Genomic DNA, 230,686 nt, shown 5'->3' with positions numbered 1-230,686 from the left:
ACATCCTGGGCGCCGAGGACGTGCAGCGCCGCCGCGACAAGGGCGAGATCGAAGCCGCCCCCATTGCCTTCATGCGCGGCCGCACGCTGAGCCACGCCTTCGTCATCGTCGATGAGGCGCAGAACACCTCGCGCCTGCAGATGAAGATGGTCCTGACCCGGCTGGGCGAGGGCGCGCGGATGGTGGTGACGGGCGACCCGTCGCAGATCGACCTGCTGAACCCGCGCGATTCCGGCCTGGCCCACGCGCTGAAAATCCTGGACGGGGTCAAGGGAGTCGGCATCCTGAAATTCGAAGCCTCGGACGTGGTGCGCCACGCCATGGTCGAGCGGATCGTGCGCGCCTATGACGCCGATGCTGCGCAGGGTCGTCCGGCCCCGGTAGCCGAAGACCCCGCATGATCGAAATCGAAGTCGAGGCCGAGGCCTGGACCGGCGCCTTGCCGGAAACCGAGGCGATAGTCGAACGCGCCGCCCAGGCGGCCCTGGGCGCCATTGAGGGCGACATCGTCGTGCTGCTGACCGACGACGAAAGCGTTCGCGAGTTGAACGCCCGTTTTCGCGACAAGGACAGGCCGACCAATGTCCTGTCCTTCCCCGCGCCAGACAATGCCGCGCCGCATCTGGGCGACATCGTCCTGGCCTACGGCGTCTGCGCGACCGAAGCCGAGGCCCAGGGCAAGACCCTGGCCGATCACCTGAGCCATCTGGTCGTCCACGGCGTGCTGCACCTGTTGGGCCGCGACCATGAGGACGACGGCGAGGCCGAGGAGATGGAGGCCGAGGAGCGCGATATCCTGGCCCAGATCGGCATCGCCGACCCCTACGCCTCCGAGCAGCAGGACTGACCCCATGTTTCCCGACGCCCTGCTGGACCGTTTCGCCGCCCCGATGCGCGCCCTGCCCGACAAGAGACGCGCCGTGACCTGGCGTCTGATCCGCATCGGCCTGGCGCTGCTGGCCGGCGCCGGGACGGCCTTCGCCCATCCGCCATTCGGGGTGCTGATCGGTCTGCTAGGCTATCCGTTGCTGATGATCCTGTCGGAGCGGTCCGACACGGTGCGCGGCGCCTTCTGGATGGGTTGGCTGGCGGGCTTCGCCTATTTCTTCGTCGGCTGCTGGTGGGTGGCCGAGGCCTTCTTCGTCAATCCCGAACAGGCGTGGATGGCGCCCTTCGCCGCCAGCCTGTTGCCCGCTGGCCTGGGCCTGTTCTGGGGGGCGGCCTGCGCCCTCTATCGCCGGTTCGCGCCGCTGGGCGCAGTGCGCGTGCTGCTGTTCGCGTCTCTTTTCTGCGCCGCCGAATGGCTGCGGGGCCATGTGCTGACCGGCTTTCCATGGAACCCGGCCGGAGCGACCTGGCGCGCGGGCGGCGGCATGTCCCAGTTCGCCTCGGTCGTCGGGGTCTATGGTTTGAGCCTGGTCACGGTCGCCGCGACGGCCGCCTTCGCCCCGCTGATCGGACCGGGCGCGAAGCGCAGCCGACTGATCTCCGCCAGCCTGGGCGCACTGGCCCTCATCGCCGTCGGAACGTTCGGCGCCGTCAGGCTGGCGCAGTCGGACCTGCAGTTCACCGACACCGTCGTGCGTCTGGTCCAGGCCGATGTGAAGCAGGAGACCAAATGGTCGCCCGAGGCCTATCGCTCCATCGTCGATCGTTACGTCGCCCTGACAGGTCAGGCGGCGGCGCGCACGCCCAATGTCGTGGTCTGGCCCGAGGGCGCCCTGCCCGCCTCGGCCAACGACGTCTTCGCCTCTGCAGACGCCCAGGCCATCGCCGGCGCCTTGCGACCGGGACAGACCCTGCTGATGGGTCTGGCGCGCGGCGAGGCGGATCCGACAGCGCCGGAGGGCGGCCGTTATTACAACAGTCTGTTCGCCCTGGCCGACGAAGGCGGGGCGGGCCTGAGGGTCGCCGCCGTCTATGACAAGCACCGGCTGGTGCCATTCGGCGAATATCTGCCGCTGGGGTCGATCATGACCGGGATCGGCCTGCGCAGCCTGGTGCATATGCCCAGCGACTTCTCCGCCGGACCGACGCCGGCGCCGATCTCGATCCCCGGCGCGCCGCCGGCCCAGGTGCTGATCTGCTACGAGAGCCTGTATCCCGGCTTCACCCCCGGCGCGGCGGGGCGACCGGAGTGGATCGTCAATGCATCCAATGACGCCTGGTTCGGCGCCACCTCAGGCCCGCGCCAGCATCTGAATCTGGCCAGCTATCGCGCCATCGAGACCGGCCTGCCCATCGCGCGGTCCACGCCGACGGGGATTTCGGCCATGATCGACCCGTGGGGCCGGATCGTGGACGGTCAACGGCTGGACCCCGGCGTCATGGGGGTGATCGACGCCCCCCTGCCGCGCCCGACCGGGATCACGCCCTATGGTCGGTTCGGCGATTTCCTGTTCTTTTTCTCGACGCTAACAGCGTTCATCCTGTCCTTGTGGCCTTCGATCCGGCGATCTAGGGTCCGTGCGAATCGGGCAGCGATCTGAATAGAGGGGGACGGCGATGGCGCGTGAGAAGGACGAGGATCCGCATCCCGTCGATCGCCATGTCGGCCGTCGCGTTCAGGAAAAGCGTCTAGACCTGGGCCTGACCCAGACCGCCCTGGCCAAGGCCGTCGGCGTCAGCTTCCAGCAGGTGCAGAAGTACGAGAAGGGGACCAACCGCGTCTCGGCCTCGAAACTGTTCGAAATGGCCGACTTCATGAAGGTGGATATCCCCTTCTTCTTCAAAGGCTACGCCAGCGCCCAGCCCGGTATGGCGGAAGAGGCGGCGCCTGCCTTCGACCACGAGCACAAGCCGACCAGGAACAGCGTCGAGATCACCCGCCTCGCGCCGCGCCTGCCGCCGCGCAAGCAGAAGCTGATCCTGGACATGATGCGCGAGATGCTGGGCGACGAAGAAGCCTAGCTGACGGCGACGATTTCCGCCGACTGACCCGCCACGATCACCTCGTCGCCGACCCGCTTGCCCACGACGGCGCGGGCCAGGGGCGAGACATGGCTGACGGAGCCGGCTGCCGGATCGGCCTCGTCCTCGCCGACGATGCGCCAGGTTTGGGCGCGGCCGTCGTCACGTTCGATGGACACGGAACCACCGAATCGCGCCGCGCCCTCGTCCTGCGTCGGCTCGACCAGTTGGGCTGAGGCGCGCCGGGCGGACCAGTAGCGCAGATCCCGCGTCGCGCGCGCCATCGCCGTGCGGTCGCTCTCGATGGAGCCCTTCACCTGGGCCGCGGTATAGGCGGCGCGCGCGGATGCCAGTTCGGCCTCGATCATCGCCAGACCCTGCGGCGTGACCAGATTGGGATGGGGCGAGATCGGGCGGTCCGCAAGGTCGGCCGCGGTGGCCTCAAGATCTTCTTCGCGGGTGAATGCAACGCTCATGGTACGGAACATAGCGATGCGGGAAGCTATAGCCAGCGCCGCCGCAAGCGCGCAAAGCGACGCCATGCAACAGTCCCCTCGCCCGATGCTCTCCCGAACTGTCCACGTGATCGGCGCCGGTCCCGCCGGACTGATGGCCGCTGAGCGGCTGGCGCAGGCGGGAGCGACCGTCGTGGTGCATGAGCGGATGCCGTCGGTCGCCCGCAAGATGCTGATGGCCGGTCGGGGCGGGCTCAACCTGACCCATTCGGAACCGCTGGACCGTTTCACCACCCGCTATGGCTCGGCCCAGCCGACGGCCGCCGCCTGGATCGACCGATTCCCACCCGCCGATCTGACCGCCTGGGTCGAGGCCCTGGGGCAGGAGACCTTCGTCGGGTCCAGCGGCCGGGTGTTTCCCAAGACGATGAAGACCTCTCCGCTGTTGCGGGCCTGGCTGGCGCGGCTGGAGGGATTGGGCGTCGAGATACGCACCCGGTCGCGCTGGACCGGCTGGCGCGACGGGGCGCTGGCGTTCGAGACGCCGGACGGCGAACGACTGGAGACGCCCGACGCCGTGGTTCTGGCCTTGGGCGGCGCAAGCTGGCCGCGTCTCGGCTCCGATGGGGCCTGGGCGCCGTGGCTTGAAGCAGCCGGCGCAGCCGTCGCGCCGTTCCGGCCCGCGAACGTCGGCTTCGACGTCGCATGGTCTGGACTTTTGCGCGACCGGTTCGCCGGCCAGCCGCTGAAGGGCGTCGCCATCACCCACGGCGACAGGACGGCGCGCGGCGAGGCGATGATCGCCCGCTACGGCATCGAAGGCGGCGCCGTCTACGCCCTGTCGTCCGTGCTGCGGGCGGCGGTCGAGGCGGATGGAACGGCGCAGATTCGCATCGACCTGAAGCCCGACGTGGCGACCGGGCGGCTGACCGAACGTCTGTCCCAGCCGCGCGGCAAGGCCAGCCTGTCGAACCATCTGCGCAAGGCGGTCGGGCTCGATCCCGCCGCCGTCGCCCTGCTGTACGAAGCCGGCCCCCTGCCCGCCTCGCCTCGCGCCATCGCCGAACGGATCAAGGCCATGCCGCTGATTCTGACCGGTGTGCAGGGGCTGGAACGGGCCATATCCTCGGCCGGCGGCGTGGCGCTGGACGGCGTGGACGAACGGCTGATGCTGAAGGCGCGACCAGGCGTCTTCGTCGCCGGCGAGATGCTGGACTGGGAGGCGCCGACCGGCGGTTATCTGCTTCAGGCCAGTTTCGCCTCGGGCGTGGTGGCGGCGTTGGGCGTCATCGACTGGCTCGACAGCCGCGACTGAGGAAGGCAGGGTCGGGCGGTTCGATTAGGAGTTCCCGATGCGCCATGCCCTGCCCACCGTTTCAGTCCTGGCCCTGATGATGGCCTGTTCCCCCGCCGTGGCGCAGGAGGCCGCGCCGAACATCGACGCCGCGCGGATGAACGAATCGGTGCGGGTCCTGGCCTCGGACGAATTCGAAGGCCGTGCCCCCGCCTCGCCGGGCGAGGAGAAGACCGTCGCCTGGCTGGTCGAACAGTTCCGCGCTGCGGGCGCCGAGGGCGGCGGACCGGACGGCGCCTTCGTCCAGGTCGCCCATCTGTCGCGCACGCGCCAGGACGGCCCGGCGACCGTCGCCGCGACCGTCGGCGGCAGGACGATCAGCCTGGAACGCGGTCCCGACGTGCTTGTCTCCAGCGACAGGCCCACCGACCACATCGCCGTGACCGACGCGCCCGTGGTCTTCGTCGGCTATGGCGCGACGGCGCCGGAGCGTCAGTGGGACGACTTCAAGGACGTGGACGTCCGCGGTAAGGTCATCGTCGTCCTGGTCAACGATCCCGACTTCCAGGCCCCCGAAGGCGATCCCGTCGCCGGCAAGTTCGACGGTAACGCCATGACCTTTTATGGCCGCTGGACCTACAAGTTCCAAGAGGCGGGCCGTCGCGGCGCGGCGGGCGTGCTGGTGGTCCACGAGACGGACGGCGCCGGCTATGGTTGGTCGGTGCTGCAGAATTCGTCGGCGGCGCCCAAGTTCGACATCGTCCGCGCCGATCCCGACGCCGAACGCGCGCCCTTTCAGGGCTGGATCCAGCGGGCCAAGGCCGAAGAGTTGTTCACCGCCGCCGGCCTGGATTTCGCCGCCCTGAAGGACAGCGCCCGCAGCGCCGACTTCAAGCCCGTCGTCCTCCCGGGCGTGACCATGAGCGTCGATTTCGGCCAGATCGCCGACAAGGTGGAGACCAAGAACGTCATCGCCCGCATTCCCGGCGCCGAACGCCCGGACGAGACGGTGATGTACGGCGCCCATTGGGACGGCTACGGCGTCGGCACCCCGAACGCCCAGGGCGACAAGATCTATAACGCCGCGGTGGACAATGCGACGGGGGTCGCCGCCCTGCTGGAACTGGCCCACGCCTTCGCCGACGGTCCGCGTCCGAAGCGGTCGGTCGTCTTCGCCGCCTGGTCGGGCGAGGAGGCGGGCCTCTTGGGCTCGACCTATTACGCCGCCAATCCGATCTGGCCGCTGGAGACCACGGTCGCCAACATCAACGTCGATAGCCTGCTGCCGGGCCTCGAAATCGACCCGAACGTCGTCGTCATCGGCAAGGGCAAAAACCAGTTGGACGACGTCCTGGCGCGCCACGCGACGGAAGCCGGCCGCACCCTGATCGCCGATCCGGCGCCCCAGGCCGGGGCCTTCTATCGCTCCGACCATTTCCCTCTGGCGTTGAGGGGCGTGCCGGCCCTGTTCCCCGCAGCGGGCTTCACTGGGGCCAGCGCCGCCAGCCGGGACTATGTCCAGAACCGCTATCATCAGCCCACGGACGAATGGGATGCGACCTGGAAAATGGACGCCGCAGCCGCCGACACAGCCCTGATCTATGCCGTCGGACGCGAGCTGGCGGACAGCGATCAATGGCCGGAATGGAATGCGGGCGCCGAGTTCGGTCCCGCGCGCGATACCTCGAAAGCGTCGCGGCACTAGGCTGGCGATTGCGTCGTCTCCCCGGCGCGGCCTAAGCTTCGCCTTTGCGTTGGGGACATGGAATGACGATCGACATGAAGGCCTGGGTCCATCCGGTGGACCTGGGCGAGCGGCGTTTCCTGCATCCGGGGCCGCTGCGGTGGTTGCGGGCCTTAGGCTGGGCCGTGGCCCTGTTCTTCCTGGTGGTGCTGGTTTCCCTTCCGACGATCCAGGTGCTGGGCGATTTTCTTCCGAACACGGGGCCGGCGCAGCTGGCGGCCAATGTCGTGGGGGCCGTCGTCGGTCTGGGCTTCTATGCTCTGGCGGTCTGGCTGGCCGAAGGCCGCAGACCGTCGGAGATCGCCCTGCGGCCGCTCCTACCTCAGCTTCTTGTCGGCCTGCTGATCGGCGCCCTGATGTTCGCCGCCGTCATGGCCATAATGGCGGTGTTCGGCCTTTATGATATCCGCGCTCTCGGCGTCGCCCCGGCCTGGGCCGCCGCCGGTGGGGCCATCCAGTCGGGCGTGGTCGAGGAGATCATGCTGCGCGCCGTCATGCTGCGTCTGATCTGGCGGGCGTTCGGTCCGTGGATCGCCTTCGCCGCCTCCGCCGCTCTGTTCGGCTTCGGCCATATCACCAATCCCAATGCGACCGTGTTCGCGGCCATCTGCATCGCGCTGGAGGCCGGGATCATGCTGGCCGCCTTCTATGCCCTGACGGGACGCATCTGGGTGTCGATCGGGGTTCATGCCGCCTGGAATTTCACGCAGGGCTATCTGTTCGGCGCAGCGGTCAGCGGCGGCGATTTCGGACCCGCCATCGCCAGCAGCACGGCGCGGCCGGGCTTTCCTGAATGGCTGACCGGCGGCGCTTTCGGACCCGAGGCGTCCTTGCCGGCCCTGGTCGTCTGCATGGCCGTTGGGGTTCTGGCGACCTGGATGGCCTGGCGCGCCGGTCAGTTCGCCACGCGTCCGGCGCACGTCGAAAAGACCTAGATCGAGCGGCGCTAGAGTTCCAGCTGAAGCTCGGGCGCGGCGGCGGTGGTCGCGGCGCCCAGCGGCAGATGCAGGATGAAGGCGGCGCCCTTGCCGGGCTCGCTTTCCACCTCGGCCCAGCCGCCGTGAAGCTCGACCAGGGCCTTGACCAGGGCCAGGCCCACGCCGGGGCCGCCGCGTTCGCGCCGCACGAAGCGGTCGAAGACGTGGGCCTGAAGGTGATAGGGGATGCCGCGCCCCGTGTCGGAAACGGTCAAGCGGATTTCGGACGGGCCGGTCTCGGCCTTCAGCTCAACGGCCCCGCCCTCGGACACGGCGCGCGCGGCGTTTTCCAACAAATGATCCAGGGCCTGGCCGATGCGGTGCTCGTCGGCGCGGATCGGCTTGAGGTCGGCGGGACAGGCGATGGTCAGGGTCGCGCCGCGTCCCTCGACCCGCGCACGGACCTTTTCCGCCGCCTGGTTCAGCAGGTCGCTGACGCGCATGTCGCCCAGCGACAGCTCCATCTCGCCGGCGTCGATCTGGGCCATGTCCAGCACGTCGTCGATGGAGCGGGCCAGTTGGCTGGCGGCGATGCGGATGGCGCCTGCGTGCTGGCGACTGCGTTCGGGCAGGTCGCCCATGGTCTCCAGTAGTTCGGAATAGCCGACGATGGTGGTCAGGGGCGTGCGCAGCTCATAGGAGACGCTGCCCACGAACTCGCGTTTCAGCGCCTGGCTTTCGGCCAGGGCCTGTTCGCGCTGGACCAGGGCCTGTTCCAACCCGCGCCGGGCGGTCACGTCCGAGAAGGCGACCAGGGTCGCGCCGTCCGGCAAGGGCCGGGTCTGCCAGGCGGCGACGCGTCCATCGACGGTTCGGCCCTCGCCTGAAATCGCCACGCGGCTTTCGGGATCGGGATCGGCGACCCGCGCCTTCAGCCCCAGCCACAGGGCCGGATCGGGCAGCACGGCCTTGCACAGTTCGGCCAGGGCGTCGAAATCCGACGCCGCCGCGATCCGGTCGACCGACAGGTTCCAGAAGGTCTCGAACGCCTCGTTGTGCAGCCGCAACCGCCCATCCGAGCCGAACACGGCGACCGCGTCGTTCAGCTTGTCCAGCGTCGCGCGCTGGACCTGGATCTGGGCGTTGAACCGGCTGCGCAGCTTCAGCTCGTCGGTGATGTCCGAGAAGATCAGCAATATGCCGCCCAGCGGGTGCGGCTGGCGCACAACGCGCAGGGTGCGCCCGTCCGGCAGGGACCAGCTGTCGTCGGGCGAGGCCTCCGACGCGCCATAGAACTCCAGCTCGCGCGCCTTCCAGCCGGCGTAGTCGACCACCTCGGGCAGGCTGCGGCGCTGGCGCAGGCGGTCCAGCAGCTCGGCATGGGTCGGGCGTTCGTCCAGCCAGGCGGCGTCGATGTCGAACAGGGTCTGGAAGGCGGTGTTGTGGAAGGCCAGGCGCTTTTGCGGGCCGAAGATGGCGACGGCGTCAGCCAGGTGGTTCAGCGTCTCGTCATGGGCGTCGACGTGGCGGCGCAGTGTGTCGCGCGTCTCTTCCGCCTCGGTCACCTCGATGGCGAAGGCGGTGACGGCTCCGCCGCCCGCCGGTTCGGCGATGATGCGCCAGGCGCGGCGCGCCCCCCCGCCGGTCGTCCAGCGGAAGCCTTCCTGGCGCACGCCCAGCCGCGCGGCCTCGGCGACCAGGGCGTCCGCCCCGCGGTCGAACGACAGACCTTCCTCGATGGCGGCTTCGATGGTCTCGGCGTTGATCTCGGCCAGCCAGGCGCGGTTCGCCCAGGCCAGTTTGCCGGTCCCGTCCACGACCCAGGTCGGCATGGGCGAGGCGTCACCCAGCATGGCCAGGCCGCTCTCGGTCGCATCGGCGCCGGTCAGGGTGAAACGCGACGCGGGCGACAGCCGCAGCCAGGCCGAACCGCCCGCGACCCGCCCCTCGATGCGCCAAGGCTCGACGTCGTCCAGCGCGACCAGACCTTCGAACGCCTGGCCCGACTGCACCAGGGCCTCGATCAGGGCGTCGTGGGTGATCTTGAGCTTGGCCAGGACAGCGGCGCCGACCTCGTCGCTGTCGCCCGCCAGGCGCGCGATCAGTTCGGCCGAGCCGATGGGGGCGCCGGCCGCCTGACCCTCTGGCGTCAGGGCCAGGCTGACGTCGTCGAAAGCGCGCAGCATGGCGTCGTGACGGCTGAGGTCCGCCAGGGCCTCGACCCGCTCGCGTTCGGCCTGGACCGCCGTCTCGTTCAGCCGTCCACGCAGCAGCAAGGCCCAGGCGCTGACAGCCATGGCCAGTCCGGCTGCGCCCGCTGTGGCGACATAGGCGATGTCGGCCTCGGCCATTCGTGTCCCTGAAGAAAGGTCTGCGCCCCGATTCGGTAACCATACCCCAAGCGCGCGAAAAAGCGGCAGTCTCGTGATCGCGTCATCGCGCCCCGTTGCGCCGCCACCTCGGGACCGCGATATCGCAGTCATGACCGACGCCATCGCCCCCTCCCTCGACGACTTCGCCAGGCTGGCGCAAGAGGCGTTCGACGCCCTGCCGGGGCCTTTCAAACAGGCGGCGGGCGAGGTGGTCATCCGCATCGACGACTTCGCCGACGAGGCGACGCTGGCGGAGATGGAGATCGAGGATCCGTTCGAGCTGACGGGTCTGTATCACGGCGTGGACATCGGTCGGCGCGACAGTCTGGGGCCGGCGGCCGAGCCGTCGCGGGTCTTTCTCTATCGCCGCCCGATCCTGGACGAATGGTGCGAGCGCGGCGACGTGGGGATCGGCGAACTGATCGCCCACGTCCTTATCCACGAGATTGGCCACCACCTGGGCCTGACCGACGACGACATCCACGCCATCGAGGACGACGAGGACTGAAGCCCTATTTCACCGCCGGATAGGGCGTCGTCACCGCGCCGGAGATCATGCCGGGGATGGCCTCGCCCAGGCCCAGCAGGATGAACTGGATCGCCAGGGCGCACAGGATCAGGCCCAGCACGCGCACGATGATGGCCATGCCGACCTCGCCCAGCAGGCGGCTGAGCGACCCGGTCAGGGCGAAACAGACGAAGGAGACGGCGCAGGCGGCGGTGATGGCGGCAAGCGACCCCATGGTCCCGGCATAGCCCAGCTTTGCCGCCTCGCCCGCCTGGATGATGACGGCGGATATGGCGCCGGGGCCGATCATCAGCGGAATGGCGAAGGGCACGACCAGGCGCTGGAAGCGCCGGCGGGCATAGCCGCGCACGTCCTTGGTGTCGGCGAGCGCGTCCTTGTCGGCGAACATGGCCAGGAAGTCGCCGCGCGCCATGTCCAGCCCCAGGAACAGCAGCAGAATGCCCCCGGCGATGCGGAACGCCGCCAGCGAAATGCCGAAGAACTGCAGCAGGCCTAGGCCCGTGAACAGGAAGAAGGCCAGGAAGACGGCGGCGAAGGCGCAGATCAGGGCCGAGACGGAAATCCGCTGACGCAGGGTGGCCCCGGCCGTGGCGGCGGCGAAGATCGGCAGATTGCCGATCGGGTCCAGCAGGGCGAACAGGGTCACGAACAGGTTGACACCCAAATCGACTGCGTTCATCGCCTGCCCTCGCCCTCAATCCATCACGCCGCCCTGCCGACGCGCCCTCATGTCCGGCATAGCCGCTAAGCGCGAGTCCGTCGATGACCCAGACCAACACCGTGACGCCCAATCGCGCACCTGACGAACGGATCATCTGCGCCCTAGACGTGCCGACGACGGCCGAAGCCGCCGCCCTGGTCTCGCGGATCGGGGATGCGGTCAGCTTCTACAAGATCGGCCTTCAGCTGTTCGCGGTCGGCGGCATGGACCTGGCGCGCGACCTGAAGGCGCAAGGGTGCAGGATCTTCCTGGACTGGAAGCTGCACGACATCGGCGCGACGGTGGAGAAGGCGACGGCCAACCTGGCCGACGCCGACTGCGACCTGCTGACCGTCCATGCGCGGCCGCAGGTGATGGCGGCCGCGGCGCGCGGCGCGGCGGGATCGACCCTGAAGGTGCTGGGCGTCACGGTCCTGACCAGTTTGACGGCCGAGGATCTGTCCGCCGACGACCACAGCCTGTCGCCGGCCGAACTGGTCGAGCGCCGCGTGCGTCAGGCGCTGGACGCCGGCATCGACGGCGTCGTCTCCAGCCCGCACGAGGCGGCCCGCGCCCGCGCCTTGGCCGCCGAGGCGGGGCGGCCGGACTTCCTGATCGTGACGCCGGGCGTGCGGCCGGTCGGCGCAGCGCTGGACGACCAGGCGCGGGCGGCGACCCCGCAGGCGGCGCTTCAGGCCGGAGCCACCCATCTGGTCATCGGCCGGCCGATCACGGCGTCGGCCGATCCGCGAGCGGCGGCGCAAGAGATCGCACAGCAGATCGCCCTGATCTGAGACAGACCAGGGCGACCCTTTCGTCTTCGGTTGTCCTATCGCGAGGCGATCAGCCCCGCTCGCCCGGCTCCTGGGCATAGCCGTGGCGGGGCGGCGCGTGGGGCGCGGGCGCTTCGGGCGGCGGCAGATCGCCATAGTAGCCCGAAGGCGGCGGCGGAGGGGGCGGCGGCATAGTGTTCACCTCCGGCGGGGCCACATAGACCTGGGCCGGGGCGATGTTGACCGGCGCGGACTGCACATAGACCGGCGACTGATCGACATAGACCGGGCCGCCGGTCTCGATCTGCGGCGGGGCCATATTGACCTGGCCGGGGGCGACCTGGATGCGTTGCGGGCCGATATTCACCGGGGCCGACTGCACATAGACCGGGGCCTGATCGTAATAGACCGGACCGCCCGTCTCGATCTGCGGCGGGGCCATGTTCACCTGAGAGGCGGCGACCTGGACTCGCTGAGGCCCGATGTTGACCGGCGGCGCCTGCACATAGATGGGCGGCTGCTCGATATAGGTGGGCGGGCCCATCTCGATCTGCGGCGGGGCGAAGTTCACCTGCGACGGGGCGACATAGATGCGCTGCGGCGCGACGTGCACCGGCGGGCCCTGGACATAGACCGGCGGCTGATCGACGTAGCTCTGTTCGTAGCGCTGCTCATAGCGCTGTTCGTAACGCACCGGCGGGCGAACGGGCGGGCGGCAGTTGCAGTCGGCCGGGCGGCCCTGCTGATAAGGACGCCAGCCGATATAGTCGCGGCCGAAGCCATAGACCGGATAACCGACCGGGGCGCTGACAGGCGGACGACCGACCAGGACCGAAGTCGTGCTCACGCCGCCGCCGTATCCACCGCCATAATAGCCGTCCGAATAGCCGCCGCTGCCGACATAGGTCGTGCCGCCGCCGACGTAGCCGCGCTGGAAGCTGGACGAGCTGGAATAGGACCGGGCGTTGATCGCCGAATAGCTGGAGGCGCCCGCATAGGCGTTCGCATTCGCGTTGGCGTAGGCCCCGCCGTTCACGTTCACATTGACGTTGTGGTTGGCGTTATAGTTGCCGCCGCCGTAATGGCCGCCACCGCCTTGGTAGCCGCCGCCACCGCACCCGCCGCCGCAGCCGCCGGGTTGACCGCCATGGCCGCCGCCATAGCCACCGCCGTGGCCTCCAGGCCCTCCTGCGAGAGCGGGCGCTGCCGAGAGCAGCAGAGCCGCCGATGCGGCGGTAAGTATCGACTGTATCGTCACGGGACAGACTCCTCTGAGTTGTCCCTGCACTGGCAAATCCGGCGCCTGTTTCTTAAGCCGTGGTTAACCGTTTTCCCCGCGCCGACGGGATCAGTGGGTCAGAAATCGACCGCCAGCCCCTTCTTCTCCCAGTCGCCGAAACGGGTCGGTTCTGGACCGGAGGGGCCGCCGTATTCCGTGTCCGCCTGAACCGCCTCTTGGCCCGCGCGACGATCGGCCGCCTCCTGAAGGGCGCGACGGGCGGCCTCGCTTAGAGGGCGTTCGGGCGTGGCGTGGGGCACGTCGGCGTTGAAAACCGGGGTCGCCGGAGCCGTTTCGGCGTCGTTGTCCGGGCCGGGGGTGGGATGTTCGGTCACAGGGCGGCTCCCTTGAGGCTTGATGCGCCTTCTCTCAAATAGAGGATCAAACCCGTGACGCCAGACACAGCGGCCGGATCGGGTGACGGAACCGCGATGAACCATCTGAAGACCTTCATCCTGCTGGCCGCGCTGACCGCCCTTTTCATGGGGATCGGCTACCTGATCGGCGGCGCGACAGGCATGGCCATCGCCCTGCTGCTCGCGGGTGGGATGAATCTGTTCAGCTACTGGAACGCCGACAAGATCGTGCTGAAGATGTACCGGGCTCAGCCGGTCGACGAGCAGCATCCCAACGCCGTGGTCAGGAACTATGTCGCCGACGTGCGCCAGATGGCCCGCGACGCCGGCCTGCCCCAGCCCCAGGTCGCCATCATTCCCAACGACCAGCCCAACGCCTTCGCCACGGGCAGGAATCCCGAGAACGCCGCCGTGTGCGCCACCACCGGCCTGTTGGACATGCTGACGCGCGAAGAGGTGCGCGGGGTGATGGCGCACGAACTGGCCCATGTGAAGAACCGCGACACCCTGATCATGACGGTGACGGCGACCATCGCCGGCGCCATCGCCGCCCTGGCCAACTTCGCGCTGTTCTTCGGCGGCGGGGACGACCGCGAACGGCCGGGCGGCATCATCGGAACCCTGGCCCTGATGCTGCTGGCGCCCATGGCGGCCGGTCTGGTGCAGATGGCGATCAGCCGAGGCCGCGAATACGAGGCCGACCGCGTCGGCGCCGAGATCGCGGGCGATCCCCAGGCCCTGGCCAGCGCCCTGCAGAAGATCGACGCCTACGCCAAGCGGATCACCAATCAGACGGCCGAGCGGAATCCGGCCTCGGGCCAGATGTTCATCATCAATCCGCTGGCGGGACGCGGAGCCGACAATCTGTTCTCGACCCACCCGGCGACGGTCAATCGCGTCAAGGCGCTGATGGAGCTGGGCGCGACGATGGGGATGCAGCCGCGCCCGCGAACGTCGGACCTGACCCAGCCTCGCCCAGCCGCCGGCTTCACGACCTCGACCACCGGCGTTCCCGCGACGCCCACGGAGCCGCGCGGCCCCTGGGGCTGATCATCGCGGCCTGAACACGGTTTGCGGTTTGCACTCCGTAGGCGGATCGCATCAGATGCGCCCCTGTTCAGCCATCCGTCTTTCTTGGGGAATCCATGTCGCGTCTGCTCGCTTTCGTATCCGCTGCCGCCCTTCTCGCCACGCCCGTCGCCGCCCAGTCGGTGGACCGGGTCGCCGTCAACGGCATCATCGACCAGGGGCTGAACCACAGCCAGGTGATGCAGACCGCCGCCTATCTGACCGACCGGATCGGCGGGCGGATGACCAACTCGCCGCAAATGCGCGAGGCCGAGCGGTGGGCTCAGGCGCAGTTCACCGACTACGGCCTGTCCAATGTCCGGGCCGAAGGGTTCGAGTTCGGTCGGGGCTGGTCCATCGTCCGCTCCAGCGCCCGCATGACCGCGCCGCGTCCGCTGGACCTGCGCGCCATTCCCGTGGCCTGGACGCCCTCGACCAATGGAACGATCAGCGGCGGCGTCATCGTGGCCCCGATCTCCAAGGTCGAGGATTTCGACAAATGGCGCGGCAAGCTGTCGGGCAAGATCGTCATGTTGTCCCAGCCGGGCACGGGGTCAGAGCCGACCGAGCCGGCCTTCCGCCGCTGGACCAGCGCCGAGCTGGCCGAGCGCAACGTCTATAACCAGCCGCAGCATTCGCCGGCCGCCATCGAACGCTCGCTGAAGACCGTCAACTTCGCCAATGAACTGGACGCCTTCCTGGTCGAACAGGGCGCCCTGGCCTGGGTGCGGATTTCCCAGCGCGACGGCGGCCTGCTGCACGGCACGGGCTACACCTATCAGGTCGGCGCCACGCCGAAACTGGCGGGGATGGAGCTGGCGGCCGAGGACTATCGCCGCCTGGCGCGCCTGGCCCTGACCGATGCGCCGCCGACGCTGGAGCTGAACAGCGAGGTCCGGTTCCACGACGAGGACGTCAACGCCTACAACATCCTGGCCGACATCCCCGGCACGGCGCGCGGGACCGAATACGTCATGGCCGGCGCCCACCTGGACAGTTGGGTCGCCTCGGACGGCGCCGTGGACAATGCGGCGGGCAGCGCGGTGGTCATGGAGGCGGCGCGCATCCTGAAAACCCTGAACGTGAGGCCCAAGCGCACCATCCGTTTCGCCCTGTGGAACGGCGAGGAACAGGGCATCCTCGGCTCGCTGGCCTATGTGGACCAGCATCTGGCGACGCGTGCGCCGTCGAACGATCCGGCGATGGCGGGCCTGTCGAACAACCGCACCTGGCGCAGCCGCTGGCCCGTCGAGCCGCGCGCGGGCTATCGCGACCTGGTCGCCTATTTCAACCTGGACAACGGCTCGGGCAAGATCCGCGGCATCAACGCCGAGGGCAATGTCGCCGCCGCCCCGATCTTCCAGGAATGGCTGGCGCCCTTCGCCAGCATGGGCGCGACGACGGTCTCGCTGCGGAACTCGGGCGGCACCGACCACGTCTATATGCAGACGGTGGGCGTGCCGGGCTATCAGTTCATCCAGGATCCGCTCGACTATTCCAGCCGCCTGCACCACACTAGCATCGACAGCTACGACCACCTGAAGGCCGAGGACCTGCGTCAGGCGGCCGTCATCCTGGCCAGTTTCCTGCTGAACGCCGCCAACCGCGACGAGCCCCTGCCGCGCATGCCGCTGCCCACCCAGCCGACGCCGAGCGACCCGTTCGAATATCCGGCGGACTAAAAGATCGCCTACCCTCTCCCATAGGGAGAGGGCTTGAGCGCCCGAGAGCGTCAGCGATCGGTCGGCGCGACCCGAAGGGCGGCGCGAAGCAGCCAAAGGGTGAGGGGTTACGCTGTGCGACGCGATCAGCACCGTAACCCCTCATCCGACCCTTCGGGCCACCTTCTCCCTATGGGAGAAGGACTTCGTTTATAGGATCACACGCGCTCCACACACATCGCCACGCCCATGCCGCCGCCGATGCACAGGGTCGCCAGGCCCTTCTTGGCGCCCGACCGCTTCATCTCGAACAGCAGCGTCGTCAGGATGCGCGCGCCCGAGGCGCCGATGGGGTGGCCGATGGCGATGGCGCCGCCGTTGACGTTGACCTTGGCCGGGTCAAGGCCCAGCTCCTTGACGACGCACAGGCTCTGGGCCGCGAAGGCCTCGTTCGACTCGACCAGGTCCAGGTCAGCGACGCTCCAGCCCGCCCTCTCCAGCGCCTTCTTGGACGCCGGGATCGGCCCCGTGCCCATGATCGACGGATCGACGCCCGCCGTGGCGTAGGAGGCGATGCGAGCCAGCGGCTCCAGCCCGCGCGCCCTGGCCTCGTCCGCGCTCATCAACACCAGGGCGGCCGCGCCGTCGTTCAGGCCGGACGCATTGGCGGCGGTGACGCTGCCGTCCTTGGCGAAGGCGGGCTTCAGTTTCTGCATCAGCTCAAGCGTCGCGCCGTGGCGGATGTATTCGTCCTTGTCGACCGTCACGTCGCCCTTGCGGCCGGGAATGACGACGGGAACGATCTCGTCGTCGAACTTGCCGGCGGTCTGGGCCGCCTCGGCCTTGTGCTGGCTGGCCAGACCGAATTCGTCCTGGGCCTCGCGGCTGATCGACCATTTGTCGGCGATGTTCTCAGCCGTCTGGCCCATGTGATAGCCATTGAAGGCGTCCCACAGGCCGTCCTTGACCATGGTGTCGACCAGGGCGACGTCGCCCATCTTGTGCCCGTTGCGCAGGGCTTGCGCGTGCGGCGCCTGGCTCATGCTCTCCTGGCCCCCGGCGACCACGATCTTGGCGTCGCCCAGGGCGATCTGCTGGGCGGCGATGGCCACGGCGCGCAGGCCCGAGCCGCAGATCTGGTTCAGGCTCCAGGCGGCGGCTTCCTTGCGCACCCCGGCGCCGACGGCGGCCTGGCGCGCAGGGCCCTGTCCGGCGGCGGCCTGAAGCACATGGCCCAGGATCACCTCGTCCACCTCGTCGCCCGAGACGCCGGCCCGCTCCAGCGCCGCCTTGATGGCGATCTCGCCCAGCTTGGACGCCGGCAGGGACGACAGGGCGCCCAGGAAAGAGCCGACCGGCGTGCGCGCGGCGGAAACGATGACGACGTCGGTCATGGGATTTCACTCTCTGGAGAATAGGTCTGCGTGACCGTTTTGCCGCATCGCGACGCCTTCGTCACCTGCGACGATAGAAGCCCGGCCGGATTCAGCCATTCGTCACCCTGTCGGCGCATTGTCGCGGAACGATAGAAGCGATCCATGGATTGGAAGGGCTATGCTTCGTACGCTGAAACGTCTTGTCACCCACGTCTGCACGCCGGACGAGTTGGACATGATCGACCACTATCCGACACGCGCCGAGAAACTGGCGGATCTTTGGGTCCATGTCGTCGGCCTGATGCTGGCGGCGGTCGGCGGGATCATCCTGGCGGGTCTGGCGGGCGTCTATACGGGCATCGGCGGCGTCATGGCGACGGCCATCTATGCGCTGTGCCTGGTCGGCATGCTGACGGCCTCGACCATCTACAACTGGACCAACCCCTGCGCCGCGCGGCCCGTGCTGCGGCGGCTGGACGAGGCGGCCATCTTCCTGATGATCGCCGGCAGCTACACCCCCTTCACGACCCAGCGTTTCGAGGGCCTGTGGTCCATCGGCTTCACCACCCTGATCTGGACCCTGGCCTTCATGGGCGCCGGGGTGAAGCTGTTCGCGCCGCGCATTTCGGACAAGTTCTGGAGCGGCGTCTATGTCGTCTTCGGCTGGCTGGCGGTCGCGGCCCTGAAGCCGATGGTCGAGACCGTCCATCCCGTCGCCCTGGCCCTGCTGGTCATCGGCGGCCTGATATACACCGCCGGCGTCTTCGTCTTCGTCAGCCCGCGCGTGAAGTTCCGGCGCGCCATCTGGCATGGCTTCGTCGTCACGGGCGCGACCGTCCACTGGACGGCGGTGCTGGTCGGCGTCGTCCTGGCCCCGGCGATGAGCCACGGGTGATCCGTCCGCACACTTTCTGTGGGGGGGGCGCGCATTGACGCCCCCTCTGGCGCTTCGCGGCGCAAGGGGGGATAGTGATGCGTTGCAACATCGCGAGAACAAGCGTGGCTGACGAAAAAAACAAGGGCGGAAACAAGAACGAGGCGAACGCGGTCGTCATCAAGAAGTATGCGAACCGCCGTCTCTACAATACGCGGACCAGCGCCTATGTGACGCTGGAAGACCTGGCCGCCATGGTGCGCGAGGGCGTCGACTTCGTCGTCTATGACGCCAAGACCAACGACGACCTGACCCGCCAGATCCTGACGCAGATCATCTTCGAGGAAGAGAGCCGGGGCGAGGCCCTGCTGCCGGTGCAGTTCCTGCGCCAGCTGATCGGTTTCTACGGCGGGTCGATGCAGGGGGTTCTGCCCTCCTATCTTGAAATGTCGCTGGCCAACTTCGGCCGCCAGCAGGAACAGTTCGCCAGCCAGGTCGGCCGCGCTTTCGGCGCCGGCTCGGGCGCGACCCTGATCGAGGAGACGGCCAAGGCCAATATGGCCATGTTCGAGCGGGCCATGCAGATGTTCCCGGCCTTCGGCTATCCGCGCGCCGAACCGACGGCCGCGCCGGAGGCCAAGCCGGACGCAGCCTCACCCGCCGAGGCGCCCGACGCCTTGGACGAAATGCGCCGCCAGATGGACGAGATGCGCCGCCAGATCGACAAGCTGGCGGGCGGCAAGCCCAAATGACCGACCGGATCCAGGCCGTGGGCGGGCCGGAGCGCGTGGATCGTCGCGAAGGCGACCGCCGCGAACGCGAGCGGCGCGCCCAGTCGGCCTCGCGCGCCCTGGTGCCGGTCGATGCGCCCGAGGTCGTCGAACCCCAGCCTGCCCCGGCAAGAGCTGCCGTCCTCCCGGCGGTCGAGCCGGGCGCCGCCGCCTTCGTCGCCCAGCAGATGGGCCAGAGCGGGCAGAAGCGCGGCCTGCGCGGCGGCCCGCCGGTGCTGGATGCGGCGCGCTCCGCCTATCTCGGAACCGAATATTCCGGCGCAGCCGAGCGTCGTCCTGTTGCGGGCAAGGCAGCCAAGACCGAAATCTGATCCGGCGGCACGGGGTTTGCTGGAGGCGCGGCAGAACGCCCTCAGCCGGACCTGCCCATGCCCGCCGTCTTCACACTCGCCGCCAAATTCTTCGACGTCGCCGTGGTCGCCCTGATCTTCACGGCATTTTCGTAAGGGCTATCGCGCTTTGCGCTACTTGAGCCCCGGGTCGGGGAAGGCCGCGCGGTTCACGATCCGCCGAAATCGAAATCCTTGCGGGACGAGATGATCGTCACGATGAAGCCGGCCAGCACGTCCAGCAGGATCATGATCACGATCAGGAAGAAGGTCGAGGTCGCAAAGCCGGGCAGCAGCAGGAACTCCACCAGCACGGCGATGAACAGGATCATCGACAGGGCGTGATTGATGATGGCGACCCGCTGGCTGGACGTCGACTTCACCAGCTCGAAGAAGAGCAGGATCAGGCCCAGGAACAGGATCAGGTCGCCCGACCCGATCGTCCATTGCGCGCCCGAGGTCATGGTGATCGAGAACAGCGGATCGCGCAGCAAGGCGTCCGCCTGAACGACCGCGCCGCCGCCCGACCCGCCGAACAGCACCACGATATTGTAGAGCACCACGGGGATCAACAGCAGCGGAATGGCGATCAACATGGTCGGTCCCTCTTCGCGCCCGACCTGACGGCCACGCTTGTTCATCATGAATAGCGCCGTTCTTGATCGTCCGCCATCGCCGGCTCAGTCCCTGGGGAAACCGCCCGCACGGCTGAGCGCCGATGGCGCCGGCCGACCGATGGCCTCGCCGATCCAGCGCGCCGTGGCGATCAGGGCGTCCAGGTCATAACCCGTCTCGAACCCGCCCCGCGTCAGCATATAGACCAGGTCCTCGGTGGCGATGTTGCCCGTGGCGCCCGGCGCGAACGGACAGCCGCCGATGCCGCCGACCGAGGCGTCCAGCACGTCGATCCCGGCCTCGACCCCCGCATAGGCGTTGGCTAGGCCGGTGTTGCGCGTATCGTGGAAATGCAGGCGCAGGGTCGCGTCCGGCGCTGCGGCTCTGGCCGCCTCGACCTTGCGCGTCACCGCCCAGGGATCGCCCGCGCCGATGGTGTCGGCCAGACCGATCTCGCCCACGCCCATCTCGGCGATGGCCCCGACCATGTCCGCCACCTGATCGACCGAGACCTCGCCGTCGAACGGACAGCCCCAGACGCATGAGATCATCGCCGACAGCGCCGGCGCGCCCTCCGACGCCTCCGCATTGTGCCGTCGGGCGACGATCTCGCCCAGCATCACCAGCTGATCCTTCACCGCCAGCCCCTGGTTCTTCAGGCCGAAGCCGTCCGTGGCCGCGACCGAGACATTGACCTCGTCCACCCCGGTCGCCAGCGCCCGGTCATAACCCTTGCCGTTCAAAACAAGGCCGATGCGGCTGTGTCCCGCTTTATGCGGCAGGGCGGCCATGACCTCTTCGGCGCCGGCCATCTGCGGCACATATTTGGGATGGACGAAGGAGACGGCCTCGATCCGTTTCGCCCCCGCCCCTTCCAGCCGTCGCACCAGATCGGCGCGGACGGCGGGCTCCAGCACGGCCTTCTCGTTCTGCAGCCCGTCGCGCGGACCGACCTCGACGATCTGGATGAACCGGCCCATCACGAGCCTCCCGCGCCCGACCCGTTCCGGGGGGGCGGCGCATAGACGGTCAGGCTGACGTCGTCCCCGCCCGAATAGTTGAAGCCGTTGACCACCCCGACCGCGCGGCCCGACACGCCCAGCCGTGCCGCCGCCGCGCGGAAGGCGTCGGCGTCGCGCGCCTCGACGATGGCCGGACGCCCTTCGGCCAGGGCCTGGGCCGCGCCTTGTGCGTCGGTCAGATCGGTGTCGCGCCCGGTCAGGAAAACGAAGCTGGGTTCATGGAAGCCCGTGATCGCCACCGGACCCGGCGTGCGGCCTTGGCGCGGATGCAGGTCGGCCGCCTCCAGCGCCTTTTCAAGCTGCGGTGCGACGGCCAGCGGCCGCAACTGGCGGATCGTGCCGGCCAGGGCGGCATGGGCCACGATGCCGAAGGCCAGAGAGGCGACCAGCGCCGCAACCGGCGCCCTGTTCAATAGCAGAAACCCTCCCATCGCCCCCGCCGCCAGCGCCATGACTACGGTCAGCGCCGCCCAGGTCTGGGCCGTCGAGGTGCCATAGACTGTAAGCCCATAGACGGTGATGCCGATGACCAGCAGGGCCGCAAAGGCCGCCAGCGCGGCACCGGTGATCCTCGACACCTTGCCGATCGGCTGGGCCAGGGCGGCGGCGGCCAGCAGGGCCAGCGCCCCGAAGGTCGGCAGGGTGTAGTGCCACAGCTTGGTCGGGGCCAGTTCGAACATCAGCCAGCCGGGCACCAGCCAGCAGACCAGGAACCGAATCGCCGGCTCGGCCCGCCGGCTCCAGCCGGTCGAGACGGCGGCGGGCAACAGCAGGGTCGAGGGGAAGAACAGCAGCGGCGCCAGCAACAGATACATGCCGGGGAAGCCCGAATGGCTTTCGTGCGCGCCTGCGATCTTGGGCGCCAGGTCGCCGCCGATCGCCTCGCGCCAGAAGCCGCCGTCGGTGGCGATGGTGATGGCGATGGCCCACGGCCCGACCATCAGGGCGACCAGCGGCAACCCCCAGCCCCAGCCGAGGCGATAGAGCCATTTGATGTTCCGGTCCCAGATCGACAGGGCGATGATGGCCAGGACGATGACCAGAAACCCGATCGGTCCCTTGATCAGGATCGACAACCCGATGCCGACCCAAAACAGCAGCTTGTGCAGCCGGATCGGTCGTTCGCCCGCCTTGGTCGCCATATAGATGCGCGCCAGCGCAGCCATCGCCAGCGTGGTCGCCCCGCACAGCATGGCGTCGGTCTTGGCGATGCCCGCCTCGGTCGACAGCAGGAAGGTGGCCCCCATGATGGCCCCGCCGAAGAAGCCGACCCGGCTGCCCAGCATGGCCGACCCGGCCCAGGCCACGGCCCAGGCCGCCAGCATCGCCCCCAGCAGAGACGGGATGCGATAGGGCGCGATCTCGCGGTCCTCGACGTCCGAGGTCAGGCCGACGGCGACGGCCTGCATCCAGTAGATGCCGACCGGCTTCTTCCAGCGCGGCTCGTCCTGATAGCGGATGTCGACATAGTCGCCGCTTTCCAGCATCTGGGACGTGGCCTGGGCGAAGCGGCTCTCGTCGCGGTCCAGCGGCGGCAAGAGCAACAGGCCGGGCAGGCCGGCGATCAGCGTCAACAGGGCTGCGAGAACCGGCCCGCGCCAGCCGGCGATGCGGCCATCCAGATCGAAAGTCTTCATTCCAGACTCCTTACACGGCGACCGCGCCGTCGTCAGCCGTCTCCCCTAAGCCGTCGTTATCCTCTATGGAGCGGCGATGACCGTCGAGACACCCGAGATTTCCGTCGTCGTTCCCGTCCATGACGAGGCGGGCGCCGCCGTGCCTTTGGCGCGCGAGATCGCCGCCGCCTTCGCCGGGCGTTCGTATGAGATGATCTTCGTGGACGACGCCTCCAGGGACGCGACCCTGGCCGAGCTGAAGGCCGCCATGGCCGAACTGCCGGCCTTGCGCGTGTTGGCCCACGGGACCAATGCGGGCCAGAGCCGCGCGGTCCGCACCGGCGTCCTGGCGGCCCGCGCGCCGGTCGTGGTAACGATGGACGGGGACGGCCAGAACCCGCCCGCCGACGCCCCGCGCCTGGTCGACGCCCTGCTGGCCGCGCCCGCCGATGTCGGCCTGGTCGGCGGCCGTCGCGCCAAGCGCCAGGACACCGAGGCCAAGCGCCAGGCCTCGATCTGGGCCAACCGCATCCGCCGCAAACTGTTGGGCGACGACGCCGACGACACCGGCTGTGGACTGAAGGCCTTCCGTCGCGATGTCTTCTTGCGCCTGCCCTACTTCGATCACATCCACCGCTACCTGCCGGCCCTGATGATCCGCGAGGGGTTCAGGAACCAGTACCTCGACGTGGACCACCGCCACCGCGAGGTCGGCCGCTCGAAATACACCAACTGGGGCCGACTGCGGGCGTCCTTCTCGGACCTCTTGGGCGTCATGTGGCTGAAGACCCGCTCGCGCCGGCCGGGCGCGATCTCGGAGTTCTGAGACAATAACCTCACCTCCCCATCGGCCTGCGCCGATGGGGAGGACAGGTCGCGTAGCGATCAGGAGGGGGCGACTCGGACTGTGGTGATGAGCCTGCCCGCTTCTGGCGCCCGGTCGCCCCCTCCTGGCGCTCGCTGACGCGATCGCCTGTCCTCCCCGTTCGCCTTCGCGAACAGGGAGGTGAGCCAAACAAAAAGGGCGGGACCTTGCGACCCCGCCCTTCTGCATTCTCAGCGTCGGAGGACTTGGACTTAGAAGTCCATGCCGCCCATGCCGCCCATTCCACCCATGTCGGGGGCGCCGCCGGAGCCGCCCTTCTTGGGGGCGTCGGCGACGGCCGCTTCGGTCGTGATCAGGATCGAGGCCACCGAGGCGGCGTCGGTCAGGGCGGTGCGAACCACCTTGGCCGGGTCGATCACGCCCATGGCGACGAGGTCGCCGTACTCTTCCGTCTGGGCGTTGAAGCCGTAGGTGGCGGAGCTGTTTTCCAGCACCTTGCCCACGACGATCGAGCCTTCGACGCCGGCGTTTTCCACGATCTGGCGGATCGGGGCCTGGATGGCGCGACGGATGATGGCGATGCCGGCGGTCTGGTCGGCGTTGTCGCCGGTCAGGCCGTCAAGCGCCTTGGTCGCCTTCAGCAGGGCGATGCCGCCGCCGGGGACGATGCCTTCTTCAACGGCTGCACGCGTGGCGTTCAGGGCGTCGTCGACGCGGTCCTTCTTTTCCTTCACTTCGACTTCGGTCGAGCCGCCGACGCGGATGACGGCGACGCCGCCGGCCAGCTTGGCCAGACGTTCCTGCAGCTTTTCCTTGTCGTAGTCCGAGGTGGTGTCCTCGATCTGGCGCTTGATCTGGCCGATGCGGGCCTCGATCTCTTCCTTGCCGCCGACGCCGTCCACGATGGTGGTGTCGTCCTTGGTGATCGTGACCTTCTTGGCCTTGCCGAGCATGTCGATCGTGACGTTCTCAAGCTTGATGCCCAGGTCTTCCGAGATGACCTGGCCGCCGGTCAGGACGGCGATGTCCTCAAGCATGGCCTTGCGGCGATCGCCGAAGCCCGGAGCCTTGACGGCGGCGACGCGCAGGCCGCCTCGCAGCTTGTTGACCACCAGAGTGGCCAGGGCCTCGCCTTCGATGTCCTCGGCGATGATCACCAGCGGACGGCCCGATTGCACGACGGCTTCCAGGATCGGCAGCATGGCCTGCAGCGACGACAGCTTCTTCTCGAACAGCAGGATCAGAGGCTCTTCGAGTTGAACCTCCATCTTGTCGGCGTTGGTGATGAAGTAGGGGCTCAGGTAGCCGCGGTCGAACTGCATGCCTTCGACGACGTCCAGCTCGGTCTCGGCGGTCTTGGCTTCTTCAACCGTGATGACGCCTTCGTTGCCGACCTTGGCCATGGCCTTGGCGATCATTTCACCGACTTCAGCGTCGCCGTTGGCCGAGATGGTGCCGACCTGGGCGATCTCGGAGTTGTTCTCGACCTTCTTGGCCGAGGCCTTGATGTCGGCGAGGACGGCGGTGACGGCCTTGTCGATGCCGCGCTTCAGATCCATCGGGTTCATGCCGGCGGCGACGGCCTTGAGGCCTTCCTGCACGATCGATTGCGCCAGGACGGTCGCGGTGGTGGTGCCGTCACCCGCCTTGTCGTTCGTCTTCGAAGCGACTTCGCGGATCATCTGGGCACCCATGTTCTCGAAGGCGTCTTCCAGCTCGATTTCTTTGGCGACCGACACGCCGTCCTTGGTCGAGCGCGGAGCGCCGAAGGACTTCTGGATCACGACGTTGCGGCCCTTGGGACCCAGGGTCACCTTGACGGCGTTGGCAAGGACGTTGACGCCGCGCAGCATCTTGTCGCGCGCGTCGGTGTTGAACTGTACGATTTTAGCGGCCATGCGGGCAGCTCCTATCTATATGGATTGATTGAAGAAGATCGAACGTCGGGTGCTTAGGACAGCACGCCCAGGACGTCGGATTCCTTCATGATGATCAGGTCGTCGCCGTCGATCTTCACTTCCGTGCCCGACCACTTGCCGAACAGGATGCGGTCGCCGGCCTTCAGTTCCAGAGCGTTGACCTTGCCGGATTCGTCACGGACGCCGGGGCCGACGGAGACGACTTCGCCTTCCTGCGGCTTTTCCTTGGCTGTGTCGGGGATGATGATCCCACCCTTGGTCTTGGATTCTTCTTCAACGCGCTTGACCAGCACGCGGTCGCCGAGCGGACGGAACGCCATCGGACTTCTCCCTGTAAAACCCCCGGATCGGGGCGTTTCTGAAACGGTGTGCGGCATTCCCGCGATCGCCGTTTTGGCAGCCGACCAGCGAGAGTGCTAACGCGAGCGGGAGTTAGGCAGACGGGGGGTCATCGTCAAGCGGCGCCGCCCTTAATCGCGCGCGAAACTTCCGCGACAACGCGACGCGCGCATGAACCGAAAATGAATACAGACCTCTGGGGTCGTTCAAGCGCGGGCCGATAGAACGGTTTCAACGCTGGAGGCATTCCTCTCTTGGAACGCAGATCGAGCAAGGAAATAAAAGGAGACGGAACATGTCCAAGCTGCTGAAGATCACCGCCGTCGTCGCCGCCCCGGTCATGGCCCTGAGCCTGATGGCCGCCCCGGCCTCGGCCCAGTCGCGCGACCGTGACCGCGACAATACCGGCCGAAACGCCCTGATCGGCGCCGCTGTCGGCGGCCTGGCCGGCGCCATCTACGGCAACGGCGATGGTCGCTACATCGCCGGCGGCGCCCTGGGCGGCGCAGCCATCGGCGCGGTGGCCTCGTCTTCGAACCGCGGTTCGAACTGCGAATATTATCGCGGCGGCCAGTGCTATCGTAACCAGGGCCACTGGGAACGCGACCACGGCATCAACAGCCGCAACGGCTATGACTATCGCTACGAAGGCCGTCGCTACGAATCGCGTGGCGACCGCCGTGACTACCGCGATTATCGCTGGGACGACCGTCGCGACTATCGCCAGGAACGCCGCTGGTAGTCGCGTAACGAAGTGATCGAAAAGAAGGGTTCGGCCGCAAGGCCGGGCCCTTTCTTCGTCAGCCCATCAGGCGCGTCATCAAGGCCGCCGTGGATGGATCGAGGTCCGCCGACGGTCCGCCGGTGTCCACATCCTTCAGGATCGCCTTGGCCAGCACCTTGCCCAGTTCGACGCCCCATTGGTCGAAGCTGTTGATGTCCCAGATCACGCCCTCGACGAAGGTCTTGTGCTCATACAGGGCAAGCAGGGCGCCCAGGGTCTCGGGCGTCAGACGGTCCATCAGGATGGCGGTCGAGGGGCGGTTGCCGGTGAAGGTGCGGTGCGGCGCCAGACGGGTCGCCTCTTCCTCCGACAGCCCCTGGGCCAGACCTTCGGCCTTGGCCGCCTCGGTCGTCTTGCCCAGCATCAGGGCCTGACCCTGAGCCAGCGCATTGGACCAGAGCGGCGACTCCGGCGCGTCCGCATGGGTTTTCGCCACGATGACGAACTCGGCCGGCACGGTCTGCGGCCCCTGGTGGATCTGCTGGAAGAAGGCGTGCTGGCCGTTGGTGCCCGGTTCGCCGAACACGACGGGGCAGGTCTGACGCGTCACAGGCGTGCCGTCGCGATGCACCCGCTTGCCGTTCGACTCCATCTCCAGCTGCTGCAGGAAGGACGGCAGGCGGCGCAGGGCGTGGGCGTAAGGGGCGACGGTGCGGGCGGGTCGGTTCAAGCCGTCGACATTGAACACCTGGGCCAGGGCCAACAGGATCGGCGCGTTCTTTTCGAGCGGAGCCGACACGAAATGCTCGTCCATGGCCGCAGCCCCGGCCAGCATCTGTTCGAACACGTCCCAGCCCAGGGCGATGCCGCACGACAGGCTGACCGCCGACCAAAGCGAGTAACGCCCGCCGACCCAGTCGCGGAAGGCGAAGGTCCGGTCGCAGCCGAAGGCCCCCGCCTTCTCCGGCGCCGCCGTCACCCCAATGAAGTGTTTCGTCATCCCCTCGGCCGGCAGGGACGCCGCCAGCCAGGCCTTGGCGGCCTCGGCGTTGGCCAGAGTTTCCTGGGTGGTGAAAGTCTTGGACACGACCACCACCAGGGTCGTCTCGGGATTCAGCCCCGTCAGGGCCTCGGCCATGTCGCGCGGATCGATATTGGCGACGAACCTCAGATCGATGGCCGGGTTCAGAGGACGCAGCGCGTCCCAGACCACGCGCGGCCCCAGATCCGACCCGCCGATGCCGACATGGACGATGGCCTCGAACTTGCGCTCCGTCGCGCCCGCCTCGGCGCCCGAACGCACGGCGTCGGCATAGGCCTTCATGTCCGCCCGCACCGCGTCCACCTCGGCCGAGACCGGCTCGCCCAGAGCCTTGAAGTCGGCGCCCGGCGCGGCGCGCAGGGCGGGGTGCAGCACGGCTCGCCCCTCCGTCAGGTTGACGGCCTCGCCAGCGAACAGGGCCGCGCGACGACCCTCGACGTCGGACGCCCGCGCCAGGTCCAGACAGGCGTCGAACGCCGCGCGGGTCCAGCTCTGTTTCGACAGGTCCAGATAAAGTCCCGCCGCCTCGACCGACATCCGCGCCAGCCGGTCGGGATCGGCGGCGAACTGATCCACGATCCGGGTCTGGCCCGCCTCGGCGGCGGTGCGATCGAATGTCTTCCAGGCGTCGTCGCGGCTCATGGCGTCCTCGGTCGATGATGTGGGCGTTGGAGAGGGTAAACACTCGTTTACGGGTCGGGCGTATTTAGGTTCAACGTCCTAGCGGACGGTGAAACAGGAAGTCATCCCCATGTCTTGCGGCCTCGCGCTTTCGATCGCCCTGGCGATGTCCAATCCCGCCGTTGCGCTTGCGGCGGATCAGCCGGCGGCCGTGCCCGGCGCGCCGATCTCGGTGGCGGGCGAGCCCTTGTTCGCCGACATCATCTCGCGCTCGTCCAGCCTGAAGGCCATGGTCGATGGCTGGGCGACCGCCAAGGCCGCCGACGACGCCGCCTTCTTCACCAGCCAGGCCTTCGCCGGCTTCAAGGCCCAGACCGAGCAGCTGGCCGCTTTGGACATGCAGGGCCACCTGATCCTGAAGGAACGCGGCACCGACGGCGATTTGAAATGCATCCTGCGCGGCATTTCCGAGGACATGCCCAAGAAGGTGCAGGCCGTTCAGGCCGCCGCCAATCCGGCCGAACGCGCCACAGCCCTGTCGGAACTGTCCTATCTGCTGAACGACAATGTCGAAGTCATCACCGCCCCGCCCAAGCCGGCGGTCTGACCCGATCTAGAGGGCGTTCAGCGTCTCCAGAACACCCTTGCCGTAGCGATCCAGCTTGGACTGGCCGACGCCTGAAATCGCCCCCAAACTGTTCAGGTCACCCGGCTCCGCCTGGGCGATTTCCAGCAGGGTCTTGTCCTGGAAGATGACATAGGGCGGGACATGCTGTTCCGAGGCGCGGTCGCGGCGCCAGGCGCGCAGGGCCTCGAACCGGGCGCGGACATCGGCGTCCATGGTCTCCAGGGCGGCGTTGCGGCCCTCGCCGGTGCGGTCGCGGCGATTGCGCGGATTGCCCGAGCGCGTGCCGGCGTCGAAGCCGGCGGGCACGCGGCGCACCTCGATCTTGCGTTCGGCCTTGTAGACGGCGCGCACCGCCTCGCCGTCGCCCAGACCGACCAGGGGCTTGCCGTCGTTGGCGTCCTCGACCAGCAGCCCTTCGAACAGCAGGTGATCGACGATGTCGCGCCAGCCGTTGGGCGAGATGTCGGCGCCGATGCCCCAGGTGGACAGCTGCTGCTCCCAAGGCTGGACCGCCTTGGTCCGGCCGGTCAGGTGATCGACGATCCGGCCCCGCCCGAACCGGCCGCCCAGACGCTGGACCGCCGCCAGGGCCTTTTGCGCGGGGACGGTGGCGTCATAGAGCTGGGGCGGGTCGCCGCAGATGTCGCAGACGCCGCAAGGCTCCGCGTCGGTCTCGCCGAAATAGCGGCGCACGGCCTGGGCGCGGCAGACCGCGCCGTCCAGCATGGCGAACAGCTGGCGCGCCTTGCGCACCTGGACCTGTTTGACCTCTTCGGCCATCGGGCGGCTGTCCAGCCGACGCAGGGCCCAGGCGATGTCGGACGGGCCGTACAGGGTGATGCCCTCGGCCGGTTCGCCGTCGCGGCCCCCGCGTCCGATTTCCTGCCAATAGGCCTCAAGACTGCCCGGCGGATCGGCGTGGATCACGAAGCGCACGTCGGCCTTGTCGACGCCCATGCCGAAGGCGATGGTGGCGACCATGACGGCGCCCTCCTCGGCCAGGAACCGCTCCAGCCGGCGGTCCCGCTCCTTGTTGTCCATGCCGGCGTGATAGGCGATGGCGTTGGTCCCGGCGTCGCGCAGGGCTTGGGCCACGCGGTCGCATCCGTCGCGGCTGCCGCAATAGACCACGCCCGGCTTGCCGCGCCGCTCGCGCACCAGTTCGATGACCCGGGCGTCGGTCTTGGCGCGCGAGGCGCTCTCCTTGCGCTCGGCCGACAGTTGCAGGTTCGGGCGGGCGAAACTGTCGACGAAGACCTTGGCCTCTTCCAGTCGCAGCGAGCGCAGGATGTCGTCGCGCGTCCGGGCGTCTGCGGTGGCGGTGACGGCGATGCGCGGCACATGGGGAAACCGCTCGGCCAGCAGACCCAGGTTGCGATAATCGGGGCGAAAGTCGTGGCCCCATTGCGAGACGCAGTGGGCCTCGTCGATGGCGATCAGGCTGAGCGGCAGTTCGGCCAGCCGGTCCATCATGGCCCCCGCCGCCAGACCTTCGGGCGAGACATACAGCAGGTCAAGATCGCCGGATCGCGCGACCGCCCAGATCGCCGAACGTTCGTCCATCGAGACGCCGGAATCGAGGCGTGCGGCGGCGACGCCCTGCTGTTTCAGCGCCTCGACCTGGTCGGTCATCAGGGCGATCAGGGGCGAGACCACCAGGCCCAGGCCGGGGCGCAGGATGGCGGGGATCTGATAGCAGACGCTCTTGCCGCCGCCGGTCGGCAGGACGGCCAGCACGTCGCCGCCGGACAGGATCTGCTCGACCACCTGCCCCTGCATGCCCCGGAAATCAGCGTGTCCCCAGACGCGCGACAGCAGGGCCCGCGCGTCGTTCAGGTCAGGCGTATCGGTCGAGGAGAACTGGGGCTGCGTGGCCGGCATCCTTAAGCTGTGCACTCTTTGTTCCCGCAAGCGAAGTCCCACAGGCGGCGAGAGGCGACCTGTGGTGTCATCGGATGGGGATTAATTCAGTGGCCCGTTCAATGAGCCGGGGCTTCGGCGAACTGGCCGCCGACGCGGTAGCGCCACAGATAGGAGGGCGCGATGGCCGCCATTCCGGCAGGATGATCGATGCCCAGGTCGCCGAGGCCCAGAGCGTCGGGGGCCACGACATTGTCCTTCTCCAGCATCAGCACCTGATCGCGGGTCAGCGGCGGGGTGACGCCGACGAACCGGCTCAGTTGCAGCAGCGAGCCCAGGGGCCGGGCGACGGCGAAGGGCACGGGGACCAGCATCCGGTCGCGGCCGGTCTCGCGGCGCACCAGCTCCAGCACTTCGCGGAAGGTGTAGAGGCTGGGCCCGCCCAGTTCGAAGGTGCGGCCCGCCGCATCTACGCGGGTCACGCCGCGCGCGATGGCCTCGGCGACATCGCCGACATAGACCGGCTGGAACCGGGTCTCCCCGCCGCCGATCAGGGGCAGGACCGGCGACATCGTCGCCATGGCGGCGAAACGGTTCAGGAAGCCGTCGCCGGCGCCGAACACCAGCGAAGGCCGCAGGATGACCGCTTCGGGATAGACGGCGCGAACCGCCTCTTCGGCCTTGGCCTTTGTGCGGCCGTAGGCCGAGGGGCTGGCGGCGTCGGCGCCGATGGCCGAGATCTGGACCAGACGCTGGACGCCCGCCGCCCTGGCGGCTTCGGCGATGGTCTTGGCCGCTTCAGTGTGCACGGCGTCGAAGCCGCGCTTGCCGCCCGCGTCGTGCAGAACGCCGACCAGATTGACCACGGCGTCCGCGCCACGCACGGCGGCGGCCACGTCCTCGGCGCTGGTGATGTCGCAGCGCATGAACTGGATCTGGCCGGGATCGCCCAGCGGCTGGATCTCGATGGCCAGGACCGGGTTGCGCACGGCCACGCGAATGCGCCAGCCGCGACGCGCCAGGGCGCGCACCGCCTGCGACCCGATAAAGCCCGAACCTCCGAAGAGAGTCACGACGCCGGGGGCGAGGTCAGCCATGGGGAAAAGCTCCAGTCGAAATCCGTGTCGGCGGGATAGACGATAGGGCGCCGCACCGCAACGCGGGCGTTCACGGTGACGCTGGCGATACGCCCGTCGCCGCCCATCTGATGCGGATGAAGCTTTTCACCATTGGTTATGAAGGCGCGACCCAGGCGGAGGTGATCGCGCGGTTGAAATCCGCCGGGGTCGAAACCCTGATCGATGTCCGCGCCGTCGCCGCCTCGCGCCGCGCCGGTTTTTCCAAGACGATCCTGGGCGAAAGCCTGAAGGCCGAGGGGATCGACTATGTCCATCTGCGCGGTCTCGGCACGCCCAAGGCCGGACGCGATGCGGCGCGCAAGGGCCATGTCGGCGAGATGCGCGCCATCTTCGCCGATCATCTGGCCGAACCGCAGGCGCAGGTCGAATACGAGCGGCTGAAAGCGCTCGCGGGCGAGAAGCGCGTCGCCCTGCTGTGCTTCGAAGCCGACCACGCCGGTTGCCACCGCGCCGTCCTGGCCGAACGACTGGCGGACGAGGACGGCGCCACGGTGGTCAATCTCTAGGATTAGAACCGGGCGGCCCCTAGCCGTCTCCTCCCCATGAAATGGGGAGGTGGCGCGGCGCGCCTTCGCGCCGTGACGGAGGGGCTCTTCGACGCATCACCGGCGCTGTGGGACTTCAAGAGCCCCTCCACCGCTTCGCAGTCCCCCTTCCCGCAAGGGGGAGGAGAATATCTCACTTACGGACGTCCGACCAGCTGATCGACCGAGCCGCTGGTCACCGGGTGATACAGCGGCCGGGCTTCGGCGTAGATGCGGCGGGCGATCGGGCGGCCCCAGTCACCCTCGTTCCACAGGGTCTGGAACAGGGGCAGGACAAACTTGCGGCGGCCCTGGCTGGTCAGGAACTTGTCGGCCGTGGCGACGGCGGGCTGATAGCGGTGCGCCAGGGCGATCTGAAGCCAGCCGAAGGTGAGTTCGGCATTGCCCTCGTTCGCCAGGTTCAGGGTGCGCTCCAGATCGGCCAGCTGCGCATTGGTCAGCCAGTCGGCGTTGGCGCGCAGACCCTCGGGACGCCAGCCCAGGAAGCGCTGGCGCTGCTGGGTGTTCCAATCCGCCCAAGGAATGGCCGAGGCCGGTCCCTTGTCCTTGAAGAAGGCGACGGCGGCGGCGTCGACGGGCGTGAAGGCGTCCGACACCGGCGCGACCGCGTTCGACGGCAGGCCGGGCTGATAGACCCAGGCCTCTAGTTGCAGTTCAGATTCCAGACGGGGGTCGCCTTTCACCAGATTGGCGCGGATGTCGTCCAAGAACATGGCCGTGGTCATCGGCCGATAGGCGTTGCGGTCGAAATAGCCGCGCAGCCAGGCGTCGAACTTTTCACGGCCCACGACGCGCTCGATGGTGCGCAGGAAGGCCGAGCCCTTGTCGTAGGCGATGGTGTTCATGCCATCGTCGGGATCGCGACCCAGCAGATTCAGATGCAGGCGGGTGTCGTCGGCCGGCAGGGACTTCAGCTCGTCCTGCAACCCGTCCCAGCTGAGCACCTGCTCCTGAACCGCGCGATCATAGCCGTAGATCGACTCCATGATCCGGTTCTCGAAATAGGTGGTGAAACCCTCGTTCAGCCAGAAGTCGTTCCAGGTGGCGTTGGTCACCAGATTGCCCGACCAGCTGTGCGCCAGCTCGTGCGCGACCAGCGACACCAGCGAGCGGTCGCCAGCGATGATGGTCGGGGTGGCGAAGGTCAGCTTGGGGTTCTCCATCCCGCCGAACGGGAAGGAAGGCGGCAGGACCAGCAGGTCGTAGCGGCCCCAGCGATACGGGCCGTACAGCTTCTCGGCCGCCGTCACCATCTGGGCGGTCGGCTCCAGCTCCCACTGGGCGGCGCGCAGGCGGCTGGGCTCGGTCCAGACCCCGGTGCGACCGTCGAACGGCGCAAAGGCGATGTCGCCCACGCCGATGGCGATCAGATAGGGCGGGATCGGATTGTTCATCCGGAAGCGCCAGGTCTTCATGCCGTTGGCGGCCGCCTCGCCGTTGGGCGTCAGGTGGTCGGCGCTCATGACCACGGTCAGGTCGGCGGGCGCGGTGATGCGGGCCGAATAGGTCTGGCGGATGCCGGGGCTGTCTTGGGTCGGAACCCAGGTGCGGGTCAGGATCGCCTGGCCCTGGCTGAACAGATAGGGCTTTTCGCCGCCCGCCGTCTGGGTCGGGCTGAGCCATTGCAGGGCCGCCGCGTCGGGACGGGTCGAATAGGTGATGACGATCTTGCGCCGTTCATTGGCGGCGAAGGCGGGGAAATAGACCGTCAGGGGCTGGCCCTTGATGGCGTCGTTGTCGCCGACGACGAAGCGCAGCGGCCGGCACTCGGAATCGCGCACATCCTGGATGTCCAGGTTGCGGATATCCAGGATCACCTCGTTGGCGCCGGCGACCGCCAGGATGTCCAGGATCGCCGTGCCCGACAGGGTCTTGGCCTGGAAATTCGCGGTCAGGTCCAGCGCCACGTCGACGACACGGGCGATCTCGGGCCGGGCGTAGGTGTGGCTGTCGACCGCATCCGGGCCGGGCGCAGGCGCAATGGCGGGCGGCGTCATCGACGCGCCCCCGGTCGTGGTGGAGCAGGCGCTCAGCCCCATTGCGGCGGCAAGGGCGAGGGCGGAGACGAGACCGAGAGCTTTGCGCTTCATCGAGGCTTTCCTGGGCTGACCGTAACGATTGGCCGGAGAACGCGCGGAAACGCCGAAAAGATCAAGTCTCGGTCCAGCGCATTCGGCAGCGCAATTGGACCGGTCGACGCGTCAGCGCCATTTAGAGAAGGGTTCGTCACAACGGGCACGGCGAGGGTCACAACGAACACGATGGAGCCGTGCCGGTTCGGCAAAGGCATGATGGCCTGCGGCGGCGAAGCCGCAGATCGATCGACGGTCTGGACATGGAGCTGAAAAGCCGACGCGCACTCGGTCCCGTCGTGTTCTCCGTGACCCTCGTCGTGCCCGTTGTGATGAAGGCCTTCAAGGCCCGCACCAACTCAAGCCCGATTGCTTTAGGCTTGTGCTGCAGGCGGCATGTGATGGGCGCGGAACAGCCGGCCGCGCTCGGCGAACAGCACCCAGCCCAGGGCGATCAAACCAAAGACGGTGAAACCCACCGACATGGGGATGGTCGTGCCGTTGAACTGCTGGCCCACCGCAAAGCCCAGCAGCGAGCCGACGATGGTGGAGATGAAGCCCTGGATCGAGGCGGCGGTGCCGGCGATCTTGCCCATCGTCTCCATGGCCATCGCGCCGAAGTTGCCGGCGATCAGGCCGAAGCAGAACATGGTCAGGGTTTGCAGCACCGCAAAGGTCCAGATCGATTCATGCCCGCTGATCGCCACGCCGGCGTGGACGGCCGAGATGGCGGTGAAGCCGATCAGGGCCGTGTGCGAGATCTTGCGCGAGCCCAGTTTCACCACCAGCCGCGCATTGACGATGGAGGCCACGGCGATGCCGCCCGCGATCAGGGCGAAGATGGCCGGAAAGGCCGCCTCGGCATGGAAGACATCGGCGAAAATCTGCTGCGCCGAGTTGATGAAGCCGAACAGCGCCCCTGTTATCGCCGTCATGGCGAAGGTGTAGCCGATGGCGGTGCGGTCGGTCAGGGCGGTCTTGTAGGCCGCGGTCAGACGCTTCACCTGAATGGGCAGGCGATCCTCGGGCTTCAGGGTTTCGGGCAGGCGCAAGCTGGCCCAGACGATCAGGCCGACGCCGATCAGACCCAGGCCGGCGAAGATCCAGCGCCACGGCCCGACCAGCATGATCATCTGGCCGATGGACGGCGCCAGGATCGGCACGCCCAGGAAGACCAGGAAGCTGAAGGACATGACCCGCGCCATGGTGCGGCCCTCGTAACGGTCGCGCACGATGGAAACCGCCAGCACGCGGGTGCAGGCGCTGCCCAGGCCCTGGCCGATGCGGGCCAGGATCAAAGTGTCGAAGGTGGGCGCCAGGGTCGCCAGCAGGCTGAACATCACATAGACGCCGACGCCGAACAGCAGGACAGGTTTGCGCCCGAACCGATCCGCCAGCGGGCCGTAGAACAGCTGGGCGCCGCCGAAACCGAGCAGATAAGACGTGACCACCCACTGGCGGTCGTTGTCGGCCAGAACGTTTAGATCGGCGCCGATGTGCGGCAGGGCCGGCAACATCGAATCGATCGCCAGGGCGTTCAGCGCCATCATCAGGGCGATGAGACAGACGAACTCGACGAAGCCGAGATCCTTCTTGGCGGGCGCTGACGCGAGGGAAGAAGACATTCGGGCCAGATGCGCCGTCACGCCCCGATCCGCAACCGCAGCCCTGTCACAAATTGCTGCAATGCAGCGAAGTCGGGGCAGCGAAGTCGGGGCAGCGAAGTCGGGGCAGCGAAATCAAGCTTGAACGCCAGGCGCCTCGCCAAAGCCAAGAAGCTTCGCTAGAGGAAGTCATGACAGAACAGATGACAGCACAGGCGGCGCTGGACCGCCTCGAAACCCTCTACACCCAATCCGTGACCAACCTGCGCGACGCCGTGCGGGATTTCGTCAACACCGGCGAGCGGCCCGATCCGCTGAAACGCGCCGACGGGGTGTTCGCCTATCCCGAACTTCGCATCCGCTGGGACGGGGATCGCCCCCAGGACCTGGAGCCGCGCGCCTATGCCCGGCTGTCGAAACAGGGCAGCTACGCCACCACCATCACGCGGCCGGACCTGTTCCGCCCCTATCTGACCGAACAGCTGGGCTTGCTGGAACAGGAATACGCCGCGACCTTCGAGGTCGGGCTGTCGCGCCAGGAAATCCCCTTCCCCTATGTGACGGACGGGCTGGAGGTCGCGCTGGACCGGTCGATGACGGCGGCCCTGGCGCGCTGGTTCCCGACCACGGACCTGGCCCATATCGGCGACGAGATCGCCGATGGCCTGTTCGAGATGGGCGGCGACTTCCCCCTGTCGCACTTCGACGGCCTGCGGACAGACTTCTCGCTGGCGCGGCTGAAACACTACACCGGGACGCCGGTGGACGACGTTCAGTCCTATGTCCTGTTCACCAACTACAATCGCTATGTCGATGAGTTCGTGCGCTGGGCCATCGAACAGCTTCAGACGCCCGGCTCGCCATACCAGACCCTGTCCTGCGCCGGCGGCGTGGTCATCACGCGCGACACCCCCAACCCCGAGGCGGCGATCAGCGACACGGCCTGGAAGAAGCACCAGATGCCGGCCTATCACCTGACCGCGCCGGGTCATAAGGGCGTGACCCTGGTCAACATCGGCGTCGGCCCGTCCAACGCCAAGACGATCACCGATCACCTCGCCGTCACCCGCCCGCATGTCTGGCTGATGATCGGTCACTGCGGCGGCCTGCGCGCCAGCCAGACCATCGGCGACTATGTGCTGGCCCACGCCTATCTGCGCGACGATCATGTGCTGGACGCGGTCCTGCCGCCCGACATCCCGATCCCGTCGATCGCCGAGGTCCAGCGCGCGCTTTACGACGCGACCAAGTCCGTCAGCGGCATGCCGGGCGACGAGGTCAAGCTGCGCCTGCGCACCGGCACCGTGGTCACGACCGACGACCGGAACTGGGAGCTGCGCTATTCCAAGTCGGCGCTGCGCTTCAACCAGAGCCGCGCCGTCGCCATCGACATGGAAAGCGCCACCATCGCCGCGCAAGGGTATCGGTTCCGCGTCCCCTACGGCACGCTGCTTTGCGTGTCGGACAAGCCGTTGCACGGCGAGATCAAGCTGCCGGGCCAAGCCAACCGTTTCTACGAAGGCTCGATCTCGGAACACCTTCAGATCGGCATCCAGGCGGTGGATCTGATGCGCAAGGAAGGCCCGCGCCTGCACTCGCGCAAGCTTCGCGCCTTCGACGAGCCGCCGTTCCGGTGATCCAAAACTGTCTCCTCCCCACATCGTGGGGAGGGGGACCGTGCGAAGCGTGGTGGAGGGGCTCTTGAAGTCCCACAGGCGCTGGTGATGCGGTGAGAACCCCTCCGTCACGTCGCGAAGACGCGCCGCGCCACCTCCCCGCAAAGCGGGAGGAGACAGGTTCAGACCGCCGCCTTCTCCAGCGCGCCCGGTTCGACAGGGCTGGGCGCGGTGGCGGCCTTGCGGGTATCCTGACGACGGGGCAGTCGCCAGATCTGGTGGGAGCGATAGCTGACGCCGTCCCAGGCCAGGGCCGTGACCGTGATGGTCTTGGCGTCCCAGTCGATCTGGTTGAAGCCTGGCGGCGCGCCCCGCTCGCGGTGCGACAGGGTTCCGCACCCGACCGCATAGGAGCAGCGGTCGGCCAGCGGGATCGGCATGGCGAACGGCACATGGACATGGCCCGTCATGATCAGATCGACCCCCGCCTCGGCGAAGATCAGGGCCGCCTCGTCGCCGCGCTTGACGTCCCCGGTCATCGGCGTGCCGACCATTTCGATCAGCGGATGGTGGCAGGCCAGGATCCGAAGCGCGCCGATCGGCGCCTGACGCAGGGCCTCGGCCGCGCGCCGCGTCTGATCCAGGTCGATGACGCCCTTGGACCAGTTGGGCCGGGCCTGCCAGCCGCGCGCAGTGACCACGCCGCGCACCATGACGTCGTTGCCCAGGAACTGACCGTCGTGGGCGGGAAAGCCCGTCGCCGTCTCGAAGGCGCGCCACGGATGAAGCACCCGCGCGACGGCGTCCCAATAGGGCACGTCATGATTGCCGACGATGACGAAGCGCGGCTCGGGCATGGCCCGCATCCATTCGCCGGCGGCCGTGAACTCGTCGGGGAACCCTTTCTGGGTGATGTCGCCGGTGATCAGCACCAGATCGTTGGGCGTGGCGTGGGCGTAGTCCAGGGCGGCGGCGCAGGCGTGTTTGTGTTCGCAACCGAAGTGAACGTCGGAAAACTGGAGAATACGACCCACTAGATGCTGTCCTCGGCCGACGGCGGCCGGGGCGCCAGGGCCTTGAAGGCCTTGGGCACGAAGCGGATCACGGCCTCGGGCTTGAGCAGCAGCGGCTCGCCGTCGATCACGGCCGGAATCTTGGAGCGTGCGCGCACCTCGATCAGCTTGGCCGGCCGGGTCGAGACGGCCGGATCTTGACGCCAGTCGCTGAACAGGGCGTTGGCGGCCAAACGGAAGGCCTGGGTCGTGTCGCTGGGGTCCATGGCGGCCGCCTCCAGTCCGATGGGATCTTCCATCGCCTTGGAGATCATCGGGCTGATCAGCACAAGCGCCTCGGTGCGCCGCTTTTCGCCGCCGTCCAGCGTGAACCGCAGCCGGCCCGAGAAGGCGCGCTTCAGGGCGCGGCGTCCGTATTGCCAGGCCAGCTTGATCTTGCCGGTCCGCATCGCCTCGCGCGCCGGTGCCCACAGGGCGGGAGAGCCCAGAATGGCCGCACAATAGAAATATTCGCCCTGAACCTCGCCACCCGACACGGCCTGAGGCTCGCCCTCCTCCAGCGCGCGCTTCAGGGCCAGTTTCCAGTCGGCCGTGCCATACAGCGCCTTGGGCAGCATGTTCATCGTCCCGCCTGGCAAGGGCGCGATCATCGGACCGTCGGGCTGGGCCTTGGACGCCACCGAGCGCGCCGTGCCGTCCCCGGCCAGGACGAAGATGACGTCCGGCTTGGCGGCGAAGGCGTCGGCGATGATCTGATCGAAGTTCCCGCCCTCGAACGTCATGACCTCGGCCTTCAGATCATAGCCGGCCAGGATCGCCTCGGCCTCGCCCGCCGCGCGCGGTCCCACGCTGCCGGACAGCGGATTGACCAGCATCACGACATGCTTCAACGCCGCGTGAGGCGTCAGGGCGGGCCCGGCAGCGGCCTCGGGCGGTGAGATCGTGGTGTCTGTCATGGCGGCCGAACGCCCCGCAGCCGCAGCCGTTCCGCGCAAGCGTGACCATATTCTATGTCTGCGACACGGAACCCAAGCTGCACCGATACGTTTGCGGACCCAGGGGCAGACACCCAGGGACAAAGGATTTCACCATGAACAAGGCGATTATCGCGATTGCCGGCGCCGGCCTGCTGGCTTCGGCCTGCGCCAGCGACCCGTATTCCAACAGCGGCCCGAACCAGACCGTTCGCCAGGGCGCCATCGGCGCAGGCCTCGGCGCCGTCGCCGGCGCCATCATCGGCAACAACGTCGGCGGCGGCAACGCTGCGACCGGCGCCCTGATCGGCGGCGCCCTGGGCGGCACCGTCGGCGCGATCCGCGGTTCGAACTCGGACCGCAACAACCAGCAGCGTTATCGCGACAGCCAAGGTCGCTACTACTACTGCTACGACAACCGCCAGGACGAGTGCTACTGGGACAACGGTCAGCGTCGTTATTGATCGCTAAGAACTTGCCGGTCGCGCAACTCAGCGACCGGCGCTAGGTTGAAGGGGCGGCTTGTCGAAGGACGGGCCGCCTCTTTTGCGTAATGGGCCGGCCAAGCCGGAGGAGGGCTGTGATGAAGCGATCGACGGGGCTGGCGATGCTGGCGATGGGACTGCTGGCGGCGTGCGCGCCGACGCCGAAGCGGACGGCGCTGGTGGTCGGGGAATCGCCCTGCGTTTCGGGCCGGTTCGACGTCTATTTCGTCGAGAACCAGGCCAAGCTGACCGACGCGGCCTCGCTGCTGCTGCGCACCGCCGCCGAAAAGGCCAAGGAATGCAACGTCAAGCACGTGCGGGTGCTGGGCCTGGCGGATGCGACGGGCACGGTCGAGGCCAATCTAAGCCTGTCTCAGCGGCGCGCGCGCGCGGTCGCCGAAGCCCTGACCCAGGCCGGCATGCCGGCGCCGGCCTTCGAAGTGAACGCCGCCGGCGATGCGGGCGCCGTCAACGCCTCAGGCGCGGACGAACTGCTGCGCCGCCGCGCCGAGGTGTTCATCGAGACCTCGCCGCGTTGATCTGCGACGGCTGATCTGCGGCGATGAGGTGATGGCGCGGGGGCGACCGAGGGACTAGGTTGCGGCCGCCCCCAACGTCGGAAATCGCCCTTTGCGTCCCCTCGCCTTTCTCGCCGGTCTGTTGCTGTGCCTGCTGTCGCTCTCGACGGTTCAGGCCCAGCCGGTCCAGAGCCAGCCTTCCGGCCTCGTCGCCTTCGGCCCGCAACGGACCGAGCGGATCGAGGCCGAACTGGTCCCGATGTCGCAGTGGGTCGCGCCGGGATCGACCACGGTGGTGGCCGTGCGCCAGAAGATCGCACCGGGCTGGCACACCTATTGGCGTAATCCGGGCGACAGCGGCGGGGCGACCAGCCTGGTCTGGACCCTGCCCGACGGTGTGACGGCCGATCCCATCCTGTGGCCCCTGCCCAGCCGCCAGCGGCTGATGAGCCTGATGAACTACGGCTATTCGGGCGAGGTGATGCTGCCCGTGCCGATCCATGTGCCGGCATCAGCCCGGCCGGGCGAGGTGCTGACCCTGACGACGGACGTGCTGTTCCTGGTGTGCAGCGACCAGATGTGCGTGCCCGAGCCGCTGACCTTGTCGCTGGCCCTGCCGGTGCGCGAGGGAGCCGCACCGCTGGCGAAGCCCTGGGGCGCCGAGATCGAGCGGCTGGTCGAGACCGCGCCGCGTCCGGCCGGCATCGAGGCGCGCGTCACGGTTGAAGCCGGCAAGCTGGTCCTGACCGCGACCGGCGGGCTCCTGTCCAGTAATCAGTCGGGCGCCGACATCGGCCAGGTCTATTTCTACCCGTTCGACGGCGGACGGATCGACCACGCCGCGGCCCAACCGGCGACCCGAGGCTCCAACGGCGTGAGCGTAACGCTGACGCCCGGCCGAGAGGCGGCGTCTTCGCCCCTGAGCGGCGTCCTGGCGACCGACAAGGGCGCATGGGAAATCACGGCCCAGCCCGGTCCGCCGCTGGCGGGCGCGCAGGGACAGGGCGCATTGGCGCCGCTGGACGAGGCGACATCGACGCCGGCCAAGACAGGCGTGCTGGTCTTCCTTCAGGCCCTGGGTCTGGCTTTGCTGGGCGGGCTGGTGCTGAACCTGATGCCCTGCGTCTTCCCCGTCCTGGCGATGAAGGCGGCGTCGCTGTCGGCGGCGGCGCACGATCCGGCGCGGGCGCGACGCGACGGCCTGGCCTTCACCGCCGGGGTGCTGGTCAGCTTCCTGGTGCTGGCGGGCGCGTTGCTGGCGCTGAGAGCGGCGGGTCAGGCCATCGGCTGGGGGTTCCAGCTTCAGTCGCCGGGCGTGGTCGCAGCCCTGGCCCTGGTCATGCTGCTGGTCGGGCTGAACCTGTCGGGCGTTTTCCATGTCGGGGCGGGGATGCAGAACGCCGGGTCGGGGCCGCTGTCGCGCCTGCCCGGCGCGGCGGGCGCCTTCTTCACCGGGGTGCTGGCCGTGGTCGTAGCCGCGCCCTGCACCGCGCCCTTCATGGCGGCGGCCCTGGGCGCGGCGCTGGTCCTGCCCTGGCCGATGGCGCTGGCCGTCTTCCTGATGCTGGGGCTGGGCCTGGCCCTGCCCTATCTGGCGATCAGCCTGTCGCCCGGCCTGTTGTCGCGCCTGCCCCGGCCGGGCGTGTGGATGGAGCGGCTGAAGGGTCTGCTGGCCTTCCCCATGTACGGGGCGGCGCTGTGGCTGCTGTGGGTGTTCACGCGACAGGGCGGGGTCGATGCGCTGGGCCTGTTGCTGGCAGCGGCGCTGCTGCTGGCCTTCGCCGCCTGGCTGCTGGGCTTGGCCCAGGCCGCCCGCCAACGTGACGAGCGACCCGTGCTGGCGACCATCTGCGCGACCATCGCCGGTGTCATGGCCATCGGGTTGGCCGGCGTCGCGGCCGGCGCCGCGCGGGATGCAGACGCCGCGCCCCAGGGCGAGAGCGGCCCCCTCGCCGCCCAGCCCTGGTCGGTTGAGGCGGTGGCGCAGGCGACGGCGGCGGGACGGCCGGTGCTGGTCAACCTGACCGCCGACTGGTGCGTGACCTGCAAGATCAACGAGCGGGCGGCTTTGTCGTCGCCCCGCGTCGCCAAGGCCATGACGCAGGCGAAAGCCGCCTATCTGGTCGGCGACTGGACCCGCCGCGACGACGCCATCACGCGCGAACTGCAGGCGCACGGCCGTTCGGGGGTGCCGCTGTATCTGCTGTATCGACCGGGTCAGGCCGAGCCGGAAATCCTGCCGCAACTGCTGACCGAGGGCGTTGTGATCGACGCGCTGACGGACTGAACTTCAACACCCGTCACCCTTGTCTGTTGACGACCTCGTCTGATTGTCGAGGTCGTCAACAGACAAGGGTGACGACATTTATTGGGTGAGGAACCGCTGCACCGCCGCCAGGAACCGCTGCGGCTGTTCGATCATCACCTGATGCTGGGCGCCTTCGATCCGCTCGAACCGGGCGGTGCGGGGCAGGCCCTCGAAGCCGTAGCGATAGAGGCCCTCCAGCCGATTGCGGGGGGCCTCGGTGTCGCGCGTCCAGCCATAGACCACCGTCACAGGCGCAGTGATCTGGGACAAGCGCGGGCGCAGATCCACGGTCAGGGCTTCGTACAGGCCCTGAGCCAGAACACGCCGGTCGCCGCCCTGAAGCCCCAGCCCCTGGAACACCATGTCGCCGGCCAGACCCATGTCCACGCCGAACGCCGCGACCTGGGACTTCAACGCCTGGTCGCCGAACAGCAACAGGGCCTGATAGCCCAGCCGCGCCAGGGGCTCGACCTGGGCCGAGGTCGCGCGGGCGTCCACCAGAGACGGGAAGAAGGGCGAGGAATCGACCACCATCACCCGCCCGATCCGGTCGCCCATGTCGGCGGCGACGCGCAAGGCGATCTGACCGCCCAGCGAATGGCCGATCACGGCGGGGCGGTCGATCCGCTGTTCGCGGATATAGCGCTCGATCTCGCTGGCGGCCGGACCGGCCAGGCCGCCGCTGACATTGTCGCCGATGTCGGTTTCGCCGAAGCCGCGCACGGTCACCAGATGCACCCGGTAGCGGTCGTCCAGCCGATCCGCCGTCGAGCGCCAGGCCGACCCTGTCGAGCCCAGGCCGGGGATGAAGAGGATGTCCGGCCCCGTCCCGCGCGTCTCGACGATAATGCGGCTGGAGCTGAAGGCCGGCGCCTGTACCGGCAGCCGACTCTGAATTTGGGCTTGAACCTGGGCCTGGGCCTGGGCCTGGGCCTGGGCCTGGGCCGCAGGGACGAAAACGAACAGGGTCGCGACAAGCGAAACAAAGAGACGGATCATCATTCGCCCCTAACGCCCGATCACGGCGATCGGTTGACGGCGCGTTGCGGCTTATCGCCCCTTGAAGTCCGGTTTGCGCTTTTCGACGAAGGCGGACATGCCTTCCTTCTGATCTTCGAAGGCGAACAGGGAGTGGAACAGGCGGCGTTCGAACTGGACGCCTTGCGTCAGGGTGGTCTCCAGGGCGGCGTTGACCATCTCCTTGTTGGCCATGACCGCCAGCGGGCTTTGCGAGGCGATCCTGGCGGCGATCTTGCGCGTCTCGTCCATCAGGGTGTCGTCCGGGAAGACGCGCGAGGCGAGGCCTGCGCGTTCCGCCTCGGTGGCGTCCATCATGCGGGCCGTCAGGACCATGTCCATGGCCTTGGACTTGCCGACGAGGCGGGTCAGGCGCTGGGAGCCGCCGATGCCCGGGGCGACGCCGAGGTTGATCTCGGGCTGGCCGAACTTCGCCTTCTCGCTGGCGACGATGAAGTCGCAAAGCATGGCCAGTTCGCAACCGCCGCCCAGGGCGAAGCCGTTGACGGCGGCGATGATCGGCTTCCTGAACCGGGTGATGCGGTCGTGGCCGAGGGCGAAATAATTGCCCGTGTACATCTGGGCGTAGGTCTGGTCCGCCATCTCCTTGATGTCGGCGCCGGCGGCGAAGGCCTTTTCGCCCGAGCCCGTCAGGATGAGGCAACGGACGCTTTCGTCGTGCTCGACGCTGTCGAGGAAGTCGGCGAGGTCCTTGAACAGGGCCGAGTTCAGGGCGTTCAGCGCCTCGGGCCGGTTCAAGGTCACCACCGCATAGCCGTCGGCGTGACGTTCGATCAGCAGGTTGGAATAGGCGTCGGCCATGGTCGGTCTCCTCTGAAGGCGGTCATACAGGCGCAGAGCCAGACGATCTAGCGGCGCGGCATCAGCGCCAGGGTCAGGGCCGCGCGGACCAACTCGGCGACGACCACCATGCCCAGCAGCAGATTGGCGGCGATCACCTGACCCCGCGCGCCCGACAGGTCCAGCGTCCAGCCGAACACGGACGACAGGGCCAGAACCAGGGCCGAGAGCAGGACCAGGCCGACCAGCAGCATCAGGGCGACATGCCCCGCCTTCAACGCCGCTTGAAGCGTTGGCCCCTCATCCAACACGCGGGCGCGGCGGCGGAACAGGCGGGCGATCAGGCCGGTGGCGGCGGCCTCCGCGACGGCGGCGACGATCAGGGCGGCGACGAACCACCAGACCAGACCGCCCAGGTCGCCAGCGCGCAGCCCCTGAACGAAGTGAAGGAAATAGGCGCCCCAGACCAGGACGCCGACCACCAGACTGATCCAGAGATGAATCTTGCGCATCGCTTCAGTCCTCCAGCCCGACCATGACGGCCAGCTTCTGTACCGTGTTCCAGTTGCGACCGGTGCCGACGCCGATCAGGCGCGGCTGGGCCTTTTCCGCCATCTTCGATCGACCCAGGCCGTCGGGATGCCAGAAGAAAAGGCCGCCGCCAGCCGGTTCGACCCGCTCGTCCCCCGCCGCGAAACCGCGCAAGGCCTCGACCGCCCCGTCCTTGATCCCCGCCTTCATCACCATGACCAGCAGTTTGGAGCCGTCGATCCCGGCCTCGTTTGCGAACGGATTGGCGGCCATCAGCGCGGCCCATTGCTCGGGCGTGCGCACGATCACGTCGATGGGGCGGCCGAAATGGGCGGCGATGCCTTGCTCCAGCCGCGCCTCGACCTCGGCCGGTTCGGCGTCGCTTTCAACCACCAGATTGCCGCTGGCCAAGAGGGTGCGCGGGTCAGCGAAACCGGCCTCGGCGGCGATGGTTTTCAGCTCGGCCATCGGGACCTTGACCCCGCCGACATTGACGCCGCGCAACAGGCAGATGCGGTCGCTCATGGCGTCAGGCTTTCTGGCAGGAGGGGCAGTAGAAGGTGGAGCGGCCGCCCTGGACGATGCGGGCGACGACGCCTGTGCATTTGTCGCCCCGACACGACTCGCCCTCGCGGCCATAGACGTCGAACCGATGCTGGAAATAGCCCTGGCCGCCCTCGGCGTTGGCGAAGTCGCGTAAGGTAGAGCCGCCCGCCGCGATGGCGTCGTTCAGCACGTTGCGGACCTCGGTCGCCAGTCGCTCCAGCCGCGCCTTCGATACCGATCCGGCCGCGACCAGGGGCGAGATGCGGGCGCGGTACAGGGCCTCGCACACATAGATGTTGCCCAGGCCGGCGACGATCCGCTGGTCCAGCAGACTGACCTTGATGTTCTGCTTCTTGCCCGCGAAGGCTTCGACCAGATGGGCGCCGGAAAAGCCGTTGCCCAGGGGTTCGGGGCCCAGTCCGGCGAACCAGGGATGGGTCTCGACCTGGTCGGTCGGGATCAGGCCCATGAAGCCGAACCTGCGGGCGTCGGCGTAGCCGATGCGGGTCGCCGCGCCGTCGCGGATGGCGCAGCCGCTGAAATGCTCGTGCTTGCCGGCGATGGGCGCCGCCTCCTCGAACTCGCCCAGCAGAGTTCCGTCCAGGGTGAAACGGCCGGTCATACCCAGGTGGGTGATCCAGGTCTCGCCGGTCGATAGCGGCATGAGCAGATATTTGGCCCGGCGGTCGATACGCTGGACCGTCGCCCCCTCCAGCCGTTCGACGAACCGCTCGGGGAAGGGAAAGCGCAGGTCGGGCCGGTTGATCCTGACTCGCGACAGCCGCGCGCCCTCCAGCACCGGCGTCAGGCCGCGTCGGACGGTTTCGACCTCGGGAAGTTCAGGCATGCGGCGTCGTAGCCCGCCCGTGCGGCCCCGCCAAGTCAGGTCGCACATCACGCCGTCGTCGCAGGACCGACACGACGGCGACACGCCTTGAGGGCATGGAAGCCGGGCGACGATCCGGGGGGACGATCATGACCGACTTCACCGCCGACGCCGTCCCGCCCACCCTGCAAAAGCCCGCCGCCTTTCGATGGCGGATACGGCTGTCCAGCGAGGAGACGGCCATCCTCGCCGCCGCCGCCATCGTGGGATTGAGCGCCGCCTTTTTGCTGTTCCCCGGCGTGGATCTGGCGGTCAGCGGCCTGTTCCACCGGACGCAGGAGGGCTTTTATCTGTCCCACGATCCGATGCTGCGCGCCCTGCGCAAGAGCTCGACCCTGGTGATGTCGCTGATGCTGCTGGCGGCGGTCGGGCGGTGGGTCTGGCGGTTGTTGCGGCGGCGAAAGGCCGATCTGGCCGGGCGTCGAGCGCTATTCGTGATCTCGGGTCTGGCCCTGGGGCCGGGACTGGTGGTCAACAGCCTGTTCAAGGAAATCTGGGGTCGGGCGCGCCCGATCGACGTGCGGCTGTTCGGCGGCGACGACGCCTTCACGGCCGCCTGGCTGCCCAGCACGGCGTGCCAGTCCAACTGCTCCTTCATCTCGGGCGAGGGGGCGGGCGCGGCCTGGATGGTGGCGGCGGCCCTGGTGCTGGCGCCGCGGCGCTGGCGGCCCGTCGCGGGCGGACTGGCCCTGGCCTACGCCGTCAGCCTGTCGGCCAACCGCATCGTCTTCGGCGGCCATTTCCTGTCGGACGTGCTGCTGTCGTGGGCCGTGACGGCCCTGGTGCTGGCCCTGCTTTATCGCGGCCTGACGGTCGCATCCGCGGCGCTTCGACGACGCAAGCTCCGTGTCCTGAGCATCGCAACCGCCTGAGACCAGTTGCCGCCTGCGACATAATGCGCTTACGTCCGCCACGAACGTGGGAATTCGCCGATGACAGACGCCGCCGCCGCCCCAAAGGGCCGGCTTGAACTCACCCTTCGCGCCATCGTGCTGGGGGTGCTGCTGGCGGTGGTCTTCACCGCCGCCAACACCTATCTGGGCCTGAAGGTGGGCCTGACCTTCGCCTCGGCCATTCCGGCGGCGGTCATTTCGATGGCCATCCTGCGCGGTTTCCGCACCTCGACCATCTGGGAGAACATGACCGTCCAGACCGTCGCCTCGGTCGGCGGCGCCATGAGTTCGATCATCTTCGTCCTGCCCGGCCTGGTGATGATCGGCTGGTGGCTGGAGTTTCCGTTCTGGGAATCGACGCTGATCTGCATCTTCGGCGGCATACTGGGGGTCACCTTCTCGATCCCGCTGCGACGCGCCCTGGTGACCAACGGCGGGCTGCCCTACCCCGAGGGCGTCGCCGCCGCCGAGGTGTTGAAGGTCGGATCGCGCGGGGCCGAACAGACCGAAAGCGCCGTGCGCGAGAACAAGTCCGGCCTGTGGGTCGTGGTCGCGGGCGCCGTGGTGTCGTCCGGTTACGCCCTGCTGGTCGCCGGTCGCGTCTTCGCGGGCGAAGCGGCCAAGTTCTTCAAGCTTCCGGCCGCCCTGGGCGGCGGGGCCACGGGCGTCGGCTTCGGCATGCAGTTCGCCCTGCTGGGCGCCGGGCACCTGATCGGCCTGACGGTCGGCCTGGCCCAGCTGTTCGGCCTGATCCTGGCCTGGGTCATCGCCGTGCCGATCCTGACCAGCCCCGACACCATCGCCTGGCTGACGGCGCACGGCCTGCCCTCCATCGCCGCGAGCCTGCCGGCCGGGACGGGCGCCGAGGAACTGGCCATGACGGTCTGGAGCCGCGAAGTCCGCTTCATGGGCGCCGGCGTCATCGGCGTGGCGGCGATCTGGACCCTGATCAAGCTGGCACGTCCGCTGATCGGCGGCCTGACCTCGGCCCTGGCGGCTCAGTCGAAACGCTCGCACGGCGAGGTGCTGGAGCGCGCCGAGCAGGACATTCCGATCAAGATCGTCGGCGCCGTCTCGGTCGCGGCCCTGATCGCCATCGCCGGCCTGCTGACCTGGATCGCCCTGGCCTCGCCGACGCTGGCGGCGTCCGCGCCCCTGCTGGTCATCGGCGGCCTGGTCTATGTCGTGCTGATCGGTTTCGCGGTCGCCGCCATCTGCGGATACATGGCCGGCCTGATCGGCTCGTCGAACAGCCCGGTGTCCGGCGTCGGCATCCTGGCCATCATCGTGGCCTCGCTGCTGATGCTGGGCGTGATGAAGATCGCGGGCGTGCCGGCCGACGGCTCCATCATCGCCTTCGCCCTGATCGTGACGGCGGTCGTCTTCGCCGTCGCCGTCATCGCCAACGACAATCTTCAGGACCTGAAAACCGGCCAGCTGGTCGACGCCACGCCGTGGCGCCAGCAGGTCGCCCTGATCGTCGGCGTCATCGCCGGCGCCCTGGTCATCCCCTTCATCCTGAACAAGCTGAACGGCGCCTTCGGGTTCGAGGGCGGCCCTCCCGGCATCGCCAACGAGCCGCTGGCGGCGCCCCAGGCGACCCTGATCTCGGCCCTGGCGCGCGGCGTCATCGGCGGCGACCTGCGCTGGGATTTGATCGGCCTGGGCGCCGTGATCGGCGTGATCATCATCGTGCTGGACGCCGTCGTGTCCAAATCGACCAAGGGCAAGATCAAGCTGCCGCCGCTGGCCGTGGGCATCGGCTTCTATCTGCCGGCGGCGGTGACGACCATGCTTGTCATCGGCGCCGTGGTCGGCTGGGTCTACGACAAGGCGGTCAAGACGACCCGGTTCGCCGATGTGGCGCGCCGCATGGGCGTGCTGCTGGCGTCCGGCCTGATCGTGGGCGAGAGCCTGTTCGGCGTCTTCTACGCCAGCGTCATCGTCGGCACGAACAGCGACGCCCCCTTCGCCATGATCCCCGAAGGCTCCGGCTGGCCCGCCATGCTGGCCGGGATCGTCGCCTTCGCGGCGGCGGTGTTCGGCCTCTACAGCTGGACACGCAAACGGGCCGAGAAGGTCTGACGCTTAGACCAGACCGAGATGATCGAGAACGAAGGCGGCCCGCTCTGCGACGGTCGCCTTCGGCATCTCCACCAGCTCATAGCCATAGGTCGGATAGACGGCGGCCATGGCGTCGAAGGTGCGTTTCGCCTCGTCGAAATCCTGACGCCGCTCTGCATCCTGTCCAAAAATCTCGGGCCAGGGCGGAGCGATGAAAACCTTGGGATGATAACGCAGGGCGGCCGCCGCCTGGGACATGTGATCGGGTATCGGCAGGCCGCACAGGGTCAGATAGCCGATGACGTCCGGCACGCCGCGATCGTGAAAGACCAGACCGGCCGCCGATCGGCTGCGGTCGTAAGCTTCGATGTCGTGTTCCAGCATGCGCTGCGCAAACAGGGCGCGATCCCGCCAAGGCAGGGCCAGACCATCCTCAGCCTGCTGCTGACGTATGATGGCGCGCCCGGCCTCGGGTTCGATGCCATGTCCGGCATGCGCCAACGCCTCGATCAGGCTGGTCTTGCCCGAACCGGGCCCGCCCGTGACGACGACGCCCGTCATGCGCCCCGCGTGGCGACCATCATATAGTTGATGCCGGCGTCGTCGGTCTGGCTCCAGCGGTCGTGCAGCGGATCGTAGTTCAGGCCATAGGGCCCTTCGACGGTCACCGGTTCGGCGGCCAGCATCGACCGGATCTCGTCGGGCTTCAGGAACTGACGCCAGTCGTGCGTCCCAGCCGGCACCCAGCGCAGGATATATTCCGCCGCCACCTTGCCCAGGGCCAGTGATTTCAGGGTCCGGTTCAAGGTGGCGACCATCATCACCCCGCCCGGCCGGACCAGGCGCGCACAGGCGCGCACGAAGGCTTCAGGGTCGGCGACGTGCTCGATCACCTCCATGGTCAGGACCACGTCGAACGGCCCCGCGCCATCAGCCTCGATCTGTTCAACGGTGGCGGCGCGGTAGGCGATGTCGAGACCGACCATGTCGGCGTGCGCCCGCGCCGTGCCGATGTTCTCGGACGAGGCGTCGATGGCCGAGACCTCGAAGCCCATCCGCCGCATCGGCTCGGCGATCAGTCCGCCGCCGCAGCCGACGTCCAGCAGGGTCAGGCCCTCGAAGGGGGCGCGGGCCTTGGGATCGCGACCCAGCCGTTTGCAAAGCTGCTCGCGGATCAGGGCCAGGCGCGCCGGGTTGAACCGGTGCAGGGGCGCGAACGGCCCCTTCGCGTCCCACCATTCGGCCGCCTGGGCCGAGAAGCGGGCCACGTCGGCGGGGTCGATCGATGCGCCGAACGCGCCTTGCGACGAATTTTGCGAAAAACCATGCCCTTCGCGGGGTAGGCGAGACGGTGCGGCGCCGTTAGAAGCGGTCATGACGCGAGGGATGAACCTTCGCGCCCTTTCACGCAAGCAGGGGGCGGAACGCCACGATGACGCGGCCTGATTCTTCACGATCCGATACGACACGACTGGTGATGAAGTTCGGCGGCACCTCGATGGGCGACCTCGAGCGCATTCGCCGTGCGGCGCGGATCGTCGCGGCAGAGGTGTCTGCGGGCAAGAAGGTCGCCGTCGTCGTCTCCGCCATGGCGGGCAAGACCAACGAACTGGTCGCCTGGACCGACGGCGCAGGTCCCGCCGGCGCCGGCCTGCCGCTCAGCGACGACGAATATGACGTGGTGGTCGCCTCGGGCGAACAGGTCACCTCGGGCCTGCTGGCCGCGACCCTGCGCAATATGGGCTTCAACGCCCGTTCGTGGATGGGCTGGCAGGTGCCGATCATTACAGACGACGCCCACGCCCGCGCCCGCATCATCGACATCCCTGGCGAAAAGCTGGGCGCCGCCGTCGATGCAGGCGAGATCGCCATCGTCCCCGGCTTCCAGGGCGTGACGACGGACGGCAAGATCACCACCCTGGGCCGCGGCGGATCCGACACCTCGGCGGTCGCCGTGGCGGCGGCCCTGGGGGCGCCGTGCGACATCTACACCGACGTGGACGGCGTCTATACGACCGACCCGCGCATCGAGAGCCGCGCGCGGCGCCTGGCCAAGGTGTCCTACGAAGAGATGCTGGAGATGGCGTCCCTGGGGGCCAAGGTGCTGCAGACCCGCTCGGTCGAGCTGGCCATGGCCAAACAGGTGCCGGTGCGCGTGCTGTCTAGCTTTATCGAACCCGACGCAAATGGCGTCATGCCCGACAAGGGTGGAACCCTGATCTGCGACGAGGAGGAGATCGTGGAAAAACGTATCGTGTCCGGTGTGACCATGAGCCGTGACGAGGCCCGCATCACCCTGCTGGGCCTGTCCGACCGCGTGGACGCCCCCGCCGACGTCTTTACCCGCCTGGCCGAGGCCAACGTCAATGTCGACATGATCGTGCAGAGCCAGTCGCGCACGGCCGGCACCGTCAACCTGACCTTCACCACCGGCCGCCGCGACGCCGTGCGCGCCGCCGAGCTGATGACGGCCAGTCAGGCGCAACTCGGCTTCGAGGAAATCCGCATCGACGAGGACGTGGCCAAGGTCTCGGTCGTCGGCGTCGGCATGCGCAGCCATGCGGGCGTGGCCCAACTGATGTTCCGGGCCCTGGCCGACAAGGGCGTCAAGTTCCAGGCCATCTCGACGTCGGAAATCAAGATCAGCGTCCTGATCGACGCCGCCTATGCGGAGCTGGCGGTTCGGGCGCTGCATTCGGCTTACGGCCTGGACGCGGTATAGGTGATCTGAACAGGGCGCCTATATCCACGAAAAGGGCGCGGGAGACATGATGCCGGCAGGCGGCGCGATGACCAGGGGACCTCGGATCCTCCTGCGCCAGATCCGCGAGGCTCTGGGCGGGGCCGGCGCGGGCGCGACCCCCGCGCAGGACCGTCTGAACATGGTGGTCAGGATCATCGCCCGGTCGATGGTCGCCGAAGTCTGCTCCATCTATCTGCGTCGCGGCTCGGGCGAGCTTGAGCTTTTCGCCACCGAGGGTCTGAACCCCGACGCCGTCCACAACACCCGCCTGCGGCCCGGCGAAGGCCTGGTCGGCGAGGTGGCGCGGATGGCCCAACCGATCAGCCTGTCGGACGCGCCGTCGCACCCGTCCTTCTCCTATCGACCGGAGACGGGCGAAGACCCCTATCACGCCTTCCTGGGCGCCCCCTTGCTGCGCGGCGGCCGGGCCATCGGCGTCCTGGTCGTCCAGAACCGCACCGAGCGGCGCTATGACGAGGAGGAGGTCGAGGACATCCAGACCATCGCCATGGTCCTGTCCGAAACGGTGTCGTCCGGCGAACTGCTGGCCCTGGACGAGTTGCGCGACGTCGAACTGGCGCCGCATCGGCCCGAGCGGCTGAAGGGCCAGAAGTTCTCGGACGGCCTGGCCTTCGGTCATGTGGTGCTGCACGAGGCGCCCCTGCCCCCGGAAAAACTGCTGTCCGAAGATCCGGCGATGGAGGAGGCGCGGCTGAAGCTGGCGCTCGCCACGCTGAAGACCGGCCTGGACGTCATGCTGGACAAGGGCCAGGGCTTGGCCGGACCCTCGTTCGAGGTGCTGGAGACCTATCGCATGTTCGCCGACGACCGGGGCTGGAACCGGTCGCTGGAAGAGGCGGTGCGCAACGGCCTGACGGCCGAGGCGGCGGTGGACCGGGTCAGGAACGAACACCGCGCCCGCTTCGCCCAGGCGCGCGACCCCTATATCCGCGAACGGCTGCACGACTTCGAGGATCTGGCCAACCGGCTGCTGCGGGTGCTGGCGGGCGACAAGCCGGGCGAGCGCGAACTGCCCGACGACGCCATACTGGTGGCGAGGAACCTCGGCCCTGCCGACCTGCTGGAATATCCGCGCGACAAGCTGAAGGGCCTGTTGCTGGAAGAAGGCTCGGCCGCCAGCCACGCCGCCATCGTCGCGCGGGCTTTGCAAATCCCCTGCGTCGGCCGCCTGATGGGTCTGCGCGACCGGCTGTCGGAAGGCGACATGGTCATCGCCGACGGCGAGACCGGCGAGACCTATCTGCGGCCCCGCCCCGACATGCTGGAGGCCGTGCAGTCGCGCATGGCCGTGCGCGAACAGCGCCAGGCCGAGTTCGCCCAGCTGCGCGACGTACCGGCCGTCACCCTGGACGGTCAGCGGATCACGGTCCTGACCAATGCGGGCCTGGCGGTCGATCTGGAGAACATGGCCGAGACGGGCGCCGAGGGCATTGGCCTGTTCCGCACCGAGTTCCAGTTCATGGTGTCGGACGAACTGCCCCGGCTGAACGCCCAGACGGCGCTCTACAAGCTGGTGCTGGACGCGGCCGGCGACAAACCCGTCACCTTCCGCACCCTGGACATCGGCGGCGACAAGGTGCTGCCCTATCTGGAGGCCGAGCGCGAAGAGAACCCGGCCCTGGGCCGTCGCGCCATCCGACTGGGCCTGGATCGGCCGTCGCTGTTGCGGATGCAGCTTCGGGCCCTGCTGGCGGCGGGGGCGGACGCGAGCTGCGGGTCATGTTCCCGATGATCGCCACGGTGGACGAGTTCCGGGCCGCGCGCGAACTGGTGGACATCGAATGCGCCTGGGCCAAGCGTCGCGGGCGCGCCCTGCCGGCCCTGCTGCGCGTCGGGGCCATGGTCGAATGCCCGTCGCTGCTGTGGCACCTGGACGCCCTGTTGCCGCTGACGGACTTCGTCTCCATCGGCACCAACGACCTGTTCCAGTATATGTACGCCGCCGACCGGACCAATCCGCTGGTATCGGACCGTTACGACCCCCTGTCGCCGCCGACCCTGCGCGCGCTTCAGTCGATCCAGAAGGCCTGCGCCGACACCGGCACGCCGGTCTCGATCTGCGGCGAGCTGGCCGGACGGCCGCTGGAGGCCTTCGCCCTGATCGTCCTGGGCTTCACGCGTCTGTCGGCGCCGGCGGGCGGGGTCGGGCCGGTCAAGCGGATGATCCTGTCGGCGGACCTGAGCGCGGCGCGGCGCGGCATGGCCAATCTGCTGAACCTGTCCACCGGCTCGGTGCGCAACGAGATCGAGTCCCTGGCGCGCAAGCTGAACGTCGCGGTCTGACTAGCGCCCTGACGGCCCAAGCGCGGCGTTGCTGGCAGGCCCGCAATCGTCTATCTCCGGCGACATAGACGGCGCTCGGGCGCAGTATCTTCCCGAACATGGGGTCAGGCCTAATGGCGCTGAATGCGGGGGCCGCCCCCGACGCGATCAAGACCATATCGGACCGGCAGGATCCGACGGCCGACTTCGCCGACGCCGCGACCCTGGGCGAGGGCCTGCGCCGCGCGCGGGAGCGGTCGGGCAAGTCCCTGGCCGATCTCGCCGCCGAGACCAAGGTGCATCGCCGCTTCCTGACCGCCCTGGAACAGAGCGACTGGTCGTCCCTGCCCTCGCGCGTCTTCGCCCTGGGCTATGTGCGCGCCTATGCCTCGGCCCTGTTCCTTGACGAACAACTGGCGGTCGAGCGGTTTAAGCGCGAAAGCCCCGACACCTCGGTGCCGCTGAAGGCGCCCATCGGCATCGCCTTCGAGGACGTGAAACGCCATTCGCCGCGCATCGTCGCCGGCGTCGTCGCCGTGGTGGTCGCCGTCATCGGCTGGAACGTGTTCCAGCGCGCCAGTCTGCATCAGGCGGCGCATCCGTCCGACATCGCCGCCGTGCCCAAGACCTGGGTCAGCGGGGTCGATCCCGATCCGCAACTGGCCCTGAGCGCGCCCATGGCGGCGCCGCCCGACCAGACCACGCCCCAACTCTACATCACGCCCGGGCTTGAGGCCCAGCTGACCGGCGTCGATCCGACCGATCCCGCCGTGATCGCCGCCGCCGCCAATCCCGAGCCGGTGCAGAAGGCCTTCAACCCGCGCGGCACCGTCTATGGCGCCTCGGCCAACGCTTCCATGGTGGTGATCCAGGCCAAGACGGCCGGCGCCCTGGTGGTGCGGCTGGGCGACGGTCAGGCCCTGTTCGCGCGTCAGATGGCGCCGGGCGAGGCCTGGCGCGCGCCCATCGGCGTGGCGGCGACTGTGGACGTATCCGACCCGGCCGCCTTCGACCTCTATCTGAACGGGGAGTACGGCGGGCCGCTGGCCGGGGTGCTGACGCCGCTGGCCCAGTTGAACAGCCGCGCCGACCAGGCCGCCAAACAGCTGGCGGCGACCCAGGCGCGCGCGCAGGTCGAGGCCCAGGCCGCTCAGGCCCGAACCCAGGCGCAAACGCAGACTTCCGCCCCGTCTCCCACGCCCACGACGCCGAACTGAAACGTCGGCCGTGGTCCCGCCGTCATCATCGGCCTATATGATGCTTCCATGAGCGATCACACGCACGTCCGACCCTGGCGCCATATCGAGCGTCGCAAGAGCCGCCAGATCCGCGTCGGCTCCGTCCTGGTGGGCGGCGACGCCCCGATCAGCGTCCAGTCGATGACCAATACGCCGACGACCGACGCGGCGGCGACGATTGACCAGATCCGCCAGCTGGAAGAGGCCGGCGCCGACATCGTGCGCGTCTCCTGCCCCGACGTGGAATCGACCCAGGCCTTCAGGACCATCGCCCGCGAGGCCAAGGTCCCCTTGGTCGCCGACATCCATTTCCACTACAAGCGCGGCATCGAGGCGGCCGAAGCCGGCGCCGCCTGCTTGCGGATCAATCCGGGCAATATCGGTTCGGCCGACCGCGTCCGCGACGTGATCCAGGCGGCCAAGGACAACGGCTGCTCGATGCGGATCGGCGTCAACGCCGGGTCGCTGGAGAAGGAACTGCTGGAAAAATACGGCGAGCCTTGCCCCGACGCCATGGTCGAAAGCGCGCTGAACCACGCCCGCATCCTGCAGGACCACGACTTCCACGAGTTCAAGATCTCGGTGAAGGCGTCCGATCCCTTCCTGACCGTCGCCGCCTACCAGCAGTTGGCCGAGGCCATCGACTGCCCGCTGCACCTGGGCGTGACCGAGGCGGGGCCCTTGCGCACCGGCACCATCAAGTCGGCCATCGGCATGGGCAATATGCTGTGGTCCGGGATCGGCGACACCATCCGCGTGTCGCTAGCCGCCGATCCAGTCGAGGAGATCAAGGTCGGCTTCGACATCCTGAAGTCGCTGGGCCTGCGGCACCGCGGCGTCAACATCATCGCCTGCCCGTCGTGCGCCCGCCAGGGGTTCAACGTCATCGAGACCGTGACCCTGCTGGAAGAGAAACTGGCCCATATCTCGACGCCGATGAGCCTGTCGGTCATCGGCTGCGTCGTGAACGGCCCCGGCGAGGCCCTCTATACCGACATCGGCTTCACCGGCGGCGGCAAGGGCGCGGGCATGATCTATCTGAACGGCAAGATCGCCCACAAACAGGCCAACGACGGCATGATCGACCACATCGTCGACCTGGTCGAACGCAAGGCCGCCGAACTGGACGCCGCGCGGGCGGCGGAGCTTCAGGCGGCGGAATAGGTCTGCACCCTTCAGGTTGTGAAAAACTAACGCATTTCACAAACCCGTGATTGACGACGTTCGTCCGCCGTGCGACCCCTGCATCAGGTTCGGCCGGGGGGCCGGCCCATAATCCACTGAGGGGCCTATGATTTCCAAAACTTCCGCACGCTTTGGCGTGCGCCTGCTCGCGCTTGCCGGCGTGGCGCTGTCCCTGCCTGCCTGCGCCACCGTGACGCGCGGCTCCAGCCAGCAGTTCACGGTCGAGAGCACGCCTCCGGGCGCACAGGTCAGCACGTCGAACGGCTTCGAATGCCAAGCGACGCCCTGCACCTTCCGCATGCCGCGCAAGGACGCCTTCCGCATCACCGTGGCCAAGGACGGCTATGTCGCCCAGACCCACGAGGTGACCAGCAGCGTCTCCGGCGCCGGCGGCACCGCCATGGCGGGCAACCTGCTGATCGGCGGGATCATCGGCGGGGCGATCGACGCCACCTCCGGCGCCATGAACGACCTCAAGCCCAATCCTCTCGTCGTGACCCTGCGCACGCCAGCCGAAGAGGCCGCTGCGGCTCGCACGCCCGCCCCGACGACGGTCGCCGGCGACCAGTAGTCCGCCACGGCGCATGACAAAGAAGCGGCGGCGGGTGTGAACCCGCCGCCGCATTTCGTTTCAGATCACCTTGAACAGCCGCAGCGCCTGATAGCCGGCGGACAGAAGCACCACGGCGCCGACGCCGTAGGTCAGCACCCGGCGCGGCGCGATTCGGGCGATGATCCCCGCGAAGGGCGCCGCGATCAGGCCGCCAGCGATCAGGCCCAGGACCGCCATGGCGTGGGTGGCGAAGCCCTCGGCCTCTTGCCAGTGACCCGTCAGCAGGGCGACCAGGAAGGTGGCGGAAATGGCCGAGGTGACGAAGAATTCGGCCGTATTGGTGGTGCCGATCGAGGCGCGCGGGTCCTGACCCGTGCCGACCAGGGTGGTGGTGACCGTGGGGCCCCAGCCGCCGCCGCCGACCGCATCGAAGAAGCCGCCGACAAGGCCCAGAGGCCCGGCGAACTTGCGCGGGAAGATGCGCTCGCGCGTCTGGCGGGTGGCGCGCCAGATGATCACCAGGCCCATGACAGCCAGATAGGCGGTGATGAACGGCCGGATCACGTCGCCGTCGATGCTGGTCAGGACAAAGGCTCCGATGCTTCCGCCCACGACCCCGCCAAGGGCCAAGGGCACGAACAGCTTCCAGTTCACATTCTTGTTGACCGTGTGCGACCCGGCCGAGGCCGCCGTGGTGAAGACCTCGGCCGCGTGGACGCTGGCCGACGCCGTCGCGGGTGGCACGCCGAACGACAGCAGTACGGTCGAGGAGATGACGCCATAGGCCATACCCAGCGCCCCATCCACGATCTGGGCGAGGAAACCGACGAGGAGAAAGAGGAGGAAGTCTTGCATTGGCGGCCCCTGAAACGCGGACTGACGGTGCGGTTTATTTCCCTAGTCGGTCAATAGGAGAAGAATTGGCGGTGGCTTGCAGAAGGGTTCGTCCCTCGAACACCGCCGCGATGGCGTCGCGCCCGTCCTGAAGCACCGGTTGCAGCGGACAGGTCTCGACATCCGGGCAGGTCTCGCAAGGGCCGTAGGCGGTGCGGGAGGCGCAAGGCGCGAGAGCCAGCGGGCCTTCCAAAGCTCGGATGACGTCGGCGAAGCTGATGGCGTCGGCAGGCGCGCCGAGCGCATAGCCGCCCGCCCTGCCCCGTTTCGACACCAGCAAATGCTGACGGCGCAGGTCCAGAAGGATGGCTTCCAGAAACTTGCGCGGGGCCGCCGCCGCATCCGCGATCTCGGCGATGGTGGCTGGCCCTCCGCCCGGAAGACCGGCCAGATGGACCATGGCGCGCAGGGCGTAGCGGGACCGGTTCGACAGCATGGTCCGTGATCGCCCGCCCGGAGGCCGGACGCAAGACGCCGTTCGCCGGTGCGGACGATCTCAGGCCGTGCGACCCAGCCGGGCCACGGCCTCAAGGATCTGGGCGCCGTTGTAGGGTTTAAGCACCAGGGCCTCGGCCATGTCGGCGTTTCGGGCGGCGGCGGCGACGTCGCCGGAGATGAAGATCACCCGCACGTCCCAGCGCCCGGTCAGCACCTGGGCCAGTTCGACGCCGGTCATCTCGCCCGACAGATTGATGTCCAACAGGGCCGCGTCGATGCTGTGCAACGCCGCCGCCGCCTCGGCCGCCGCCGCGCTGTGGAAAGGTCCGACGACGCTGTGGCCAGCCTCGGTCAGCAGTTCGGTGAGGGAGACGGCGGCGTCGGGATCGTCCTCGACCACCAGCAGGGTCAGGGCCTCGACATCGGTCGGCGGTGTGGCGTCCAGCGGCGCCTGACGCGTGACGACGGCGCGCAGGTCGCGCCAGACCTCGGTCGAGGGGCGGTCGGTGTCCAGATCATAGATGGCGGCCATCGCGTTCAGCTCCCGGGCGTCTTCAGGTGAGAGGTCCCCGCCGGTCTCGGCCAGGCGGTTATCGTACAGGCGGCAAAGGCGTTCGACGCTGTCGGCGACAGGGTCGGTTTCGGGTTGAGCCATATGGGGTTGAGATGCGGGCGGGCGATCGAACATGGCGTCCTCCTCACGGTTGCCTATTCAGGATTGTGGTCGCCAGCTAAACGGTTGAACCTGTCTTCGTAACCGCCCCTGACGCCATCGTGACCGTGGCGTCATCGCCGATCACAAGCGCGGCGCCTGATGCTCGCAAAGGCTTGCAATCGACACGACCGCGCCCGGCGGGTAAGGACGGCCCCTCTCGTTTCCTCAGGATATTGCCGCCTTGCGACTGCCCCAGGCCCGTCTCGATCAAGTGCTCGACCGCTTCCACGAGGTGGAGGCGCGAATGAGCGCGGCGACGGACGGCGTCGAGATCGTGCGCCTGTCCAAGGAACATGCCGAGCTGAAGCCCGTCGCCGACGCGGTTCAGGGTCTGGCCCGCGCCCGCGCCGAGATGGCGGACCTGGAAGCCATGACGGCCGATCCCGAGATGGCGGCGATGGCGCAGGACGAGCTGCGGACGCTGGGCGAGCGCCTGCCCGATCTGGAGCGCGAGGTCGCCCTGCTGCTGGCCCCGCGCGACGCCGACGAGAACGCCTCGGCCGTGCTGGAAGTGCGCGCCGGCACCGGCGGCGACGAGGCGGCCCTGTTCGCGGGCGACCTGTTCCGCATGTATTCGCGATACGCCTCCACGCGCGGCTGGCGGGTCGAGCTGGATTCGGCGACCGAGGGCGACGCCGGGGGCTACAAGGAAATCATCGCCACCGTCACCGGAGACGGCGTGTTCGGCCGGCTGAAGTTCGAGAGCGGCGTCCACCGGGTGCAGCGCGTGCCAACGACCGAGTCGCAGGGGCGCATCCACACCTCGGCGGCGACGGTCGCGGTCCTGCCCGAGGTCGAGGACGTCGAGATAGAAATCCACGACAAGGACATCCGCATCGACACCTTCCGCGCCTCAGGCTCGGGCGGCCAGCATGTCAACACGACCGATTCCGCCGTGCGCATCACCCACCTGCCCACCGGCATCATGGTGACGTCGTCGGAGAAGTCCCAGCACGTCAACCGCGACAAGGCGATGAAGAACCTACGCGTGCGCCTGTACGACATGCAGCGCCAGGCCAAGGATCTGGCGCGATCCGATACGCGCAAGTCCCAGGTCGGTTCGGGCGACCGATCCGAGCGCATCCGCACCTACAACTATCCGCAAGGCCGGGTCAGCGATCACCGCATCAACCTGACCCTGCACAGCCTGCCCCAGATCATGGAAGGCGACATCGACCCCCTGCTGAACGCCCTGATCGCCGAGGATCAGGCCGCGCGCCTGGCGGACCTGGAAGCCGAGTTCGGCTGATCAGCCCAGCACGCCGGCGACCGGCAACCACAGCACCAGGCCGGTGACGGCGGTGTAGCCCAGGAAGGCGTGGACCGAGCGCCGTCGGCCGGCGGCGGCGGGATCGTTCAGATCGGAACGGTTGGCCCACAACAGATAAGCCGCCTGGATCCCCCATCCCGCCAGGAAGGCGACGACCGCCCAGGCGCTGAGCGCCGCCAGCGCCGCGCCCGACGCCAGGACCAGCACCCCGCCTAGGGCGATCGCGCCATCAGCGACCTGTTCGGTCGTGGGAACGGAGATCAGGCCGGACAAGGCGCGTTGCAGACGCCAGTTGAGCCAGGCCTGATACAAAAGCATCAGTCCGCCCAAGACGTAGAACATCCCTATCGCGCGTGCCGCCCACTCCATGGCAGGAATAAGGCACCATTTTCGGTCGTTGTAATCGCGGAAAATGCGGGGCGATTCGGATCGTTAACGACCGGCGCAAAATAGACACAACCGATGGTCTTTGAGCGCGCGCGCTAGGCCTTGGCGACCAGGGCCCGTTGGACGGCGGGACGGGCCTGCATTCGTTCGAAATGGGCCTGGACCCTGGGGAAGTCGGCGATATCGACGCCGTCGGTTTCCAGCCAGCCTGCGAAGGTGAACAGATAGGGGTCCGCGACCGTATAGGCGTCGCCCATGACCCAGTCGCCGGTCAGGTCCGCCTCGATCAGGGCGAAGCCGTCGCGCATGTTCTGCGTCACTTTGGCCGCCATGGACGCCTGGGCGGTGGCGTCATCGCTCCAGCGCGAGGCGCGACGACCATGGGCGTGGGCCACATGGATGGTGGTCGCCAGATAGAGGTTGAAGGCCTGCATCCGGGCAAAGGCGAAGGGATCGGTCGGCGCCAACAGGCCCGCAGGCGCAAGCGCGGCGATATAGGCCAGGATCGCCGGGCTTTCGGTCAGCACGCCCTGATCGGTCGCCAAGGCGGGGACGCGTCCCTTGGGATTGATCGCCAGATAAGTCGGCTCGCGTTGCTCGGCCTTCGAGAAGTCGAGCAGCCGGACCTCGAAGTCCAGGCCGGACTCCTCCAGCGCGATATGGCTGGCGCGGCTGCATGAGCCGGGAGCGGTATAGAGGGTCAGCATGGTCGAACCTCGGATCAAAGAAAAAGGCGGCGAGATCGTCGCCGCCTTTCAGGGTCTTTACAGGTCCAGCAGGGCCCGCGCCGGATCTTCCAGCAGTTCCTTGACTCGGACCAGGAAGGTCACGGCTTCCTTGCCGTCCACGATCCGGTGATCGTAGCTGAGGGCCAGATACATCATCGGGCGGATCTTGACCTCGCCGTTGATGGCCATCGGGCGCTGGACGATGTTGTGCATGCCCAGGATGCCCGACTGCGGCGCGTTCAGGATCGGTGTGGACATCAGCGAGCCATAGGTGCCGCCGTTGGTGATGGTGAAGGTGCCGCCCTGCATCTGATCCATGGTCAGGGCGCCGTCACGGGCGGCCTTGCCCAGGGCGCCGATGCCCTTTTCGATGCCGGCGAGGGTCAGGGTGTCGGCGTCGCGCAGGACCGGAACCACCAGACCCTTTTCGGTGCCGACGGCAACGCCGATGTCATAGTGGTTCTTGTAGATGATGTCGGTGCCGTCGATCTCGGCGTTGACGGCCGGGATCTCGTGCAGGGCCGCGACGACGGCCTTGGTGAAGAAGGACATGAAGCCCAGCTTCACGCCGTGGCGCTTTTCGAACACGTCCTTGTACTGGGCGCGCAGGGCCATGACGTTGGTCATGTCCACCTCGTTGAAGGTGGTCAGCTGGGCGGCCGTGTTCTGCGACTCCTTCAGGCGACGGGCGATGGTCTGACGCAGGCGCGTCATCTTCACCCGCTCTTCGCGCGGCTGGTCGGCGCGCGGTGCCGCAGGCGCAGCGGCGGCGGCCGGGGCCGAAACGGCGGCCTGGCCGATGGCGGCGATGGCGTCGGCCTTGGTGATGTTGCCCTTGGGGCCCGTGGCGGTGATGGCCTTCGGGTCCAGATTGTTCTCGCCGACGACGCGCTGGACGGCGGGCGACAGAGTTTCGTTCTTGGCGCCCGAGACCTGAGCCGAGCCGGTGTTGGCCGGGGCGGCGGCGGCAGGGGCCGGAGCAGCAGCCGGAGCAGCGGCGGCCGAGCCGGAAGCCGAGATCGAGCCGATCTTCTGGTTCGGGGTGACGGTCGCGCCTTCGTCGGCGGCGATGGTCAGGACGCCGTCAGCCGGGGCCGACACCTCGACCGCGACCTTGTCGGTCTCGATCTCGACCAGCAGTTCGTCTTTCTTGACCGCATCGCCGGACTTCTTGAGCCACTTGCCCACCGAACCTTCGGCGACGCTCTCGCCCATGACCGGGACCATGATGTCGGTGGCGGCGGCGGCAGGGGCGGCGGCCGGAGCCGCAGCAGCGGGAGCCGACTTGGTCTCGGCCTTGGCGGCCGGTGCGGCCTTTGCCTGAGCGGGGGCGGAAGCCGGAGCGGCGGCGGACGCGCCCTCGGTCACCGAACCCAGGATCGTGCCGGGAACGACGTTGTCGCCCTCGGCCGCCTTGATGTCGCCCAGCACGCCGTCGGCGGGCGAGACGACTTCCAGCGAGACCTTGTCGGTCTCCAGCTCGACCAGCAGTTCGTCCTTCTTGACCGGATCACCGACCTTCTTGGTCCACTTCGCGATGGTGGCTTCGGTGACGGATTCACCGAGGGCGGGGGTCAGGATGTCGGCCATGTCAGGTCCAGCTCGTCTCTAGGTCGGTCTTTTATACGTGTATCAGGCGAAGGCTTCGGTCGTGAAGGTGTCGAGTTCCTTCAGGTGCCGGCTCATCAAGCCGGCGGCGGTCGAGGCGGAGCCCGGCCGTCCGACGTAGCGGGCGCGCTTGGAGGCGACGTCCAGCTTGTCCAGCGTCAGCTCCAGCCAAGGATCGACGAAGGTCCAGCCGCCCATGTTCTTGGGCTCTTCCTGGCACCAGACCACTTCCGCCTTGGGGAAGCGGGCCAGTTCCTTGCGCAAGGACTGGATCGGCCACGGATAGAACTGTTCCAGGCGCAGGATGTAGACGTCGTCCACGGCCTGGCCGTCCTTGGCCTTCTTCTCGCGCGCGTCCAGCAGGTCGTAATAGACCTTGCCCGAGCACAGGATGACGCGGCGGATGTCCTTATCCGCCTTGATTGTGATCCCGGCGATCTCGGGGCGCGTCTGGGCGTCGTCGTGCAACAGGCGGTGGAAGGCTGAGCCTTCCGCCAGGTCCGCCATGGACGAGACCGCCTTCTTGTGACGCAACAGGGACTTGGGCGTCATCAGGATCAGCGGCTTGCGGAACGGCCTGTGCATCTGGCGACGCAGGATGTGGTAATAGTTGGCCGGGGTCGTGCAGTTGGCGACCTGCATATTGTCTTCGGCGCACTGTTGCAGGAAGCGCTCCAGACGGGCCGATGAGTGTTCCGGTCCCTGGCCCTCATAGCCGTGCGGCAGCAGCATGGTCAGGCCGCTCATGCGCAGCCACTTGCGTTCGCCCGAAGAGATGAACTGGTCGATCACCACCTGGGCGCCGTTCACGAAGTCGCCGAACTGGGCCTCCCACAGGACCAGCGTATTGGGGTCGGCCAGCGAATAGCCGTACTCGAAGCCCAGCACCGCCTCTTCCGACAGGGCCGAGTCGATGACCTCGAAATTGGCCTGGCCTTCACGCAGGTTGTTCAGCGGGATGTAGCGCTCTTCGGTCGTCTGATCGATGATGCCCGAGTGGCGCTGCGAGAATGTGCCGCGCACCGAATCCTGGCCTGACAGGCGGATCGGGAAGCCTTCATCCACCAGCGAAGCGAAGGCCAGGCTCTCGGCCGTGGCCCAGTCCAAACCCTGGCCCGAGGTGATGGCCTCGCGGCGACCGTCGATGACGCGTTTCAGCGTCTTGTGCATGTCGACGCTGTTGGGAATGGTGGTCAGGCGGTGACCCAGGTCGGTCAGCTTGGCCAGCGGCACGGCGGTGTCGCCGCGCAGCTCGTCCTTCGGCGCCTGGAAGCCCTGCCATTGGCCGTCCAGCCAGTCGGCCTTCTCGGCGGACCAGGTCTTGCCGGCCTCGAACTGCTCGTCGAGGAATGTCTCGAACCGTTCGACCTCGGCGTCTACGTCGGCCTGGGTGATCACGCCTTCGGCCACCAGACGCTGCGAATACAGTTCGCGGGTCGAGGGCTGGGCGCGGATCTTCGAATACATCAGCGGCTGGGTGAAGGTGGGATCGTCGCCTTCATTGTGGCCGAAGCGGCGGTAGCAGAACATGTCCACCACCACGTCCTTGTGGAACTTCTGCCGGTATTCGGTGGCCACCTTGGAGGCGAAGACGACCGCTTCGGGGTCGTCGCCGTTGACGTGGAAGATCGGGGCCTGGACCATCAGCGCCACGTCCGACGGATAGGGCGACGAGCGCGAGTTGCGCGGGCTGGTGGTGAAGCCGATCTGGTTGTTGATGACGAAGTGAAGCGTACCGCCGGTGCGATAACCCTTCAGCCCCATCAGGGCGAAGCATTCGGCGACCACGCCCTGGCCGGCGAAGGCGGCGTCGCCGTGGATCAGCAGGGGCACGACCTTGGAGCGGTCCAGGGCCCACTGGCCTTCCGGCACGCCTTCGTTGGCCTCGCGGATGTCGAACGCCTGTTTGGCGCGCGCCTTGCCCAGGACGACCGGGTTGACGATCTCAAGGTGCGACGGGTTGGCGGTCAGCGACAGGTGGACGTGGTTGCCGTCGAACTCGCGGTTCGACGAGGCGCCCATGTGATATTTGACGTCGCCCGAGCCTTCGATGTCGCTCGGCACGGCCGAACCGCCCTGGAACTCGTGGAAGATGACCTTGTAGGGCTTGCCCATCACGGCGGCGAGCACGTTCAGGCGGCCACGGTGGGCCATGCCCAGCACGACCTCGTCGACGCCCAGCGAACCGCCGCGCTTGATGACCTGCTCCAGCGCCGGGACCATGGCCTCGCCGCCGTCCAGGCCGAACCGCTTGGTGCCGGGGAAGCGCTTGTGCAGGAAGCGTTCGAAGCCTTCCGCCTCGACCAGCTTGGACAGGATCGCCAGCTTGCCTTCCTTGGAGAAGGCGTTCTGCTCGAACTTGTCAGGCCCCTCGAACCGCTGTTGCAGCCAGGATTTCTCCTCCGGCTCGGCGATATGCATGAACTGGATGCCGACCGTGCCGCAATAGGTGCGCTTCAGGATGTCCAGAACTTCGCGGATCGTGCCGGTCTGAAGGCCCAGCACGCCGTCCAGGAAGATCGGACGGTCCATGTCAGCGCCGCTGAAGCCGTAGAATTCCGGCGTCAGTTCCGGGTTCTCGACCGGCTGTTCGATGCCCAGCGGGTCCAGCTTGGCCTGCAGGTGACCGCGCACGCGGTAGCTGCGGATCAGCATTAGGGCGCGGATGGAATCATGGGCGGCGGCGCGGATGACGTCGGCCGAGACGTCGGCGGGCGCAGCCTTGGCGGCCGGAGCGGCAGGCGCGGCGCCGGGCTTCTTGGGATCGGGTTTCGGGGCCGGCCAACGGCCGTCGAACACGCCGGTTTCCTCGGTGGGTTCGGTCGCCACGCCCCGTCCCCAACTTCCCGCTCCCGCCGAGGCGGTCACCAGCGCGGCGTTGTCGCGCAACTGGTCGAAGAAGGCTTTCCATTCCGCCGAGACGGAGCCGGGGTCCTTGGCCCACTTCTCCTGCAGCTCCTCGACGTAGGCCGCATTGGACCCGTAGAGGAATGAGGTCTCGGCAAAGACCTGGTTCAGCCGACCGGCATCGTCCGCCATCGTTTCGCAATCCCTGGGCCCCGCCGGACACATCTCCGTGAGGGGCGCGCCCGTCATATAGGCGTCGTTTCCTGACGGGTCATGACCGAAACGGGGCAATTCGGTGAGAAATTGGTCGCAGGCCCAAAGAAAAACGCCCCCGGCCTGAGCCGAGGGCGTCCATCAATGCGTCACACGGCATTTTTGATGCCGAAAGGCGCTCAAGTCGCGAGCCGCCTCGCGGCGAGCATAGCGCCCGCGCGCAGCGCGAAGGATCAGCCCTTCAGCACTTCGACCAGGGTCTTGCCCAGGCGAGCCGGCGATTCCGACATGCGGATGCCGGCGGCTTCCATGGCGGCGATCTTGGATTCCGCATCGCCCTTGCCGCCCGAGACGACGGCGCCGGCGTGGCCCATGGTGCGGCCCTTGGGCGCGGTGCGTCCGGCGATGAAACCGGCCATCGGCTTCTTGCGGCCCTTCTTGGCTTCATCGATCAGGAACTGGGCGGCGTCTTCTTCGGCGCCGCCGCCGATTTCGCCGATCATGATGATCGAGGTGGTTTCATCGTCGGCCAGGAACAGCTCCAGCACGTCGATGAACTCGGTGCCCTTGACCGGGTCGCCGCCGATGCCGACGGCCGTGGTCTGGCCCAGGCCTTCGTTGGTGGTCTGGAACACGGCTTCATAGGTCAGGGTGCCCGAACGCGACACGATGCCGACCGAGCCCTTCTTGAAGATGTTGCCCGGCATGATGCCGATCTTGCACTCGTCCGGCGTCAGGATGCCGGGGCAGTTCGGGCCCAGGAGGCGCGACTTGGAGCCTTCCAGGCGGCGCTTGACGTTGACCATGTCCAGCACCGGGATGCCTTCGGTGATGCAGGTGATGAAGGGGATTTCGGCGTCGATGGCTTCGATGATCGCGGCGGCCGCGCCCGACGGCGGGACGTAGATCACCGAGGCGTCGGCGCCCGTGGCGTCGCGGGCTTCGGCGACCGAGGCGTAGATCGGCAGGGTTTCGCCGTGCGAGCCGGTCCAGCTGGTCCCGCCCTTGGTCGGGTGCACGCCGGCGACCATCTGGGTGCCGTGATAGGCCAGGGCCTGTTCGGTGTGGAAGCCGCCGGTCTTGCCGGTCAGGCCCTGGACGATGATCTTGGTGTCTTTGTTGACGAGGATGGACATGGGGATTCCGTTCTTGGGGACGTCAGAGGTTCAGGAAGGGGTTTTCGACTCGGACCGACCCGTAGGTCTGACCGTGATTGAGGTCTTCGGAATAGAGGACCTTGGCGCCGATCTTTTCGGCGGCGGCGATGATGGCGCCATCCCAATAGGACAGCTGGTAGCGGCGAGCGTGATCGATGCCGGCCAGCACCACTCCGGGCGTCACAGGCTGGCAGGGCTTCATGGCGATCACACGGATCCATTCGCTCGCCTCATCTGAGGTCAGCGGCGGCGCGCCTTTGCGGGTAGAGACATTGTAGAACTCGGCCAGCACCTGGCCTGAGGTGCAATAATCCTGGGTCAAGGCGATCTCTCGCGCCCGTTCCCAGCGATAGCCTGCATGTTCCTGTCCCAGTGCGGCGTAAAGCAGAATATTGGTGTCGAGGAAGACCTCTGAGTTAGCGATCAAACCGACGATCTCCGCTATAGATCTCGTCTCGTTTGCCAGGTCGCCAGTCGCCCATGCGACCCTTGGATTCGTCGATCAGCTTCAGCAGCGCCTCGCGCGCCTCGTCCTTGGAGGCTTCCTGCTGCACCATGCTGGTCAGGAAGCCGCGCACCATCTCGTTTACGCTGGTCCGCTTCATGGCGGCCAGCACCCGCACCTTGTCGAGCAAGTCGTCGTCGATGGCGAGAGTCAGGTTGCGGGTCATGGAGCTACACAGGTTATGTGTAGCACATAGCCTGCGGGCTTGGATTAGTCGAGCCTCGGCAACATATACATCAGCGTGGATCCGGGGCCCGCGCGGTCCAGAACGAGAAGTCGCATCTGTCCGGTTCGCGCCATCCCCACGAACTGGGAATCCGACAGACTGCGGCTCGGCGCTCGCCCCTCGGGAGTCTGTAACCACGCATAGGCGTCAAAGCCGACCGCGTTGATGGAGTCGAAGTTCATCAGCTCGCGCAGCCGGCGGTCCAGCGCGCGATGATCGGTGGGGCGGGTGCTGATCCCGCAGAAATCCAGCACAATGGTGTCGCGCCCGACTCGCCGTGTCATCTGGCCCGTCATGACGACGCTGATATCGGCGGCGTTGGAGCGCATGAAGCCTGCGCGTTCCGTGGCGTTGCGAAGTCGAGGCGTCATGCCTTCCGGCACGGGCGAAAAGCCTGCCTCCGCCGCCAAGACCGCAGCTTGAGCGCGGTCGCCCTTCGCCTTGACGCAGATGGCGTTCAATGTCGCGATAAGGTCGGTAGGTTCAGGCGTCGCCTGAGACTGCGCCGACAGCGCAGAGGGCTGATACAACAAGAACAACGAGGCCGCCATGGCCTGAATAACCCGATGACCACCCATAGAGAACATGGTTCATCAGGGGTGCGGCCGTGTCAACCACGCTGATCACTATGGCCTGACCACCACGACAAGCATCAAAACAACTCTCAGCCCCCTGCGGACGCGGTTGGACCTTCTTTCGGCGGAGCCGTCAGGTTCAGCGTCACGCCGCCGCTTCGCACAGATGTCCAGACCACTCGAAAGGTCTTGTCCTCAATGGCCGCGCGTTGTTGCTCGGGGTCTAGGAGTTGGACCCGTCCCTGATCAGTTTGGGTGTAGAAATAGTTCGTCACCGAACCATCGACACGCTTGGGATCGGCCGAAAAGCCAACCCATCCCCGCATTTCCTCAGTCAATGCTGCCGCTTCCAACTTCTCATTGGAAGTTATTCGGCAAGACAGCATCGGACCTTGCCAGCCGACGACCAAGATCGTGTCCATGCGGTCGTCTGCAAGAGGCATAACGATCGCGTTCTCTAGACGACCAATCGTTCGAGGCTCGACCCCAAGCTGCAAGGCGAAACCGTTGCGGCCGGCGAGATCGACAAGCTTCGACATGTCGCCATCGCTTGTCAGGCAGACATCGTGGAAAATCCGAAATGCGGTGGAACGCATCTCGGGCTGCGCCTGAACAGGCGTCGCGGCCGCAGCGACTACGAATGCGCTCACGGCCGCGAAGAACATTTAGCCGACCGCCGCGACGATCTTCTGGGCGGCGTCGTCGAGGTCGTCGGCGGCGGTGATGGCCAGACCCGACTCGTTCAGGATTTTCTTGCCCAGTTCGGCGTTGGTGCCTTCCAGACGCACGACCAGCGGCACCTTAAGACCGACTTCCTTCACTGCGGCAACGACGCCCTCGGCAATGACGTCGCACTTCATGATGCCGCCGAAGATGTTGACCAGGATGCCCTGGACGTTCGGGTCGGCGGTGATGATCTTGAAGGCCGCAGCGACCTTCTCCTTGCCGGCGCCGCCGCCGACGTCGCAGAAGTTGGCCGGCTCCTTGCCGTACAGTTTGATGATGTCCATCGTCGCCATGGCCAGGCCCGCGCCGTTGACCATGCAGCCGATGTTGCCGTCCAGCGAGACGTAGGCCAGGTCCCACTTGGACGCTTCGATTTCCTTGGCGTCTTCCTCGGTCTCGTCGCGCAGGGCCTTCATATCGTCGTGGCGGAACAGGGCGTTGCCGTCGAAGCTGACCTTGGCGTCCAGGACACGCAGATGGCCGTCCTTCATGACGATCAGGGGGTTCACCTCCAGCATGTCCATGTCCTTCTCGACGAAGGCCTTGTACAGCGCCGGGAACAGGGACTTGGCGTCTTCGGCCGCAGCGCCCGTCAGGCCGTAGGCGGCGGTGATGGCGGCGACGTCGGCGTCGGTCACGCCCGCGTTCGGGTCGATGACGATGTTCTGGATCTTCTCGGGCGTGTCGTGAGCGACGGTTTCGATGTCCATGCCGCCTTCGGTCGAGACGACGAAGGCGATGCGGCCATAGGCGCGGTCGACCAGCAGCGAGCAGTACAGTTCACGATCGATGTCGGCGCCGTCCTCGATATAGAGGCGGTTGACCTGCTTGCCGGCGTCGCCCGTCTGGGCGGTGACTAGGGTGTTGCCCAGCATTTCCTTGGCGTGGGAGACGGCTTCCTCGACCGAGAAGGCCAGGCGGACGCCGCCCTTGGCGTCGGCCGACAGTTCCTTGAACTTGCCCTTGCCGCGTCCGCCGGCGTGGATCTGCGACTTCACGACATAGAGCGGGCCGGGCAGAGATCTGGCGGCCGCCTCGACCTGATCGACCGACGTCACCGCGACGCCTTCGGCGACGGGGGCGCCGAAACCTTTGAGGACCTGCTTGGCCTGATATTCGTGGATGTTCATGAGGGACCGTCGCAACCGCTGCTGGGAGAGTTGCGGGGCTTATAGGCCCCGGCCGTTCGCAGGTGCAACAGCCGGGGCCTATGCTTTTGGTCTATCGATCAGTCCACCCAGTCGCGTTTCAGGGTCCGCGACGCCCCGATCAGCAGGATCGCCGCCAGCACATAGAAGCCCATGCCGGTGTAGATGGCCCACCGCAGGCTCTCCTCGCCGAAGCGCGGCGCCAACAGGTCGCTCATCCAGCCGAAATAGTAGAAGCCGACCGCGATCCCGAGCAGATTGTTCAGCAGCAGGAACAGGGCCGAGGCTGTCGAACGCATGGCCGCCGGCACCAGATGCTGGACCGCCGCCGTGATCGGACCCAGCCAGGCCAGGTTCAGTCCGGTCGGCAACAGGAAGATCAGGAAGGCCAGGGTCAGTTGCTGCACATGGCTGCCGCCGCCGGGCAAAACGAGGCCGATCAGCCAGGGCGAGTTCATCGCCAGGATGAAACAGGGCGCCGAGATCAGGAAGGCGATGGCGGGCGTCAGCGGATAGGCGCCCTTGCCCTTCTTGGACAGTTTGTCGGCGATCATGCCGCCCAGCCAGATGCCGAGGATGCCGCCGATCAGGGCGATGCCGGAATAGTAGATGCTGGTCTGGCGCAGGGTCAGGTCGAAGCTGCGCATGAAGAACAGCGGCAGCCAGCCGGCGACGCCGTAACCGCACACCGACGAGGAGGCGGCGCCGAGGCCCAGCAACCAGAAGCTGGGCTTACGGATCACCACCGAGGCCGTGCGTCGCGCGATCATAAGCGAGACGCCGATCACCACCGCCAGCAGTCCGCCGAAAGCCAGCACCAGCGGATTGCCTAGCGACGTACCCATCAGCCAACTCAAGGCGCCGAGGATCAGCAGGCCGGCGCCGAGACCCAGCATGATCTGGGCGGCGATCTTGCCCGCCCGGTCCGTGCCGACGGGGGCGGCGGCCAGGGCCGCGACCTGGGCCTCGGTCTTGACCACATCCGTTCCGCCGCGTTTGGGATCGCGAACGGTCAGCCGCAGCAGCGGCGCGACCAGCACGCCCAGCAGGCCGACCACGATGAAGGCGGTTCGCCAGCCGTAGGTCGCCGCCAGCAGGCCACCGACCAGGGTCCCCGCCGCCATGCCCAGCGGAATGCCGAAGGCGAAGGCCGCCATAGCCCGCGCCCGCTGATGCGGCGGGAAATAGTCGGCGATCAGCGAATAGGCCGGGGCCACCCCGCCTGCCTCGCCGATGCCCACGCCCATCCGGCACAGGAACAGCTGTCCGAACGAGCCCGCCATGCCGCACAGCGCGGTGAAGCCCGACCAGACGGCCAGGGCCCCGGTCATGATCCAGACCCGGCTGTAGCGGTCCGCCAGCCAGGCCAGGGGAATGGCCAATGTCGAATAGACCGAGGCGAAGGCGATGCCGCCCAACAGGCCGAACTGGCTGTCGGACATGCCGAACTCTTCCTTCAGCGGCGCGGCCAGGATGCCGATGATCTGGCGATCCAGGAAGTTCAGCATGTAGATCAGGATCAGGACCGCCAGCACATAGTAGCGGTAGCCGGGTCGTTCCGGCCGGACCTTGTCCTGGGCCGTCAGCGTATCCGTCGTCATCGGCGTTTCCCTCGGCGTCTTTTTTATTCGTTGAGGCCAGCCTAGCCGCAACTCTGCTCACTGCAAACAAAGGGGCGGCGGCCGAAGACCGCCGCCCCTCGTCGTCAGGCGTTTTGGATAGGGATCAGAACCGGTAGGTCAGACGCGCCGAATAGGTGGTCGGCGGGCCGTAGAAGGCGCTGATCGAGTTGTTGAAGGTCGCGCCAGGGAAGCTGTAGCCGCCGACCTTGTAACGCACGTCGGTCAGGTTTCGGCCGAACAGGCCGACCTCCCAGCGCTTGCTCGGTGCGGTCCAGACCACGCTGGCGTCGGCCAGCACATAGCCGTCCTGGTCCAGGATGGGATCGGGCGTGTCGAACAGGTGATAGCTGGACCGATACGACAGCGACGGCGTCACCCGGATCTCGCCGCCCAGAATGTCGCCGCGCCAGGTCATGCCGTAGTAGGCCGACCATTCCGGCGAGTTCTGGGGTTCGCGCAGGTTGGAGATATCGACCGGCGAACCCGTGACCAGGGTGATGAACTGATCGAACTCGTTCTTCAGATAGCCCAGCGAGAAGTTGGCGGTGATGTCGTCGCTGAGATAGGCCGAACCTTCCAGCTCGAAGCCGTAGATGGTCGAGGCGCCGGCGTTGTCGACGACCGAAGCGATGCCTACCGCGGGCAGGGTCGCCACCTGCTGGGTCGTGATCTGCTGGTCCTTGTAGTCGGAATAGAAGATCGCCGAGGCGAAGTTCATGCGACGGTCGAAGGCCGAGCCCTTCAGGCCGACTTCATAGGTGGTGACCGTCTCGGGCTGGTAGCCGTTGACCGTCTGCGGCACCAGGGCGGCGTCCCCGCGCATATCCCAGCCGCCGGACTTGAAGCCCTGGCTGACCGAGGCGTAGCCGGTCATTTCCTCGCTGAAGTCATAGGAGATGCTGGCGCGCGGCGTGAACTTCTCGAAGGTGTCCGAGGCGGTATAGTTGGTGCGGGTCGCAAAGATCGGACGCGCCGTTCCGCCGGTCAGCGGGCTGCGCGTAGCCCCCAGATAGAAGAAGCGTTGGACCGAGGCGTCCTTCTCGTCCTTGGTGTAGCGGCCGCCCAGCGACAGGTGCAGCCGGTCGGTCAGATCGTAGCTGAAGTCGCCGAACACCGAGAAGGATTTGGTGTCCACCGAACCGGCGGCCGCGATCGTCAGGCCCAGGTTGCCGGCGATGGTGTCGAAGGCGCCCGATGACGTGCCGTCCAGATAGAAGACGCCCGCGACGCCGGACCAGCGCTCGCCGGTGAACAGGGCCTGGAATTCCTGGCTGAACTGATCGTCGGAATAGATGGCGGGCACGTCCAGGAAGGGCTGGGGCGCCTGGTCGAAGTCGATGACGGTGGCGGTGTCGCCCGAGCGATAGGCGGTGATCGATTTCAGCGTCAGCATGTCGTTGACGCGGTATTCGCCGGTCAGGGCGACGCCTTCGGTGACCACCTTCTGCTCGCCAGTGATGCCGGCGTTTGTGTCGTATTCGCCGGCAGGCGGGGTGAAGCCGCCGGTCGTGGAATTGACCTCGCGGTGGCCGTGGCGGGGGCTGGAGTCGTCCTCGACCCGGTCCCAGGCCAGGCGGAAGAACAGGTTGTCGTTAGGCGTCCATTCCGCGCTGGCGCGATAGGCGGTGACGTCCTTGTCGTACTGGTCCTGACCGGTGTTCAGGTTCTTGCCGTAGCCGTCGTGCTGATAGGTCGCGACCGCGCCGCCGATGGCGAACGTCTCGCCGACGGGGATGGAGCCGGAGACCAGGAAGTTCTGCTCGTTATAGCTGCCCAGCTCGGCGCGCGCCGTCAGGCTGGGGTCGGCGCCCAGGCGTTTGGTGACGTATTTGATCGCGCCGCCGATGGTGTTGCGGCCATACAGGGTGCCTTGCGGGCCGCGCAGCACCTCGATGCGCGAGATGTCGAAGATGTCGAGCACGGCGCCCTGAGGACGGGCGACATAGACGTCGTCGATGTAGAGGCCGACGCCGGGTTCGAAGCCCCACAGCGGATCCTGCTGGCCCACGCCGCGGATGAAACTGATCAGGGTCGAGTTGGAGCCGCGCGCGATCTGGACCGTGGCGTTCGGCGTCTGCTGCTGCAGGGCGGTGATGTCGGTCGCGCCGGTCTGCTCCAGACGTTCGGCGCTGAGAGCCGAGACCGCGATCGGCACGTCCTTCAGCTGCTCGTCGCGACGACGCGCGGTGACGACGATGTCGTCGACGGTGGCCGTGTCCTGATTGGCGTTCGCCGCTTGAGCGGCGGCCTCCGCGTCCTGGGCGACCGAAGCCCCCGCAAGCACGCCCCACGCCGCGCCGGCCAGCAGCGCGCACTTCACATGACGGTTCATGATCCTAGACCCCTTGTTGTCGTTTCCAGCCCGTTGACGCTTTTATTCAGCGTTCAATGATTTTCGTGAACCTGACCGGGTTTCCCCGATCTGTCAAACGCTCCCCTTCTCTGAAGGCATGACGATCTCCCGCCGTGGCGCCGTTGCACCAGCGATGACGCAAGCCTAGCCTTGCCGCATGAGCAAGCCGGACGCCGCCATCCCGACACCCCGCCCCGTCGCCGCCGCGCGTCGCAAGGCGGCGGGCGCTGCGCCGGCCCGTCGGGGTCGTCCGCCCAAGGCCCAGGCCAAGGCGGCGGGCGAGACCCGCGAGCTGATCCTGGACGCGGCCGAGGACCTGTTCTCCAAACACGGCTTCTATGGCGTCACCATCCGCGAGGTGGCGCGCGAGGCGGGAGTGGATACCGCCCTGGTCCACTATTATTTCGGGGCCAAGCGCGAGCTGTTTGACGCCGTCTTCCTGCGCCGGGCCGAGGTGTGGAACGCCGACCGGGTCTCCGCCATCGATCGCTATGCCGAGACAGCGGGCGAGGCCATGACGCTGGAGGGCCTATTGGAAGCCTTCCTGCGGCCGCCGTTCGAATGGTCGCTTAAGGGCGGGCCGGGGTGGAAACACTATTCCGCCCTGGTGGCCCAGACCAACGCCAACCCCAGTTTCGGCGGCGAGACCATGGCCCGCTATTTCGACCCGGCGATCCACCGGCTGATCGAACTGATCGCGAAGGTGCTGCCGGACGCCAGCGAGGTCGATCTGTACTGGGGCTATCACAATCTGTCGGGCGCCCTGACCCTGACGCTGGGCGAGACGGGGCGGCTGGACCGGCTGTCGAACGGACAGGCGCGGTCGGGCGATCTGGAGACGGCGGGCGACTATATGGTCCGGTTCGCCGCCGCCGGCTTCCGCGCCGTGGTCGGGATGTCGCCGGGCCAGCCTTAACCGAAGAAGATCGCCCACATCAACCGGCCGGGCAGGAAGGTGAAGACCCCGGCGACGATCAGGCCGCCCACGAACATCCCCGTCATGGCGCGCCGGTGGTCGGCGATGCGGTGGCGACGCGCGGCATGGACCGCCATCGGCAGGGCGATCACCGTCCAGCCGCTGAGCAGGTGGATCAGGGAGAAGCCGCCCGGACCGCCGGGATTGAGCCGGTGGATGAAGAACGAACTGACCGCCGTCGTCGCCATGGCCAGCACCCAGGTCCAGCCCAGCGTCCGATGCAGCCGGTTTCCCTTCACCCCGATCAGCAGGACGACGCCGATCGCCAGGGCCGTAAGGGCGGCGGCGACGTGGATCTGGATCGCCGGCGGCGAGGTCAGCAGCAGGCGCCAGTCGGGGGCGTGCGGCGTGAACCCCATCCGCGCCAGCCGCCCGTCGTCGACTGCCAGATAGGCGACGAGAGGGACGATCAGCAGAGCGAGGGCCAGGACGGACGGCAAGAGGCGAGACAGGCGAGGCATGGGAAATCTCCATTTCCATCGTCGTGACGCGCCGCGCCCGGCCACGCATCCCGCGTTTCGCCAACGCCCATATCGCTTGCGTCAACGCCCACATGTCTTTCGCCTCCTCCTTTCAACGGGTGGGAAATCGTGGTCTCAAGGCGCGATCTCCTGATGCCGAAAGCCGCCATGACGCCTCTTGCCGCCGACCGCCGCCGCACCTTCCTGCGCGGCCTGATCGTCGCCGTTCTGGGCGGCGTCTTCCTGGCGATGACCGGGGCGTTCGGGACGGCGGGCGCGGCGTTCGGGCCACGGCTGGCCTATTGGGTCGTGGTCATGGTGCTGGGCGGGCTGTGGGGCCATCTGTGCGGCGCATGGGTGAGCCGGTATCTGGACGTGGACGAGCGGCCGTGGCGGACCATCGCGGCGATGGCGGTCGTGATCACCGGGCCGCTGTGCGTCATCGTCTGGGCGGCGACGGGCCTGTTCTTCGCCCAGAGGCTTTATCCGCTGGGCGTCCTGCCCCAGCTGGTCGTGCCGGTGGTGGTGATCACCGCGGCGGTGACGACGCTGAACGTCTTCCTGGGGCGCAGCCGACCGGTCCAGACCCATGCGGCGCCGCCCGAGACGGCAGCCCGGCCGGTGCGGTTTCTGGAGCGCCTGCCGATGAAGCTGAGGGGCGCTGCGATCCGGGCGGTGCAGGCCGAGGACCATTATCTGCGCATCCACACCGACCGCGGATCGGACCTGATCCTGATGCGGCTGTCGGATGCGGTGGAGGAGTTGGAGGGGCTGGAAGGCGCCCGGACGCACCGCAGCTGGTGGGTGGCGCGCGACGCGGTGCGGGGTGTCGAGCGCGGCGACGGCCGGGCGACCCTGACGCTGGACGGCGGCCTGTCGGCGCCGGTCAGCCGCCGCTACGCCCGGATGCTGCGCGACGCCGAATGGTGGTGATCGATCAGGGCGCGGGTTGCGCCGTCAGCATCGACGCCGGGGCGGCGCAGCCGGTCAGGGTGTCGTCGCCGATCTCGACCTTGGCCGTCAGCGGATAGGTGCGGTCGCTCATGCCGTCCGAGCATTCGGTGGCGATCAGGACGACGTTCAGCGCCTGGTTCAGGTCGGTGGAGCTGGCGAAGGTGGCGACCGTGCCCTGAACCGTCGCGCCGCGATTGGGCGCGCGCTGGGGTGGCTGATCGACGCGCGTGTAGATCAGGGCGTCGGGGGTGATCTCCACCCCCCAGAACGGTTCGGTGCCGAGCGCGCGCACCGGCTTGCCCAGATCGACGCCGCCCAGGGTCGCGGCGGCCTGCGGCTCGGGCGCGGACTGGGGCTTGGCGTCGTTGCGGTCGTAGCAGGCCGTCAGCGAAAGAGCCGCGACGGCGGCGAGCAGAATGGGGCGCATGACGGTCTCCTCTGTCGTGGCGGAGGTGAGGTCGAGGACGGTCTCGGTCAAGGGGCGGGGCTGCGTTATGCTGGCCCAATGTCGATTCGCCCCAGCGCCTACGAGTTCTTCGCCGGGGGCGGTCTGGCAGGGCTGGGCCTTTCCAGCGCCGGCATAGACACCGTCTTCGCCAACGACATGGATGCGGCCAAGGCGCGGGCTTTCGTCGCCAATCATCCGCACACGCCGTTTCGCCAGGGGGATGTCTGGGGCCTGACCGTCGAGGACCTGCCGGGACGACCGGACATGGCCTGGGCCTCTTCGCCCTGTCAGGACGTCAGCCTGGCGGGCGCGCGAGGCGGGCTGGAGGCCGGGCGATCCGGCGCCTTCTGGGGCTTCTGGCGGCTGATGCAGGGGCTGGCGGCCGAGGCGCGCGGCCCGCGCGTGATCGTGCTGGAGAATGTGATCGGCCTGCTGACCTCGGGGCACGGACGGGACTTCGCGGCCGTGTGCACGGCCATGGCCGAGGCGGGATACACGGTCGGGGCGCTGGAGATGGATGCGGCGCATTGGCTCCCGCAGTCGCGGCCGAGGCTGTTCGTGGTGGCTATCCAGGGCGAGGCGCCGCGCGCGCCGGAGCCTTTAGCACCCTTCCATTCGGCGCGCCTGATCGCCGCCCACGCGCGCCTGCCCGAGGCGGTGAAGGCGGCCTGGGCCTGGTGGTCCCTGCCCGCGCCGTCGCAACGCAATCTGGACCTGGCCGCCGTGCTGGAGCCGGACGACGCCTTGACCTGGCTGGAGGACGCGGAGGCCATACTGGCCCTGGCCGGACCGCTGCACCGCGTCAGGATCGAAGCGGCCGTGGCCTCGGGCCGGCGCTGCGTCGGGGCCGCCTATCGTCGGGTGCGGACCGAGGACGGCGAGAAGGTCCAGCGGCTGGAGGTCCGGTTCGACGGCCTGGCGGGATGTCTGAGGACGCCGGCGGGCGGGTCGTCGCGACAGTATGTGGTGGTGTGCGACCAGGACCGCGCGCGGGTGCGGCGCCTGACCGGGCGCGAGGCGGCGCGGCTGATGGGGGTGGGCGAGGACTATCGCCTGCCGTCCAGCGAGAGCGCGGCGCTGAAGCTGATGGGCGACGCCGTCGCCGTGCCGGTGGTCAGGGCGCTGGCGGAGGGGCTCTTGCTGCCTGCGCTGCTGGATAGACGCGCGGCGGCCTGATCCGGCGAGCGGTTAAGGGGAATTGCGCTTCAATGGGAAAAACAGTGCAAGTCGTGCAATTTCACGTCAGCGCTTTGTTTTCGTTTAACTAAAATTCGGCCTCGAATTGCACTGGTGCAACAAGATGCAATTTGCTCGACGAAGTTGGACTCCGAAAAAACAGTCTAACGAGTCCAAGAGTCCAAGTCGTGGGGATGGCGATGTCAAAGACCGGGCATGCATCATAACCCGGTCTGACGTGGCGCTAAGGAAGATGACGATCCGGCCGCCTAATGGGCTGAAAACACGGCGCATCTTTTAGCGGAATAGGATGGCTGGAGCCTTGGCAGCTAAGGGTGGGCCGTGCCCCTCCCTCTTTTCCGCTCATCCCGGCGAAAACCGGGACCTAGGCCTTTGAGCGAAAGGTGCCTGAGATCAGAGGTCGGTGGTCATCCGACGCACCGGCGATGCGAAAGCACTGGGTCCCGGCTTTCGCCAGGATGAGCGGGAGAAAGCACGTGACCGAACCCGCCGTGGGCCCTCGGGACAAGCCCGAGGGTGACGCATCAGTCGTTTAGCGTTGGACCCACTGGCCCTGGGCGTTGCGGTACCACTGGCCCGAGGAGATGCGGGGCAGGAGCTGGGACTCGAACATCCGGGCGCCGGCGACATCGGCCGAGGTGCCGGCGTCGGTCGCGCTGCGGGCGTAGGCGGCGCGGCGGCCGGCGTTGGTGGCGTCCACGGCGGCGCGCAGGCCGGCGTCCGAGGTCGGGGTGCGAAAGCCCAGGAAGCCGTCGGCCTGTTCACCGACGGTGCCGGCGGCCTTGGCCTGGTCGATCTGGGCCTTTTGAGCGCCGGTCTGGGCGACGGCGGCGCCAGCCACGCCGAGGGCGGCGACGGCGGCGGCGATGACGAAGAGTTTGCGGAAGGTCATGTCAGCCTGTCCCTTTCAGAAGAGAAGCGGGAAATCAGAAGAGGTTTGGGTTTTGCTGGAGCAGGGTTTGCAGCTCCTGGTCCAGGCGGACGCGCACGTCGGCGTCCAGCTTGGCGTAGATCTGGATCGGCGCGACCTCAAGACGGATGGTCGGGGCGCAGGCCGCGAGGGCGACGACGACCGCTCCGAAGCCGAGGCCGGCCAGTTGGCGCTTGTGGATCATGACGTGGACTCCGGTACGGCCGAGAATGATGGGTCTAATAGCACGTCGCCAAGTGAACGCGCGCTGAATGGTGAAGTTCAATCGGCAGGCACCGGCGTCGGGTCCGGCTCTTGCTGGCCTTGCCGGGCGCGATTGACCGCCAGCAGGTCCGAGATCAGCTGGTTGGCGTTCAGGGTCGTGTCCAGCGTCAGGTCGATCTGGGTGTTCGACGGCAGGGGCAGTTTGCGGTTCAGGAACTGGCGGCTGATCAGCTCGGCGATCGTCAGGCGCAGCTCCTGGCGCTGGGGCGGATCGTGGCGACCGCGAATGTGGAACAGCACCGAGACCCGGCCGCCGTCCATACTGTTCACGTCGGCGCTGAGTACGTCGAAGGACAGGTCCTCCATCGCCTGATAGGCCAGATCCTCGACCATGCCGGAGGGCAGTTCCTCTCCGCCGCCGCCCGCATTGACGTCCGTCAGGACCTCGCGCTTGATCGACAGCCGGCCCGGCTGGACCGCGCCCAGTGTCCCGGCGGTGATGCGCAGGCCCGCCTTGGGGTCCATGATGAAGGGCAGACGGCCCGAGACCACGGCGTCCAGCTTGACCTTGTCGTCGAAGCCGGTGTCGGCGACGATATCGCCCAGCTGCACCCGGTCCAGCACGATGACGCCGCTGTAGGGCTGGGTCGCGTCCAGTGGAACTGTGAAGGGCTCGACCGAGACCGTGCCGCCGCCGGCGACGACTTGGGCGCCGTCGATCAGCACGCCCGCTTCGTTGACCGAGAAGGTCACGTCCAGGGCCGTGACCGCCGTGCCGACCGCCAGACTGTCAGCCGTCAGCTTCTGGTTCGGGGCGGTGATCAGGGGGGTCAGACTGCTGAACACCACGTCGCCCCGCAAACCCTTGACCGCGCCGGCCGGGCTGACGAAATCCAGGCCCGGCGTGACCAGACGCCCGCTGGAGGTCGGCTCGGCGTCCTTGGTCCAGTCGAATCGGCCGTCAAAGCTGACGGCGCCGTCGACCGGCGACGCGAGGAAGTCAGCGGCCAGGGGGCTGAGCATCGCCGGCTGAAGGCCGTTCTCGGCGAAGGTCACATTGGGGGCGGTGATGGCGATGCCGCCCGAACCCGTGCGGCCGTCGTGCGCCAGGGTCAGGCGGCCTAGCGTATGCGCCGCCGCCTCGCCCGTGCCCTTCAGATCAAAGGCGCCGCTCCAGCGTTCGTTGGCCAGGGTCGCGGAGCCGGTGGCGGCCAGGGGTTCGAACCGCGTGGGGGTCAGGGCGTCTATGGCGCGGGCGGTCGTGACGTTCGCCGTCAGGCCGACGCCGGCCTTGGTCCCGTCGACCGTGACCCGCCCCGAGGCGTCGGCGAACCGCATGCCCAGGAAGGGGGCCTGGGCCGAGACCTGGTCGAAGGCGCCGACGACGCGCCAGACGCCGTCCTTGGATGTCAGCAACGGACCGCCGGCGGGGCACAGTTTCCCGGCGACCTGATGCACGTCGTTCTCGTCCAGCTCCAGCCGCTCGACCGTCAGGTCCACGCAGTCCGGGGTCGCATAGGTCAGCCGGCCGTCGGCCATGGCCAGGACGCCGCGCGTCCGGGCGTCGATGCCGCGCGCCAGGTCGAAATCGAGACGGGCGCGGCCGTCCAGCGTGGCCTCGAACCCGGTCTCGGTCAGGCGCCAGTTCGGCACGGCGACGGTCATCTCCGGCAGGCCCTTGCCGCGCGTCGCGGTGACGCTCAGCGCGCCGCCGCCCAGCCGGCCGGCCTCGGCCTGATAGGCGCCTTCGCCTGCCTGGGCCACCGTCAGGACGCCGCCGTTGGCCGGGGTCAGGGTCACGGGACGCGCCAGGGCGACCGTGGTTCCGGCCGTGCCGGTCGCGAACCGGATCGCCGGGGCGTTCAGGGCGAAGCTTCCCAGCGCCCGCTTCATCTCAGCCAATTCGGCGATGTCGTCGGGACCGACCGGGCCGAACAGTGGCCAGGCGCCATCGACGGCGCGAAGGGATCCATCGGCGCCGATCTGAATCACGCCGTCGCTGACCACGTCCAGGTTCAGGTCGGCGCGCCCGCGCTTCAGCGCCAGGTCGCCGAAGCCGAACCGGTCGAAGGTCGCACTGACCGGGCCGGTCGCCTCGAAGGCCGCGTCCTTGCCGCCGAAGCTGAGGGCGCGCGAGGTTAGCGACAGGCGGCTGATATTCGTCTGGCCCATCCGCCCCGAACCGGCCGTCAGGGACAGGGGCGCCTGCACGCTCCAGCGCAGGGCGTCGTTGCGCGAGACGGTCAGCTTGGCCCCCGTCGCCCTCGCCGCGACATCGGCGATGCGAAGGTCCGCGCCCTGGACCGCCGCGGCCTTCAAGACCGTCGTCGCGGCGCCCTCTAGGCGGAAGGTCTCGATCCAGCCGGAGACGACGCCGTCGAACTGGGCCGTAACGTCGGCGTCGCGCGCGCCGAGGGTTTCAGTCCCCAGGCTCGCGCCGCTCAGGCGAGCGTCCAGAACCACCCGGCCGTCGCCGCGTCGGGTCTTCAGATCGGGATAGGGCAGGTCGCCGGTCAGGGTCAGGTTCGCCCCCTGCCCTCTCGCGGCAGGCGTCGCAAAGGCGTCGGCCGCCGCCAGCAGGCGCAGCGCCACCCGGTCGCCCGTGGTGGTCAGGTCTAGGGTCGCAGACAGGCCCCGCGCCTCGACCTCTCCGCTTTTCAGCGCCGCCGTGGGCAGGCGCGCCGCCAGCCGCATCAGCTTGCCATCGTCGATCCGCGCATCGGCTAGGATCTCGACAGGCCCATATTCGGTGTCCAGCCGCCCGCGACCGCCCTCGATGATGACCAGGGGACTGCGCGAATCCGGGCGGGGCGGGCCGCCGGTGAATTCCTCGACCAGCGGGTCCAGCGAACCCAAGGACAGCTTTCCGCCCTTCCAGCTGGCGCGCACCACCGGTCGGACCAGGCGGATACGGCTGGGCGTGACGCCGAGACCCGACTTGGACCACGGCAGGGCGACGGCGTAATCGACCTCGGCCCGCTCGACCACGACATCGGGATTTTTGGGATCGCCGATGCGGATGCGGCCGACGAAGCCGTCGATCTCGATCCGCTCGACCTCGACATCGGCCTGGATGCCGCGTTGGTCCAGCCAGCCGACCAGAACGTCGCGCGCCACCGCCCGGCGATTGAGATAGAGGACGGCCGCCGCCACACCGAGCAGCAGCGCCAGGATCAGGACGCCGATGGCGACGAAACGCCAGACGCGACGACGAGGCTTTGGCTTCGGCGACGGGGCGGTGGACTTGGTGGACGTCTGAGCGGGGGTGTCGGTCAAGCGGATCGATCGCGGGATTGAAACAGGTCGCCGCTCACCTTCGCCATCCTGATCCTGAGCACAAGATCAAAGCGCGACCGTAGGCATTCGACGACGCGATCCATGACGGTGAAGCTGGGCGACAAAGGGGCGTCATGCCATACGAAGCTTGGCTGCGCCTCGCAGTTTGTGATCCGCATGTTAACCGTTTGTAACAGTCTGTCTTCCCAAAGTGAGACAGGCAGGCTATACGACCGCCCTTGCGCCATGGGCGATAGGCGCGAACTTCGAGAACGAGTAACGCTTTGGCGCCGCAGGCGTCGCAATACGACGGGGACCGATGGCTCAGTTCGACCCACGCCGCCAGCCGACACGGCTCGCGCCGCATATGCTTACTGCGGTCGCGGCAATCTCGGTGGCGATGCTCGCCGGTAGAGCCTATCAACCCGCTCAGGCCGAAGAAGTTCCCGCGCTGACCTCGGCCCAGATGGCCGCCATGGAAGCCAAGGCCTTCGCCTCCGCCAACGCCCCCGCCGGCATGACCGCGCCCGAGGCCGTCAACGTCCAGATCCGCCGCGGCGAAACCTTCGAGCAGGCCGTCGCCCGCACCGGCGTCGCGCCGGAAGAAGCCAGCGCCGTCGCCGCCACTGTCGCCAACGCCTTCGACCTGGCCGACCTGCGCGCCGGCCTGAAGTTCGAGACCGCCATCGCCAAGCCGCGCGACGGCCGTGGCGACGCCCGCCTGATCGGCCTGACCATGCGCACCGGGCCGGCGTCCCAGTTGACCGTGTCGCGCAGCTTCGACGGCGCCCTGCGCCTGCGGTCGCTGGAAGAAAAAGTCACCCACGAGACCGTGGTGCTCAAGGGCGACGTCGAGCGATCCCTGTCCGCCAGCGCCCGCGAACTGGGCGCCACCGCCTCCATCGTCCGTTCCGCCAGCCGTCTGTTCGCCACCAAGTTCGACATGCAGCGCGACATCCGGTCGTCTGACGAGTTCACCATGGTCTTCGACCGTGAAGTGACCGAGGCCGGCCGCACCGTGGACGTGGGCGACCTGATGTACGCCGAACTGCGCGGCGTCACCTTCTATCGCTTCAAGCCGGCCGGCGCGAAGGAGGCTCAGTTCTTCGACGCCAACGGCAAGAACCTGCGATCAGCCATGATGCGCACCCCGCTGCAGAGCTTCCGCCGGGTGTCGTCCAGCTTCGGTTTCCGCACCCATCCGATCTCTGGCTACAAGAAGATGCACCAGGGCATCGACTTCGCCGCCGGAACCGGCACGCCGGTCGTGGCCCCTGCCGACGGCGTGGTGGTCGAGGCCCGCCGCTGGGGCGGCTATGGCAACTGGCTGCGCATCCGTCACAACAACGGTCTCGAAAGCGGCTACGGCCACCTGTCGCGCTATGGCTCGGGCATTCGCGCCGGCCAGCGGGTCAGCCAGGGCCAGATCGTCGCCTATGTCGGTTCGACCGGCGCCTCGACCGGCCCGCACCTGCACTACGAACTGTGGCGCGGCGGCCAGCGGATCAATCCCGCCGGCGTGCGCACCCAGGAAGGCACCGAACTGGCCGGCGCCGACCTGACCGCCTTCCGCGCCGAAAAGGCCCGCATCGACCGCATCATCGCCTCGGGCGGTCAGAAGCGCCCGTCGATGCAGCAGGCCTCGGCCGAGGGCCTGCGCCCCGCCCACGGCTAAGTTCTCAAGGCTGAGTTCAGCCGACAAGGCGCGGCGTCGATCGGCCTTCGCTCGGGCATGACAGGCCGTGCACCGCCACGTCGGCCTCGCCCAGCCTGAGCCCCAGCACATCCAGCACCGGGTTCAGCACGCCGTCCAGCACCGGGCCCAACGGTTCCAGCAGCCGGCCCAGAGCCCTGGTCAGGTCGCCGAGGCCCAAGCCCAGTCCGACCACGTTCACATCCACGTCCAGCCGCCCCAACAGGCTGGAGACCAGACCGCTGGCGAAGCTGCGCGAGGCCACGGTCTTGATCCGTTGCGCCTCGATGTCGGCGGCGTCGAACCTCAGCGGTTTGAAGCCTGGATCGGCGGCCTCCACGTCGGCCTTGCCGGTGATGCTGACCAGCCCCAGGACGGACAGCAGGGTGGCGCGTTGCGGCGACGGGCCTGTCTTGAAGTCGTCCAGCTTCGTCTCGTCCACCGCGCCGATGGAGGCGCGCGCCAGGCCCGGCCGCACCTCGACCTCGACCGAGCGCGCCGGATCGCAGGACAGGGATTTCAGCCGCGCCTCGGACGCCGCCAGCTCGACCAGGATCGGCAGCTCGACCCGCGCCAGACCCGACAGCGTCTGGGCCGTTTTGGCTCGAACATAGAGCCGCGCCTGGGCCGTGCGGATGATCGGCTGGCCGTTCGCCGTCACCGTCAGCCAGGGCGAGCGGTTGGGCCGTTCGCCGATGGCCAGGCTGGTCTTCAGATCGGCCAGGCCGGCGGGCACGCCCAGGTTCAGCGCAATCTGCCGGTCCCCGCCCCCGACCTCCAGCATCGCCATGGCCAGGTCCATGGCCGAGACGGACGCATCCAGACCCTCTCGGATTCCTTGCGGCGACTGGGCCTCGACACCGATCAGATCGCCCAGCTTCACCTTCGTTCCGACCGAGGCCGAGGCCAACCGGCCCAGCGCCCCGCCGTCGTCGCCGCCCGCCAACCGTTCCAGCACCTTCAGCGCCCGACCGGCATCGACATCGGTCGTCAGCAGCCGGTCGTAATCGCCGATCTCGATGTCCAGATCCGTCGCCAGGGCGTCGGTGAAGCCCAGCAGATTGACGTCCAGGTCCGCCAACCGCCGATAGTCCATGACGCTGAGCGAGACCTTGGAGCCCGTCAGGCCGCTCAGCACCTGGTTCGCCACCCCGCCGTCCAGCCGCGCCAGGCGCGAGCCGATGGAGAACATCGCCTTGGGCGGCGCGCCGTCGGATGCTGCCGCCGTGGCACGACGATGCACGCGCACCTGATCGCGGCCCAGAAGCAGTTCGGTGAAGAACAGCGGCGCACGGCTCGTCACCTCGACGCGGGCGGCGTTGGGCGTCGCGCCGCCCGGGGCGAACCTATCATCCCGGGCCTTTTTCGGGTCTGGCGCATAGACGCCGAGCGTGGTCGCCACCGTCACGGACACGTCGGGCGCCACATTGGCCTTGACCGTCGCGGAGGACGCCCGGCGCACGACGGCCTCGCCCCGCGACAGGTTCTGAACCGCCGACAGGGCCGCCAGATCCGCCGCCCCCTGGACCCGTCGCGTGTGCAGGACAAGCACCCCCAGATCGATGGCCACGGCCGTGACGATGCACAGCAGGCCCCCCGCAACGGCCGCGATCACGGCGACCGCCCCCCGCCGATCCGCGACGAAGCGTTTACGCCAGACGCTCACGAGTAGTCCCCCACATGGATCACCGCCGAGCGCCGGATGACGACCGGCGGACGCGGCAGCATTCCGCCCAGCGCCATGACCAGGCTGTCGCCAGAATCATAGACCACCACGACCCGCAGCCGCCCGGCCTCCTCCGCCACCTCGATCGTCATTCTATCGGGATCCAGCGCCACGCCCCGCACCGCCGCCGTCACCTCGCGCCGCGCCAGCCCGTCGCGCTCGACCGCATCCAGCCCGCCCACCGCCGCCCGCGCCCCCTCCGACGCCAGGGCCTGAACCGACTGGGCCATCAGGAACCAGCCGCCATAGACGACGATGGCGATCAGCAGCAGCACCAGGATCGGCCCCACCAACGCAAACTCCACCGCCGCCGCGCCTTCGCGCCGGCGTCGCATGGTCTGAGGGATGGGTCCGTGCGTGCGCATACCAACCTCACGATTGCTCGCATGGGTTGTATATCCAGCAGCGTTAAAGGTTCGTGTAGCAATCGGGCATGCCTCGTCGTCGCGCCGTGCGGTGACGCATGACGGCGTGACCGCTCGGTGGCTATGGCCTTGCGCGTTAATGCTGCGATCGTCTTGTGGGACGACATCAACGGCCGCGCATCGCCTATGCCGACCGCAAGATGCATGGCCTGGATCGCACATCGAGCTAGCGATCTGCGCGCAGAGATCGTCTGATCGACCTCTAAGCCGACATACGGATTTGCAGTCCGCCCACGACTGTATCGTTTTGATACATTCGTGGGCATATGCGCACGAACCGACACAACTTGTCCCTTTACCAGCCATTTCCGCCAGACGTCGTGGTGGAGGCGCCAGCGACGCTCGATCCGCAAAATTGGCAGACCTGTTCCAGCTCGCACCGCCTGCCGACAGTCGCTTAAAATCGGCGAAGATCCCCGGCGCATCTTCAGGGGACCGCTCAGAGAAGACACCCAGAATGAGCCGTCGCTTCGGCGCCCTATGGCGCGGGATCACGCAGTCCCGGCGCGCCTTATGGTCAAGCTAAGCCTTTGGGACACCTGATTTTTAGCACCCGGAGGAAACGGCCACGCCCTCTAGATGCCAGTTGCATTTCGTCAAAAGCGACATTACAGGACTCTTCGATTAACGTTTTCTTAACCATCCTGCATATCCACGCCGAAACCGTCCTGATTCGGGACGGCATGGAACTTGGAAGGGTGAGGGAAGACGGTGGAGGGGAAGACAACTTTGGGCACGATCTGACACAGCAGATCATACGGCCGACTATATGTTCGCCGCTTGAGCGCTAATCAGAACGACAACCACTGATTTTCAAACTCATTGTCGTAGTAAAAGCGATGCGGTCTGATGACTTTGCATCAATGCGCAAGTGTATCCTGATCTCCGATATTTCCCCTGAATGGCGAATATCTGAGCGAACCAGACAGTTCAGTTTTTATCTATTGACGTTCTACTTATTCTGGCGGTAATTCGCCGCCGAATAACAATGATATGAACAGGCTAAGGCCTGATGCTCGGGGGAAGCGATCATGAGGGGGCAACTGCGATGCATCGCGGCGTTCGGCGCCCTGTGTCTTGCTGGCGGGCTGAGCACCGCCGCCAGCGCCATGGACCTGGGACCGACCGGCACATCGAACCGGCTGCGCGTCGAAGTGGCCGGCGTGATCTCGCCGCGCTGCACGGTCAGCCAATCGGAAAGCTCGGCCTCGTTCGGCCAACTGCTGGACCCGTCCAGCGGCGGCACGATCGCCCGCAACCTGAACCTGGACTTCACCTTCGACTGCAACAGCCCCTTCCGGGCGGTGATGACCTCGCAGAATGGCGGGCTGCAGACCGATGCGACGCGGGCCTTCGGTTTTCGTAATCGCATCACCTACGACGCGGCTCTGGCCCTGCCGAACGGCCGCGCCACCTCGTCTTGCGACAGCGAGCAAATGCAACGCGAAGCCGGCGAACGCGCCGGATGCGTCTTCCGCTTCAACGGCCGCCAGGGCGCCTCGGGCGCCGCGTCGGTGAAGCTGACCATGGCCGCAGATCCGACGCCGGTTCTGGCAGGTCAATACCGAGATCGATTGGTCCTTCGCCTCTCGCCCGTCCTGGGCGGGGAGAGGGACTGAGAGAGATGACGACGGCGATTTCGCCGCCGCCATATTGGGGCCAGCGCCCCGTAACGCACGAGGCTCGATGGGGCCTCTACCTGGAGACTACCACCATGAAGAAGCTGCTTCTCGCCGCTGCCGGCGTCGCCCTGATCGCCAGCCCCGCCGCCGCCCAAACCAGCTGGGGTTCGGCTACCTACGGCAACGACGGCCAAGCCACCTGGGCTCTGCGTTCGACCGTCGCCGACTTCTGCAAGCTGGGCACCTCGGTGACCACGCGCGCCGGCAACTCGACCGTTGCTCCTGGCGACAACGGCCGTGGCGGCACCGCCGCTAACGGTGACGGCACCATCACCTTCAACATCCAAAACCCGACGACCAACACCATCCAAGCGTCCGCCGCCGCGATGGTCTATGCTCAATCGCAGTGCAACACGACCTTCAACGTGACTGCCGAATCCGAGCGTGACGGCCTGCGCAACACCGCCTTCGGTTCGGCCTTCGGTTCGGCCTTTACCGACCAAGTGCGTTACAACGTGTCGGCTCTCTTCGGCGGCCAAACCGGCTTCAAGAGCGCTCTGAGCGGCACGTCGACCCTGCTGGCCAACCAACAACCGGCTGCCGGCGATTTCGAAATCCGCGTCGCCGTTCCGGCCGACGCCAACCGCCTTCTGCTGGCCGGCCAATACACCGACTTCCTGAAGGTGACGATGGCTCCGGTCGTTTCGGGCGCCACGCCTCTCTAAGGAACGTCTGACGTTCTGATACAGGGCCCGGTCTCAACGAGGCTGGGCCCTTTTTCTTGAAGCTTTCTAAACCCCTACGACGCGATGGTCGCGGGACGTTAGTCGGAGACGCGTGATGCCTGCCGCCATTTTCAAGAAGCTGGGATTGCTCGGGGCGCTTGCCCTGATGCTGGTGGCGACGCCGTCTTCGGCATTGCTCGTCCAGCCGGTCTTTCTGGACATGCGCTACAGCGGCGCTCAGTCCAACGGCGGCATCCGGGTCGTGAACGACCGCAACCGCCCCGTTTCCGTCGAACTGACGGTGAGCAGCCTTGAAATTCCCGAGAAGGGACAGGCGGTATTCACCCCCGTCGAAGGCGAGGACTTCCTGATCTTTCCCGCCGTGGCGAACATCCCGCCGAACGGCACTCAGATTTTCCGCATTCGTTGGGTCGGGGACCCGACACTGGCGGAAGGCAAGATGTTCGCCTTCACCACCAGCGAATTGCCGATCGAAATGGACCAGACGGCAGGCGCCGCCGTGCAACTGCTTTACGCGATCCAGACTGTGGTCGCGATCGGTCCGGCCGGCGCACGCGCCGATATAAAGCCCATTGCAATCCGTCGCGGCGAACTGGCCGACGGCACGAAGGGCGTGATCATCACCTTCGAGAACACCGGCGCCCTGCATGGCCAGGTGAACTCCAGCACCATCACCGTGTCCGTCCCCGGCTGGAGCCACCGCATCGAGCCGGCCGACGTCTCGAACGCCGTCGGCTTGGGACTGGTGCCTGCAAACGCCAAACGCGAGATGTTCCTCGCCCTTCCCGACGTACCGGCCGATGGCGATCTCAATGTCGTCGCCGACGTTCCCGCCGCACCCTTGATCTGAGCACGCACGTGATCCGGGGGGACAAAATCAAGTTGATGACCGCCACGACGCTGATGGCGTTTTTGGTGACACCGCACGGCGCCTTCGCCTGGGCGAATACGCTGGACCTGTTCGACAGCGGCGTGATCGTCACGGCGCCGCCTGCGCCTGCGCGCATCAACTCTACACAGCAGGACATCGAACTGGTCGTGCCGGTCCGAGAACGTGGACCTCTCGGGCAGGCGACGATCATCATCGGCGCCGACGACAGCATCCGTATCCGGGCCGCCGATCTGGTCGGCCTGCTGCGCAGCCTGATCACACCCGCTGCGGCTCAGTCACTGACCGGACTGGCGAATGACCAGGGCTATCTGACGCCCGAGGCCGTGCGCGGCCTCGGCTTCGATCTGGTGTTCGATCCAGGCCTTCTTGATCTGGCCGTGAGCGTCCCCCTGGAGGCCCGGCAGCGGCAGACTTTCGAACTGGGCTTCGACACATCCGTCACGCCCCCGACAGTCACCGACCGTCAGGCCGGTTTTTCCGCCTATGTCAATTATCGCGCCTCGATCGATTATCTTCACCGCGACACCGGTTCGAGAGAAAAAGGGCTGCAGGCGCCGCGCTTCGACCTGGACGTCAACGGCTCCGTCGGCCCGGTCGCATTCGAAAACCTGCTGACCATCGACGCCGATGCGCCTGAAGCCTTTCAGCGCAATGCCTCGCGCCTGATTTACGATCAATCCGACAAGGCCATTCGCTGGACCGTCGGCGATCTGTTGCCCGAGGGCAATTCGTTCCAGAGCGCGAGCGATATCGCCGGCCTCAGCGTGGCCCGACTGTACAGCTTGCGGCCCAACGATCGTTTCGTGGCGTCGCGGTCCTCACGCAGCATCACGTTGCGCGAAGCGTCTACGGTCGACATCAGAATCAATGGCGCGACCGTCCGCACCCTGACCCTGCAACCTGGCACCTATGACCTGCAGGATCTTCCGCTGACGCAAGGGGCGAACGCGGTCGAGATCGTTGTCGAGGGACCATCGGGAGCCCGCGAGGTCATCTCGTTCGACTTCTTCAGCGACGCAACCCTGCTGGCGCCCGGCGTCGACGAGTTCTACTTCTCGGGCGGCGTACGCGCGCCGCGGGAGTTCGGCAGTATCGATTATCGCCAGGACGATCCGATCGTTTCGGGGTTCTATCGTCGCGGCATCAACGCCCAGTTCACCGCCGGCGCCAACTTGCAGGCCACAAAAGACGCCAGTCTTGTGGGCGCCGAGCTTGTGTACGGCGGCGGTTGGGGTCTGACGGCGTTCGAACTGGCGGTCAGCAATCGCGACATCGAAGGCGGCGGTTATGTCGCGCGCGTCGAGCATCGCGTCTTTCGCGAACTTAAAACCCTTCCGGGCCAAGAAACCTTTGATTTCTCGATCGAAATGCGGAGCCGTGAATTCGCGACGATTGAACAGCTAGGCTCTGCAACAAACTTCGCCTACCAGGCCGCAGCTCGTTACTCACGCCCGCTGAGCCGGAGCTTGACCGCCTCGATCGGCGCGGATTACGCCAAGGGCCGCGATCAGTTGCGTGACCGTTACGGCGTGACGACCTTCGCCAACTGGCGCCTCAACTACGAGACCAACGTCAACTTCGGTGCGACCTACAACTCCAATGCGATCAGGGGCGAAGAGACCAATGTCTTCGTCAACCTGACCCGCCGCTTCGGCGCTCGCCGAACCGTCTCGGCCGGAGCGGAGAGCCGCAGCGGCCTGGTGCGCGCCGGCTATTCGCGAGCGCCCGAGCGGTCGCTCAACGATTGGGCCTACAGCGTCGATGTCTCGCGGACGAATGAAGCCATCGGCCTGAACGGCGCAGCCGTCTACATCGCCAACCGCGGCGAGCTGGAGGTCAACCACGCGACCGTCTTCGACAACGACGGCGAAATCGCAAACCAGCAGACCTCGCTGCGCGCCTACGGCTCCGTAGGCTATGCTGGCGGACGGCTCGGCATCGGACGCCGCGTCTACGATTCCTTCGGTCTGGTGTCGGCTCATAGCAGTCTGGGGCGCCGGCCCGTGCTGATCCGCGGCGTGTCCGCCCTGGAAGAGAGCGCCCGGTCAGGACCGTTGGGCCCTGCCCTGGTGCCGCTGGGTTCCTATTATCCGCAATCCGTGCCCTACGACGTCGAAGACCTGCCGATCGGCTATGACTTGGGCTCGGGCCTGTTCCAGGTGCAGCCGCGTCTGCACTCGGGCTATGCCCTGACGGTAGGCTCGGCCTATTACGTCACGGCGTCGGGCGTCATGATGGACGATCAGGGCCAGGCGGTCAGCCTGCGCTCGGGTCGCGCCGTCTCGCTGGACGACCGCGATGCGCCGCAAGCCGATGTGGTCACAAACCGCCAGGGACGGTTCGCCGTCAGCGGGCTGTCCGCCGGGCGCTGGCGCATCACCTTGGTCGGCCAACCCGCGCTGATCTATGATATCGTCGTTCCGGACACGACCCTATACCGGGCCGGCGAGATCCGTCCGACCGTGACGGCAGGAGGAAGCCGATGAACCGCAAGGCGTTGATGACGGCGGCGGCGCTGGCCGCCGCGACTTTGGGCGGGGCGGGCGCGGCCCAGGCCGAGTGCGATCTGACCTCGGTGCGCGTGATCTCGGACGGCGTGGTTCTGCGCTACGACCCGTTCGATCAGGACGACGCACGCGGCGAGATTCAGGTGCGTCTGGCCTCGAACGACGGCTGCGCCAATGCACGTATCGAGATGGCGGTGACGCCGGACATCGACAGCATCGGCCCCTCGGGCTCGCTGCAGGCCCGCGACGGCGCCAACGGCGTGACCGTCCAGCTGACCTCGCAGATGGGGCCGGCGCGCATCGTGACCGATCCCTCGAACGCCTTCAACAGCCCCGCGCCGGCCGGCCGCTTGTCGGCCTCGGGCGTGCTGACCGGGCCGGGCCTCAGGGTGTCTGCGTCCTATGGTCAGATCGTGCCGCCGGGTCGCTATCGCGCGCGCGCGACGTTGTTGACCCGCGCCCTGGACGCAGAGGGCGACGCGACCGCGACGATCGAGACGCCTTTCTATGTGGAGATCGAGGTCCAGCCCTCGTTCCGCCTGGCCGCAGGGGTCGAACAGCAGCGTCTGTTCCTGGGCGAACTGACGCCCGGCGCCGAAAGCCAACCGATGACCTTCAACGCCTATTCCAACGTGGGCTATGAGTTGAAGGTGCGCTCGGATCATCAGTGGCGCATGACCCTGGACGGCTCCAACGCCGCCGATGCGCCCAGCGTGCCTTATCGCGTCGCCATCTCAAATCGTCCCGTTCGCCGCGACGGCGACGAGGCCTCGGTGCTGCGCTTCGACCAGCCCAGGAACGGGCGGCGCTCGCACGAACTCAAGGCGACGGCGCTTCCTTTCGAGTCTGGCCAGGCCGGCGCCTATCGGGACTTCATCACTGTAGAGATCAGCCCACGCCTCGGAGGCGGCTCGTCTCCTGCGTAGAATGACAACAGGCCCGACTGGATGACGTCCAGTCGGGCCTGTTCCTTGTTCTGTCCGCCCAGCCTAGAGCGGCGAGATGGACACGCGCATGAAGACAGGCGCCTGGGCGTCCGTCAGCGCTGCGTTGGTCAGTCGCCAGTTGACGGTGCGCACGCGGGGTTGGTTCGAAAACAGCTGCAGCTGACCCGACGGGTCCACCGTGTCCTGTTCCGCCCCATGCGACAGCAGGCCGCCTGTGACGTTCAGCAGTCGCACATCCATACGATAGCCCTGGGTGTTGCAGACCTCGCGCACCATGCCGAGCTCGACTACGCCGTCGCGCATGAACAAGGCAGCGTCGCCGACCTCGGACTGCACCCGGCAAAAAGGCTCCACCACGGCGACGAGGCGGAAACCAACACTGGCGTCGGCGGCCGACGCCGCACTGGGCAGGGCGAGCACGACACCCAAGGATGCAGTCACAAAAGCGGCGGTCTTGAAAACGTTCACGGGAATTCTCCCTCCGGTTCATCCCGACAATCGCCGACCGAAGTAAAAATCGCGCGTAGGGACATGCTTTACCGATACTGAGCAGACAGCGTTTCCTGGCGTTAAGGATCGTCGGCAGTTGGCGGCGTGGAAGGTCAACAAGCCGCCGTCCTCATGGTCATCGCCGCACACAGGAAACGCGACGCCGGTGTCGCTTGGGTACATCAACATTAGGTTGATCCCGAATCTGCACGCCATTCAGCGCTTGAAACTGACCTCCGTCGATCGCCAGCGAAACAGCAACAGGGCGCAGAGCGCCGCGCCTGTTGCGGGGATCAGGCACATGCCGGCGACGATGACGCTGGAGATTTCTGCAAAATGCGCCGCCTTGCCGTAGCCGGCCCAGGCCAGTGGCAAGGCCAAGAGGGGCGCGCTGAAGCCGGAGGCGCATTTCAGGACCATGACGAAGATCGCGGTGGTCAGCGCCTCCATACGGGGACCGCCCCTTTGCGCCCCATGATCGATGGCGTCCGGCAGCATGGCCCACAGGGTGAAACCGCAGCCGGCGGTCGCCGCGCCGATCAGGGCGGTCAGCGGCAAACGCAGGACGGCGTGCTGGGCCGTCCCCAGGAACGCCAGGCACGCGACGATCAGCCCGGCATAGGCGATCCAGAGCAGCCGCCGCCCATCGACCCGGTAGCTGAGCGCGATCCAGAACGGCATGGAAAGGCCCTGCGCCACCGTGATGACCACCATGGCGCGCGCCGCCCAGGCTTCGTCGCCGACCACGCCGTCGGCGAAATAGGCGATGGAGCGCGTGAACACCGACACGCAGGCGATCTGGATGAAGGTGATCAGCAGCAACAGGGCCAGGCGGCGATTGCGAAACAGGATGCGCCACGTCGGCTGCGGCGCATGCGCAACGACCTCCACCGCCGCAGGGGGTCGCGACCGTGTCCCCCATGCCGAAAGCCACAGGGCGGCGACGAAACCGAAGCCGGCCAGGACCGCGAACTGCGAGATGCGCGCACCTTGCTGGATCGGGTCGGGCGCGGCGAAGACCTGGCCTGCCGCGATAGCGACGGTCAGACCTGCGGCGGCGCTGAAGATCAGCCTAAGACCCGACAGGATCGCCGCGTCATTGCCGCCCCTGGACAGGGTGCAGAGCAGGGCGTTGTGGGGCACGTCGCAGAGCGTATAGGTCGTGCGAAGCATCAGCCCGACCGCCAGCGCATAGGCCGCCAGCCCCTCGCCGCGCCAGCCGGGTTCACGCAAGGCGAACCAGAAGGCTAAGGCGCACAGCGGCGCGCCGACGACCAGACAGCGACCCAGCGGCACGCCCGTCTTGTCGATGACATAGCCGACGACGGGGCCGCACAAGCCGTCCCATATCAGGGCGACCATGACGACCACCCCGGCCTGGACAGGACCGAGGCCCCACAGGTCGGTCAGGAAGAACAGAAGAAAATAGTCCAGCGAAGACCAGATCAGGCCCTTGCCGAAATTGCCGCTCGCATAGGCCGCCTTGACGCCGAGGCCGTCGGATCGACTGGCTGTGCCTGCACGCGTCACGACGTTGTCTCCGACTTCTTGTCCCGACCCCTAACCTTAATTTATCTCTGTTTTCTGACGGCGCGAAAGCCTGCGGCCTCGCCCCGCGTGGGACGAGGCCGCGTCGAACCGTCGATCAATATTTGAACAGGGCCCCGATGTAGAAGGCACGACCGTTGTCCAGTTCTTCGCGCAGCAGACCGAAGTCGGGGCCGAACATGCGCCGCCGCTTTTCGTTGGTCAGGTTCTTGGCCTGGGCCACCACCGTCAGATTGGCGTTGAGGCGATAGCGCGCCTGAGCGTCGAACCGGTCGTTGGCCTCGACGATCCGGTCCTGAAGCGGATCGCTGCTGGAGACCGAATAGAGCATGTCGCCGACATGGTTCCAGGCGCCCTGCAACGTCAGCGGGCCGGCCGTATAGAAGACCTTGAGATTGCCGACCCTGTCGGAGCTTTCGAACAGGCCGGGCAGGCGGCGCTGGGTGAAGTCATCCATCGTGATGCTGGGCGGCGTGGCGTCGAGCAAGGTCAGGTTGGCCGAGAAACCCAGACCTTCGAGCGGCCCTGGCAGGAAGCTCATGCGCGACAGCACCAGATTGAACTCCAGCCCACGCACCGTGGCGTCGCCGGCGTTGGCAGGTCGGATGCGCGTGACGGACTCCAGTGCACCATTGAACATTTCGTCGGATGTCGTCTGCAGCGTCAGGATTTCGTCCGCGATGTCCTTCTGGAATACGCCCACCGACACCATGGCGTCGCGACCGGCGTAGTATTCGACGCTGAGGTCGGCATTGTCGGACCGGCGTGGCCTCAGGTTCGGATTGCCGCCCCGGATGGTGAAATCGCCGTCGCTGTCCACGGAAACGATCTCTCTCGCGGCGAGCACGTCATAGTTCGGCCGGCCGATGGTGCGGCTGAAGGCGGCTCTCAGCTTCAACCGGTCGGTCAGGTCGTAGTTGGCCTGAAGCGACGGCAGCCAGTCGTCGTATTCGGACGACTGCGTCCCATAGACATAGGCGCCCGAGATCAGGGCGGCCGATCCGGTTTCCAGCTGCGTGCGCTCGTAACGCAGGCCGCCGACGACGGTCAGGCGATCGGTCGCGAACCGCCCCATGGCATAGGCGGCGTCGATATCTTCGCTGACGTCGTAGTCGGCCGAAACGCTGCCGGCCGCATTCGTGGATGTCGCCGAGAAGCCTGCGCGATTGGCCTCGAAGAAGGCCTGGGCCAGACGGGGATCGACGATCAGCATCTGCGTCCCGCGCCCGTTGTAGGGCGCATAGTCGGACAGGCTGCCGACGGACGACAGGCGATAGTCGTTGACGGCCAGGGGGCGATAGTTGTCCACGCCCCGGTCGTAGTTCCGATCCAGACGGCGGGCGTAGGCGCCCAGTTGAACGCCCAGTCCCCGGTCACGCCCATCGACGTTGAAGCCCCAGTCGAGTTTGGCCGTATTGGCCTCCTCGCGCGCGTCGTCCAGCGCCGTGCCGTATTCGAACTGTCGATAGTTGGCGGGCGACAGCAGGAAGGCGGGGTTGGCGGGCGCCAGATAGGGGAAGTCGCCCCGGGCGCCCTCGTAGGTGAAGGCCAGGCTGTTGGTATTGGCGATGCGATAGGTCGCAAGGCGCGTGTCCTGACGATAGGTCGCGACGGCGGCGTTCAGGCCGAAGTCCAGGAACTGCCGCTCGCCGGGCGTCCAGCGCACACGAAAATCGACGTAGCGGATGCCGCGCTCCTGATCGAACTCCGACAGATCGACCTGGGCGTTGGCCGAGGCGACCGATCCACGGGTCGCGGTGATCGACGACGTGACCGGATTGCCGTTGGCGACCAGGATGTTGGACTGGCGGTCCTCTTCGTTCGTGTGGGTGAAGTCCGCCGCCGTCAGCCGGGCTTCCAGCAGGCCATGGCGATATTCCAGCTTGCCGAACACGCCTTCGCGCTTTCTGATATTGTCATAGGCCAGCCAGCGGCGGCGCTGAGGCGCGATGTCGGCCTTGTCCAGATCCGGCGCGGTCACCGCGAGACGCGCATGGGTCACGGGGTCGAAGAAGCTGTAGTTGTCGACCGCCGAGTTCAGCGATGCGGAATCGCGCGTGTAACGGCTGGCCGACACCACAAAGCCGAACCGATCGTCGGGGCCGAAGGTGTTCGACAGGACGATCTCGCCCTGGCCCGAGGTTCCACCCTTTGTGAACTGACGCTCCGCGTCCCATTGCCCGATGTCGAAACGACCACCGACGAACAGACCGCCGCCGCCGTCGAAGGCGCTGCGGGTCACCAGATTGGCGACGCCGCCGATGGCGTTCGCGTTCATGGCCGGTGTGACGGACTTGGCCACATCGACCCGGCGCGCCAGGGACGAAGGGATGACGTCCAGCGAGACGTTGCGTCGGTTCAGCTCATTGGCCGGCAGGGCGACCCCATCGACCTCGACCAGATTGTAGTCGGCGTTCAGGCCGCGGATCGACAGGAATTGGGCCTCGCCGCGGTCGTTGTTCTGAACCGTGGACACGCCCGGAACCCGTTCCAGCGCTTCGCCCAGTCCGAAATCGGGCAGGCTGCCGATCTCGTCGGCGCTGATGGAATCCAGAATGATGGTCGCCTCGCGCTTGGTCGCGATCTCGTTGCGGGCCTGAAGCCAGGCGCCGGTTACGACGATCTCGTCCACCTGGCTGGGCTCGGTGGTCTGGGCGAAGGCGGGCGTCGCGACAAGGACGGTGGACGCCAGGCAAAGATGGCGGAACGACAACTGATGAATGGACATGTGACCCCTCCCGAAGGCAGTTTGATTTTATTTACTCACCTATAGTGAGATATTTATGACATGATGGCGAGATACAAGCCATCCATGGTTTTCAAGGAGCCCTCATGATCCTCTCAGCTCTTCTCGCCCTGGCCGCCGCCACGCCCGCCCCCGCCCTGCTGGCGTGCGGCGACGACCAGGTGCGCCGCTACGAAATCGTCGCTGACGGCGCCCGCGAGACCTGGCGCTGGGACGCCTCGGAGGCGCAGGGCCTGCCCGCCGAGTATCGCAGCACGCTCCTGGGCCGGATCGACGAGTGCAAACCGATCGACGACGGCCGGGTTCTGATCACGGCCTCGACAGGCGGCGTGGTCCTGCTGGACGCCAGGACCGGCGCGATCCTGTTTCACGCCAATGCGCCGATGGCCCATTCGGCCGCCGCCCTGCCGGGGGACCGCATCGCCGTGGCCCTGTCGATCCACGACCAGGGCGACCGGCTGGATGTCTATGACCTGGCGGATGGCGAACGTCCGGTGATCAGCCTGCCCCTGCCGTCAGGCCACGGCGCGGTCTGGGATCCGGTCCGCCGGCGTTTGTTCGCCCTATCTCACGACACGATCCAGGCCTTCTCGTTGGTCGATTGGGACACCGCGTCTCCCCGCTTGGAGGAAGCGGAGAAGTGGACGCTGCCGGGCGAACGGGACGGGCACGATCTGTCGCTGGCCGCCGACGGCTCGGGCTATCTGGTGACGACCCACGACGGGGCCTGGCGCTTCGACCCGGCCAGCGGAAACTTCACGGCGCTGGCCCCGCTCAATCCGGCCCTGCAGGTGAAGTCGGTCGATATCGATGCGCAAGGCCGTATGGCCTGGGTCAAGGCGGAAGAGCGCTGGTGGGCCTTCGGCTTTTCGATGCAGAAGGACGGCCGGGTCGTCCGTATCCCGACCGAGGACATGCATCTCTACAAGGTGCGCTGGATTCGCGCCGAACATTGAGCGTGCAAGCAGGACGAAACTCTTCTCTGCCGCTATGACCGACAGATGACGGGAGTCGGTTACGGAACGATCGCGCCGCAGTTTCTGCGGGAGGATGGCGTGCGCACGGCGACGGCGAACGAGCGTATCGTTCTGTCGGCGCTGCGACGCGGCGGCGCACAAAGCCGCGCGCAGCTGGCGCGCGCCGTCGATCTGACCGAACAGTCCATCGCGCGTCTGGTCGAGCCGCTTCTCGGTCGTGGGCTGCTGATCGAGGATCGGCCTATCGTCGCCGGGCGCGGCAAGCCAGCCGCGCCGCTGCGTCTGAACGGCGCCGCTCTGCACTCCATCGGGGTGTCGGTGATGACCGACGCCGTCGCGGCGGCCGTGATGGACCTGGAAGGCGAGGTTCTGGCGCGACGTCAGATCGATCTCGGCGCCGTCGATCTGCCCGTGGCTGCCCGTGAGATTCTGGACCTGGCCCAGAGCCTCGAACGCGAACTGGGCCTGAAGGCCGAGCGTCGGTTGGGGTTCGGCGTGGCGGTCACAGGGTATTTCGTCGGCGACGACGCCCGCGTGAACCCGCCCCCGGCGCTGGACGCCTGGGCGCTGCTGCCGCTCGACCGACTGCTGTCGGAGATCTTCGACAGCCCGGTCTGGATCGAGAACGACGGCACGGCGGCGGCCATCGGCGAGGGGATGTTCGGCGCCGGACGCGATCACGACAGCCTCGCCTATCTGTATTTCTCGGCCGGTTTCGGCGGCGGGGTGGTGGTGAAAGGCGAGCCGATGCGCGGCCTCCACGGCAACGCCGGCGAGTTCGCCTCGGTCATTCCATCGGACTGGTTCCAGCCGAACCTGACGCAGCTTCTGACCCTGATGCGCGAGACCGGCGACGGCCCCGCGTCGCTCGGCGCGATGCTGGCCGCCTTTCCTGACGACGATCCCGCCGTGGGCCGCTGGCTGGATGCCGCCCAGGCGCCCCTGAACCTGGTGATCTCGGCGATCTCGGGCGTGCTCGATCCTGGCGCCATCGTGCTGGGCGGCCGCCTGCCGACGGCCTTGGCGGAACAGCTCATCCAGCGTCTGGGCTTCACCAACCCCGAGCGGCGCGGCCACCACCGCCCCGTCCCGACCCTGCTGGCGTCCCCCATCGTCGGCGACGTCTCCGCCATCGGCGCGGCGACCCTGCCCCTTCGCGCGGCCTTCTTCTCCACCGCGAGCTGATCTGCGACGAAGGCGATACTCACCCGAACCGTTTGGTGAGGACCAGGCTGACGGTCCGGGGCGTGGGCGGGTTATTGTAGGGATCGAAGCCGACGACGCTGTCGATGATGCGGGGCGGCTGCTGGTCGAAGGCGTTGGCCACGACCAGTTGCACCTCGCTATCCGCTAGCCATGGGGCTTTGGACCAGGCGTTCAGGTCCAGTCCGACGAACAGGGAGGCGGTGGTGAAGGCGCCGATCCGACGCTGGACCTGGCCGGGCCGGTCGTCGGTGAAGCCGTCGACATAGTTCACGACGGAGCCTGCCGAAAAACCGTCGCGGCCCCAGACGACCGAGCCGTTCAGCCGCAGGGCGGCGGGCTTGGCGTATCCGTCAAGCCGCGAGATCGCGGTCCCGCCTCCGGCCTTCATCTCAAGGTTCAGGATGTATTGGCCGCCGAGGGTCACGGCCATTGACCCGCCGAACACCTCGGAGCGATAGGCCAGGTCCAGATCGAAGCCGTCGGTAGATTCCACCGCAAAGTTCTGGGCGCGAATGTCGGCGATCAGCTGCACACGGGAGACGAGATCGGCGGGAACCTGGCCGCCATTGTCGAAGAAGGTCAGGTCGCCGCCATTGATCCACGGCAGTTCCGCGAAGCGACGCGAGACGACAGGGTTGTCCAGCACGGCGCGCACCTGTTGCGGCGTCGGGTTTTGGGTGTTGAAGACCTGAAGATCGCGGACCGACAGGCTGTCGTCCGGCGACGGCGTGCCGACGCGGTCGGAAATCTTGATCCGGTAGTAGTTCGCCTTGACCGTCAGGCCCGGCGCGAAGGTCGGCGTGAAATCGACGCCCAGCGTCAGGGTGTCGGCGTTCTGGGTCTTCAGGTCGGGATTGGCGCCTGAGCGATACATGACCAGAGCCTGGCCGGGCGACAGCGTGGGATCCTGGTTCGCGGGATCCAGGAACGGATAGTCGTAGAGGCCGAACGACACCTGTTCGGCGATGCCGATCGTATTGCGGAAGCGAGGGGTCAGGAAGGATCGCGCATACGTTCCCCGCAGCGCGAAGGACCGATCCACCTGCCAGCGCAGGCCGACCTTGGGCGACAGGGCCGTATCGAAACCCAGATCCTCGTATCGGGCGGCCGTGTTCAGGGTCAGGGACCGCACTAGGGGCACTGCCTGTTCGGCGCTGACCAGCGGCACATTCACCTCGCCGAAGACCGACTTGACCTCGCGCGAACCGCCGTTGCGATTGAAGAAAATGGTCGCGTCGGTGCGCAGTTCCTCCTTGCGGTACTGCAGCCCGCCCGCCGCCAGGACCGGCCCGGCGGGCAGGGTCGCCAGCGCCGTCTGGCCCCGCGCCTCGGCGACGAACAGGGTGTTGTCGTCCCTTTGGGTGCGTGGCGGCCGACCCACGCGGTTGATGCTGTTGTCGGTGCGATTGCGATGATAGTCGACCGTCAGATCCAGGCTGGTGACGTCGTCGCCCTGCCAGTGCGCGCCGCTGTAAAGCGAGGAGCCCTTGGTGCGGGTCTTGAACGCGCGGTCGAAGGCGGGGCTGGTCAGATAAACCTGCTGCGAAGAGCGATCGCGCTGAAAATGCGACGCGTCGATGGACAGGGTGACGTCGCCGACCGCCTGTTGCGCCCCGGCGTAGAGACCGGTCAGGCGTTCGCTGGGCAACTGGGTGATCTGGAGGGTTTCGCCCTGGGCCCGGATGGGATCGCCGACGAGAGGCGCGCGGTCCTGGTGCATGGCCATGGCGTAGGCGGAGCCGGTGCTCCAGTCGTGGCCGGCCAGGGCGCCGACCTGAAAGTCCTGTTTGTCGACCTGGGTCGCGGTCGTGCCGCGCACCTGAAGCTCAAGCCCGTGGGTCGGTCGGCGGGTGACGATGTTCACGACGCCGGCGACCGCGTCCGCGCCGTAGGTGGCCGACGCGCCGTCGGGAATGATGTCGATCCGCTGGATCAGCATCGACGGGATGACCGATACCGTGGGGGCTTCCGCCATGCCGACCGAGGGCATGCGGCGGCCGTTGAGCAGGGTCAGGGTCGCGTCCGATCCCAGCCCCCGCAACGCGAACCCTGCGAACCCGTCATACTGGTTGTAGGGCGTCGCATTTCCCAAAGGACTGCCGATCCCGGCGCCGGTCGTGGCGAGTTCGCTGAGGTCGCCGGCGAAGTTCTGCGGGATGGTCAGCATATATTCCGAGACGGAGCCCGCACCGGATCGCACGATGTCCTCGCGCCCGTGGGAGAAGACGGGACTGGCCATATATTCCTTCGGCAGGCCCCGGATCAGCGAGCCGATGACGACGATGTCGCCGACGGTGTCCGCGTCCGCTTGGCCATCGCTCGCAGAGCGCTTGGCGGCGGGCGCATCCACCGCCCTGCCTTGTTGCGCATCCGCCGCAGACGCCGAACCGCCCAGCAGGGACAGAACCGCCAGCCCCTTCAAAATTATGTAACCCATAACGCCCCGCCCAAATGATACGTAATAACATTACGTCCAGTGTCGCTTAGGGTGACGTACGGCAGAGTGTCAATCGAAAGGTCTCGCTTGCGGTGCAGCGCTTGCGCCGCGACGTCTGAAAGACGCTGCGCGCATTGCGTTCCGGTCGGGGTTCAGCGCCCCTCGCGCCACAGCCGGTCAAGGCCGTCGATCGTGTCAGGCAGACCGAGCGCTGCGCCGTCGGTCGACAGCCAGGCCTCGAACGTTCGTTCCTCGGCCAGGGCCTGGGCGATGTCGGCGAACACCGTGGGCCGTCCCGTCTTGTCGATGAGGAAGTCCGCGAACGCTCTGGCCTGGATGTAGAACAGCCGTTCCTGGGCCGCCGCGCTGGGGGCGCCGCCCGCCGGGGTATAGACGAGCGCGACCCCGCCGCCAGCCGGCAGGTTGGGCGGGGCCATCTGGACTCGGGCGAGCGCAGGGTGCGCCCGTGACAGGAAGCCTTTCAGATCGAGCAGGGCGTCCCGCCCCGCGACGGGACCGATCGTCGGGACCACCTCGCCCCGCAGCAGCAGCTGCATCTGCGCGCGGCGGCGGTCGGTGGTCGGCCCATCCTCCAGAAGGATCGCGGCCAGTTCGTCCAGCCAGTCGGGGCCGGGGCCGCCGTAATGGCTTACGCCCTCATCGCCCTCATCGCCCTGACCGGCCGCCGGCCAGAAGGCCTGAGTGAACCACAAGTGGCCCAACTCATGGGGCAGCATGCCGGCGTCCAGCGCGGCCTTGCCGCCCTCCGCGCCGCCGTTGGCCAGGGCGCGGGCCACCAGCTGATCCGCCTGGACTGCGCCCAGGCCCTGTGATGATGCGAACTGGCGTGCGGCCGCCTCGATCCCCTGTCGTCTGGCCCGGTCGAAGGCCTCAGGGTCCGGCCAGGGCAGGACGTGGACGAACCCCGCCGTCTCAAGGGCGCCGCGGTCCAGCGGGGTCGAAGACGAGGTCACGGCATAGGGCGCTATGTTGCGCGCGAAATAGGTCTGGAACCGCGCCTCTCCGGCCGAGGCGTGGCGCGCCAAGGCGTCGGCATTGGCCTGATCCATCGCCAGGGCCACGCCGTGCGGCGTCTCGGTGCAGATAGAATAGGCAGGCGCAGCGGCCAAGGCGCGTTGGCAAAGGCCGGACTGAACATCGGCGGGCTGCTGCAACAGGGCGGCAAATGCGAGGGCGATCATGAAGCGGCTCCAGAAAGTTCCGCTGCAGGTTTGGCCGATCGTGTATCGGCATGATGTCGAATCCCGCGCGGCTCGGGCTATTCCGACACACGATCGATACATGGGTTCGGGATGGTCGGCGGATGGACGCTCACGGCACAGTGCGGATCGCGGATATCCTGATCGTCGATGACGATCCGGGGGTGCGCCGGGCCTTGCTGGATTACCTGACGGGTCCCGAGTTCTCGGTACGCGGGGTCGAGGGCGGCGTCGCCATGGATGCGGCGCTGGCCGTCCGTGTGCCGGACCTGATCATTCTGGATGTGATGATGCCGGGCGAAAGCGGGCTTTCGATCTGTCGCAGGGTCAGCGGTCGTGCGCCCGTGCTGATGCTCAGTGCGGCCGGCGAGACGACGGATCGCATCGTCGGCCTCGAACTGGGCGCCGCCGACTATCTGGCCAAGCCCTTCGAGCCACGCGAACTGCTCGCTCGTATTCGCGCCATCCTGCGTCGGCCCGCCATCGCGCGCGAGACCACGCCGCAGGACGGTCGATACGGATTTTCCGGCTGGCGTCTGGATTGGGCGACACGGACGCTGCACGACCCTGAGGGTCAGCCGCTCAGCCTGACCTCCGGCGAGTTCTCGCTCCTGCTGGCCTTCGTCGAAAGGCCGGGTCGCATCCTCAGCCGGGATCAGCTGCTGGCGCTGACCCACGGTCCTCTCGCCGAGAACTTCGACCGGGCCGTAGACCTTGCGGTCAGCCGGCTGCGCCGCAAGCTGGAATGGGAGGGGCGACCGCCGTTGATCGAGACCGTCAGGGGGCTGGGTTATCGCTTCTCTTCCGAGGTGGTTCGCCCGTGATGCGGTGGTCCCTGCGGCTTCAGGTGGCGGTGTTCACGGTCCTGGGAATCCTGGTCTGTTTCAGCGTCAGCTTCGTCGTCGCCCTGTGGTTCCCGACGCCCGAACCGCGGCGGGTCTCGGTGACCGAGGCCGTCCAGGCGCTGGAGGCCCCCGAGGTCCTGCCGGGCTGGCGCCGATCGGTCGTCGACGCCCCGCCTTTCCAGACGGCGGCGCAGGGACAGGACATCGTCATCCGCGCCGGGCTCGCGTCGCAACTGGGCCTGTCGCAGGATCGGGTGCGAGTGCGATCGCTTCGTCAATCGAGACCACCATCTACGTCTGCCTTGGCGGCACAGGCGAGCGCCGGGGGCGTTCTGTCGGAGCGCGCCGCTCAGTTCCTCGTCCGCCTCGCCCTGTCCCCCGGCACGCGCTTCGGCCTGTTCTCGACGGCCGTTCAGCAACGGGATGGATCCTGGCTTTATCTACAGCCCAAGACCGCGTTTGTGACCCCGGAGCGTCTGCGCATGCTCACGGCCCTGGCCGTCGCGGCTGCGGTCATCATTCCGTTGGCGTTGTGGGGATGTTCCATTCTGACCGCACCGTTCCGACGCCTGGAACAGGCGGCGGCGGACGATGCGCGGCTGGACAGCGCGAAATGGGTCAGGGGCCCCGTCGAGGCGCAAGGGGCGGCGAAGGCGATGGACGCCATGCGCCACCGCCTTCTGGATCATCTTCGAAGCCGGACCGCGATGATGGCCGCCATCGCCCACGACCTTCGCACGCCCCTGACGGGCCTGCGACTGCGCGTCGAAGGCCTGACCGGCGCGCCGCGTGACGAAGCCGTCGCCGACATCGCCCGCATGGAGCGGATGATCGCCCAGCTGCTGACCTATGTGCGCGGCGAAGAGGTGGTCTGGACCACCGAGCCCGTCGATCTCGCCGATGTGCTGAAAGACTGTGTGTCGCGTCAGCGCCTGCTAGGCCATGACGTGTCCTTGACGGCGACAGGCGAGCATCTCGTGCTCGCCGACCGGGACCAGATCGACCGGGCGCTGTCCAACCTGATCGACAACGCCGTCATCCACGGCGGCCGAGCCCAGATCGCCGTCGTCACCCAGGACGGCGTCGTGACGTGCACGATCGACGACGACGGCCCCGGCCTGACGCCCGATCAGATCGAAGCCGTTTTCACGCCCTTCCACCGCCTCGACGTCTCGCGCAACCGCAATACCGGCGGGGCTGGATTGGGCCTGGCCATCGCAAAGGCCATCGTCACGCGCGCCGAAGGTGAAATCGAACTTTTGAACCGCACGGACGGCGGGTTGAGGGCCAAGGTTCGAATAACTGGCCTCAAACAGTGAAGCTCTACATAAAGATGACGCGCCGCCGTGGATGATCCTGAGAACTATTAAGCTGCCATCGGATGGGCGGCTTAAGGCTGAAAGTCTTCAGTTTGCGAGTCTCTGAAGTCCGGGTTTCGAACTTATGGAACGTCGTCACATTATTCAGCGAGCGGCATGACCAACTCGAACACTGCGCCCTCGGCCGTAGGGAGCAGGTCCAGGGTGGCGTCGTTGGCGGCCAGCAACGCGCGAGCGATGGACAGGCCGAGGCCGGCGCCCCCCTCGCCTCGCCGCGTGGTGAAAAAGGGTTCGAAGACGCGACTGGCGTCGGCCGGCGTGACGCCTGGGCCATCATCCGCCAGGGTGACCACCAGGCGATCGGGCGAGGCCGTGGCGCTGATACTGATGCTGACGGCCACCGCCCCGGCCTGACGGCTGTTTTCCAGCAGCGTCGAGACCACCATCTCGATGGTCGAAGCCGGTACGGCGACCTTGCGCGGTTCGTCCTCGAACCTCACCGAGATCGCCAACTGGCTTGACCTGGCATCGGCCGCCTTGGCGATCGGGAGGCGCGCATCGACCGAAAGACCGACTTCGGGACGCGCCATATCGGCCCGCGCCAGATCGAGCAGCCGCGTCACGAGGGCCGAGAGCCGGCGGGCGTCGGCGGCGATATTGTCGAGGAACCGCCGACGCTGATCAGGCGCCATCTCGTGGTCCTGGAGCAGTTCAACGGCGCCCTGAATGCCGGACAGGGGCGTCTTGAACTCATGGCTCACGGCGGCGGCGAAATCCCGCAGATAGCGCGACCGGCGATCCACGGCCTGGGCCATCCGCCCGAATTCCTCATAAAGGGTGCGAATTTCGACGGCGGCGGTGGCCGGCGCGGGGGGCAGCACGCCGCCGCCGCTGGCGACATCGCGGGTCGCCCGACTGAGCGCCTCGATCGGCCGGGCGATGCCGCGCGAGACCAGAACCGCCAGAAGGGCGATCAGGCCCAGGGTGCCGATGACGCCCAGGCCGGTCTTGATACGGTCCTGATAGAGCCCTTTGAACAGCGCGCGGGGTGAGCGCGACGCCACGACGACCCCCTCGACACGCCCGTTCACCAGGATCGGCCGGGCATGGTGGATACGGAGGCCTGCTGCGCGACTGAGCCACTCCATCGAATAGCGCGGATGATAGGCGTCGTTGCGACGCAGCACCGTCCGAGGCTCGCCCGCAAGCGCCGAGCGCACTTCCGTCAGATCGGCAAGGCCGCCGCCCTGGCCATAGCCGAGGACGATGGTTCCGTTGCGATCCAGGACGAGGATCGAGGCCAGGGTGGTGCGGCTGGTTCGCTCTATGACGGGTCCAAGCCGGTCCGCGACCGAAACCGCCCCTGCATCCGGCGCGGCGGCGGCATGCGGAGAGGGTCGAGCGGGCAGGACCGGCGTAGACCCCAGGTCGATCGTCGCGGGTTCGGGCCTGTAGTACCCCGGATCGTCGCGTCTGGCGGGATCGAGCGGGACCACGACGGCGCCGGGCCAATCCGAGGCGGCGACGGCTGAGAGGACGACGGCCTGGGCGACCAGCTCCGCCTCCGTCTGGCGCACCAGGGTGTTCTCATAGACCCGCAGGAAGATGGCGCTGAGTCCAGGCAAGATGCCGGCGAAGATCAGCACCGACAGCAGAATCGTGCGAAGCCTGAGCGCCGGCCAATGACGGCGGACGAAGGCGCGCAAGCGTGCGATCACGCGTCCGACGCCCCCGGCGCGCCGAGGCAGGGGCCAAGCTGATAGCCGATACCCGGTCTGGTCTCGATCACGTCAGCCCCGCCTACCGTGGCGAACTTGGCCCGCAGGTTGCGAACGTGGCTGTCGATCGTACGGTCGGTCATGGCGAAGCCTGGGCCGTGGACCCGGTCGATGATGGCGTCGCGGGTGAAGACCCGGCGCGGCGCATCGGCCAGGGTGCGCACGATGCTGAACTCCGTCACCGTCAGCGGCACCTCGACATTGCGCCATGTCGCCCGCCATCCTTCCGCATCCAGACCAAGGCCGCCGAAGGCGAACCGGCCCGGCGTCGGCGGGGGTGGGTTCCTTGCGATCCGGCGCAGGATGGCGGCGACCCGCGCCACCACCTCGCGCGGACTGAACGGCTTGGTCACATAGTCGTCCGCCCCCAGCTCCATGCCCAGGATCCGGTCGATCTCGTCGTCGCGCGACGACAGGAACAGGACCGGCAGATCGCCCTGGGCGCGGATTCGGCGACAGGTCTCGATCCCGTCCATGCGCGGCATATTGATGTCCAGCACGACGAGGCTGGGCCTGCACAGGGCGATGTCGGCCAAGGCGGCCTCGCCATCGGCGGCCTCCCGCGTCGCCAGCCCCGCCTTCTGAAGCGCGAAGGTCAGCAGGTCGCGAATGTGCGGGTCGTCATCGACCACCAGGACGGTGCTTTGCATGATGGCCATGTTCAGCCTTCCGTCAGAGAGGTCAACGGCACAGATACGGGCGAGGCGACGGGCGCTGGGGCAACGGGAGGCGCCGCCCGGACGAGCCGTCCGTCCCAATCGCGTGCGCCAGGGACGGGCGCCGACAGCGCGCGGCTCCGCTGCAAGACATCGACACGATCGAGGCGACGCTGGTCGCGCCAAGTCCAGCCGCGCCATTCGCCCTGACGACGCCGAACGTTCAGCAGGATGTCCTGGCGGACGGCGGCGACCCGGTCGCGCAGGGCGACATCGTCCGTGGTCGTTTCCAGCTCGACCAAAGAGACGAGCGCAGGCGCGCCGAGAGTATGGAGATAGCCGAGGTCCAGTTCGACCCCGCGACCTCCGGCCTCCTTGGCATGCCGCACGTTCCAGCCGGCGACGACCGCGCCGAGATCGATGACGCTGACGACCGCCAGCACAATCAGCGCTGCCATGGCGTTGGCGTTGATCAGCCAATGCGCCGACTTGCCCGCCAGCATACGCCAGCAGATCAGCACCAGGCCGACCGCGACCAGCGCCATCCAGATCATCGCGGCGATGCGGAAACGGGTCAGGGCGTAGGCCTCGATATAGTCGGCGGTACGCAGGAGGCTCGACGCGACCAGGACCATGTTCTGGGCGATCCAGACCACCACCAGACGCCGAACGAGGGGCCTCTGCGCCGTATCGGAGCCCGGCTGAAGCGCCACCAGGACGAACAGGCCGGCAAGCAAGGCGGTGACGATCAAGGGATAGGCGCCGCGATGCGCGTATTCGGCCAAGCCCATGTCGCCCGGCAGGGGCGCGCCGCTCCACAGGAACGCTAAGTCCAGACCGTTCTGGAGCGCGAAGACTGCATTGAAGACGATCAGGGACAGGGTGATAGAGGTGGTCAGAGACGCCGAAGGTCTTGCGATCCTGCGCTCGGGCAGGGCCAACAAGGGCTTGCGCCAACGCGGCCGCAGCAGGCTGAGAACGCCGATCAAGACCGCACACCAGAACAGGACGCGGAGGATGTTCTGGCCCGACAGCGACGGCAGGGACAGGGCGGCGATGGCGTTCGAAATAAGGGGGTTCGCCGCCGAGAACAGGGCGAGGAAAACGGCGCCTCCGACCAACGGCATGATGAGGAGACCAAGCAAGGTCAGGGCGGGCATTCCCCCGCGACCGCGCCTCAGCCGTGAGACCTTGAACAGGTCCATCACTGGTCCAAGCAGCGCAAAAAGCCAGTTCATCGCCAGCCTTTGGGACCAGCCCCACGCTGTCTCGTTCGGCCCCACGCGGCTCGACAAGACCCCAACGCTCATGGAGACGACGAACAGAACCCAGGCCAGCAGGCCCGGGCGATCCGCCAGTACAAGGGCGAAGGCAACGCCAGCGAGGACGAAGCCCCGCGCCCGCCGATCGCGCAGCAAGTCCTTGCGGCTGAAGATCACGCTTCCCAGGACCACGAACGCAAACAGGCCGAGGCTCGTACCGGGAGCATGTTTGAAGAACAGCAGGTCGGCGAGACCGACCAGGACGGCGCCTATGGCGATCCTGACCCAGAATGATGATCGAGACAAAGCGGGTGTGTGAAGCATCGAGGCCTCCCTTTCGGGACAGACTTCTCCGCTATAGCCGTCAAGTTCGGTTGCGCCGCCGATGGATTGTCGGCGCAGGCGTCATGCAGGTTCGATGCAAACCAGAGCGCCGCGCTACGCTGACCTGAGTCCTTATGCTTGCCGGAGATGTCGTATGCGCGCCTCAAGCATCGAGCCTCTTCGCGAGCCTCAGACCGATACGACAAGGGCAACGCTTTAAAAGCAGAGACTTAAGCTGGGCTGCAGGACAATGTTACAATCAACCAAACGAACACCTTGGGGCGTACATTACACAAGCCACTGATATATTTTATAAAATTTCGCACCCGGAGCGATTCGAACGCATGCCTCCAGAGTTCGTAGTCTGGAGAAAGAGGACGGACGCCTGGGGCAAACGCGCATGAGCGACCGTTGTCAGAAGACTGTCACGGGTTGGGTCTAGGCGGTTCACCGATGTTCAGCGCGGGGAGGCGCAGAGATGGGTCGCCTGGGTGGAGCGAGTTCCGCGTTCATCGTCTCCTATGGCGCGGCGCATGGGGCGAAGAGCCTGATCTGGCACGCCAGCGAACTGCTGTTCGCCTTTTTCCTGACCGAGGCGGTCGGCCTGCCTCCATCCCACGTCGGTCTGATCCTGGCGCTTTCGCTACTGGTCAATGCGGTGATGGATCTTGTTCTGGGATGGTTGATCCGGCACGTCGTGACGACCAGCCGGTCAGCCGGGCGCATGCAGATGATCGGCGCGGTCGCGAGCGGTTTGACCCTGGTGATCTTCGCCTCCACCGGCGCACTGCCCGAAACCCTTCAATTCGGTTTCGCCCTGGCCAGCATTCTGGTGTTCAGGTGCGCCTATCCTCTTTTGGACAATCCGCAGAACGCCATGCTGGCGTTCGCGACAGGCGACGACGGCGGGCGGGCTCAACTCGCCTCGATCCGATATCTGGTCGGTGGGACGGCGCATCTCGCCCTCGCCGCGATCTTTGCACCGATGATGATCGATGTCGCCGCGAAGGCCCAATCCGACCGCTTCTGGTGGCTGTGCGCATGCCTCGCCGCACTGGCGATCGGCACAGCGATCGCGCTTTACTCGCGCGTGCGTCGCGAACCGGGCGTTTGCATCAAGGGGGCGGCTCGATGCCAGGCTATCGGGGTCGCAAAACCGATGAACGCACGGATGGGAGCGATCGCCATCTTCGCCATGGCGTTCAGCCTTTCGGCGTCCGTGCCAATTTTTTCCAAATTGAACCCATATTTCGCAGCCTTTGGCGTCCGCGGCGTCTTCGACGCCGGCATGATCCTTTCCGCGGCGGCCCTGGGATCATTGTTCAGCCAGTTCGGATGGTCTCGCCTGGCCCAATCCTGGCGTCTGGTCGTCGTGCTGCGCGCCGCCCTGGCCACGACGACGGCGGGGGCGATGCTTTTTTATCTTGGAGCCGGTCATGGCGGCGTGATCGCTGCGATCTGCGTCGCCATCTACGGCGTGGGCTCGGGCGGGGTCATGATGTCGGTGTGGTCGCTGCTGGCCGGCGTCGCCGCGGCCCCGAATACGCGATTTCCCGGAACGGCGGCCTTCGGAGTCTACACCTGTTGTTCCAAAATGGGACACGCCGTGTCCGCCGGACTGGTCGGCCTGATCCTCGCCGGCATCGATTATCGGACCTATGCAGCCGCCGCCGGTCCTGTCGTGGCCTGGATGGCGGCAGGGCCGATCCTGGGCGGTATTATCGTCGCGTTCCTGTCGATCAGACTATTCGAGCAAGACCCTACCGCGCCGCGCCCATTGAACCCGCCGAAGGCTCACATCGCCAGGCGTCGATCTCGCTTTGGACAGACATCGTGATGCGCGCTTACAGGAAGTAGCCCGAACGGAGAGGCAGCGTCGCCGCCCCGATGGCGGCTGAATCGGAGGACACCTCGGCGATCACGACCTTGGGCGCGGGAAGAGGTGCGTCGCGCCTGACGGGTCGAGCGTCTTCGATCCAGGTGATGGCGTCGGCGATCCTGCGCGCCAGAGCCGCCGGCGCACGCCCCCCGATGACGATGGCGTCACAGTCCGTGATGTAGCGGAACGCCGCCGCAATCATGTTGAACGAGGCGGTGTGGCCCTCGATCCATGCCGCAACACCCGGCCAGTCGTCGTCGTAGCGCCGCACCATGTCGGTGATTCCGGTCGTCTCCACGCCATGAGCCGACAGCATGTCGCGCAGTGTGTCGAGCTTGGGATGCGGCAGACCGAGGGCTTCGGTCAGCCCTCCGATCTCGCCGGCGTTGCCGTATTTTCCACGCGCGGGTTCGCCGTTGATGATGAGGCCCGCGCCCAGCCCCCCGGCGAAGTTGAGATAGCCGAAACTCGGCGCCCATCGGCCGACACCCAGCAGGCGTTCGCCGACGGCGGCGGCCGTGGCCACGTTTTCGACCATCGTCGGATAGCCGGTCCGCGTCTCGATCAAGGCCTGAAGGTCGATCAAGGCCCAGTCATCCAGTTCTCGGGCGGGGTTCATCCTTGAGCTTTCGCCCACAAAGAATCCCGCCAACGCCACGCCAAGTCCGAAGATCGAGTCCACGGCAATGCCTGCGGCCTGGGCGCTCTCGTCGATGAAGGTCATGAGGGCGTCCAGCATCGCTTCGCGCGGCATCCCGTCCAGCGTCAATTCCTGCTTCGTCAGAATGCGGCCTGTGAAATCCATCAGCACCGCCTCGGCATAGTCGGTCATGACCGACAGTCCGACCGTCGCCAAGGCGTCGGACCGCAAGCTGACGACCGCGCTTGGCTGGCCCCGGCCCTTGGCGACCGTCGCGCCGATTTCCACAAGCCCTTGAGCGGCAAGGTCTTCCGTGCCGCGAAATACGGCGACGCCGCTAAGCCCGGTCGCCTTGATCAATTCCGACCTGGAGATCTCGCCCGCATTTCGGATCGCGGTCAGAAGCTGACGTTCTCGTAGCGTCACCGTCTCGAAGCGAGCCGTTCCTCGACGCTGAGACGGGATTTTGAGATCAGGTTTTCGGGGACTCATAGCGCGGTGATGTCTCGTGAGGCGGTTTGAACACAAGGCAAAAACTCAAGAACTGTCAAATTAATATCATACATAATGATATATATAAACTCAGCAGGCCGGGGCGGTCTGACGTTCTGGGGAAACTTCATGATCCACTTCAATCAGCGGCGCGCCATGCTGGCCGCCACGACGATGCTGACGATGCTGGGCGCCATGCCCGCCTGGGCGCAGCAGATCGATCCGCCTGCGGCCGATGTCGATGATATCGTGGTCACGGGCTATCGCGCTTCGGCGCACGCGGCCGTCACCGCGAAACGGCGATCGGATGTAATCCTGGATTCGATCAGCCAGGACGACATCGGCCGTTTGCCGGATCTGAACGTCGTGGAATCGGCGCGGCGCATCGTGGGCCTGTCGACGGTCGGCGGTCTGGACGCGACCAAGAACCGCGACATCTATCAGCGGGTCACCATCCGGGGACTGGACCCTCGTTACAACCTGATCACCGTCGATGGCGCGCCGATCGCCAGCAGCGAGTTCACCGTGCGAGGGGCGCGACTGGAACAGTTGCCGGTGTCGCTTGTGGCGCGCATCGAGGCCATCAAGACGGTGACTGCCGCCTTCGATCCTCATGCCCTGGGCGGTCAGTTGAACATCGTCTCTCGCAGCGCCTTCACGGCCCGTGACGACCGCTTCTTTGCGCTGAACGCCTATGCCGGGACCAACTCCACGGCAGGCGATTTCCTGGCCGAAGCCAAGCCGTCGTTTCGGGCGGATGCGACGGGCGCCTTGATCTTCGGGGCCGACGACCAGTTCGGTCTGGTGGTGTCGGGCGAGTATCAGAACCTGTCGTCTTCGGCGTTCAGCGAACTGCCTGGCGACACCAACGGCAATGGCTATACCTATTACACGGCGACAGGGACGGCGACGCCTTTCCGAAACCTGTCTTCGACCGGGTTCATCGCGCCGGTTCGCTTGCAGGATTTTCGCTTCGACAACGAACGCACCCGCGCCAGCCTCAACGCCAAGCTGGAATACCGGATCAGCGACACCGCCGAGGTTTCGGCTTTCGCCGGCTACTATCACGACAAGGATGAAGAACTCCGGGCGGAGATTCTGACCATTCCAGGCGGAGCGCCCACCGCCCTGACCGCCGAGACGGGCGGCTTCGCGACAGGCGAGCTTCAGCAAGGCATCGTTCGTCAACCGCAGGAGCGCAACACGACGCTGTTCACCTTGAAGGGAGATTTCGATCTCACTTCGGACTGGACGCTGAACCTGGTCGGCTCGGCTTCCAACGCCACCTACGACGAGCAGCGCACCTTCCATAAATGGGCGGGCAACGTCATTCCCGGACGGGTCACCACGACGCGTATTCCCAGCTTTGGCTACACCTACGCCTTCGAGGACGGCGTTCCGCGCGGCGTTCATACCAATCCGACGCTGGGCGCCAATCCTGACGCCTATCAGTTGCTCTACATTCGCGACGTATTCCGCCAGTCCAACACCGACGTCCTGTTCGGCAAGGCCGAACTGGCGTTCAATGCCGACGCCGACGACCAGGGGTTCGGCGGTCGCGTCGGCGCCAACATCACCAGGACCGACCTGTCGTTCGATGTCCGCTATTCCGAACTGACGTCGGCCAATGCCGTCTCTCAAGCCCAGATCGGCGGCTTGGGAAACTTCATCTATCCGCGACGCTTCACCAGCCGCGACACCCCACAGGTTCCGTATCTGGTCGTGGATCCCGACCGCGTGCTAGCTTATGTGGCGGCCAATCCCACCCAGTTCGTCGCGACCGACCAGCGCGCCAACAATTTCGGTGACGACTTCTCCGATCTGGAAGAGACGACCGGCCTCTATGTCCAGGGGCATTATCGCTCCGACCGGCTGTTCCTGACGGCAGGGCTGCGTCGCGACGCCACCGACCTGACCGTCGATACTTTCCAGGTCCCCGCCACGGCGGGCAGCACCGTCTATACGCCGCTGACCCGCAAGACCGACTACGCGTTCACCCTGCCGTCCTTCCTGGCCACCTATAATCTTACGCAGGATATGCGTGTGACCGGGGCTGTGACACAGACGATCGGTCGCCCCGACTACAGCCAGTATGCCGCGCGCACGACCTACGGCATCGGCACAGACGGCGTCTTGACGATCAATACGGGCAATCCGAACCTGCAACCCCGCGAGGCGGTCAACTACGACCTGTCGTACGAATGGTACCTGCCCGGAGGAGGGCTGTTCTCGGTCGCCGGCTTCTACAAGTCTTTGAAGAACGAAATCTTCACGGCGATCCAGGCCGGTCCCGCAACCAGCTATCTCGGCGTCAACTATGCCAACGTGGTTCAGCGCACACCGCTGAATGCCGCAGAGGGCGAGGTTAAGGGCCTGGAGATCGGCTATTCCGACGATGGTTTCGACTTTCTGCCCGAGGCGTTGCAGGGGTTCGGCGTCAACGCCAACCTGACCCTGCTGGAAGGGTCGTTCAACCTGCCGACCAGCGCCGCCAGCATTGCAAACGGCGGGCCCGGCGTTCGTGAAACCAGCGGCCTGATCCAGCAGCCGGACTACATCGTCAATCTGACGGTCTTTTATGCCTCCGGTCCGTTCGAGGGACGGTTGTCCTACAACCGCATCGGTCGCGCCCTGCAACAGGCCGATCAGGATACCCCGGAGCGCGATCTCTATCAGGAGCCGCGCGAACAGGTCGATCTGCAGCTCCGCTATGAGGTCGTGAGGGGGCTGGACGCCATCTTCCAGGTGCAGAACCTGACCAAGGAACCGTTCGAGGTGCGCCAGGGCGTGGACCGTCAGTTGGTCAACAACTTCTTCCCCGTCGGCTCGACCGTCTGGTTCGGTCTGTCGTGGAAACCCGACTTCTGAACCCCGACAGCGCCGCCGGATCGTCGCCAGGCGATCCGGCGGCTGCGCACACCCTATCCTCATCATGTTTTACGCGAGGCGCGTCGTGATCATCAGAACCCTGACCATGGTTGCAATCCTGACGGTCGGCATTGGTTGGCCCGCGTCAGCGCAGACACCGTCCGAAGACGTTCGGGTGGTGGTCAAGTTCGTGAAGACCGATCCTGCGGCGGGGACGGTGGTGTTCGACCCATCGAGTTGCCCGTCCTGCGTCCTGGTTCAGGATCCCGAGTTCGCGCGTGACAATGCGCATGAAACCCTGATCGACCTGCGCGTTCCCCGGCGTCGAACCCTAGACCTGACCTTCGAAACGCACGGAGGCGGCGTTCGGCGCGTGGTGCTGGAGACCGGAGACATCGCCTTCACCAACGTCGGCGATCGTCTGACCGTTCATCTTCCGCCGTTGAGCGACGACGCCGTCAACGCCGGCGAATTCCACACGAACATCGTCGAACCCGGAATGGTGCTTCGGTTCGAACATGACGATCCCGCCCGTCGGGCCGGCGCCTACAGCGATGCGCCCGCCCCCCTCCTGCAGCGGCAGGCGGCCGACACATTGAGTTTCGCTCAAAGGGAGGTCGTTCGCGAACTGGGCCTGGGTCTGGCCGTCGAGCGACAGGGGTTGGGCAAGATCCTCATCATGGGATTCGACACCAACTTGCCGCATGGCCACACCGACGCCCCGGCGCATATGCACATGCATATGCGCTGGCCCGACAATGCCGGCACCCAGATCGCTCACTACTACATCGACGGACGGGGCCTGCTGGTCCGCAACCAGGTCGGTATCCAGTTCCTGGATGCGCCTCAGAGAACATTCGGCCTGGGCCAGACCTTCACGACCATCGATCGGCATGGAGGCCCGGTCTACAGCCACACGATCACGCAAGAAGGATGGCTGACCCTGGCCGACGGCATGGGCCGGTCCTGCCTTGTCCGGCCGATCGAAACCGGATTTCAATCCGGCGCCATCGTCGCCTGCGCGGGCGCTGCGGATCGCCGCATCCACGTCCAGGACGACCTGGAGAACGGCCTTCTCCGCGTCAAGACGAACCAGATCGAAGAGGTCTTCCGGTATGATCCCGACACAGGAAAACTGCTCTCGGCAGACGAGGCCCCGAGCGAAAGCCCCTCTGGCTATCCCCCGAAATCATGATGTTCACCCGCGGCGGCGAGCCACCGAAGGCCGAGTGAGACGCATGAAGCGGCGGTTTACCTGCGTCTGGTCGCGCCAGCAGCCGTTCTGACTGCCGGCACAGCGTGACTGCCAGACAGATACAAGTCCCCGCCCTCAGCTGCGCTTGGGTCTCTTCGGACACCTTGGCACGAATGACTCCTGCCGCCGGACGTTGGGACCACAGAGATGCGGAACAGCGACCAGATTAGCCGGCACGGCGACCGATCCCAGATCGCGGCCCTATGCGCTTACGGTGGTTATCAGGACAGCGCCAAAGCCGATGCACGCGTCACGGACGCGTGCATATAGTCATTCACAATATTTGGAAAAGGATGGCGCACCCGGAGCGATTCGAACGCCCGACCCCCAGATTCGTAGTCTGGTGCTCTATCCAGCTGAGCTACGGGTGCGGCTGCCTTGCGGCGAGGGCGGGTCTTTAGCTCGGGGATTGGGCGGACGCAAGCGGGGGAATGCAGTTTTGCGCAGATAGAGCGGTTGGCGCGGCGCGCGGGACGGATTAGGCCTTTGGGACGCTCTCGCCGCCCCGGATAGTCCATGCGCTCGTTTCGTCGTCAGATCGCCGCCCTGCTCGTGCCCGTCGTCCTGGCGGGGTGTCAGACGACGGCGGGGATGGATGCTGCGACACCCCAACTCATAGCGGGCGCTCCGGCTTCGGCCACGGCGTCATCCCCGGCGCCATCCTCGGCTCGGGGGCCGTTCGTGACGGCGGCCAATCCGTTGGCGGTCGAGGCGGGGATGACCGTGTTGCGGCGCGGCGGGTCGGCGGTGGATGCGGCGGTGGCGATCCAGGCGGTGCTGGGGCTGGTGGAGCCGCAGTCGTCGGGCCTGGGCGGCGGCGCCTTCCTGATGAGCTATGACGCCGGGACAGGGACGGTAACGGCCTATGACGGGCGCGAGACGGCGCCGGCCTCGGCGACGCCCGAGCTGTTCTACGAGGACGGCAAGCCCCTGCCCTTCATCGACGCGGTCTTGTCGGGGCGGTCGACGGGCGCGCCGGGGGCGGTGGCCATGCTGGCCATGGCGCAGAAGGATCACGGCAAGCTGGCGTGGCGCGACCTGTTCGGCGACGCCGAGCGGCTGGCGCGCGACGGGTTCACCGTCAGCCCGCGTCTGGCCGGCATGATCAACGGGCGTTTCCCCCAGGCGCGGACCCGCTGGGCGACCGCCTATTTCACCAAGCCGGACGGCACGCGGTATCAGGCGGGCGACACGCTGAAGAACCCCGCCTATGCCGACACAGTCGCGCGGTTGGCGCAGGAGGGGCCGGGCGTCGTCTATGGCGGCTCCATCGGGCATGAAATCGCCGACGCGGTGCGCGAAGGGCCGCGTCCCGGCGGCCTGACCGAGGCGGACATCGCCGCCTATCATCCGCTGCGTCGCGACGCCATTTGCCGGCCTTATCAGGCCTATGTCATCTGCGTGCCGCCGCCGCCTTCCAGCGGCGTGGCCCTGCTGCAGTTCCTGGCCATGGCCGAGGAAACGCCGGATCTGGACAAGGGCGCCGCGAGCCCGCAGGCCTGGGTGGCGTTCGGGCGGTTGCAGCGGCTGATGTATGCCGACCGCGACCGCTATGTGGGCGACAACGACTTCGTCGGCGTGCCTATCGCGGGCCTGCTGGACCCCGACTATGTCGCTGCGCGCGCCGCCCTTGCGCCCCAGATCGACGGGCCGGTGGAGGCGGGGGCGCCGACGGGGTCGCCGCCGCGCGGGATCGACCAGACGGCCGAGCCGGGCGGCACCTCGCACATGGTCGTGGTCGACGCCTGGGGCAACGCCGTCAGCATGACCACGACGGTGGAGAGCATCTTCGGCAACGGGCGGATGGTCGGCGGCTTCTTCCTGAACAACCAGCTGACGGACTTCTCGTTCACGCCGCGCGAGGACGATCACCCGGCCGCCAATGCGGTGGCGGCGGGCAAGCGGCCGCGCTCGTCGATGACGCCGGTGCTGATCCTAGATCGACAGGGCCGTCTGGTCGGGGCCATCGGTTCGCCGGGCGGGTCCAGCATCCTGGCCTATGTGGCCAAGGCTCTGGTCGGGACGATGGATTGGGGCCTGTCGATGCAGGAGGCTATCGCCCTGCCCAATCTGGTGGTGCGGGGCGACATGGTCGGCGCCGATACCGACATGATCGCGCCAGAGATCCGCGACGCCCTGGGCGCGGCGGGCATGCGGCTTCAACCCAACGCCACCGAGACCTCGGGACTTCATGGGGCGATCTGGCGCGACGGTCGATGGGATGCGGGGGCGGATCCGCGTCGCGAAGGGGTGGCGGTATCAGAGGTTCGCTAGAGGCTCAGCGGCCGGGGCGGATCGACAGCTGGAAGGCCAGCAGACCCTCGCTGACGTCGGTATCGAGGCCGTTCATACCGCGCAGACCCTTACCGGCGTCGATCTCGCGATAGACGACGCCGAAGGACGTCTGAACGTCGCCCTTGCGATAGGCTACGCCGATGGAGGCGTCGCCTAGGAAGCTGCCCTTGTCCTGGGTATAGCCGGAGCGGGTGTAGTCGCCATCGCGTGTGCGGGCGAAGTTGTAGCCCACGGCGCGGCCCGAGCCTGCGGCGTACAGATACCAGCGCGGCCGTTCGCCGAACCGCTCGCGGCCGTTGGGCGCCAGGCGGTCCAGCCCCTCGCCGATCTTGAGCGTCACGCCAGCCTCGGCCGAGCGGCCTTCACTGCCGACGCCGAGGCCGGCGTGAGGGGTCAGGCTGACCTCCAGGCCCGAAGCCGTATGGCCGCGCGCGGCCCGGAAGCCGCGTACATAGCGCAGGTCGTAGGCGTCGGGATCGAGCTCGGCCCGGTCCACGGGGGTGACCGGCAGGGGCGAGCCGTCGGCGCGACGAAGCCGCCCGGCGGTCTCCAGCGTCACGCGGTCGGTGAAGTCGGTTCGGTCGATCCAGACGTCGCGGCGGGTGCTGGCCGACAGACCCGATCCGTCCTCGGGACGGAAGGCGGTCGGGATTTCGATCTCGGGGCCGAAACGGGCGTCGGGCGCGACGCGGAAACTTGTCTGGTCGGTGAGACGTGCGATGACGGCGCCGGCGGCGTCCGGCGCAGCGTCGAAGGCGTTGGGGGCCCAGGTCTGCGCACAGGCGGCGTTGGCGCAGGCTGTCGCCAGTACGCCGGTCGCTCCAATCATGCAGGCCTTCAAACGCATCCGGTCTCCCCACCGATCCGCTGAACTCACACTGCAACCACCCGGCGCAGGAGTCCAACAGGTTTTCGACATGGTTTCGTCGCTTTTCAACGAGGACAACCGGCGCTGGTTCCCAAATGTAAAAAGGGCCCCGCTGTCGCGGAGCCCTTCAGGGTCTTCGGTGCTGAAGCCTTACTGGCAGGCCAGGCACTCGTCGTAGTCAGTCTTGGGCATGGAGAAGAGGTCGGGCTGGTTCGGGTCGATCACGACCTCGGCCTTGTCCTCGGCCCCGGCGAAGGCGGCCCGCTGCACCGACTTGGAGCGCAGATAATAGAGCGACTTCACGCCGCGTTCCCAGGCGGACCAGTGCAGCATGTGCAGGTCCCATTTGTTGACGTCGCCGGGGATGAACAGGTTCAACGACTGGGCCTGGCAGATTTCCGGCGCGCGGTCGGCGGCCAGTTCGACCACCCAGCGCTGGTCCAGTTCGAAGGCGGTCTTGAAGATGCCCTTCTCGTCCTCGTCCAGTTCGTCGAGGTGCTGGACCGAGCCCTCCTGTTCAAGGATCGAGCTCCAGACGGCCTCGGTGTTGATCCCTTTCTGGTCGAGCAGGCGCTCCAGATAGGGGTTCTTGACCGCGAACGAGCCGGACAGGGTCTTGTGGGTGTAGATGTTGGCCGGGATCGGCTCGATGCCGGCGCTCGTGCCGCCGCAGATGATCGAGATCGAGGCGGTCGGGGCGATGGCCAGCTTGTGGCTGAACCGCTCCATCACGCCGCGTTCCTCGGCGTCCAGGCACGGACCCTTCTCTTCGGCCAACAGGCGGCTGGCCTTGTCGGCCTCGCGACGCAGATGCTTGAACAGGCGCATGTTCCACGACTTGGCCATGGCGCTTTCGAAGGCGACGCCCTGACCCTGCAGGAAGGAGTGGAAGCCCATCAAACCGAGGCCGACCGAACGCTCGCGCTTGGCCGAATAGACGGCGGCGGCCATGGCGGGCGGGGCGCGGCGGATGAAGTCCTCCAGGACGTTGTCCAGGAAGCGCATGATGTCCTCGACGAACATCGGCTCCTCGCGCCATTCCAGGAAGGTCTCGGCGTTGACCGACGACAGGCAGCAGACGGCAGTCCGGTCCACGCCCAGGTGGTCGCGGCCGGTGTGCAGCATGATCTCGGCGCACAGGTTCGACTGTTTGACCTTCAGACCCAGGTCGCGCTGGTGCGGCGCCATCTGGCGGTTCACCGTGTCGGAGAAGATCATATAGGGCTCGCCGGTCTGCATCCGGATGTCGAGCAGCTTGGTCCACAGCGAACGGGCGTCGACGGTCTTCATGACCTCGCCGTTCTTGGGCGACTTCAGGTCGAAGGTCGCGCCGACCTTCACCGCCTCCATGAACTCGTCGGTGATGTTGATGCCGTGGTGCAGGTTCAGGGACTTGCGGTTGAAGTCGCCCGACGGTTTGCGAATTTCGAGGAACTCCTCGATCTCGGGGTGGTGGATGTCCAGATAGACGGCGGCCGAACCACGACGCAGCGAGCCCTGCGAAATCGCCAGGGTCAGGCTGTCCATCACGCGGATGAAGGGGATGATGCCCGAGGTCTTGCCCGCGCCCTTGACCTTCTCGCCGATGGAGCGGACCCCGCCCCAGTAGGTGCCGATGCCGCCGCCATTCGAGGCCAGCGAGACGTTCTCGTTCCAGACGTTCTGGATGCCCTCAAGGCTGTCGCCCACGGCGTTCAGGAAGCAGGAGATGGGCAGGCCGCGATCCGCGCCGCCGTTCGACAGGACCGGGGTCGCCGGCATGAACCACAGGCGGCTCATATAGTCATAAAGACGCTGGGCGTGTTCGGGATCGTCCGAGAAGGCGGTCGAGACGCGGGCGAACATGTCCTGATAGCTCTCGCCGGCCAGCAGGTAGCGGTCTTCCAGGGTCTTCTTGCCGAAATCGGTCAGCAGGGCGTCGCGCGACCGGTCCACCTGGACCGATTTCACCACCGTCAGGTGGGGGCGTTCAGGCGTCTGCGTTCCCGCAACACCTTGGAATTCCGTCGTCTTCAATGCCTCGCCGCCAGCCATGGTCATCCGCGTCCTGAACAGAAAAAGCCTAGAGCCACCTGCGCCGTAACCACATCATCTTGTGGCCTCTGCGCTCCCCGAGCCCACATATAGGGCGCATATGCCTAATGACCCGTCAACGGGCTTGACGGACACTTAGTGGGCGAATCGCTTGGACAAGTCGCGCAGGCCTGGGGAAAAGCCAGTGCGCAAGCCAGCACGGCCCCTTTACGTTCACGCGACAGCGCGATCACGAACGCGTGATCGGAACATAGGGCGAGCTTGGCCGTTTGGGCCGTCCATGACCCAGTCTAATCTTCGTCCCTTTTTGATACGCGTCCTGACGGTCGCCCGCACGGAGATCGCGGCGCTTGCCGCCCTCTTCGTCGTCGCCGGGGGGGTCCTGACGTTTGTCGAACTGGCCGACGACATGACCGAGGCCGGCGGCATCGCCTTCGATCATCATATCCTGGCGTTGATGCGGCCCTATGCCGACGATCCCGGCCGACCGTGGGGACCGTGGTGGCTGAAGGAGGCGGCGGCCGACCTCACCTCTCTGGGCGGCATATCTGTGCTGGGCCTGTTCGCCCTGATCGTGATTGTCTTCCTGCTGAGCCAGAGGAAATGGCTGTCGTCGCTGCTGCTGGTCGTCGGCCTGGCCGGGGGCGTCGCGCTCTCGGAAGGGCTGAAGGCGGTGTTCGAACGCGCCCGGCCGCCTGCCGCCATGCAGGCGGTGGAGACGATCAACGCCAGCTTCCCCTCGGGTCACGCCCTGCTGTCCACCGTCTTCTATCTGACCGTCGCCGTCATGCTGACGCGCGCGTTCCCGCGAGAGCGGTTCAAGGTCTTCGTGCTGGGGGTGGGAATCCTGATGGCCCTGCTGGTCGGCCTGACCCGCATCTATCTGGGCGCCCACTGGGCCACCGACGTCTTCGCCGGCTGGGCCGTCGGCGCAGCCTGGGCCATGGCCCTGTGGCTGATCGCCTATGGCGTGGCGCGCTGGCAGAAGCGTCGCCGGGCGCCGCTACAGGACGAGCCGTCGCCGATCGAGGTCGAGACGGTGATCGCCGCGACCAAAGTCTAGGCCCGCGGCGCCGTCCGCGACAGGCTAGTCTGGCTGAACGCCGCGAGAGATGAGCCATGGACCACGCCGCCCAATACGCCGAACGCCTGAAGACCCCCGATCAGGCCGCCGCCCTGATCGCCTCGGGCGCCAAGGTCGCCATGGGCCTGGGCGTCTCCCAGCCGCCGGCCCTGCTGAAGGCCCTGGCCGAACGGGCGGAGCGGGGCGAGGTCGAGGACGTCAATCTCTACTATCTGCTCTCAACCGCCATCGCGGGCGACACGGTGCTGCGCTATGAGCTGATGGACCGGATCCGGCCATGGAGCCTGTTCCACAGCGCCATCGAGCGGCGGCTGGAACAGCGGGCGCACGAGGAGGGCCGACCCAATCCCGTCCAGTTCATCCCCACCGGCTTCCAGCAATCGCCCCGCCTGCTGTGCGACGAGGTCGGGGTGGACACGCTGGTCTGCACCGTGTCGCCGATGGATGAGGACGGCTTCTTCTCGTTCGGGACCAACACCGACTATTCCAAACCGGTGTCGCAGACGGCGCGGACCGTGATCGTCGAGGTCAATCCGCACATGCCGCGCGTGTTCGGCGACTGCACCGTCCATGTGTCGAAGGTCGCCGGCATCGTCGAACACTCAGCCCCCCTGCTGGTCGTGCCGCGCGCCGAGCCTCAGCCGGCGGACCTGACCATCGGGCGGATCATCGCCGATCTGGTCGAGGACGGCGCGACGCTGCAGATGGGGATCGGCGCCCTGCCCAACGCCGTCTGCGACGCCCTGAAGGACCACCGCGACCTGGGCGTCCATACCGAGATGCTGACGCCCGGCCTGGTCGAACTGATGCAGGCCGGCGTCGCCAACCATGCCCGCAAGACCCTGCATCCCGGCGTGGGCGTCTTCGCCTTCTCGATGGGCGACCTCAACACCTATGAGTTTCTGGACGGCAATCGCGGCATGGAGGCCCATCCGGTCTCCTATGTGAACGACCCGGCCGTGATCGCGCGCAATGCCAAAATGATCTCGGTCAACGCCACGCTTCAGGTCGATCTGACCGGCGCCTGCTGTTCGGAGTTCCTGAACGGGCGCCAGTTCACGGCCGCCGGCGGTCAGCTGGACTTCGTGCGCGGCGCCTATGGCTCACAAGGCGGCAAGTCGATCATCGCCTGTCATTCCACGGCGGCGAAGGGGACCGCGTCGCGCATCGTCGCGCGGCTGGACGGGCCGGTCACCACGCCGCGCAACGACACTCACATCGTCGCCACCGAACACGGCTGGACCAATTTGAAGGGCAAGTCGTCCAGCGAACGCGCCCGCGCCCTGATCGCCCTGGCCGCGCCCGAGTTTCGCGACGGGCTGACGGCGGCAGCGCGGGAGCAGGGCCTGATCTGACGTGACGGCTTGATCTTCGGCCGCCTGTCGGGACTTCTACGCCCATGAACACCGTCCGCCTGCTGGCCCTGCTCGCCCTTCTCGTCGCCGCGCCCATCAGCGCCAGCGCGGCCCAGGGCGCCTATGCGACACAGGGGGACTGCGGCGGGCGGCCCATGACCATGGTGCGGATGGCGCCCGGCTATTGCCTGGGATTGGTGTGGCAGGGATCGGGCGCGGATGGGCCCCGGATGCCGCGCGGCCTGTTGGCGCTGTCCGGCGGCGACTGGTTGGTGACGGACCTGGGCAACTGGTATCCGGGCAACGGCGCGATCTGGCGGTTGTCGTTCGGGGCGGACGGCGCGCCGCGCTGGCGACGGCTGGCCCAGGGCCTCAACATGCCGCACACGGCGGCTCGGGGGCCGGACGGGCGCCTCTATGTGTCCGAGATGAACCGGATCCTGACGCTGGATCCCGACGCAGCCGATCCGGCGACGACGGTGCGCACGGTGATCGGCGACCTGCCGGACAACCGGCTGCACGCCAATCGCCACCCCCTGTCCAGCTTCGTCTTCGATGGGAATGGTGATTTGCTGGTCAATGTCGGCGCCCCCAGCGACCGCTGCGTGGATGCGCGAGGCCGGGCGCGCGCCAATGCGTCCGGCGCCTGTATCGACAGCGCCGCGACGGCCCAGGTGCGGCGTCACGCCTATCTGGGGAACGGTCGGTGGGCCGAAGACAGCACCGTCTTCGCCTCGGGCCTGCGCAACTCCATCGCCCTGGCAAGGCACCCGTCGGGGACCATTCTTCAGGGCGAGAACTCGGTCGATCTGACCACGCCCGACCATCCCTATGACGAGATCAATGTGCTGCGTCAGGGCGGCCATTACGGCTGGCCCTATTGCGTGGATCTGGCGACGCCCCTGCCCGGCTGGAGCGCGACCCAGGCGCAGTGCGGACAGCGCGACCGCCCACTGGCCCTGCTGCCGCCGCACGCCGCGCCGCTGGATCTGATCTACTACGAGGGGGCGATGTTCCCCGAACTGCGCGGCCGGCTGCTGATGAGCTGGCACGGCTATCGCCGCGCGGGCGGCCGGATCGTGGCGGCCGAGACGGACGGGCAAGGCCGCCCCCTGACCGACATCGGCGGTCGCTACGCCATCTATCCGCGCGGCTCCCTGACCTATCCGGCCGGGGCGCCCAGCGTGCGCGGCAAGGTGCTGACGCCAGGCTGGGACACGGTCGCAGGCCGCCAGCCGCGTGGCGCGCCGGTGGTTCTGGCGGTCGCCGCCGACGGATCGATCTGGGTCACGGACGACCGGAACCGGGCCATCCTCAGGATCGCCCGGTCGGAGATCGCCAACCAGCCCCGATAGGCGCCCTTACGTCCGAAGCGTCAACGCCAGATGTTGCAGCAGCATGATGGTCTTGGCGTCGCGAATGCGGCCGTCGGCGATCATGGCCAGGGCCTCGACAAGCGTCGGTTCGATGACCTCGATGTCCTCGCCTTCGTCAGGATGCCCGCCGCCATCGCCGATCTTCATCGACGCATCGTACTCGGCGACGAAGAAGTGCAGGATTTCCGTCACCGATCCGGGGCTCATGAAGGCTTCGAAGACTTTTCGAACCGCCCCCAGCCTGTAGCCCAGTTCCTCCTCGACCTCGGCGCGGATACGCGTTTCCGGATCGGCGTCGTCCAGCAGGCCTGCGGCGGCCTCGATCAGCAGATCGTCGTATCCGCTGACGAAGGCGGGGTAGCGGAACTGCCGCACCAACAGCACCGTCCCTGCGGCCGGATTGTAAGGCAGCAGCACCGCCCCGTTTCCACGGTCGTAATGCTCCCGGCTTTGCGTCTGCCAGGAGCCGTCCGTGCGCTTCCAGTCGAACGTCGTCGTCTTCAGGACATACCAATTGTCCGAAAGCAGCCGGGTTTCGCGGACCCGCACACGATCTTTGACGGTCATGTCTTCAGGCCTAGGCCTTGCGCGCGTCGCGCTTGGCCAGGACGCGCAGGCGCAGCGCGTTCAGCTTGATGAAGCCCTCGGCGTCGTGGTGGTCATAGGCCTGGACGCCTTCTTCGAAGGTCACCAGATCCTGGTCGTACAGGCTGTTGGGGCTCTCGCGGCCGATCACGCTGACATTGCCCTTGTAGAGCTTGACCTTGACCGTGCCGGAGACCTTTTTCTGGCTGAGGTCGATGGCGGCCTGCAGCATCTCGCGCTCGGGCGAGAACCAGAAGCCGTTGTAGATCAGCTCGGCGTATTTCGGCATCAGCTGGTCCTTCAGGTGCATGGCGCCGCCGTCCAGGGTGATGCTTTCGATGCCGCGGTGAGCCGCGATCAGGATCGTGCCGCCGGGGGTCTCATAGACGCCGCGCGACTTCATGCCGACGAAGCGGTTCTCCACCAGGTCCAGACGGCCGATGCCGTTGTCGTGGCCGTACTGGTTCAGGGCGGTCAGGATGGTGGCCGGGCTCATGGCCTCGCCGTTGATCGAGACGGCGTCGCCTTGCTCGAAGCCGATCTCGATGACGGTCGCCTTATCCGGCGCGTCCTCGGGCGAGATGGTGCGCTGGTGGACGAACTCGGGGGCCTCGACCGCCGGGTCTTCCAGCACCTTGCCCTCGGACGAGGAGTGCAGAAGGTTGGCGTCGACGCTGAAGGGCGCCTCGCCGCGCTTGTCCTTGGAGATCGGGATCTGGTTCTTCTCGGCGAAGTCCAGCAGGGCCTCGCGGCTGCGGAACTCCCACTCGCGCCAGGGAGCGATGACGCGGATGTCAGGCTCAAGCGCGTAATAGCCCAGCTCGAACCGGACCTGGTCGTTGCCCTTGCCGGTGGCGCCGTGACAGACGGCGTCGGCGCCGACCTGACGGGCGATCTCGATCTGGCGCTTGGAGATCAGCGGACGGGCGATGGAGGTGCCCAGCAGATAGTCGCCCTCATATTGCGCATTGGCGCGAAACATCGGGAAGACGAAGTCGCGCACGAACTCCTCGCGCAGGTCGTCGATGAAGATGTTCTCGGGCTTGATGCCCAGCTTCAGCGCCTTCTCGCGTGCGGGGCCAAGCTCCTCGCCCTGGCCCAGGTCGGCAGTGAAGGTCACGACCTCGGCGTTATATTCGGTCTGCAGCCACTTCAGGATGATCGAGGTGTCCAGGCCGCCCGAATAGGCGAGGACGACCTTCTTGATGGGCTTGTCGGCGGGGGCGGACATGGCGGCTCTTTCTACAGGCTTGGGCGGCAGTCGTCGGGGAGTTGACGCGCGCATAAGACCGGGGGTCCGGCGATGCAACCTTTTCCGGGCTTCAGGCCAGCCAACATGAACCTTTGGTCATGTTTCATTCCGTCGCGTTGCCACACGGCAGACCAGCGTTATGGTCCACACCAACTGCAATCCTGAGGATCTCGCATGCGCCGCACCGGCTCTCTCGTCGCCGCCGCCGCCCTTCTGGCGGTTTCAACCCCTGTCTGGGCCTCTGTCGCGCCCGCCCCGGCCGCCCAGGCGGCTGCGCCCGCCGTCCAGGCCGCGCCGGTCGCCGACTGGTGGCCGAAGTCGATATTCCCTACACCAAGTTCACCCTGGACAACGGCCTGACCGTCTTGGTCCACGAAGACCACAAGGCCCCGGTCGTCGCCGTGTCCGTCTGGTACAATGTCGGTTCCAAGGACGAGCCGGCCGGCAAGACCGGCTTCGCCCACCTGTTCGAACACCTGATGTTCGGCGGCTCGGAAAACGCGCCCGGCAGCTATTTCACCCCGATGCGCAACATGGGCGCGACGGACATGAACGGGACCACCTGGTTCGACCGCACCAACTATTTCGAGACGGTCCCGACGCCGGCGCTGGAACAGGCCCTGTTCATGGAAAGCGACCGCATGGGCTATATGCTCGGCGCCATCAGCCAGGAGACGCTCGATCTGCAGCGCGGCGTGGTCCAGAACGAGAAACGCCAGGGCGACAACCAGCCCTATGGCCTGAACCAGTACAAGCAGCTGGAAGCCCTGTTCCCCGAAGGCCACCCCTATCGCCACTCGACCATCGGCTCGATGGCCGATCTGGACGCGGCGTCGATGCAGACCGTGCGCGACTGGTTCACCTCCAACTACGGCCCCAACAACGCGGTGCTGGTCCTGGCCGGCGACATCACGCCCGCCAAGGCGCGTGAGCTGACCGAGAAATATTTCGGCCCCATCGCCAAGGGTCCGGTCAACACCCCCGCCCAGGCTCCGGTCCCGACCCTGTCGGCGCCCGTCAACGAGACGACGCACGACCGCGTCTCCAACGCCCAGGTCGAGATCAGCTGGGTGGTGCCCGGCATGCTGGACGCGGATTCGGTGCCGCTCAGCGTCGGAGCCTCGGTGCTCGGCGGTCTGGCCAGCTCGCGCCTGGACAACGAACTGGTGCGCGGCGACCAAAGCGCCGTGTCGGTCAGCGCCTCGAACGGCGCCTATCATCGCGTCGGCATCTTCGAGATCAGCGCGACCGTGAAGCCCGGCGAGGACCCGGCCGCCGTCGAGGCTCGCACCCGCGAAATCCTGAACGGCCTGATCGCCAACGGCCCGACGCAGGACGAGATCAACCGCGTCGTGACCCAATACGCCTCGCGTCGCATCCAGGGCCTGGAACAGGTCGGCGGCTTCGGCGGCAAGGCCACGGCCCTGGCGGAAGGCCAGCTCTATGCCGGCGATCCGGAACACTACAAGAAGGAGCTGGCCGCCTATGCGGCGGTGACGCCGGCCCAGGTCCAGGCGGCGATGCAGAAGTGGCTGACTCGTCCGGCCTATACGCTGACGACGCTGGTGGGCGAGCGTGAAGCCTATGCCGAGGCGGCTGCGGCCCCGTCGGGCGCCAACCATACGCCGGCGCCGGAAATCCAGCGCGTCGCCCGTATGGCCAGGCCCGAGATCGGCCAGGTCGCCAACGTCGACTTCCCGGCCGTCGAACGCGCCCGCCTGTCGAACGGCATGGAGGTCATTTACGCCCAGCGCGACGCCGTGCCCGCCACCAAGATCGCCATCGACTTCGACGCCGGCCTCGCCGCCGACGACCGGACGAAGCTGGGCCTTCAGACGCTGATGCTGGACCTGATGGACGAGGGCACCCGCACCCTGAACGCGACGCAACTGGCGGAGGCGCAGGAGGCGCTGGGCGCCAGCATCACCACCGGCGCGACCATGGATCGCTCGGTCGTGCAGCTGTCCGCGGTCACGCCGAACCTCCAGCCGTCGGTCGCCCTGCTGGCCGAGGTGGTCAGGAGCCCGGCCTTCGCCCCGGCGGAGCTGGAGCGTCTGCGCGCCACCCGCCTGTCGCGCATCGCCGCAGAGCGCACCCAGCCGGCCGCCCTGGCCAGCCGCGCCCTGCCGGAACTGATCTATGGATCGGCCAGCCCCTATGGCCGTCCGTTCAGCGGCAACGGCGACGAGGCCAGCGTCAAGGCCATCACCGAGGCCGACATCCGCACCGACTACGCCAAGTGGATCCGGCCCGACAACGCCAAGATCTTCGTCGTCTCGGACCGCCCGCTGTCCGAGATCACGCCGATCCTGAACGCCGCCTTCGGTCAGTGGGTCCCGCCCGCATCGGCCAAGGCGGTCAAGGACTTCTCGGCCCCGATCCCGGCCGCTACGCCCAAGATCGTGCTGATCGACCGTCCGCAATCGCCCCAGTCCTACATCATGGGCGGTGAAGTTCTGGCGGCTTCGGGCAGCGACGACCTGCTGGTGCTGAACGCGGCGAACAATGTGCTGGGCAACGACTTCCTGTCGCGCATCAACTCCGACCTGCGCGAGACCAAGAGCTGGTCCTACGGCGTCAACGCCTCGGTCGCCGGCTTCGCCGGACGCGTGCCCTATCTGGTCACCGCTCCGGTCCAGGCCGACAAGACCGGCCCCGCCATCGAAGCCCTGAACTTTCAGTTCAACGACTTCCTGTCGGGCGGCAAGGGCGTCACGCCGGCCGAGCTGGAGCGGACCATCAACGGCAACACCCGCCGTCTGGCCGGCAGCTACGAGACCTCGGCGGCCGTTCTGGGCGCCCTGCGCAGCAACGACCTGCTGGGTCGTCCGGACGACTATCCGGAAACCATCGCCGCCCGCACCAACGCCCTGACGGCGGCGCAACTGGATGCCGCAGCCAAGGCCGCGATCGACCCGTCCAGGTTCGTCTGGGTGGTTGTCGGCGACGCCTCGGTGGTCAAGCCGCAACTGGACGCCCTGGGCATCCCGGTCGAGGTCCGCTCGGCCGCCGGCGCCGCCCAGTAGGGCGACGACAGTCCAGAACGACGAAGGCCCGGAGAGCGATCTCCGGGCCTTTTTCTTTGGCTGTTTCGGCGTTGAATATTGGTTGCCGATGAGCTGTTCCCGCGTCAGCGGGCTTGAAATTCGGTCGAGTTCATCACGGCGATCACAACGGCTTCACCACGCACACAACGAAACCGCGCGCGTTGAGTTCGTCGTGAGATCGCTGTGTCCGTTGTGATGAAACGACCCTCTATCGGCCCCGTGCCGCCGTAAGCGGCTCGCCAGAGAGAGAGTGATGGGAGCGAATTGTCAGTCGGTCGTCGCACCCGTCGTGCGCATGATCTCGGCGCGCAGTTCGGGCAGGCCCAGGCCCTTTTCCGACGACGTCAGGAGCACCACCGGGAAGGCGGCGGGGCGTTTGGAGATGGCCTTCAGCGTGGCCTCCTGCACAACCTCGCCCTCGCCCTTCTTCAGCTTGTCGGCCTTGGTCAGGACGATCTGATAGCTGACGGCGGCCAGGTCCAGGGCGTCCAGCGCCTCCTTGTCCACCGACTTCAAACCGTGACGGCTGTCGATCAGCAGATAGACCCGCTTCAGCGTCACCCGGCCGCGCAGATAGTCGCGACCCAGGTCCTGGAACTTTTTGACCGTGGTCTTGGACGCCTTGGCCCAGCCATAGCCGGGCAGATCGACCAGACGCATCCGGCCGTCCAGGTCGAAGAAGTTGACCTCGCGCGTCCGGCCCGGCTCGTTCGAGGCGCGGGCCAGCTTGTGCATGCCGACCAGACCGTTGATCAGGCTGGACTTGCCGACGTTGGAGCGGCCGGCGAAGGCGATCTCGGGCAGGTTCGGCTCGGGCAGCTGCTCGATCTTGGCCGCGCCCATGATGAAGGTGGCGGGCCGCGCGAACAGGACCCGCGCGGCCTCGATTTCCTCGGGCGTGAACTCGGTTTCGTCGATCACGCTGGTGACTTCTTGAACCGGGCGAAGAACGTATCGATCGGGTTCTCGGCCTTGTAGCGGTGCATGATTACGTACTGCTGCAGGATGGTCAGGATGTTGGACCAGGCCCAGTAGATCAACAGGCCGGCCGCGAACGGCGCCATGATGAAGGTGAACAACAGCGGCATGAACTGGAAGATCTGACGCTGGATCGGATCGGTCGCCGGCGGGTTCATCGCCGTCTGCAGCCACATGGTCAGGCCGTAGGCGATGGCCAGCAGGCCCAGGTGCAGCGGACCGGCCAGCAGGCCGCCGATCAGCGGCGCCATGGACGGATCCCACGGGATCAGGCCGAACAGGTTCCAGATCGACGACGGATCGCGCGCCGACAGATCTTGGATGAAGCCCAGGAACGGTTGGTGGCGCATTTCGATGGTGACGGTCAGCACCTTGTACAGGGCGTAGAAGACGGGGATCTGAAGAACCAGCGGAAGGCACCCGGCGACCGGATTGATCTTCTCCTTCTGGTACAGGGCCATCGTCTCCTGCTGCTGCTTCTGCGGGTCGTCTTTGAACTTCTTCTTGATCTCCTCCATCTTGGGCTGGAGGTTCCGCATCTTGGACATGCTGGCGTAGGCGTTGTTGGCCAGCGGGAACATCACCAGCTTGACGATGACGGTCAGGGCCAGAATGGCGATGCCGAAGCTGCCGACCAGGCCATAGACGTTTTCCAGGATCCAGAAGATCGGGCGCGTCAGGAACCAGAACATGCCCCAGTCGATCGCATAGACGAAGCGCGGCAGGCCCAGGCTTTCCTCATAGGACTTCAGCACCTCGGCGCGCTTGACCCCGGCGAACAGGCGCTGGGTCTCGGTCGCGGTGGCGCCCGGCTGGACGGTGCGGGTCGTGCCCAGGACATTGGCTTCCAGCTGCTGGCCGCCGTTGATCTCGCGCACGCGGAATTCGGTTTCGACCGCCTCGTCCTGCTGGGGCAGCAGGGCCGCCAGCCAGTATTTGTCGGTGATGCCCAGCCAGCCTCCGGTCGAGGCGTTCTCGATACGGGGCTCCTTCAGCCAGTCCTTGTACTTCTTCTGCTCGGTGCGATAGCCGCCCGGCTTGCCAAAGGTGCCGATCGCGCCCTCGTGGACGATGTGCGACGAGCCGGCTGCGGGCGGGACGCCCTGGCGCTGGACGCTGCCGTAGGGGGCGATGGTGATCGCCTGCGTGCCCAGGTTCTGGACCGTGTCCTGAACCGAGAAGACATATCTGTCGTCGACCGACATCACGCGGGTGAAGCGCAGACCCTGGCCGTTATCCCAGGTCAGGGTGATCGGCGTGGTCGGCGTCAGGGTCGAACCATTGGTCAAACGCCAGACGGTGTTGGGTCCGGGCACGCCGCCGGCGACGTTGGGGCCGGTCCAGCCGAACTGGGCGAAATAGGCGTTCTGCATCCCCTGCGGGCGGAACAGCTCGACCGGCTGCGGCTTGTCCTGGACCTCGCGATAGTCGGTCAGGAACAGGTCGTCGATGCGGCCGCCCTGAAGCGACAGCGACCCCTTCAGCGTGCCGGACTGGATCGGCACCCGCGCGGCGGTGCTCAGCGCCTGGCTGCGGTCGGTGACGAAGGTCGGCCCCTGGGGGCTAAGCGCCGTGCGCGCCGCGTTATCAGCGGTCCGCGACTGCTCGGCCTGGGCCTGCTGCTGCACCGCGCGGCGCTCGGCCTGCGGACGCAGCACGGCGAAATAATAGATCCCCATGATCAGGGCCGAGCACACGATGAAGATGATCGTGTTGCGCGTGTTCTCGTTTTTCATGGATTCTGGCGGTCCTGGCCGGATGGGGCGCGGGCGGGCGAGGGCTTGGCTGCCCCCCGATCATGTCGCGGTGTCGCCAGCCTTGTAAGCGTCGATTTCACGTCGTCAAGCAGACGGTCCCACGCACGCTCGGTCGTGCCCATGCGGGCGATGAAGACATAGTCGCTGCCGGGCACGCCGTGCTGGGCCAGCATGGCCCGCGCAGCCTCGCGCAGACGGCGTTTGGCGCGGTTGCGAACCACCGCGCCGCCGACCTTTTTCGTGGCGGTGAATCCCAGGCCGATGTGCGGCGAACCGTCGCCGCGCTCTAGACGCTGAATCACCACGGCGCCGCGCGCCTCTGAAACGCCTTTGGCGGCCGCCAGAAACTGGGGCCGCCGCAACAGACGTTTGATCTGTAAAAGGTCGCTCATGCGTCCAAAAGATTCCGGACGCTGAAAGCCGCTTACGCCGTCAGGCGCTTGCGGCCCTTGGCGCGACGGCGCGCAACAATCTTCTGGCCGTTCTTGGTGGCCATCCGGCTGCGGAAGCCGTGACGGCGCTTGCGCACGAGTCGCGACGGCTGATAGGTCCGCTTCACGGTCGGCTCCTGACGTTAAAGGTTGGGCGGCGGGGCAAGAGGCGTCCGTCGCAGGAAGGGCGGGCGTATAAGTCGCATGTCTGCGTGAGTCAACGCTCGGACGGCATTTCGGGACGATGAAACGGATGGCGAAACGAACGGCGAAGGAATGGGGCTTGCGGCTGCTGCCGCTCGCGGCCATCGCCGGCCTGGTGGTCGCCTTCTTCGTCCTGGGCTGGAACCGCTATCTGTCGATGGATCTGATCCGCGAGCACGGGCTGAACCTTCAGGCCTATGCGCGCGCACACTGGTGGACGGCGCTGGCCGCCTTCATCGCCGTCTATGCTCTGGCGACCGCCTCGACCATCCCTGGGCCGGTCTTCCTGACCCTGCTGGGGGGAATGATGTTCGGACCCTATGTCGGCGCCCTGGCCCAGGCGACGGGGGCCACCATCGGCTCGGTCGTCATCTATTATGTGTACCGCACCGCGATTGGCGCCTGGCTTCGCGCCAAGTTCGAGGCCGACGCTGGTTTCATGGATCGGCTGGCCAAGGGGATCGACCGCAACGCCTTCACCACCCTGTTCACCCTGCGTGTGATCCCCAGCGTCCCCTTCGTCCTGGTCAACGCCACGGCGGGGGTGATGGCGGTGCCGCTGCGGCCCTATGTGATCGCCACCTTCATCGGCCTGTTGCCGTCCACCTTCATCTACACCTGGATCGGATCGCAGTTGGGCGACATGCTGCGCGCAGGCGTGAGGCCGGACCTGCCCATGCTGTTGCAGCAGTTCTTCTGGCCGCTGATGGGGGTGGTCTTCCTGTCCCTGCTGCTGCCCATCGGCATCAAGTTGTTCCAGATGGTCCGCGCGCGGCGTAACGCGGGCGCGCCGGCATGAGCACCCTGTTCGACCGGATCGCCACGCGACTGAACCTGACGCCGGAACAGGCGACCCTGTGGCGCGAACGGCTGACGCCGCGCGCGCCCGACGGCCTGTCGGCGCGACTGCTGTTGCTGACTGTCGCCTTCACCCTGGCGGTCGAGGCGCTGATCATGGGGCCGAATCTGGCCGCCTTCCACGAGCGTTGGCTGCGCGACCGGCTCCAGGCCGCCGAACTGGCCTCGGTCGGGGTCGAGGCCCTGCCCTACAGCGCGGTCGAGGACGACACCGCCGCCGAGCTGATGCGGATCGGCGGGGTCCAGGCCGTGGCCCTGACCGAACAGGGGGTGCGCCGCCTGCTGCTCCAGGCCCCCAACCTGCCCCGCGCGCCCGAACTGATCGACCTGAGGCAGCAGGACAGCTGGTCGCGGCTGACCGACCCCTGGCGCACCCTGTTCGGCCACCCCGACCGCTCGCTGCGCGTCCAGGCCAAGCCGCGCTATCGCTCGGGCGACTTCATCGAGATCGTCACCCCGGCCCAGCCGTTGAAACTGGAGCTGAAGACCTTCCTGCTGAACAGCCTGATCGTGTCCCTGCTGGTGTCGGTGACCGCGGGCGCGCTTCTTTATGGCGGTCTGGCCCTGCTGGTGCTGCGCCCCTTGCGCCGCGTCACCCGTTCCATGGAACGGTTCGCCGCCGATCCCGAGAGCGAGGCCGAGGCGCCGTCCGACCGGCACGACGAGATCGGCCGGGTCGAGCGCGAGCTCAGCCGGATGCAGGAAGAGGTGCGCCATTCGCTGCGTTCGCGCACCCGCCTGGTCGCCCTGGGCGAGGCGGTGGCCAAGATCAATCACGACCTGCGCAACATGCTGACCTCGGCCCAGATGGCGTCCGAGCGGCTGGCGACCTCGGCCGACCCCCAGGTGGCCAAGGCCCTACCCCGGCTGGAGCGCGCGCTCAGCCGCGCCGCCAATCTGTCGCGCAATGTGCTGGAATACGGCCGCAGCGAAGAGCCTGCCGCCCAGAAGACGCGCGTGGTCCTGACCAAGGCCCTGACCCTGGCGGCCGAGGATGCGGGGCTGGAGCCGGAGGGCGTGGCCCTGATCAAGCAACTGCCGCCGCGCTTCGCCGTCGAGGCCGACCCGGACCAGCTGTATCGCATCCTGGTCAATCTGATGCGCAACGCTCGCCAGGCCATCGAGGCCGATCCCGGCCGCGCACCAGAGCGGCGCGGCAAGGGCGCGATCACGGTCAGCGCCTTCGGCGAGGGCGGATTCTGCGTCGTCCGCATTGCCGACGACGGGCCCGGCATTCCGCCGCGCCTGGCCGAGCGCCTGTTCGAACCCTTCGTCAGCTCCAAAGCCTCCGACGGCTCAGGCCTGGGCTTGACCATCTCACGTGAACTGGCCGCCCTGAACGGCGGCGATCTTCGCTTGGTCGAATCCGACGGCGTCGGCGGCGCCGTGTTCGAGCTGCGTCTTCCCGGCTAGGACGGCCCGAACAACCTTGACCTTGAGAGCCCTCAACTCGGGGCTTTCAGGTCACACTCTGTGATCTTGTCGGAATGTGTCAAAAAAGCGCGCATTCTTTGGCTTCTTTCTCTTCTTCGCTCGTGTCACCTTGTGGGACTGTCCGTAGGGGAAACATAAAAAATGACGCGTTCGTCCGCTCGCAAGAGCCGTTGGCTTTCCACCAGTTCCGCATTGGGCGTAGCTGCAGGCTTGGTCGCCGGCGCGGCCTTGGCCGAGGTGCCCAACAACAATCTGAACCGCAACACGGCGCCGACCCTGGCCGCCCCCAATGCGGTCAACGGCATCGGCATCATCTACAGCGACTTCGGTGCGCTGGGCGGCGGCGTCTGCACCGGCACCCTGATCAATCCGCGCACCATCATCTTCGCCGCCCACTGCGTGAACACTCAGGGACAGGCGACCTACGGCCGCGCCTCGGGCGGCACGCCCATCGCCGTCGGCTTCAAGGGCGATGCCCGCGCCGGCCTGATCAACTGGCTGGGCACCGGACGCAGCAGCGTCGCCGACCAGACCTATAATCTCAGCCACGTCTTCTACGACCAGCGCTCGCTGCTGGAGCCGGCGGGCAACTTCTACGAAGCCGACGTCGCCATGGGCGTGCTGGACACCGCCGCGCGCGGCGTGCCGACCTGGGCCATGCTGTTCAGCCCGCTGACGGGAACCGAGAACCTGCATGTCACCATCGGCGGCTATGGCCGTTCGGGCACCGGCACGACCGGTCAATCGGCAGGCGTCGATTTCCGTCGTCGCGCGGGCGAGAACATGATCGGCGCCCTGGCCTCGATCGACGACGTCAACCTGTTCCTGTTCGGCGACGGCAGCCAGCGCGGCCTGGGCCAGAACCTCTATCTGGTGGACTTCGACGATCCGGCGCGCGCCAGCCAGTTCGACTTCAACATCTTCGGCAACGACGTGGCCCTGCCGGGTGAAGGCATCACGGCCCAGGGCGATTCGGGCGGCGCCCTGATCCTGGATCGCGCCTTCTCGCAGCCGGTGATCGCGGGCGTGCTGTCGCTGGGCACCCGCTATTTCGGCGCCCAGCCTCAGGCCAGCTACGGCACGACGGCCGGCTATCAGCCGCTCTATCTCTTCTGGGACTATATCGTCGCCAACAACCCGTACAAATATGTACAGGCCAAGGCTGGCGACGGCGACTGGTTCGACGCCACGCGCTGGACCCAGATGATGGACCCCAACTACAAGGTCGTGTCGGGCGGACAGCTGACCACCGGCCTTCCCGGCACGCCGGCCGCCGGCGTGGGCGGACAGGGCGGCGAGTTCGGCGCCGTCTGCTTCAACGCCGACTGCGAGAGCGCCAAGAACCTGGCCGACTATAACAACAGCCGCGGCGGGACCGAGACGGCCGCTGCTCCGGCGACGGGCGGCTCCTCCAGCGAAAGCAATGTCGGCCATGTCACTCGCGACGACCTGACCGCCGACTTGACCACCGGTACGGCGGGGACCGCCGACGGCGACCTGGCCGCGCCCGCCGCTCTGGTGCAGGCGCCTGGCGCGACGGCGCCGTTCGAGTTCGTCGCCGGCGGCCCCGGCTCGACCAACTTCGTGCCCAACAACGTCGCCGGCGTTCCGGGCGGAACCCGTCCGGCCTATTACGACGTCAGCCTGACGACCGCCGGACGCACCACCCTGAACCGTGCCGCCACCGTGGATCGCCTGACCATCGGGACCAGCGGCGCCATTCTGGACGTGACCTCGACCGGCGTGCTGACCAATCTGATCGACACCACGGTCACCGCCGGACAACTGAACGTCGACGGCCGGCTGAACACCTTCGAGATGCTGCTGATGGGCGGCATGCTCAGCGGCAAGGGCGTGATCGATCCGACCGTGCTGACTTCCATCCTGGGCACAATCGCGCCGGGCGGTCAGAACGCCGTGGGCGACCTGACCATTCTGGGCGACCTGGTCCTGACCTCGGGTTCGCGCCTGATCATCGATGTGAACGGGGCGCAGGCCGACCGGCTGATCGTCCGCGCCGACGCGGCCCAGGGCACGCGCGGCCAGGCGTCGATCGGCGGCTTCCTGGGCGTCAATCCCCTGGGTCCGGTTCAGTTCGGCCAGGCCTATACGGTGCTGACGGCGGAAGGCGGCCTCTCGGGCCGCTTCACCTCGGCGACCGACCTGCCGGGCGTGCTGTTCCCGACGCTGGGCTACACCGCCAACAGCGTGCTGCTGACCATCGACGCGGCGTCCTTCTCCACCGTCATCGACGCCAACTCGCCGTCGCAACGGGCGGTCGGCACCCTGCTGGATCGCGCTCGCCCCGGCAGCTATGCCGCGCTGAGCAGCGTCTATGGCACGGTCGACGTTCTGGAAGGGCCGGTTCTGGGCGCGGCGCTGGAAAGCTTGGCGCCCTATAGCTCACGCTCGTCCGTCAAGCTCGGCGCGGTGCAGACCGAAACGCTTCAGTCCGCCATCGGCGACCGCATCGCCTTGCGCCGCACCGGCGCGACGGGCGGCCTGGCCCTGATCGGTCGCGGCGTCGAGGTCGCGGCCCTGTCCGACGACCTGGCCCCGATCGCGGCTGCGGCCATGGCGGCGGCCCAGGACGAAGGATCGGCCCGCAACCGTTGGTCCAACGGATGGAAAGAGGGCGTCTCGGCCTTCCTGACCGCCGGCGCCACCGACGGCAAGGCGCGGAACCTGCGCGGTTCCGTGATCGGCTCGGGCGAGGACCAGCAGGACAGCTGGTATTTCGCGGGCGGCGTCGAACGCACGGTCGACGACCTGACCCTGGGCGGCGCCCTGGGCTATTCGGAGGGCAAGGCCGAATACGCCGGCGCCCTGTCGCGCGCCGACACCAAACAGATCCAGGCCAGCGCCTATGCGTCGCTGGACATCGCCGATCGCGGCTTCCTGGGCGGTCACCTCGGCTATGGCTGGCTGGACATCGAGACGCGCCGCAATACGGCGGTCGGCGGCGGCCTGCGCGCCGACGGCGACACCGAAGGTGATGTCTTCTTCGGCGGCGTTGAAATCGGCGACCGCGTCGATACGCGCGGCGTGACCGTGACGCCCAGCTTCGGCGTCAACGCCTATCGCGTGAAGGTCGATGGCTATGCCGAGACCGGCTCGGCCGCCGCACTGCGTGTGGACGAACAGACCAGCACCTCGGTCCAGGGCTTCCTGGGCCTGCGGGTCTCGGGCGCGACCAAGGTCGGCGGCTTCTCCGTCAAGCCGGCCCTCAGCGTGCGCGCCGTGACCGACTTCACCAACAGCCGCGACGACGTGCGCGCGGTCTTCGCGGCGGCCGGCGGCACGCCCGCCACCTTCCTGGGCGCCAGCCGCGACACGACCTGGGGCGAAATATCCGGCGGCGTGACCATCGGCGACGAGCGCACCACCGTCTCGCTGGAAGCTTCCTCGATGATCGAGCGTCAGGACATCGACTATCAGTCCTACCGCGCCACGGTGGCGTTCAAGTTCTAAGCATACGCCAGAACGTCAAAGGGCTCCGGCGTTCGCGCCGGAGCCCTTTTTCATGCCTGCTGGCGATCACGCCGACCTATTCCAGTCCGTCATCCGACACCACGAACGGCCGGTTCTCGGCCTTGGCCTGAGCCGCCAGTTCGTCCTGAACCAGGTGCCAGCGCCGCAGCCGTTCGTAGTCGATGGCGTGTTCCGGCGAGGCGTCCAGCCAGTGGCGGAAATCCTCGATCTGCAATCGGGCGTCCGAGGCGGCGGTGTCGGGCAGGGCCGGCACGTTCGGCAACTGGCGCGCGACATCGGCGGGGATGGGGAAGTCACCGGACGAGGTGCTGAGGATCATCAAGTGTTCTCGCGTGCGGAAACGGTTGGGGAGGAACCGACCATGCCGTGAAGCTGGGTCTTGCGCCACCTTTTCGTGGCTGCGGCGTTGTGCTGCATGACGGCTTATGGCCAAGCTCAAGCCCTCAGGAGACAAGCCCATGATCGTTCGCCTTTCCCTTTCCGTCGTCATGCTGACAGCTGTGGCGCTGACCGGCGCGGTCCAGGCGCAGACGACCCCGGCCGCCCCCTACGCGGCGCCCGATTCCTATCGCGATCAGCGCACCCTGCCCGATCCGGCGGATCCCAACAGCCGCGACGCCCTGTTGAGGGCCCGCGGAGAGGCCTATCACCGCGCGAGCGACCATCAGCAGACGGAAGAAGAGCTGCGCACCACCCGCGCCCTGAACGACGAGATCGCGGCCCAGAACGTCCTGGCCGACAAGGCCGACGAGGCCGCCCGTCTCGACTATGACGCCGCCCTGGCCCGTCATCAGATCGAGGTGCGACAGACCGAGGAACAGGCCCGCGCCGCTGCCTTGGCAACCCGTGCGGCCCAGGACCAGTACGACCGCGACTACGCCGCCTGGCAGGAACAGGTGCGGCTGTGCCGGTCCGGCGTCCGCTCGGCCTGCGGGACGCCCGCGCCGTTGGGGCGCTAGGCCTCGCTCGCCTTCGCCTCGGCGATCAGGGCGTCGTCGATGGCCCTGGCGCGCACCGCCGCCGGCCGCGACGCGATCCGCTCGGCATAGGTCTGGAAGGCGGGTCGGGCGGGCAGGCTCTTGAACATCAGGCCCCAGGCGATCTGGCTGCCGACATAGACGTCTGCGGCGGTGAACCGATCGCCCAGCAGCCACGGGCTCTTGTCCAGCGCATGCTCCAAGCCGTCGACGACCTGGTCGAAGGAGCCGTAGCCGACCATGGCGGACTTCTCGGCCGGCGGCAGCTGACCCAGCGACTTGGCTGTGACCGCCGCCTCGACGGGACCGGCGGCGAAGAACATCCAGCGGTAATAGAGGCCCCGCAAAGGATCATCCGTCGCAGGGGCCAGACGGGCGTCAGGGAAGGCGTCGGCCAGATAGGCGCAGATGGCCGCGCATTCGGTCACGACGATCCCGCGATGGGCGATGGCCGGTACCTTGCCCATCGGATTGATCGCCAGATAGTCGGGCGACTTCATCGCCGCATAATCGACCACGACGGTGCGATACGGCTGACCGACCTCCTCCAGCATCCAGCGGACGATCCGTCCGCGAGACATGGGGTTGGTGTAGAAGACGATCTCGTCGGTCATGGCGCGCTCTCCCATTTTTCCCGTGCCTACCGCGCTTCGCGCTGCTTGAGGCCGACTATTCCATTGGCCTATCGCTTTGCTGCTTGAGGCCGACTATTCCATTGGCCTATCGCTTTGCTGCTTGAGGCCGGTCAGCCCGCGACCAGGCTCATGTCGCGCCGCGCCATCATGCGGTCGAACTCGGTCCAGACGCCTTCGACGCCGTGCCAGTCGCCTTGGGTCGCGGCCTTGGAATATTCGGTGGCGCGGGCCTCGAAGAAGTTGGCGTGTTCGACGCCCGACAGCAGCGACTGCAGCCAGGGCAGCGGGTTTTCCTTCACGCCGAACACTTCCGGCAGCTTCAGCTGACGCAGGCGCCAGTCGGCGATGAAGCGGATGTATTGCTTGATGTCCTCAGGCGTCATGCCCTGGACCGAGCCCATCTCGAAGGCCAGGTCGATGAACTTGTCCTCCATGTTCACCACGGTCTTGCAGCAGTCGACGATGTCGTCGGCCACGGTTTTGGTGACGGCCCCCGTCTCCTTGTTGAAGGCATGGTACAGCTTGATGATGCCTTCGCAGTGCAGGCTCTCGTCGCGCACCGACCAGGACACGATCTGGCCCATGCCCTTCATCTTGTTCTGGCGCGGGAAGTTCATCAGCATGGCGAACGACGCGAACAGCTGAACGCCTTCAGAGAAGCCGCCGAACATGGCCAGGGTCCGGCAGATGTCGGCGTCGGAATCGACCCCGAACTTGCCCATATAGTCGTGCTTGTCCCGCATGGCCTCATATTCCATGAAGGACCCGAACTCGCTCTCGGGCATGCCGATGGTTTCGAGCAGCAGGGCGTAGGCCGCGATATGGATAGTCTCCATATTGCCGAAGGCGGCCAGCATCATCTTCACCTCGGTCGGTTTGAAGACCCGGCCGTAGCGCTCCATGTAGTTGTCCTGAACCTCGATGTCCGCCTGGGTGAAGAAGCGGAAGATCTGGGTCAGCAGGTTGCGTTCGCCGTCGTTCAGCGTCGAGGCCCAGTCCTTGATGTCCTCGCCCAGCGGCACCTCTTCAGGCATCCAGTGGACCTGCTGCTGCTTCTTCCACATGTCGAACGCCCACGGATAGCGGAACGGCTTGTAGGCGGCGGAAGGGGTCAGCAGACCGGCGCGTTCGGGAAGGATGATCGGGGTGATGGCGTTCATCGAACTGGACCTGAAGCGATTCCGGAGAGGCGTTCACCATGCGACTCTCGAACCCCGGCGCCAAGTCGAATTTGGTCTATGTTGCGTCACATTTTCTAACAGACGCTATATCTGGTAGATTTGCTTCAGGATTCTGGGGAGGGAGCTGGGGACGAATTCATATCCTCCAGCCACGCTTGGGCCTCAGGCGGCCTGGGCGGCGTCCGCCCGCTCGGCGACCGCATCGAACACGGCCTCGATGGCGGCATAGAGTTTGGCCTGGGTGACGGGCTTGGCCAGATGGCCGTCCATGCCGGCGGCGATGCAGCGGGCGGCGTCCTCGGGCATGGCCTCGGCGGTGACGGCCAGGACCGGCACGTCGCGCAGGGGCGTGTCCAGGGCGCGAATGGCGCGGGTGGCGGCCATGCCGTCCATCACCGGCATCCGTACGTCCATCAACACCAGGTCGAAGGGCTGGACCGCCAGCGCCGCCAGGGCCTGTTCGCCGTCCGCCGCCTCTGCGGTCTCGCAATCGGCGGCCTGGAGCATGATCCGCAGCAGGTCGCGATTGGCCGGATGATCATCGACGATCAGGATGCGCGTGCGGCGGCTATGCAGCGGCGCGGACTCCGGCCCCTCGACAGCCTCGACCACCGCAGCGGGGACCGTCAGGGTGAAGGTGGAGCCGCCCCATTGCGCGCTTTCGACCACGACGGCGCCGCCCAGACACACGATGTGGTTCTTGGCCAGGGCCAGGCCGACGCCGGCGCCTTCGTGGGCCCGACTGGTGGTGGCGTCCCCCTGTTCGAACAGGCCGAAGACGCCGGCGCGGGTCTGTTCATCCATGCCGCAGCCGGTATCCGACACGACGATGGACAGGCCGTCTGCGATCCGGTCCACGACGACGGTCACGCTACCGCGCCCCGTGAACTTGACCGCGTTGTTCACCAGGTGATGCACGGATTGGCGCAGACGCCGGGCGTCGATCATCACCTGGCCCTCTGCCTCGGGCGCGATGGTGAGAGCGAACTCCAGCCCCTTGATCACGGCCCATTCGCGCGAAGGGGCGACCGCTTCCTCGATCATCTGGCGCACGTCATTGGCCTTGGGCGTCACCTCGGCGCCGCCGCGCGACACCTCCAGCAGATCCTCGACCAGACGCAGCATGGTCTCGCCGCAGTGCCGGACAGCGTCGACCTGGCGCAGACCTTCGTCGTCCATGCACGGACGCCGCGACAACAGATCCGCATAGCCGGTGATGCCGGTCAGGGGCGTGCGCATCTCATGGCTCATCATGGCCAGGAACCGCCCCTTGACCGCATAGGCCGCCTCGGCGCGCTGACGGGCCGATAGCGCGGCCTGGGTGCGCGCCTTCAGCCGCTCCACCAGGCGACGGCGCTCGGTGGACAGGGTGGTGATGGGCAGGGCCGTGCCAACCACGCACAGCAGGAACAGATGAAAGACGTTCATCTGGCGCATCACGGCGGGCAAGGCGTCCAGAACGGGATCCGGCGTCAGACGGGTCAGTACGATCGGTCCATGACCGCTGAGCGTTGCCACGCCGCCGATCGCGGCGACCATCACCACCGCACCCGCCGTCGTCGGGGGACACAGGCGGAAGGCCAGCAGGATAAGGGCCGGGAAGATCGCAAACATGATCGGCGCCGAGGACTGGGAGAAGACCCACAAGCTGACGCCCCCGACCAACGCCAGCAGGGCGATGGCCTCGGTCAACGTCGCCTGGACGTCGTCCCGGAAACGGTGGTTTCGGGCCAGCAGCAACAGGGAGGGCGTGACGATCATCATCGCCAGCACCTCCATGTCGAACAGGTGGTGCATGCGGAAGCCCAGCGTGCCCGGCACCTTCCAGCTCATCAGGATGGCTACGCCGCCCGCCAGCAGGGTGCTGAGTAGGACCGCAGGCGCGGCGGCGCAGACAGCGAACCGGAACAGGCGCCAGGGCCTACGCATATCCAGCGCGGCGCCGCAGAAGCGACGCGCCAAAAGGACGGCGACGACCACTTGGGTCATGTTCAGGGCGACATTGGTGAACATCATCACGACGGGGCCGCCCCGCACGATGTTGCCGATCAGATTGATGGCGGCGCAGGCGGCCATGACGGCGACAGCCGGGCGGCGATGAAGTTGCAGGACAGCGGCCAGAAGCACGGCGTTTGCGGGCCACAGCACGGTGGCGCCGAAGGTGTTCATGCTCCACTGACCCAACGCCAGGCAGAGGACGAACAGCGCGACATAGGCGTAAGGGGGCGGTCCTGCCGCCCTGCCGGCTTCATGGCGGAAGAACCGCCAGCGCCCGCCTTCTGCGTTCACCCACTTCAATCCCATGACGGAACAGTGACATGCAGGAGTTAAGGATCCCGTAGCGGCCGGACTAGGTAGTAATGCGGAACCGCCGTTCAGCGCCGCCGTTTCCTTGCCCTCGCAGGAAAGGGCCCGAACCGATGTCAGACGTGATCGCCGAACCGACGTTCGAACCGCCTGCGGACGCCTTGGCCTTCTACGAGGAAAGCCTGCGCCTGCTGAAGGAAAGCGGCATCCCCTTCCTGCTGTCGGGCACCTATGCGGTCACGGCCTATACGGGCATCCGCCGTCCGACCAAGGACCTCGACGTCTTCTGCAAGCCCGGCGACTATCCCCGCATCCTGGCCTTCTTCCAGAAGCACGGCTACCGCACCGACGTCGAGGACGAGCGCTGGATCGCCAAGGTCTGGAAGGACGAGAAACACTTCTTCGACGTCATCTTCGCCATGTCCAACGGCACCATCGCCGTGTCCGACAGCTGGTTCAGCGAAGACCGGATCACCGTCTATGGCCATCAGGTCCAGATCACCCCGCCCACGGCCCTGATCCTGTCCAAGGTCTTCATCCAGGACCGCTATCGCTATGATGGCGCCGACGTGAACCACGTCATCCTGAAACAGTCGGACGCCATCGACTGGAAGAGCCTGCTGGATCAGATGGACCTCTATTGGGAGGTGCTGGCCGCCCATCTGCTGAACTTCCGCTTCGCCTATCCGACCGAGCGCGACCGGATTCCGCGCTGGCTGATGGAGGAGCTGGTCGAACGGCTGACGGCCCAGATCGACCTGCCGGCGCCGCGTGTGAAGGTGTGTCGCGGCCGCCTGTTCAGTCCGCGCGACTATGTCGCCGACGTCGCCGAATGGGGCTTTGGCGACGTGGTCGGCAAGGGGCTGGAGGAACGCCACGACCCCGTCAACCTGGGCCACTGAAAGGGAGAGCCGCCATGACTGATGCTGCGCCCGACCCGCAGACGACCCAGCCGGGCCTGGAGCCCGGCCCGGCAAAGAAGATGCGCGTCGCCGCCGTCGGCGACCTGCATGTGGGCGAAGCCACCGAGCATAACTATCGCGACCTGTTCGAACGGGTGTCGGAGGATGCGGATGTGCTGTGCTTGTGTGGCGACCTGACCAACTACGGCAAGACGCCCGAGGTCGAGCGGCTGCTGGAAGACCTGAAACTGTGCACGATTCCAATGGTCGGCGTGCTGGGCAATCACGAGCATGAGTGCGGTCAGCCCGAGCATGTGACCAAGATGCTGACCGACGCCGGGGTCAGGATGCTGACCGGCGAGGCCTATGAGATCGACGGCGTCGGCTTCGCGGGCGGCAAGGGGTTTGTCGGCGGCTTCGGCCGCTACATGCTCAGTTCGTTCGGCGAGGCCTCGGTCAAGCGGTTCGTGCAGGAGGCGGTCGAGGACGCCAATCTGATCGAGAACTCGATCCGCATGTTGCGTACAGAACGCTCGGTCGTGCTCTTGCACTATGCGCCCGTGGTCGAGACGGTGATGGGCGAACCGCCCGAAATCCACGCCTTCCTGGGATCGTCCCGCCTGGCCGAGACCATCGATCGCTACGACAACGTCAGTCTGGTCGTCCACGGCCACGCCCATCGCGGCGGGCCGGAGGGCCGCACCAACAAGGGGGTGCCGGTCTATAACGTCGCCCTGCCCGTGCTGTGGACCTTGGGCGACACGCCCTATCGGGTCTTTGAAATCTGATCCGGGTGTAGGAGTGTGCCGTCCAGGGCGGATACTTTAGCCTTATCTCTGGTCGCGCAGCGGCCTGTTTCGGAGTTTCCCATGCGTCTTCTGTCTTCCGTCGCGGCCGTCGCCACCCTGGCCCTGACCACCCCGGCCTTCGCCGCCGGCCAAACCCCCGCGCCCCAGGCTGCGCCGGCCCCTGCCACAGCCCCTGCGCCGGCTGAAGAAGCAGACAGTCCCGAAGAAGCCGCGTTCGAAGCCAAGGGCGAAGCCTTTGGCGAGAAGATGGAGACCATGTCGGATGAAATGCAGGCCGCCGCCGTCCAAGCGGACAAGGCCAAGGCCAAGACCGATCTCGACGCCATTCAGGCCCGTTATCAGCCTGAAGTCGACGCCTTCGCCGACGAGTTTCAAGCCTTCATCGTGGGTCAGGGCGGCCCCGCCGACCAGATCGCCGTCGCGGCTCAGCGCATAAAGAGCGTCCCAGCTATGGTTCGCACCCAGGCCGAACAGGCCGCCGCTGCGCCGGCCGCCGCAACGCCCGCTCAACCGCAGTAAGCCGCGCCTTACCGCGATTTCACTTGAGACGAGGCGGCGCAAGGCGGAGTTTGCACGGGTCATTCAACGGGAGCCCTCCCATGATCCGCCTGCTCAGCCTGAGCGCCGCCCTGGCGCTCCTGCCCCTTTCTTCCGCCCTGGCCCAGGACGGGACGCCCGCACCTGAATCCGCCGAAGCCCGGCTGGAAATCGCCTCGAACGCCTTCGAGGCCCGGATGGAGGCGTTCGGCAAGCGCGCCGAGGCCATTTCCGAAGACCGGAGCCTGAGCGAAAGCGTGCGCGGCCAGCGCATCGCCGCCCTGTGGGCCGAATATGCCCCCGACGTCGCCGCCTTCACCGCCGAGACGACGAAACACGCGAGCGAGATGGCGGCCGAGGCGCTCAAGGACATCGACGTCGACGCCCTGATCGCCGACGCCATGAACGACCCCGAAGTCAAACAGGCGATCGAGGACGGCATGCACAAGGGCGTCGTCACCGCGAACGGCATCGCCCAGAACAGCGCCTGGACCAATCCGACCCCCGAGCAGATGGAAACCTACAGCCTGGTCGCCCAATACGCTCTGGACCAGGCCGCCGCCGATGTCGTTGACGTCGGCGTCGAAGCGCCCGAAGCGCCCGAGCCGCCGCAAGCGCCCGAAGCCCCGGAACGTCCGACGGCGTAACCCGATCAGCGGTCGCCCTTGACCGCGCACGGCATACCAGCGACATCGCGCCGCATGTCCGCCCTGCCCGTCGATCCGCACCTCTATTCCACCTTCCTCGGCGTGATGGCGGTGATGGCGATCACGCCGGGGCCGGCCAATCTGTTCGCAGTCGCGACCGGCGTCGAAAAGGGGCGCGCCTCGGCCCTGGTCGGGGTGGTCGGGATGAATGCGGCGACCCTGGTGTGGTTCGGCGCGGCGGCCCTGGGTCTGGGCGCCCTGGTCAAGGCCTTTCCCGCCGCCTTCAAGGTCATCGCCGTCCTGGGCGCCCTCTATGTCGCCTGGCTGGGGATCAAGGCGCTGCGCGGGGCCTTCGCCACCGCCGCCCAGCCTGACCACGTCGTCGTCAAGAAGGGGCGCAGCGCCTTGATCGACGGGTTCGCCGTCCAGATCGCCAACCCCAAGGCCATCCTGTTCTTCACTGCCGTCCTGCCGCCGTTCGTGGACGTGAACCGGCCGGTCGCGCCGCAGCTGGCCCTGTTCGCCGTCGCCGTGATCGGCATGGATATGATGTCGATGAGCGCCTACGCCCTGTCCGGCGCGGCCCTGTCGCGTCGCATGCAGCAGCCCCCGTTCAAGCGCGGATTCGGGATCTTCGTCGGCGCCCTTTTGCTCACCGCTTCGGTCCTGATCGCCGTGCGCATCTAGACGCGACCGCGCTTCGCCCTAGATTGAAGGGGAACGCCGCCATTCATGCTCCGTTCAGCCGTCAGCGCGCCCGAATGGGCGATCAAGGAGTTTGATTTCATGAAAGCCCTTCCAATGAAGACCCTGGCGATGACGGTCGCCGCCGGCCTCGCGCTGGCCGCCTGCGCCACCGCCACCCCGTACCAGCCCGCCGGCTTCAACGGCCAGCGCGGCGGCTATGCCGAGCAGCGTCTGGAGAACGACCGTTTCCGCGTCAGCTTCTCCGGCAACTCGCTGACCTCGCGCGAGCAGGTCGAGCAGTCGCTGCTGCTGCGCTCGGCCGAACTGACGGTCGAGAGCGGTTACGACTGGTTCGCCACCGTCAACCGCGCCACGGACCGCGACACCCGCTTCGTCGGCACGCCCGACCCGTTCTATGCGGGCTACAACCGCTTCTACAGCCCCTACTGGGGTCCGTCGTGGCGCTACTATCGCAGCGGTTTCTGGAGCCCGTGGGACCGTTACGGCCCGTGGGGCGCCAACGACTTCGACGTGCGTCAGGTCGATCGCTTCGAGGCCAACGCCGAGATCGTGCTGGGCCGCGGACCCAAGCCCGCCGGCGATCCCAACGCCTTCGACGCCCGCGAGGTGATCCAGAACCTCGGCCCGCAGGTCACGCGACCGGCGGCATAAGACAAAAGCCCCTCTCCACGGCGTGGAGAGGGGCTTTTTCGTTTACCCCACGCGCGGCGACTTCAGCCGGCGCTTGTTGGAGTGGGTGGCCGGCGCCGTGCCCAGGGCCTCAGGCACCTCACCCTTGAAGTAATACCGTTGCCACGCCTCCTTGGCCGCGTCGGGATCGCCGCCGGCGAGACGCTGGTTGAAGTCGGTGCGGGCGCGGTTCCAGGCCTCGAACTGGCCCTTCATCACCGGATTGGATTCCAGGGTGCGGATGATCGGCTGGAACTGCTCGACCTTCTTGTGCTCGATCAGATTGATGAAGCAGAAGGGCTCGCCCTTCTCGAAGGTGATCCGGCCCGGCCGCGTGAAGATCCAGTTCATCGTGAAGGGGAAGGGCAGCCAGTCGGTCTCGATCAGGCCGACCAGGGGCTGGATCCCGTCCTTCACATGGTTGGGCGACCCCGAGCACATCATCCCCCAGCCCGGCGGCGTGCGGAACAGATACTGGGGATGCATGGTCAGGACGCCGCGCGAGAAGTGCGAGGTGACGAAATGGTCCAGATCGTGCTGGGGCCGGTCCGGCGTGATGACGATGTCTTCCTGACGCGGGCCGCCGTTCCATTCGGCCGAGAAGCCGAACGGGCACAGGATTTCCCACCCCGTGGTGTTGGCCATGTTCAGCGGCAGGCACCGATAGGGGTGGCGGCTGATGAAGGCGTCCATCCAGTTGCGCGACTGGCGGCCGGGGATCAGATCCGGCGGCCGGGCCGTCATCGGATAGCATTCCAGTTCCAGCGGGCGCGTCTTGACGGTATCGACCATGATCATTTCCTAACGCCCGAAACCCGACGGCTCAACCATGACTGACGAACACGCCCCCACACCGGCGTTCGACCGCGAGACATTGACCGTCTGGCTGACCGCGAACGGCGTGGATCACGTCACCCACGACCACCCGGCCGTCTTCCGCGTCGAGGAGGGGCTGGACCTCAAGGCCGACCTGCCCGGCGCCCACACCAAGAACCTGTTCCTGAAGGATCACAAAGGCCGCCTCTGGCTGATCTCGGCCCGCCAGGACACGGTGATCGACCTGAAACGCGCGGCCGCCGCCATGGGCTCGGGCCGACTGTCGTTCGGAAACGAGACCCTGATGTACGACACCCTGGGCGTCCGCCCCGGCTCGGTCACGGCGCTGGGCCTGATCAACGACACAGACCGCCGCGTGACGTTCGTCCTGGACCGCCGCCTGTGGGACGCCGACATCGTCAACTTCCACCCCCTGACCAATACGGCGACGACGGCGCTGGATCAGACGGCGTTCCGGCGGGTGCTGGCGCTGCTGGGGCGAGAGCCGGTGGTGGTGGATTTCGGCGTTTGGGGGAACGGTAGATGCTAGATCGCTGGGCAATGACGATGTGGACGCTTGCGATAATCTCGCTCGCGGTGGCGACCCTATCCTTCTTGGGCGTGAACAACCTGATCCGGGAGAGTTGGATATGGGTCACGTCTTCGTATGCGTGGTTGCCGCTCGTCGGGCTATCGACCGCTTTCATGTTGCAACGCGGAGTGCGAGAACACCGAACGGCAGTCCTCCAGAATCGCACCGATTGGTACAAACCCTCATTGGCGCTTAGAGGCTGTTTAGGCATGGCTATCTTGATCGGCCTAGCGTCATATTTCTGGCAGGCTGGCTAGCGTTTCCTTTGCGCTGTCGTCACCGCTCGACGCCGACCGCTTGAACCTCGCGGACAAGGCCCCATCTCGCAAATAATGGAGCGAGCGCGTGGCGACGAGGGGCGATTTTAGATCAATTAGACGAATTAGACGGTGTTTTTCGTGACCACCGTCTGAAATCCCGGCGCGACCCTATCGCCGCTTGATGCCGACGCATCCCGACGCCATCTGAACCGTTGAACCCGACCGACCCTGCACGGACTTCGCCCATGACACTGCTCGATCCGACCCTGACCCCCGGCCACTCTGGCGACGACCTGATCAAGGAAGGCACCGACGCCTCCTTCATGACCGACGTCATCGAGGCGTCGAAGCATCAGCCGGTCATCGTAGATTTCTGGGCCACCTGGTGCGGGCCGTGCCGGACCCTGGGCCCGGCGCTGGAGAAGAATGTGCGCGCCGCCAAGGGGGCGGTGAAGATGGTCAAGATCGATGTGGACGCCAATCCGGCCTATGCGGGCCAGTTGCGGGTGCAGTCGATCCCCACCGTCTACGCCTTCGTTGACGGCCAGCCGGTGGATGGCTTCCAGGGCGCGATCCCCGACAGCCAGATCAAGGCCTTCATCGACAAGCTGACCGGGGGCCAGGGCGGCTCGACCGAGACGGCGCAACTTCTGGAGCTGGGCGAGGAATCCCTTAGCCTGAACGATTTCGGCGGCGCGGCCCAGGCCTTCGCCCACGTCCTGTCGATCGAGCCCGAGAACGAAAAGGCCATCGCCGGCATGGCGCGGGTCTATCTGGCGGGCGACGATCACGAACAGGCGCTTCAGACCATCGCCATGGCCCCGCAGGACTCCAAGGAGCCGACGGTTCAGAGCGTGCGGGCGCAGCTGGCCCTGGCGGCGAAAGCCCCGTCAGGCGCTTCGGCCGAGTTGGAGGCCAAGGTCGCGGCAGATCCGAACGATCACCAGGCCCGGTTCGACCTCGCCGAAGCCCAGAGCGCGGCCGGCGACTTCCAGGGTGCGGTCGACAATCTGCTGCACATCATCAAGGCCGACCGCGAGTGGAACGAACAGGCGGCGCGCAAGCAGCTGCTGGTCATCTTCGAAGCGGCGGGCGTCAGTTCCGACGTGGCCAAGGACGGGCGGCGCCGGCTGTCGTCCATCCTGTTTTCCTGAGCAAGCGGCCTCAAGTAGCGCGAAGCGCGATAGGCCAAGGAGAAAAGATGCCCCAAGGCTATGTTCGAGCGCTTGATCTGCCGCAGGTGATCCCGGTGTTCCCGCTGGGCGGGACCATCCTGCTGCCGCGCGGGCAACTGCCGCTGAACATCTTCGAGCCGCGCTATCTGAACATGGTGGACGACGCCATGGCCGGGGATCGGATCATCGGCCTGGTCCAGCCCAATGGCGGAACCCCTGCGCTGCCCAGCCTGTCCCCGATCGGCTGCGCCGGGCGGATCACCAGCTTCGCCGAGACCTCGGACGGGCGATATTTGATCACCCTGACCGGGGTGTCGCGGTTCCGTATCGCCGCCGAGATGCCGTCCAAGGCGCCCTATCGCCAGATCCGCGCCGCGTTCGAAGCCTATGAATCCGATCTGGTTTCTCCGCCCGAGGAGCCGGACTTCGACCGCGAAGCCTTTCTGGACGCCCTGCGCGCCTATATGGCCCACCGCCTGCTGGACATCGACTGGGAGACGGCCGAGAGCGCGCCGATGGAGGCCTTGGTCAACAGCCTGTCGATGGCCCTGCCGTTCGAACCGGCCGAGAAACAGGCGCTGCTGGAGGCCATGGGTCTGATGCCCCGCGCCGAGGCCCTGACCGCCCTGCTGCGCATCGACGCCGCCGACGCCGGTGACGACGCCGCGCCGTCCATGCAATGACGGGCTCAAGTAGCGCGAAGCGCGGTAGCCCCCTAAAGAGTCCTCAAGTAGCGCCAAGCGCGGTAGGCCCAGAACAATGAGTGATGCCTTCAACACCCCCGTTTCGGTCGATCCCCGCCTGCTGGAGGTGCTGGTCTGCCCGGTCACGCGCGGCAAGCTGACCTATGATCGCGACGCCAACGAACTGATCTCGACGGGGGCCAAGCTGGCCTATCCGATCCGCGAGGGCGTGCCGATCATGCTGGCCGAGGAAGCGCGTCAGCTGGACTAATTTATATTCCGCTCATCCCCGCGAAAGCGGGGACCCAGAGCTTTGGGCGCTCCGATCTGAGGTCCGTCCCTCAGTCACCGGCCCAACGCACTGCCGAGCGAAAGAACTGGGTCCCCGCTTTCGCGGGGATGAGCGGATAGGTTTGCGGCGAAGCTTCGTCGCTCCAATTCCGTATTGCCTACCAACGTAGAGAAAGCCTCGCCGATGCTCAAAGTCGCCATCCAGATGGACCCGATCGAGGCCGTCGACATCGCCGGGGACACCACCTTCCTGATGGCCGAGACGGCCCAGGCGCGCGGGCACAAACAGTGGGTCTATGACTTCCGCACCCTGGCGCTGGAAGAGGGCCGCCTCTACTGCCGCGCCCGACCGATCACCGTGCGGCGCGAGGTCGGAAACCACGTCGATTTCGGCGACTGGGTCCGGCTGGACCTGGCCGAGGACGTGGACGTCATCCTGATGCGCCAGGATCCGCCCTTCGACATGGCCTATGTGACCGCCACCTATCTGCTGGAGACGGTTCATCCGAAGACCCTGGTAGTCAACGACCCGGCCCAGGTGCGCTCGGCGCCCGAAAAGCTGATGGTCACCGCCTTCCCCGGTCTGCAGCCGCCGACCCTGATCTCGGCCGACCCCGTCGCCCTGACCGCCTTCCACAAGAAGCACGGCGAGGTGGTTCTGAAACCGCTGCACGGCAACGGCGGCTCTGGCGTGATCAAGCTACGCGCCGACGATCCCAATCTGGACGCCCTGATCGAGATCCACGCCGGCGCCAGCCGCGACCCGCTGGTGATCCAGAAGTTCATCCCCGCCGTGTCCAAGGGCGACAAGCGGATCATCCTGATCGACGGCGAGCCGGTCGGCGCCATCAACCGCGTGCCCGCGGCCGGCGCCGTGCGTTCGAACCTGCACGTCGGCGGCACCGCCATGCCGGTCGAACTGACGCCGCGCGACCTGGAAATCTGCAAGGCCATCGGTCCGACGCTGAAGGAACGCGGCCTGATCTTCGTCGGCATCGATGTGATCGGGGACTATCTGACCGAGATCAACGTCACCTCCCCCACCGGCGCCCAGCAGTTGAAGACCTTCACCGGCATCGACGCCACGGCCCTGATGTGGGACGCCATCGAAGCCCGCCGCGCCGCACAGGTTGCGTGACCGCCACTTGAATTAGATTTCAGTTCATGGTCCGTTCTCTCGCGGGAAGCGGGAGGACGTCATGGTCGCACGGGTTGTCACGGTCGCCTTCGACGGGGTGGAGGCCCGGCGCGTGGACGTCGAGGTCCAGCTGGTCGGCCAGAACCGCGAGACGGTCTTCACCATCGTCGGCCTGCCGGACAAGGCGGTGGCCGAAAGCCGCGAGCGGGTGCGCGGGGCCTTTTCCGGCATCGGCCTGGCCCTGCCGGCGGCGCGGATCATCGCCAATCTGGCCCCCGCCGACCTGCCCAAGGAGGGTAGCCATTTTGATCTGCCTCTTGCCCTGGCCTTGATGGCGGCCATGGGGGTGATCGCGCCTGACGCCCTGGACGGCTGGGCCGCCATCGGAGAGCTGGGGCTGGATGGACAGATCGCGCGGGTGGGCGGCGCCTTGCCGGCGGCCGTCGCCGCCGACGCCATGGGGCTGGGTTTGATCTGTCCCGAGGCGACGGGGCCGGAGGCGGCCTGGGCCGGCGGCGCGCGCATCCTGGCCCCGCGCTCGCTGATCGGCCTGGTCAATCATTTCAAGGGAACCCAGGTGTTGCGCGCGCCCGAGCCCGGCCCGCTGGCCAGCGGCAAGGCCGTGCCCGACCTGCGCGAGGTCAAGGGCCAGGAGAGCGCCAAACGCGCGCTGGAGATCGCGGCGGCCGGCGGCCACAATCTGCTGTTCATCGGCCCGCCGGGATCGGGCAAGTCGATGATGGCGCAACGCCTGCCGGGCCTCTTGCCGCCCCTGACGTCGCAGGAGCTGCTGGAGACCTCGATGGTCTGGTCGGTCGCCGGCTTGATCGAGCGCGGCGCCCTGACCCGTGATCGACCGTTCCGCAGCCCGCACCACTCGGCCTCGATGGCGGCCCTGACGGGCGGCGGTCATCGCGCCAAGCCCGGTGAGGCGTCGCTGGCGCACAATGGCGTGCTCTTCCTGGACGAACTGCCGGAATACAGCGCCCAAGCTCTGGATTCGCTACGCGCGCCGCTGGAGACCGGCGAGATCGTGGTCGCCCGCGCCAACGCCCATGTCCGCTACCCCGCGCGGTTCCAGCTGGTGGCGGCGATGAACCCGTGCCGCTGCGGCATGGGCGGGGCCGGACGCGGGGCTTGCGGCAAGGCCCCACGCTGTCAGCGCGACTATCAGAACCGGGTGTCGGGTCCGATGTTCGACCGGATCGACCTGACGGTGGAGACCCCGCCCGTCACCGCCGCCGACATGGCCCTGCCGCCGCCCGCCGAGGGCACTGCCGAGGCCAGGGCGCGCGTCGCAACCGCCCGCGCCATGCAGGAAGACCGGGTGCGCGAGGCGGGGTTGGACGCGGCGCAAGGCCTGAACGCCCGCGCCTCGGGCGACACGCTGGACCGGTTCGCCACGCCCGACGAAGCGGGGCGCATGCTGCTGATGCGGGCGGGCGAGGCCGGCGGCCTAACAGCGCGCGGCTGGACCCGCACCCTGCGCCTGGCGCGCACCATCGCCGATCTGGACGGCTGCACCGGCGTGCTGCGCCGCCACATCGCCGAGGCCCTGATCTATCGGCGCAACACCGTCGGGGCCGAGGCCGATTTCGACCGGCGCGTGGCGTCTCGCGATACGGCCTTCGGAATGCGCGAGGACGACGCAGAGCAGGCGCCCTTCCTTCATTCGTGACCGCTGCGGGATGGAGGGATCCTTAACCCGCAGCCGTTAGGGTCCGCGCGAACGGGGAAGCGACCATGGCGCGACGCACGGCGACGAAGCGGATCGAGGATCAGGCTGTGCAGCCCGTCGATCCCGCCCAGCAGTTCCTGCGGCTGATGAGCCACGAAATGCGCACGCCGCTGAACGGCGTCATCGGCATGATCAATCTGCTTCAGCGGACCCGGCTGGACGGCGCCCAGCGCGCCTATGCCGAGAACGCGCGCCAGTCGGCCGAACATCTGCTGGGCCTCGTCAACGACCTGTTGGACTTCGCGCGGCTGGAGGCCGGGGCGCTGGAGTTCGACCTGGCCCCCGTCGATCTGGAGGGGCTGGTGCGCGGCGTCGCCGAACTGCTCAGCCCGCGCGCCCACGACAAGGGGCTGGAGATCGTCTGGTCGGTCGCCGCCGACGCGCCCGATGTCCTGGCCGACGAAGGCCGGTTGCGCCAGGTTCTGTTCAATCTCGCCGGCAACGCCGTGAAGTTCACCGAGACCGGCGGCGTGCGGATCACGGTCGAACGCGCCGGCGGCAGCGCGGCCCGCCCGCGCCTGGCTTTCCTGGTCGATGACACAGGGCCGGGCGTGGCGCCCGAGGCCCGCGCGCGCATCTTCGAGGAGTTCGGCCATGCCGATTCCTCTGACGCCGTGCGGCATGACGGCGCTGGCCTGGGGCTGGCGGTCGTGCGCAAACTGGCCGCCGCCATGGAGGGCTCGGTGCGGGTCGAGGACCGGCCCGACGGCGCCACATCCGGCGCCCGCTTCCGCTTCGAGGCCGCCTTCGCCGCCGTCGCCGTGGCGCGGGACAAGCCGCTGCGGAATCATAAGATCTCGGTGCGCTCGCCCGACCCCTTCGTCATGTCCGCCGCCAGCGCCCAGATCGAGGCCTCTGGCGGCACGATCGCCGACCCCGCGCCGGTGACCCTGATCGACCACGCCGGCGCCTCGGCGGGAAGTCTGGCCGCCCTGCCCGCCGCCGGTCGCAGCATCGTCCTGTTGAAGCCGTCGGAGCGCGATCTGATCGCGCGATATCGGTCCGCCGGCTTCCACGGCTATCTGATCAAGCCCCTGCGCCGCGCTTCCCTGGCCGAACGGGTCCTGGCGGCCATCGGCGCCGAGACGGGCGACAGAACCACCGCCCCCGTCGCGGCCCATATCGAGGACGACCGCGTCTCGCCCGTTCAGTTCGCCGGCATTCGCGTGCTGCTGGCCGAGGACAATCCCGTCGGCGCGCTTCTGGCCCGCACCCTGCTGCGCCGCGAGGGCTGCACCGTCGAAACCGCCGCCACCGGCGAGGAAGCCGTCGCGGCCCTGAAGCGCGCGCGCTACGACGTGGTCTTCATGGACATGCGGATGCCGGGCATGGACGGCCCCGCCGCAGCCCGCGCCATCCGCGCCGGGGGCGACATGACGCCGATCCTGGCCCTGACCGCCAACGCCTTCGCCGAGGACCGCCGCGCCTGTCTGGAGGCCGGCATGGACGACCATATCGTCAAGCCGCTGGACGCCGACGGCCTGCGCGCCGCCCTGGCCCGCTGGACGAAGCGCGACATCCGCGCCAAGGTCGGCTGAGTTACAGGCGCCCGCGTTCCCGGCCGCCGCGCCGGAGCCGTGCATGACCGACCAAGCCACCCCCGCCGCCACCGGCAAACCCGCCGGACGTTTCGGCGGCCTCGCCGTCTATGGCGAGCGGCGCGTGTTCATCATGCTGTTGCTAGGGTTTTCGGCCGGCCTGCCCAATCTGCTGATCTTTGACACCCTGTCGGCCTGGCTGCGCGAGAGCGGCCAGACGCTTGAGGTGATCGGCTTCTTCGCCCTGGCCACGCTCAGCTATTCGCTGAAGTTCGTCTGGGCGCCGCTGGTGGACCGCACTGCGATCCCGCTGCTGACGCCGCTACTGGGCCATCGCCGGTCATGGATGCTGGTGACCCAGGCCGTGGTCATCTTCGGCCTGTGGTCGATCTCGGGCCTCAATCCGTCCAATGCGCTCATGGCCATCGCACTGTTCGCCACCCTGGTCGGCTTCTTCGGGGCCACCCAGGACATCGTCATCGACGCCTGGCGGATCGAGGCGGCGGACGACAGCCGCCACGGCGCCATGGCCGCCGCCTATCAGATGGGATACCGCGTCGCCATGATCGTCGCCGGCGCCGTGCCGCTGGTGCTCGCCGATCTCTATAACTGGAACGTCTCCTATGCGGTGATGGCCGCCCTGATGGGCTTCGGCATCGCCGGCGTCCTGTTCGCCCCGCGCGAGAAGGCCCATTCGATCCGCGCCATTCCGGTGGGCGACACGCCGTCGCGACCCAAGCTTGAAATCCTGGAATGGATCGCGCGCCTGATCGTGATCGCCGCCGCCGCCATGGTCGTGGGTTCGGGCCTGACCGCGCAGGCGGGGCCGCTGAACGGATTGCTGGGCCTGTTCGGCCTGGGCGCAGACGGCCAGACCGCCATCGCCGACGCCTGGGCCGCCAAGCCGGGCGGGGTCTATCTGCAGGTCGTCGCGGTCTTCGCCGGCCTGGCGCTTCTGGTCCTGGCCTGCTGGCCCATTCCCGGTGTGAAGACCCGTCCGGGGGCCTATCTGGCGGGATCGTTCGGCGAACCGCTGGCGGATTTCTACAAGCGGTTCTCGGGGGTCGCGACGCTGATCCTGGCGTTGATCTGCGTCTATCGCCTGGCCGATTTCGTGCTGAACATCATGAACCCCTTCTATCTGGACCTGGGGTTCTCGAAGATCGAGCTGGCCGAGGTGCGCAAGGTGTTCGGGGTCGTCATGACCACCCTGGGCGTCTTCATCGGCGGCTGGTCGGTGGCCAAGCTGGGGCTGATCCGAACCATGGTGATCGGCGCCTTCATGAGCCCGGTATCGAACCTGGTCTTCGCCTGGCTGGCGACCCAGGGGCCCAGCATTCCGGCCCTGACCATCGCCATCGGGGTGGACAACATCGCCACCGGCTACGCCGGGACGGCCCTGATCGCCTATATGTCCAGCCTGACGTCCATCGGCTTTACGGCGACCCAATACGCCCTGTTCAGTTCGCTGTACGCCCTGCCCGGTAAGCTGATCGCGTCCCAGTCGGGCCGCATCGTCGAGGCCTCGGCCCGCGCGGCGGAAGGTGCAGGTCCATTCTCCGCGCTACGTCCCCTGTTCGCCCGCCTGCCCGAAGGGTCTCTGGCGGCCGGGGCGGCGACCAGCAGCGTGACCCCGGCGGCGCTGGGCGCGGGCTATGTCGTCTTCTTCCTGTATTCGACGATCATCGGCGTGTTCGCCGTCGTCCTGGCCTTCGTCGTCGCCGGCAAACAGACCGCGTTGCAGGAACGGCAAAAGGCGGCGGCCGAAGAGGACGCCGCTATTGCGGCGACGGAGGGCCAACCCTCTTGAGCGGCCCCTCCTGACGCCTCAGCGCTTCAGGAAGCCGCCGATCATGTCGCCCAAGCCGCCAGCAAGCCCGCCCGGCAGCTTGCCCAGTAGGTCGTCGGCGCCGTCGATCTGACCGCCGGGGGTCAGGCGGTCGATGGCCTCGGGCAGCAGGCCCGCCAGGGTCTCGCCGGCCTGCTGGGGCGAGACGCCCATCTTTGCTGCGATGTCGGCGATGGGGCCGTGGCCGAGGACAGCCGTGATCTGCTCAGGCGAAATATTGGCGTTGGGACCCGTGCCGACCCATGAGCCGATCACGTCGCCCAAGCCTGCCTGACCGAACTTTTCCGCCAGTCCGCCGACGCCGCCCTGACCCTTGAGCAGGTCGACCAGACCGCCTGCGGCGTCGTCGCCCAGGCCCTTCACCACATTGTCGAGAAAGCCCATCGTCCGTCTCCTGTCTGACGCCGCACCGTAACACCGTCGTGCGACGGATACGAGAAAGGCCCGCCGGGGATCCGACGGGCCTTTCCAGCCTCAGCTTTCGCCGAAGCTTAGTTCTTGGCGTCGTTCGCGCCGGTGGTGACGGCCGAACCGGCGGCCGAGACATCGCGGCCGGCGCCGGCGATGGTGTTGCAGGCCGACACGGCCAGGGCGGCGGCGACGATGGTCAGAGTGATGATCTTGCGCATGGTGTGAACCCCTTGTTGGTATGGTCAAGCTCCGTGCAAACGCCGACCTTGAACTTGGGTTGCATCAAGCGACGCCGTATTGAAATTTCGTCCGGACGTGTCGGATCGCCGCAACGCCTGCGCCATTGGCGGCTTGCGTCCGGCGAAGGCGCGCCCGAAGGTGCGCCCCTGTTTCACGAGGGGTTGTCCATGCGTCGTCTTCTGATCTCGTCCGCCGCCATGATGGCGGTGCTGTCCGCCGCGACCGCAATGGCGCAAACGCCAGCAACTGTCGGGACGGGGGCGCCGGCGGCCGAAGCGCAAAGCGAGGACGCGCGGCTGAACGCCTTCTTCGAACAGGCCTTCCAGGCGCGGATCGCGCTGAGCCCGCAACAGATGACCTCGCTGGGGATCAAGACCGATTACGACAAGCTGGACGACGTGTCGGACGCCGCTGCGGACCGGGCCCTGGCGCTGCAGGAGGCCCAGCTGGCGCAGATGAAGGCCCAGTTCGACCCGCAGAAGCTGGGTCCGCAGGCGCGGCTGTCGTGGCGGATGTTCGAGTACGGCGTCCAGCAGGCGCGGCTGTCGAACCAGTGGCGCGACTGGGGCTTTCAGTTCGCCGCCAACGGCAATCCGACCACCAGCCTGCCCGTCTTCCTGATCAACAACCACCGCGTCTCCAGCGTCGCTGACGCCGAGGCCTATGTCGGCCGTCTGCGCGCCGCCGAGGGGCAGATGGATCAGGTCGCCGACGAATTGCGCCAGCGCGCGGCGGCCGGCGTGGTCTCGCCCCGCTTCGTGTTCGAGCCCTCCATCGCCAATACCCGCAACGTCATCACCGGCGCCCCCTTCGACGATGGCGCGGACAATCCGGTCTGGGCCGACTTCAACAAGAAGGTCGCCGCGCTGGAGACCGATCAGGCGACCAGGGACAGGCTGCTGAGCGAAGGTCGCGCCGCCCTGACCGGCCCCTACAAGGCCGGGTTCGAGACCGTGCTGACGGCCCTGGCCGAAGTGCAGCCCAAGGCTGACAGCGATGCAGGCGTGTGGCGCCTGCCGCAGGGCGAGGCCTATTACAACGCCCGGCTCCAGCTCTCGACGACGACCGACCTTACCGCCGACCAGATCCACAAGATCGGTTTGGACGAGGTCGCCCGCATCCAGGCCGAGATGGAAGTCATCAAGGCCCAGGTCGGGTTCACCGGCACGCTGCAGGACTTCTTCACCTTCCTGAAGACCGATCCGCGCTTCCAGTATCCGAACACGGCCGAAGGCAAGGAACAGTATCTGACCGACGCGCGCGGTTTCATCGCCCAGGTGATGGCGGCGGCCCCGCAGTGGTTCTCGACCCTGCCCAAGGCGGCCTTGGAAGTGCGGGCGGTGGAGCCGTTCCGCGAGGCGACGGCCTCGATCGCCTTCTACAACTCGCCGGCGCCGGACGGGTCGCGGCCGGGCATCTATTACGTCAACCTGTCGGACATGACCCAGGTGCTGAAGCCCCAGATCGAGGGCATCAGCTATCACGAAGGCGCGCCGGGCCACCATTTCCAGATCGCCTACGCCCAGGAGATCGAAGGCCTGCCGCGTTTCCGCCGGTTCGGCGGCTACGGCGCCTATGCCGAGGGCTGGGGCCTGTATGCCGAGCAGCTGGGCAAGGAGATGGGCTTCTATCAGGACCCCTATTCCGACTTCGGCCGGCTCTCGACCGAACTGTGGCGCGCGGTGCGTCTGGTGACCGACACCGGCCTGCACGCCAAGCGCTGGAGCCGGGAACAGGCGATGGACTATTTCCGCCAGAACTCCCTGCTGTCCGAGCGCGACATCGAAAAGGAAGTCGAGCGCTACATCACCAACCCCGGCCAGGCGACCAGCTACAAGATCGGCGAGTTGAAGATCGAGGAACTGCGCGACCGGGCCAAGGCGGCGCTGGGCGACAGGTTCGACATCAAGGACTTCCACGCCGTGGTCCTGGGTTCCGGCTCGGTGCCGCTGGACATGCTGGAGTACCAGGTCGATGGCTGGATCGCGGCGGGCGGCGGGGCGCCGACCACCTGACTGCTTCCTTCTCCCATTGGGAGAAGGTGGCTCGCAGAGCCGGATGAGGGTCGGCTGGCGGGCTAGGTCGCACCACCCGACCCTCACCCTTTCGCGCAAGAACGACGGCTCCGCCGCCGTGCGCTCAAGCCCTCTCCCAATGGGAGAGGGAGGCAATAGTGTGCTTTTCGTGTATGAGCCGCCGCCATGCCCTTCACCGCGACCGTCCTGACCATGTTTCCCGAGGCCTTTCCCGGCCCGCTCGGCGTGTCGCTGATCGGCACGGCCTGGCGCGAGAAGGGCTTGTGGAGCCTGGAAACGGTTGACATTCGCGCCTTTTCCACAGATACGCGCGGCTTCCTGGACGACACCCCTGCGGGTGGCGGCCCGGGAGCTGTGCTTAAGGCGGACGTGGTGGCTCGGGCGGTGGATAGCCTTCCGGGACCGACCAACCCTTCTAGGGGGCGCCCGCTTTTGTACATGAGCGCCAGGGGTCAACCCCTGACCCAAGCGCGCGTCAAGGAATGGGCGAAAGCCGACGGGATCGTCGTGCTTTGCGGTCGTTTCGAGGGGGTGGATCAGCGGGTGCTGGACGCACGCGGGTTCGAGGAGGTCTCGGTCGGAGACGCGGTTCTCGCCGGCGGCGAGGCGGCGGCGATGGTCGCGATCGAGTCGTGCGTAAGACTGATCCCTGGAGTGCTCGGCTCAGGCGACAGCCTGTCGTCCGAAAGCTTCGAGGACGGGCTTCTGGAACACCCGCAGTACACGCGACCGCGGACGTTCGAGGGGCTTGAGATACCCGAGGTGCTTGTGTCGGGCGACCATAAGAAGGTCGCCAAATGGCGCGAGGCGCAGCGGGAAGAGACCACGCGGGAGCGGCGACCAGACCTCTGGGAAGCGCATCTCGCCAAATCACAGCTAAAGGGCGCAAAGCCCGAGGAGAAATGACATGAACATCGTTCAACAGCTGAACGCCGAAGAAAAAGCCCGCGTTCTGGGCGAGCGCACCATCCCGGTCTTCCAGCCCGGCGACACCCTGCGCGTCAATGTGAAGATCAAGGAAGGCGAGCGCGAGCGCGTCCAGGCCTTCGAAGGCGTCTGCATCGCCCGTGACGGCGGCGGCATCAGCGAAACCTTCACGGTCCGCAAGATCTCGTTCGGCGAAGGCGTCGAACGCAAATTCCCCATTCTGTCGCCGAACATCGAGTCGATCGAAGTGAAGCGCCGCGGCGTCGTGCGTCGCGCCAAGCTCTATTACCTGCGCGATCGTCGCGGCAAGTCGGCCCGTATCGCCGAACGCCAGACCGTCCGTCCCGTCAAGGGCGCCGTGGTTCCGGAAACCGGTTCGGCCGCCAAGGGCGACGAAGCCTAGTTTCAGACACGACACTGAAATGACGAAGGCCCCGGCAGAAACGCCGGGGCCTTTTTCTATTCCGCCTTCAGCGTTTACTGCGGATAGAGCGGGTTGTCCGCGTCTCGCTGGCCTTCCAGGCTGTGCTTCAGCGCTTCCATCTGCTCATGCTCGGTCTTCACCGCCGCATAGGCCCGCCGGATCGTCTCGCGCGTGGTGGCGGAAATGCCGGTATCCTCCAGCGCCTTTTCGTATTTGCCGGCGATGAAGCCTTCACCGCTGTTGATCGAGCCGACGACGGAATCGTCGTTGCGCAGCAGGGCGTGTTTCACGTCCAGGAAGGCGCGGTGAGCCTTGGCCAGGATCGAGCCGTCGGATTCGGGATCGCCGCCCAGGCCGCGCACGGCGGCGGACAGGTCGTCTACGACCTGCTGGCGTTCGGCGCTGCGGCGCTCGAACAGGGTGCGATAGTGAGGGTCCTGGGTCTGTTCGGCGGCTTCGCGATAGCCGTCGGCGCTGTCCAGCGTGGTTTCGATCAGGCCGTTCAAAACCTTGATGTCGTGGGCGTTGGGATTGCTCATCTCGTCCATTCCTTCCGCTGTTGCGGTCGAACGGCGAAATGGCCGGGCGCGGCGAAGGTTGCCGCCTGCGACATCAAAGTTTGGTGCGAAGGGACCAAAGCTCGGGGAAGCAGCGCTTGGTCAGGGTCGAGGCCAGATAGGCCGCCCCCTCCGTGCCGCCCGTGCCGCGACGCCGGCCGATGATGCGCTCGACCGTCACCACATGCTTGTGGCGCCAGGTCAGCAGGGCGTCGTCCAGATCGACCAGCTTCTCTGCCAGTTGATACAGCACCCACCAACGCTCGGTGTCGCGATAGACCTCCAGCCAGGCCGCTTCGACGGCCTCGGACGGCTCATAGGGTTGGGTCACGTCGCGGTTCAGCACATCGGCGGGCACCGGCAGACCGGCCTTGGCCATCTGGGCCAGGGCGTCGTCATACAGGCTGGGGGCGGCGATGGCGGCCTGGAGCGCGGCCAGGGCCTCGGGGCGATCCTCGTGGAACTTCAGGAAGCTCGCGTCCTTGAGGCCCAGCATGGCCTCGAAACGACGGAACTGATCACTCTGGAAGCCAGAGGACGATCCCAGAGAGCCCCGGAACCGCAGATAGTCGGCCGGGGTCATGGTCGACAGGATGTCCCAGCTGTGGGTCATCACCGCCTGGATGCGCGAGACCCGCGCCAGGCTCTTGTAGGCGGGAACCAGATCGCCGGCGCGAACCAGCCGCTGCGCCAGGGCGGTCTCGTGCAGGATCTGCTTGAGCCACAGTTCCTTGGTCTGGTGGATGACGACGAACAGCATTTCGTCGTGCTGGTCCGACAGCGGATGCTGGGTCGAAAGCAGATCGTCCAACGCCAGATAACCGGCGTAGGTGATGTCGCTGGATTGGGTCATGCCCGCCTATCGCCCGCGATGGCGGGCAGCGCAAGGCGGCTTAGTGCTGGCCCTAATGCTGGCCTTGAGCCGAGACGTTCGAGGCGATCTGGCGGCCGGCGTCGAAGGCGTCGCGCGCGCCTTTGTAGATGAAGCCGTAGGTTGGATAGACCGTGGTGCCGAGATCGTTGATCGGATTGTACCAGACCTTGACCTGGGACCAGTCGTTGGAGGGCGAGACGTCGACGACGGTGACGTTCTCCTCGACCTTGCCGCGGCTGCCGCCCCAGTTGGCGTGGGTGACGCGGACCACGCGGTCGGTCAGGATGTCGGAGACGACGGCGACGTGGCCTCGGCTCATGCGGCCCTCGGGACGGAAGACCAGCACGGAGCCGGTTTCAGGCGCGCGGCCGGTGCGGAAACCGGCGGAGGCCTGACGCCACCAGGTCCAGGCGTCGCCGAAGATGTTGATGCCCGAGAACATGCGCGCGAAGGTCACGCACTGCCAATACGGCTCGTCAGCCTTCGCACTGGAGGGAACGGCGCCCAATGCAAAAAAACCGAGGGTCGCCGCAACCGCGGCGGCTTTGAGCCGTTTCGTCATGCTTAGGGGTATCCCGACCCGTCTTTGGGACGCCCTTTAGGCCATGGGTTCACGCTCGGTAGCAAGTTGTTTCGGCGTAGCGCTGGATTTCAGACTGTTTGCCAAAGTCTTATCCCCCCGCTTGCCCATGCCGCGCAAAGCCTTGCGAGCCGGGTGTTCGACGAGATGGTACGAGACGGCGGCCACGATCGGCAGCAGAGCCAAAATCGCCAACCACACGAAAATTTGAAGCTGCTTGTCGGGCGCATCGAACAGCTTGGCGGCGAGACCGACGGCCAGAAGCTTCCATGGCACACACACCATATAGACCGAATAGCTGATCTCGCCGAGGTAGACGGCGGGCTTGGACGCCAGCCATCCGGCGCGCTCATTCGGCAGTGACGCGAGCGACAGGATCAGGGCGCCGGCCAGCAGAACGGTCACCCCGTCCCACAGTCCAAGCGCGGCGCTGAGCACCATCAGACCAAACGAGACAGCGGCGCACAGCCACGGCGCCCTCAACGGCGCGCGGCGATAGACGAGGTAGAGGGCGCACCCCAGGGCGAAGCACGGCACGATCCGCAGGGCACCCCAGCGGATGGTCGCCTCGGTCAGGGCGAAGCCGGCCCACTGCTCGAAGACGAAATAGAGGATGGCCAGGAAGGCCGCCGCGCCGACGACGGCCGCGATCGGACGATGCCGCGCGCGCCAGAAGACGAAGGCGAACAGGGGGAAGCAGAGATAGGCGAACCACTCCGCCGAGATCGACCAGGACGGATGGTTCCAGCCCGCCACCGGCGCCAGGCCCCAGGCGTGGACCATGAACAGGTTGGCGGGCAGCGACGCCCAGCTCAGCACATTGCCGTCCACGCTCATGCCCGCGAACAGGGCCGCGGCGGCCAGCAGCCCGACGCCGATCAGGGTCGCGATATGCAGCGGATAGACCCTCGCCACCCGCGCCCACAGGAAGCTTTTATACGAGAACGACTTCTCGCCCGCCGCCGCCAGATAGACGTGGCTGAGGATGAAGCCGGACAGGACGAAGAACAGCTCGACCCCCAGATACCCCTTGGCCACCAGCCCGACCTGACCCGCCCCGGCCAGGTTTTCCCAGAAACTGTAGACGGCCACCCACATCGCCGCCACGAAGCGCAGGGCGGTTATCGGGCGAAGATCGGCGGGAGTCTGAACGGGGGTCATGGTCTCACCTTGGCACGTCAGCCTTTTCGAACCGTGAAGGCGCGCAAAGGTTGTGCCTCGGCGCCCCTACCCCGCCCACACGCCGTGGAAGCCCGCCGGCAAGGCCGTGTCCGCCTGCCAGGTCGCCACCGGGCCGTCCTCGATCCGGGCCACGTCGAAGACATGCAGTTCGGTGCGGCCTTCCTTCAGATTGACCGACGGCCCGACAAGCCAGGCGTCACGTTCGGCCGTCGCGCCGGGCTTGGGCACGAAGACCGCCTCCTCCACCACCTGATGCACCCCGAACTCGAAGGCGTTCGAGCGGCCGCTGTCCCAGTCGTGCACGGCCAAACCCGTCGGCAGGGGACGGCCGCGCGTCTCGCCGGCGGTATGGGCGGTCAGGCTGCGTTTCAGGCCCGCACGACGCGGATCGGCTTTCGGGAACTCGCCCACGACATCGCTATAGGTCATGTCGGCCCGGCCATCGGGCCGCAGGGTGATCAGGGCCAGCTTGGCCGGATCGCCCGGCACCACCCCATGCCCATCCACCAGAACCCGCGCGCCATCGACAGCGAAGCGCGGATCGCCGCTGGCGGCCACGTCGAAGCGGATCGTGCCGTCCCGCTCGGCCCAGGCGTCTCCCAGGTGGAAATGGAAGAAGCCAGGCAGGTCGTAGAGGCGACGCTTGGACAGGTCGTCCTTGTCCAGCACCAGGACCTGCGTCCCCATCTCGGGTCGCCAGGCGAGACCCGAGATCACCGGCATGGCGTGGGTCTCGAACACCCAGGGCTGGAGCACCAGGATCACGTGCCGGTCGGTGGCGGTGAAGTCGTGCATATAGCTGGCGCGCGGCAGGGGCACGATCTGGGCGTCGTTCAGGCTGCGGTCGGGGTTCAGATGCCAGATGACTGCCTGATTTCCGGCCAGGCCGACATTCCAGATCGACCCGTCGGGCGCATAACGCGGATGGGCCTGGAACGGCATCCCCTTCAGGTCATCGCGCAGGGTGACGAAGCCCTCGGTCGACAGGTCCGACGCCGACAGGGCCAGGGGCGATCCTGCCTCCCACAGCGCCCAGACCTGATCCCCGGCGACCATGACGGCGGTGTTTGCGGCGTTGGCGTCGTCGTTCGAACCGATGCGGGCGCGCGCGTCGCCTTTCGTGCCGAAGCCTGGGGTCACGACGGCGCCCAGTTCCGTTTCGGTGCGGCGCTTGGGCGTATCGGCGAACCGCGCCTGCAGCGTGGCCTGGCCGTCCTGAATGCGGAAGGCGCGCATCATGCCGTCGCCGTCGAACCAGTGGGTCGCCGACCCGCCCGGTCGCCGGAACTTGGCCGGCCCGTTGCGATAAAGCGCGCCCTGCAGCCCCGCCGGCGCCCTGCCGTGGATCAGGCGCATCGTCTGGTGTGCCGTATCGCACTCAATGTCCTGGGTCGCCAGCGCCCAGTCGGCTTTCGTTGCGGCGACGGCGTCCAGAGCGGCGGCGGCGCGGACCATCTCCGGCGTGGCGACGGCGGCTGAAAGGGCGGCGGCGCCCATCAGGAAGGAACGGCGGGAGGGGGTCATGATCAGGCTCCGGCTTCGATCGCTTACTTCAGGTCGATCGACTGGACGGCGACGCCGGTCGCCGTGAACTTGGCGCGGTCCCATGATGCCGGGCCCATGTTGCCGACCGCATTGTTGGAGAAGGCGTAGGGTTCGGTCGGCATGCCAAAGGGGTTGGTGTTCATCTCGCCGTCGCCGTTCAGGTCATGAAAGGCGCGCACCGCATAGTCGCCGTCGGGCAGCCCCTCGAACGTCGCGCTCTTCTGACCGCCCGCCGCATCGACCATGGCGTAACGGACCGGCTGGCCCTCGCCGCCATAGTTCGCCTCGCTGCCGAACAGGGCGACCATGATCTGGCCCTGGGGCGCGGCGGTCGGAAACTCGACGGTCAGGTCGGCGGCGAAGGCCGGGGCCGAAACGACAGCGGCGGCGACGAGAGCGAGAACTGGGGCGATGGCGGCGAAGGTCTTCATGACGGTGCGTCCTGTTTCAGGGAGGGGACCGACGACCGGCCCTCGATGACCCCACACTGCCGCCGGCCCCTGCCCTTCGCCACCTCACTTGCGGCGACGCACGGCCGTCCTTCGCCAACGACCACCCCCGTCCATTCGCGAAGCGCGAACGAACGCCCTTACTTCATCGCCGCCAGCGCATGATCCGCGATCAGCGTGTCGGCCAGGCCGTGCGGATTGCGAACTTCGAAGTTCTCGGTCGTCACCACCACGACCGCGTCGAGGTCCGGGATGATCGCGACCTTGTTGCCGCCGGTGCCCGACATGGTCCAGGCGGGATGCGGCGAGCCGGCGACCGAATAGGTCGGCAACCAGATCAGATAGCCGTAGTCGCCCTTCTGCGGATCGACGCTGGCGTGCGGGGCCGTCATGGCGCGGGTCCAGGCCTCGGGCAGCACCTGGCGTCCGTCCCAGCGGCCCTGGTTCAGCAGCAACTGGCCCAGAGTCAGCAGATCGCGGCTGCGCAGCCCCAGTCCGCCACCGCCTTGGGCCAAGCCCATCGGCGACATCTGCCAGCGCTCGCCTTCGATCCCCAACGGACCAAACAGGGCTTCGTGCGCGAAGTCCTTCAGCGGCTCGCCCGTCGCCGACTGAACGACGGCGCCCAAGGTGGTCACCCCCGCCGTGCAATAGGAGAAGGCCCGGCCGTAGGGCTGGTTCTCGGGCCGGGGGATCCAGTCGGGGAAGCCGCGCACCGGCAGGTCCATGGCGAACTTCACCCAGTCCTCGATCAGGTACATCCGCTCCTCGTTGCCGCGCGAGAAGGAATTGTCATCGTCGCATTCCAGCAGCGAGCTCATGGTCAGCAGGTCCTCGACCGTGATCGCCGCCTTGCGCGGGTCGGGATTGTCGAACGGGCCGTGGTCGGCGACGAAGGGCAGGACGGGCGCATCGACACTGGCGATGTCGCCCCGAGCGACAGCGGCGCCGACCAGCATGGCGGTGACGGTCTTGGTCACCGACCGGGTGTTGCGGCGGCTTTCGCGGCCCGCCGCATCGAAATAGACCTCGTGCACCAGCCGGCCATGGCGGGCGATCAGGATGCTGGTGATCTTGTGGAAGGTTCCGGCGCGGACGGCGGCGTCCATGGCCGCCAGACCCTCGGCCGAAACGTTCTGGGTTTCGGGCGCGGCGACCGGCCAGTTCGGCTCGGCCATTACAGGTGAGGCGACGAGCGCGAGCCCGAGGGTCGCGAGAAGCAGATGACGCATGACGGTCCTGAATGGGGGAAGCAACGACCGGACATCCCACGCGGCGGACCATCCGTCTTGAACAGACGCAACCGATCAGGCGAAAAGGGCGCGATAGCGGGCCGGCGTCAGGCCATAAAGGTCGCCGAACTCGCGCGTCATGTGGCTCTGGTCGGCATAGCCTGCGCCCAGAGCCAGTTCGGCCAAGTCCCGTCCGCGCGCGATCTGTCCCGCCGCCCGGTCCGCGCGTGCGCGACGGATGGCGGCGGCGGGCGAACAGCCGAAGTGCCGGCGATAACGGCGGGCCAGGGAGACGGGATGGACCCCCACCAGACGGGCGACCGTCGCCACCTCCAGTCCCGGCCGATCGGCCAAGTCATGCAGGACGTCATGGGCGCGCAACAGCCACTCCGGCGCAGGGTCCTCGTCCAGCTCCCCCGGCGACAGGACCGACCCCGCCAAATCCAGGGTCAGACCCTCCATCATGACCGCGTCTCCGGCCGCGAACCGCCCGGCCACCCCGACCAGACGACGCGCCGCACTTTCGGCCAGGGCGCCGCGCAACCGCATCGGGTCGCCGCGACCGGCGCGCCTGGGCGGATCGAAACTGATGGACAGGAAACGCCCGCCGGCCACGTCGAAACAGTCGCGATGCTCGACGCTTGGCGGATTCCACACCAGGGCGCCGGGGCCGAAGGCGGCGTTCTTGGGCGTCAGCGGGTCATGGGCCAGGCTGCGATAGCCGTCGTCCAGCGCCAGGATGAAATGGGCGTCGTCATGGGCGTGAAGCTCGACGCCCTCGGGTGGCCGGCTGGCCACCCACAGGCCGACGCGAAAGCCTCCGGCCTCGACCGTCCGCGAGGCGGCGCCGAAGAAATCGCCCGACGGCAGGTGGGGCTTGCTCATGAATGACGATCCCCGCGCGACGCGGCATCATGCGCGGGATTCGGCAAAAGAAAAGGCCCGGAACCTGGGTTCCGGGCCTTTGTCTCTGAGGGGCTCGCGAGGCGGACTAGTCCAGCGTGCGCTTGATCTCTTCGACCGTGAAGCACTCGATGTAGTCGCCTTCCTTGATGTCCTGGAAGCCCTGGAACTGCATGCCGCACTCCTGGCCCGCCGTGACCTCGTTGACCTCGTCCTTGAAGCGTTTGAGCGTGTTGAGCACGCCCAGCTCCAGAACCACCACGTCGTCGCGGACGATCCGGACGCGAGCGCCCTTGCGGACCACGCCTTCCGACACGCGGCAACCGGCGATCTTGCCGATCTTGGAGATATCGAACACCTGCAGGACGGCGGCGTTGCCCAGGAAGGTTTCCCGTTGCAGCGGTGCCAGCATGCCGGACAGCACGCCCTTTATGTCGTCCAGCAGGTCGTAGATGATCGAATAGTAGCGGATCTCGACGCCCTCGCGGTCGGCCAGATCGCGCGCCTGTTTCGACGCACGGACGTTGAAGCCGAGGATCGGCGCCCCGGCCGACTTGGCCAGGTTGACGTCGCTCTCGGTGATGCCGCCGGCGCCGGAATAGACCGTGCGGGCGCGCACTTCGTCGGTGCTCATCTTGTCCAGCGAGCTGACGATGGCTTCGGCCGAACCCTGCACGTCCGCCTTGATGACGACCGGCAGTTCAGAGACCTTCTTGGACTGCAGGCGGGACATCATGTCGACCAGCGACACCGAACCGCCCGAGACCTGGGCCTTCTCGCGCTTCACCCGCTGACGGTATTCGGTCAGCTCGCGGGCGCGGGCTTCGGATTCCACCACGGCGAAGACGTCGCCCGGAGACGGCGCCTCGTCCAGGCCGAGGATCTCGACGGGGACGGAGGGACCGGCGTCGGTCAGTTGCTCGTTGCGCTCGTTCAGCAAGGCGCGAACCTTGCCCCACGATCCGCCGGCGACGACGATGTCGCCGCGCTTCAGCGTGCCGCGCTTGACCAGGACGGTGCCGACCGGGCCGCGTCCCTTGTCCAGCTTGGCCTCGATGACCACGCCCTCGGCCGAACGATCGGCGCTGGCGCGCAGGTCCATGACTTCGGCCTGGACCAGGATGGCCCCAAGCAGGCCGTCGAGGTTCATCCGCTCCTTGGCCGAGACCTCGATGATCTGGGTCTCGCCGCCCAGGCTTTCGGCGATGACTTCGTGCTGCAGCAGTTCGTTGACGACCTTCTGCGAAGTCGCGCCGGGCTTGTCCATCTTGTTGACGGCCACGATCAGGGGCGCATTGGCGGCCTTGGCGTGCTGGATGGCTTCGATCGTCTGCGGCATGACGCCGTCGTCGGCCGCCACGACCAGAACCACGATGTCGGTCACATTGGCGCCGCGCGCCCGCATGGCCGAGAAGGCGGCGTGGCCCGGGGTGTCCAGGAAGGTGACCTTCTGGCCGTCTTCCAGACGCACCTGATAGGCGCCGATGTGCTGGGTGATGCCGCCGGCTTCGCCGCCGGCGACGTCGGTCGTGCGCAGGGCGTCCAGCAGCGAGGTCTTGCCGTGGTCGACGTGGCCCATGATGGCCACGACCGGCGCCCGGACATCGTCCGCTTCGGCGTCGTCCGCATCCCCCAGGAAGCCGAACTCAATGTCGGATTCCGAGACGCGCTTGACGGCCATGCCGAACTCTTCGGCCACCAGTTCGGCGGTGTCGGAATCGATCACGTCGTTGATCTTCATCATCAGGCCCTGTTTCATCAGGAACTTGATGATGTCGACGCCGCGCACGGCCATCCGGTTGGACAGCTCCTGAACGGTGATGACGTCAGGAATTACCACTTCGCGCGGACGGTTCGGCGCGTCGGTCGAGCCGCCCTTACGCTTTTCCTTCTCGCGTTCGCGGGCGCGGCGGACCGAGGCCAGCGAGCGCATGCGCTCGGCGGCGTCGCCGTCGCCGACCACGGACTGGATGGTCATGCGGCCTTCGCGACGCTTCGGCTCGCCGCGCGTGCGGCTGACTGCCTTGCCGGCGTCGGAGAAGCGCTTCTCGCGATCGTCGTCGCGACCGACCGGACGGCCGAAGCCGGCGCCGGGCGCACGGGCCGGACGCAGGACATTGGCCTCGGCCGGGGGGGCGTTCGGGGTCGGACGGCCGCCAGGGCCGGTGCGCGCGCCGCCGGGACGGGCGGCGCCGGGGGCCGGACGCGGGTTCAGGGCCGAATAACGGACGGGCTCGGCCGGCTTGGCGCCTTGCGGACGGCCTGCGCCGCCGGGGGCCGGACGTGCGCCTTGCGGGCGGTCGGTCTGCGGACGATCCGAATAGGCGCGATCTCCGCCGCCCATGGCCTGTTCACGAGCCGAACGGCCGCCGAAGGCGGGGCGCTCGGGCGCCGCGCGCTGGGGATTGCCGGGCTTGGGCACGCGCTGGCCGAAGTTGACGACCGGGCGAGCCGGAGCGGCCGGACGGGCCGGGGCGGCCGGAGCCGGCGTGGCGGCGGCGGTCGGTACAGGCGCCGGAGCCGGCGTCGGTGCGACCGGTGCGGCGGCGACGGGCGCAGCCGGCTTGGGCGCTGGCTTGGTGGGTTGAGGCGCGGCTGCGGTCAGCTTGGAGGCCTCGGCGCGGGCGGCTTCGGCAGCAGCCTTGGCGGCGGCGGCTTCGTCGCGAGCGGCTTGGGCGGCGCGTTCGGTGGCGGCGGCCTGGTCGCGAGCGGCGGCGTCGGCGGCAGCCTTGGCGGCGGCGGCAGCGTCAGCCTTGGCGGCGTTGGCCTGGGTCGCCATGGCGATGGCGCGGCGGCGAGCTTCCTGCTCCTCGGGCGACAGGGCGCCGCCGGCGGGTTGCGGCGAACGCTGACCTTGCGGACGCGGCGCCTGAGAGGCCTGTTGAGGACGCGCGACATCGAAGCCCTGCGGACGTTGCGGTCCGCCGGCGCCTGCACGGCGCTTGGTCTCGACCACCACCGTCTTGGATCGGCCATGGCTGAAGCTCTGTTTCACGGTCCCGGTCGGGACCGATCCCACAACGCGCGGCTTCAGGCTCAGCGGAGCGCGCGGCCCCGTCTGGGACGGCGTGCCGCCCGTTGCGCCCTGGCCTTCGTTGGTCTTGTCGTTTTCGTCGCTCATCCGGTCGCTTTACTCGGGGCGGAAAGGCCCGCCGTCCTCATCTAATACCCATGAACGACCGTGAGCCCGTCTCCGCCCTTGGAGACAGGCCCTCGGCCGCCAAAATCCTAACTCGCCCCTGAAGGGTTTGCTCCCGCCGATCCGCCCTCGACACTGAAAACCTCCCAGTGAGGGGGACGAAGCGGCCGAAATCCAGCCAGTCGTTCGACCTCTACGGTCCACCGATCGGCGCGTCCGCCCGCAAGCAGGACGGCGTGTATCGCATTTTCCAGCCCAAGGGCCAAACTCAAATCGTCCACACTGAACGCGCCGCAGACTTTCGCGGTCTGATGGCGGGCCAGGGCGAGGATCTTTCCACGCCCGTCGGCCGAGCCGTCGGCGGCTTCCACCACCCAGGCGGCCTTGCCCGAACGGATGTTCGCGGCGGATTTCTCGAAGCCGGAGATAAGCACGCCTTCGCGCCGGGCAAGACCCAGCTGGTCGAGACAGCGCCTGACAAGCAGCCGTTCGACGACATCGGCGAGGTCAGCCGGAGCGGTCAGCTTGGTTTTCGCGGCGCGGGTGAAGCCGTTTTTCTTGACCGCCGTCTCGATGGAGGCGCGGCTGGCTTCGACCCAAAGGCCGCGTCCGGGCAGTTTCCTGCCCAGGTCGGGAACCACCTGGCCATCGGGCCCGGCGACGAAACGGATCAGGCGAGATTCGTCCATGACCTCGTGAGTGACGAGGTCCCGGCGTTCCCTATCGATCGTTGCGTCGCGCAAGCTCATATGTGGCCAGGTCTCCCATCACGCGTTCGACGGTTCGGAGTCGTCCTCGGCGAGGACCCCCGTGTCGTCAGAAGCGTCGTCGGAAGCGTCAGCCTCGGCAGGCGCATCGCCGAACACCTGGTCCGGGTCGTATTCGCCCTCGGCGAACTCGCCTTCCTCGAACTCTTCAGGCTCGGGCTGCGGCAGTTCCGAAGCGTCGATCCAGCCGGCGGCGACACGGGCCTGCAGGATCAGCAGTTCGGCGTCTTCCTGGGCCAGGTTGAAGCTTTCCAGAACGCCGGGGACCTTGACCCGCTCGCCGTTCTTCACTTCGTAGCCGCCGCGGATTTCGTCGGTGGCCAGGTCGGCCAGGTCCTCGACCGTCTTCACGCCGCCTTCGCCCAGGGCGACGGCGATGGGCAGGGTCACGCCCGGCACCTGAAGCACGCCGTCCTCGACGCCCAGTTCGACACGCTTGGCATCCAGCTCGGCGGCCTTCTTGTCCAGGAATTCGCGGGCGCGGGCCTGCAGTTCCTCGGCGGTCTCCTCATCGAAGCCTTCGATCTCGGAGACTTCATAGGGGTCGGCATAGGCGAGGTCTTCCACCGTGGCGAAGCCTTCGGTGACCAGCAGCTGGGCGATGACCTCGTCCACGTCCAGGGCTTCCTGGAACAGGCCGGTGCGCTCGCTGAACTCGCGCTGGCGACGCTCGGAGTCTTGCGCCTCGGTGATGATGTCGATCTGCCAGCCGGTCAGCTGCGAGGCCAGGCGCACGTTCTGGCCGCGGCGGCCGATGGCCAGCGACAGCTGCTCGTCCGGCACGACGACTTCCACGCGACCGGCTTCTTCGTCGAGCACGACCTTGGAGACTTCGGCGGGGGCTAGGGCGTTGACGATGAAGGTGGGCTCGTCCGGGTTCCACTGGATGATGTCGATCTTCTCGCCCTGCAGTTCGGCGACGACCGCCTGAACGCGCGAGCCGCGCATGCCGACGCAGGCGCCGACGGGGTCGATGGAGCTATCGTTGGACAGGACCGCCATCTTGGCGCGCGAGCCCGAGTCACGCGCAGCGGCGCGGATCTCGATCACGCCGTCATAGACTTCCGGCACTTCCTGGGCGAACAGCTTGGCCATGAAGCCAGGATGGGCGCGCGACAGCATGACCTGCGGGCCCTTGGCCTCGGGCCGGACGTCGTAGATGTAGGTGCGGATCCGGTCGCCGATGTTGAACACCTCGCGCGGGATGGACTGGTCGCGGCGCATGACGCCTTCGCCACGGCCCAGGTCGACGATGGTGTTGCCGTATTCGACGCGCTTGACCGTGCCGTTGACGATCTCGCCGACGCGATCCTTGAACTCTTCGTACTGGTTGGCGCGTTCGGCCTCACGGACCTTACCGGTCACGACCTGGCGGGCCATCTGGGTCTGGACCCGGCCGAACTCGAACGGCGGCAGGGTCTCAACATATTCCTTGCCGACGACGGCTTCCGGATCGCGCTTGGAGGCGTCCGTCAGGCGCACCATGGCGCTGTCGTTGAACTCTTCCAGCTCGTCTTCCGGCATCCAGTCGTCCTCGACGATGGTGACGTGACGGGTCAGGGACAGTTCGCCGGTCTTGTGGTCGATCTTGGCGCGGATGTCGTGGTGGGCGCCATAGCGCGACTTGGCGCCCTTCTGGATCGCTTCCTCAATGGCTTCGATGACGACCTCGCGCTCGATGTTCTTCTCTTGCGCGACCGCATTGGCGATCTGCAGCAGTTCGAGGCGGTTGGCGGAAATACCGGTGACGGCCATCAGGCGTTGTCCTCAGAAGGGGTCGTGGTGTCGGTTGTTGCGTCTTCGGCTTCCCCTTCGGGCAGGCCGTCGTCTTCGGGTTCGCCGCGCGCGGCGCGAATGGCGGCGCCCCGTTTCATCAGGGCGTCGGTCAGGACCAGCTTGGCGTCGCTCAGCCAGTCGAACGGGATCAGGGCGGTTTCTTCCTCGCCGTCCAGGTCGATCAGGACGTTACCGTCCTCATAGCCGGCCAGCACGCCCTTGAAACGTTTGCGGCCTTCGATCATCCGGTCCGTCTCCAGCCGCGCCTCCTCACCCTCGAACAGGTCGAAGTCGATGGGACGGGTCAGGGGTCGGTCGATGCCGGGCGACGAGACCTCCAGCATATATTCGCCGGCGATGGGGTCGGCGGCGTCGAACACCTCCGAGACAGCGCGGCTCAGCTTGGCGCACTGTTCGACCGAGATGTCGTGATCGGACGGGCGTTCGGCCATGACCTGCAGGCGCTGACGCTTTGAGCCGGTCATCAGTCGGACGCGCACGACTTCCAGACCGAGCGACTCCGCGATGGGGTCGATCAGCTCCAGCAGTTGGCGATCCTGGGCGGTTCTTGCGCGCAAGCGACGAATATCCAAAACAAAAGCGGCGGTCCGTCCGGGCCGCCGCTTGGAACGACGCCGTTGGACGCCGGTCTAACGATGTGAGGGGCCATATAGGCGTTTCACATTCGCTTGTCAGCCCCTTTCGGCGCCGCAAGCCTGATCGTCACCCACGCACACGACGAAGATGACGATCAGATACTCGACGTCGATGCAGACCCTAGAACTCTTCCCAGCCATCTTGCGCAGGCACAGTCTGAGGCTTCAGCGCCGCCCCGCCGCGACCGATGGTCTTGAGGGCGGCGGCCATGTGGCTGGATCGAGTAGGAGCCGTGGCCGGCGCGGATGGCCTGGCCGGTGCACGGGATGCAGGCGACGTGGCGCGGGCCGGGGCGGCGTCGCCGACGCGGAACTGGGCCACCGAGGCTTGCAGCGATTGGGCTTCCTGGGCCAGCGAATGGCTTGCGGCGGTCGATTGTTCGACCATGGCGGCGTTCTGCTGGGTGACCTGGTCCATCTGGTTCACGGCGGTGTTGACCTGGGCCAGGCCCACGGCCTGTTCCTGGGCCGAGGCGGCGATTTCGGACACCAGCCCGTCGATCTCGGCGACACGGTCCACGATCCGTTGCAGGGCCTCGCCGGTCTGACCGACCAGCTTCACGCCGGAACCGACCTGGGTAGTCGAGGTCGAGATCAGGGTCTTGATCTCCTTGGCCGCTTCGGCCGAGCGCTGGGCTAGGGCTCGGACTTCGGAAGCCACGACCGCGAAGCCGCGACCGGCCTCGCCCGCACGAGCGGCTTCGACACCCGCGTTCAGGGCCAGAAGATTGGTCTGGAAGGCGATCTCGTCGATCACGCCGATGATCTGGCTGATCTGCGACGATGACCCCTCAATGGCCTGCATGGCCTGGACTGCATCGCGCACGATGACGCCCGAGGTTTCGGCGTCGCCCTTGGCGGCGCGAACCACTTCGGAGGCCTGACGGGCGCCGGAGGCGGTCTTGTTCACCGTGGCGGTGATCTCGTCCAGGGCGGCGGCGGTTTCTTCCAGACCGGCGGCCTGCTGTTCGGTGCGGCGCGACAGGTCGTCGGCGGCCTGGCTGATCTCGCCGGCTCCGGAACGGATGCCCGAGATGTTGGCGACCACCACCGACACGGCCTGCTGCAGCTGGGCCACGGCGGCGTTGAAGTCGGTCTTCAGCTGCGCCGCCTTGGGCGCGAACTCGGCCTCGATCCGATAGGTCAAATCACCGTCGGCCATGGCCGACAGACCCTGGCCCAGGGCGGTTATGGTGACGCGGTCGGCCTCGGTCTCGCGCGCCTTTTCGGCCTCGCGGGCGGCGCGTTCCTGTTCGCTCATCGAGCGTTGCGACAGAGCCTCGACCTCCAGACGATCCTTTTCGATGGCGGCGTCGCGGAAGATGGCGAGAGCAGCGGCCATCTGACCGATCTCGTCACCGCGCGCCACGCCGGGAATTTCCGTGGTCTTGTCGCCATCGGCAAGGCCGCGCATGCGCCGACCCAGAGCCACGACGGGCGCCGACACCGAACGTCCGATGAACCAGCCGGCCGCCACGGCGGCGAAGGCCACCAACAGCGCCAGGCCGCCCAGCGTCAGCGCCGCCTTGCCGACGGCCGCCGCGATCTGGTCCGTATAGACGCCCGAACCGATCACCCAGCCCCAGGGCGCGAAGCCCTTCACATAGGAGATCTTGGGCGCAGGCTGTTCCTGACCCGGCTTGTCCCACTGATAGTCGACGAAGCCCTCGCCGTCCTTCTGCACGACGGCGACGAATTCCTTGAACATCAGCACGCCGTCGGCGTCGGTCTTGGCGCTCAGATCAGTGCCGTTCAGGGCCGGCTTCATCGGGTGCATCACCATGTTGGGATGCATGTCGTTGATCCAGAAATAGTCGTCCTGGCCATAGCGCATGGCCCCGACCGCCGCCTTGGCGGCTTCCTGAGCCTGATCGCGGGTCAGACGGCCCGCCTGCTCCTCGGCCTGGTAGTGGGCGACGACGCTGTAGGCGATCTCGACGGTCTTCTTGGTCCGGTCGGCGATGTCTTCGCGCATCACCGCATTGACCTGAAACAGGCCCAGTCCCGTGACGATCAACAGACCGGCGATGGTCACGAGCGTCAGAAGGTTGATCCGGCCGCCGATCGACAAGGTTTTCATGTGACGTTCCGATAATGAGTTCGAAGCGTCACATTTCCACCAATCAGGTTAACTTTGGCCGAACACCGCCGCTAGGTAGAAGCCCGTAGCGTCGGCATGTCGCGCCTCAAAACTCCTCCCAGCCGTCGGATTGCGGTTCGACATTACGCGCCGCGCCGCCGCGTCCGATGGTCTTGAGCGCGGCGACCATGCGGTTGGCGGGCTTGGCGGGCGCGGAAGGCGTCTGCCGCATCGGGGCGGATTGGCGCCTTGTCGGCTTTTCAACGCCATCGCCGACGCGGAACTGGGCCACCGAGGCTTGCAGTGATTGAGCCTCCTGGGCCAGTGAATGGCTGGCGGCGGTGGATTCCTCGACCATCGCAGCATTTTGCTGGGTGACCTGATCCATCTGGTTCACGGCCGTGTTGACCTGGGCCAAGCCGACGGCCTGTTCCTGAGCCGAGGCGGCGATTTCACGGACAAGCCCGTCGATTTCAGCCACCCGGTCCACGATCCGCTGCAAGGCCTCGCCGGTCTGACCGACCAGTTTCACGCCCGAACCCACCTGTGAGGTCGATGTCGAGATCAGGGTCTTGATCTCCTTGGCCGCTTCGGCAGAGCGCTGGGCCAGGGCGCGCACTTCGGAAGCCACCACCGCAAAGCCGCGACCGGCCTCGCCGGCCCGCGCGGCCTCGACGCCCGCGTTCAAGGCCAGAAGATTCGTCTGGAAGGCGATCTCGTCGATGACGCCGATGATCTGGTTGATCTGGCTCGACGAGCCTTCGATGGCCTGCATGGCCGACACGGCGTCGCGCACGATGACGCCCGAGGTCTCCGCGTCGTTACGCGCAGCCTGAACCACATCGGAAGCTTGACGTGCGCCCGAGGCGGTCTTGTTCACCGTGGCGGTGATCTCGTCCAACGCGGCGGCGGTTTCCTCTAGCGAAGCCGCCTGCTGCTCGGTGCGGCGCGACAGGTCGTCGGCGGCCTGAGAGATTTCACCTGCGCCCGAACGGATGCCCGAGATGTTGCCGACCACGACCGAGATCGCCTGCTGCAACTGGGCGATGGCGGCGTTGAAGTCGGACTTCAGCGATTCCGAACGCGGCGCGACCGCTGCGGTGAACCTGTGGGTCAGGTCGCCGTCGGACATCGCCGCCAGGCCCGCCGCAAGCGCGCCCAGGGCCACGCGATCCTCCTCCGAGATCCGCGCCTTCTCCGCCTCGTTTGCAGCGCGTTCCTGTTCGGACATGGAACGTTGCGCCAGGGCCTCCTGCTCCAGACGGTCGTTGGCGATCGCCGCTTCCTTGAAGGCCAGGACCGACCCGGCCATGTTGCCAATCTCGTCCTTGCGGCCGACCGCAGGCACGTCGATGGACTTGTCGCCACCCGCAAGACGCCGCATCGCCGATGCCATCTGGTCGAGAGGCCTCGACACCATCCTGATGACGACGAAAGCCGATACCGCCGCGACCAACAGGGCGATGATCGCGATCACGGACATCATGACCTCCGCCATCAACAACTCGGACTTGGCCTCGGCGCCGGCCTTCTTCGCCTCGGTGGTCTGAAGCGTCACCAGGCTGGATATATCCTCCGTCACCGGGTCGATGGCAGGGTAGAGGTCAGCACGAACGAACGATTCCAGCGCGGCCTGATCGCGCCGGATCAGTATGTCTTCGAGACGTTCCGTCGCCTTGGCCGCCGCCGGCAGCTTTTGCTCGACCGCCTCGACGAGCTCGGCTTCCCGAAGGGTCAGATCGGTATTCTTGTAGGCGGTCCAGTTTTGCTGAATCGCTGAATCAGCCTGTTTGAGATGCTCGACAGCCTCGCCGAAACTCACTGTGCCGGCACGCGCCTTGTGCGCGGTATCGACGATGTTGACGGCGTACATGTCGCTGACGACCTTGAGCTGCTCCAACGGAACGACGCGGTCGTAGATGATCGTTTGGATTTTCTTGTCCGCCGATATCAGGGTCAGAGACCCGCAAACAATGGCGGCTACAGTCGTTGCGACCAATGCCGCGACGCTCCAGCACAGACGAGCCTTGATGCTATTGAACACTTGAGCCTTCCTTCGTGTCGTCCCGTTATTATTTTTTTGAGCAGTCACGCCTAGGGAGGTGTGTAGGCGCCCGGCTGTTACGCTGTAAGCAACTGTAATCGGGTGATTGATGGGCGCAGCCCGAACATTGACTTGACCAAGACAAGTCCAATCATCTGCCTGAATCAGCAAAAGCCGTCAGATCGGCTCCCCAAGCTTCTCCCCCTAGTCGGGTTCATTCTCTGGATGTCGCCCAGCTCACGGCCGTGCCAGCGCGACAAAATCACGCAGCCAACATCACAGCCGATGATTAAGGATGTCTGTAAATCAAAGCTTTGCAGGAAATTTCTTTCCTACTTTCAATCGCTTGAAATAAACAGCAGCAATAAACCGGCGGTATTTACTCTGCGCAATCAGCGCTGAGGCACGTCGCGTGGAATACGGCGTGAGAACTCCAGGAAGACCGGCGCGGTGTCGCCCAGCTTCTTTTCCTCATAGCGGGTGACGACGTGGTCGGCGGGCGGGACGAACCAATCCTGATCGGCGGCGCCGATCCGTTCCAGACCCGGCGTGCGGTTCAGCCGTTCCAGCGTCCATTCGGCATAGTCCAGCCAGTCGGTGACGAACCGCAGCGTGCCACCCGGCTTCAGGATACGGGCGAAGGCCTGGGCCGTCTCGTCCTGCAGCAGTCGGCGCTTGTTGTGGCGCGCCTTGTGCCAGGGATCAGGGAAGAGGATCAGCAACCGATCAACCGAGGCGTCCGGCAGGGCGTCGACCAGATCGCGCGCGTCGTCGGCGTGGATGCGGACATTCTTCAGCCCGCCCTCCTCGACATGGCGCAGGGCCGAGGCGACCCCGTTCAGGAAGGGTTCGCAGCCGATCACCAGGGCGTCCGGCCGCGTCGCCGCCTGGGCCGCCATATGTTCCCCGCCGCCGAAACCGATCTCCAGCCACACCTCGGCCGCCTCCGGCATCATCGCCTTCGGGTCCAGCGGACCGGCCTTGGGATCGGGCACGGCGATTTCTGGCAGCAACGTCTCCATCAACGCCGCCTGGCGGGGCTTGATCGGACGGGCCTTGATGCGGCCGAACGACCGCAGCGGGCGGTCGAGATGCGGGTTTTCGTCTTCGGGACGGTCGTCGGAGCTCATGAGCCTGCCGTTAGCCGTCGCGGGCCGAGGCGTCCAGAACAAGCGACGACTGGCGAACGTCGAAACCTTTTGACGGTCGCGACCGAACGCCTTTCTATGACGGCTGCAAGCGGCGTCGGGGCTGACGCATCGCGGGGAGAGGGATTTCGATGATCGGACATCATCTGCGGGGCGTCAGCCTCGCGGCCATCACATGCGCCGTGCTGGGCCTGTCGGCCTGCGCCACCACCGGCCAGACCCCCGACGAAACCGCCGCGAAACCGTCGAAGGATCAGACCCTGGCCGCCGGTCTGGACCCCGCGACCACGCTGGATCCCTACCCTTCCACCTATCAGCCCCTGCCGCGCGAGAACTTCGCCGTGGTCGGCGCCACGGTCCTGACCGGCACGGATCGCAAGATCGAGAACGGCGTGGTCGTGGTCACGGACGGCAAGATCGCCGCCGTCGGCGACGCCTCCACCCCCGTCCCGACCGGCTATCGCGTCGTCGAGGCGCGCGGCCGCTATGTCACCCCCGGTGTCATCGACGTGCACAGCCACCTGGGCGTCTATCCGTCGCCCGGCGTCAGCGGCATGAGCGACGGCAACGAGGCGACCAGCCCGAATACCGCCCAGGTCTGGGCCGAACATTCGTTGTGGCCCCAGGATCCGGGCTTCAACACCGCCCGCGCCGGCGGGGTCACCACGCTTCACATCCTGCCCGGCTCGGCCAACCTGTTCGGCGGCCGTGGCGTGACCATTCGCAACACGCCATCGATCACCATGCAGGGCATGAAATTCCCGGCCGCCCCCTATACGGTCAAGATGGCCTGCGGCGAGAACCCGTCGCGCGTCTATGGCGGCCGTAACCAGAGCCCGGCGACCGGCATGGGCAATATGGCCGGCTATCGCGCCGCCTTCATCGCCGCGCGCGACTACAAGGCCAAGTGGGACAAGTGGCGCGCCGACGGCGAAGGCGCGGCCCCGACCCGCAACCTTCAGAACGAGACCCTGGTCGGGGTGCTGGACGGGTTGATCCTGATCCAGAACCACTGCTACCGGGCCGACGAGATGGCGCTGATGATGGATATGGCCAAGGAGTTCGGCTACCACATCACCACCTTCCACCACGCCACCGAGGCCTACAAGCTGGCGCCGCAACTGGCCGCCAACGGCATCTGCGCGGCCATGTGGACCGGCTGGTGGGGCTTCAAGATGGAGGCCCTGGACGCCATCGAGGAAAACGCCGCCCTGGTGGACGCCCAGCAGGGATCGTGCGCCGTCATTCACTCCGACGACGCGGAACTGACCCAGCGCCTGAACCAGGAAGCCGCCGCCGCCCTGTCAGCCGGTCGTCGCGCCGGTTTGAACATCTCCGAGGAACACGCCATCGGCTGGATCACTTCCAACGCCGCCAAGGCCATCGGCATCGCCGACCAGACCGGGTCGCTGGAGCCCGGCAAGCGCGCCGACGTTGTGATCTGGAGCGCCGATCCCTTCTCGATCTACGCCCGCGCCGATCAGGTCTTCATCGACGGTGCCCTGACCTTCGACCGCGCCAACCCCGCCTATCAGCCGACCAGCGATTTCGAACTGGGTCAGCCGGGCTATGGCCTGACCGCCGCCAACGTCACGGAAGGAGCCCGCTGATGCGCCTGTCTCATATCCTCGCGGGCGCCGTCGCCGCCCTGTCGGTCGCGGCCCTGTCTCTCGCCACCCCCGCCATTGCACAGGAGACGGTCGCGATAACAGGCGGCCGCATCCTGACCGGAACCTCCGTCATCGAGGGCGGCACCGTCGTGATCCGTGACGGCAAGATCGTCTCGGTCGGCTCAGGCAGCGCCCCATCCGGCGCCCGTGTCATCGACGCGACCGGCAAGACGGTCGCCCCCGGCTTCGTCGCCGTCGATTCCGGCCTGGCCGGGACCGAGGTCGGCGCCGTCAGCGGCACCAACGAACTGCGCAACAGCGCCAACACCCTCAGCGCCGCCTTCGACATCTCCTACGGCCTGGACCCCTGGTCCTTCACCCTGCCGGTGGCGCGCCTGGGCGGCATCACCCGCGCCGTGGTCGTGCCCCAGCACCCCGGCTCGTCCGGCGGCCATGTGCATGAGGACGAGACGGCCGGCGCCGGCGACGGCGGCTATCAGACGCCAGGCCTGTTCGCGGGCCAGGCGGCCATCATCAACCTGGGCCAGGGCACGGACATCCTGGTCAAGCCGCGTGTGGCCATGGTCGCCCCGTTCGGCGAGGCGGGCGCCGGCATCGCCGGCGGCGCGCGCGGGGCGCAGTTCGTCCTGTTCAAGGAGACCCTGTCGGAGGTCCGCCTGTATGCCCGCAACAAGTCGGCATACGAGCGGGCCGGCCTGCGCGACCTCAGCCTGTCGCGCGCGGACCTGGAGGCCCTGATCCCGGTCGCTGACGGCTCCATGCCCCTGATCGTCAGCGTCCACCGCGCCTCCGACATCCAGCAGGTGCTGCGTCTGGCGCGCGAGGAAGGGATCAAGCTGATCCTGGACGGCGCCGAGGAGGGCTGGCTGGTCGCCGGCGACATCGCCTCGGCCGGCGTGCCCGTGCTGCTGAACCCCATCTCCAACCTGCCCAGCGATTTCGAGATGCGGGCGGCGCGGATGGAGAATGCGGCGGCCCTGAACGCGGCCGGCGTGGTCATCGCCATCAAGGGCAACGAGGGCTCGACCCACCGCGCCCGCGAGGCCCGCTACAACGCCGGAAACGCCGTCTCGCACGGCCTGCCTTACGGCGCCGCCATCGCCGCCCTGACGGTCAATCCGGCCCGGATCTTCGGCATGGCCGGACAGTTCGGCCAGATCACGCCGGGCGCCGCCGCCGACGTCGTGGTCTGGTCCGGCGATCCGCTGGAGCCGCTGAGCCAGCCGTCGGCCATCTTCGTCGACGGCGTCGAGCAACCGCTGACCAGCCGCCCGCTGATGCTGCGCGACCGCTATCGCCAGCAGACCCCGATGCCGCCGGCCTATCGCAACTAAGGGCGGCTTTGGTCTGAACGGAAAAGGGCGGGGCCGCACAGTCCCGTCTTTTTTTCGTCTCCTCCCCCTCTGGAAAAGCGTATCGACGCATAGCGCCGAAACGGGAGGGGACGTGTCCGCACGACCGTCAGCACCTCTGCGGCGTCCGGAGCCCCCACTTTGCGGTCCCCCTCGGCGCAAGGCGGGAAGGAGACGGGAGCTGCCGAGACCTACTTTCCGATCAGGTGCCGATTTCGCAATGGCCCCATAGCCGCTGCTCGTCAGGACGACTACGGTGCCTATATGGGCACAATCTCGACAGCGAGCGGTCTTGTAGAATACCAGTGGGCGTCGGATGTGGACTTCGAAGGCATCAGGCTCGAAGTGCTGGCTGACGATGGGAACGTCATCTTTGACGTGAGTGTCCCGGAACAGGGAGCCATCACCGTCAACACATTCTCCGGCGAAGTATCTGCCAGCCTGATCGCTTCGGCGGTAGCCGTGGCTGAGGCGCGAAAATAGGGTCTCCGCCGCTCCTGCCGACGCTCCCGACCGCTGCTTCGCTCAGCCAATCCCCTTCGACGACCTTCCCTCCTGCCAACCCTCGACGACCCGCCCCCGTCCGCGCTAGGTCAGGCCCATGCCGACCACCCTCTACATCGACGCCGACGCCTGCCCGGTGAAGGAGGAGGTCTATCGCGTCGCGCGGCGCTATGGGCTGAAGACCTATGTGGTCTCCAACACCTGGATGCAGGTCCCGCGCGAGCCCCTGATCGAACAAGTAGTGGTCGACGCCGGGCCTGACATCGCCGACGACTGGATCGCCGAGCGAGCGGGCGTGGGCGACGTGGTCATCACCGCAGACATCCCCCTGGCCGACCGCTGCCTGAAGGCGGGGGCACAGGCGCTGAAGTCCAACGGCCAGCCCTTCACCCCGGATTCCATCGGCTCAGCCCTGGCCGGGCGGATGGTGGGCGAGCATTTGCGGTCCATGGGCGTGGCCACCTCCGGCCCGCCGCCCTTCTCTGCCGCCGACCGCTCACGGTTCTTGCAGGCGCTGGATCAGGCCGTGGTCAAGGCGCGCAGGGCGGCCCCGTGACCACCGTCATCCCCGAGGACGAGCTGGAGTTTCACTTCTATCGCGCCGGCGGACCGGGCGGCCAGAACGTCAACAAGGTCTCGACCGCCGTCCAGATGCGGTTCGACGTGAAGAACTCCCCCTCCCTCACCGAGCCCGTCAAGGCGCGGCTGATGAAGCTGGCCGGCACTCGGCTGACGCTGGAGGGGGTGATCCTGATCACCGCCGTCCGCCACCGCACCCAGGAGCGCAACCGCGCCGACGCCATCGAACGGCTCCAGGCCATGGTGGACGAGGCCTCGATCCGACCCGTCTATCGCGTGCCCACCCGCCCCACCAAGGCGTCGAAAGAGCGACGGCTCAAGGCCAAGACCACGCGGTCCACGATCAAGTCCGGCAGAGGAAAACCCCGTCAGGACGACTGAGACGCAGGAACGTCTTTTGTTCGATATCGTTCAGCTTCCACAGCAACGGTTGAGTGAGGCGCGGATGCGGCTATTTCGGGCGATGACGATCGGGTTGATGCTGGCGACGGGCGGCCTCGCCGCCTGCGGCCAATACGAGGTCCGAAAGAAGGACAGCGCCGATCCCGGACCTCAGGCGCCGGCCCAGTCCGAACAGGACAAGGCCGTCATCGCCGCCACGCCGCAGGTTTCCATGTCCGCTCGGGATCGGGCCGAAATTCGCAGCGTGGCGCGTGGCTATCTTGATGAAGCCGCCAAGGAACTCGCCAAGGGCTTTTCACCCGTCGCCGGCGTCGAAGATGTGGTCGTCGCGATGCAGCCGACGGAAGTTCACGCCTGGAAACTGAACCTTGAGAACGGCAAGAATTATCGCATCTTGGGCGAATGCGACAACGAATGCTCCGACCTCGACATGGAGCTGCTCGATCCGGCGGGAAAGATCGTCGAACGCGACACGCTGCCGGACTCAGCGCCGGTGATAAACATCCAGCCCTCGGCTAACGGCGCCTACACCGTGCGCCTGGTGATGAAGACCTGCACGGTGGCGCCCTGCTATGCGGCGGCGCGTCTGTACCACCAGACCGGCCCCATCCCGGACGAAGACGCGCCGCCCGCGACGGAGACCTGAGGGATCAGCTTTCGGCCGGACGGAACAGCAGGGCGGCGATCTTGTCCTCGGCGTCGAAGCCGATCATCCATTCGGTGACCTGATTGTCGAAGGTGACCTTGAACATTTGGGCCTCGCCTTCCTGCCTGACGTACTGGACGGTCTTGATCGCGCCGAAACCCTTGATCAGCGGGATGACCTGGGCCTCCTGTTGGCGGATCTGGGCTCCAAGACCGGCCGTGAAGTCCGAATAGTCGAAACCCGTGCCTTGGGCCGCGGCGATCACGGCGCGCAAGGCCTCTTCCGAACGGGCGATGTCGGGCGCTTGGGCCGCGCCGGTCGGCGCGGGTGCAGGGCGCGCCTGGGCGGTTCCTGACTGAGCGGGCTTGTCGAAGGCGTTCGGCACGGCGCCGGCGGCGGCCTGGGCGAAGGCGGGAACGGGCGCCAGCAAAAGGGCGGCAGCCAAGGCGGTCTTCATCAGGGTCGGCTTCATGCGAAAGCTCCGGTCAGGACAGATAGGGCCAGAGCGAGAGGCCCAGGGCCGTCAGAGCCGCGAGAACCGCGACCGTGACTGAAGCCGTCAGCCAAGCCGGAGTTCCCGACTTTTCGATGACCACCGCCGCCGGACGCGGCGGCTCCTGCACCAGGCGCGAGATAGCGCGGGCCGCCGCGATCATTTCGTTCAGGGCGTCGCGGGCCTGGGCCTGCGGCCCCAGCTCGCGCCGGATCCAGCGTTCGACCACCGGCTGGGCGGCCTTCCACAGGTCGTGATCAGGTTGAAGCCGGCGCGCCACGCCCTCGACCGAGACCATGGTCTTCTGCAGCAGGATCAGCTCGGGCCTCAGCCGCATGTCGAACAGGGCGGTGATCTCGAACAGCTGGCCCAGCAGCCGGCCCATCGACACCTGGCTGGCCGCCCGGCCGATCACCGGCTCGCCCACGGCGCGCAGGGCCTGGGCGAAGGTCTCGACCGAATGGTGGGCGGGCACATAGCCGGCCTCGAAATGGACCCGGGCGATCCGGTCGTAATCCCGCGAGATGAAGCCCCACAAGATCTCGGCCAGATAGCGTCGCTCGGCCGGGCCCAGCCGCCCGACGATGCCGAAGTCGATGGCCGTCAGATGGGCGGGCGCGCTGGCGAACAGATTGCCCTCGTGCAGGTCGGCGTGAAACACCCCGTGGTCCAGGGCCTGAACCAGAAAGGCGCGCACGACATTGTCGGCCAGCAGATCGGTGTCGAGGCCGGGCAGGTCGGCCAAGGCGGGATCGGTCATGGGCACGCCTTGCGCCCACTCCAGCGTCAGCACCCGCTTGCCCACTCCGTCCCAGATCACAGCCGGGGCGGACATGTATCCGTCCTTGGCCAGGACATCGGCCATCTCGCTGGCGGCGGCGGCCTCCAGCCGCATGTCCAGCTCCAGATCCAGCGAATTGGCGATGGTCTCGACGAAGGCCGACGGCTCCAGTCGGCGCGCCATCGGCACCAGCCGCCACACCAGCCGCGCCGCCAGACGCATCGAGTCCAGGCCGTTGAAAACCCGCCGCTCGACCCCCGGTCGCAGCACTTTGACCGCCACGGCTCTGCCGTCGGCCAGGGTCGCGCGGTGCGCCTGGGCCAGGGAGGCGGCGGCGACGGGTTCGCTCAGATCGATGAACAGGCTCTCGACCGGCCGGCCCAGCGATTTCTCGATCTCGCGCCGCGCTTCTTCCTGCGAGAAGGGCGGCAGGGCGTCCTTCAACCGGCCCAGATCGCGCGCGAACTCCAGGCCGAAGATGTCGGCCCGCGTGGCCAGCACCTGGCCCAGTTTGATCGCAACCGGCCCCAGATGTTCGAAGGCCTTGCCCAGTCTCTGGCCCGGCCGGCCCTGTCGTCCGTCGCGGCCGGACAGCATCTGCACCGCGCGGGCCAAGGGTCGGGCCCAGACCGGCAGCAGAGGGTTGGCCTCGCGCGGGATCAGGGCGTCATGGCGCGCCAGAACCCACAGCCAGCCCAAGAGGCGCAGAAAGGCCGCCACCGGGTTCTGGACCGCCACCGTCGCGGGCGGCGGCGGGGCCGTGCGATAGATCCGGCTGGTCAGATCGCCCACCCGTGGTGGATGGCGGCGATCCCGCCCGACAGATTGGTCACGGAGACGCGGCGGAAACCGGCGTCCTCGATCAACCCCTTGAAGGTCGCCTGATCGGGGAAGCGACGGATGCTCTCGACCAGATACTGATAGCTGTCGCGATCCTTGGCGACCCAGCCGCCGATGCGCGGAATGGCGTGGAAGGACCAGGCATCATAGACCTTGCGGATAGGCGTCGTCGTCGGGCGCGAAAACTCCAGGCACAGGAACCGCCCGCCCGGCTTCAGCACCCGTCGCGCCTCCGACAGGGCCTTTTCGATATGGGCCACGTTGCGGATGCCGAAACTGATCGAATAGGCGTCGACCGAGGCGTCCGGCAGCGGCAGGTTCATCGCGTCGCCGACGCTCCACTGCATCTCCGGCTCGCCGCCCTTGTGCACGCCCGCCAGGATCATCTCGGCGTTGTAATCCAGCACGATCACATTGGCATCTTCGCCGCCGCGCCGTTCCTGGGCCGCGCGCGCCATCTTCGAATAGCGGCGGGCCATGTCGCCGGTGCCGCCCGCCACGTCCAGGATGGTCTCGCCCGGACGCGGGTTCAGCTTGGCGGCGGCCATGTCCTTCCAGATGCGGTGGACGCCGACGCTCATCAGGTCGTTCATCACGTCGTAGCTTGAGGCGACGGAATCGAAGACCCCGCGCACCATCTTGACCTTCTCGCGCGCGTCCACGTCGCGGAAGCCGAAGGAGGAACGGTCGCCCTGCGAATGCGGGCCGTGAGAGGAGGCGTCGGTCATGGTCACCGTCTAGCGCGTCGCCGCGCCGCCGTCACCCGATCACACGCCGGATCAGGCGGCTTGCGGCTGCGGCAGTTTGAGATCCTTCATCACGTCGCGCATCAGGCCGTAACAACCGCACGAGGCCTGCTCCAGACCGTCACGGTCCAGCACCTTGACCCAGCCGCGCCCGCGCTGGATCAGGCTCTTGCCCTCCAGCACCGTCCCGACTTCGGAAACCGTGGCGCGACGCACGCCCAGCATGCCGGCGATATCCGCCTGGGTCAGGTCGATGCGGTCGTCCTCGGCCCGATCGTGCAGCATCAGCAGCCAGCGGGCCAGCCGTTCGTCCAGCCGGTGCTGGGCGTTGCAGGCGGCGGCCTGCTGGACCTGGGCCATCAGTCCTTCAGTGAACCGCGACAGGGCCAGACGCAGGCTCTCGCTTTCGTCCAGCGCCTCACCGAACACCTCGGCGGAACAATAGGCGGCGACGCCGTCACGCTGGGAAATCGCCCGGCTGGCGGCACGGGCGTTGAAGGGGCCGCAGGTCACGCCGATCAGCCCCTCTCGGCCGATGGCGGCGGTCTCGACCATCTTGTCGTCGGGCAGGATGGTCATCAGCGACACCACCCCCTTGATCGGGAACCAGACCTGATCGACCGCCTCGCCAGCGTCGTACAGCATCTGGCCGCGCGCGATCTCGCCCTGCTTCAGATGAGGTTCGATACGCTTGCGGTCGGCCGCGTCCAGCGCGGCGATCCAGAGATTGTCCATCTTAAGCCCCACTGACGATCGGACGACGCGCGGGACGCCGTCACGAAACCCAGAACGCGGAAGCTTGACTATGTGTTCCGTAACGCCGGTCCAGCTGTGTCGCGCCGGCTTGCGGGGACCCACGGGGCGCGTTACGCCAACCTGAACCGACAAGAGATCGTGCTGGGAGATGACGATGGTGGACAATATCGGAGCCAAAGCGGCGTGTGCTGCGCTGGACGGCTGGAAGCCCGGCGAGGACGGTCGCGACGCCATCGTGAAGGCTGTCGTCTTCCACGACTTCAACGCTGCTTTCGCCTTCATGACCCGCGTCGCGATGCAGGCCGAAGCCATGGGGCACCATCCCGAATGGTTTAACGTCTACAACCGCGTAGAAATCCTGCTGACCACTCATGATGCGGATGGCGTGACGGATCACGATTTGCAGTTGGCGCATTTCATCGACTCGATCACCGGCGATCTGACGCCCGGCGACGGACACGACTGATGGCCGCTGCCGACATCCGCCCCGGCCGTGTCGCCGGCAAGACCGTCCTGATCACCGGCGCGGCCGGCGGCCTGGGCGAGGCCATGGCCTTCATGCTGGCGCGCGAGGGCGCCCATGTCGCCGTCACCGACATCGACGGCGAGCGCGCCGACCTGCTGGCGGCCCGCATCAATGACGAGCTGCCCGGCGCCGCCTTCGCCTATACCCACGACGTGGCCAGCGAGGCCGACTGGGAGCGGGTCATCGCCGCCGCCGTCGCCGACCTGGGCAACCTGTCGGTCCTGATCAACAACGCCGGCGTCGGCGGCCCGCTGGCGTTCGTCGAACAGGACACGGTCGAGAATTGGCAGCGCCAATACGAGATCAACCTTCGCTCCATCATGCTGGGCGCCAAACATGCGATGCCGCACCTGCGCGCCGCCGCCCCGGCCTCGATCATCAACATCTCCTCGATCGCCGGCTTGGTCGCCGCCCCCGGCATGGGCGCCTATAACGCCACCAAGGCCGCCGTCTGGATGTACACCAAGACCCTGGCGCTCGAAGCCGCCAAGGCCGACTGGAACGTGCGCTGCAACTCGGTCCACCCCGTCTTCATCAAGACCCCGATACTGGATCCTTTCATCGCCATGGCCGGCGGCGACGAGGACAAGGCCCACGAGCGTCTGACGCGCGGCATTCCGCTGAAACGGATCGGGGAGCCCGACGACGTGGCGTATTGCGTCCTCTACCTGGCGTCGGACGAGTCGAAGTTCGTCACGGGCTCGGAGTTCAAGATCGACGGCGGCATGACGGCGCAGTAGCGCGCTGGCGCGCTACTCCTTTCTTTTTGGGCCTATCGCGCTTCGCGCTGCTTGAGGCCGTTGGCTTCCTTGTCGGTGATTGAGGACGGCCATCCGTTCGTCATCCGCTTATTCGGGATTGAGGCCGCGCGCGCCTTGCTGTAATCGGCCCATTCCGGCGTCACGCCGCATGCGCACCCGTAGCTCAGCTGGATAGAGTACTGCCCTCCGAAGGCAGGGGTCACAGGTTCGAATCCTGTCGGGTGCGCCATCTTTTTTCATGACCGCATCGCAAGTCAGTCGCTCACCAAGACGACGATTGGCGCGCCAGAACTGTTTCGCCTGCGTCACAGGCGAGCGGCGATCAAAGAGCGTTCGCCTGCGGCCTATTGACCTCTCGTGATGTTATCTCATAACACAGCGACTTCACTCCCCGAAGGTCACTGTCATGCGTCCCTCTTCCGTTTCGCGTTCGCTCCTTCTCGCGGCCGTCGGTTCCACCGTCCTGGCGGGCGCGGCCGCAGCACAATCGACGAACACCACCCCTGCCGAATTGGGCGACATCATCGTCACGGGCGCGCCCTATGGCATCAGCCAGCGCGCCTCGGTGATCGCGACGGACGTGGTGGATGAACAGGCGCTGGCCACCGCGCCGGCCACGTCTCTGGGCGACCTGTTGAACGGCCGTCCCGGCATCCGCTCCACCGACTTCGCACCGGGCGCCAGCCGCCCCGTCATTCGCGGGCTCAGCGGCCCGCGCGTTCAGGTGCTGACCAATGGCATCGGCCTGATCGACGCCAGTTCGGTGTCGCCCGACCACGCGGTCGCGACCGACCCGGCCGAGGCCAACCGCATCGAGATCATCCGCGGCCCCGCCACCCTGGTCTATGGCGGTTCGGCCATCGGCGGCGTTGTGAACGTTCTGGACAACCGCATCCCGACCGAAATCCCCGAGGGCGGCATTTCCGGCGTCGTCTCGACCCAGGCCTCCAGCGTCGATGACGGCCGCAGCGCTTTCGGCCGCGTCACGGTCGGCAGCGGCCATTTCGCCTTCAACGTCGATGGCGTGAAGCGCAAAAGCGACGACTACGACATTCCGGCCCCAGCCATTTCCGCCAGACGCGCCGCCGCCCAAGGCATTGCGCGAGGCGACGGCGGCAGCCAGCCCAACAGCTATAGCGATCTGGAAGCCTGGGGCGTCGGCGGATCCTACATCGGCGACAAGGGCTTCGCCGGCCTCTCCTACAAGAACACCGACAGCGAATACGGCACGGTCGCGGAAGAATCCGTCTTCATCAAGCTGAACCAGAAGCGCTGGGACGCGCGGGGCGAATATCGTTTCGACGCCGGTCCGTTCGCCGCCCTTCGCGGCTCCTACGGTCACGCTGACTATACCCACACCGAGTTCGAGGCCGTGGGCGAGCCTGGCACCATCTTCAACTCGGACGGCTGGGAAGGCCGCGCGGACCTGGTCCAGCGCGAACGCAACGGCTGGAACGGCGCCGTCGGCGTTCAAACCCTGTCGCGCGATTTCGAGGCTATCGGCGAGGAAGCCTTCGTCCCGACCGTCAAGATCGACGAGCTGGGGATCTACACGGTCCAGCGCCTGGACCGGGGCAACCACGGCTTCGAGGGCGGCCTGCGCTATGACCGGCGCGAACTGAGCGCCACGCCCATCGGCGGGACCAGCGAGGTGAACCGCGAGTTCGACAACTGGTCCGCCTCGGCCGCCGCCTTCATCCGCCCGGCGACCGGCCTGTTCCTGGGTCTCAGCCTGGCCCACAACGAACGGGCGCCCAGCGAAGTCGAACTGTTCGCGGACGGCGTCCACATCGCCACGGCGGCCTATGAGACCGGCGACCTGAATCTGAACTCCGAAAAGGTGACGACGCTGGAGGGCACCGCCCACTATGATCGCGGACGCTTCACCGGCGATCTGCACGTCTATCACTCGTGGTACGACGGCTTCATCGACGAGCGGCCGACGGGCGAAGAATTCCTCTTCGAGGAGGAGAACGAGACCTTCCCCGTCTATCGCTTCGTCCAGACTGACGCGAAATTCTACGGCTTCGAGCTGGAGGGCGCCTATGCCCTGTGGCAGGACGGCGATCGCAAACTGTCACTGGAAGGCGCCGCCGACTATGTCCGCGCCCAGACTGACTTCGGACCAGCCGCACGGATCCCGCCCTATTCCGTCACCGGCCGCCTGGCCTGGACCTCGACCAAGTTCGATGTCAGCGGCGAGGTTCGTCACGTCGGCGAACAGGACCGCGTCGCCAACGCCTTCGAACTGCCGACCGACGACTACACCCTGGTCAATGCGTCTGTCGCCGTCCGACCCTTCAGCCAGCAGAACGTCACCCTGTTCGCCGAGGCGCGGAACCTGACCGACGAGGAAGCCCGCGAACACGTGTCCTTTCTCAAGGACATCGCCCCGCTTCCGGGCCGCAACCTGCGTGTCGGCGTCGCCTACCGCTTCTGATCGCAAGGCAAGGCTCCGGTGGGCGGCTCTCCCGTCCACCGGACTTCTGGCGCTTAGACGACTTCGACGATCCGGCTGCGCCGAACCTTTCGCCAGAGCCAGATACCGACCAGCAGCACGACCGCAACGGCGACGACCGCCGTCAGGTGAATGTGGACGGGCAGATGTCCAAAGACATGCTCGATCCCCGTCCCGAACGCGAACCCCAGACCGACGAAGGTCACCGCCCAGATCATCGCGCCGATCAGGTTGAACAGTACGAAGCGCATCGCCGATACGTTCGACGTCCCCATCACCAACGGCGTCAATGAGCGCAATCCGAACAGAAACCTGAAACCGAGCACCAACCCGACCGGGTGTCGCTCAAGTCCGCGGATCACGCGGGCGTATGCCGGGCCGCTGCTCGCGCGTTTCACCCACGCGATGCCCCGCAGATAACGCCCGACAAGAAACAGAATCTGGCCCTGCGCCAACGAGCCGCCCAGCACGGCCAGCCCGACCTCCCACAGCGGTAACATTCCACGATGCGCCAGCGCGCCCCCGGCGACAGCCACGGCCTCACCCTCTGTCCCGGCGCCAATGAACAGGAAGGGTAGGCCAAGTTGGGCGACGAGGGTTTCGAACGACATGGCTGCGCCCCACTGAAAGCCGACCCAGACGGATCGCGACGATGCCGCAGAACATCGCTGCGACCAACCTCGGATATGATCCGTCCCGACCACCTATCGGCTTGATCGCGCAGGCCTGCCGACGGGATATCCACCCGCTTTTATATATTCGCGAACCGACGGACATTCCGAACTGTTCGCGCGTTAGGGCGTCATGACCGACAAAGAACCCCGGAAGACTCCCATCGGCTACGAAGACGGGCCGGACAAGCCGACGCGGAGCGCGTTTCGCCTGATCGCTCTGGCGATCGCGGCCGCCGCCGTGGTCTGCCTGGGGCTGATCGCGATGGTCGTGGCGCGCAACGGCGGAATCTAGCAGCCTCTGACGAGAGTTGGAATTCCCGACTAAGCTGATCAAAAAAGAACGCCGCCCCACGAGTGGGACGGCGTCAAGCGCGGGATCAGGGAGGGAAGCCCGCTTAGAAGGTGTAGCGAAGTCCGACGACGAACTGCCTGCCTGTGTGGGTATAGGCGTTCAGGCGATTGTCGGAATCCACGTACAGATCGGCATATTCGTCGGTCAGGTTCAGGCCTTCGAGGCTGACCCGGACTTGGTCGGTAATGTTGTAGGAGACCTGCGCATCGACGTTGGTCGTGGCGTTGGTGCCCATGACATCGTTGAAGTCGCTACCGGGAACGCCGGTCAGATACTGATCGCGGTATGCGACAGAGACCCGAGCGCTGAACTTCTCGTTCTCGTAGTAGAGGGTGGCGTTGTAGGCGTTCTTGGAAAGGCCGGTCAGTGTAGCGTCGAGCGTGCTGGCGCCCGGCGTCGTCGCCGTCAGATATTCGATCTGAGAGTCGACGTAGGTGTAGTTGGCCAGGAAGCCGAAATCGGACCAGAAGCCGGGAAGGAAACTCAACGATTGCTGCCAGTTGATCTCAAAGCCCTTCAACTCTCCGCCTGGCGAATTCACCGGCTGGGTGACGGCGAACACCATATCCGGGGTCGCAACGGTGCCATCGAGCAGCGAGTTCGGCAGGCCCAGGGTGCTGTAGACGGCTTCACGACGAAGCGTCTGAACAAAGGTGTCGATGTCTTTGTAGAAGACGCCCATGGCCAGTATCGACCCGGCTTGCGGATACCATTCCAGCGACAAATCCAGGTTCTTGGACTTGGTCGGCTCCAGGAAGGGGTTGCCCGAAGAGTAGGAACGGTTGGCGCCCTGCACCGACACCGAGCCGCCTGGCGACAGGCTGCCGATTCCAGGACGGGCGATCGTCTCCGCCGCACTGATACGCGCGACCAGATTGTCGCGCAGATCGACCGACAGGTTGGCCGACGGCAGCCACATGTCGTAGCTGTTGTCTACGGTCACATAGGATACGCCCGTCCCGACCACCGCGTTACCGCCGGACTGAAGATCGGTCTGGAACCAGCGATAGCCGACGTCGCCACGCCACGGCAAGCCAAACGCGTTGAAATTAAAGTCCAACTGGGCGTAGGCGCCCGTCGTCTCTTCCTTGATCGCGGCGGTCGTGCCCGTATTCTCGCGGAGCGCCCAGATGCCGATGTTGCTGTAGATGTCGTACTGGGAGATGAACTTGTCGAGGTCTGGCGCCAGCCAACTTCTCACCGCTGTGTCCGGCAAGCCCAGGCCCTGATCAAAGGTGAACGTGCGTGACAGGGCCGCAATCGCAGCGCCAGACGCGATAGTCGGCACGTTCGACGTGCTGGTGCGTTGCCTCGCGCCCGTCGAATAGTCGAACCGCTTGTAGTCCGCGCCGACCTTCAAGGTCAGATTGTCGTTGATGTCGTATTCGCCGGTCAGCTTGTAGGTCGTGAAGGCGTTGTCGACCCATTCCGGCGTCAGACGCACTTCCGACGTGCCGTTGACCATGGACCAGGCATTGGGATCGGTGGCGTCGAAGCCAAGGCTCATCTCCATCATCCGCGGGCGGAAATCATAGGAGAAGTTATTCGAGTTCAACCGCTCGAACGTCACCGTCGTCGCGATGGGATCTTCATAGGTGGACTCCGACCGGCCGACCGTCGCCTTGACGCGAAAACGATCGCTGAACTCGTGGTCGATGACGGCGGTCACCTGTTTGAACTCGGTGTTCAGCTGATTGAGGCTTGCCTGGGTGCGCAGATCGACACGGTCGATATTGGCCTGGATCAGGTTGTTTCCGTCCAGAATACCGGTGCGGATGATCGACTCCGGCTTGCCCGTCCCGGGACGGCTCAGCCCAAGGGCTTGAATCTGCGACTCAGCACGCTCGCCCTTGAACTTCGAATACAGGGCTTCGATCGTGAACAGAGTCGATTCGATGGGGCGAAACTGCACGGCAGTGGACAGACCAAGTCGCTTCGATGATGTGTCATAGCTGGCGTATGATGGAATGCGCGGCGCATAGATGCCGCGCTCGGCGTCGGCGCCATAACCCGTGACGACATAGTTCAGTTGTCCGGGTTGATTTCCGGTCACAAGGCCAGGAACGGTCGAGGCCGCATTCCAGCCCCCGTTCGAGCCCCCGAAGGTCCAGCGTGTGATGTTGGCGCCCTCCTCGATCAGATGGCGCTCGTCATAAGAGGCCGAGATTAGGACGCCCAATTTGCCGTCCAAGAAGCGGTCGCTCGCCAGGAAGGACACGCCTGGCGTTACGTCGCCGGCCAACTCGTTGTAGCTGCCCTGAGCGGACAGGACGACGCGGCGTCCGGGGCTGTCGAACGGCTTGGAGGCGTTCAGATCGACTGTGGCGCCCAAGGACCCCTCGTCCACCTCGGCCGAGGCCGTCTTGCGGACAATCAGGTTTGAGAACAGGTCGGACGAAAAGATGTTGAAGTCGAAGCCGCGACCCCGGTTCGTACCGCCCGAGTTGGACGTGCCTGACGAGGTGGCGATGGCTTCCATGCCATTGACCCGAACGCGGGTGTAGTCAGAACCCAGGCCGCGAACCGAAATCTGACGACCTTCGCCCGAACGGCGCGTAATCGCCACGCCGGGGATACGCTGAAGCGATTCAGCCAGGTTCAGGTCGGGGAAGTCCGCGATATCTTCGGCGGAGATGGCGTCGACGATGCCGTTCTCGTTCTTCTTGATGTTCAGCGCATTGGCCAGAGAAGCCCGAAAGCCGGTAACGACGATTTCGTCCACGTCCGTGGCGTCGTCCGTCTGCGGCGCTGCGGCGTCCTGCGCCATCGCACCGCCTGCGCCGAGCGTCACCGACATCGCCAGCGCCGAAACGCCGACCTTGAGCGCAAATTGGAATCCATGCGTCGAGCGCATCATATGGTCTCCTCCCCTTGCCCACGTTTCGTGGGTCTCTCGTTGGGTGGCGTCTCGGTCGCCCGATCCGCCGACGGCCGACCTTCGCCGGTCCGCTTCAAGCCGACATTGGATCGGTCGATCGATACAGGCCAATCCGAAGAAGGCATGGACCGATGCAAAAACTGAACCGATGCAGGAAATCGGATCGATACCGCTTATGGATCGATCCATAGGGCTTTTGGCTTAGACGCCCGGTGTCATCCTACCTATCGTCGGATTCAATGCGCTCAAAAGAAGCGTGACCATAGGGATGAGGCGGCCCGCGGCGAATGCGACCCCGGTCTGGTCTCTACAGATCGAGGAAACGCGTCGAATGACCGCCCAGGAAGCCCCCCATACCGGCGATGACGCCGCGCCGACATGTCGCCGGACCCGTGTCCGGTTCCTGATCCTGTTGCTGATCTTCCTGCTGACGACGATCAACTATGCGGACCGTTCGACCTTCTCCATCGCCGGCGACGCGGCCTCCAAGGATCTGGGGCTGGATGCGATCCAGATGGGTTACATCCTGTCGGCCTTCGCCTGGGCCTATGTGCTGGGGCAAATCCCCGGCGGCGCCCTGCTGGACCGGTTCGGCACCAAGCTGATCTACACCCTGGCCATCGCCCTGTGGTCGCTGTTCACCCTGTTCCAGGGCTTCTCCGGTTTCCTGGCGGGCGGCATGATCTTCATCGGCCTGTTCGCCATGCGCTTCATGGTGGGCCTGGCCGAGAGCCCCTCCTTCCCCGGCAACGCCCGACTGGTCGCCGCCTGGTTCCCCGGCAACGAGCGCGGCACCGCCTCGGCCATCTTCAACTCGGCCCAGTATTTCTCGCTGGTGGTCTTCGCCCCCTTCATGGGCTGGCTGGTGCACAGCTTCGACTGGCACTCGGTCTTCTTCGTCATGGGCGGCCTGGGCATCGTCGCAGCGATCGTCTTCTGGAAGCTGGTCCACAGCCCGGACCGGCATCCCGGCGTCAATCAGGCCGAGCTGGACTACATCGCTGCCGGCGGCGGCCTGATCAACATGGAGAACAAGGCCCTGACCAAGTCGGCCGGCTTCACCTGGAACAATGTCAAACAGGTGCTGGGCAGCCGCATGCTGATCGGGGTTTTCATCGGCCAGTACGGGATCAACGTCCTGACCTATTTCTTCGTGACCTGGTTCCCGATCTATCTGGTCAAGGAGCGCGGTCTGAACATCATGGAGGCCGGCTTCGCCGCCGCCGCCCCTGCCCTGTTCGGCTTCGTCGGCGGGGTGCTGGGCGGGGTCATTTCCGACGCTCTGCTCAAGAAGACCGGCTCCCTGACCATCGCCCGCAAGACGCCGCTGCTGATCGGCATGGTCCTGTCGGCCCTGATCATCGCCTGCGCCTATATCGACAACTCGGCCCTGATCGTCGTCGTCATGGCCGTGGCCTTCTTCGGCAAGGGCATCGCCTCGCTGGGTTGGGCCGTGGTGTCCGACACCTCGCCGCGCGAGTTCGTCGGCGTCACGGGCGGCATCTTCAACACCTTTGGCAATACGGCCGGCATCGTGACCCCCATCGTCATCGGCTATATCGTCGCCGCCACCGGCTCGTTCGATGGCGCCCTGTGGTTCGTCGGTCTGCACTGCGTGCTTGTCATCGCCGCCTACTTCCTGATCACCGGCAAGATCGAACGCCTGACCCTGAAGGCCGACGAGGCCAAGGCCTGATGCGCGCGACCCGCAGGACCATCCTCGCCGGCGCCTCGTTGTCGGCCCTGGGCCTGGCGCTGAAGCCGGCCTCCGCTTTCGCCGCACCGGTCGAGATCGCCTCTCCGATGGCGGCGCCGACCTGGGCCCTGATGCAACGCGAGTTGATCCGAACCCAGGCCGAGGCGTGCGAGGTCTTCTACGCCCGCTATTTCGACGCGCGGGGCTATTTCCTGCATTTCGAACGCTGGGGCGCCAACGACGGTCCCGACGACACGATCGAGAACGTCAACGACTGGCCCCTGCTGCACGCCCTCGGCGGGCCGGACATCGTCAAGACGATGTACACCCAGGCCTGGGAAGGCCACTTGCGCCAGTTCACGCAGGCGAAAACCACCGACGTCGAAGTCGCGCGCCGCGGCATGTTCTACAAGGAGTTCAACGTCCAACTCGACTGGCAGCACCATGCCGAAGAGATGACGATGTTCAACGTCCAAGGCCTGTCCGATCCGAACGATCCGCGCCTGAACGCCCGCACCCGCCGCTTCGCCGGCCTCTATATGGGCGAGGATCCGAGCGCGCCAAACTACGACCCCGAACACAAGGTGATCCGCAGTCTGATGAATGGCTCGCGCGGTCCGATGCTGCGCAAGGCGACGGCCCTGGACTGGGCCGGCGACCCGTTCGACACCACCGGCTTTCATATGGAGCACGGCGAGGACACCTACGAGGAAACCCTTCAGCACTACGAGGAATACACCGACGTCGTCGGCGACCATCCGCTGAACCTGTTCTCGACCACCCTGGCCCTGAACGCCTTCATGCTGGGGCACGAGGCCAAGTATCGCGACTGGCTGCTGACCTATGTGGACGCCTGGGCGGAACGGGCCCGGACCAACGACGACATCCTGCCGTCCAATGTCGGGTTGGATGGGGTGATCGGGTCGGCCGCTGACGGCAAATGGTGGGGCGGGACCTATGGGTGGGGCTTCAGCCCGGTCAATCCGGTCAACGGCGAGCGCGAGAACCGTAACCGGGTGCCGCGCACCGCCATCGGCTTCTTCAACGCCTATCTGCTGACCGGCGATGACAAATACCTCCAGACCTGGCGCGCCCAGGCCGACCGGATCAACGCCCAGAAACGCACGGTCGATGGCAAGGTCCAGACCCCGACCATGTACGGACCAGACGGCTGGTATGGTTGGAAGGACGGGCTGCACCAGGCCAACGTCCACGACATCTGGTGGTTCTCGATGAAGGAAGCCGACCGTCGCCGCGCCCCCGATCATCCATGGATCGCCTACCTGGAAGGCCGCGACGCCGCCTGGCCGGAAAAGGCCCTGGCCGCCGACATGGTCAAGGTCGCCGAACGGGCCAAGGCTCAGCGCGAGGACACGACCACGCCGGACACACGTCTGGCCGACGCCGTGCTGGACCAGAACCCCGCCGCCGTCACCGCCCTGATGCAGCAGACCATGGGGGCGCTTCACATCGCCCGCCCGACCTGGTCCCCGACCAGCGCCAATGCCGGCGGATCGCCCCTGTACGCCCGGCTCCGCTATTTCGACGCCGCCGCCCGCCGCGCCGGCCTGCCCCCGGACACGGCCGCCCTGATTGATCGGATGACCGCGACCGAGACCGCCGTCACCCTGGTCAACCTCAGCCCGACTCAGGCGCGCACCGCAGTCTTGCAGGGCGGCGGCTATGGCGAGCACCGCATTCGCTCGGTCGCCGTCGGCGACACACGGCGCGAGGTGAACGACGCGACCTTCACCCTGCGTCTGGCGCCGGGGTCCGGCGCGCGTTTGGTGCTGACGATGGATCGTTACGCTAACACGCCGACACTGAAATTCCCCTGGGATCGGTAGGATGACGGCGATGAGCGGTGTTGCGATATCGATGAAGGTCGCAGCCGTTCTTGCCCTATCGCTGCTAGCGCCTTCTGGCCTTGCGCAGGCGCCCGAGGCTCCGCGCTGGGTCGCGGCCTATGTCTATGCGCCGTCGAACAATGCCGGACCACGCGGCCCTGCGTCCGCGCCAAATCCCAACGATCCGCGCGGCCCTCTGGGACCGTCTCAGGTCGAGGCCGTCACCCTGACCCAAACGGCGCTCGTCACCGTCTCGGGCCATCGCATCCGGCTCCGCCTGTCCAACACCTATGGCGACTTGCCCATTGTCGTAGGAGGCGTCACCGTCAGCCATGCCGGACAGAAGACCGTCGTAACTTTCGACGGCGAGACAGGCGTCACCCTGCCGCCCGGCGCGGCCTGGCTGTCCGATCACGTCGCTCTGCCCGTCTCGGCCCTCGACAAGGTCGCCGTCTCTATCGCGTATCCGCAGGCGACAAGCCTTCCGACCCACCGGGTCCGTCAGACGATGCGCGGCGCCGATGGAATCGAAAGCGCACCCCTTCGCCTCGGCGCCCTTCTCTCCGGCATAGAGGTCGAGACCGCCGCCCCGGCCGGCGTCATCGTCGCCTTCGGAGATTCGATCACCGAGGGCACGGGCAGCCTGCCCTCCGCCCCCGGCGGCTGGCCCGAACGCCTGGCGGCGCGACTGATCGAGGCGGGTCGCCCATGGGCCGTCATCAACGCCGGCATCGGCGGCAATCGCCTACTGAACCAGGGCTCCGGCCCGTCCGGCCTCGAACGCCTGGACGAAGACGCCCTGATCGCCTCGGGCGGTCGTTGCCTGATCCTGCTGGAAGGCATCAACGACATCGGCCGTCCCGCCCGTCCGGCCTACGCCCATCAGGCGATCACGGCCGACGACCTGATCGCCGGCTATCGCCAGGTCATCGCCCGCGCCCACGCCGCCGGCTTCACGGTCGTGCTGGCGACCATCCCCCCGTTCGAAGGCGCCAACTATTTCACGCCGGAGGGCGAGACGATCCGTCAGGCCGTCAACGCCTGGCTTCGCAATAGCAGCGAGATCGACCGCGTCGTCGACTTCGACGCCGTCCTGCGCGATCCCTCGTCGCCGTCGAAACTGCTGCCCGCCTATCACAGCGGCGACTGGCTCCATCCGTCCGACGCCGGCTATCAGGCCATGGCCGACGCCGTTCCGCTGGACGCCTGCGACTAGGTTCCCTGTTTCAAGAAGGGCGCGGTCTGGAAAAGGCGGCGCTCATCGGCGCGAGGGTCGTTCTCGATCCGGCTGTCCACATCAAAGATCATCGTCGCCCGCTCCGGCAGAGTATAGCGCCCCCAGGCCGGGATGGCGGCGTTGTTCGGGTCGCCGGTCCGGGCGAAGGCGATGAAGGTCTCGCTCATCGCCGCCGCCACCTTCAGCGCCTGCGCGCCCGTCCCCGTCTTCGATCCCGGCTTGTCGCAGTTGTCGAAGGCCAGGGCGATGTCGAAGCTGTGGAAGGCGCCCAGTCGCGGCTCGACCGGCGACCCGAAGTCCAGCTGATACATCCATGTCGTGCCGTTCAGTTTCGCCCGCTCCTCGGCCTGTATCAGATGCCCCGGCCGCGACCGCCCGCAGGTCGCGGCCGCGAAGAAGACGTCGCTGGGCGACATCTGCGGGAACCTCTGGCGATACCAGTCCACCACATATTGCGCGTTCAGATCGACCACGAACTCAGGCGCCAGCTTGGCCGCCACCGTGTCCCAGGTCAGGTGGAAGTTGCGCTCGTCCCCCGCCGTAAAGGCTCGCGCCTCGTCATGGGTGTTGCCGATGATCATCGGGATATGCCCGCTCTCGCGCGGCGCATCCGGCACGAACGGATGACGCGGCAGCGTGTCGTGATCCATCACCGAGTGGAAATACATCCCGCCCTTCTCGATCGGATCGGCCATGCGCAACGCCTCGACCAGTCGCGCCGCCGGCAGGGTCGCCAGCTCGGCCGCCCGTTCCGGCGTCAGGCCCAGATGATCCAGGAAGGCGCGCATCCGCAGCTCAGCATGCTGCGGCCCCATGGCCGTCACATGCTGACCGCTCATGGTGATGACGCGGTGATACAGACCGGCCGCACGCGGCATGGCCATCAGCGTCACCAGCTTGGCCCCGCCGCCCGACTGACCAAAAACGGTGACGTTCGCCGGATCGCCGCCGAAGTTCGCGATATTGTCCCGCACCCACTCCAGCGCCAGGATCAGGTCCAGGTTTCCGACGCTGCCCGAGGCCGCATAGGCGCCGCCCAGGATTTGGCCCAGACCGTTGTAGCCGAACACATTCAGCCGGTGGTTGACCGTCACCACCACCACGTCGCCGCGTCGGCACAGGGCTGCGCCGTCATACAGCGGACTGGAACCCGAGCCGTTGGCATGGGCTCCGCCGTGGACATAGACCATGACCGGCCGCGCCGCCCCGTCGGCCAGGCCCGGCGTCCAGACGTTCAGGAACAGGCAGTCCTCGTCCTGATCCGCCTCATCGCTCTTCTGCGGCGACGCATGGCCATAGGTCGTCGCCTCGGCGATCCCGCGCCAGGCCTGGGGCGCGACCGGCGACTGAAACCGTCGCGCCGACGTATCCGCCCCATAGCGCACGCCCTTGAAGACCTTGATGTCCCGATCCAGAGAACCGCGCACCCGACCGTGACGCGTCGTCGCCACCGGCGCCGCACCCTCGGCGTTCACCCCTCCGGCCATGACCGCCAGCGCGACCCCGCCGCCGCCCATGGCGCAGACCGTCCGTCGCGTGTGCTCGACCATGAGGCGTCTCCTTAGGGGGCAGCGCCCTCCACCTGGGCCTCGATCAGGGCCAGGAAGGGCTTCAGGCTGGGGTTGTCGTTGTCGCGGCGCCAGGCCACGAACAGTTCGACCGGCTGGGCCGGGGTGATGTTCAGGGGCCGGAACTCCACCCCGTCGAAATGCAGACGCGTCGCCGCCTCCGGCACCACGGCCGCGCCGATCCGGGCGTGGACCAGGGCCAGGATCGAGTGGATCTGGCTCATGTGCTGCACGAACTGCGGCGAGACCCCCGCCTCGTCGAACAGGCCGCTCAGCATGCCGTAGAAATAACCGGCCCCCTCGGGGGCATACATGACCATGGGCAGGCCGTCGAAATCCGACAGGTCGATCACCGCCTTGGCCAGGCGCGGATCGCCGGTCGGCAGGGCCGCCAGCAAGGGCTCGGTCATGACCCGCAACTTGTCGAACTCGGGCCGGTTCAATGGCGGCCGGATCAGGCCCAGATCGATCCGCCCGGTCAGCAGGGCCTCGATCTGTTCGCCGGTCACCATCTCGCGCAGGGCCAGATCGACATTGGGCAGTTTGGTCCGGCCCAGTTCCACAAGCTTGGGCAGGAAGCTGTAGCCCGACGCCGCCGTGAAGCCGATCGCCACCCGCCCCGCATCGCCGCTGGCGATCCGCCGCGTCGCCAGGGCCGCCGTCTCGGCCAGACGCAGTATCCGCCGCGCCTCGATAAGGAAGCCCCGACCGGCGGGCGTCAGCCGCACCGAACGGCTGGTGCGATCCAGAAGGACCACGCCCAGTATCCGCTCCAGCAATTGCACCTGCCGGCTCAGCGGCGGCTGGGTCATGTTCAGCCGCGTCGCCGCCCGGCCGAAATGCAGTTCCTCGGCCACGGCGACGAAGCACCGGAGCTGGCTCAGTTCGAACATGGTCATGCCTCCCTCGAACCGACGAACCTAGTCGCTTCGATCCGAGGGGGACAGGTCACGGTTCAGCCGTTCGCCGCCAGCTTGACCGGCGCCGGCTGGACCTTGGCGATCAAGGCTTCCAGCTCGGCGAACTCGGCCGCGTTCAGGTCGGTCAACGGCGTGCGAACCGGACCGGCGCTGCGGCCGATGGCCGTCATGCCCGCCTTGACGATGGAAACAGCGTATCCCTTGCCCTTGTTGCGCAGGGCCACGTACGGCAGCACGAAGTCGCGCAGACCCGCCATGATCGTCTCGTGATCGCGCTCGCGCACCGCCTTGTAGAAGCTCAGGGCGAAGTCAGGCACGAAGTTGAACACGGCCGACGAATAGGTGGTGACGCCCATCTCCAGATAGGCCGGCGCAAAGGTCTCGGCCGTGGGCAGGCCGCCGACATAGGTCAGCCGATCGCCCATCCGGGCATAGACCTGCATCATCAGTTCGATGTCGCCGACGCCGTCCTTGAACCCGACCAGGTTCGGATTGCGCTCGCATAGCGTCTCAAGCGTCTCGGCCTTCAGCACGGCGTTGTCGCGGTTGTAGACGATGACGCCCAGGCTGGTCGCCTTGCACACCGCCTCGACGTGCGCCGCCAGACCTTCCTGGCCGGGGAACATCAGATAGGGCGGCAGCAGCAGGATGCCGTCGGCGCCCGCCGCCTCGGCCGACTTCGCCATCTCGACGGCGATGGCGGTGCCATAGCCTGCGCCTGCGATCACCGGGGTCTTCCCGGCCGTCTCGGCCACCGCAGCCTTGACCACGGCCTCGACCTCGCCCGGCGTCAGCGAGAAGAACTCGCCCGTTCCGCCAGCGGCGAACAGGCCGGCCAGATCATGCTGCAGCATCCAGCCGCAATGTTCGCGATAGCCGGCTTCGTTGAAGCGGCCCTCGGCGTCGAAATGGGTCACCGGGAACGACAGCAGGCCGCCGCCGATCGTGCCGGCCATCTCGGTCGGAGTCATTCTGGACATGGGAATTCCTGTCGTCTCACGGCGCAAGCCGCCCCTGCGGCGTTTTGTCTGCTCGCCTTAGACTGAACGGTATCCACCCCGCCCCGGCGGGTCTAAGCCAAAGCCGCTATCGACCGATGCGGCTTTTGTCTGGATCGGCCGGATCGCCCCGCCGAATGGGATCGATGCGAACGACGCACCGATCCATGCCGGATTGGCAATTCTCGTCGTGGGTCGGACTTCCTAGCTCCCGTGCATCATCGCAGGACATGACCGGCAGGCTAGTAATTTCGCAATGGATTTGGACAGGAGGAGATTTTCGGCGGGCGCGGGCGACATCCTGAGCCCGGCGACCAAATCACGCTAAGAAGGCGGCACGGACGGAGGCGGAAATGGCGGCTTGGAGATTCTGGATCGATCGGGGCGGCACCTTCACCGACGTGATCGCTCGTGCGCCGGATGGCGTGTTGCAGACCCGAAAGCTGCTGTCGGTCAATCCCGAACAGTATGCCGACGCGGCGGTGGAGGGCATTCGCCGCATCCTGGACGCCGGGTCTGGACCGCTGGCGCCGGGTCTGGTCGAGGACGTGCGGATGGGCACGACGGTTGCGACCAACGCCTTGCTGGAACGCAAGGGCGAACCGACGCTGCTGGCGATCACGGCGGGGTTTGGCGACGCCCTGCGCATCGGCTGGCAGGCGCGGCCCGAGCTGTTCGTGCGCAACATCGTGCTGAACGATCAGCTTTATGATCGCGTGGTCGAGATCGATGAGCGCGTGATGGCGGACGGCGCGGTCGATCGGCCGCTGGACGAGGACAAGGCGCGGGCCGATCTGACGGCGGCCCATGCATCTGGGCTGCGCGCCGTCGCCATCGTTCTGGTCCACGGCTGGCGCTTCACCGACCATGAGACACGCCTGGCGGAGATCGCGCGCGAGGTCGGGTTCGAACAGGTTTCGGTCAGTCACGAGGTAGGTGCGCTGATCAAGCTGATCGGGCGGGGCGACACCACCGTGGCGGACGCCTATCTGTCGCCGATCCTGCGCGCCTATGTGGAGCGGGTCGGGGCCGATCTGGGCACGGCGACGCCGCTGCAGTTCATGCAGTCGTCGGGCGGACTGACGGCGGCCGACGCCTTTCGGGGCAAGGACGCCATCCTGTCGGGACCGGCGGGCGGCGTGGTGGCGATGGCCGAGACGGCCAAGGCGGCGGGCTTCGACCGCGCCATCGGTTTCGACATGGGCGGCACCTCAACCGACGTGTCCCACTTCGCCGGCGACTATGAGCGGACGTCGGACGCCGTGGTCGCCGGGGTGCGGCTGCGGGCTCCGATGCTGAGCATTCATACCGTCGCGGCGGGCGGCGGCTCGATCTGCCGGTTCGAGGGTGGACGCCTGCGGGTCGGGCCTGAATCGGCCGGTGCGGTTCCGGGACCGGCCGCCTATCGGCGCGGCGGACCGCTGACGGTGACGGACTGCAACGTGATGCTGGGCAAGCTGAGCCCCGACTTCTTTCCCGCCGTCTTCGGGCAGAAAGCCGACCAGTCGCTGGACGCCGAGGCCGTGCGCGACCGATTCGCCGCCCTCACGGCCGAGGTGGAGGCCGCGACTGGACGCGCGACGACGCCGGGCGCGCTGGCGGAGGGCTTCGTCACCATCGCCGTGCAGAATATGGCAGAGGCGATCCGTTCGATCTCGATTCAGCGCGGCTATGACGTGACCCGCTATGTGCTGAACTGTTTCGGCGGCGCGGGCGGACAGCACGCCTGTCTGGTCGCCGACGCCCTAGGCATGACCAGGGTGCTGCTGCATCCGTTCGCGGGCGTGCTGTCGGCCTATGGCATGGGCCTCGCCGAGGTGCGGGCCATCCGCCAGGCGACCGAGGCGACACCGCTGGACGCCACGCGCGACAAGGCCTTGGACGACAGGATCGCCGAGCTTTCGACTGCCGCGCGAGCCGATCTTGAAGCCCAGGGTTTCGCGGCCGACGCCATTTCCACAGTCGCCCGCGCCGAAATCAAATTCGCCGGTTCCGACACGCCCCTGGTCGTGCCTTTCGGCCCCGCCGATGCGATGGCCGAGGCCTTCGAGGCCCTGCACCGCCGCCGCTTCGGCTTCTTCGCCGAAGACAAGGCCCTGGTCGTCGAGACCCTGGAGGTCGAAGCCGTCGGCCATTCGGACCAGGCGCCATCGATGCCGACCCTAACCACCGCGAGCGGATCGCTGGAGACCGTCGCGGTCCTGACCGTCCGCATGGCCGGTCAGGACCGCCAGACCCCCGTCCATCGCCGTGACGCCCTGACGCCGGGCTGGGCGATCGACGGCCCGGCCATATTGCTGGAAGACACCGGCACCACCGTGGTCGAGCCCGGATGGCGCGCGACGATCGACGCCAAGGCCAATCTGCTGCTGGAGCGGGTGGTCGCCCTGCCCGCTCGAACGGCCATCGGCACGGATGTCGATCCGATCATGCTGGAGGTGTTCAACAGCCGCTTCATGGCCTGCGCCGAACAGATGGGCGAGGCCCTGCGCGCCACCGCCTATTCGGTGAACATCAAGGAGCGGCTGGACTTCTCCTGCGCCATATTCCACGCGACCGGCGCCCTGATCGCCAACGCCCCGCATATCCCGGTCCACCTGGGATCGATGGGCGAAAGCATCCGCACCGTGATCGCATCACGCGGAGGCGGCGGCATGAACCGGGGCGACGTCTATATGCTGAACGCGCCCTACAACGGCGGCACCCACTTGCCCGACATCACCGTCATCATGCCGGTGTTCCTGGACGATGACGCCGCGCCGGCCTTCTTCGTCGCCGCGCGCGGACACCATGCCGACGTGGGCGGAACCACGCCGGGCTCCATGCCCGCCTCGTCGCGGACAGTGGACGACGAGGGAGTTCTGATCGACGACTTCCTGCTGGTGGACGCCGGGCGGCTGCGAGAGGCCGAGACCCGCGCCCTGTTCGCCTCAGGCCGTCATCCGTCGCGCAACATCGATCAGAACCTAGCCGACCTGAAGGCCCAGATCGCATCCTGCACACGCGGCGCAGACGAACTGATCCGCATGACCGCTGAGTTCGGTCGTCCCGTCGTCACCGCCTATATGGGCCACATCCAGGACAATGCCGAAGAGGCCGTGCGGCGCGCCATCGCCGCATTGAAACCCGGCGCCTTCGCCTATGAGATGGACGACGGCGCCGTCATTCGCGTCCGTATCGACGTGGACACTGAGGCGCGCAGCGCCGTCGTCGACTTCACCGGAACCAGCGAACAGCGCCCCACCAACTTCAACGCGCCCCTGTCGATCACGCGGGCGGCGACACTCTATGTCTTCCGCACCCTGGTCGACGACGCCATTCCACTGAACGAGGGGTGCCTGAAGCCGATCGAACTGATCGTGCCGGAGGGATCGATGCTGAACCCCCGCTATCCGGCCGCAGTGGTCGCCGGCAATGTCGAGACCAGCCAGGCGGTCGTGGACACCCTGTACGGCGCCCTGGGCGTTCTGGCCGCCAGTCAGGGGACGATGAACAACTTCACCTTCGGCGACGATGCGCGTCAGTATTACGAGACCATCGCCGGAGGCTCGGGCGCCGGGCCTGATTTCGACGGGACCAGCGCGGTCCAGACCCATATGACCAACAGCCGCCTGACCGATCCCGAGGTGCTGGAAACCCGCTTCCCGGTCCTGCTGGAGGAATTCTCGATCCGTCGAGGCTCCGGCGGCGCGGGTCGCTGGACGGGCGGCGACGGCGCCGTGCGACGGGTGAGGTTCCTGGAGCCGATGACCGCCGCCATCCTGTCCAACCACCGCCGTGTCCCGCCGTTCGGCGTCGACGGCGGCAAACCCGGCGCGACTGGGATCAACCGCATCGAACGCGCGGACGGCACGGTCGAACCCCTGGCTTCGACGGCCGAGGTCTCCATGGCGCCCGGCGATGTCTTCGTCATCGAGACGCCCGGCGGCGGCGGCTTCGGCGAATGAGGCTTCCGCAGTCGTTCGAACCGCGCAATCCTCCGTATCGAGGGGGATGAACCATGCTGGTGCTTATCGGGATCGCGGTCGTGGTCGTGGGCTTCGTCGCCCGGATCAATCCTCTGGTGGTCATTCTGGTCGCGGCGATCACGACAGGGGTGCTGGCGGCGGTCGGACCGGTCGTGGATGCGCGCGCCCTGCTGACGGCGGGGATCGACACCATCAGCCGGTTCGGCGAGGCCTTCAACGACAACCGCTATTTCCACATCACCTGGCTGGTCCTGCCGGTGATCGGCCTTCTGGAACACGCCGGGCTGCAGGAGCGGGCGCGAGATCTGGTGACCCAGGTCAAGGCCGCAACGGCTGGTCGTCTGATGCTGATCTATCTGATCGTGCGCCAGGCGACCTCGGCTCTGGGGCTGACCTCGTTGGGCGGGCACCCGCAGATGGTCCGCCCCCTGATCGCGCCGATGGCCGAGGGCGCGGCCGAGACCGAACATGGCCCCCTGACAAACAAGGCCCGGTTCCGCATTCGCGGCATGGCGGCCGGAACCGACAATATCGGCCTGTTCTTCGGCGAGGACATCTTCATCGCCATCGGCTCCATCGTCCTGATCGTCGGCTTTCTGGAACAGGCCGGGGTGCGGGTCGAGGCTCTGCACGTCTCGTTGTGGGCCATCCCTACCGCCGTCGTCGCCTTGCTGGTGCACGGCGCCCGCCTGCTGATGTTCGACCGTCAGGTGCGCAAGGACATGGCCGTGCCCGACGTCGTCGAGGACGTGGAGCCAAAGACGGGGATGGGCCGATGATCACGCTGGAACACGCCTATGTGGCGACGGGCCTGATGTTCGCGGCCTTCTCGATCCTCAGCCTGCGCGACCCGTTGAACCCGACCCGGTTCCGCAGCGCCCTGTTTTGGGGCCTGATCGCCGTCTCCCTGCTGTTCGGCTCGTGGCTGGGCGGCCTGGGCAACGGCCTGCTGGTCATCGCCCTGGTCGTGATCGGCGCGATGGGCAAGCTGGGCGTCGGCAAGCCCGTCACAACGACAGGCGAGCAACGTCAGGCCAGCGCCTCACGCTGGCGCAACGCCCTGTTCGTGCCTGCGCTGATGGTGCCGTTGGTGGCCGTGGGCGGCACGCTTCTGGCCAAATACACCCCGGCCGGCGCCTGGCTGATCTCGCCGGTGCAGACGACCCTGATCTCGCTGGGCCTGGGTTGCGTCGTGGCGCTGGTCGTCGCCATGGTCTGGTTCCGACCACCAGTCATGGCCCCGGTGCAAGAGGGGCGTCGCCTGATGGACTCCATCGGCTGGGCGGCGCTTCTGCCGCAGATGCTGGCCTCGCTTGGCGCGGTCTTCCTCACCGCCGACGTGGGTCAGGTGGTGGGCGATCTGGTGGCCCAGGTCATTCCCATGACCTCAGCCTTCCTCGCCGTCTTCGCCTATTGCGCCGGCATGGCCCTGTTCACCATCATCATGGGCAACGCCTTCGCCGCCTTCCCCGTCATGACCGCCGCCATCGGCCTGCCCATCGTGGTGCATCAGTTCGGCGGCGACCCCTCCATCGTCTGCGCCATCGGCATGCTGGCCGGCTTCTGCGGAACCCTGATGACGCCGATGGCGGCCAATTTCAACGTCGTGCCCGCCAACCTGCTGGAACTGCCCGACCGCAACGCGCCCCTGAACGGGGTCATCCGCGCCCAGCTGCCGACCGCCGCCATCATGCTCGTGGCCAATATGCTGCTGATGTATTTCCTCGCCTTCCGGTTCTGATCATGACGCAAAGCCTCGACGCCACCCTCGCGGCCCGGTTCGCCGCCACCGCCCTGGGCCATGTCACACGCGAATATCCCAACCACATCATGCATGTGCTGATCGGCCCGCAGGACGCCCGCACCCCGCGCGACATGCATCCGATCTTTTTCGGCAGTTTCGACTGGCATTCGTGCGTGCATGGCTGGTGGACCCTGTTCACCCTCTATCGCCTGCATCCCGACATGGCCGAGGCCGGCCAGATCCGCGCCACGGCCGACGCCCTGTTCACGCCGGACAATGTCGCGGGCGAAGTCGCCTATCTGGACCGGCCGGAAGCCCGTGGGTTCGAACGTCCCTATGGCTGGGCCTGGCTGCTGATGCTGAGCGCCGAACTGGGTCGCCATGACACGGATGAAGGCCGCCGCTGGTTCGAGACCCTGCGTCCCCTGGCCCAGGTCTTCGCCGAGCGTTTCAAGGCCTTCCTGCCGCTGGCGGATTATCCGGTGCGGGTTGGAACCCATTACAACACCGCCTTCGCCCTGCGTCTGACGCTGGACTATGCCGATGCCCACGACGCCGATCTGGCCGCCGCATGCCGTGACGCCGCCCTGCGCTGGCACGCGAACGACCGCGACTGTCAGGCCTGGGAGCCGTCGCAGGATGAGTTCCTGTCCCCGGCCCTGATGGAGGCGGAACTGATGCGGCGCGTCCTGCCCGCCGCCGACTACCGCGCCTGGTTCGACGCCTTCCTGCCGCGCCTGGCCGAAGGCGAACCGGCGACGCTTCTTTCACCCGCGCGCGTCAGCGACCGCACCGACGGCAAGATCGCGCATCTGGACGGATTGAACCTGAGTCGAGGCTGGTGCTGGCGCGCCATCGCGGCGGCCCTCCCCGCATCCGAACCGCTGAAAGCCGTCGCCACGGCCGCCGCCCAGCGCCACCTCGACGCCGCCCTGCCCCACGTCACCGGCGACTATATGGGCGAGCACTGGCTGGCCAGCTTCGCCCTTCTCGCTCTGCATGAGCCGGGGACGGTTGGCGACTGAACGCATCGTTGGAGCGGTGACCGCTTCGCCTGAATGGCCTTCCGGTGAAGCCAGGGCGCTTCACCGGACGGTCGGACTTTAGAACCGCTTGGTCAGCTGCACGCCGTAGGTGCGCGGTTCGTTGACGAAAGCGGTCAGGTTGTTGAAGTCGATGCCGCCGATCACATTCTCTTCGTCGGTGATGTTGCGGACATAGGCAGCCGCCTCGATGCCGCGGTTCAGGTCGCGCCAGCCTGCGCGCAGGCCGCCTTCGAACGCCGTGTCCTGCATGAACTCGACCGATTCATAGAGGAACAGGTTGAAGTCCTTCTGCATGACCCAGTCGGTCGAGGCGAAGAGCTCGGTGTCGTTGCCCAGCGACCGGACATAGTTCAGCGTCAGGTTGGCGGTGTATTCCGGCGCCTGCGGGAAGGGGTTGCCGTCGATGTTGGCGCGACGGGTCGTGCCCACGGTCACGATCGGATCGGTGACGGTGCAGTTGGCGCCGCAGATGGCCACCAGCAGATCGCTGTCCTTGATCTCGGTGTGGTTCCAGGCGGCGCCGGCCGACAGGCTGAAGCCCGCGCCCAGATCGATGTCGCCGTCCAGTTCCAGGCCGTAACCTTCGCCCTTGTCGGCGTTGATCAGGCGGTTGACGTTGTCCGCGCCGCCGATGGCGGTGAACTGCATGTCGCTGACCTCATAGACATAGGCCGTCGCGTTGAAACGTGCGCGGCCGTCCAGCAGGCGGGCCTTCAGCCCGGTCTCGTAGGACATGACCGTCTCGGAGTCGGCCGTGGTCAGGACCGGCAGGTTGCGACCCTGGATCGACGGGCCGCGGTAACCCTTGGCCGCGCGCGCAAACACGTTGAGGCTGTCGTTGACCTCATAGAGGGCGCTGACGTCCCAGCTGACCTGTTCGTCGCCAACGGAGACGGCTCCCGTGCCGCCAGCGCCAGTGCCCAGCACGATGCGCCCGTTGTAGTCGCGGTTGTCGTCGGTGTAGCGGACGCCCGCCGTCACCTTCAGGGCCTCCGTCAGCTTGTAGCTGCCTTGACCGAACACCGACCAGGAGTCCGACTTCTGGACGATGTCGGTCACCCGCGTCGGCGCGGGATTGCCCGTGCCGTTGAAGGTGCCTGAGACCAGGTTGATCCGCTCGTCCCAATAGAAGGCGCCGACCTGCCAGCCGATGCGTCCGTCACCGTTCGACGCCAGACGCAGCTCATAGGTGTTCTGCAACAGGTCGCTGGAGAGGGTGCCGGTCTCGGAGTTGAAAGGCGTCTTGTAAGAGGCCGTCGCCGGAGCCGTGGCCACGCCGCCGTCGATGTCGCCGTCGCCCTGGGACCAGCCCTGGTACGAGCCGACGATGCCGGTCAGGGTGGCGGGGCCGAAATCATAGGCGACCTGAAGCGACTGCGAGGTCGTCTTCTGCTTCTGGAAGTTGTTGCGGCCACCGTCGTAATAGACGGTGTCGCGGTCGAAATTGCCGTTCAGTTCGTTCGAGCCCTTGGTCAGGGCGTTGGCGCGGTTCATCGTGCCTGTGCCGTCATAGTCGCGGGCCTGCAGGGTCAGCAGGGTCGAGAGACGATCGGTGGGGGTCCAAGCGACGTGGACGCGCGCGGCCAGATCGTTGAAACCGCCCAGATCGTCCTTGTCCGCATTGGCGAAGGACGGGTTGAAGGCGTTGTTCACCCAGTCGTCGCGGTGGTTCCACAAGATGGCGCCGCGCACCTGAAGCGTGTCCGACGCCGGCAGGGTGACGGCGGCCTCGGCCCGTGTCGAACCCAGATTGCCGTAGGTCAGCGAGCCGAAGCCGGTGAAGTCATCCGACGGCTTGACGGTGTCGATCTTGACAACGCCAGCGGGGGTGTTGCGGCCGAACAGGGTGCCTTGCGGACCGCGCAGCACTTCCAGCTGCTGCACGTCGAACAGGGGGAAGCCCTTCAGATAGACGCTCTCCAGCACGACATTGTCCAGCACCACCGAAACCGGCTGCGAGGCGGTGAAGTCGAAGTCCACATTGCCAAGACCGCGGATGTAGAAGCGCGGAGCGTAGCGGCCGTTCGAACTTTCGACCTGAAGGCTGGGCACGCGCGCCGACAGCGACAGGATGTCGGCGCCGCCGGCCGAGATGTCCTGCAAGGTCTGGGTGTTCAGGGCGGTGACGGCGAACGGCACCTCGCGGATGTTCTCGCTTCGGCGCTGGGCGGTGACGACGATGTCGTCGACGCCGGCGACTTCGGCGGCGGTGTCCGTCGTCTGGGCGAGAACCGAGCCGGCGCTCAGCAGGGCGATGCCGCTGACGGTGGCGGCCAGAAGGGCTTGGCGAAGCATGGGCGAGATTTCCTTAATGACGTGGGGGGCGACATGGGGAGGAGGCGTTGTCGCGCGACGCCGTAGAGCTTCGCAGCGACGGCCGCCAGAGCAGAGCGAGCCTGTTTCTTGAACCTTTGAAGACGCAGCCACATCCGTGTGACAATCTGTCATGCGCAGGTCTGGGCAGCGCCGGCCGGCATTGTGCCGAGAGGGGCGAAATGCGATGCTGAAAAGGTGCGTGAGTCCGCTCCGCACGCCCTCCCAGACATCGTTTGGATCGCGTATGCCCCTCGTCACGCCCTCCCGTCGCCGGCTCCTGCAACTCGCCGGGGCGACGGCGTTCGCGCCAGGGCTGACCGGGATGAAACGGGCGGATGTGATCGGCCGCGTGCTGGCCGTATCCGACATGCATTCGGCCTATGACCGGACCGCCCAGTTGCTGGCCGCCTTCGAGACCGAAGTCCGCGCCAACCCCGTCCCCCATGTCATCGCCATCGACGGCGACATCTTCGAGCACGGCAATGTCGTCGCCGTCCGGTCGGGCGGCGCGGTGGACTGGGCCTTCCTGGCGGCCTTGCCGTCGATCGCGCCGACGGTGTTCAACCTGGGCAATCACGACAACGACCTGACCCCCGATCTGGCCCAGGAGGTCGCCCGGATGAAGAGCCTGGGCGTTCACGTCGTCAGCACCACCGGCGATACCCGCACGGCCGCCGGCTATGCAGACCCGTCCACGACCCTGCCGTTCGGTCGCCGTTCGCTGCGGGTCGTGGGCATGGCGACCAATTCGCTGACCACCTACCCCAAGGCCTCGCGCGACCAACTGTCGATCCCGGCCGCCGCCGACTGGGCGACCGCCAATCTGGCCGACAATCTGGCCGGCGCCGATCTGGTCATGGTCATGAGCCACGCCGGCGTGGCGGCCGACCGGGACATCCTGCCGCTGTTGCCGGACGGCAGCCTGATGATCGGCGGACACAACCACCTGCTGTTCCAGCATCGCCAGGGCCGCAGCGCCTATGTCCACACCGGCGCCTGGACCGCCGCCTATACGGTGGCGGAGTTCCTGTCGGACGGCTCGGTCACGGCCCAATCCCACGATGTCGCGCTGGACGCCCCCGCCTCTCCTGCGCTGGCGGACTTGATCGCCGCGGCCCTGGCCGCCAATCTGACTGATGAGGAGCGGATCATCCTGGGGACCAGCCCACGCGCCCTGTCGCTGGGCGATACCGGACGGCGTGTGGCAGCCGGCCTGGCCCAGGCGGCCGGCGCCGACGCCGGCTTCATCGGCCACACCACCCTGGGCACGGGCGTTCCCGCCGGGCCGGTCAGCCGCTACGTCTTCGATTCCATCGTCCGCTTCGACGGCAAGCTGATGGTCGCCACCGTCTCGCGCGGCCAGTTCGACGGCTTCATGGCCCGCGCCAACCAGGACCGCCAGATGCCCCTGGCCGACCGCAGCGGCGACTTCCTCTACGCCTCGACCGCGTCGCCGACAGGCGATCCGGTCCGCATCGTCACCACCGACTGGTGCGCGACGAACCAGCGGGAGTATTTCGAAACGACGGACCTGACGTTCGAGGACGCGACGGGCCTTGGCGTGAAACGGGCCGCAGCCGCCGCGCTTCTCGGATAGTCGATGGGTCGCTCTTCTGGCGGACTTGGAGCCGGAGGAGAACGAGCAGCGAGACCGTGTCAGCCTTGAGCCGGACGGCCCCGCACTCACCGCCGGCGAACGTGGACTATTTGACCACCTGGGCTGTGTTCCCTCCCATGAACACAACGGGTATGCTCGCCGCCGTGGCGTCGTCATCGTGTGAACATTGGTCGCTGAATCGATCGCTGGCGTTCCTCGCCGCGACGTTCGCCATCATGTTCGGCGCCCTTCTGCCATCGGCCGTAGCGGCCTCCGCTGCGACAGGGTCTCCGATCACGCTCTGCTCCGGCGACCAGATCATGGTCGTCTATACGGCGGATGGTGCTGCGGAGCCTGACACGCCGTCGCCGATGGACAGTCTGAAGTGCGCAGCCTGCGTCCTTGCGGGCTTTACCGCCTTGCCGCCGCAGCCGCTGATCGATCCGGTCAGCCCTCCACATAGCGTCGCGGTCCAGTCGTCTGCACTCTGGACAAGCCTGCCGTCCGCCGATTTTCGCGCCGGCCTGCGCCCGCCATCGACGGCCCCTCCACGTTCCTGAAGGCGCGACGCTCGCGCTGACGGCCTGTTCCAAGGCGAGCAAGCGACGACTTCGAGCCCGCCGATCGAACCGCCCGGTCTGATCGCGCGCGCCTTGTCTTCACGCGGCTCTCGACGACGGCGGCGCATGCCTTTGCGACAGAGCCGCTCCATCGGAACGCGCCGCGCGCTCAGCCTTCCGAAACAGCGCGACCGCCTCGTCCGTCACCGTGGCCGCTCCCCCTTCGACGCCGCCTTTCCCTGACCTCCCATCCTTCAAACCTGACCAGGAAATTCTCATGAAACGCTTGATCCTTCCGACCCTCGTTCTGGCCCTCGCCGGCTGCGGCCAGGCCGCCGAGCCCGATGCGCCGGCGACGGTTTCGATCACCGACGCGACCTGTCGTCCCACACCCAACGGGCTTGATGTGACCGGCTGCTATGTGACGCTGACCGCCAGCCAGGACGACCGGCTGGTCTCGATCTCCGCCCCCCAGGCCGGCATGGCCCAGGTCCACGAGATGAAGATCGAGGACAATGTGATGAAGATGGCCGAACTGAAGGACGGTCTGGCGCTGCCGGCCGGCGAGGCCGTCTCCCTGTCGCCGGGCGGAAACCATATGATGCTGATGGGCCTCAAACAGCCCCTCGTCGCGGGCGAGCAGGTCTCGATCACGCTAAACTTCGAACATGCTCAACCCATGGGCATCCGCGCCCTCGTCGCCCAGCCTGCGGTCGACGGCGACCACGCCAGCCCGCACTGAAGTCGGCCGGCTTAGGGGTGCGGAACTTCAGGCGACAGGACGGACCCGGCTTCGCATTCGCGTTGTGCGTCCTACTGTTCGCTCTGACGTTCCGCGCCCTCCTGCCCGCAGGCTTCATGCTGGAGGCCCGCCCGTCCTGATGATCTGAGCCCCGCCGGCCGCCTCGTGCGCCGGCCTGTCCGGTCATTCGAGGAGGCCCCCGTGCCCAATCCATCATCACGCGGTCCGTGGGAGACCGCCGCACCACGCCTGATCAAGACCGTGCGGACCGGACAGACCAATGCCCCTGTGGTCATCGCCGTCACGTCCTCGCCCAGACCCGCCCCAGCCTCCTCGCATCCTCTCCACGGACGTTTCATGACCTTCAAGACCTTCCTTCTCGCCGGCGCCGTGGCGGCGTCGCCTGCGCCTGCCCTGGCGCAGACCGCCCGCTCGGATCAGGACGCCGCCAGCTGGATCGACGAGGTCGTCGTCACCGGCGCCCGTCAGGGCTATGCGGCCGCCGGATCCAGCTCGGCCACGCGCACCGACACGCCCCTGATCCATGTGCCGCAATCGGTTCAGGTGATCACCCGCACCCTGATCCAGGAGCAGGACGCCCGCACTCTGGCCGACGCCCTGGTCAACGTCTCCGGCGTCATGGCGACCCGCCAGGAGGAGGCGCTTCTGGTCAGCCCGATCATTCGCGGCTTTCCTTCCGAAATCTATCTGGACGGCCTTGCGGTCCACACCGGGCCAAACGCCGCCAATGAGCCGACCAGCCTGTTGGGGGTCGAACGGATCGAGGTGCTCAAGGGACCGACCGCCACCCTCTACGGCGGCGGCCTGGGCACGCCGCTCGGCGGACTGATCAACGTGCAGTCCACGCGTCCCACGGCCGATGCGGGCGCGACGGCAGCCGTGCGCACCGGCAGCTTCTCCACCTGGGGCGCCGCCATCGATCTGAACCAGCCGTTCGGCGACCGCGTCGCCGGTCGGATCACCGCAGAATATCAGACCAACGAAAGCTGGATCGACCTGGTCGAGGGCAAACGGATCGCCATCCAGCCCAGCCTTTCTGTCCAGCTGACCAACCGCACGGATATGCTGCTCCAGGGTCAATACAACAAGCGGGACATGCTGGAGTATTCGGGCGTCCCCGCCGAACAGGCGATGGCCGGCGAGATCGACCGCAACGCCTTCGCCGGCGCACCGGTCGGCCAGCCGCGCACCGAGATCGAGAACACGTCCGCGACCGCGACCCTTCGACACGCCTTCAGCGACGACATGCGTCTGGCCGTCACCGGCCGATATTACGAAAGCGAGATTCCGCAGTACGGCAGCTTCATCATGCCGGCGTTTTCAGCCCCAGATCCGGCGACGCCGACGGTCTACCCGATCCTGACCATGAACATGATGAGCGGTTCGGAGGAGGCGACGCTCGACGCCAACCTCTGGCGTCGGCTCGACGCCCTGGGCGGTCGCCACGAACTTCTGATCGGGGCCAGCTACGACCACACCGACTTCTATTCCAACATGGGTTTCGGCGGGCTGCCTGTCGGCGATCAGGATCTCGCCAATCCGACCTATGACCTGGCTTTCGGCGATCTACAGCCGCTGATCCTCACGCAAACAGACCGCTACCAGACCCTGGCCGTCTATGCGCAGGATCAGGCCACCTATGGCAGGCTGCATCTGCTGGGGGCCGTGCGCTATACCCGTCTGAAGTTCCGGGAGTTGGAACAGGGCACGGACCAGACCTATGAACGCTGGTCGCCGCGCGTCGGCGCGACCTTCGATCTGGTTGACGGCGTCGCCCTTTACGCCGGCTACGCCGAGGGCTTCCGCGCCCCGTTCGGCTTCATCGGCATGACGACGCCGGAGCCCGAGGAATCCCGCAACGTCGAGGGCGGGCTGAAGCTGGCTCTGAACGATCTCGGCGTTTCCGGCGCCTTCGCCGTGTTCGAACAGACGCGTGAGAATGTCGCCACCCCTGATCCCGCCAATCCTTTCATGTCGGTCCAGACCGGAGAGCAACGTGCGCGCGGTTTCGAGACCGACCTGGTGTGGGAGCCGAGCCCTGCGATGTCGGTGCTGTTCAACTATGCCTGGACCGACGCGGAGGTGACCCAGGACAACGCCACGCCGATCGGCGACACGCTGGCCCGCATCCCCGAGCACAGCGGTCGGATCGCGGCCCGCTACCGCTTCCTGAACGGTCCCGCCAAAGGATTGTCGCTCGGCGCCGGCGTCACCGCCTTCAGTGAGCGTCAGATCACCCTGCCCAACACCGTAACCGTGCCGGGCTATGCTACCCTCGACGCCCAGGCTGCCTATGACTTCGATCGGTTCTCGATAGCAGTCTCCGCCGTCAATCTGGGCGGTCGCGACGCTTTCGACCCCTATCAGTATTTCGGCTTCCCGGTCGTCATGCCGACCCAACCGCGCTCGGCCTTCGTCACGCTGAAGGCGCGGTTCTGACCCTGCCGCACACATCCCTGCGGCGCGCCTGCCAGCCGGACGACCGGCGCAAAGCGTCGCAGGCCTGGGCGTTCGTCTTTGCCAAAACGTTCACGCGTGACCCTTCAGGAGATTGCTCATGATCAGACCCCTCGTCCTTACCTCCGCCCTGGCGCTCGCGACGCTCGCCGCCATCCCCGTTCTGGCGCAGACAGCGCCCGCGTCCGCGCCTTCGACGCAAGCCCGGGCGCCGGCCGCCGCCTTCACGCTTCCGGCCCTGCCCTATGCCTATGAGGCGCTGGAACCGGCCATCGACGCCGAGACGATGCGCATCCATCACGACCGGCACCATAAGGCCTATGTCGACAATCTGAACGCGGCCGTAACGGCAGACCCCGCACTGGCGGGCGCCTCCATCGACGATCTGCTGGGTCGTGCCTCCACCCTGCCGCCGGCGATCCGCAACAACGGGGGCGGTCACTGGAACCACAGCCTGTTCTGGACGCTGATGGCGCCTGTCGGTCAGGGCGGCGAACCCTCGGCCGAGCTGTCGGCCGCCATCACGCGAGACTTCGGCTCGATGGAGGCCTTCAAGACGGCCTTCAACCGGGCGGCTACGACGCGCTTCGGGTCCGGCTGGGCCTGGCTGATCGTCAAGGACGGCAAGCTGCAGATCACCTCGACGCCCAACCAGGACAATCCCTTGATGGACGTCGCCGAGGTTCGCGGCGCCCCGGTCCTGGCCGTCGACGTCTGGGAGCACGCCTATTATCTGAAATACCAGAACAAGCGCGCCGACTACCTGACCGCCTGGTGGACCGTCGTGAACTGGAACACGGTCAACGGCCTCTATGCGCAGGCGATGCAATAGCCGCAGTCGTCACCCGAGACGCTGCGCAGTGTCGTTGGCGCGCGAATGGCTGCCGGACGGATCAGGTCGATCCGTCCGGCGATGTTGTGGCGGGAAGGTCAGAGACGCATTGTCTCCCCTATTTCCGCCGCTCGACCGTCATACGTCGAAGAACTCCACGTCGCCCTTGGACAGCGAATAGTAGGCGCCGACGACCTTCAATTTCCCGGCGGCTTGCGGTTCGAGCATGATGGGGTCAGACGCCACGCGCAGACGCTCGACGGTGCGGCTGACATTGGCCTTCACCGCAGCTTCGGTCTTGTCGCCCGTGGCGTTTCGGGCGGCCAGAACCGCCGGAATGATCGGTTCGATCATGTCGCCGATCGCGCCGGGGAAGCGGGCGTTGGACTTGACGACATCCATGGCGGCCTTCACGGCGCCGCAGGCCTCGTGACCCATGACGACCACCAGCGGCACGCCCAGGACGGCGACGGCGTATTCGATGGATCCCATGGCGACGGTATCCACGGTGTTGCCGGCGTTGCGGATGATGAACAGCTCGCCCAGGCCACGTCCGAACAGCAGTTCCGGCGGAACGCGGCTGTCGGAGCAGGAGGCATAGGCCACGAAGGGCGCCTGCCCTTGAGCCAATTGCAGGCGGCTCGCCGCGCCGAGGTCGAGTTGGCGCGTCCGACCTTCCAGGAAGGCGGCGTTGCCTTGGCGCAGCATCTCCAGAGCCTGATCCGGGGTCAGGGCCGCCTTGCCGTCCACGATCGGGATCGGATTGGGTTCATAGAATTGAGACGGCGAGGCTTGCGGAAGGCCCGAGGCCGCCGCCGCGCCGGCGAATGCGACACCGGCGCCACCGGTCGCGAGGCCGGCGACCAGATTACGGCGAGACAGTTGAGGCTTGCACATGGAAAAACACCTTTCTTGATCGGCATGAGCCGTCGGTTTCAGAAGCTCGCGAACGCTGCGAGCGAGAGATTGTCGTTGCTTGTGTCGGGCGCAGGTCCGCCGTCGATCTGCTGGTTCAGATAGCCCCCCTCGATCCTGACCTTGGGCGACACCGCCCAGGCCAGACCGACGAAGGCGCGGTTCTGATCGAAGCCGCCCCGCTGACCCCAGTCGGTGTCGTTGAGGGCGAAGAAGGTCTCGTTGCTGACGACCGCCGACAACGGCACGCCACCAAGCGGGCGGCTCCACCGGACGAACTGGCGCAGTCTCAGACCCGTGTCGTCGTCGCCGTCGCGGAACCGCTGCTCAAGCCGAGTGCGTCCGGTAAGACTGCCTCCCGCCACCTGCGCGATGGGATAGGTCGCCTGTTGCCAGAGCCTGTGCTCTTCCACATCCAGGCCAGGCCGGCGGTTGGTGACGTTCGCATAGCCGACCCAGACATCCAGGCGATTATTGACGCGATAGCCGACGCCCGGACGAAGAATGGTCGTATCGAGCGTCTCGCCGCCCTCTCGAAACCGCGCATGGCCGTCGAACCACACCAGCCAGCGGCTGTCGGTAGCGACCGGGCCGTTGGCTGTGACGGATGACCAGACCTGGTCCTGGGCCGCCGCGGTGCGCGGCGACATCACCGCCAGCGTCGTGGCGCAGAGACCGACGCCGAGCAGGGCGAGCGGCTTCTGGACGACCGCCGTCGGGGACCCATCGAAATGAAACTGATCTTTCATGCAGCATAAACTGAGCTCTCGCCTAGGCTTGCACATCGGCCGCTTGGCTATGCCCTGCGGCCTATGCCGAATGGCCTAGGCCGTACCGAGCCAGTCTTGCTATGGTCGCGGCCCATGGATATTCGCACTAGCCCCCTGAACGGTCCCGACACCGTCGGAGAACTCAGGGCTCTTTACCGCTCGGCGGAGGCGCGCGCCGCGCGTCTGCGGCTTCTGATCGAAGCCGGGCGAGATCTCGGGGCTGCGGACGCCGAGACGCTGGAAGCGACCTTGGCGGTCGCGGCACGCAATGCCGCCCTCTTCGCCGGCCATGCCGACGGGATGGTCGTCATCGGAGACGATGCGCAAGGACTGGCGCTCGTCGCGCCAGGGCGAAACGAGCGCAAGGTCGGCGCCTTGATGCTGGCGTCGCCTGCGGGTGATCGCGGCCCGCTAGACGATGACGACGCCGACGCTCTGGCCATGCTGCGCCAGCTGATGGCGACGGCGATCGATCGGGTCCAGCGCGAGGCGGAACGCGACCGGCTAATGGGCCTGTTGCAGGAACGGGAACGGCGGCTGGAGGCGGTCGTCGCCCGACTCTTTTCCGCTCAGGAGGAAGAGCGCGGCCGCGTCTCGCGCGATCTGCATGACGGCGTGGCCCAGACCGCCGGAGCCCTGTTTCGACAGCTCGAAGCGGAGAAATCCGGCACATCTCCGCAAACGACAGCCAGGCTGGCCATCATGGCCCAAGGTCTGGTGCGCGAGTTGCGGGCCGCGATCGGCAACCTGCGCCCGACCGTTCTGGACGACCTCGGTCTCGCCGCCGCCGTGGCGTCGTTGGCCGACGCTCTGTCCCAGGAGGGCTTTCAGGTCGATCTCGTCACGACAGGACCGACGCGTTGGCCGCCCGTCCTGGAGACCGCCTTCTATCGCGTGGCTCAGGAAGCCATCACGAACATCCGCAAACACGCGGGCGGCGAATGCCGCGTGCGCATCGAGATCCACGGCGAACCGGAGCAGGGACGGTGGAGTCTTGTGGTCAGGGATTGGGGAGCGGGCATGGTTCCGGGTTCATCGAGCATGCTCGGCGAGCGTATCGGCTTGGCCGTCATGCGCGAACGGATGACCGTGCTGGGCGGGCGACTCGACGTCTCGGAACCGGCTGACGGCGGCGGGGTCGAGGTGTCGGCAGCCCTGGTGCAGCGTCTGTGAGCGGTCGCGTCCTGATCGTCGACGATCATCCGTTGGCCCGCGAGGGTCTGCGCGCCATGCTCAACCGCGCCGACGGCCTGGAGGTGGTGGGCGAGGCAAGCAGTGGCGAGGAGGCCGTGTCCTTGGCCGTCGCTCTAACGCCGGACATCGTCCTGATGGACATCCGGCTGGGCGCCGGGATGGATGGTCTGGCCGCAGCCGCCGCGATCCGCACCGAGGTTCCAGCGTCCCGCGTCCTCATGCTCACCCTTCACGACGCGCCGGAATATGTCCGGGCCGCCCTGGCCGCCGGCGCGACGGGATATGTGCTCAAGGACGCCAGCGCCGATGAGCTTGTCGCGGCGGTGCGGCAGGTTCTGGAAGGTCGCACGGCTCTGCCCCTGGCCCTTCTGAACCAGGCCCTGGCCATGGCGCCGGCGTCGCGTCGCATCGAAGACGATATCAGCCGCCTCGACCGGCTGACCCCGCGTGAGCGACAGGTGCTGGATCAGGTGGCGGACGGCCTGACCAACAAGGCGATCGCGCGTCAGCTCGACATCAGTCCAGGAACCGTCAAGGCGCATGTAGAACGGGTGATCGCCAAGCTCGGCGTCGCCGACCGCACCCAGGCCGCCGTACTGGCCACGCGAACGCGTCCGCCCGCACCATGATGACGTCAAGACAAGGCCTGTTCTCCCGTCCGGGACGCCTATGGGCGAACCAGCCGGTCGCCGTGAAGGGGCTCGTGGTGGTCGCCCTTCCCCTCGCGATCCTGCTTGGCGCGCTCCTTTCTCTCTACCTCGCCAGCCGCGCCGAGGCCCGCGCCGAAGCGGACGTGCGCGCCGCCTTCGCGATCCAGAGCGACATCCACGAGGTCCACGCCCTGCTGGCGGAAGCGGCCAGCGGCGTGCGCGGCTATCTTCTGACGGGTCAGACCCGGTTCCTGGAGCCCTACATCAAGGCCGAGGCCGAGCTTCCCGCCACCTTCGCGCGTCTGGATGGAGAGATCCGCGACCACGAGGTTCGCCGACGCTTCGAGCGTGTCAGGGCGCTGGCGCAGCGCAAGCGCGATGGGCTGGCGGCCCTGCGCCTGGGGCCAAACGCCGGCTCCCCGGAGGCGCTGGAACGGCCCGAGGTCCTGTCGGCCCTCGTCGCCAACAAGGCGGTCCTCGATGCGCTTAGATCCGAGATCGAGGCGATGCAGGCGCGTGAAAGCGCACTGCTGGACATCCGCCGCGCGCGGGCGGATGCCGTGAGGGCGCGGAACCTGGGACTGACGACGATCATCGGGGCATTGGGTCTGCTCGGCAGTCTGATGGCGGTCTATCTGTTCTCGACCGGCATCGTGCGCCGCGTCCATCTTCTGGAAGACAATGCCGGGCGGCTGGAGCGCGGCGAACCGCTTCTGCCGCTGCCGCTCGAAGCCGACGAAATCGGTCGGCTCGGTGTGAAACTCGAACAGGCAAGCCTTCTGTTGCGATCACGCGAACGCGCCCTTCGCGACAGCGAGGAACGGTTTCGCCTGGTGGTGGACGGGGTCAAGGACTACGGCATCTTCGCCCTGGATCCACAGGGCCTCGTGGTCAGTTGGAACGAGGGCGCCAAGCGCATCAAGGGCTGGGACGCGGACGAGATCATCGGTCGCCACTTCTCCATCTTCTATCCCGACGAGACGCGAGATACCGTGCCCTCCACCATGCTTTCGCGCGCCACGTCCGAAGGTCGAGCGGAAGACGAAGGTTGGCGCGTCCGCCGCGACGGCTCCCGGTTCTGGGCCAATGTAATCGTCACCGCGTTGCGTGACGAAACCGGCAAGTTGAAAGGCTTCTCCAAGGTCACGCGCGACATGACCGATCGCAAGGCGGCCGAAAAGGCGCTCTCCGAGGCCCGCGAGACGGCCGTCGCAGCCAGCCTGGCCAAGAGCGACTTCCTTTCGCGCACCAGCCACGAACTGCGCACGCCGCTCAGCGCCATTCTCGGCTTCGCTCAGTTGCTCGAACTTGACGAGACGGACCTGAAGCGGCCTCAGGTCACCGCCGTACAGCACATCCTGAAAGCCGGGCGCCATCTCCTGGCGTTGATCAACGAAGTGCTGGACATATCCAGCATCGAAGCGGGTCGCATGGACCTTGCGTTCGAAGCCCTCGACCTCCGCGACGCGTTGTCGGAGGCCTTGGACCTGTCCACGCCCATCGCGGCGGCGGCAGGCATTCGTCTGGATCATGACCTGTCGCCAACGCCGGTTTTTGCCTCGGCCGACCGTCGTCGTGTGGTTCAGATCGCGCTGAATCTGCTGTCGAACGCGATCAAATACAACACAGCCGGCGGCGTCGCGCGCTTGACGCTCACCGTCGTCGACGGGTGGGCGAGAGCCGAGGTTTCGGACGAAGGCTCAGGCGTCGCAGACGCCACTGCGCCGCGCCTGTTCACACCCTTCGACCGATTGGGACGCGAGCGCACGTCCGACATAGAAGGCACGGGCCTGGGACTCGCCCTGTCGAAACGGCTGGCCGAAGCCATGGGTGGTCGCATCGGCTTCGAAAACCGAAAGCCGCCGGAACGCGGGGCCCGGTTCTGGTTCGAGCTGCCCGTCCAGATCCGCGCATCACAGCCTGAAGAGAACAGATGATGTCCGATCCTTCCGACGCCCACCCCGTGACCCAGGCGGACCTGAACGCTTGCCGCATCCTGATCGTGGATGACGAGGAGACCAACGTCGTTCTCCTGCGCACGCTTCTGGAGCGGGAAGGCTATGACGACATCATCGGCCTGACCGATCCCAAGACTGCGCTTGCCACCTTCGTGGACAGGGCGCCGGACCTGGTCCTGCTCGACCTGATGATGCCGGCGGTCGATGGCTATCAGTTGCTGGAGGGCTTCGGCCGGCAGACGGCTCCGGGCGACTTTCGTCCCGTGCTGGTCCTGACGGCTGATTCGACGGCCTCAGCGCGGCGTCGAGCGTTGTCTTTGGGGGCCAAGGACTTTGTCAGCAAGCCGTTCGACGTTGTCGAGGTTGCGCTTCGGATCGCCAATCTTCTGGAGACGCGGATCCTGTATCGGCGTCTCCAGGCTCGGTCGCGGGCGTGAGGAAGCCGCCGGCGATCACGGCATTTAGCCGAGCCTTTGTGCGTCATGGGCGGTTTCGGAACGCACAAAGCCCCACAGTCTGGGACTGTGGGGCTTTGTTGAAGTTTGGGTGCGGGAGTAGGATTTGAACCTACGACCTTCAGGTTATGAGCCTGACGAGCTACCGGGCTGCTCCATCCCGCGGCAAACGGTAGTATCGTGAAGGAAGAACGGTTCGAGAAGATGCCCTCAAGTAGCGCGAAGCGCGTTAGGGCAAATATCATGTGTGCTTGGTAGACCCGGCGACGACCTACTCTCCCGCGCCTTGAGACGAAGTACCATTGGCTCTGGAGGGCTTAACGACCGAGTTCGGAATGGGATCGGGTGGGGAACCTCCGACATAGTCACCAGGTCAACCAAGCACACATGAACGTCTTGCTGGGCCTATCGCGCTTTCGCGCTACATGAGGCCGATCGCTCTCAGGTAGGCCTAGGGCCGATAGAGCGAGCAAGAAGACATCCAAGCTCAAGCAGCGCTAAGGCGCGGTAGCTTGAACAAGGATGAGAAGAAGACATTGTCTGAGGTTGCTTCGGTCAAGGAGCAACCATCGAATGAGTTTTGCTGAGAAACGATCAAACCGATCGGATTATTAGTACCAGTAAGCTTCATGGGTCGCCCCACTTCCACACCTGGCCTATCAACGTGGTAGTCTTCCACGATCCTCAGCGAAGCCTTGTTTTGAGGTTAGTTTCCCGCTTAGATGCTTTCAGCGGTTATCTATTCCATACTTAGCTACCCTGCTGCACAGCTGGCGCCATGACAGGTACACCAGAGGTATGTCCATCCCGGTCCTCTCGTACTAGGGACAGATCCTCTCAAGCTTCGAACACCCACGGCAGATAGGGACCAAACTGTCTCACGACGTTCTGAACCCAGCTCACGTACCACTTTAAATGGCGAACAGCCATACCCTTGGGACCTGCTCCAGCCCCAGGATGTGATGAGCCGACATCGAGGTGCCAAACTTTGCCGTCGATATGGACTCTTGGGCAAAATCAGCCTGTTATCCCTAGAGTACCTTTTATCCGTTGAGCGATGGCCCTTCCACTCGGGACCACCGGATCACTATGGCCGACTTTCGTCTCTGCTCGACTTGTCAGTCTCGCAGTCAGGCGGGCTTATGCCATTGCACTCGACGACCGATTTCCGACCGGTCTGAGCCCACCATCGCGCGCCTCCGTTACACTTTAGGAGGCGACCGCCCCAGTCAAACTACCCACCACGCCATGTCCCGGGACCGGATAACGGCCCTCGGTTAGACGTCAACGACAGTAAGGGTGGTATTTCAAGGACGACTCCACCAGAGCTGG

Annotated in this window: 195 protein-coding genes, 3 tRNA genes, 2 rRNA genes and 1 pseudogene (2 of these 201 cut by a window edge); 99 read left to right on the top strand and 102 right to left on the bottom strand. The window is 67.0% G+C overall.

The annotated features are described in order from the left end of the window. The 4 genes in view from ACQY72_RS11365 to ACQY72_RS11350 are tightly spaced (at most 43 nt apart) and all read left to right on the top strand, a layout consistent with a single transcriptional unit that may run on beyond the window. A protein-coding gene (locus ACQY72_RS11365; protein ID WP_428153651.1) for a PhoH family protein crosses the window boundary here: on the top strand, positions 1-401 show its 3' end. 586 nt of this gene lie to the left of the window's left edge; the window shows 401 of its 987 coding nt (coding positions 587-987); its start codon lies off the left edge, out of view; its stop codon occupies positions 399-401. Next, positions 398-847 carry an rRNA maturation RNase YbeY gene (gene ybeY, locus ACQY72_RS11360; protein WP_428153649.1) on the top strand — a complete coding sequence of 150 codons (450 nt, stop codon included), beginning with the start codon at positions 398-400 and terminating at the stop codon, positions 845-847. The genes ACQY72_RS11365 and ybeY overlap by 4 nt, the downstream gene beginning before the upstream one ends. A 43-nt stretch (positions 848-890) precedes the next feature. Continuing rightward, positions 891-2,489: an apolipoprotein N-acyltransferase gene (gene lnt, locus ACQY72_RS11355; protein ID WP_428156701.1), complete on the top strand. Its 1,599-nt coding sequence runs from the start codon at positions 891-893 to the stop codon at positions 2,487-2,489. A gap of 16 nt (positions 2,490-2,505) precedes the next feature. Continuing rightward, positions 2,506-2,910, top strand: a complete 405-nt coding sequence (locus ACQY72_RS11350; protein WP_428153648.1) for a helix-turn-helix domain-containing protein — start codon at positions 2,506-2,508, stop codon at positions 2,908-2,910. Here ACQY72_RS11350 and greA read toward each other — a convergent pair. Next, positions 2,907-3,386, bottom strand: coding sequence for a transcription elongation factor GreA (gene greA / locus ACQY72_RS11345; protein WP_428153647.1), 480 nt, complete (start codon positions 3,384-3,386; stop codon positions 2,907-2,909). The two genes, ACQY72_RS11350 and greA, sit on opposite strands and share 4 nt — an antisense overlap. 64 nt (positions 3,387-3,450) lie before the next feature. On the opposite strand from greA, the gene ACQY72_RS11340 reads away from it, so the two are divergent. The 3 genes from ACQY72_RS11340 (at position 3,451) to ACQY72_RS11330 (ending at position 7,338) form a co-directional block, all read left to right on the top strand. After that, positions 3,451-4,680 (top strand): NAD(P)/FAD-dependent oxidoreductase, encoded by a 1,230-nt coding sequence (locus ACQY72_RS11340; protein ID WP_428153645.1) that lies wholly within the window; start codon positions 3,451-3,453, stop codon positions 4,678-4,680. Between the two features lie 37 nt (positions 4,681-4,717). Beyond that, on the top strand, positions 4,718-6,364 hold the full coding sequence (locus ACQY72_RS11335; RefSeq protein WP_428153644.1) for a M28 family metallopeptidase: 1,647 nt from the start codon (positions 4,718-4,720) through the stop codon (positions 6,362-6,364). A 62-nt stretch (positions 6,365-6,426) separates the two neighbouring features. Then, entirely contained in the window at positions 6,427-7,338 is a 912-nt protein-coding gene (locus ACQY72_RS11330; protein ID WP_428153642.1) for a lysostaphin resistance A-like protein, read from the top strand. 11 nt (positions 7,339-7,349) lie between these two features. Here the strand turns inward: ACQY72_RS11330 and ACQY72_RS11325 are convergent, their stop codons facing one another. Continuing rightward, positions 7,350-9,671 (bottom strand): ATP-binding protein, encoded by a 2,322-nt coding sequence (locus ACQY72_RS11325; protein WP_428153641.1) that lies wholly within the window; start codon positions 9,669-9,671, stop codon positions 7,350-7,352. A gap of 130 nt (positions 9,672-9,801) precedes the next feature. On the opposite strand from ACQY72_RS11325, the gene ACQY72_RS11320 reads away from it, so the two are divergent. Further along, positions 9,802-10,200: a metallopeptidase family protein gene (locus ACQY72_RS11320; RefSeq protein ID WP_409716712.1), complete on the top strand. Its 399-nt coding sequence runs from the start codon at positions 9,802-9,804 to the stop codon at positions 10,198-10,200. 4 nt (positions 10,201-10,204) lie between these two features. On the opposite strand, the gene ACQY72_RS11315 is transcribed toward ACQY72_RS11320, so the two are convergent. Next, positions 10,205-10,900 (bottom strand): MarC family protein, encoded by a 696-nt coding sequence (locus ACQY72_RS11315; RefSeq protein ID WP_428153639.1) that lies wholly within the window; start codon positions 10,898-10,900, stop codon positions 10,205-10,207. An 83-nt stretch (positions 10,901-10,983) separates the two neighbouring features. On the opposite strand from ACQY72_RS11315, the gene pyrF reads away from it, so the two are divergent. Continuing rightward, complete coding sequence (gene pyrF, locus ACQY72_RS11310) at positions 10,984-11,715, top strand: orotidine-5'-phosphate decarboxylase (protein WP_428153637.1); 732 nt, start codon at positions 10,984-10,986, stop codon at positions 11,713-11,715. A 49-nt stretch (positions 11,716-11,764) separates the two neighbouring features. Here pyrF and ACQY72_RS11305 read toward each other — a convergent pair whose 3' ends face one another. Together ACQY72_RS11305 and ACQY72_RS11300 are read right to left on the bottom strand one after the other, a co-directional pair. Further along, positions 11,765-12,952, bottom strand: a complete 1,188-nt coding sequence (locus ACQY72_RS11305; RefSeq protein ID WP_428153636.1) for a hypothetical protein — start codon at positions 12,950-12,952, stop codon at positions 11,765-11,767. Between the two features lie 98 nt (positions 12,953-13,050). Continuing rightward, the gene (locus ACQY72_RS11300) at positions 13,051-13,308 is read right to left on the bottom strand and encodes a DUF1674 domain-containing protein (RefSeq protein ID WP_428153635.1); all 258 of its coding nucleotides are present in this window, start codon (positions 13,306-13,308) and stop codon (positions 13,051-13,053) included. Positions 13,309-13,404: 96 nt separating this feature from the next. Between ACQY72_RS11300 and htpX the strand changes: the two genes are divergently transcribed. Continuing rightward, positions 13,405-14,379, top strand: a complete 975-nt coding sequence (gene htpX, locus ACQY72_RS11295) for a zinc metalloprotease HtpX (RefSeq protein ID WP_428156700.1) — start codon at positions 13,405-13,407, stop codon at positions 14,377-14,379. A 95-nt stretch (positions 14,380-14,474) separates the two neighbouring features. Continuing rightward, a complete protein-coding gene (locus tag ACQY72_RS11290) occupies positions 14,475-16,079 on the top strand; it encodes a M20/M25/M40 family metallo-hydrolase (protein ID WP_428153634.1) in 1,605 nt (534 codons plus the stop codon). A gap of 197 nt (positions 16,080-16,276) precedes the next feature. On the opposite strand, the gene ACQY72_RS11285 is transcribed toward ACQY72_RS11290, so the two are convergent. Then, a complete protein-coding gene (locus ACQY72_RS11285; RefSeq protein WP_428153633.1) occupies positions 16,277-17,452 on the bottom strand; it encodes an acetyl-CoA C-acetyltransferase in 1,176 nt (391 codons plus the stop codon). A 160-nt stretch (positions 17,453-17,612) separates the two neighbouring features. Here ACQY72_RS11285 and trhA point away from each other — a divergent pair, with 160 nt between their 5' ends. The 3 genes from trhA to ACQY72_RS11270 all read left to right on the top strand — a co-directional run bounded on the left by trhA (position 17,613) and on the right by ACQY72_RS11270 (position 19,410). Continuing rightward, positions 17,613-18,329 (top strand): PAQR family membrane homeostasis protein TrhA, encoded by a 717-nt coding sequence (gene trhA, locus ACQY72_RS11280; RefSeq protein WP_135194474.1) that lies wholly within the window; start codon positions 17,613-17,615, stop codon positions 18,327-18,329. Between the two features lie 104 nt (positions 18,330-18,433). Next, positions 18,434-19,060: a polyhydroxyalkanoate synthesis repressor PhaR gene (phaR, locus tag ACQY72_RS11275; RefSeq protein WP_428153631.1), complete on the top strand. Its 627-nt coding sequence runs from the start codon at positions 18,434-18,436 to the stop codon at positions 19,058-19,060. After that, positions 19,057-19,410, top strand: a complete 354-nt coding sequence (locus ACQY72_RS11270) for a hypothetical protein (protein WP_428153630.1) — start codon at positions 19,057-19,059, stop codon at positions 19,408-19,410. Before phaR ends, ACQY72_RS11270 begins: the two co-directional genes overlap by 4 nt. Before the next feature lie 188 nt (positions 19,411-19,598). Here the strand turns inward: ACQY72_RS11270 and ACQY72_RS11265 are convergent, their stop codons facing one another. The 3 genes from ACQY72_RS11265 to ACQY72_RS11255 all read right to left on the bottom strand — a co-directional run bounded on the left by ACQY72_RS11265 (position 19,599) and on the right by ACQY72_RS11255 (position 22,702). Continuing rightward, the gene (locus ACQY72_RS11265) at positions 19,599-20,024 is read right to left on the bottom strand and encodes a hypothetical protein (protein ID WP_428156699.1); all 426 of its coding nucleotides are present in this window, start codon (positions 20,022-20,024) and stop codon (positions 19,599-19,601) included. A gap of 84 nt (positions 20,025-20,108) precedes the next feature. Continuing rightward, positions 20,109-21,023 carry a hydroxymethylglutaryl-CoA lyase gene (locus ACQY72_RS11260; protein ID WP_428153629.1) on the bottom strand — a complete coding sequence of 305 codons (915 nt, stop codon included), beginning with the start codon at positions 21,021-21,023 and terminating at the stop codon, positions 20,109-20,111. Further along, on the bottom strand, positions 21,023-22,702 hold the full coding sequence (locus tag ACQY72_RS11255; RefSeq protein ID WP_428153628.1) for an ArnT family glycosyltransferase: 1,680 nt from the start codon (positions 22,700-22,702) through the stop codon (positions 21,023-21,025). The genes ACQY72_RS11260 and ACQY72_RS11255 overlap by 1 nt, the downstream gene beginning before the upstream one ends. A 76-nt stretch (positions 22,703-22,778) precedes the next feature. Here ACQY72_RS11255 and ACQY72_RS11250 point away from each other — a divergent pair, with 76 nt between their 5' ends. Beyond that, the gene (locus tag ACQY72_RS11250) at positions 22,779-23,507 is read left to right on the top strand and encodes a glycosyltransferase family 2 protein (protein ID WP_428153627.1); all 729 of its coding nucleotides are present in this window, start codon (positions 22,779-22,781) and stop codon (positions 23,505-23,507) included. 251 nt (positions 23,508-23,758) lie between these two features. Here the strand turns inward: ACQY72_RS11250 and groL are convergent, their stop codons facing one another. Together groL and groES are read right to left on the bottom strand one after the other, a co-directional pair. Then, positions 23,759-25,405, bottom strand: coding sequence for a chaperonin GroEL (gene groL / locus ACQY72_RS11245; RefSeq protein WP_135194468.1), 1,647 nt, complete (start codon positions 25,403-25,405; stop codon positions 23,759-23,761). 53 nt (positions 25,406-25,458) lie between these two features. Beyond that, positions 25,459-25,746, bottom strand: a complete 288-nt coding sequence (groES, locus tag ACQY72_RS11240) for a co-chaperone GroES (protein WP_008259448.1) — start codon at positions 25,744-25,746, stop codon at positions 25,459-25,461. Positions 25,747-26,060: 314 nt separating this feature from the next. Between groES and ACQY72_RS11235 the strand changes: the two genes are divergently transcribed. Further along, positions 26,061-26,507: a hypothetical protein gene (locus tag ACQY72_RS11235; protein ID WP_428153626.1), complete on the top strand. Its 447-nt coding sequence runs from the start codon at positions 26,061-26,063 to the stop codon at positions 26,505-26,507. Positions 26,508-26,565: 58 nt separating this feature from the next. On the opposite strand, the gene pgi is transcribed toward ACQY72_RS11235, so the two are convergent. Continuing rightward, positions 26,566-28,173: a glucose-6-phosphate isomerase gene (pgi, locus tag ACQY72_RS11230; RefSeq protein WP_428153625.1), complete on the bottom strand. Its 1,608-nt coding sequence runs from the start codon at positions 28,171-28,173 to the stop codon at positions 26,566-26,568. A 109-nt stretch (positions 28,174-28,282) separates the two neighbouring features. On the opposite strand from pgi, the gene ACQY72_RS11225 reads away from it, so the two are divergent. Continuing rightward, on the top strand, positions 28,283-28,759 hold the full coding sequence (locus tag ACQY72_RS11225) for a hypothetical protein (protein ID WP_428153624.1): 477 nt from the start codon (positions 28,283-28,285) through the stop codon (positions 28,757-28,759). Between the two features lie 6 nt (positions 28,760-28,765). Here ACQY72_RS11225 and recQ read toward each other — a convergent pair whose 3' ends face one another. Both recQ and ACQY72_RS11215 read right to left on the bottom strand, forming a co-directional pair. Further along, complete coding sequence (gene recQ, locus ACQY72_RS11220; protein WP_428153623.1) at positions 28,766-30,661, bottom strand: DNA helicase RecQ; 1,896 nt, start codon at positions 30,659-30,661, stop codon at positions 28,766-28,768. A 98-nt stretch (positions 30,662-30,759) separates the two neighbouring features. Beyond that, positions 30,760-31,737 carry a complex I NDUFA9 subunit family protein gene (locus ACQY72_RS11215; RefSeq protein ID WP_428153622.1) on the bottom strand — a complete coding sequence of 326 codons (978 nt, stop codon included), beginning with the start codon at positions 31,735-31,737 and terminating at the stop codon, positions 30,760-30,762. A 116-nt stretch (positions 31,738-31,853) separates the two neighbouring features. Between ACQY72_RS11215 and ACQY72_RS11210 the strand changes: the two genes are divergently transcribed. Next, positions 31,854-32,285, top strand: coding sequence for a DUF488 family protein (locus tag ACQY72_RS11210; RefSeq protein WP_159851630.1), 432 nt, complete (start codon positions 31,854-31,856; stop codon positions 32,283-32,285). A gap of 176 nt (positions 32,286-32,461) precedes the next feature. Here the strand turns inward: ACQY72_RS11210 and ACQY72_RS11205 are convergent, their stop codons facing one another. Beyond that, complete coding sequence (locus ACQY72_RS11205) at positions 32,462-34,414, bottom strand: M1 family metallopeptidase (RefSeq protein ID WP_428153621.1); 1,953 nt, start codon at positions 34,412-34,414, stop codon at positions 32,462-32,464. Positions 34,415-34,770: 356 nt separating this feature from the next. Next, positions 34,771-36,021, bottom strand: a complete 1,251-nt coding sequence (locus ACQY72_RS11200; RefSeq protein WP_428153619.1) for a multidrug effflux MFS transporter — start codon at positions 36,019-36,021, stop codon at positions 34,771-34,773. A gap of 170 nt (positions 36,022-36,191) precedes the next feature. Between ACQY72_RS11200 and ACQY72_RS11195 the strand changes: the two genes are divergently transcribed. Continuing rightward, a complete protein-coding gene (locus tag ACQY72_RS11195) occupies positions 36,192-37,637 on the top strand; it encodes an AMP nucleosidase (RefSeq protein WP_428153618.1) in 1,446 nt (481 codons plus the stop codon). Positions 37,638-37,798: 161 nt separating this feature from the next. On the opposite strand, the gene ACQY72_RS11190 is transcribed toward ACQY72_RS11195, so the two are convergent. Both ACQY72_RS11190 and ACQY72_RS11185 read right to left on the bottom strand, forming a co-directional pair. Continuing rightward, positions 37,799-38,650, bottom strand: coding sequence for a metallophosphoesterase family protein (locus ACQY72_RS11190; RefSeq protein WP_428153616.1), 852 nt, complete (start codon positions 38,648-38,650; stop codon positions 37,799-37,801). Continuing rightward, positions 38,650-39,585 (bottom strand): diacylglycerol/lipid kinase family protein, encoded by a 936-nt coding sequence (locus ACQY72_RS11185; RefSeq protein ID WP_428153615.1) that lies wholly within the window; start codon positions 39,583-39,585, stop codon positions 38,650-38,652. Before ACQY72_RS11185 ends, ACQY72_RS11190 begins: the two co-directional genes overlap by 1 nt. A 134-nt stretch (positions 39,586-39,719) precedes the next feature. On the opposite strand from ACQY72_RS11185, the gene ACQY72_RS11180 reads away from it, so the two are divergent. The 3 genes from ACQY72_RS11180 to ACQY72_RS11170 all read left to right on the top strand — a co-directional run bounded on the left by ACQY72_RS11180 (position 39,720) and on the right by ACQY72_RS11170 (position 42,893). Next, positions 39,720-40,067, top strand: a complete 348-nt coding sequence (locus ACQY72_RS11180) for a YMGG-like glycine zipper-containing protein (protein ID WP_428153613.1) — start codon at positions 39,720-39,722, stop codon at positions 40,065-40,067. A gap of 119 nt (positions 40,068-40,186) precedes the next feature. Next, positions 40,187-40,627 carry an OmpA family protein gene (locus tag ACQY72_RS11175; protein ID WP_428153612.1) on the top strand — a complete coding sequence of 147 codons (441 nt, stop codon included), beginning with the start codon at positions 40,187-40,189 and terminating at the stop codon, positions 40,625-40,627. Positions 40,628-40,718: 91 nt separating this feature from the next. Next, on the top strand, positions 40,719-42,893 hold the full coding sequence (locus ACQY72_RS11170; RefSeq protein WP_428153610.1) for a protein-disulfide reductase DsbD family protein: 2,175 nt from the start codon (positions 40,719-40,721) through the stop codon (positions 42,891-42,893). 78 nt (positions 42,894-42,971) lie between these two features. On the opposite strand, the gene ACQY72_RS11165 is transcribed toward ACQY72_RS11170, so the two are convergent. From ACQY72_RS11165 to mutM, 5 genes are read right to left on the bottom strand one after another with little or no spacing between them, the layout of a single operon-like run. Beyond that, positions 42,972-43,913, bottom strand: a complete 942-nt coding sequence (locus ACQY72_RS11165) for an alpha/beta fold hydrolase (protein WP_428153609.1) — start codon at positions 43,911-43,913, stop codon at positions 42,972-42,974. Positions 43,914-43,964: 51 nt separating this feature from the next. Next, on the bottom strand, positions 43,965-44,753 hold the full coding sequence (locus ACQY72_RS11160) for an enoyl-CoA hydratase-related protein (protein WP_428153607.1): 789 nt from the start codon (positions 44,751-44,753) through the stop codon (positions 43,965-43,967). A 47-nt stretch (positions 44,754-44,800) separates the two neighbouring features. Continuing rightward, positions 44,801-45,244 carry a hypothetical protein gene (locus ACQY72_RS11155; protein WP_428153605.1) on the bottom strand — a complete coding sequence of 148 codons (444 nt, stop codon included), beginning with the start codon at positions 45,242-45,244 and terminating at the stop codon, positions 44,801-44,803. Positions 45,245-45,248: 4 nt separating this feature from the next. Continuing rightward, positions 45,249-45,788 (bottom strand): DUF1697 domain-containing protein, encoded by a 540-nt coding sequence (locus ACQY72_RS11150; RefSeq protein WP_428153604.1) that lies wholly within the window; start codon positions 45,786-45,788, stop codon positions 45,249-45,251. Positions 45,789-45,792: 4 nt separating this feature from the next. Further along, positions 45,793-46,656 carry a bifunctional DNA-formamidopyrimidine glycosylase/DNA-(apurinic or apyrimidinic site) lyase gene (gene mutM / locus ACQY72_RS11145; protein WP_428153603.1) on the bottom strand — a complete coding sequence of 288 codons (864 nt, stop codon included), beginning with the start codon at positions 46,654-46,656 and terminating at the stop codon, positions 45,793-45,795. A gap of 128 nt (positions 46,657-46,784) precedes the next feature. Here mutM and ACQY72_RS11140 point away from each other — a divergent pair, with 128 nt between their 5' ends. Then, complete coding sequence (locus ACQY72_RS11140) at positions 46,785-47,567, top strand: phosphatase PAP2 family protein (RefSeq protein WP_428153602.1); 783 nt, start codon at positions 46,785-46,787, stop codon at positions 47,565-47,567. A 60-nt stretch (positions 47,568-47,627) separates the two neighbouring features. Beyond that, entirely contained in the window at positions 47,628-49,673 is a 2,046-nt protein-coding gene (locus ACQY72_RS11135; RefSeq protein ID WP_428153600.1) for an OPT family oligopeptide transporter, read from the top strand. A gap of 3 nt (positions 49,674-49,676) precedes the next feature. On the opposite strand, the gene ACQY72_RS11130 is transcribed toward ACQY72_RS11135, so the two are convergent. Together ACQY72_RS11130 and ubiG are read right to left on the bottom strand one after the other, a co-directional pair. After that, positions 49,677-50,213, bottom strand: a complete 537-nt coding sequence (locus tag ACQY72_RS11130) for an AAA family ATPase (RefSeq protein ID WP_428153599.1) — start codon at positions 50,211-50,213, stop codon at positions 49,677-49,679. Continuing rightward, entirely contained in the window at positions 50,210-51,028 is an 819-nt protein-coding gene (gene ubiG / locus ACQY72_RS11125; protein WP_428153598.1) for a bifunctional 2-polyprenyl-6-hydroxyphenol methylase/3-demethylubiquinol 3-O-methyltransferase UbiG, read from the bottom strand. Before ubiG ends, ACQY72_RS11130 begins: the two co-directional genes overlap by 4 nt. A 56-nt stretch (positions 51,029-51,084) precedes the next feature. On the opposite strand from ubiG, the gene ACQY72_RS11120 reads away from it, so the two are divergent. From ACQY72_RS11120 to ACQY72_RS11100, 5 genes and pseudogenes are all read left to right on the top strand, one after another. Beyond that, positions 51,085-52,374 carry an aspartate kinase gene (locus ACQY72_RS11120; RefSeq protein WP_428153597.1) on the top strand — a complete coding sequence of 430 codons (1,290 nt, stop codon included), beginning with the start codon at positions 51,085-51,087 and terminating at the stop codon, positions 52,372-52,374. 49 nt (positions 52,375-52,423) lie between these two features. Next, positions 52,424-54,699: pseudogene (gene ptsP / locus ACQY72_RS11115) on the top strand (phosphoenolpyruvate--protein phosphotransferase). A gap of 113 nt (positions 54,700-54,812) precedes the next feature. Next, on the top strand, positions 54,813-55,895 hold the full coding sequence (locus ACQY72_RS11110; protein ID WP_428153596.1) for a helix-turn-helix domain-containing protein: 1,083 nt from the start codon (positions 54,813-54,815) through the stop codon (positions 55,893-55,895). 48 nt (positions 55,896-55,943) lie between these two features. Further along, complete coding sequence (ispG, locus tag ACQY72_RS11105; RefSeq protein ID WP_428153595.1) at positions 55,944-57,080, top strand: flavodoxin-dependent (E)-4-hydroxy-3-methylbut-2-enyl-diphosphate synthase; 1,137 nt, start codon at positions 55,944-55,946, stop codon at positions 57,078-57,080. A gap of 127 nt (positions 57,081-57,207) precedes the next feature. After that, entirely contained in the window at positions 57,208-57,672 is a 465-nt protein-coding gene (locus tag ACQY72_RS11100) for a PEGA domain-containing protein (protein ID WP_428153594.1), read from the top strand. Between the two features lie 60 nt (positions 57,673-57,732). Here the strand turns inward: ACQY72_RS11100 and ACQY72_RS11095 are convergent, their stop codons facing one another. From ACQY72_RS11095 to ACQY72_RS11085, 3 genes are read right to left on the bottom strand one after another with little or no spacing between them, the layout of a single operon-like run. Beyond that, complete coding sequence (locus tag ACQY72_RS11095) at positions 57,733-58,509, bottom strand: sulfite exporter TauE/SafE family protein (RefSeq protein WP_428153593.1); 777 nt, start codon at positions 58,507-58,509, stop codon at positions 57,733-57,735. 34 nt (positions 58,510-58,543) lie between these two features. Beyond that, entirely contained in the window at positions 58,544-58,984 is a 441-nt protein-coding gene (locus tag ACQY72_RS11090; protein ID WP_428153592.1) for an RrF2 family transcriptional regulator, read from the bottom strand. 60 nt (positions 58,985-59,044) lie between these two features. Continuing rightward, positions 59,045-59,674, bottom strand: a complete 630-nt coding sequence (locus ACQY72_RS11085) for a response regulator (protein WP_428153590.1) — start codon at positions 59,672-59,674, stop codon at positions 59,045-59,047. A 208-nt stretch (positions 59,675-59,882) separates the two neighbouring features. Between ACQY72_RS11085 and prfA the strand changes: the two genes are divergently transcribed. After that, on the top strand, positions 59,883-60,950 hold the full coding sequence (gene prfA / locus ACQY72_RS11080; protein WP_135194440.1) for a peptide chain release factor 1: 1,068 nt from the start codon (positions 59,883-59,885) through the stop codon (positions 60,948-60,950). Here prfA and ACQY72_RS11075 read toward each other — a convergent pair whose 3' ends face one another. The 12 genes from ACQY72_RS11075 to ACQY72_RS11020 form a co-directional block, all read right to left on the bottom strand. Beyond that, positions 60,951-61,313, bottom strand: a complete 363-nt coding sequence (locus ACQY72_RS11075; RefSeq protein WP_428153588.1) for a hypothetical protein — start codon at positions 61,311-61,313, stop codon at positions 60,951-60,953. It lies immediately after the preceding gene. A gap of 140 nt (positions 61,314-61,453) precedes the next feature. After that, positions 61,454-62,065 carry a glutathione S-transferase family protein gene (locus ACQY72_RS11070; protein ID WP_428153586.1) on the bottom strand — a complete coding sequence of 204 codons (612 nt, stop codon included), beginning with the start codon at positions 62,063-62,065 and terminating at the stop codon, positions 61,454-61,456. Positions 62,066-62,122: 57 nt separating this feature from the next. Then, positions 62,123-63,676, bottom strand: coding sequence for a 2-oxoglutarate dehydrogenase complex dihydrolipoyllysine-residue succinyltransferase (gene odhB, locus ACQY72_RS11065; RefSeq protein WP_428153585.1), 1,554 nt, complete (start codon positions 63,674-63,676; stop codon positions 62,123-62,125). A 42-nt stretch (positions 63,677-63,718) separates the two neighbouring features. After that, positions 63,719-66,733 (bottom strand): 2-oxoglutarate dehydrogenase E1 component, encoded by a 3,015-nt coding sequence (locus ACQY72_RS11060; protein ID WP_428153584.1) that lies wholly within the window; start codon positions 66,731-66,733, stop codon positions 63,719-63,721. A 254-nt stretch (positions 66,734-66,987) separates the two neighbouring features. Beyond that, a complete protein-coding gene (gene sucD / locus ACQY72_RS11055) occupies positions 66,988-67,890 on the bottom strand; it encodes a succinate--CoA ligase subunit alpha (protein ID WP_428153583.1) in 903 nt (300 codons plus the stop codon). A 22-nt stretch (positions 67,891-67,912) separates the two neighbouring features. Continuing rightward, the gene (locus ACQY72_RS11050) at positions 67,913-68,338 is read right to left on the bottom strand and encodes a PIN domain-containing protein (RefSeq protein WP_428153582.1); all 426 of its coding nucleotides are present in this window, start codon (positions 68,336-68,338) and stop codon (positions 67,913-67,915) included. Then, the gene (locus ACQY72_RS11045; protein WP_428153581.1) at positions 68,328-68,582 is read right to left on the bottom strand and encodes a DUF6364 family protein; all 255 of its coding nucleotides are present in this window, start codon (positions 68,580-68,582) and stop codon (positions 68,328-68,330) included. The genes ACQY72_RS11050 and ACQY72_RS11045 overlap by 11 nt, the downstream gene beginning before the upstream one ends. 44 nt (positions 68,583-68,626) lie before the next feature. After that, positions 68,627-69,229 (bottom strand): hypothetical protein, encoded by a 603-nt coding sequence (locus ACQY72_RS11040; protein ID WP_428153580.1) that lies wholly within the window; start codon positions 69,227-69,229, stop codon positions 68,627-68,629. Between the two features lie 77 nt (positions 69,230-69,306). Continuing rightward, positions 69,307-69,882 (bottom strand): hypothetical protein, encoded by a 576-nt coding sequence (locus tag ACQY72_RS11035; protein ID WP_428153579.1) that lies wholly within the window; start codon positions 69,880-69,882, stop codon positions 69,307-69,309. Further along, positions 69,883-71,073 carry an ADP-forming succinate--CoA ligase subunit beta gene (sucC, locus tag ACQY72_RS11030; protein ID WP_428153577.1) on the bottom strand — a complete coding sequence of 397 codons (1,191 nt, stop codon included), beginning with the start codon at positions 71,071-71,073 and terminating at the stop codon, positions 69,883-69,885. 98 nt (positions 71,074-71,171) lie between these two features. Beyond that, entirely contained in the window at positions 71,172-72,692 is a 1,521-nt protein-coding gene (locus ACQY72_RS11025; protein ID WP_428153576.1) for a spinster family MFS transporter, read from the bottom strand. Positions 72,693-72,816: 124 nt separating this feature from the next. Next, the gene (locus ACQY72_RS11020) at positions 72,817-75,045 is read right to left on the bottom strand and encodes a TonB-dependent receptor (RefSeq protein ID WP_428153575.1); all 2,229 of its coding nucleotides are present in this window, start codon (positions 75,043-75,045) and stop codon (positions 72,817-72,819) included. Between the two features lie 178 nt (positions 75,046-75,223). Here ACQY72_RS11020 and ACQY72_RS11015 point away from each other — a divergent pair, with 178 nt between their 5' ends. Next, positions 75,224-75,982: a TetR/AcrR family transcriptional regulator gene (locus ACQY72_RS11015; protein ID WP_428153574.1), complete on the top strand. Its 759-nt coding sequence runs from the start codon at positions 75,224-75,226 to the stop codon at positions 75,980-75,982. Here ACQY72_RS11015 and ACQY72_RS11010 read toward each other — a convergent pair. Further along, a complete protein-coding gene (locus tag ACQY72_RS11010; RefSeq protein WP_428153572.1) occupies positions 75,979-76,503 on the bottom strand; it encodes a DUF2306 domain-containing protein in 525 nt (174 codons plus the stop codon). The genes ACQY72_RS11015 and ACQY72_RS11010 overlap by 4 nt on opposite strands. A gap of 153 nt (positions 76,504-76,656) precedes the next feature. Between ACQY72_RS11010 and ACQY72_RS11005 the strand changes: the two genes are divergently transcribed. Continuing rightward, positions 76,657-77,436 carry a LytTR family DNA-binding domain-containing protein gene (locus ACQY72_RS11005; RefSeq protein WP_428153571.1) on the top strand — a complete coding sequence of 260 codons (780 nt, stop codon included), beginning with the start codon at positions 76,657-76,659 and terminating at the stop codon, positions 77,434-77,436. A 4-nt stretch (positions 77,437-77,440) separates the two neighbouring features. Here ACQY72_RS11005 and ACQY72_RS11000 read toward each other — a convergent pair whose 3' ends face one another. Next, positions 77,441-77,884, bottom strand: a complete 444-nt coding sequence (locus ACQY72_RS11000; RefSeq protein ID WP_428153570.1) for a COG3650 family protein — start codon at positions 77,882-77,884, stop codon at positions 77,441-77,443. 78 nt (positions 77,885-77,962) lie between these two features. Between ACQY72_RS11000 and ACQY72_RS10995 the strand changes: the two genes are divergently transcribed. After that, positions 77,963-79,081 (top strand): DNA cytosine methyltransferase, encoded by a 1,119-nt coding sequence (locus ACQY72_RS10995; RefSeq protein WP_428153569.1) that lies wholly within the window; start codon positions 77,963-77,965, stop codon positions 79,079-79,081. 553 nt (positions 79,082-79,634) lie between these two features. Here the strand turns inward: ACQY72_RS10995 and ACQY72_RS10990 are convergent. From ACQY72_RS10990 to ACQY72_RS10980, 3 genes are all read right to left on the bottom strand, one after another. Beyond that, positions 79,635-79,994 (bottom strand): YdbL family protein, encoded by a 360-nt coding sequence (locus ACQY72_RS10990; protein ID WP_428153568.1) that lies wholly within the window; start codon positions 79,992-79,994, stop codon positions 79,635-79,637. Positions 79,995-80,028: 34 nt separating this feature from the next. Then, positions 80,029-80,217, bottom strand: coding sequence for a YnbE family lipoprotein (locus ACQY72_RS10985; RefSeq protein ID WP_159847615.1), 189 nt, complete (start codon positions 80,215-80,217; stop codon positions 80,029-80,031). 77 nt (positions 80,218-80,294) lie between these two features. After that, a complete protein-coding gene (locus ACQY72_RS10980) occupies positions 80,295-83,513 on the bottom strand; it encodes an intermembrane phospholipid transport protein YdbH family protein (protein WP_428153567.1) in 3,219 nt (1,072 codons plus the stop codon). 319 nt (positions 83,514-83,832) lie between these two features. On the opposite strand from ACQY72_RS10980, the gene ACQY72_RS10975 reads away from it, so the two are divergent. Next, on the top strand, positions 83,833-85,188 hold the full coding sequence (locus ACQY72_RS10975) for a peptidoglycan DD-metalloendopeptidase family protein (RefSeq protein ID WP_428153565.1): 1,356 nt from the start codon (positions 83,833-83,835) through the stop codon (positions 85,186-85,188). Between the two features lie 16 nt (positions 85,189-85,204). Here the strand turns inward: ACQY72_RS10975 and ACQY72_RS10970 are convergent, their stop codons facing one another. Beyond that, positions 85,205-86,872, bottom strand: a complete 1,668-nt coding sequence (locus ACQY72_RS10970) for a TadG family pilus assembly protein (protein ID WP_428153564.1) — start codon at positions 86,870-86,872, stop codon at positions 85,205-85,207. Further along, complete coding sequence (locus tag ACQY72_RS10965; protein ID WP_428153563.1) at positions 86,869-87,267, bottom strand: TadE/TadG family type IV pilus assembly protein; 399 nt, start codon at positions 87,265-87,267, stop codon at positions 86,869-86,871. The genes ACQY72_RS10970 and ACQY72_RS10965 overlap by 4 nt, the downstream gene beginning before the upstream one ends. 1,121 nt (positions 87,268-88,388) lie before the next feature. Here ACQY72_RS10965 and ACQY72_RS10960 point away from each other — a divergent pair. The 5 genes from ACQY72_RS10960 to ACQY72_RS10940 all read left to right on the top strand — a co-directional run bounded on the left by ACQY72_RS10960 (position 88,389) and on the right by ACQY72_RS10940 (position 94,050). After that, a complete protein-coding gene (locus ACQY72_RS10960; protein WP_428153561.1) occupies positions 88,389-88,976 on the top strand; it encodes a hypothetical protein in 588 nt (195 codons plus the stop codon). A gap of 95 nt (positions 88,977-89,071) precedes the next feature. Further along, positions 89,072-89,704, top strand: coding sequence for a hypothetical protein (locus tag ACQY72_RS10955; RefSeq protein WP_428153560.1), 633 nt, complete (start codon positions 89,072-89,074; stop codon positions 89,702-89,704). A 115-nt stretch (positions 89,705-89,819) separates the two neighbouring features. Next, complete coding sequence (locus ACQY72_RS10950; RefSeq protein WP_159847633.1) at positions 89,820-90,575, top strand: fimbria/pilus periplasmic chaperone; 756 nt, start codon at positions 89,820-89,822, stop codon at positions 90,573-90,575. Positions 90,576-90,610: 35 nt separating this feature from the next. Beyond that, the gene (locus ACQY72_RS10945) at positions 90,611-93,103 is read left to right on the top strand and encodes a hypothetical protein (protein ID WP_428153559.1); all 2,493 of its coding nucleotides are present in this window, start codon (positions 90,611-90,613) and stop codon (positions 93,101-93,103) included. Further along, entirely contained in the window at positions 93,100-94,050 is a 951-nt protein-coding gene (locus tag ACQY72_RS10940; RefSeq protein WP_428153558.1) for a hypothetical protein, read from the top strand. Before ACQY72_RS10945 ends, ACQY72_RS10940 begins: the two co-directional genes overlap by 4 nt. Positions 94,051-94,113: 63 nt before the next feature. On the opposite strand, the gene ACQY72_RS10935 is transcribed toward ACQY72_RS10940, so the two are convergent. From ACQY72_RS10935 to ACQY72_RS10925, 3 genes are all read right to left on the bottom strand, one after another. After that, the gene (locus ACQY72_RS10935; protein ID WP_428153557.1) at positions 94,114-94,539 is read right to left on the bottom strand and encodes a hypothetical protein; all 426 of its coding nucleotides are present in this window, start codon (positions 94,537-94,539) and stop codon (positions 94,114-94,116) included. A gap of 237 nt (positions 94,540-94,776) precedes the next feature. Then, positions 94,777-96,090: an MFS transporter gene (locus ACQY72_RS10930; protein ID WP_428153555.1), complete on the bottom strand. Its 1,314-nt coding sequence runs from the start codon at positions 96,088-96,090 to the stop codon at positions 94,777-94,779. A 115-nt stretch (positions 96,091-96,205) separates the two neighbouring features. Continuing rightward, positions 96,206-98,836: a TonB-dependent receptor gene (locus ACQY72_RS10925; RefSeq protein ID WP_428153554.1), complete on the bottom strand. Its 2,631-nt coding sequence runs from the start codon at positions 98,834-98,836 to the stop codon at positions 96,206-96,208. A gap of 104 nt (positions 98,837-98,940) precedes the next feature. Between ACQY72_RS10925 and ACQY72_RS10920 the strand changes: the two genes are divergently transcribed. Together ACQY72_RS10920 and ACQY72_RS10915 are read left to right on the top strand one after the other, a co-directional pair. After that, positions 98,941-99,810, top strand: coding sequence for a DUF6528 family protein (locus tag ACQY72_RS10920; protein WP_428153553.1), 870 nt, complete (start codon positions 98,941-98,943; stop codon positions 99,808-99,810). A gap of 45 nt (positions 99,811-99,855) precedes the next feature. Beyond that, entirely contained in the window at positions 99,856-101,016 is a 1,161-nt protein-coding gene (locus ACQY72_RS10915) for an ROK family protein (RefSeq protein ID WP_428153552.1), read from the top strand. Positions 101,017-101,035: 19 nt separating this feature from the next. Here the strand turns inward: ACQY72_RS10915 and ACQY72_RS10910 are convergent, their stop codons facing one another. After that, complete coding sequence (locus ACQY72_RS10910) at positions 101,036-103,474, bottom strand: TonB-dependent receptor plug domain-containing protein (protein WP_428153550.1); 2,439 nt, start codon at positions 103,472-103,474, stop codon at positions 101,036-101,038. A gap of 152 nt (positions 103,475-103,626) precedes the next feature. Then, positions 103,627-104,676 (bottom strand): hypothetical protein, encoded by a 1,050-nt coding sequence (locus tag ACQY72_RS10905; RefSeq protein ID WP_428153549.1) that lies wholly within the window; start codon positions 104,674-104,676, stop codon positions 103,627-103,629. Between the two features lie 122 nt (positions 104,677-104,798). Here ACQY72_RS10905 and ACQY72_RS10900 point away from each other — a divergent pair, with 122 nt between their 5' ends. Together ACQY72_RS10900 and ACQY72_RS10895 are read left to right on the top strand one after the other, a co-directional pair. Next, entirely contained in the window at positions 104,799-105,518 is a 720-nt protein-coding gene (locus tag ACQY72_RS10900) for a response regulator (protein WP_428153548.1), read from the top strand. Then, a complete protein-coding gene (locus ACQY72_RS10895) occupies positions 105,518-106,858 on the top strand; it encodes a sensor histidine kinase (RefSeq protein WP_428156698.1) in 1,341 nt (446 codons plus the stop codon). The genes ACQY72_RS10900 and ACQY72_RS10895 overlap by 1 nt, the downstream gene beginning before the upstream one ends. A 140-nt stretch (positions 106,859-106,998) precedes the next feature. Here the strand turns inward: ACQY72_RS10895 and ACQY72_RS10890 are convergent, their stop codons facing one another. Genes ACQY72_RS10890 through ACQY72_RS10880 form a run of 3 tightly spaced genes read right to left on the bottom strand, consistent with a single transcriptional unit; the run spans position 106,999 to position 110,878 of the window. Continuing rightward, on the bottom strand, positions 106,999-108,576 hold the full coding sequence (locus ACQY72_RS10890) for a sensor histidine kinase (protein ID WP_428153546.1): 1,578 nt from the start codon (positions 108,574-108,576) through the stop codon (positions 106,999-107,001). After that, positions 108,573-109,295 carry a response regulator transcription factor gene (locus tag ACQY72_RS10885; protein ID WP_428153545.1) on the bottom strand — a complete coding sequence of 241 codons (723 nt, stop codon included), beginning with the start codon at positions 109,293-109,295 and terminating at the stop codon, positions 108,573-108,575. Before ACQY72_RS10885 ends, ACQY72_RS10890 begins: the two co-directional genes overlap by 4 nt. 2 nt (positions 109,296-109,297) lie before the next feature. Beyond that, positions 109,298-110,878 carry a DUF4173 domain-containing protein gene (locus ACQY72_RS10880; protein ID WP_428153544.1) on the bottom strand — a complete coding sequence of 527 codons (1,581 nt, stop codon included), beginning with the start codon at positions 110,876-110,878 and terminating at the stop codon, positions 109,298-109,300. A 478-nt stretch (positions 110,879-111,356) separates the two neighbouring features. Between ACQY72_RS10880 and ACQY72_RS10875 the strand changes: the two genes are divergently transcribed. Beyond that, complete coding sequence (locus tag ACQY72_RS10875) at positions 111,357-112,715, top strand: MFS transporter (RefSeq protein ID WP_428153542.1); 1,359 nt, start codon at positions 111,357-111,359, stop codon at positions 112,713-112,715. Between the two features lie 7 nt (positions 112,716-112,722). On the opposite strand, the gene ACQY72_RS10870 is transcribed toward ACQY72_RS10875, so the two are convergent. Beyond that, positions 112,723-113,757, bottom strand: a complete 1,035-nt coding sequence (locus ACQY72_RS10870; RefSeq protein ID WP_428153540.1) for an ROK family protein — start codon at positions 113,755-113,757, stop codon at positions 112,723-112,725. Positions 113,758-114,018: 261 nt separating this feature from the next. Between ACQY72_RS10870 and ACQY72_RS10865 the strand changes: the two genes are divergently transcribed. Both ACQY72_RS10865 and ACQY72_RS10860 read left to right on the top strand, forming a co-directional pair. Further along, entirely contained in the window at positions 114,019-116,757 is a 2,739-nt protein-coding gene (locus ACQY72_RS10865) for a TonB-dependent receptor (RefSeq protein WP_428153539.1), read from the top strand. Between the two features lie 85 nt (positions 116,758-116,842). Beyond that, positions 116,843-117,952: a hypothetical protein gene (locus tag ACQY72_RS10860; RefSeq protein WP_428153537.1), complete on the top strand. Its 1,110-nt coding sequence runs from the start codon at positions 116,843-116,845 to the stop codon at positions 117,950-117,952. A 354-nt stretch (positions 117,953-118,306) separates the two neighbouring features. On the opposite strand, the gene ACQY72_RS10855 is transcribed toward ACQY72_RS10860, so the two are convergent. Then, positions 118,307-118,383 (bottom strand) — tRNA-Arg (locus ACQY72_RS10855). 145 nt (positions 118,384-118,528) lie between these two features. On the opposite strand from ACQY72_RS10855, the gene ACQY72_RS10850 reads away from it, so the two are divergent. Next, positions 118,529-120,286 carry a gamma-glutamyltransferase family protein gene (locus ACQY72_RS10850; protein ID WP_428153536.1) on the top strand — a complete coding sequence of 586 codons (1,758 nt, stop codon included), beginning with the start codon at positions 118,529-118,531 and terminating at the stop codon, positions 120,284-120,286. 4 nt (positions 120,287-120,290) lie between these two features. Here the strand turns inward: ACQY72_RS10850 and ACQY72_RS10845 are convergent, their stop codons facing one another. Beyond that, positions 120,291-121,154, bottom strand: coding sequence for a lipid A-modifier LpxR family protein (locus ACQY72_RS10845; RefSeq protein ID WP_428153535.1), 864 nt, complete (start codon positions 121,152-121,154; stop codon positions 120,291-120,293). Between the two features lie 171 nt (positions 121,155-121,325). Further along, positions 121,326-123,215 (bottom strand): ribonucleoside-diphosphate reductase subunit alpha, encoded by a 1,890-nt coding sequence (locus tag ACQY72_RS10840; protein ID WP_428153533.1) that lies wholly within the window; start codon positions 123,213-123,215, stop codon positions 121,326-121,328. A gap of 274 nt (positions 123,216-123,489) precedes the next feature. Here ACQY72_RS10840 and ACQY72_RS10835 point away from each other — a divergent pair, with 274 nt between their 5' ends. Genes ACQY72_RS10835 through ACQY72_RS10825 form a run of 3 tightly spaced genes read left to right on the top strand, consistent with a single transcriptional unit; the run spans position 123,490 to position 127,003 of the window. Then, positions 123,490-124,272, top strand: coding sequence for a phosphatase PAP2 family protein (locus ACQY72_RS10835; protein ID WP_428153532.1), 783 nt, complete (start codon positions 123,490-123,492; stop codon positions 124,270-124,272). A 56-nt stretch (positions 124,273-124,328) separates the two neighbouring features. Further along, positions 124,329-125,648 (top strand): acetyl-CoA hydrolase/transferase family protein, encoded by a 1,320-nt coding sequence (locus tag ACQY72_RS10830; RefSeq protein ID WP_428153530.1) that lies wholly within the window; start codon positions 124,329-124,331, stop codon positions 125,646-125,648. Between the two features lie 44 nt (positions 125,649-125,692). Continuing rightward, positions 125,693-127,003, top strand: coding sequence for a PQQ-dependent sugar dehydrogenase (locus tag ACQY72_RS10825; protein ID WP_428153528.1), 1,311 nt, complete (start codon positions 125,693-125,695; stop codon positions 127,001-127,003). Between the two features lie 6 nt (positions 127,004-127,009). Here ACQY72_RS10825 and ACQY72_RS10820 read toward each other — a convergent pair whose 3' ends face one another. Beyond that, a complete protein-coding gene (locus ACQY72_RS10820; RefSeq protein WP_428153527.1) occupies positions 127,010-127,591 on the bottom strand; it encodes an NUDIX domain-containing protein in 582 nt (193 codons plus the stop codon). 10 nt (positions 127,592-127,601) lie between these two features. Next, positions 127,602-128,840, bottom strand: a complete 1,239-nt coding sequence (locus ACQY72_RS10815; protein ID WP_428153525.1) for an argininosuccinate synthase — start codon at positions 128,838-128,840, stop codon at positions 127,602-127,604. A gap of 329 nt (positions 128,841-129,169) precedes the next feature. On the opposite strand from ACQY72_RS10815, the gene ACQY72_RS10810 reads away from it, so the two are divergent. Beyond that, entirely contained in the window at positions 129,170-131,887 is a 2,718-nt protein-coding gene (locus tag ACQY72_RS10810; RefSeq protein ID WP_428153524.1) for a M16 family metallopeptidase, read from the top strand. Between the two features lie 288 nt (positions 131,888-132,175). Here the strand turns inward: ACQY72_RS10810 and yihA are convergent, their stop codons facing one another. The 4 genes from yihA to rpmH are packed head-to-tail and all read right to left on the bottom strand — an operon-like array spanning position 132,176 to position 135,202. After that, a complete protein-coding gene (yihA, locus tag ACQY72_RS10805) occupies positions 132,176-132,829 on the bottom strand; it encodes a ribosome biogenesis GTP-binding protein YihA/YsxC (RefSeq protein ID WP_425981529.1) in 654 nt (217 codons plus the stop codon). Beyond that, entirely contained in the window at positions 132,826-134,622 is a 1,797-nt protein-coding gene (gene yidC, locus ACQY72_RS10800) for a membrane protein insertase YidC (RefSeq protein WP_428153523.1), read from the bottom strand. The genes yihA and yidC overlap by 4 nt, the downstream gene beginning before the upstream one ends. Next, positions 134,619-135,035, bottom strand: coding sequence for a ribonuclease P protein component (gene rnpA, locus ACQY72_RS10795; protein ID WP_159847677.1), 417 nt, complete (start codon positions 135,033-135,035; stop codon positions 134,619-134,621). Before rnpA ends, yidC begins: the two co-directional genes overlap by 4 nt. A gap of 32 nt (positions 135,036-135,067) precedes the next feature. Beyond that, positions 135,068-135,202: a 50S ribosomal protein L34 gene (gene rpmH / locus ACQY72_RS10790; RefSeq protein WP_003164000.1), complete on the bottom strand. Its 135-nt coding sequence runs from the start codon at positions 135,200-135,202 to the stop codon at positions 135,068-135,070. A 125-nt stretch (positions 135,203-135,327) separates the two neighbouring features. On the opposite strand from rpmH, the gene ACQY72_RS10785 reads away from it, so the two are divergent. From ACQY72_RS10785 to ACQY72_RS10775, 3 genes are all read left to right on the top strand, one after another. Then, positions 135,328-136,077, top strand: a complete 750-nt coding sequence (locus ACQY72_RS10785) for a TVP38/TMEM64 family protein (RefSeq protein ID WP_428153522.1) — start codon at positions 135,328-135,330, stop codon at positions 136,075-136,077. Beyond that, a complete protein-coding gene (locus tag ACQY72_RS10780; protein WP_428153521.1) occupies positions 136,074-137,549 on the top strand; it encodes a sensor histidine kinase in 1,476 nt (491 codons plus the stop codon). The genes ACQY72_RS10785 and ACQY72_RS10780 overlap by 4 nt, the downstream gene beginning before the upstream one ends. A 162-nt stretch (positions 137,550-137,711) precedes the next feature. Then, a complete protein-coding gene (locus ACQY72_RS10775) occupies positions 137,712-141,041 on the top strand; it encodes an autotransporter domain-containing protein (RefSeq protein WP_428153519.1) in 3,330 nt (1,109 codons plus the stop codon). 76 nt (positions 141,042-141,117) lie between these two features. Here ACQY72_RS10775 and ACQY72_RS10770 read toward each other — a convergent pair whose 3' ends face one another. Further along, positions 141,118-141,381 carry a hypothetical protein gene (locus ACQY72_RS10770; protein WP_372693630.1) on the bottom strand — a complete coding sequence of 88 codons (264 nt, stop codon included), beginning with the start codon at positions 141,379-141,381 and terminating at the stop codon, positions 141,118-141,120. Positions 141,382-141,520: 139 nt separating this feature from the next. Here ACQY72_RS10770 and ACQY72_RS10765 point away from each other — a divergent pair, with 139 nt between their 5' ends. Continuing rightward, entirely contained in the window at positions 141,521-142,021 is a 501-nt protein-coding gene (locus tag ACQY72_RS10765; protein ID WP_428153518.1) for a hypothetical protein, read from the top strand. Here ACQY72_RS10765 and ACQY72_RS10760 read toward each other — a convergent pair. The 3 genes from ACQY72_RS10760 to ACQY72_RS10750 form a co-directional block, all read right to left on the bottom strand. Next, positions 142,018-142,653 (bottom strand): glutathione S-transferase family protein, encoded by a 636-nt coding sequence (locus ACQY72_RS10760; RefSeq protein ID WP_428153517.1) that lies wholly within the window; start codon positions 142,651-142,653, stop codon positions 142,018-142,020. The genes ACQY72_RS10765 and ACQY72_RS10760 overlap by 4 nt on opposite strands. A 131-nt stretch (positions 142,654-142,784) precedes the next feature. Next, on the bottom strand, positions 142,785-143,834 hold the full coding sequence (locus ACQY72_RS10755; protein WP_135194408.1) for a ribonucleotide-diphosphate reductase subunit beta: 1,050 nt from the start codon (positions 143,832-143,834) through the stop codon (positions 142,785-142,787). A gap of 183 nt (positions 143,835-144,017) precedes the next feature. After that, positions 144,018-146,144 (bottom strand): response regulator, encoded by a 2,127-nt coding sequence (locus ACQY72_RS10750; protein WP_428153516.1) that lies wholly within the window; start codon positions 146,142-146,144, stop codon positions 144,018-144,020. Between the two features lie 131 nt (positions 146,145-146,275). Here ACQY72_RS10750 and ACQY72_RS10745 point away from each other — a divergent pair, with 131 nt between their 5' ends. From ACQY72_RS10745 to ACQY72_RS10720, 6 genes are all read left to right on the top strand, one after another. Then, positions 146,276-147,064 (top strand): nucleotidyltransferase family protein, encoded by a 789-nt coding sequence (locus tag ACQY72_RS10745; protein ID WP_135194406.1) that lies wholly within the window; start codon positions 146,276-146,278, stop codon positions 147,062-147,064. 14 nt (positions 147,065-147,078) lie between these two features. Then, positions 147,079-147,852: a metallophosphoesterase family protein gene (locus ACQY72_RS10740; RefSeq protein ID WP_428153515.1), complete on the top strand. Its 774-nt coding sequence runs from the start codon at positions 147,079-147,081 to the stop codon at positions 147,850-147,852. Between the two features lie 81 nt (positions 147,853-147,933). Beyond that, positions 147,934-148,392, top strand: coding sequence for a translation initiation factor IF-2 (locus ACQY72_RS10735; RefSeq protein ID WP_428153514.1), 459 nt, complete (start codon positions 147,934-147,936; stop codon positions 148,390-148,392). A gap of 80 nt (positions 148,393-148,472) precedes the next feature. After that, the gene (locus ACQY72_RS10730) at positions 148,473-149,057 is read left to right on the top strand and encodes a hypothetical protein (RefSeq protein ID WP_428153513.1); all 585 of its coding nucleotides are present in this window, start codon (positions 148,473-148,475) and stop codon (positions 149,055-149,057) included. A 54-nt stretch (positions 149,058-149,111) separates the two neighbouring features. Then, a complete protein-coding gene (locus ACQY72_RS10725) occupies positions 149,112-149,744 on the top strand; it encodes a LysE family translocator (RefSeq protein WP_428153512.1) in 633 nt (210 codons plus the stop codon). A 99-nt stretch (positions 149,745-149,843) separates the two neighbouring features. Then, a complete protein-coding gene (locus tag ACQY72_RS10720; RefSeq protein ID WP_346494668.1) occupies positions 149,844-150,416 on the top strand; it encodes a CC0125/CC1285 family lipoprotein in 573 nt (190 codons plus the stop codon). Between the two features lie 42 nt (positions 150,417-150,458). Here the strand turns inward: ACQY72_RS10720 and ACQY72_RS10715 are convergent, their stop codons facing one another. After that, entirely contained in the window at positions 150,459-151,226 is a 768-nt protein-coding gene (locus tag ACQY72_RS10715) for a DUF6065 family protein (RefSeq protein WP_428153510.1), read from the bottom strand. Between the two features lie 37 nt (positions 151,227-151,263). On the opposite strand from ACQY72_RS10715, the gene ACQY72_RS10710 reads away from it, so the two are divergent. From ACQY72_RS10710 to ACQY72_RS10675, 8 genes are all read left to right on the top strand, one after another. After that, on the top strand, positions 151,264-151,800 hold the full coding sequence (locus tag ACQY72_RS10710; protein ID WP_428153509.1) for a prolyl-tRNA synthetase associated domain-containing protein: 537 nt from the start codon (positions 151,264-151,266) through the stop codon (positions 151,798-151,800). A 547-nt stretch (positions 151,801-152,347) separates the two neighbouring features. Continuing rightward, the gene (locus tag ACQY72_RS10705) at positions 152,348-153,256 is read left to right on the top strand and encodes a tetratricopeptide repeat protein (RefSeq protein WP_428153507.1); all 909 of its coding nucleotides are present in this window, start codon (positions 152,348-152,350) and stop codon (positions 153,254-153,256) included. A gap of 47 nt (positions 153,257-153,303) precedes the next feature. Then, positions 153,304-153,960 carry an LON peptidase substrate-binding domain-containing protein gene (locus ACQY72_RS10700; protein ID WP_135194399.1) on the top strand — a complete coding sequence of 219 codons (657 nt, stop codon included), beginning with the start codon at positions 153,304-153,306 and terminating at the stop codon, positions 153,958-153,960. 76 nt (positions 153,961-154,036) lie between these two features. Next, complete coding sequence (locus ACQY72_RS10695; protein ID WP_242077553.1) at positions 154,037-154,231, top strand: Trm112 family protein; 195 nt, start codon at positions 154,037-154,039, stop codon at positions 154,229-154,231. 204 nt (positions 154,232-154,435) lie between these two features. After that, the gene (gshB, locus tag ACQY72_RS10690; RefSeq protein WP_428153506.1) at positions 154,436-155,389 is read left to right on the top strand and encodes a glutathione synthase; all 954 of its coding nucleotides are present in this window, start codon (positions 154,436-154,438) and stop codon (positions 155,387-155,389) included. A gap of 61 nt (positions 155,390-155,450) precedes the next feature. Continuing rightward, positions 155,451-157,067, top strand: coding sequence for a YifB family Mg chelatase-like AAA ATPase (locus tag ACQY72_RS10685; RefSeq protein WP_428153505.1), 1,617 nt, complete (start codon positions 155,451-155,453; stop codon positions 157,065-157,067). 65 nt (positions 157,068-157,132) lie between these two features. Continuing rightward, positions 157,133-158,665: a response regulator gene (locus ACQY72_RS10680; RefSeq protein WP_428153503.1), complete on the top strand. Its 1,533-nt coding sequence runs from the start codon at positions 157,133-157,135 to the stop codon at positions 158,663-158,665. Between the two features lie 43 nt (positions 158,666-158,708). Then, positions 158,709-160,475: an AmpG family muropeptide MFS transporter gene (locus ACQY72_RS10675; protein ID WP_428153502.1), complete on the top strand. Its 1,767-nt coding sequence runs from the start codon at positions 158,709-158,711 to the stop codon at positions 160,473-160,475. A gap of 18 nt (positions 160,476-160,493) precedes the next feature. On the opposite strand, the gene ACQY72_RS10670 is transcribed toward ACQY72_RS10675, so the two are convergent. Both ACQY72_RS10670 and ACQY72_RS10665 read right to left on the bottom strand, forming a co-directional pair. After that, a complete protein-coding gene (locus ACQY72_RS10670; RefSeq protein WP_428153500.1) occupies positions 160,494-160,898 on the bottom strand; it encodes a YidB family protein in 405 nt (134 codons plus the stop codon). 107 nt (positions 160,899-161,005) lie between these two features. Continuing rightward, positions 161,006-161,143, bottom strand: a complete 138-nt coding sequence (locus ACQY72_RS10665; RefSeq protein ID WP_055754663.1) for an entericidin A/B family lipoprotein — start codon at positions 161,141-161,143, stop codon at positions 161,006-161,008. A 189-nt stretch (positions 161,144-161,332) separates the two neighbouring features. On the opposite strand from ACQY72_RS10665, the gene ACQY72_RS10660 reads away from it, so the two are divergent. From ACQY72_RS10660 to rplS, 3 genes are all read left to right on the top strand, one after another. Continuing rightward, entirely contained in the window at positions 161,333-163,180 is a 1,848-nt protein-coding gene (locus ACQY72_RS10660; protein ID WP_428153498.1) for a DUF885 domain-containing protein, read from the top strand. Between the two features lie 186 nt (positions 163,181-163,366). Beyond that, a complete protein-coding gene (gene trmD, locus ACQY72_RS10655; protein WP_428153496.1) occupies positions 163,367-164,107 on the top strand; it encodes a tRNA (guanosine(37)-N1)-methyltransferase TrmD in 741 nt (246 codons plus the stop codon). 1 nt (position 164,108) lies between these two features. After that, a complete protein-coding gene (gene rplS / locus ACQY72_RS10650; RefSeq protein WP_346497788.1) occupies positions 164,109-164,531 on the top strand; it encodes a 50S ribosomal protein L19 in 423 nt (140 codons plus the stop codon). A gap of 74 nt (positions 164,532-164,605) precedes the next feature. Here rplS and ACQY72_RS10645 read toward each other — a convergent pair whose 3' ends face one another. The 15 genes from ACQY72_RS10645 to trmB form a co-directional block, all read right to left on the bottom strand. Beyond that, positions 164,606-165,091: a PA2169 family four-helix-bundle protein gene (locus ACQY72_RS10645; protein WP_135194389.1), complete on the bottom strand. Its 486-nt coding sequence runs from the start codon at positions 165,089-165,091 to the stop codon at positions 164,606-164,608. 73 nt (positions 165,092-165,164) lie between these two features. Continuing rightward, positions 165,165-165,962: a tryptophan 2,3-dioxygenase gene (locus ACQY72_RS10640; RefSeq protein WP_428153493.1), complete on the bottom strand. Its 798-nt coding sequence runs from the start codon at positions 165,960-165,962 to the stop codon at positions 165,165-165,167. Positions 165,963-166,014: 52 nt separating this feature from the next. Next, positions 166,015-166,545 carry a CHAP domain-containing protein gene (locus ACQY72_RS10635; protein ID WP_135194387.1) on the bottom strand — a complete coding sequence of 177 codons (531 nt, stop codon included), beginning with the start codon at positions 166,543-166,545 and terminating at the stop codon, positions 166,015-166,017. Between the two features lie 36 nt (positions 166,546-166,581). Continuing rightward, positions 166,582-167,724 (bottom strand): acyltransferase family protein, encoded by a 1,143-nt coding sequence (locus ACQY72_RS10630; protein ID WP_428153491.1) that lies wholly within the window; start codon positions 167,722-167,724, stop codon positions 166,582-166,584. Positions 167,725-167,790: 66 nt separating this feature from the next. Further along, positions 167,791-169,269 (bottom strand): carotenoid oxygenase family protein, encoded by a 1,479-nt coding sequence (locus tag ACQY72_RS10625; protein ID WP_428153490.1) that lies wholly within the window; start codon positions 169,267-169,269, stop codon positions 167,791-167,793. Positions 169,270-169,292: 23 nt separating this feature from the next. Continuing rightward, positions 169,293-169,721 (bottom strand): DUF2141 domain-containing protein, encoded by a 429-nt coding sequence (locus ACQY72_RS10620; RefSeq protein ID WP_428153488.1) that lies wholly within the window; start codon positions 169,719-169,721, stop codon positions 169,293-169,295. 158 nt (positions 169,722-169,879) lie between these two features. Next, positions 169,880-170,971 (bottom strand): serine hydrolase domain-containing protein, encoded by a 1,092-nt coding sequence (locus tag ACQY72_RS10615; protein WP_428153487.1) that lies wholly within the window; start codon positions 170,969-170,971, stop codon positions 169,880-169,882. A 75-nt stretch (positions 170,972-171,046) separates the two neighbouring features. Beyond that, positions 171,047-171,856, bottom strand: coding sequence for a helix-turn-helix domain-containing protein (locus ACQY72_RS10610; protein WP_428153486.1), 810 nt, complete (start codon positions 171,854-171,856; stop codon positions 171,047-171,049). A 106-nt stretch (positions 171,857-171,962) separates the two neighbouring features. Next, positions 171,963-174,995 carry a translation initiation factor IF-2 gene (infB, locus tag ACQY72_RS10605; protein ID WP_428153485.1) on the bottom strand — a complete coding sequence of 1,011 codons (3,033 nt, stop codon included), beginning with the start codon at positions 174,993-174,995 and terminating at the stop codon, positions 171,963-171,965. A 107-nt stretch (positions 174,996-175,102) separates the two neighbouring features. Next, entirely contained in the window at positions 175,103-175,762 is a 660-nt protein-coding gene (locus ACQY72_RS10600) for an RNA-binding protein (RefSeq protein ID WP_428153483.1), read from the bottom strand. Between the two features lie 18 nt (positions 175,763-175,780). Further along, complete coding sequence (gene nusA, locus ACQY72_RS10595; protein WP_428153481.1) at positions 175,781-177,535, bottom strand: transcription termination factor NusA; 1,755 nt, start codon at positions 177,533-177,535, stop codon at positions 175,781-175,783. Continuing rightward, on the bottom strand, positions 177,535-178,134 hold the full coding sequence (gene rimP / locus ACQY72_RS10590) for a ribosome maturation factor RimP (RefSeq protein ID WP_426024639.1): 600 nt from the start codon (positions 178,132-178,134) through the stop codon (positions 177,535-177,537). Before rimP ends, nusA begins: the two co-directional genes overlap by 1 nt. Positions 178,135-178,333: 199 nt before the next feature. Further along, on the bottom strand, positions 178,334-180,292 hold the full coding sequence (locus tag ACQY72_RS10585) for a methyl-accepting chemotaxis protein (protein WP_428153479.1): 1,959 nt from the start codon (positions 180,290-180,292) through the stop codon (positions 178,334-178,336). Positions 180,293-180,398: 106 nt separating this feature from the next. Then, positions 180,399-182,336, bottom strand: coding sequence for a methyl-accepting chemotaxis protein (locus ACQY72_RS10580; protein WP_428153478.1), 1,938 nt, complete (start codon positions 182,334-182,336; stop codon positions 180,399-180,401). A gap of 392 nt (positions 182,337-182,728) precedes the next feature. Continuing rightward, positions 182,729-183,466: a tRNA (guanosine(46)-N7)-methyltransferase TrmB gene (gene trmB / locus ACQY72_RS10575; RefSeq protein WP_428153477.1), complete on the bottom strand. Its 738-nt coding sequence runs from the start codon at positions 183,464-183,466 to the stop codon at positions 182,729-182,731. A 149-nt stretch (positions 183,467-183,615) separates the two neighbouring features. On the opposite strand from trmB, the gene ACQY72_RS10570 reads away from it, so the two are divergent. From ACQY72_RS10570 to ACQY72_RS10545, 6 genes are all read left to right on the top strand, one after another. After that, entirely contained in the window at positions 183,616-185,094 is a 1,479-nt protein-coding gene (locus tag ACQY72_RS10570; protein ID WP_428153476.1) for an amidohydrolase, read from the top strand. Beyond that, positions 185,094-186,449, top strand: a complete 1,356-nt coding sequence (locus ACQY72_RS10565) for an amidohydrolase family protein (RefSeq protein WP_428153474.1) — start codon at positions 185,094-185,096, stop codon at positions 186,447-186,449. Before ACQY72_RS10570 ends, ACQY72_RS10565 begins: the two co-directional genes overlap by 1 nt. A 282-nt stretch (positions 186,450-186,731) precedes the next feature. Continuing rightward, positions 186,732-186,950 carry a hypothetical protein gene (locus ACQY72_RS10560; RefSeq protein ID WP_372693592.1) on the top strand — a complete coding sequence of 73 codons (219 nt, stop codon included), beginning with the start codon at positions 186,732-186,734 and terminating at the stop codon, positions 186,948-186,950. Between the two features lie 118 nt (positions 186,951-187,068). Beyond that, a complete protein-coding gene (locus tag ACQY72_RS10555) occupies positions 187,069-187,527 on the top strand; it encodes a YaiI/YqxD family protein (protein WP_428153472.1) in 459 nt (152 codons plus the stop codon). Continuing rightward, positions 187,524-187,931: an alternative ribosome rescue aminoacyl-tRNA hydrolase ArfB gene (arfB, locus tag ACQY72_RS10550; RefSeq protein WP_428153471.1), complete on the top strand. Its 408-nt coding sequence runs from the start codon at positions 187,524-187,526 to the stop codon at positions 187,929-187,931. The genes ACQY72_RS10555 and arfB overlap by 4 nt, the downstream gene beginning before the upstream one ends. Before the next feature lie 16 nt (positions 187,932-187,947). Further along, positions 187,948-188,598: a hypothetical protein gene (locus ACQY72_RS10545; protein ID WP_428153469.1), complete on the top strand. Its 651-nt coding sequence runs from the start codon at positions 187,948-187,950 to the stop codon at positions 188,596-188,598. A 4-nt stretch (positions 188,599-188,602) separates the two neighbouring features. Here the strand turns inward: ACQY72_RS10545 and ACQY72_RS10540 are convergent, their stop codons facing one another. From ACQY72_RS10540 to ACQY72_RS10525, 4 genes are read right to left on the bottom strand one after another with little or no spacing between them, the layout of a single operon-like run. Beyond that, positions 188,603-189,070, bottom strand: coding sequence for a hypothetical protein (locus tag ACQY72_RS10540; protein WP_428153467.1), 468 nt, complete (start codon positions 189,068-189,070; stop codon positions 188,603-188,605). A 13-nt stretch (positions 189,071-189,083) separates the two neighbouring features. Next, a complete protein-coding gene (gene ubiB / locus ACQY72_RS10535; RefSeq protein WP_428153465.1) occupies positions 189,084-190,664 on the bottom strand; it encodes a 2-polyprenylphenol 6-hydroxylase in 1,581 nt (526 codons plus the stop codon). Then, positions 190,652-191,440: a bifunctional demethylmenaquinone methyltransferase/2-methoxy-6-polyprenyl-1,4-benzoquinol methylase UbiE gene (ubiE, locus tag ACQY72_RS10530; protein WP_428153463.1), complete on the bottom strand. Its 789-nt coding sequence runs from the start codon at positions 191,438-191,440 to the stop codon at positions 190,652-190,654. The genes ubiB and ubiE overlap by 13 nt, the downstream gene beginning before the upstream one ends. A gap of 51 nt (positions 191,441-191,491) precedes the next feature. Continuing rightward, complete coding sequence (locus ACQY72_RS10525) at positions 191,492-192,193, bottom strand: Crp/Fnr family transcriptional regulator (RefSeq protein WP_428153462.1); 702 nt, start codon at positions 192,191-192,193, stop codon at positions 191,492-191,494. 169 nt (positions 192,194-192,362) lie between these two features. On the opposite strand from ACQY72_RS10525, the gene ACQY72_RS10520 reads away from it, so the two are divergent. The 4 genes from ACQY72_RS10520 to ACQY72_RS10505 all read left to right on the top strand — a co-directional run bounded on the left by ACQY72_RS10520 (position 192,363) and on the right by ACQY72_RS10505 (position 195,941). After that, complete coding sequence (locus tag ACQY72_RS10520; RefSeq protein WP_428153461.1) at positions 192,363-192,680, top strand: 4a-hydroxytetrahydrobiopterin dehydratase; 318 nt, start codon at positions 192,363-192,365, stop codon at positions 192,678-192,680. Continuing rightward, positions 192,680-193,480 (top strand): SDR family oxidoreductase, encoded by an 801-nt coding sequence (locus ACQY72_RS10515; protein ID WP_428153459.1) that lies wholly within the window; start codon positions 192,680-192,682, stop codon positions 193,478-193,480. The genes ACQY72_RS10520 and ACQY72_RS10515 overlap by 1 nt, the downstream gene beginning before the upstream one ends. Before the next feature lie 173 nt (positions 193,481-193,653). Next, positions 193,654-193,730, top strand: a tRNA-Arg gene (locus tag ACQY72_RS10510). A 177-nt stretch (positions 193,731-193,907) separates the two neighbouring features. Then, positions 193,908-195,941, top strand: coding sequence for a TonB-dependent receptor (locus tag ACQY72_RS10505; protein ID WP_428153457.1), 2,034 nt, complete (start codon positions 193,908-193,910; stop codon positions 195,939-195,941). Positions 195,942-195,994: 53 nt separating this feature from the next. On the opposite strand, the gene ACQY72_RS10500 is transcribed toward ACQY72_RS10505, so the two are convergent. Next, entirely contained in the window at positions 195,995-196,570 is a 576-nt protein-coding gene (locus tag ACQY72_RS10500; protein ID WP_428153456.1) for a DedA family protein, read from the bottom strand. Between the two features lie 193 nt (positions 196,571-196,763). On the opposite strand from ACQY72_RS10500, the gene ACQY72_RS10495 reads away from it, so the two are divergent. Beyond that, positions 196,764-196,925 carry a hypothetical protein gene (locus tag ACQY72_RS10495; RefSeq protein WP_428153455.1) on the top strand — a complete coding sequence of 54 codons (162 nt, stop codon included), beginning with the start codon at positions 196,764-196,766 and terminating at the stop codon, positions 196,923-196,925. 103 nt (positions 196,926-197,028) lie between these two features. Here ACQY72_RS10495 and ACQY72_RS10490 read toward each other — a convergent pair whose 3' ends face one another. Continuing rightward, positions 197,029-199,842 (bottom strand): TonB-dependent receptor, encoded by a 2,814-nt coding sequence (locus tag ACQY72_RS10490; protein WP_428153453.1) that lies wholly within the window; start codon positions 199,840-199,842, stop codon positions 197,029-197,031. A gap of 352 nt (positions 199,843-200,194) precedes the next feature. Between ACQY72_RS10490 and ACQY72_RS10485 the strand changes: the two genes are divergently transcribed. Genes ACQY72_RS10485 through ACQY72_RS10475 form a run of 3 tightly spaced genes read left to right on the top strand, consistent with a single transcriptional unit; the run spans position 200,195 to position 204,622 of the window. Beyond that, a complete protein-coding gene (locus ACQY72_RS10485) occupies positions 200,195-201,559 on the top strand; it encodes an MFS transporter (RefSeq protein ID WP_428153452.1) in 1,365 nt (454 codons plus the stop codon). Continuing rightward, positions 201,559-203,406 (top strand): hypothetical protein, encoded by a 1,848-nt coding sequence (locus ACQY72_RS10480; protein WP_428153451.1) that lies wholly within the window; start codon positions 201,559-201,561, stop codon positions 203,404-203,406. Before ACQY72_RS10485 ends, ACQY72_RS10480 begins: the two co-directional genes overlap by 1 nt. A 31-nt stretch (positions 203,407-203,437) precedes the next feature. Beyond that, positions 203,438-204,622 (top strand): SGNH/GDSL hydrolase family protein, encoded by a 1,185-nt coding sequence (locus ACQY72_RS10475; protein WP_428153449.1) that lies wholly within the window; start codon positions 203,438-203,440, stop codon positions 204,620-204,622. Here the strand turns inward: ACQY72_RS10475 and ACQY72_RS10470 are convergent. The 3 genes from ACQY72_RS10470 to kdgD are packed head-to-tail and all read right to left on the bottom strand — an operon-like array spanning position 204,619 to position 208,111. Further along, entirely contained in the window at positions 204,619-206,193 is a 1,575-nt protein-coding gene (locus tag ACQY72_RS10470) for a carboxylesterase/lipase family protein (RefSeq protein WP_428153448.1), read from the bottom strand. The two genes, ACQY72_RS10475 and ACQY72_RS10470, sit on opposite strands and share 4 nt — an antisense overlap. A gap of 11 nt (positions 206,194-206,204) precedes the next feature. Further along, positions 206,205-207,110: a LysR substrate-binding domain-containing protein gene (locus ACQY72_RS10465; RefSeq protein WP_428153446.1), complete on the bottom strand. Its 906-nt coding sequence runs from the start codon at positions 207,108-207,110 to the stop codon at positions 206,205-206,207. 56 nt (positions 207,111-207,166) lie between these two features. Continuing rightward, positions 207,167-208,111, bottom strand: coding sequence for a 5-dehydro-4-deoxyglucarate dehydratase (gene kdgD, locus ACQY72_RS10460; RefSeq protein ID WP_428153445.1), 945 nt, complete (start codon positions 208,109-208,111; stop codon positions 207,167-207,169). 371 nt (positions 208,112-208,482) lie between these two features. Here kdgD and ACQY72_RS10455 point away from each other — a divergent pair, with 371 nt between their 5' ends. Genes ACQY72_RS10455 through ACQY72_RS10440 form a run of 4 tightly spaced genes read left to right on the top strand, consistent with a single transcriptional unit; the run spans position 208,483 to position 214,866 of the window. Further along, complete coding sequence (locus ACQY72_RS10455; RefSeq protein ID WP_428153443.1) at positions 208,483-212,076, top strand: hydantoinase B/oxoprolinase family protein; 3,594 nt, start codon at positions 208,483-208,485, stop codon at positions 212,074-212,076. Between the two features lie 53 nt (positions 212,077-212,129). Further along, positions 212,130-212,876 (top strand): DUF969 domain-containing protein, encoded by a 747-nt coding sequence (locus tag ACQY72_RS10450; protein ID WP_428153442.1) that lies wholly within the window; start codon positions 212,130-212,132, stop codon positions 212,874-212,876. Continuing rightward, positions 212,873-213,838 carry a DUF979 domain-containing protein gene (locus ACQY72_RS10445; protein WP_428153440.1) on the top strand — a complete coding sequence of 322 codons (966 nt, stop codon included), beginning with the start codon at positions 212,873-212,875 and terminating at the stop codon, positions 213,836-213,838. Before ACQY72_RS10450 ends, ACQY72_RS10445 begins: the two co-directional genes overlap by 4 nt. Positions 213,839-213,840: 2 nt before the next feature. Beyond that, positions 213,841-214,866 carry a DUF2891 domain-containing protein gene (locus ACQY72_RS10440; RefSeq protein WP_428153438.1) on the top strand — a complete coding sequence of 342 codons (1,026 nt, stop codon included), beginning with the start codon at positions 213,841-213,843 and terminating at the stop codon, positions 214,864-214,866. Between the two features lie 78 nt (positions 214,867-214,944). Here the strand turns inward: ACQY72_RS10440 and ACQY72_RS10435 are convergent, their stop codons facing one another. Then, the gene (locus tag ACQY72_RS10435; protein ID WP_428153437.1) at positions 214,945-217,182 is read right to left on the bottom strand and encodes a TonB-dependent receptor; all 2,238 of its coding nucleotides are present in this window, start codon (positions 217,180-217,182) and stop codon (positions 214,945-214,947) included. 265 nt (positions 217,183-217,447) lie between these two features. Between ACQY72_RS10435 and ACQY72_RS10430 the strand changes: the two genes are divergently transcribed. The 5 genes from ACQY72_RS10430 (at position 217,448) to ACQY72_RS10410 (ending at position 223,412) form a co-directional block, all read left to right on the top strand. Continuing rightward, positions 217,448-218,800, top strand: coding sequence for a metallophosphoesterase (locus tag ACQY72_RS10430; protein ID WP_428153436.1), 1,353 nt, complete (start codon positions 217,448-217,450; stop codon positions 218,798-218,800). A gap of 152 nt (positions 218,801-218,952) precedes the next feature. Then, entirely contained in the window at positions 218,953-219,360 is a 408-nt protein-coding gene (locus ACQY72_RS10425; protein WP_428153435.1) for a hypothetical protein, read from the top strand. A 277-nt stretch (positions 219,361-219,637) separates the two neighbouring features. Continuing rightward, the gene (locus ACQY72_RS10420) at positions 219,638-220,102 is read left to right on the top strand and encodes a copper chaperone PCu(A)C (protein WP_428153433.1); all 465 of its coding nucleotides are present in this window, start codon (positions 219,638-219,640) and stop codon (positions 220,100-220,102) included. Between the two features lie 357 nt (positions 220,103-220,459). Beyond that, entirely contained in the window at positions 220,460-222,562 is a 2,103-nt protein-coding gene (locus tag ACQY72_RS10415; protein WP_428153431.1) for a TonB-dependent siderophore receptor, read from the top strand. 118 nt (positions 222,563-222,680) lie between these two features. After that, positions 222,681-223,412 carry a superoxide dismutase gene (locus ACQY72_RS10410; RefSeq protein WP_428153429.1) on the top strand — a complete coding sequence of 244 codons (732 nt, stop codon included), beginning with the start codon at positions 222,681-222,683 and terminating at the stop codon, positions 223,410-223,412. Positions 223,413-223,550: 138 nt separating this feature from the next. Here the strand turns inward: ACQY72_RS10410 and ACQY72_RS10405 are convergent, their stop codons facing one another. Next, entirely contained in the window at positions 223,551-224,309 is a 759-nt protein-coding gene (locus tag ACQY72_RS10405; RefSeq protein WP_428153428.1) for a carbonic anhydrase, read from the bottom strand. A 38-nt stretch (positions 224,310-224,347) separates the two neighbouring features. Then, positions 224,348-225,076, bottom strand: coding sequence for a DUF2490 domain-containing protein (locus ACQY72_RS10400; RefSeq protein ID WP_428153426.1), 729 nt, complete (start codon positions 225,074-225,076; stop codon positions 224,348-224,350). A gap of 114 nt (positions 225,077-225,190) precedes the next feature. Between ACQY72_RS10400 and ACQY72_RS10395 the strand changes: the two genes are divergently transcribed. The 4 genes from ACQY72_RS10395 (at position 225,191) to ACQY72_RS10380 (ending at position 229,336) form a co-directional block, all read left to right on the top strand. Further along, positions 225,191-226,270, top strand: a complete 1,080-nt coding sequence (locus tag ACQY72_RS10395) for a sensor histidine kinase (protein ID WP_428153425.1) — start codon at positions 225,191-225,193, stop codon at positions 226,268-226,270. Then, on the top strand, positions 226,267-226,920 hold the full coding sequence (locus tag ACQY72_RS10390) for a response regulator (RefSeq protein WP_428153424.1): 654 nt from the start codon (positions 226,267-226,269) through the stop codon (positions 226,918-226,920). The genes ACQY72_RS10395 and ACQY72_RS10390 overlap by 4 nt, the downstream gene beginning before the upstream one ends. Before the next feature lie 77 nt (positions 226,921-226,997). Beyond that, positions 226,998-228,878, top strand: a complete 1,881-nt coding sequence (locus ACQY72_RS10385) for an ATP-binding protein (protein ID WP_428153422.1) — start codon at positions 226,998-227,000, stop codon at positions 228,876-228,878. Next, positions 228,878-229,336, top strand: a complete 459-nt coding sequence (locus ACQY72_RS10380) for a response regulator (RefSeq protein WP_428153420.1) — start codon at positions 228,878-228,880, stop codon at positions 229,334-229,336. The genes ACQY72_RS10385 and ACQY72_RS10380 overlap by 1 nt, the downstream gene beginning before the upstream one ends. A gap of 106 nt (positions 229,337-229,442) precedes the next feature. Here the strand turns inward: ACQY72_RS10380 and ACQY72_RS10375 are convergent. The 3 genes from ACQY72_RS10375 to ACQY72_RS10365 form a co-directional block, all read right to left on the bottom strand. Beyond that, positions 229,443-229,519: transfer RNA gene (locus tag ACQY72_RS10375), tRNA-Met, on the bottom strand. Between the two features lie 93 nt (positions 229,520-229,612). Continuing rightward, positions 229,613-229,727: ribosomal RNA gene (gene rrf / locus ACQY72_RS10370) — 5S ribosomal RNA — on the bottom strand. A 217-nt stretch (positions 229,728-229,944) separates the two neighbouring features. After that, positions 229,945-230,686, bottom strand: a 23S ribosomal RNA gene (locus ACQY72_RS10365); it runs 2,038 nt beyond the window's last position.

Origin of the sequence: Brevundimonas sp. (genome assembly GCF_965279155.1) — a bacterium.
Taxonomy (GTDB): Bacteria; Pseudomonadota; Alphaproteobacteria; order Caulobacterales; family Caulobacteraceae; genus Brevundimonas.
Note: the sequence above shows the minus strand (reverse complement) of the source record. Positions and strands in the feature narration are given on the sequence as shown.

Bases quoted from the DNA above. Each gene is read 5' to 3' on its own strand.
- ybeY (WP_428153649.1), top strand. From the start codon at position 398: ATGATCGAAATCGAAGTCGAGGCCGAGGCCTGGACCGGCGCCTTGCCG.
- lnt (WP_428156701.1), top strand. From the start codon at position 891: ATGCGCGCCCTGCCCGACAAGAGACGCGCCGTGACCTGGCGTCTGATC.
- ACQY72_RS11350 (WP_428153648.1), top strand. From the start codon at position 2,506: ATGGCGCGTGAGAAGGACGAGGATCCGCATCCCGTCGATCGCCATGTC.
- greA (WP_428153647.1), bottom strand. From the start codon at position 3,386: ATGAGCGTTGCATTCACCCGCGAAGAAGATCTTGAGGCCACCGCGGCC.
- ACQY72_RS11340 (WP_428153645.1), top strand. From the start codon at position 3,451: ATGCAACAGTCCCCTCGCCCGATGCTCTCCCGAACTGTCCACGTGATC.
- ACQY72_RS11335 (WP_428153644.1), top strand. From the start codon at position 4,718: ATGCGCCATGCCCTGCCCACCGTTTCAGTCCTGGCCCTGATGATGGCC.
- ACQY72_RS11330 (WP_428153642.1), top strand. From the start codon at position 6,427: ATGACGATCGACATGAAGGCCTGGGTCCATCCGGTGGACCTGGGCGAG.
- ACQY72_RS11325 (WP_428153641.1), bottom strand. From the start codon at position 9,671: ATGGCCGAGGCCGACATCGCCTATGTCGCCACAGCGGGCGCAGCCGGA.
- ACQY72_RS11320 (WP_409716712.1), top strand. From the start codon at position 9,802: ATGACCGACGCCATCGCCCCCTCCCTCGACGACTTCGCCAGGCTGGCG.
- ACQY72_RS11315 (WP_428153639.1), bottom strand. From the start codon at position 10,900: ATGAACGCAGTCGATTTGGGTGTCAACCTGTTCGTGACCCTGTTCGCC.
- pyrF (WP_428153637.1), top strand. From the start codon at position 10,984: ATGACCCAGACCAACACCGTGACGCCCAATCGCGCACCTGACGAACGG.
- htpX (WP_428156700.1), top strand. From the start codon at position 13,405: ATGAACCATCTGAAGACCTTCATCCTGCTGGCCGCGCTGACCGCCCTT.
- ACQY72_RS11290 (WP_428153634.1), top strand. From the start codon at position 14,475: ATGTCGCGTCTGCTCGCTTTCGTATCCGCTGCCGCCCTTCTCGCCACG.
- ACQY72_RS11285 (WP_428153633.1), bottom strand. From the start codon at position 17,452: ATGACCGACGTCGTCATCGTTTCCGCCGCGCGCACGCCGGTCGGCTCT.
- trhA (WP_135194474.1), top strand. From the start codon at position 17,613: ATGCTTCGTACGCTGAAACGTCTTGTCACCCACGTCTGCACGCCGGAC.
- ACQY72_RS11270 (WP_428153630.1), top strand. From the start codon at position 19,057: ATGACCGACCGGATCCAGGCCGTGGGCGGGCCGGAGCGCGTGGATCGT.
- ACQY72_RS11265 (WP_428156699.1), bottom strand. From the start codon at position 20,024: ATGTTGATCGCCATTCCGCTGCTGTTGATCCCCGTGGTGCTCTACAAT.
- ACQY72_RS11260 (WP_428153629.1), bottom strand. From the start codon at position 21,023: ATGGGCCGGTTCATCCAGATCGTCGAGGTCGGTCCGCGCGACGGGCTG.
- ACQY72_RS11255 (WP_428153628.1), bottom strand. From the start codon at position 22,702: ATGAAGACTTTCGATCTGGATGGCCGCATCGCCGGCTGGCGCGGGCCG.
- ACQY72_RS11250 (WP_428153627.1), top strand. From the start codon at position 22,779: ATGACCGTCGAGACACCCGAGATTTCCGTCGTCGTTCCCGTCCATGAC.
- groL (WP_135194468.1), bottom strand. From the start codon at position 25,405: ATGGCCGCTAAAATCGTACAGTTCAACACCGACGCGCGCGACAAGATG.
- groES (WP_008259448.1), bottom strand. From the start codon at position 25,746: ATGGCGTTCCGTCCGCTCGGCGACCGCGTGCTGGTCAAGCGCGTTGAA.
- ACQY72_RS11235 (WP_428153626.1), top strand. From the start codon at position 26,061: ATGTCCAAGCTGCTGAAGATCACCGCCGTCGTCGCCGCCCCGGTCATG.
- pgi (WP_428153625.1), bottom strand. From the start codon at position 28,173: ATGAGCCGCGACGACGCCTGGAAGACATTCGATCGCACCGCCGCCGAG.
- ACQY72_RS11225 (WP_428153624.1), top strand. From the start codon at position 28,283: ATGTCTTGCGGCCTCGCGCTTTCGATCGCCCTGGCGATGTCCAATCCC.
- recQ (WP_428153623.1), bottom strand. From the start codon at position 30,661: ATGCCGGCCACGCAGCCCCAGTTCTCCTCGACCGATACGCCTGACCTG.
- ACQY72_RS11215 (WP_428153622.1), bottom strand. From the start codon at position 31,737: ATGGCTGACCTCGCCCCCGGCGTCGTGACTCTCTTCGGAGGTTCGGGC.
- ACQY72_RS11210 (WP_159851630.1), top strand. From the start codon at position 31,854: ATGAAGCTTTTCACCATTGGTTATGAAGGCGCGACCCAGGCGGAGGTG.
- ACQY72_RS11205 (WP_428153621.1), bottom strand. From the start codon at position 34,414: ATGAAGCGCAAAGCTCTCGGTCTCGTCTCCGCCCTCGCCCTTGCCGCC.
- ACQY72_RS11200 (WP_428153619.1), bottom strand. From the start codon at position 36,021: ATGTCTTCTTCCCTCGCGTCAGCGCCCGCCAAGAAGGATCTCGGCTTC.
- ACQY72_RS11195 (WP_428153618.1), top strand. From the start codon at position 36,192: ATGACAGAACAGATGACAGCACAGGCGGCGCTGGACCGCCTCGAAACC.
- ACQY72_RS11185 (WP_428153615.1), bottom strand. From the start codon at position 39,585: ATGACAGACACCACGATCTCACCGCCCGAGGCCGCTGCCGGGCCCGCC.
- ACQY72_RS11180 (WP_428153613.1), top strand. From the start codon at position 39,720: ATGAACAAGGCGATTATCGCGATTGCCGGCGCCGGCCTGCTGGCTTCG.
- ACQY72_RS11175 (WP_428153612.1), top strand. From the start codon at position 40,187: ATGAAGCGATCGACGGGGCTGGCGATGCTGGCGATGGGACTGCTGGCG.
- ACQY72_RS11165 (WP_428153609.1), bottom strand. From the start codon at position 43,913: ATGATCCGTCTCTTTGTTTCGCTTGTCGCGACCCTGTTCGTTTTCGTC.
- ACQY72_RS11160 (WP_428153607.1), bottom strand. From the start codon at position 44,753: ATGGCCGACGCCTATTCCAACCTGCTGATCGAACGTCACGCCGACGGC.
- ACQY72_RS11155 (WP_428153605.1), bottom strand. From the start codon at position 45,244: ATGCGCAAGATTCATCTCTGGATCAGTCTGGTGGTCGGCGTCCTGGTC.
- ACQY72_RS11150 (WP_428153604.1), bottom strand. From the start codon at position 45,788: ATGAGCGACCGCATCTGCCTGTTGCGCGGCGTCAATGTCGGCGGGGTC.
- mutM (WP_428153603.1), bottom strand. From the start codon at position 46,656: ATGCCTGAACTTCCCGAGGTCGAAACCGTCCGACGCGGCCTGACGCCG.
- ACQY72_RS11140 (WP_428153602.1), top strand. From the start codon at position 46,785: ATGACCGACTTCACCGCCGACGCCGTCCCGCCCACCCTGCAAAAGCCC.
- ACQY72_RS11135 (WP_428153600.1), top strand. From the start codon at position 47,628: ATGACAGACGCCGCCGCCGCCCCAAAGGGCCGGCTTGAACTCACCCTT.
- ACQY72_RS11130 (WP_428153599.1), bottom strand. From the start codon at position 50,213: ATGACGGGCGTCGTCGTCACGGGCGGGCCCGGTTCGGGCAAGACCAGC.
- ubiG (WP_428153598.1), bottom strand. From the start codon at position 51,028: ATGACCGCTTCTAACGGCGCCGCACCGTCTCGCCTACCCCGCGAAGGG.
- ACQY72_RS11120 (WP_428153597.1), top strand. From the start codon at position 51,085: ATGACGCGGCCTGATTCTTCACGATCCGATACGACACGACTGGTGATG.
- ACQY72_RS11110 (WP_428153596.1), top strand. From the start codon at position 54,813: ATGGCGCTGAATGCGGGGGCCGCCCCCGACGCGATCAAGACCATATCG.
- ispG (WP_428153595.1), top strand. From the start codon at position 55,944: ATGAGCGATCACACGCACGTCCGACCCTGGCGCCATATCGAGCGTCGC.
- ACQY72_RS11100 (WP_428153594.1), top strand. From the start codon at position 57,208: ATGATTTCCAAAACTTCCGCACGCTTTGGCGTGCGCCTGCTCGCGCTT.
- ACQY72_RS11095 (WP_428153593.1), bottom strand. From the start codon at position 58,509: ATGCAAGACTTCCTCCTCTTTCTCCTCGTCGGTTTCCTCGCCCAGATC.
- ACQY72_RS11090 (WP_428153592.1), bottom strand. From the start codon at position 58,984: ATGCTGTCGAACCGGTCCCGCTACGCCCTGCGCGCCATGGTCCATCTG.
- ACQY72_RS11085 (WP_428153590.1), bottom strand. From the start codon at position 59,674: ATGTTCGATCGCCCGCCCGCATCTCAACCCCATATGGCTCAACCCGAA.
- ACQY72_RS11075 (WP_428153588.1), bottom strand. From the start codon at position 61,313: ATGTTCTACGTCTTGGGCGGACTGATGCTTTTGTATCAGGCCTGGCTC.
- ACQY72_RS11070 (WP_428153586.1), bottom strand. From the start codon at position 62,065: ATGCTGACCCTCTATACCGCTCCCGGCTCATGCAGCCGCGCCAGCCAT.
- odhB (WP_428153585.1), bottom strand. From the start codon at position 63,676: ATGGCCGACATCCTGACCCCCGCCCTCGGTGAATCCGTCACCGAAGCC.
- ACQY72_RS11060 (WP_428153584.1), bottom strand. From the start codon at position 66,733: ATGGCGGACGATGCCGGTCGGCTGAACCAGGTCTTTGCCGAGACCTCA.
- sucD (WP_428153583.1), bottom strand. From the start codon at position 67,890: ATGTCCATCCTCGTCAACAAAGACACCAAGATCATCGTCCAGGGCCTG.
- ACQY72_RS11045 (WP_428153581.1), bottom strand. From the start codon at position 68,582: ATGACCCGCAACCTGACTCTCGCCATCGACGACGACTTGCTCGACAAG.
- ACQY72_RS11040 (WP_428153580.1), bottom strand. From the start codon at position 69,229: ATGTTCTCTATGGGTGGTCATCGGGTTATTCAGGCCATGGCGGCCTCG.
- ACQY72_RS11035 (WP_428153579.1), bottom strand. From the start codon at position 69,882: ATGTTCTTCGCGGCCGTGAGCGCATTCGTAGTCGCTGCGGCCGCGACG.
- sucC (WP_428153577.1), bottom strand. From the start codon at position 71,073: ATGAACATCCACGAATATCAGGCCAAGCAGGTCCTCAAAGGTTTCGGC.
- ACQY72_RS11025 (WP_428153576.1), bottom strand. From the start codon at position 72,692: ATGACGACGGATACGCTGACGGCCCAGGACAAGGTCCGGCCGGAACGA.
- ACQY72_RS11020 (WP_428153575.1), bottom strand. From the start codon at position 75,045: ATGAACCGTCATGTGAAGTGCGCGCTGCTGGCCGGCGCGGCGTGGGGC.
- ACQY72_RS11015 (WP_428153574.1), top strand. From the start codon at position 75,224: ATGAGCAAGCCGGACGCCGCCATCCCGACACCCCGCCCCGTCGCCGCC.
- ACQY72_RS11010 (WP_428153572.1), bottom strand. From the start codon at position 76,503: ATGCCTCGCCTGTCTCGCCTCTTGCCGTCCGTCCTGGCCCTCGCTCTG.
- ACQY72_RS11005 (WP_428153571.1), top strand. From the start codon at position 76,657: ATGCCGAAAGCCGCCATGACGCCTCTTGCCGCCGACCGCCGCCGCACC.
- ACQY72_RS11000 (WP_428153570.1), bottom strand. From the start codon at position 77,884: ATGCGCCCCATTCTGCTCGCCGCCGTCGCGGCTCTTTCGCTGACGGCC.
- ACQY72_RS10995 (WP_428153569.1), top strand. From the start codon at position 77,963: ATGTCGATTCGCCCCAGCGCCTACGAGTTCTTCGCCGGGGGCGGTCTG.
- ACQY72_RS10990 (WP_428153568.1), bottom strand. From the start codon at position 79,994: ATGACCTTCCGCAAACTCTTCGTCATCGCCGCCGCCGTCGCCGCCCTC.
- ACQY72_RS10985 (WP_159847615.1), bottom strand. From the start codon at position 80,217: ATGATCCACAAGCGCCAACTGGCCGGCCTCGGCTTCGGAGCGGTCGTC.
- ACQY72_RS10975 (WP_428153565.1), top strand. From the start codon at position 83,833: ATGGCTCAGTTCGACCCACGCCGCCAGCCGACACGGCTCGCGCCGCAT.
- ACQY72_RS10965 (WP_428153563.1), bottom strand. From the start codon at position 87,267: ATGCGACGCCGGCGCGAAGGCGCGGCGGCGGTGGAGTTTGCGTTGGTG.
- ACQY72_RS10960 (WP_428153561.1), top strand. From the start codon at position 88,389: ATGAGGGGGCAACTGCGATGCATCGCGGCGTTCGGCGCCCTGTGTCTT.
- ACQY72_RS10955 (WP_428153560.1), top strand. From the start codon at position 89,072: ATGAAGAAGCTGCTTCTCGCCGCTGCCGGCGTCGCCCTGATCGCCAGC.
- ACQY72_RS10950 (WP_159847633.1), top strand. From the start codon at position 89,820: ATGCCTGCCGCCATTTTCAAGAAGCTGGGATTGCTCGGGGCGCTTGCC.
- ACQY72_RS10945 (WP_428153559.1), top strand. From the start codon at position 90,611: ATGACCGCCACGACGCTGATGGCGTTTTTGGTGACACCGCACGGCGCC.
- ACQY72_RS10940 (WP_428153558.1), top strand. From the start codon at position 93,100: ATGAACCGCAAGGCGTTGATGACGGCGGCGGCGCTGGCCGCCGCGACT.
- ACQY72_RS10925 (WP_428153554.1), bottom strand. From the start codon at position 98,836: ATGTCCATTCATCAGTTGTCGTTCCGCCATCTTTGCCTGGCGTCCACC.
- ACQY72_RS10920 (WP_428153553.1), top strand. From the start codon at position 98,941: ATGATCCTCTCAGCTCTTCTCGCCCTGGCCGCCGCCACGCCCGCCCCC.
- ACQY72_RS10915 (WP_428153552.1), top strand. From the start codon at position 99,856: ATGACGGGAGTCGGTTACGGAACGATCGCGCCGCAGTTTCTGCGGGAG.
- ACQY72_RS10910 (WP_428153550.1), bottom strand. From the start codon at position 103,474: ATGGGTTACATAATTTTGAAGGGGCTGGCGGTTCTGTCCCTGCTGGGC.
- ACQY72_RS10905 (WP_428153549.1), bottom strand. From the start codon at position 104,676: ATGATCGCCCTCGCATTTGCCGCCCTGTTGCAGCAGCCCGCCGATGTT.
- ACQY72_RS10900 (WP_428153548.1), top strand. From the start codon at position 104,799: ATGGACGCTCACGGCACAGTGCGGATCGCGGATATCCTGATCGTCGAT.
- ACQY72_RS10895 (WP_428156698.1), top strand. From the start codon at position 105,518: ATGCGGTGGTCCCTGCGGCTTCAGGTGGCGGTGTTCACGGTCCTGGGA.
- ACQY72_RS10885 (WP_428153545.1), bottom strand. From the start codon at position 109,295: ATGGCCATCATGCAAAGCACCGTCCTGGTGGTCGATGACGACCCGCAC.
- ACQY72_RS10880 (WP_428153544.1), bottom strand. From the start codon at position 110,878: ATGCTTCACACACCCGCTTTGTCTCGATCATCATTCTGGGTCAGGATC.
- ACQY72_RS10875 (WP_428153542.1), top strand. From the start codon at position 111,357: ATGGGTCGCCTGGGTGGAGCGAGTTCCGCGTTCATCGTCTCCTATGGC.
- ACQY72_RS10865 (WP_428153539.1), top strand. From the start codon at position 114,019: ATGATCCACTTCAATCAGCGGCGCGCCATGCTGGCCGCCACGACGATG.
- ACQY72_RS10850 (WP_428153536.1), top strand. From the start codon at position 118,529: ATGCGCTCGTTTCGTCGTCAGATCGCCGCCCTGCTCGTGCCCGTCGTC.
- ACQY72_RS10845 (WP_428153535.1), bottom strand. From the start codon at position 121,154: ATGCGTTTGAAGGCCTGCATGATTGGAGCGACCGGCGTACTGGCGACA.
- ACQY72_RS10840 (WP_428153533.1), bottom strand. From the start codon at position 123,215: ATGACCATGGCTGGCGGCGAGGCATTGAAGACGACGGAATTCCAAGGT.
- ACQY72_RS10835 (WP_428153532.1), top strand. From the start codon at position 123,490: ATGACCCAGTCTAATCTTCGTCCCTTTTTGATACGCGTCCTGACGGTC.
- ACQY72_RS10830 (WP_428153530.1), top strand. From the start codon at position 124,329: ATGGACCACGCCGCCCAATACGCCGAACGCCTGAAGACCCCCGATCAG.
- ACQY72_RS10825 (WP_428153528.1), top strand. From the start codon at position 125,693: ATGAACACCGTCCGCCTGCTGGCCCTGCTCGCCCTTCTCGTCGCCGCG.
- ACQY72_RS10820 (WP_428153527.1), bottom strand. From the start codon at position 127,591: ATGACCGTCAAAGATCGTGTGCGGGTCCGCGAAACCCGGCTGCTTTCG.
- ACQY72_RS10815 (WP_428153525.1), bottom strand. From the start codon at position 128,840: ATGTCCGCCCCCGCCGACAAGCCCATCAAGAAGGTCGTCCTCGCCTAT.
- yidC (WP_428153523.1), bottom strand. From the start codon at position 134,622: ATGAAAAACGAGAACACGCGCAACACGATCATCTTCATCGTGTGCTCG.
- rnpA (WP_159847677.1), bottom strand. From the start codon at position 135,035: ATGAGCGACCTTTTACAGATCAAACGTCTGTTGCGGCGGCCCCAGTTT.
- ACQY72_RS10785 (WP_428153522.1), top strand. From the start codon at position 135,328: ATGGCGAAACGAACGGCGAAGGAATGGGGCTTGCGGCTGCTGCCGCTC.
- ACQY72_RS10780 (WP_428153521.1), top strand. From the start codon at position 136,074: ATGAGCACCCTGTTCGACCGGATCGCCACGCGACTGAACCTGACGCCG.
- ACQY72_RS10775 (WP_428153519.1), top strand. From the start codon at position 137,712: ATGACGCGTTCGTCCGCTCGCAAGAGCCGTTGGCTTTCCACCAGTTCC.
- ACQY72_RS10770 (WP_372693630.1), bottom strand. From the start codon at position 141,381: ATGATCCTCAGCACCTCGTCCGGTGACTTCCCCATCCCCGCCGATGTC.
- ACQY72_RS10765 (WP_428153518.1), top strand. From the start codon at position 141,521: ATGATCGTTCGCCTTTCCCTTTCCGTCGTCATGCTGACAGCTGTGGCG.
- ACQY72_RS10760 (WP_428153517.1), bottom strand. From the start codon at position 142,653: ATGACCGACGAGATCGTCTTCTACACCAACCCCATGTCTCGCGGACGG.
- ACQY72_RS10755 (WP_135194408.1), bottom strand. From the start codon at position 143,834: ATGAACGCCATCACCCCGATCATCCTTCCCGAACGCGCCGGTCTGCTG.
- ACQY72_RS10745 (WP_135194406.1), top strand. From the start codon at position 146,276: ATGTCAGACGTGATCGCCGAACCGACGTTCGAACCGCCTGCGGACGCC.
- ACQY72_RS10740 (WP_428153515.1), top strand. From the start codon at position 147,079: ATGACTGATGCTGCGCCCGACCCGCAGACGACCCAGCCGGGCCTGGAG.
- ACQY72_RS10735 (WP_428153514.1), top strand. From the start codon at position 147,934: ATGCGTCTTCTGTCTTCCGTCGCGGCCGTCGCCACCCTGGCCCTGACC.
- ACQY72_RS10730 (WP_428153513.1), top strand. From the start codon at position 148,473: ATGATCCGCCTGCTCAGCCTGAGCGCCGCCCTGGCGCTCCTGCCCCTT.
- ACQY72_RS10725 (WP_428153512.1), top strand. From the start codon at position 149,112: ATGTCCGCCCTGCCCGTCGATCCGCACCTCTATTCCACCTTCCTCGGC.
- ACQY72_RS10720 (WP_346494668.1), top strand. From the start codon at position 149,844: ATGAAAGCCCTTCCAATGAAGACCCTGGCGATGACGGTCGCCGCCGGC.
- ACQY72_RS10715 (WP_428153510.1), bottom strand. From the start codon at position 151,226: ATGGTCGATACCGTCAAGACGCGCCCGCTGGAACTGGAATGCTATCCG.
- ACQY72_RS10710 (WP_428153509.1), top strand. From the start codon at position 151,264: ATGACTGACGAACACGCCCCCACACCGGCGTTCGACCGCGAGACATTG.
- ACQY72_RS10705 (WP_428153507.1), top strand. From the start codon at position 152,348: ATGACACTGCTCGATCCGACCCTGACCCCCGGCCACTCTGGCGACGAC.
- ACQY72_RS10700 (WP_135194399.1), top strand. From the start codon at position 153,304: ATGCCCCAAGGCTATGTTCGAGCGCTTGATCTGCCGCAGGTGATCCCG.
- ACQY72_RS10695 (WP_242077553.1), top strand. From the start codon at position 154,037: ATGAGTGATGCCTTCAACACCCCCGTTTCGGTCGATCCCCGCCTGCTG.
- gshB (WP_428153506.1), top strand. From the start codon at position 154,436: ATGCTCAAAGTCGCCATCCAGATGGACCCGATCGAGGCCGTCGACATC.
- ACQY72_RS10685 (WP_428153505.1), top strand. From the start codon at position 155,451: ATGGTCGCACGGGTTGTCACGGTCGCCTTCGACGGGGTGGAGGCCCGG.
- ACQY72_RS10680 (WP_428153503.1), top strand. From the start codon at position 157,133: ATGGCGCGACGCACGGCGACGAAGCGGATCGAGGATCAGGCTGTGCAG.
- ACQY72_RS10675 (WP_428153502.1), top strand. From the start codon at position 158,709: ATGACCGACCAAGCCACCCCCGCCGCCACCGGCAAACCCGCCGGACGT.
- ACQY72_RS10670 (WP_428153500.1), bottom strand. From the start codon at position 160,898: ATGGGCTTTCTCGACAATGTGGTGAAGGGCCTGGGCGACGACGCCGCA.
- ACQY72_RS10665 (WP_055754663.1), bottom strand. From the start codon at position 161,143: ATGCGCAAGATCATCACTCTGACCATCGTCGCCGCCGCCCTGGCCGTG.
- ACQY72_RS10660 (WP_428153498.1), top strand. From the start codon at position 161,333: ATGCGTCGTCTTCTGATCTCGTCCGCCGCCATGATGGCGGTGCTGTCC.
- trmD (WP_428153496.1), top strand. From the start codon at position 163,367: ATGCCCTTCACCGCGACCGTCCTGACCATGTTTCCCGAGGCCTTTCCC.
- rplS (WP_346497788.1), top strand. From the start codon at position 164,109: ATGAACATCGTTCAACAGCTGAACGCCGAAGAAAAAGCCCGCGTTCTG.
- ACQY72_RS10645 (WP_135194389.1), bottom strand. From the start codon at position 165,091: ATGAGCAATCCCAACGCCCACGACATCAAGGTTTTGAACGGCCTGATC.
- ACQY72_RS10640 (WP_428153493.1), bottom strand. From the start codon at position 165,962: ATGACCCAATCCAGCGACATCACCTACGCCGGTTATCTGGCGTTGGAC.
- ACQY72_RS10635 (WP_135194387.1), bottom strand. From the start codon at position 166,545: ATGACGAAACGGCTCAAAGCCGCCGCGGTTGCGGCGACCCTCGGTTTT.
- ACQY72_RS10630 (WP_428153491.1), bottom strand. From the start codon at position 167,724: ATGACCCCCGTTCAGACTCCCGCCGATCTTCGCCCGATAACCGCCCTG.
- ACQY72_RS10625 (WP_428153490.1), bottom strand. From the start codon at position 169,269: ATGACCCCCTCCCGCCGTTCCTTCCTGATGGGCGCCGCCGCCCTTTCA.
- ACQY72_RS10620 (WP_428153488.1), bottom strand. From the start codon at position 169,721: ATGAAGACCTTCGCCGCCATCGCCCCAGTTCTCGCTCTCGTCGCCGCC.
- ACQY72_RS10615 (WP_428153487.1), bottom strand. From the start codon at position 170,971: ATGCGTCATCTGCTTCTCGCGACCCTCGGGCTCGCGCTCGTCGCCTCA.
- ACQY72_RS10610 (WP_428153486.1), bottom strand. From the start codon at position 171,856: ATGAGCAAGCCCCACCTGCCGTCGGGCGATTTCTTCGGCGCCGCCTCG.
- infB (WP_428153485.1), bottom strand. From the start codon at position 174,995: ATGAGCGACGAAAACGACAAGACCAACGAAGGCCAGGGCGCAACGGGC.
- ACQY72_RS10600 (WP_428153483.1), bottom strand. From the start codon at position 175,762: ATGAGCTTGCGCGACGCAACGATCGATAGGGAACGCCGGGACCTCGTC.
- nusA (WP_428153481.1), bottom strand. From the start codon at position 177,535: ATGGCCGTCACCGGTATTTCCGCCAACCGCCTCGAACTGCTGCAGATC.
- ACQY72_RS10585 (WP_428153479.1), bottom strand. From the start codon at position 180,292: ATGAAAACCTTGTCGATCGGCGGCCGGATCAACCTTCTGACGCTCGTG.
- trmB (WP_428153477.1), bottom strand. From the start codon at position 183,466: ATGAGCTCCGACGACCGTCCCGAAGACGAAAACCCGCATCTCGACCGC.
- ACQY72_RS10570 (WP_428153476.1), top strand. From the start codon at position 183,616: ATGATCGGACATCATCTGCGGGGCGTCAGCCTCGCGGCCATCACATGC.
- ACQY72_RS10565 (WP_428153474.1), top strand. From the start codon at position 185,094: ATGCGCCTGTCTCATATCCTCGCGGGCGCCGTCGCCGCCCTGTCGGTC.
- ACQY72_RS10560 (WP_372693592.1), top strand. From the start codon at position 186,732: ATGGGCACAATCTCGACAGCGAGCGGTCTTGTAGAATACCAGTGGGCG.
- ACQY72_RS10555 (WP_428153472.1), top strand. From the start codon at position 187,069: ATGCCGACCACCCTCTACATCGACGCCGACGCCTGCCCGGTGAAGGAG.
- ACQY72_RS10540 (WP_428153467.1), bottom strand. From the start codon at position 189,070: ATGAAGCCGACCCTGATGAAGACCGCCTTGGCTGCCGCCCTTTTGCTG.
- ubiE (WP_428153463.1), bottom strand. From the start codon at position 191,440: ATGACCGACGCCTCCTCTCACGGCCCGCATTCGCAGGGCGACCGTTCC.
- ACQY72_RS10525 (WP_428153462.1), bottom strand. From the start codon at position 192,193: ATGGACAATCTCTGGATCGCCGCGCTGGACGCGGCCGACCGCAAGCGT.
- ACQY72_RS10520 (WP_428153461.1), top strand. From the start codon at position 192,363: ATGACGATGGTGGACAATATCGGAGCCAAAGCGGCGTGTGCTGCGCTG.
- ACQY72_RS10515 (WP_428153459.1), top strand. From the start codon at position 192,680: ATGGCCGCTGCCGACATCCGCCCCGGCCGTGTCGCCGGCAAGACCGTC.
- ACQY72_RS10505 (WP_428153457.1), top strand. From the start codon at position 193,908: ATGCGTCCCTCTTCCGTTTCGCGTTCGCTCCTTCTCGCGGCCGTCGGT.
- ACQY72_RS10500 (WP_428153456.1), bottom strand. From the start codon at position 196,570: ATGTCGTTCGAAACCCTCGTCGCCCAACTTGGCCTACCCTTCCTGTTC.
- ACQY72_RS10495 (WP_428153455.1), top strand. From the start codon at position 196,764: ATGACCGACAAAGAACCCCGGAAGACTCCCATCGGCTACGAAGACGGG.
- ACQY72_RS10490 (WP_428153453.1), bottom strand. From the start codon at position 199,842: ATGATGCGCTCGACGCATGGATTCCAATTTGCGCTCAAGGTCGGCGTT.
- ACQY72_RS10485 (WP_428153452.1), top strand. From the start codon at position 200,195: ATGACCGCCCAGGAAGCCCCCCATACCGGCGATGACGCCGCGCCGACA.
- ACQY72_RS10480 (WP_428153451.1), top strand. From the start codon at position 201,559: ATGCGCGCGACCCGCAGGACCATCCTCGCCGGCGCCTCGTTGTCGGCC.
- ACQY72_RS10475 (WP_428153449.1), top strand. From the start codon at position 203,438: ATGAAGGTCGCAGCCGTTCTTGCCCTATCGCTGCTAGCGCCTTCTGGC.
- ACQY72_RS10470 (WP_428153448.1), bottom strand. From the start codon at position 206,193: ATGGTCGAGCACACGCGACGGACGGTCTGCGCCATGGGCGGCGGCGGG.
- ACQY72_RS10465 (WP_428153446.1), bottom strand. From the start codon at position 207,110: ATGACCATGTTCGAACTGAGCCAGCTCCGGTGCTTCGTCGCCGTGGCC.
- kdgD (WP_428153445.1), bottom strand. From the start codon at position 208,111: ATGTCCAGAATGACTCCGACCGAGATGGCCGGCACGATCGGCGGCGGC.
- ACQY72_RS10455 (WP_428153443.1), top strand. From the start codon at position 208,483: ATGGCGGCTTGGAGATTCTGGATCGATCGGGGCGGCACCTTCACCGAC.
- ACQY72_RS10450 (WP_428153442.1), top strand. From the start codon at position 212,130: ATGCTGGTGCTTATCGGGATCGCGGTCGTGGTCGTGGGCTTCGTCGCC.
- ACQY72_RS10445 (WP_428153440.1), top strand. From the start codon at position 212,873: ATGATCACGCTGGAACACGCCTATGTGGCGACGGGCCTGATGTTCGCG.
- ACQY72_RS10440 (WP_428153438.1), top strand. From the start codon at position 213,841: ATGACGCAAAGCCTCGACGCCACCCTCGCGGCCCGGTTCGCCGCCACC.
- ACQY72_RS10435 (WP_428153437.1), bottom strand. From the start codon at position 217,182: ATGCTTCGCCAAGCCCTTCTGGCCGCCACCGTCAGCGGCATCGCCCTG.
- ACQY72_RS10430 (WP_428153436.1), top strand. From the start codon at position 217,448: ATGCCCCTCGTCACGCCCTCCCGTCGCCGGCTCCTGCAACTCGCCGGG.
- ACQY72_RS10425 (WP_428153435.1), top strand. From the start codon at position 218,953: ATGCTCGCCGCCGTGGCGTCGTCATCGTGTGAACATTGGTCGCTGAAT.
- ACQY72_RS10420 (WP_428153433.1), top strand. From the start codon at position 219,638: ATGAAACGCTTGATCCTTCCGACCCTCGTTCTGGCCCTCGCCGGCTGC.
- ACQY72_RS10415 (WP_428153431.1), top strand. From the start codon at position 220,460: ATGACCTTCAAGACCTTCCTTCTCGCCGGCGCCGTGGCGGCGTCGCCT.
- ACQY72_RS10410 (WP_428153429.1), top strand. From the start codon at position 222,681: ATGATCAGACCCCTCGTCCTTACCTCCGCCCTGGCGCTCGCGACGCTC.
- ACQY72_RS10405 (WP_428153428.1), bottom strand. From the start codon at position 224,309: ATGTGCAAGCCTCAACTGTCTCGCCGTAATCTGGTCGCCGGCCTCGCG.
- ACQY72_RS10400 (WP_428153426.1), bottom strand. From the start codon at position 225,076: ATGAAAGATCAGTTTCATTTCGATGGGTCCCCGACGGCGGTCGTCCAG.
- ACQY72_RS10395 (WP_428153425.1), top strand. From the start codon at position 225,191: ATGGATATTCGCACTAGCCCCCTGAACGGTCCCGACACCGTCGGAGAA.
- ACQY72_RS10380 (WP_428153420.1), top strand. From the start codon at position 228,878: ATGTCCGATCCTTCCGACGCCCACCCCGTGACCCAGGCGGACCTGAAC.